Here is a 229928-nt window from a genome sequence, read left to right as displayed (position 1 = left end):
CGAAGGCGTCGGCGAAGGTGGTCTTCTCGTTGGCGACCCGGAACAGGTTCTGGTTCGGGATGATCAGCAGCGTGTCGACGACCTTGTGCAGCTCGGAGATGCCCGACTCCGCGGTGCGCATGCGGCGCGCGCCCTCGAAGTGGAACGGCTTGGTGACGACGCCCACGGTGAGAATGTTCATCTCGCGCGCGGTCTTGGCAATGACCGGAGCTGCACCGGTGCCCGTTCCGCCACCCATGCCGGCGGTCACGAACACCATGTTGGCGCCCGAGAGATGATCGCGGATCTCGTCGATCACCTCCTGCGCGGCGGCGGCGCCGACGTCCGGCTGCGAGCCGGCGCCGAGGCCTTGGGTCACCTGCGTGCCCATCTGGATGATGCGCTGAGCCTTGGACATGGTCAGCGCCTGCGCGTCGGTATTGGCGACCACGAAGTCCACCCCCTGCAGGCCGGCCGTGATCATGTTGTTGACGGCGTTGCCGCCCGCGCCACCGACACCGAACACGGTGATCCGGGGCTTCAGCTCGTGGATATCAGGAGGGGTAATAGTGAGTGCCATGATTGCCTCTCGATCACGCGCGGGTGGGTTCGCCCCGGCCGCCGGCCGCGGTTGGTGTTGTTGAAAATCGCATGGGGTGGAAACCGGTCATCAGAAGCCCTCGCGTAGCCATCGTCCGACCTTTCCGAAGTAGCCGTCGGTTCCTGTCCCGACCTGCCGCGTATGCCGCGGTTCGACGTGTTCCAGGTGCGCGTATTGCGGATAGACCAGAAGCCCGGTGGGCACCGCGAAGGCGGCGTTCTTGGCCTCGTTGGGGAGACGGCCGAAACCAAGCGGACGGCCGACGCGCACCGGGCGGTCGAGGATCCGGGTCGCAAGCTCGACCAGCCCCGTCAGCTGGGAGGCGCCTCCGCTAAGGACGACGCGCGCCTTGGGTTCTGCCGCAAAGGGCGAATCCTTCAGCCGGTCGCGGACCATTTCAAAAATCTCCTCTGCGCGGTGCCTGACGATGTTCGCGATGGTGGCGCGGGACACGATCTGCGGAACATCCCGCTCGTTGTCACCGGCCGTCGGAACAGACATCAACTCACGCGCGTCGGACCCGCCAGTCAGCACCGTGCCATATAACGTCTTGATTCGCTCGGCATCTGCAATGCACGCTGATAGTCCGCGCGCAAGATCCATGGTCACGTGATGCCCGCCGAGCGCAAAACCGGAGGCATGGACGAAGCGGCCGCCGGAATAGATCGCGATCGTCGTGGTGCCGGCCCCCATTTCGACCACCGCCGCGCCGAGATCGGCCTCGTCGTCGGTCAGCACCGACAACCCGGCAACATACGGGCTTGCCGCCATGGCCTCGACGTTGAGATGGCAACGCTCCACCACGAGCATCAGGTTCTTGGCCACGGTGGCGTCGGTCGTGACCACGTTCATGTCGACGCCGAACTGCCGCGCCAGCATGCCGCGGGGGTCGCGGATGCCCTTCACGCCATCGAGCGTGTAGCCGACGGGCAAGGCATGCAGCACCGCGCGCCCGTCGCCGGTGGCGTGGTGCATGCCGGTTGAGGTCACGCGGCTGACATCGGCCTGGGTCACGGCGCCGCCGCGAATGTCCGAGGTGGCCTCGATCAGATGGCCCATGACGCGGCCGCCGGCGACCGGCAGCAGCACGGACTCGACCCGCACCTTGGCCATGCGCTCGGCCAGCGCGACCGCCTGCCGCACGGCCTGCTCGCATTCGACGGGATCGACGACGGCGCCGGCCTTGACGCCGCGCGACTGGATCTGGCTGTAGCCGATCAGCTCGACCGTGTGGGTGCGGCCGCGCAGCGCGTCGCTGGGCGGCGCCGGCTTCAGCCGCGCGATCATGCAGGCGATCTTGCTGGTGCCGACATCGAGAGAGGCCACAAGCGCGGTGCGCTTCTGGCCCATCGGGCGCGTCTTCGGAGTCTGGCGATCGAAGCCGGTCATGCGTCACCGGCCTTCTTCTTGGACTTCTTGTCCTTGAACAGCTCGTCGTGCGCCTTCGCTGCGTCCTCGGACAGTTGCACCGTCAGCCGGTCCGACAGCCGCAAGTCGATGGCGACGATGTCGCGCGAGAACAGCTTGTCGTCCTGGTCGAGCTGGGTCAGGGTCGCGAGCGCATTACCGACATCGTGCTCGGGCAGGCGAATATCGAGGCCGTCCTTGGTCCGCAGGTTCCAGCGACGCTCGCCGACGAACACGGCGGCCTTGGTGACCGCGCGCACCTGCGGGTAGCGGGCGAGCAGCGCCAGGAAATCACGCGCCCGGCTTTCGGCTCCCTTGCCGACCACGAGCGGCAGGGTCAGGAAACGGCGCGAGACATATTGCTCGAGCACGGCGCCGTCATCGGCGATGACCGAGAGGCGGCCCTCCTGCTGCCAGAGCGCGAACGCCTTGCGCTCGACGACGTCGATCTGGAGCTGGTTCGGAAAGAACTTCTGCACCGTGGCGTCGGCGATCCAGGGGTTGGCCTTGAGCCTGTCGCGCACGGCGGCGGCATCGAGGAACAGCAACGAGGAGCGGCCGGTGACGCCGCCGACGGCGAGGATCTCGTCCTGGGTGAGCTGCTTGCGGCCATTGATCGCCACGGCCGTGATGCGGAAGCCGGCCGCATTGGCCAGGGCATTGCGGGTGTCGGACAGGGCCGCGCTGACGTCCTGGGCGTGGCCGCCCTTGACGATGCCGAGCCAGACGCTGCCGAACAAGAGCACCACGGTCGCCACGGTGCCGAGCCGGCGCGGCAAATAGCGCTCGACGAGCTCGACCACGCGCGGCGGCGCCTCGCGCTCGACCATCGGCGCGCGCGCGGCCTGCATCGACGCCAGATCTCTTCGGCTCGACCGCCTGCCTTGCTTCGTGCCGCCGTGCGCGAAGCGGATACGCGGAAGGCGGGCCGAGACATACTCGCGCAGCAGGATTGCCGCGCCAAGGGCAGCGGCTTTCAGGTTCGCTTGAGGCCTCTGCGATCGAGCGAGGCGTCCTGCACCATCCATTGCACGAGCTCATCAAACTGTTGCGCCCGCAGATACTCGCGGACCCACGCCTGCGCTCCCGGCCGGCCGGAGGCTGGTGACGTCGCGATGCGTGACGTCACGACCCGGCAGCCGAGCACCACTGAGGCGCCAGCGTTAACCTTCGGACGTCCTGGTAAACAAAAAGTAAAATCGGTCCGGAGAGACGAATTTTTTCTCCGATTTATGAGGACCTTGCCCGGAATTCTTAAGCATTTTACGGGTTACAGGAACCACCGGGAGACGCCGGGCCGGGTTCCTGCGGGGCGCCTACCGAACGCCGGATCGTCGGCTGCGCCCCTCCGCCAAGGCGATCTGCTGATTGAGGAAATCGACAAAAGCGATCCCCTGCGCCGCGAGCGCCTTGGGATACAGCGAGGCTGCGGTCAGCCCGGGCAGCGTATTGGTCTCGAGATAAACGGGACCATTGGCCGAGACGATGAAGTCGGTCCGCGAATAGCCGCCGCAGGACAGCGCGCGATGCGCCTTGATCGCCTCCGTCTGCAGCGCGGCCGTCACCTCCGGACTGAAGCGGCCGGGACAGATCTCCTTCGTCGCCGCGGCGAGGTACTTCGCGAAATAGTTGAAGGCGCCGTCGGCGGGGAGGATCTCGATCGGCGGCAGCGCGATCAGCGAGCCGTCTACCTGTTCGAGCACGCCGCAGGTCGCTTCCGTTCCGGTGACGAACGGCTCGATCAGATACTCCTCGGTCGCGGCCGCCGCTTTGACGGCAATGAGGTCCTGGCTGGCGTTGACGAAGATCAGGCCGAAGCTCGATCCGTCCTTCACCGGCTTGGCGATCAGCCGGCCGTAGCGCGCCAGCGCCGCTTCGGCGTCATCGAACGCGACACCCTCGGCCGCTGTGACCCCGCCGAGCACGGCGAAGCGCTTGGCGGCAACCTTGTCGAAGGCGAGGTGCGAGGCGGCCGAGCTCGAGCCGGTGAACGGCACGCCGCGAAGCTCGCACATCAGTTGAAGCTCGCCATTCTCCGCCCGGCCGCCGTGGAGACCGAGCACCAGAACCCGATCCTCGGCCCTGGCGCGATCGAGCGCCTCGGCGAGCGTCCCGATACTCTCACCATCGGCGGTGAACGGCTCCTCGAACGGCTTGGCATGAGCCATGAGCGCCGGGCCGCTCGCCTTATGCACCGTGTCGTCGGCCTCCCAGAACCAGAGGTCAGCCTCGGGCAGCGCGGCATGCAGCGCTTTGGCGCTGGCGACCGAGACGAGGCGCTCCTTGTTGGAGCCGCCGAACAAAATCGTGGTGCGCATCAATGTCTTCTCGGTTGATCTCACAACCGCAGTCGCGATTGCGCTGACGTCACTTGAGCAGGCGGGGCGATCAGCTCGCCTTGACTCCGATCCGCTTGATCTCCCACTGCAACTCGATGCCCGATTTCGCCTTGACCCGCTCGCGCACGGTCTCGCCGAGAGTCTCGATGTCGTCAGCGGTGGCGTTGCCGGTGTTGATCAGGAAGTTGCAGTGCATTTCTGAAACCTGGGCGCCGCCGACCTTGAGACCGCGGCAGCCTGCGGCATCGACCAGCTTCCAGGCGGAATGTCCCGGCGGATTCTTGAAGGTCGAGCCGCCGGTCTTCTCGCGGATCGGCTGCGCCGTCTCACGATGCGCCTGCACCTCGGCCATGCGCGCCCGGATCGCCTCCGGCGCCGACGGCGTGCCGCGGAAGCGCGCTGCCGTGAAGATCAGCGACGGATCGACGCCGCTCGCGCGATAGGTGAACTTCATCTCGGCATTGTCGAAGCGGTGCGTCTTGCCATGGCGGTCAATCGCGATCGCCTCGACCAGGATGTCCTTTGTCTCGCCGCCATTGGCGCCGGCATTCATCCGCAGCGCGCCGCCGATCGTGCCGGGAATACCGAACAGGAATTCCAGGCCCGCGAGATTGGCCGACGCCGCGATCTCGGCGACGCGCTTGTCGAGCGCGGCGGTGCCGGCGGTCACGATGTCGCCCTCCGCCTTGACCTCGCCGAACGCGCGCGGCGCCAGCCGGATCACGACGCCCGGCACGCCGCCGTCGCGCACGATCAGGTTGGAGCCGACGCCGATGACGTAGAGCGGCAGATCACTGGACAGGTTCTTGAGGAAGTAGGCGAGGTCGTCAGCATCCGCCGGCGTGAACAGCACCTGCGCCGGTCCGCCGACGCGAAACCAGGTGAGAGGCGCGAGACTCTCGTTGGCGAGGAGCCGCCCGCGCAGCTCCGGCATTGCGGCTTTGAGCTCGGGCGTAATGTCGGGGAAACTCACGCGGCTGCTCTCACATCGTGCGCCGACATCGTCAGGGTCGGCACGCACTCTCCGTTCCCTCCCCCCTTGTGGGGGAGGGTCAGGGAGGGGGGTGAGCCCCAGGCGCCGGCGCTCGTGGTCCCCCCCTCTCCACCTCTCCCCCACAAGGGGGGAGAGAGCAGAGTATGCCGCGTAGCTGCCAGCTCGCCCAACGACACAGCCCTCATCCCAGCGCCTTCAACTCACCGGGCAGCGCGTAGGCCCATTGCGTGATGTTGCCGGCACCGAGGCACACGACCAGGTCACCGGGCTTGGCGAGACCCTTGACGATGCCGGCGAGATCGGCGGCCTTCGGCAGCGGCACCACGTCGCGATGGCCGTGGGCGCGCAGGCCCAGAACGAAGTGATCGCGATCGATGCCCTCGATCGGCACCTCGCCGGCCGGATAGACGTCGGCAACGACGACCGCATCGGCGTCGTTGAAGCAGGTGCAGAACTCCTCGAACAGCGATTGCAGCCGGGTGTAGCGATGCGGCTGCACCACGGCGAAGACCTTGCCATTGGTGGATTCGCGCGCCGCCTTCAGTACCGCCGCGATCTCGACCGGATGGTGACCGTAGTCATCGATCACGGTGACGCCATTCCACTCGCCGGTGCGGGTGAAGCGGCGCTTGACGCCGCCGAAGCCGGCAATCGCCTTGCGGATGGCCTCGTCGGACAGGCCGAGCTCGCGCGCGACCGCGATCGCCGCCGTTGCGTTCGAGGCATTGTGCCGGCCTGGCATCGGCAGCGCGATGTCGGCAATCTCGTGCGTCTCACCGCTCTTGCGGTCGCGGAACACGACCTTGAACGACGAGCCGCCGCCCATCGGCGCGAGGTCGACAAGGCGGACATCGGCTTGCGGGTTGACACCGTAGGTGATGATGCGGCGGTCCTCGATCTTTCCGACCAGCGTTTGCACCACCGGATGATCGATGCACATCACGGCGAAGCCGTAGAACGGCACGTTCTCGACGAAGGCGCGGAAGGCGTCCTGCACGGCCTCGAAGGTCTTGAAGTGATCGAGATGCTCGGGATCGACATTGGTGACGATCGCGACATCCGCCGGCAGCTTCAGGAAGGTGCCGTCGCTCTCGTCGGCCTCGACCACCATCCATTCGCCGGCGCCAAGCCGCGCGTTGGTGCCATAGGCATTGATGATGCCGCCATTGATGACGGTCGGATCGAGACCGCCGGCATCGAGCAGCGCCGCGACCATCGAGGTGGTCGTGGTCTTGCCATGGGTGCCGGCGATGGCGACGCAGCTCTTCAGCCGCATCAGCTCGGCCAGCATCTCGGCACGCCGGACGACGGGAATGCGCTGGGCGCGCGCCGCCATCAGCTCGGGATTGTCGCGCTTGATGGCGGTCGAGACGACGACGACGTCGGCACCCGCGATGTTCTCGGCCTTGTGCCCGACGCTGACGGTGATGCCCTTCTCGCGCAGGCGTGCGACGTTCGCATTGTCCGAGGCGTCCGAGCCCTGCACGGTATAGCCGAGATTGCACAGCACCTCGGCGATACCGCTCATGCCGATGCCGCCGATCCCGACGAAGTGGATGGGTCCGATCTCGCGCGGCAGTCTCATGGGGGCATCTCGTCTCAAGGGTTCCGGGCGCCCGGCGGGAGGGAGCGGCCGCGAATCATCAGCCCTTCTTGCAAGACATGACCGACCTGGACAAGTCCGGCCAGGCCGTAAGAATTGCCAAATTCGCAGGCGTTCGCCCGATTTTGGCCGATTTTGGCAACCCAGCCGGCGCGATCGGCCAGGAGTTCCCGCTCGATCCCCACCTTCACAAATTGTTAAGCGCGATCACACGCTGCCCCCTCCCAACAGGATACCTGCAATTTTTGCGCGCTCACCGCGTCAGTTCGCGTGGCATGAGTAGCGGGCGGCCGGCGTGCCGGGCACGCATATTTCAATCTTTGATGGAGAACCCTCGCCGATGTGCTCGCTGTGTGAAACGCACCCTCCCGTATTGTCCCGGCGCCGGCTGCTTGGCGGCGGCGCAGTGCTGGCTGCCGCGGCGGTCGGCGCACTTCCGGCGTTTGCCAAGGAAGCCAAGCAGGCGAGCGACAGCGCGATGCCCCCCAACGCCATCTCTCCGGACGACGCGATGAAGCGCATCGTCGATGGCAACGCGCGCTACGTCGCCGGCAACCTCGACAACAAGGATTTCTCGGCCGGCCGGGCGGCGCGCACCGCGGCCCAATACCCGATCGCCGCGATCGTGAGCTGCGCCGATTCCCGGGTCGCCCCCGAGCTGGTGTTCGATCAAGCGCCCGGTGAGCTGTTCGTGGTCCGGGTCGCCGGCAATTTCGTCAACGACGACGGTCTCGCCAGCCTCGAATATGGCGTCAAGTTTCTCGGCACGCCTCTCGTCCTGGTGCTCGGTCACAGCGGCTGCGGGGCCATCGATGCGACGATCAAGGTACTCAAGGACGGCACCAAGCTGCCAGGCCACCTGCCCGCACTGATCAATGCGCTCAAACCCGGCGTCGAGGCTGCGATCGCGAAGAAGCCGCAGGATCTGCTGGCCGAAGCCACCGCGGAGAACGTGCGCAGCAACGTCCGGCGCCTGTCGACCGCCAAGCCGATTCTCGGCCGCATGGTCGCCGAGGGCAAGGTGAAGATCGTGGGCGGCATCTATGACATCGGCACCGGCCGGGTCACGATGATCTGACGCCTCAAGCTGGCCGCAGCACGCGATCCGCACGCGCGGCTGCGGCCGCGAGCCAACACACTTGGTGGCAGAACCAGGCCTCCACGGAGGCCACGAAACCCGGCGTCAGCATCAGATGCCGGCGCCCGTCGCCGAAGCGGAGCAGACCGCGCCCCTCCATGGTCGTCAGCAGATTGCGGATATGGGAGCGCGAGACGCCGAGCGAGGTCGCAAGCTCCGCCGTCGAAATCGCGACGGCCTCGCGCCCAACAGCGGACCGGGCGACGAGCGTCAGCGCCAGATGGATGCCGCTGTCGTGCTCGTCGGTCCAGGCGAGATCGGGAAATCCCGTCAGGGGCCGATTGTCGCGGCACAGCCAGCTCGCACATTGCCGGATCGTCTCCGCATAGAACACGGCGTCATCCTGCAGACGAAGGCTCAGTCCGCCAGCATGCGTCAATCGGGCGTGGCAATCCAGATGCATGGCAAGCCAGCCTCGCAGCCCCTCGAGGATGACGGGGCCGGGCACCAGGTAGCGGATACGAGCATCCTCGGGATCGCGCTCGACGGTCACCAGCGACAGACCGCGCAACACCGCGACGAACGCCGCCGTCTGCCGCGGACCCGGCAGCCGCCTCTGCAGGCGTGTCAGGGTTGGCCGCTCGACCGGCTTGCGCGCCGACATGTGCATCATCACGATGTGCGCGGCGATTTCCGTCGGAGCGCGCTGACCGAACAGCTTGATCATCAGGCGTTGACCGCGCAGCGGCGCAATCAGCTGGTCGCAAAATCCGACGAGCACAGGCACAAAGGACGGATGGCGCCGCAAGTGCATCGGATGATCGTCAAGCAGGACAGCGCCATCGTCGGAACTCCGGTTCATCATGGGATCACCGTGCGCTTGCGCGACTAGAGCGCCGCAGTCCTGATCACGAGATCGGCCAGCCGTTCCGCGGCATCGAGCCGCCCGGCTGTGCGCGCAGCCTGGGCCATCGCGGCGAGACGCGTCGGCTCGGCGGCGAGCGCCGAGATCTCGGAAGCCAGCCTGTCGGAGGTGAATTCGCTCTGCACGATCCGGATCGCGGCGCTCGCGTCCGACAGCACGCCGGCATTCGCGAACTGGTCCTGGTCGATGGCGCCCGGTAGCGGCACCAGGATCGAGGGCCGGCCGATCGCGGCGAGCTCGGCGACGGTGCCGGCGCCGGAACGCGAGATCACGAGGTGATTGGCGGCGAGCCGCGCCGGCAGGTCGGTGAAGAAGGGTTGCAGATCGGCATTGATCTTGAGCCGGTCATAGACCGCGCGCACCCGCGCCATGTCCTCCTGGCGCACCTGCTGGGTCAGCACCAGCCGGCTCCAGAGAGCCGGCTCCAGCCGCTCGATCGCGCCGGGCACGATGTCGCTCATGATGCGCGCGCCCTGGCTGCCGCCGACGACGAGCAACCGCAGCGGCCCGGCGGTCTCCGGCGGGACATAGGGCACGCCCGCGGCTTCGAGGATTGCAGGTCGCATCGGGGTGCCGACCGTGGTCGTCTTGCCGGCCAGCGCGGGATCGCGGTCGAGCACGCCCGGCAACGAGGTTGCAATCGCCTTCACATGCGCGGACAGGAAACGATTGGCGCGGCCGAGCACGGCATTGGCGTCGTGGATCAGGCTGGGCACGCCGGCGAGGCGCGCCGCCAGCAGCGGCGGCACGGTCGGATAGCCGCCGAAGCCGATCACGGCCGCGGGCTTGAGTCGCCGCATCAGGTTGAAGGCCGCGATGGTGCCGGTGCCGAGCAGCAGCGCGGTGCGCGCGAGCGCGACCGGCGAGCGGCTGCGCACCGTCTCGCTCGGCACCACGTCGATCATGTCCTTGGTGAACAGGCCGCTGTAGCGCAGCGCGCGCGCGTCGGTGACGAGACGGACGCGATAGCCGCGCCTGATCAGCTCGACGCCGAGCGCTTCAGCCGGAAACAGATGGCCGCCGGTGCCGCCGGCCGCGAGCAGAATGAGAGGCGCGGTTGAGGTCATGCGCGCTTGTTTACAGGCAATGTCTCGTCATTGCGAGCCAGCAGCCTAAGCGTAATTGCGCAGCGCGCCGGCTGCGTCGCCGGCCTCGAGCTCCATCCGCGGCCGCTGTCGGGTCAGCGCCAGCATCATGCCGACGCCATAGGCCAGCGACACGATCGAGGAGCCACCGTAGGAGATGAAGGGCAAGGTCATGCCCTTGGCCGGGATCAACTGCAGATTGACCGAGATGTTGATGGCCGCCTGGATACCGAACAGGATCGCGAGGCCCGAGGCCGCGAAGCGCGCAAAGCTATCCTCGGTCGCATAGGCGCGCGACAGCGTGCGGATCACGATGAACGCAAACAGCGCGACCAGCGCCAGGCACAGGATGATGCCGAACTCCTCGGCAGCGACCGCGAACACGAAATCGGTGTGGCTGTCCGGCAGGCTGCGCTTGGCGATGCCCTCGCCCGGCCCCAGCCCGAACCAGCCGCCGTTGGAGAACGCCTCCATCGCGGTGTCGACCTGGAAGGTGTCGCCGGAGGCCGGGTTCATGAAGCGCTTGATGCGGCCGGCGACGTGCGGGACCAAGAGATAGGCGCCGAACAGGCCGGTGGCGGCGGCGCCCGCGAGGCCCGCAACCCAGATCATGCGCATGCCGGCGATGAAGAACAGCGAGCCCCAGACCATCAGGATCAGCATGGTCTGGCCGAAATCCGGCTCCATCACCAGGAGCGACACCAGCACCAGCAGCAGCACCAACGCCATCGTGGTCGCCGGCATGTCGGGCCGCCGCGCGGATTCCGAGAACAGCCAGGCGGAAACGACGACGAAGGCCGGCTTCGCCGCCTCGGACGCCTGGATGTTGACGCCGATCAGCGTGATCCAGCGCCGCGAGCCCTTCACCTCCGGGCCGATCGCGAGCGTCAGCACGATCAGCACGATGGCGATCGTGAACACCACCAGCGCGCTGCGCCGGATCTGGCGCGGCGACAGGAAGGAAACGCCGATCAGCACGATGAACGACGGCAGCAGGAACAGGACGTGGCGGTTGAAGAAGTGGAACGGATCGAGCCCGATCCGAGTCGCCACCGGCGGGCTGGCCGCGAGCGACAGAATCACCCCGCACAGCATCAGCGCGAGGATGGAGCCGAGCAGCGGCTTGTCGACCGTCCACCACCAGTCGGACAGCGGATTGCGTTCTTCACGGGAGAGCATCGGGCGTCCACCTGAGCCGAGTGTCAGCCCATTGGCACCCAGGATGGTTATCGAAGGGTTAAGAAAATCGCTGGCAACGCTGCCTCAGGCCACCCGCTCCACGCCCGGCAGCGCCTGCACCAGGTCGCGGAAATGCGTGCCGCGGATTTCGAAGTTGCGGAACTGATCGAAGGAGGCGCAGGCCGGCGACAGCAGCACCACGACATCCTTCAATCCCGAGGCCTCCGCATCGGCGGCCGCCTGGGAGACCGCGACCTCCAGCGTGCCGGACATGTCGTGCGGCACCTTGTCGCCCAGCGTGCCAGCGAACTCCGCGGCCGCCTCGCCGATCAGATAGGCCTTGCGGATGCGCGGGAAGAAACCCGCGAGGCCGGTGATGCCGCCGGCCTTCGGTTTGCCGCCGGCGATCCAGAAGATGTCGGCGAAGGACGACAATGCGTGCGCGGTCGCGTCTGCGTTGGTGCCCTTGGAGTCGTTCACGAACAGCACGTTGCCGCGACGGCCGACCTGCTCCATGCGATGCGCCAGGCCCGGGAAGCTGCGCAGCCCTTGCTGCAACACGTCCTCCTTCACACCGATCGCGAGCGCCGCGGCGGCGGCGCAGGCCGCATTCTGAGCATTGTGCTGGCCGCGCAGCGAGCCGATGCCGCCAAGCCGGGCGACCTCGCTGCGGGCCCCGCCTGCACTGCACACAATCGTCTCGTGCTCGACATACAGCCCGTCCGCCAGCGGGTTCTTCACCGAGATGCGCACGACGCGCTTGCCGGCCCGGTCGAGCCGGTCGGCGATCGCGCGCGAAAAACCGTCGTCGACGCCGACGATCGCGGAGCCCTTGGACTGGACACTCGCCACCAAGCGCTCCTTTACGGCCGCGTAGTTCTCGATCGTGCCGTGCCGGTCGATGTGATCCTCGCTGACATTAAGCAGGATGCCGACGCTCGGATCGAGCGATGGTGTCAGGTCGATCTGGTAGGACGACATCTCGATGACGTGGACGCGGCCCATGCGCGGCGGCTCGAGGGACAGGATCGCGGTGCCGATATTGCCGCCCATCTGGGTGTCGTAGCCGGCGACGCGCATCAGATGCGCGATCAACGCCGTCGTGGTCGATTTGCCGTTGGTGCCGGTGATCGCGACGAACGGCGCATCCGGCGCGTGCCGCCTGCGCTCGCGGCAGAACAGCTCGATGTCGCCGATCACCTCGACCCCGGCCTCGCGCGCCTTCAATACGGTCCAATGCGGCACGGGATGGGTCAGCGGCACGCCCGGCGCCAGCACCAGCGCGGCGAAGTTCGCCCAGGAGACGGTGCGCAAATCGGCGGTGATGAAACCCGCCTTCGCCGCTTCCGTCATCCGATCGGCGCCGTCGTCGGCCGCGATCACTTCGGCGCCGCCGGCCCGCAGGGCATGACACGAGGCCAGCCCCGAGCCGCCGAGCCCGAACACGGCGACGGTCTTTCCAGCAAATGCGGTGACGGGGATCATGTCAGCGCAGCTTCAGCGTCGAGAGACCGACCAGCGCCAGCATCACCGAGATGATCCAGAACCGGATCACGATCTGCGGCTCGGTCCAGCCGAGCTGCTCGAAATGGTGGTGGATCGGCGCCATCTTGAATATGCGCTTGCCGGTCAGCTTGAACGAGGCGACCTGCACGATCACCGACACGGCCTCCAGCACGAACAGGCCGCCGATGACAGCCAGCACGATCTCGTGCTTCACCGCGACCGCGATCGATCCGAGCATGCCGCCGAGCGCCAGCGAGCCGGTGTCGCCCATGAAGATCGACGCCGGCGGGGCGTTGAACCAGAGAAAGCCAAGGCCCGCGCCGAGCACCGCGCCGCACAGCACGGCAAGCTCACCAGTGCCCGCGACATAGTGGATCTGCAGGTAGTCCGAGAACACCGCATTGCCGGCGAGATAGGCGATCAGGCCGAAGCTGGCGGAGGCGATCATCACCGGCACGATTGCCAGGCCGTCGAGCCCGTCGGTCAGGTTCACGGCATTGCCGGCGCCGACGATGACGAACGCTCCGAAGATGACATAGAGCCAGCCGAACTTGATCACCAGATCCTTGAAGAACGGAATGGCAAGCCCGGTCGAGGACGGATCGCGCCCGAGCCGCACCAGCGCGTAACAGGCGACCAGAGCGATCGCAGCCTCGATCAGCAGCCGCAGTCTGCCGGCAAAGCCGGAATGCGACTGCTTGGTCACCTTCAGATAATCGTCATAGAAGCCGACGAAGCCGAAGCCGAGCGTCACCGCGAGCACGATCCAAACATAGGGGTTGAGCGGATTGGCCCACAGCACGGTGGAGACGACGAGGCCCGACAAGATCATCAAGCCGCCCATCGTAGGCGTGCCCTTCTTGCTGATGATGTGCGATTGCGGGCCGTCGGTGCGGATCGGCTGGCCCTTGCCCTGGCGCAGGCGAAGATGATCGATGATCCAGGGCCCGAACAGGAACACGAACAGCGCCCCGGTGACGACGGCGCCGCCCGTACGGAACGTGATGTAGCGGAACACGTTCAGCAATCCGCGAAAGACGGACAGGCTCGGAAACGTATTCGTCAGCTCGATCAACCAGTAGAACATCCAACCCGCCTATGCCGCCTCACCGAGACCGCGAACACGAATTCGGTCGCGAATCCGGTCCAGCCTCTTTTAACCATGATCGGGGCCGGGTGCGAATCATAGCCCGGCGGAATGACCCATCCGGCATGACCGCTTCGACCACCAGTGGAAAATATCCTTCTGCCGCGCCGCGATATCGCCCGATTTTTCAAGTGGGCCGCTGCAGCGCCGCGGCGAGCTTCGACACGAACTTGTTGACCCAGAAGATCTTCTTGCTGCCCTTGATGACGACGACGTCGCCCGGCGCAAGCAGCGCCGCGACCCGACCGGGATCCAGAGTCACCGGATCCTCATGCCAGCCGAGCCGCTTCGCGTGAGGCAGGGCGTCGAACAGGTGACGCATCAGCGGACCGACGCAATAGACGCCGTCGACCCCCGCGAGATGAGCGACCATCCCCTGATGATAGGCCGGCGCCTCGTCGCCGAGCTCGAGCATGTCGCCGATGATGGCGATCCGCCGTCCCCGCACCGGTCGCGCCTGCAGACTGTCGAGCGCCGCCGCCATGCTGGCCGGGTTGCCATTGAAGCTGTCGTCGATCAGAACAATGTCGCCGACGGTCTGCTCGACGCCACGGCCGGTCATGATGCCGACATCGCCGAGCGTCGGCGCGAGCAGCGCTGGATTGAGCCCGGCCGCTGCGATGGAGGCGAGTGCCGCCAGCGCATTGTGCAGGCGATGCGGCGCACCCGGCGTCAGCGTGAAGGCGACGCGGCGACCGGCGATGTCGGCGCTCACATCCCAGGTCTCGCCGCGCGAGTCGTGCGAGAGCTCGCGCACGTCAGCGCCGCCACCGAAGCGGATCACCTTGCCGGTCCATTCCGGTGCTGCGAGATCGGCCGGCAACACGAGGACGCCGTCAGCCGGCAGCCCATGCGCGATCGAGACCTTCTCTTTCCTGATCGCTTCCAGGCTGCCGAGCTTCTCCAGATGCACCGGCTGCACATTCACGACCAGCGCCACCGTCGGCTGCGACAGCTCCGTCAGCCGCGCGATCTCGCCTTTTTGATTCATGCCCATCTCGACGACCCACACCGAAGCGGAAGGATCGGCGTTGCACAGCGTCAGCGGTACGCCCCAGAAATTGTTGAAGCTCGACGGACTCGCAGACGCACCGGGATAGGCGGCGATGAACTCCTTGGTCGAGGTCTTGCCGGCGCTGCCGGTCAACCCGATCACCGGGCCATGGAAGCGCGCCCGCGCGGCGCGCGCCAGCGCCCACAGCCCATCGATCAGCGTGTCCGGCACCACGAGCTGCGGCACCGTGATCCCATCGATCCTGTGGGGAACGATCATCGCCACCGCGCCGGCCGCTTCGGCATTCGCCGCGAACTCCCAGCCGTCGCGGCTGGAGGCGAAGCTCGATACGAAGCCGCCACTCGGTGTGCCACTCAGTGCCACGAACAGGCTGCCGGGCTTCACCGCGCGACTGTCCTGCGTGACGAAGTCGATCGGGGTCTCCGGGTAGTCGCCGGCGAGGCCGAGCGCGCGCGCCGCCTCTGCCACGGTCCACAGCGCCTTCGTCATGATGTCCTCGCTGCCAACGCGTCCGCGACCGCTTCATGATCGCTGAAATGCAGAATAGTGCTGCCGATGATCTGTCCGGTCTCATGGCCCTTGCCGGCGATCACGAGCGCATCGCCGGGCTGCAGCTCGCCGATCGCGACGCGGATTGCCTCCGTTCGGTCGCCGATCTCACGCGCACCGGGTACGGCGGCCAGGATTGCAGCGCGGATCGCAGCCGGATCCTCGCTGCGCGGATTGTCATCGGTGATGATGACACTGTCGGCCTCTTCGGCGGCGATCGCGCCCATCAAGGGGCGCTTGCCGGTGTCACGGTCGCCGCCGGCGCCGAACACGACGACGAGCTTTCGCGGAGCATAGGGCCGCAGCGCATGCAGCGCCTTGGCGAGCGCATCCGGCTTGTGCGCGTAGTCGATGAAAATGGGTGCGCCATTGTGCTCGCCGACCAGCTCGAGCCGGCCCTTGGCGCCCTCGAGCTGCTCGAGCGATTCGAACACCGCTTGCGGATCGCTGCCGGTGCCGATCGCGAGGCCCGCCGCGACCAGCGCGTTCTCGATCTGAAACGCGCCGACCAGCGGCAGGCGGACCGCATGCATGCGGCCGCAATGCTGGATCTGGAGCTGCTGCGCAAAGCCGTCGATTGCAACGGCCACGAGGCGAATGCCCTCGCCTGCACCGTCGCCATGCGTCCCCACCGTCATCAGGCGAAGACCGCGCGTCTGCGCCGCAGCGATGACTTCCGGCGAGCACTCATGATCGGCCGAGATCACCGCAGGGCCGCCCGGCGGCACGAGATCGCGGAACAGCCTCAGCTTGGCGTTGAGGTAGTGCGCGATGTCCGGATGATAGTCCATGTGGTCGCGCGACAGGTTCGTGAACCCGCCGGCCGAGACCCTGACACCGTCGAGCCTGAACTGATCGAGCCCGTGCGACGAAGCCTCGAACGCTAGATGGGTGACGCCATCCTGCGTGATCTCGTCGATCTGCCGATGCAGCGCGATCGGATCTGGCGTCGTCAGCGAGCCGTAGACGGTGCGCTTGTCCGACACCAGCCCGACGGTGCCGATGCTGGCCGAGCTGTGGCCGAGGCGCTGCCAGATCTGGCGCGTGAAGGCCGCGACCGACGTCTTGCCGCTGGTGCCGGTGACGGCGGCAATCGTCGCCGGCTGGCGCGGATAGAACCGGGACGAAGCGAGCGCGAGTGCCCGCCGCGGGTTCGGCAGCGCGATGAATGGAACGGCCAGCCCTGTTCCAGGGCCCGCCGCACCGGCCACGGCGACCGCACCGGCCGCGATTGCCGCCGCAATAAAGCGGGAGCCATCGGTCTTGGTGCCGGAGAGTGCAAAAAACAGGTCGCCGGGCCGCACGGCTCGGCTGTCGACGGCGAGGCCGGATATCTCGACTGCGGCGATGGGAGCGTCGAGCGTCGCCTGATCGCCCAGGAGGTCGTGAAGTTTCATCCTGGTTCCGTGCCAGTCCTGGCCCCGCCCGGGATGGCGGCAGCTCCAAAGCCTGCGATTCGACGACGGCTTACTGTGTCAGCCGCGATGCCGCAAGAATTTGGCGGTCGGACGGCGGGAGGTCGAAACGGGGCTCAATTCCCAGCAGCGGCCCGATCCGGGAGATCACGTTGCCAGCGGTCGGCACCGCGTTCCAGCCCGAGGTGATGAAGCCATAGGTTTCCTTCAGCGGCTGCGGCTCGTCCAGCATGATCAGGAGCTGGTATTTTGGCTTGTCCGCCGGGATCACGGCGGTGAAGAGGGTCAGCACCTTCTTCTTGGCGTAGCGGCCGTTGATCACCTTCTCGGCGGTGCCGGTCTTGCCGCCGATGTAGTAGCCCTTCACGTCGGCCTTGCGCGCGGTGCCGACCTCGGCGTTCAGACGCATCAGATACCGCATCTTCTCCGAGGTCTCCGGCTTGATCACGCGCTTGGCGACCTGCATCGCCTCTGCCTCGGTGCGCTTCATGAAAGTCGGCGGGATCAGATAGCCGCCATTGACTAGCGCACTGACGCCCATCACACCCTGCAGCGGCGCCACCGCCATGCCGTGACCGAACGCGATCGTGACCGTGTTCAATTCGCCCCAGCGCTTGGGCAGGATCGGCGAGGCGCTCTCAGGCAGCTCGGTGCGCAACCGGTCGAACTGGCCCATCTTGCGCAGGAACGCCTTGTGCGCTTCCACGCCCTGCGTCAACGCGATCCTGGCGGCGCCGACGTTGGACGAGAAGTAGAACACTTCCTTCATGTTGAGGAAGCGGCCCTTCGGCTCGTCGTCATGAATCGCGAACTTGCCGTAGTGCAGCGGCCCGCGTGCATCCCACAGCGAATTGAGATCATATTTGCCGGTGTCGAGCGCCATTGCCAGGGTGAACGCCTTGAAGGTCGAGCCCATCTCGTACACGCCCGTGGTCAGGCGGTTGATCCGGTCGGGATCGTGCGCTTCCTTCGGGTTGTTGGGATCAAAATCCGGCAGCGACACCATGGCGATGATCTCGCCTGTCCTGACATTGACGACGAGACCGGAAGCTGCCTTGGCCTTGAACTTGTCCTTGGCCTTGAGCAGTTCGTCGCGCAGCGCGTGCTCGACGCGCAGATCGACCGAGAGCTCGATTGGGCGCTGCAGGCGATCGGTGGCGAAGCCGGCGCGATGCAGGTCGGCAAGGCCCTGATTGTCGAGCCACTTCTCCATGCCGGCGATGCCCTGGTTGTCGATGTTCACCAGGCCGATCAGATGGGCCACCTCGTTGCCGGTCGGATAGACGCGCTTGTTCTCGCGCAGGAAGCCGATGCCCGGCAGGCCGAGGCGATGAATGTCCTGCTGCTGCTTCGGCGTCATCTCGCGCTTCAACCAGACGAAACCCTTGCGTGACAGCAGTCGGTCGCGGACCTCGCCCGTATCGAGATCCGGCAATGTCGCCGTCAGAAGCTCGATTGCCTCGTCCTTGTCGATGAGGCGACGCGGCTCGGCGAACAGGCTCGGCGTCTTCACGTCGGTGGCGAGAACGGCGCCGTTGCGGTCGACGATATCGGGGCGCGCGGTGGCGATGGCGTCCTGCTGCGCGGCGCGCCGCGCGCTCGGACCATCCGAGCCGATCGCGAACATCACGAGGCGGCCGCCGATGACCGCGTAGACGGCAGCAAAGGCAATGATCGCGAGGCCGACTCGCGCGCGCGCCTTGGCAGTCCGATCGACATCGCGCCCATACAGCAGCGTGCGCACCAGACGTTGCCGCCAGGGTTCCTGCGGCTTGACGTCGGGCCGAAGCTGATCGGTCATTGCTGATCCTCCGGGCGACGCACCGACCCGGTCACGGGGGGCTCTTCGTTGATCGCGTCGATCGCATCGATCATCGATCCGATCGGATCCGGATTGTCCGGTCGCGCAAATCGCGGCGGCCGCTCCGGCAGATTCTTCAGGCTGTCGTATTGTGTGGCGTTGAGCGGCTTCAGCGGCAGATGCCGCTCGACCAGCCCTTGCAGCCGCAGCGGCGCGTCGAGCTTGGCCCATTCCGCGCGCAACACTGCGATGGCCTCGCGCTGCTCGCGGATCTCGGCGCGCAATTGCAGCACGCGCTCGACCCGCGCCGTGGAGTCCATCTTGATGCGATAGACATAGGCCGCCGCGAAGATCAGCGAGCAGATCACGACGAGATGCAGGAGGCGCATCGGTCACCCTCCTCGCAGGACATCGGCCAGCCGCGGCCAGGGCGACGAGGATGCCGAAGCGTGCGCCGGCGCCGCCGTGCGCTCGGCACCGCGCAGCTTGGCGGACCGCGCCCGCGGATTGGCTTCGGTCTCAGCCTCCGCGGCCACGACCGGCTTGCGGTTGAGCAACTGGAAGCTCGGTGCCTCCTGCGCGATCTCGGGCAGATGGCGCGAGCCGCCGCCGGTCCTGCTGCGCTCGGCGAGGAACGTCTTGACGATGCGGTCCTCGAGCGAATGGAACGAGACGACCGCCAGCCGGCCGCCCGGCGCCAGCACGCGCTCCGCTGCCGACAGCGCCTGTTCGAGCTCGTCCAGCTCCTCATTGACGAGAATCCGCAGCGCCTGGAACGTGCGCGTCGCCGGATGGATGTCGCCAGGCTTGGATCTCACCACGCGCGCGACGATGTCGGCGAGTTGCCGCGTCGTCGTGATCGGCTGTTCCTTGCGCGCGGCGACGATGGCCCGCGCCACGGCGCGGGAGTGCCGCTCTTCGCCAAAGATGTAGATGACGTCGGCCAAAGCGCGCTCGGCAGCGTTGGCGACGACATCGGCGGCCGTCGGTCCCGTGCCGCCCATCCGCATGTCGAGCGGGCCGTCGAACCTGAACGAGAAGCCGCGCGCGGCGGAGTCGAGCTGCATCGAGGAAACGCCGACATCCATCACGATGCCATCGACATGCGCAAGGCCTCGCGATGCACAGATGTCGGCCAATGCCGAGAAACGGTTCTCGACCAGCGTCAGGCGACCGCCCGCCTCAGTGAGGAGACCTGCGCCGCCGGCGATTGCGGTGCTGTCGCGATCGATCCCGATGACGTGTGTTCCCGCCGTTGCCAGGATCAGGCGCGTATAGCCACCGGCGCCAAAGGTCGCATCGACGTAGGTTCCGCCGCCGCGTGGCGCCAGCATCTCGACCGCTTCGGGGCCGAGCACCGGGATGTGTCGCTGGTCAGCCGTGCTCACCCGGCCGCTCCGCACGCGCGCCGTTGCTTCAGACTGACTTTGGTTGGCAGCGAGCCCATCGCGCCCTCGATCCTCGCGCCCCGTCAATTCGCCAAGCCATCTCCCGGGACGCTCCGTCATCCGTCGCGCCGTCACGACATCAGCAGCACGATCCGGCCATGTCGAGATCCTCGATCCGACAGCGATCGCGCGGCGCCGGAGCGCCTCGGAACCGCTTTCGATCGTGATCTGCCGTGCAGGACCTTGCATCGTGGCGGCTTGCCGTCCCGAAAGCCGGCTTGGCTCTTCACCACTCAGTAACGGCGTTTAGCGTTAACAAACCGTTGATGGTCTGTGGCGGATGTTGGGCACTTGGACCGCGAGGCGGAGCTGCCCGGTAGACCTTTCGTCCTGCTCGCCGCCGTGCCGTTCGGCGGACCGGCGATCGCGATACAACGGTCCGCTCAATAGCGAGGGCTCGCATGCGATTTCGATTGCGGCTGGGTCATGTAAAAGAGTAGTGCCTGCCCATATCCGGTTTGAGCCACCGCCGCCGCCGTCCGCTTCGAGTCGTTCATGCCAAGTCCCTCCGACAAGCCGGAATCGAAGCGTCCTCGTGCGCTGCAGATCCCCAAAGGCGTTTCCAACCTGCCGGTCTTCACGCCGGACTCGTCGGTTGCCTCCGACGTGATCCCGTCGGCCAATTTCGGCGAGCGCAAGGGTGGGCGCCAGCCGGACATGATCATTCTTCATTACACCGGCATGCCGGATGTCGAAGGGGCGATCACCAAGCTGTGCACCGCCGGCAGCGAGGTCTCCGCGCATTACGTCGTGCTCGAGGACGGACGCATCGTCCAGTGCGTGCCGGAGGCCTTGCGCGCTTGGCACGCGGGTCTCTCGTCATGGGACGGCGAGGAGGACATCAATTCCTGCTCGATCGGCATAGAGATCGTCAATCGCGGCCACGATTGGGGCTATCCGGATTTCCCACCGCGGCAGATCGCGGCGGTCATCGCGCTGTGCCGGGGCATCATGCTCCGCCGCAATGTCCCGGCGCATCGCGTGCTCGGGCATTCCGACGTGGCACCCGCGCGCAAGAAGGATCCGGGTGAGAAATTCCCATGGCATTCGCTGGCGAATTCGGGGGTGGGCCACTGGGTGCAGCCGGCGGCGATCACCAAGGGCGAGACGCTGAAGCTCGGCAGCATCGGCGACGACGTCAAGGGCTTGCAGAAGGCGCTCGCCAAATACGGCTATGGCGTGCCGATCACGGGTAAATTCGACGGCATCACCATGGACGTCGTCACCGCGTTCCAGCGGCACTTCCGCCCCGAAAAGATCGACGGTATCGCCGACCGCTCGACCTTGTGGACGTTGCATGCGCTGCTGACGAGCCTGCCGGCCGAGGATCAGGCGCCGCGCGTCTGACACGTCAGGGCTCCACATCGAGCTCACCGAGCCGCCGTGCATAGAGACGCTTGAGCGGCGCGAGCTGCGTGGCTGCGCTCGCCTCGCGGTAGGCGGCGCGCGCCTCATCGCGCCGACCGAGCCGCCGCAGAAGGTCTGCCCGCACCGCCGGCAGCAGATCGTACTGCTTCAATCCGCCGCGCGCGGCCAGCGCATCGACCAGTGCCAGCGCCCGCGCCGGGCCGTCGACCATCGAGACAGCGGCCGCATGATTGAGCTCGATCACAGGCGATGGCGCGATCCGCAGCAGAACCTCGTAGAGCCCCACGATCTGCCGCCAATCCGTTTCAGCGTAGCTGGCGGCCTGAGCATGAAGCGCGGCAATCGCGGCCTGGACCGTATAGGGCTGCGGGAGCCCCTTCATGCCCAGGGCCTGTTCGACCAGCCCAAGCCCTTCGGCGATCTGCTCACGATTCCACAGCGAGCGGTCCTGCTCCTCCAGCAGGACGATGTCGCCCGCCGCATTGGTACGGCCGGCGCGCCGCGCATCGTGCAGCAGCATCAACGCGAGCAGGCCCTTGATGTCGCGCGCCTCCGGCATCAAGCCAAGCAGCAGGCGACCCAGCCGGATCGCCTCGCGCGCGAGATCCTCGCGAATCAGCTCGGTGCCTGAGGTCGCGAGATAGCCCTCGGTGAACACCAGATAGATCACGGTCAGGACGCCGCGCAGCCGCTCCTCGAGCGCATCGCGTCCCGGCACCTCGTAGGGAATGCCGGCGAGGCGGATCTTCTGCTTGGCGCGCACCAGGCGCTGCGCCATCGCCTCCTCGCCGGTGACAAGTGCGCGGGCGACCTCGGCGGTGGTGAGGCCGCAGACCGTGCGCAGCGTCAGCGCCACCTGGACCTCCGGCGCGAACGACGGATGGCAGCAGGTGAAGATCAGCCGCAGCATGTCGTCGTCGAGATCGGCCGGCGCGTCGGCGTCGTCGTTGGCGGCATCACGCTCGATGGCGTGAACGATCTCCGCCTCCTTGTCGCGAAAATTGCTCCGCCGCCGGATCCGGTCGATCGCCTTGTTGCGGGCGACATTGACCAGCCACGCCCGCGGGTTGGCGGGGGCGTCGGACCCCCGCCATTTGAGCAGCGCCGCAGCGAACGCATCCTGCAGCACGTCCTCGGCCAGATCGAAGTCACCGACGAGCCGGATCAAGGTCGCGAGTGCGCGGCCGGCCTCATCGCGGAACACCTTGTCGATCGCATCAGGCGTCATCGGTGACCCTTCTCGGCCGCGAGCCGCACCGGTCTCAATGATTATATTGCCAGACCGGCCGCACCTCGATCGAGCCAAAACGGGCGCCGGGAATCCGCGCGGCAATCCCGATCGCCTCGTCGAGATTCTTGGCCTCGATCATGTAGTAGCCGCCGAGCTGCTCGCGGGTCTCGGCGAACGGACCGTCGGTAGTGAGGATCTTGCCGTCGCGCACCCGCACGGTCGTCGACGTCGTCGTCGGCTGCAGCCGGTCGCCGCCCTTGTAATTGCCGCTCGAGATGATCGACTGGGTGAAGGTCTGGTACTCCGCCAGCATCTTGCCCTCGGCCTCCTTCTCCATCTTCGCGTAGTCGACTTCGTTCTGGTAGATCATCAACAGATATTGCATCGAACTTGCTCCCTTGTTTCGGCCGGATCGCCGACATCCAGTCGAATGGCGCGCTCACGTAACGACACGCCCAGGATAATATTTTTGCAGGCGCAGCGATGGCTTGACCTGATGGCCGGGAAGCCCCATTCAAGCTGCGTCAGTCGGCCGGACGGCCGCTCCGGCAGGCGCCGAAAGGCCGCCGGGGAGGAAAGTCCGGGCTCCATCGACATGCGGTGCCGGATAACGTCCGGCGGGGGCGACCCCAGGGATAGTGCCACAGAGAACGAACCGCTTCCTCCCGCGAGGGAGGCGAGTAAGGGTGAAAAGGTGCGGTAAGAGCGCACCGCGGGGCCGGCAACGGAACCGGCATGGTAAACCCCACCGGGAGCAAAACCGAATAGGGACGGCCACGCGGAGACAATCGCCAAGGCAGATGATGCCAAGGCGATGACGTCCGCGGGAGCGATGTCAGGCTCGCCGTCCGGGTAGGTTGCCCGAGGTCGCGCGCAAGCGCGATCCCAGAGGAATGGCCGTCACGTATCGTCATGCGCAAGCATCACGGTGCCCTACAGAACCCGGCTTACAGGCCGGCTGATATGTTCATGAGGGGCTCGGCGCAGCAGCGCCGGGCCCCTCACCATTTTTGTCAACCGGCGGCCGAGAGCTGGCCGAACTCGGTGGCCTGGCGCTCGAACAGGCTGCGATAGAGTCCGCCGGGTCTGCCAACCAGCGTGGCGTGGCTGCCCTGCTCGACGATACGGCCGCGGTCGAACACCAGGATGCGATCGAGGCTGCGGACGGTCGCCAGCCGATGCGCGATCACGATCGCCGTCCTGCCCTTCATCAGCCGCTCCATCGCCTCCTGGATCAGCGCCTCGGATTCCGAATCGAGGCTCGAGGTCGCCTCGTCCAGGATCAGCACCCGCGCGTCCGCCAGGAACGCCCGCGCCAGCGCGACCCGCTGCCGCTCGCCGCCCGACAGCTTGACGCCGCGCTCGCCGACCAGCGTGCCGTAGCCCTTGGGCAGGCGCGTGATGAACTCATGCGCGTTGGCGAGCCGCGCCGCCTGCTCGATCTCGGCCTGGCTGGCGCCAGGACGGCCATAGGCGATGTTCTCGGCCAGCGAGCGGTGGAACAGGATCGGCTCCTGCTGCACGATCGCGATCTGGCTGCGCAGCGAGTCCTGCGTGGCATGCGCGATGTCCTGCCCGTCGATGAGGATGCGGCCGCCGCCAACGTCGTAGAGCCGCTGCACCAGCTTGACGAAGGTCGTCTTGCCGGAGCCGGAGCGCCCGACGAGGCCGATCCGCTCGCCCGGCCGGATGTCCACCGAGAGCCGGTCATACAGCGGGGTGCGATGGCCGCCATAATGAAACGTCACCGCATCGAACACGATGTGCCCACCGGTCACCGCGATCGGCCTGGCGTCCTTGGCATCGATGATGCCGATCGGCTCGCTGTGGATCGCCACCAGCTCGTCCATGTCGTTGACCGCGCGCTGCAGGTTGTTGATGTGCATGCCGACGTCACGCAGATACGCATGGATGACGTAGTAGCTCGTCAGCACATAGGTGACGTCGCCTGGCGAGGCCTTGCCCGCCATCCACAGCAGCACGGCGCCGCCGATCACCGAGGACCGCAGGCACAGCAGCACGCCGAGCTGCACGGCCGCCGTCGTGTTGTAGCGCAGCCAGGTTCGGTTGACGCGACGGCTCCAACGGCTGACGACGCGCATCAGCCGGCCGTCCTCGCGGGCTTCCGCCCCGAACGACTTGACCACCGCATTGCAGCTCAGCGCGTCCGCCAGCGTGCCGCCGACCTTGGTATCCCAGGCGTTGGAGATCCGTGCGGCCGGGGCGATGTAGCGGGTCGAGAACACGACCGTCATCGCGACATAGAGCGCCGCCCCGACGGCGATCACGCCGCCCAGCGCGCCCCAGTGCAGGCCGAGCAGCACCATCGAGCCCAGCAACACCGAGAGCGACGGCAGCAGCGCCAGCAGGATGGTGTCGTTGTAGAGGTCGAGCGCCCACATGCCCCGGGTGATCTTGCGCACCGTGGAGCCGGCGAAGCTGTTGGCGTGCCAGTCGGTCGAGAAGCGCTGCACGCGTACGAATGCGTCGCGCGCCACGTCGGACATGATACGCAGGGTGAACGGCACGATCAGTTGCAGGCCCGACAATCGCAGCACGATCGAGGCGAAGCCAAGGGCTACGATGGCGGCGAACGCCACCAGCGCGCTGTGCCGTGCATCGGCATTGCCTGGGCCCAGGGTGAGCGCATCGACCAGCCGGCCGGAGAACAGCGGCATGAACAGATCGGCAGCGGTGGCGCCCAGCAGCGCGCACGCAATGCCGAGCGTCATGCGTGGCTGCTTCAGCCAATGGCGGGTCACGAACGGGATCACGACGCGGATCGCGGCGGGACGCTTGTCGGCCTTCAGGCCGGAGACGTCGACGGTCATGGCATCATCCGGCCGCGCTCGCAGCGCCAGCCGGCTCCAAATAGTGCAGACGCGACGCGGCGCGCGGTCTGCGGATGAGTAACTCAGGCGTTGGGAAGTTAAGCGATGGTGCTCAAAGCGAGCGGCCGAACACCAGAACAGGCATCGAGCGGGTGCATGCGATCTGCAGATGCGATGTGGTCATGCAAATCTCCCCGGTTCGAGCAACAATTCTTGTTCCATACCATCGACGGTATGATTTGGCAACCCGCGGCACGCGCAGGAGCCGCTCACGTCAATGTGCGTCGCCGCCGCCCGCCATCGGCGAGCTCGGCTTGTTGAGCAGCATCACCATGAAACTGAGCGCGATGTAGAAGCAGGTCAGCATGAAGAACGCATCGCCATAGCCCATCACGACGGCCTGGCGATGCACGATCTGCGACAGCTGCTTCATCGCCATCAGGGCCGAATCGCCCATGCCCTGCAGCTTCTGCTGCAGCATGTTGAGGGTCTCGACCGCGGTGGCATTGCCCCAGTTGACGCGCTCGTGGAGGCGGGAAATGTGCAGGTCGGTGCGATCGTTCAGCACCTGGTTGATCACGGCAAGGCCGACGGCGCCGCCGAGATTGCGCATCAGGTTGAACAGGCCGGATGCATTCTTGACCCGATCCGGCGCCAGGGTGCCGAGCGCGATGTTGTTGGTCGGCACCATCGCGAACATCATGCCGACGCCGCGCAGCACCTGCGGCAGGAAAAGCTCCCAGAAGTCGTAGTCGCGGGTGATGCCGGTCATCTGGTAGGAGCCGATCGCGAAGATCACGAGGCCGAACGCGATCATCAGGCGCATGTCGATCTTCAGCATCAAGCGGCCGACCACCGGCGCCATCAGGAACATGGTGACGCCCGAGACGAACATCGTCTCGCCGATCATCAGGGCGCTGTAGCCGCGGACTTCGGCGAGATAGCGCGGATAGATGTAGGTCAGGCCGTAGAGGCCGATGCCGATGCAGAACTGCAACAAGCATCCGACCGCGAAGTTGCGGTTGCCGAAAGCGAAGAGGTCGACGATCGGCTCGTCGGCCGTCAGCACCCGCCAGAAGAAGCACACCGCCGAGACGGCGCAGACCGCGGCGAAGATCGCGACCGAGGTGTCCTGCAGCCATTCATATTGCGGCCCCTCCTCCAGCACGTATTCGAGCGAGCCGAGGAAGCCGGCCATGAACAGCAAGCCCCACCAGTCGAAGCGGTCGAGCAGCTCGAAATGCGGCTCGTCGAAATCCACCAGCGCCAGCACGCCTGTCGTGATGATGATGCCCGGCACGATGTTGACGAAGAACAGCCAGTGCCACGACATCGCGTCGGTGATGTAGCCGCCGACCGTGGGACCCACCGTCGGCGCCAGCGTCGCGACCAGGCCGATGATCGGACCGACGATGTGGAATTTGGTGCGCGGGAACACCGTGTAGGCCGAGGCGAACACGGTCGGGATCATGCCGGCGCCGAGGAAGCCCTGCAGCGCGCGCCACACGATCATCTGCTCGATCGACGAGGCGAAGCCGCACAGGAAGCTCGAAATGGTGAAGCCGGCCGCCGAAATCGCGAACAACAGCCGCGTGCCGAGCGCGCGCGACAGGAAGCCGGACAAGGGAATCGCGATCACCTCGGCGATCAGATAGGCCGTCTGCACCCACGACACTTCGCTGGAGCTCGCCGACAGTCCGGCCTGGATCTCGCTCAGCGACGCCGAGACGATCTGGATGTCCAGGATCGCCATGAACATGCCGAACACCATGATCAGGAACGCGATCAGCCGCCGCGGCGCGATGCGGTCCGACGGCGCGGCCGGTGCGCTCATAGTGGGGTCGGCTGTCGTTGCGGTGGCCATGTTCTAATGAGTCCGCTGGAGTCGATGACCGCGCCGCGTCACAGGTGCGCTCCCCTCCCCCCGCGCGAAGCGGAGCTTCGCTAGGCGGGGAGGGGTCGGGGGTGGAGGTCCCCAACGGCGGTCTCGCCCGGAGACCCCCCACCCCAACCCTCCCCCGCAAGGGGGGAGGGAGCTGACTTCCGATGACGCAACAGCGAATGCAATCGCGTCAGTTAGATCACCTCGCTACTTCCTCTGCACCGTCGCCGGCGCGTCGAGATCTCCGTCGCTGTCGGCATCCTTGGCGCCGTCGGTGGTGTCGACGGTGACGTAGACCGACATGCCGGCGCGCAGCAGGTTCTGCCGCGCAACCTCCTTCGGCACGCGGATGCGCACGGGCAGGCGCTGCACGATCTTGGTGAAGTTGCCGGTGGCGTTGTCCGGCGGCAGCAGGGTGAACACCGAGCCCGAGGCCGGCGAGATGCTGTCGACCACGCCCTTGAAGCCGCGCGCGCCATAGGCGTCGACCTTGATCGTGACCGGCTGGCCCGGACGGATGCGCCTGAGCTGGGTTTCCTTGAAGTTCGCGTCGATGAAGACGTCGTCGAGCGGCACGACGTTGCCGAGCCGCTGGCCGACCGCGACGAAGTCGCCGGTGTTGACGAGACGGTTGGAGAAGGTGCCGTCGACCGGCGCGCGCACGGTGGCGAATTCGAGATCGCGCTCGGCCTTGGCAAGCGATGTCTTCAGCTCGGCGAGCTGCGCCTGGGCCTCGACCTGCTGCGCCTTCGTCACCTCGACATTGTCGCGCGCGGCGTCGTACGCGGCACGGGCGGCGCGGACCGCCGCCATGCCCTGGTCGCGCGCGGCTTCCGACTGCTCGAAGGTCGCATGCGAGGCAAAACCCTTGCTGCTCAGCGCCTGCTGGCGCTCATAGTCGAGCCCGGCGCGCTTCATCGCGGCTTCGGATGAGGTGAGATTGGCCTGCGCCTGCTCGGCGGCACTCTGCTGTGCGGCGACCTGGCGACCGATGCGCGCGATCGTCGCCTCCTGCGTGGCGATCTTGGTGCGGGCGGCGTCGACCGCGATCTTGTAGTCGCCGTCGTCGATGCGGAAGATCACGTCGCCCTTGCGAACCACCGAATTGTCCCGCGGCACGATCTCCTGGATGTGCCCGGAGACGCGCGCGCCCAGCATGGTGTTGTTGGCGCGGACGTAGGAATCGTCGGTCGAGACCATGAAGCGGCCGACCAGATAATAGTGCGTGGCATAGCCGGCGGCGGCTAGCGCGAGCAGTACGCCGATGCCCGCCAGCACGCGCTTGCGTTTGCCGGATTTCGGAGCGGCGGCGGGCGCGGCTTGCGGCTTCGCGCCCGTGGGAGCGCCGGCCGGCGCCGGCCGTTCAAGCGGCGCCTCGGTGCTGACGTCGGCCTTCGGGTCAGCCGGCTTGGCATCAACCGGCTTGCGCTGTGCCGCGTCGCTGGCCTGCGGCCGGACCGGCTCAGACCTCGTCTGTTCCAGCGTTTCCTCAGCGTCCGGACGGCGCGCCCGCACAGCCTGATCTCTCGCAGCGGCCATCAGAGACTCCCACCCATGACAGCGGGGCCGCTCAGGCCCCGAAAATCGAAATCCCGACCGAACCGTTCGGTCAATCCACATCTACCATTGACCGAACCGTTCGGTCAATCTATATCTTCGCTACCGCAACATATCCGCGCAGATGCTTTTGTGACGTTGGCACCGGCCAAATCTTCGGGAACAGCCTAAACCAATGATTGAGCCGTACCACAACACCACCCAGGCGACGACGGACGACGATTCCTCGAAGCGTCGGCAAATCCTCGAGGGCGCCCGCAAGGTGTTCATGGACATGGGCTTCGACGGCGCCAGCATGGGCGAGATCGCGCGCGTCGCCGGCGTCTCCAAGGGCACGCTGTACGTCTACTTCGCCGACAAATTCCGCCTGTTCGAGGCAATCGTCGAAGAGGAGAGCGTGCATCGGGGCGCCTCGAATTTCAGCTTCGACCCGGATCGCGATGCCGCGACCGTGCTCAGCGAGTTCGGCAAGGCCTGGATCGCGGTGGTCTGCCGGCCGGGCGGCGGATCGGCGATCCGTACCGTAATGGCGATCGCCGAGCGGATGCCGGACGTCGGCCGCCGCTACTACGAGTGCGTGCTCAACGGCACGATCAGCCGGCTGGCGGCCTATCTGCAGGCCCGTGTCGACGCCGGCGAGCTCGCCATCGACGACTGCCATCTGGCGGCCTCGCAATTCCAGCAGATGTGCCAGGCCACGCTGTTCCTGCCCTTCATCTTCCAGGCCGAGCCGGCCCCCTCTCCCGACCGCGTTCACAAGGTCATCGCCAGCGCCGTAGGCATGTTCCTCGCCCACTATGGCGTCAAGAACTGAGGACGGGCCGCGGATGGCGGCATCTGCGGCTCTGTTCTCACCAGCATCGGGCATGCGCTTTCCTTCTCGCGACGGATGACGTCCGAGCTTGGCGTCCGGATCACCCTCGAATCGATCGGAGGGTGCAGGGAAGGCCGGGCGCTGGCCGCGCCCGTGGCCCGCCTGCTCAAAAAAATGCAGGCGGCAGGTACCACAGGTTCAGCCGAGATCACCCGGCCCTCCCCGCGCGATGGGCTTACGACTTATACGTAGTCTCCCCGGTGTCCGGGCTTGTAGCCACCGTCATCAGCGCGATGCGCTGGGCATCGTCGCCAACTTGGCGCCAGCATCGGGGCGCCAGGACCATACGACTTCATCGTCCTGCCGGTCGCGTTCGTCCGCTCGCGATTTCAGCGCGCTGCGCGCCGACAGGCCACCGCTCCCCGCCTCCAACGCTCGTGACGACCGCGAAACGTCCCTCTTCGATCGAGGCAGGATGGCGGTAGACAACCATGAAATTCGGAAAAATGGAAGATGAAAATTTTTGCGCGAGGGACTGGACAGGGCAAATCAGTTTGATCGGGCAAACGAAATCGGATTCTGCGCGCAGCCGGTTTTAACCGCGCGCGACCGCAGCAGCAGCGGGCGACGATACCACGGCGCCGTATCCGCGGAAGGAGCCTAGCGTCCGAGAAGGGTCGCGAGCCGACCTTGCAAGCGGTTGCGGATTGGGGCAATCGAAGCTCGGCAGCCGCGCATCCTGGGCCTACCATGTCAAAGTTCTTCGCTATGGAATCCGTCAGATCTCCCTGGGGTGACTACGGCGATATTCTTTTGAACGGCCTCGTTGAAGCGACCGAGTGCGTCGGACCGCCGATCATCCGCATCTTGCGCACTGGCCCATATGTGCCGCCGATGACCCAGCCATTCGGCTTCATCATCGTCACCGACGAATTTCGACGCGACCTTGAACGCAGCCAGTTGACTGGCTTTGACTTCGAGCAGACTCAGTATGGGAAGGTCGTCCGCCTCGATTGGCAGACTTGGAGCACGGACACCAATGAGCCGATGTCGTATCCCGAGACAGGCGAACCAGAGGACTACATTTTGGGATGCCCCCACGACCCCACTCTTCTGGCGCAGATGCCTCGGTTGTGGGCTCTCGCCGTCCGGCCTACGCCCGAATTGCAGGTCCAGGGCACACATTCCTTCCGCGCAGATCGACATCCGGGCACGGACATCGCTCGTGAGCATACGCTCCATTGGGTAAGCGAGCGTATGAAGGTTTGGCTCGAAAGATCGTCGGCGGCGAGATGGATTGCGTTTCGCTCGATAAGGCCGCGATGAACAATGTCCGCTTCGGGACGATTCCGTTGAAAAAGTCGGCAGTAGTTTCGTCGTGAACGCCATCTGTTTCGAGGACGAATTGGCGCGTTGTGGTTCACGCGGGCGTCAGCGCGGGCATCGGGATCAGCTTGGCCATCTTACGAAGGTTCTGAGCGGCTGCAGCGAGGGTGAACTCGTCGCGTGCGCCGTTCGGCCCTCTTAGTCGCAGCCGATCTAGCTTGAGGATGCGCTTGAGATGCGCGAACAGCATCTCAATCTTCTTGCGGAGCCGGCGTGAAGTGCGGCCTTCCCATGAGCTTGCGATCTCGCGTGCCATGTCGCGAGCGCCCTCGTAGATCGAGCGCGGCACTTTTCGAGCCGGGGTGTTGGGGCAACACCTGCTTCTTAGAGAGCATGCTTGACAATCGCGCTTGCTCGCACGGTAGAGGACCGTCGTGTCGTTGTTCACCAGCGTCCCTGTAGTGGTGAGGGGGTTGCCAGCGGGGCAGCGATAGACGTCCCTGGTATGGTCGTAGGTCGGTGCGGGCCGACTTGTCGAAGACGGTCACGTGCGGCTCGATCCCGTGCTCGTAGACCAGCCACCCGAGCATCTCAGCGGAGCCATAGGCGCTGTCGCCGAGAAGCCGGCTTGGATAAAGATCGAACCTTTCGATTGAACGCTCAATCATGCGCTTGGCGGCCAATACTTCTGCCTGGCGGATCGCCGTGGTCGCTTCGACATCGACGATGATCGCATTCTCGACGTCGACCAGATAGTTCGTCGAGTAGGCGAAGAAGGCTTGGCCGCCGTGCGCTCCCGTCCAGCGCGCCGCCGGGTCGGAGGGCGATACAAACTTGGGCGTGACCTCCGTCGCGGCACCGAACGCGGCATCATCAAGAACGGCAAGATACTCGTCGATCGCTCGACCCGCAGCCTCCGGCGGAAGCCTCTTATCGCCTTCGATTCCCTTCTGCCGATTGGCATCCGCCTTGATCAGGCTCGCGTCGACTGCGAACCCTTCGCCGCCGATCAGGCGCTCCCGGATGCAGCGGCGCAAGACGGTCTCGAACACGCGACGGAAGAGATCGCTCTCACGGAAGCGGCCGTGCCTGTTCTTCGAGAACGTCGAGTGATCGGGGACGCCTCCATCTAGACCCAGCCGGCAAAACCAGCGGTATGCCAGATTGAGATGGACTTCATCGCAGAGGCGCCGTTCCGATCGGATGCCGAAGCAATAGCCGATCAAGAGCATCCTGATCATCAGCTCCGGATCGATCGAGGGCCGCCCGATGTTGCTGTAGAACGGCGCCAGCTCCCGCCGTAAGTCCTCAAGGTCGACGAACCTATCGATCGACCGCACGAGGTGGTCGGCTGGGATGTGCCTTTCCAGCGAGAACTCATAGAACAACGCAGCCTGTTCGACTTGCCGATGCCCCATCATGACCTTCAGTCCTGCCCACTAGACAGACTGAATCACCGATATCTCTGCGTCGCAACTGCTGACTTTTTCAACGAAATCGGACAAAATGGGATTCTGGGCGCAACAGCGGCGGAACATCTGCTGTCGTGAATGCACCAGTTGACGCGTTTCAGGATTAGACCTTCCCCGCCGCTGCCAAAGTACCTGCGGCACCTCGTACCATTGTCATCACCGGCACGAGCGACGGCATTCTACGGCGCGCGACCGCAGTAGCACGTCGTCATCGCGAGCGAAGCGACGCGATCCAGGGGCCGCGCCGAGACTCTCGATTGCCTCCGCCCGATCGGCTGGGGCGGACACGTCGGCGCAAGGACGCCTTGCTCCGCCGCAGCCGCGGGTGATGATGCAACGGCGCCGTATCTGCGGCCGGAGCCTCGAGCCCGAGATAGGCCAAAGGCGGAAGACAAGCCGTGCAACAATCAGCCGACGTGTCATATCATGCGGTGACGATTGACTTGGGTGAGAGTTTGCAGGAGCTACCGGAACATGCGACGCGACGGGACTCTGTTGAAGCGATATCGGGCGGGTGAGTTCGATCAGGTTTGGCGAGAAATTCGCACCTACCCAAGTATTGAAGGTGAGTTCCGCGAGGAAGTGATGGAGATCGCCGATGCGACCATGCAACGGGTCGTCCAAAACGCCGACCTCGTCGCCTCGCGATTGCAGGCCATTGGCTGGCAGGTCCTATCATCTCAAGATCAGGGTCTTCGGACACCACCGAAATCGAGCGACGAGGCGGTTTTCTCTCGCATTGTCGAGATGTCCGGAGCACCGATTCCACCAACCCTTCTGGCATTCTGGCGTGTCGTTGGTGGAATCAACTGGGTGTGGGACTACAGATCCGAGGATCGTCCGCCGGATCTTGGGTTTGATTTGCCGTCTGAGGAACACGACGCCCTATGCATAGATGCGCCCTCCATCGTTACGGATCTGTTCGATGAATGGATTTATCAGAAGGCAGACACGGAACGAGATCACGAGCATCAGCTGAGTATCGTCTTGGCACCGGACTATCTGCACAAGGCAAACATCAGCGGAGGCAGTCCATATTGCGTCCTGGTGCCATTTCTCGGTGCCGACCCGTTGTTCTCTGACGAGCGACATGGATTGCCGTTCCTCGACTATTTGCGCCTTGCATTCCGTTGGGCAGGCTTTCCCGGTCTCGATCGGCATTCAGCTCGCAGCGATGTGCGGGATTTCATAGCCAGATTCGGAAAAGATCTGCTTCCCTTCTGAGGCTCGACCGGGTCAACCGACGACCCAACGGGCGCGGGCGCGAATGCAGGAGTTGTAGGGCAGGCAAAGCAGCCGCCTGCAGGACGGTCGCGTGCCCGCCATCGCTCCGCGCAGGAGATTGCGGAATGGTGGGCACGGCGCGCGGCGCATCGCGTCTGATCATTGACATCGCGGGCGCGCCTTTGCCCACCCTACCCTGTCGTCATTGCGAGCGTCAGCGAAGCGACACAGGGACGGCACGAAAGGTCTGGATTGCTTCGTCGCTGCGCTCCTCGCAATGACGATCGGAGCAGCTATCGCGCCACACACTGGCTGTCATCGCCCGGCCTCGACCGGGCGATCCAGTACGCCGAGACGGCTGTGATCGCATCGAGAGGCCGCCGCGTGCTAGTTACCCCGTCTTCGCCGGGTATGACAACGGAGTGCGGAGGCGCACCCGGCACCCTCGACCCTGCCACACCTGCCGTCATCGCGAGCGACAGCGAAGCGATCCAGGGGCGGCACGAAAGGTCTGGATTGTTTCGTCGCTTCGCTCCTCGCGATGACGATCGGAGCAGGCGCCGCCGCCTTTTGCTTCGCTGTCGTCGCCCGGCTTGACCGGGCGATCCGATACTCCGAGGCGGCGGTGATGACATCGATGGGCCGCTGCGTACTGGATGCCCGCCTGCGCGGGCATGACGGCGGAGTGCGTGGCAGCCAGGCGGGTTCTACTTCTTGCCGCTCTTCGTCGTGTGGGAATGCGAATGGCTGTGACTTTGGGAATGGCTATGCGCGTGCCCATGGCCTTGCGCCGGATCGACCGGCATCAGCGCGACGTGGCCGTGGCGGACGCCGCGCTCGGCGATGACGTGGTCGGCGAAGGCCTTGACCTCGCGGCGCTCGCCCTTGAGCACGGTGACCTCGAGGCAGCTCTCCTGGTCGATGTGGACGTGCAGGGTCGCCTGGGCGAGGCCGGAATGGTCGTGCGCCTCCTGCGTCAGGCGCTTCGGCAGTTCGCGCGCGGCATGGTCGTAGACGTAGCTGAGCGTCGCGATGCAGTGGCGGCTGTCGCCGGCCGCCCCGTCAGCCGTCTCCAAGCCGCTGCGCAGCAGATCGCGAAACGCCTCCGAGCGGTTGTCGTAGCCGCGCCGGGCCATGAAGGCGTCGACCTCGGCCAGCAGATCGTCGTCGATCGTGATCGTCAGGCGCTGCATGTCCCGTCTCCCTGAGCTGCGCGGCAAGCGCCTATCCACCGCATGAGTATGATGTATTCACGTTGACATCATACCGGTGTCACCTTAGCGTTCTTTAACATTCGACAGTAGGGCGATCCAAGCGAGCATGACGCGGGCCAACGAAGGCGCGCGGCAGTTGACGATGCATGCCCTGTGGCGAGCTCTAGGGGCGTGACGATGCGGTGGCGTGGGGCGAGTGTTTGCGTGCTGATGGCGGCATTGGCGCAGCAGGCAAACGCCCATCCGGAACGGGCCCCCGCCGAGTTGCCGACGGTCGACGTGGATGCCCCCCGACGCACGGCCAAGCCGAAGCCGCAGGTCCGGCGGTCGGCGCAGCGGCCGAAGCCGAGCACGGCCGCTGCGACTGCGCATGTGATGCCGGCCGCCACAGCGGCGGCTGCACCGTCCGGCGCGCCCAATGTCGGCTCCGGCCCGGCGCGGCCGCAAGGCATGGCGAGCGAGGTCGTGATATCCGGCGAGGAGATCAACGCCCGCCCGGCGACGCGCCCCGGCGAGGTGCTGGAAGCGGTGCCCGGCCTGATCGTCACGCAGCACTCCGGTGAAGGCAAAGCCAACCAGTATTTTCTGCGGGGCTATAATCTCGACCACGGCACCGACCTCGCGCTCCATGTCGACGACGTGCCGGTCAACATGCGCACCCATGCGCACGGCCAGGGCTATGCCGATCTCAACTGGCTGATGCCGGAGACGATCGGCCGTGTCGACGTCCGCAAGGGGCCCTACTTCGCCGACGAAGGCGACTTCGCCTCGGTCGGCAGCGTCCATATCGGCCTGGTCGACAGCGTGCCGAAGGCGATCGCGCAGATGACGGCGGGCAGCTTCGGCTATCGCCGCTTCTTCGGCATGGACTCGGTGCATGTCGGCGACGGCCATCTGCTGATCGCCGGCGAGGCCGGCCGCTATGACGGTCCCTGGACCACGCCCGACGATGCCAAGAAGCTCAACGGCCTGATGCGCTACTCACAGGGCACCGCGACCGACGGCTTCACCATCACCGGCATGGCCTATGCGAACCGCTGGACCTCGACCGACCAGGTGCCGGAGCGTGCCATCACCTCGGGCGATCTCGGCCGCTACGACGCGGTCGATCCGACGGACGGCGGCAAGACCAACCGCTTCGCGCTGTCGGGCCGCATCGCCGGCACCGACGAGGCCGGCTCGTGGAAGGCCAACGCCTATTTGGTGAAAAGCCAGCTCGATCTCTACAACAATTTCACCTACGCGCTGAACAACCCGACCTATGGCGACCAGTTTCACCAGCACGACGACCGGCTGATGCTCGGGGCCAATGCGTCGCGCACCTTGAACGGCAGCTTTGCCGGCCGACCGATGGAGACGACGTTCGGCGTCCAGACGCGCTACGACGACATCGCGCTGGCGTTGACCAACACCCGTCAGCGGGTGCTGCTCTCCGACATCGATCCATTGAGCACCGGCGTCGTTCGCGCCGACAAGGTCGGCGAAGGCAGCGTCGGGCTCTATGTCGAGAACACGGTGCGCTGGACCGACTGGCTGCGCACCACCGTCGGCTATCGCCGCGACTATTATCAGACCCACGTGTATTCGCTGACGAATGGCAACAACACCGGCGATGCCGCAGCCAGCCTCGGCAGTCCGAAATTCAGGATGGTGATCGGGCCGTTCGACAAGACCGAGTTCTTCGTCGGCGCCGGCTACGGCATGCACAGCAATGATGCCCGCGGCGCGACCACTACGGACGATCCGGCTGCGCCGGGCACCAGGATCGACTCCTCGCCCCTTCTGGTGCGCACCAAGGGCGCCGAGGTCGGCGTGCGCACGCGCATCGTCCCCGGACTCGACTCGTCGCTGAGCGTGTTCATGCTCAACCAGGATTCCGAGATCCTGTTCTCCGGCGATGCCGGCAACACCGAGGCCAGCCGGCCGAGCCGGCGCTACGGCTTCGAGCTGACCAACCACTATCGCCCGGCGTCGTGGATCGACATCGATGCCGATCTGGCGATGACGCATGCGCGCTTCGTCGGCGACAACACCGACCAAGCGGCGGTCTACGCCTCGCTCGCAGGCTACCCCCAGGCCCAGCTCGGCAATGCGCCCGGCAACTACATCCCCAACGCGCCGGCGATGATCGCGTCGGCCGGCATCACGCTCGGCGAGAAGACCGGCTGGTTCGGCGGTCTGCGCTGGCGCTATCTCGGCTCCACGCCGCTGACCGAGGACAACTACTTCCGCTCCACCCCGACCAGCGTGTTCAACGGCCGCATCGGCTTCCGCGACGCCAATGGCTGGCGCATCCAGCTCGACGTGCTGAACCTGCTCAACACCAAGGCCAGCCAGATCTCCTACGGCTACGGCTCGCTGCTGCCGACTGACCAGCTCTACCAGGCGTGCTACGGCTCATCGACCTCCCCGTTGCCGCCCCCGCCGGTGCCGCCGGCCCAGGTCTGCCAGACCGGCGTGATGGACCGCGTGCTGCACCCGATCGAGCCGCTGACGTTTCGGGTGACGGTGGCAGGGACGTTTTGATGCGGAGCTTGCTAGGTCTCACGCCCTCTCCTCGCGGACGGTGAACTCCCCTCCCCCTTGCGGGGAGGGGTTGGGGGTGGGGGACCACGAGTCCCGCTGTTCGTGATGGAGAGTCGATCTATCAAGAACACTGGAGAATCATCGCGCGCGTCGAACGACCGCAGTCGAACGCGTGAAATCGTTCACGCGTGAAGTGTGCCCCATGGAACGTTCAGCGCGTGGGGACCCCCACCCCCGACCCCTCCCCGCAAGGGGGAGGGGACTCACCGCCGGCTGGGCAAGAGTTCGAGCCGTCGCGTGCTATAATGTGTGCCTCTTCTCGGGACCGAAACCATGTCCGACCGCACCACCCATTGGCAGAACGTCTACACCACCAAGGCCGAGACCGAGGTGAGCTGGTACCAGGACGACCCGGCGACGTCGCTGCGGATGATCCGCGAGGCCGGTGCGACACCGACATCGCGGATCATCGACATCGGTGGCGGCGCCTCGCGGCTGGTCGATGCGCTGCTCGCGGCCGGCTACGGCGCGCTCGCCGTGCTCGACATCTCCGACGCGGCACTGGCGACGGCGCGCCGCAGGCTTGGCGCGGCGGCGGCCGGGGTGACGTGGATCGCCTCCGACGTCACCACCTGGACGCCGGACGCGCGCTACGATGTCTGGCACGACCGGGCCGCCTTCCATTTCCTCACCGCGCCTGAGGACCGCGCCGCCTACGTCGACCGCCTGCGCGCGGCCGTGGTGCCCGGCGGGGCCGTCATCATCGGCACGTTCGCGTCCGATGGTCCGGAGAAGTGCAGCGGACTGCCGGTCGTCCGCTACGACGCCCACGGACTGGCCGCTGCGCTGGGTCCTGCTTTCACGCTGGAGGACAGTTGCACCGAGGTGCATCGCACGCCATGGGACTCGACGCAGCAGTTCCAGTTCTGCCGCTTCCGCGCCGGTTAGAGCATGATCCGGAAAAGTGGAAACCGGTTTTCCGAAAAGATCATGCTCAAACAAGGAGATGAGATCATGATGCGATTCCGTGGAATCGCATCATGATCTAGTCAGCAGCACAGAGGCGGGCCATCCGACACGACGAGAACCTCGGTGTCGGCATCCTCGCTGCGCGCGGCATCCTCCGCTCCACCAGCCGACGTCTCGCTCTCCGGCGGCGTGCGCCAGGGAATCGGCTTCGGCGGCATCCGCTCCAGACGCTGTGCATCGGCGACGGCGCGGCGTGCCGTCTTCAGCGAGCGGCAGACCAGCACGGCCTGCTCGGCGGTGCCGACCTCGAAGCCCGCCCCAATCGCCTTGATGCGATACGATGCCATCTCCGCCTCTCCCAATCCGGCAGCAACCAGAACCCCGCGCGCCTTGTTCCTGGCGACTGTGGCAGGTCTAGTGTCGGCCAAAGACGGACGGCAAAACTGGTCAACGGACTCCTAATCCGCAGCGCGTGACGTCGGGGTTTCCGTTTCGGGGCGGGACAGAGCGCGGTCAGGCGCGGCTGACGGCGAAAGAAATCCACAGCCGCGCACAGGAATGGCGAATGGCGAGCAGATGATCGTCCCGATCCCGATTCGCTACTCGCTGTTCCCTATTCGCCCTCTCAATAGTCCCGGAATTCGTCTTCCTCGTTGATCAGCTGGCCGATGCTGCGCGGCTGCTTGCGCGACGGGATCGAGCTGGTCACGTCGGGCTCGCGCTGGCCGTAGCCATAGCGCCGCTGCTGCGCACGTGCCGCCACCGCCTCGCCGGATTGCGCGGCTGGCTGGCAGATCATGCGGCGGCTGGCGCGGCGCATCAGGTCCACATGGATGTGGTCGTAGTGATAGACGTTGGAGCCGGGCGCCAGCACGGTGGTGAACTGCTGGCACGCCCCGCCCTGGATGTCGCGCAGAAAGCCCTGCTCCTCCGGCAGGCCGATCCAGCCGTCCTTGACGCTGATGCGGCGGCCGTCGGCGAGCGTGAAGGCGGCGATGTCGAGCGCGTTGCCGAAGGCATGCTCGGAAATGTGCGCGCTCGGATTGCCGTTCATGCCGCGGCAGGAATAGGCCGAGATCTGCTTGATCTCGACGACCTTGGTGCCGAACCAGCGCTGGGCTGCCGGCTGCACCGACTCCGCGATCCAGCGGTCGAGTGCCGAGACGATCGGACAGGCGAGCGTCGCGGTCGGCTTCACCGCGACCGGGCCGACGGTGCCGACCGGATCGCGCGACGGTCCGAGCCGCGGCGGCGGTTCCTGCTGCGGATAGGCGGTGCGAGCGGCCGGCTGACCGCCAGAGGGCGAATAGGCCGCGTCGGCCGGCTGATTGACGTCGTCCTCGCCGACCGGCGGCTCGAGCTGCAGTGGCGCGCCGGGAGGGGCGCCATAGGACGGCGATGCCGAATTCGGATAGGCCGCACCCGACGCGGGATAGGCCGGCTGCGGCGCCGCCTGCGGCTGATAGGTCGCGGGCGGGGCGTAGCGTTGCGGCGGCTGGTTGATCGGCCAGCGCGGCTGGCCACCGATCGCGGCCGGTGGACGCAGGCTTTCATCGGCGAAGCCATAGCTCGTGGTCGCTTCGCCGAGCGCTGCCACCTTCAGCGGATAGTCGGCGCCGCACATGCCGGGGCCGGAGATCGGATTGATGCGGACGATATCCGCGCTCTCCTTGACCGCGCCCGATTTCAGGCAGGCGATCTCGGCCTCGGCCCGCCACAGCTCGCGCTCCTGGAAGAATCCACGGCCGCAACCCGCAAGCGAGACAAGGACGATGGAGCCGACGAGATACAAACGAACTCCGCGCGTCATATGCAGAGGTTTGCGGCAATTTGCTTAAGGACCTGTCAATGCCGTCCATTTACGGCGCGCAAACCATCGTGACGTGAAAGGCAGTTAATTTACGGGGAAGCGACAACCGCGCTGTCTTTTTTGCCGATGCCGATCGGATAAGTGTGGCGCGCGCTTTGCGGAGCAGGCGTCAAGTGCGAGCGCACGCCAGGTGCGCGAGATGCGAAACGGGAGCGGTCCCATGAGCCTTGCCGATCGGCTGAGCATGGTGGTCACGTATGTCGTGTTTGCATTCGTCGGCGCGATCATCGTCGGGATGATCTGATCGCTGCGATCCGACCTCGATCGATGGACGGGCTGCGGTGGGCCGCGTGCGGCCCCAGCCGCATTGGCTTTTCGGCTGTGACCCTTGTCACAGATCGCGCCGTCGCCCGCGTCTAAGAGTTCCCCCCAGGTTCACGACGCCGTCCGAGGGAGCTCATTCATGAAGACCGTGTATCTGGCCGCAGCAGCCGTTCTGATCGCGAGCAGCGCCGCGCAGGCCGGCAGCTCGATCGCGTTCAATTTCGACGGACACAAGATCCGCGTCACCGTGCCGCGCAACTGCCAGTCGCTGTCCTGCCTGCAGGTGTCCGGCATCGACCTCAACGGGCTGAAATCATCCAAGCTCGACGATGACGATGCGCCGGCGAGCAGCGCGCCTGCGGCCGGCGCTCCGGCACCCGCTGTCGCGGCGCCCGTGGCGGCTCCGCCGGTCGTCAACGCGCCGGCGCCCGCCGCCACCGCGCCAGCCGCTGCCGCGCCAGCCCCTGCATCGCCCACTGCCGCTGCGCCATCCACGACCGTGCAGATGCCGGTGCCGCCGGCGCCGGTCGCGGCAACCGCGCCTGCTCCACAGCCAGCTCCGGCACCCGCGCCGGTCGCGGTTGCCGCGGCGCCTGCCGCAGTTCAGCCGGCGCCGACAGCCGATCCGAACTCGCCGCTCGGGCTGTGGGCCACCGAGGGCGGCAAGGGCAATGTCGTGATCGAGCCGTGCGGCGCCAACATCTGCGGCTTTGCCGAGAAGACGCGGGAGAAGATCCTGATCAACATGAAGCCGAAGGACAGCAAATGGGTCGGCCGCATCCACGATCCGGACGGCGGCGGCAACTACGACTCCACCGTGGTGCTCAAGAATCCGAACACGCTGCGGGTCCAGGGCTGCGCCTTCGGCGGCCTGTTCTGCGGCGGACAGACCTGGAAGCGCGTGAGCTGATCGCCGTCCCTCGACATCGGCGAACGCAAAGGCCCCGCCGGGCTCGGCACCGGCGGGGTTTCCTCCTCGTGGCGTCTGCTACGCCACCTTGGCGGGGATCGCCGCGGGCATCGCGAGGCGCAGCGGCAGCGACAGCCGTACCCGCAGGCCGCGCGGGGCGTTGGGCATCAGCGCGATGCCGCCGTCATGCTTCTTCATGATCTCCTGCGCGATCGACAGCCCGAGGCCGAAGCCGCCGGCCGAGCGCGCCTGGTCGAGCTTGACGAACGGCTCCAGCGCGCGCGCCTGCAGCGCCTGCGGAATGCCCGGACCGTCATCGGCGACCTCGATCGCGATCATGCCGTCGGCCAGGGTCGACAGGCTGACCACGACCTCGCTGCCGTGCTTGACCGCGTTCTCGACCACGTTGGTGACGGCGCGCGACAGCGCCCGCGCCCGGCCCTCGCAGACCAGCCGCGACGGTCCATCGAAGCTGACGGCGTGGCCGACATCGGCGAAGTCGCAGCAGATCGTCTCGAGCAGGCTCGCCAGCTCGATCCGCGCCGGCTGCTCCGCCTTGGTGTCGTCGCGCAGGTAATCGAGCGTCTCGTCGAGCATGCGGCTGACCTGGTCGATGTCGCGCAGCATCGCGCTGCGCATCTCGCCCTGAGCGATGCGCTCCGAGCGCAGCCGGAGCCGCGTCAGCGGCGTGCGCAGATCGTGGCTGATCGCGGCCAGCATGCGCGTGCGGTCGTCGAGCAGCGCGCGGATGCGCGCCTGCATCTCGTTCAGCGCCTCGGCGACCTGGGCGATCTCCCTGGGCCCGCGCCGGCTCAGCGGCTCCTGCGCGCCCGGCGAGCGGCCGAATGCGGCCGCCGCGCGCGCCATCTCCGACAGCGGCCGGATGATCGCCCGCGCCGCGTAGATCGACAGCAGCACGCCCAGGATCAGGATGAGAAACAGGAACACCGCCGTCGGCTTCAGCACCATCGACCAGAATTCGAGGCGCGGCACGTCGTCGAACACCAGCGCACGCTCGCCGTCGACCTGGACGATGATCTGGGTCGGCGGCGCCGCACCATAGCCGACGCCGTGGAGCAAGGTGACGTCACGCAGCACGCTGAGCTGACGGCGGGCCAGCCGCGAGGTCCATGGCACGTCCCTGACCGGCTTGGCGAGCAGCGTCAGCGAGGTCAGCGGCACCAGCTCGACCTGGATGCCGGAGCTGCGCAGGCTCGACAGGCTGCTCTCGACGGCCACGGGGTCGTTCGCGGCGCGGACGAAGTGCACCGCCTCGGCGACGCGCGCGATGCCGTAGGCCGGCGATTCCTGCTCGTCGGGCGGATCGAGAAACAGCAGCGCGGCCGCGATCATCAGCACCATGCCGAACAGCACCGACAGCGACGCCAAGGTCACGATCTGCGTGGTGAGGCCGAGGCGCGGGCACGGCTTGCTATCTGGCGTCATCGATGGTCTCGACTCTTGGCGTGAACACGTAGCCGCCGAGGCGCACGGTCTTGATCAGGGACCAACTGCGCGCGCCCGGCTCGATCTTCTGCCGGATACGGCTGATATGGACGTCGATGCTGCGCTCGACCGGCCCGGCCTGCCCGCCGTGCGCAAGCTCGATCAGTTGCTCGCGCGACAGCACGCGGCCGGCATTGCGGCAGAACGCCAGCAGGATGTCGAACTCGGCGCTGGTCAGCGTGATCTTGACGCGGTCGGGATCGAACAGCGTACGCGTCGCCGGCTCGATGCGCCAGCCGTCGAACGTCATCGGCGCCTGCCGCGCCGCGATCACGGCGGGATGCAATTGCGATCGGCGCAGCAGCGCTCGGATACGCGCCACCAGCTCGCGCGGATTGAACGGCTTGACGACATAGTCGTCGGCGCCGAGCTCGAGGCCGAGGATGCGGTCGATGTCCTCGCCTTTTGCGGTCACCATGATGATCGGCACGGTCGAGATCTGGCGCAGGCGGCGGCAGATGCTCATGCCGTCGTCGTCCGGCAGCATCACGTCGAGCATGATGAGGTCGACCTGCTCGCGCTGCAAGAGGTCGTTCATCGCGGCCGCGGAGGACACGAAGCGCGGCGCGAAGCCGTGCTCCTGCAACAGCTCGGTGAGCAGCGCCGCAATCTCCCGGTCATCTTCGACGCAGAGAATGCGCGCGGCTGCCGGTATGTTCGCGTCTGCGGACACGGCGGTATCGTGTGACGACATCATGCGCGGAACATGGTCGATTTGAGTCCAAAAGAACAGCCCGAAGCGAGGTCCGATCGTGGCGAAAGTAAGCTGTATTGTTAAGGCGGAAACATTTCTTCACGCGACTTAATCCTGCGCAATCGTTAACCTGCCTAGGCTCCGCGCATCAAACAAACACGGGGAAGTCCTGCGGCGTGGCCGACCAGCCGGCGCGGCCTCCTTTCGAACCGCGATAGTATCAGCCGCCGTGAAGCCCGTCCTGCTCGCACTCTGCCTCGCCACGCCGCTGCTCGCCGGCTGCGCCGTCGGCCCCGATTACGTGACGCCTGAGTTCGGCGTGCCGAAGCGCTGGAGCAGCGACCGCAATCGGCCGGCGCAGACGCTGAAGCTCGCGCATTGGTGGCGCAACCTCAATGATGACCTGCTCGATCAACTGATCAGCGAGGCGGTTGCCGGCAATCTCGACGTCGCCGCCGCCAAGGCGCGCATCCGCGAGGCGCGGGCGACGCAGCGCCAGGCCATCGGCGCGCTGTTTCCCACAGTGAGCGGCACCGGCACGGCAACGGAGACCCGCAGCGCCGGCAGCTCGACGAGCGGCATCGCGATCGCTCCGACCACCTACAGCCAGTACCAGGCCGGCTTCGATTCGAGCTGGGAGCTGGATCTGTTCGGCGCCAACCGCCGTGCGGTCGAGGCGGCGACCTACGGCGTCGATGCCGCCGAGGACGATCTGCGCGCGACCTTGCTGACGCTGCTCGGCGACGTCGCCTCCAACTACATCGATGCCCGCGCCTACCAGGCGCGAGCGGCGCTGGCGCGGCGCACTGCCGCCTCGCAGCGCGAGACCGCGGCGCTGACCGAGCGCAAGCAGAATGCCGGCTCTGCCTCGGCCGTCGACACCGCCAAGGCGAGCGCGCTGGCCGCCAGCACCGAAGCAACCATCCCGACCTATGAGAGCAGCTATCAGCAGGCCGTGCATCGGCTCGGCGTCCTGCTCGGCCGCGACCCGACGGCCCTGAATCTCCGCCTGTCGCGTGCGACGCCGATCCCATCGCCGCGCCTGCCGCTGCCGAAGGGCATCCCGGCCGACGTGCTGGTCATGCGGCCCGACGTGCGCAAGGCCGAACGGCAGCTCGCGCAGTTCACCGCGAAGATCGGCCAAGCCACCGCCGCGCTGTACCCGGATGTCAGCCTGACCGGCACGGTCTCGACCACGGCGCTGAAGCTCGGCGATCTCGGCAAGAGCTCGACGATCGGCTGGTCGATCGGCCCGAGCGTCTCGGTGCCGATCTTCAACGGCGGCAAGCTGCAGGCCGCCGTCGAGGTCGCGGAAGCGCAGCGCGACGAATACCACGTCGCCTGGCGCAGCGCGGTGCTGAGCGCGCTCGAAGACGTCGAGAACGCCATCGTGAGCCTCGGCCAGGAGCGCATTCGCATCCGCAGCCTGAGCGAGTCGGCGCAGCGCTACGGCGAGGCCGCGCGGCTGTCGCGCTCGCTCTACCAGACCGGCTCCAGCACGTTCCTCGACGTGCTCGATGCCGAGCGCTCGCAATTCACCGCCGAGGACAGCCTGCTCGCGAGCCGCGCTACGCTCGCGAAGAACTACGTGGCGCTGGCCAAGGCGCTGGGCGGCGGTTGGACCGCAGCGATCGACAGCTCGCTGCCCGAGGTCGTCGACAGCGGCACCGGCCCGCATCTCGCACAGGCCGTCGCGCCCAAATAATCTACGATCTGAACTTCAAAAAGTGCCTCCGAAGTGATCCGATGAACGCACCCTTATCCCACATGCCCCGACCGGTCGCGGTCGATGGCGGCCTCGCGCCGGCGCCGAAGCCGAAGCGGCCACGCCGCTGGCCGCTGCTGATCGCCGGAGCGCTCGTCGTTCTGGCCGCCGCGATCGTGCTGGTCATGAGGCTGACCAGCAATCCCAACGCCAATCTCGTCACCGCACCCGTCACGACCGGCGACATCGAGCAGACCGTGCTCGCCACCGGCACGCTGAAGCCGGTCAAGCTGGTGGCGGTCGGCGCCCAGGCGTCGGGACGGCTGGTCGCGCTCAACGTCAAGCTGGGACAGAAGGTCAGGGCCGGCGATCTGATCGCCGAGATCGACTCGCTGACGCAGCAGAACACGCTGCGTACCAACGAGGCGAGCCTGCGGAGCGTGCGGGCGCAGCGTGACGAGAAGGTCGCCACCCTGGCGCTGGCCGAGGCGAACCTGGCGCGGCAGCAGGTCACGCTGGCGCAGAAGGCCTCGTCGCGCGCCGACTACGACAGTGCCGAGGCGACCGCGAAGCAGACCCAGGCCCAGATCGCGCAACTCGACGCGCAAATCGTCGAGGCCGAGGTCGCGATCGAGACCGCGCGCGTCAACCTCGGCTACACCAAGATCACGGCCCCGATCGACGGCACCGTGCTGTCGATCGTCACCCAGCAGGGCCAGACCGTGAATGCGGTGCAGTCGGCGCCGACCATCGTCGTGCTCGGCCAGGTCGAGACGATGACCGTGCGGGTGGAGATTTCCGAGGCCGATGTCGTCAAGGTCAGGCCCGGACAGAACGTCTACTTCACCGTGCTGGGCGAGCCCGATCATCGCTATGAAGGCACGCTCGGGTCGATCGAGCCGGCGCCCGAATCGATCAAGAGCGATTCGAGCTTCTCGTCGAGCACGACGACCACGTCGAGCAGCAGCTCCTCCTCGTCCACCACGTCCTCCGCGATCTACTACAATGGCGTGTTCGATATCGCCAATCCGGACGGGCGGCTGATGACCTACATGACGGCCGAGGTTCACATCCTGCTCGGCGAGGCCCGCAAGGTCCCGACCATTCCGTCGTCCGCGCTTGGCAACGCCAATCCCGATGGCAGCTACACGGTGCGCGTGCTGACCGGCGCAGGAACGCTGGAGAAGCGCACCATTCGCGTCGGCCTCAACAACAAGATCCGGGCCGAGGTGCAGTCCGGCCTGCGCGAGGGCGAGCGGGTCGTGATCTCGGCGCCCGAGGAGGGCACGAAGCGAACCGTGATGCCCCCGCCCGGAGGCGCGTGATGACGGAGGTCCTGATCGACCTGCAGAATGTCGGGAGGCGCTACGCGTCCGGCGAAGGCACGGTCCATGCTTTGCGTGGCGTCGACCTCCAGATCGCGCGCGGGGAGATGGTGGCGATCATCGGCCAGTCGGGCTCCGGCAAGTCGACGCTGATGAACATTCTGGGCTGCCTCGACCGCCCGACATCCGGCAGCTACCGGATCGCCGGCCGCGAGATGGGCTCGCTCGATCCGGACGAACTGGCGGCGTTGCGGCGCGAGCATTTCGGCTTCATCTTCCAGCGCTACCATCTGCTGGGCGAACTCAGCGCCGCCGACAATGCCGAGGTGCCTGCGGTCTATGCCGGGCTCGGCCCGGCGGCACGCCACCGCAAGGCCGAGGCGCTGCTGCAGCGGCTCGGCATGGGCAGCCGTACCGACCACAAGCCGGGTCAGCTCTCGGGCGGCCAGCAGCAGCGGGTCTCGATCGCCCGCGCGCTGGTCAACGATCCCGACGTGATCCTGGCCGACGAGCCGACCGGCGCGCTCGACCGCGCCAGCGGCGAGGAGGTGCTGCGCATCCTCGACGAGATCAGCGCCTCCGGGCGCACCGTCATCATCGTCACGCACGATCCGAGCGTCGCGCAGCGCGCCCGGCGCATCATCGAGATCGAGGACGGCCGCGTCATTTCCGACCGGCTCAATCCGCGGACTTCGGAACCCGCGCCAGCCGCAGCGACCGAAGACCACGCAGCGCAGGCGGCGTCGTGGTGGCGCAGCCAGCTCGACCGTTTCCGCGAGGCCGCGCGGATGGCACTGCTCGCCATGAATGCGCACCGGATGCGCGCGTTCCTCACCATGCTCGGCATCATCATCGGCGTCGCCTCGGTCGTGCTGGTGCTGGCGCTCGGCAAGGGCTCGCAGGCCAAGGTGCTGAAGGACATCAACCGGCTCGGCACCAACACGCTGGAATTCTTTCCCGGCAAGGATTTCGGCGATACGCGCTCCAGCAAGATCAGGACGCTTGTGCTCGCCGATGCCAAGGTCATGGCGCAGCAGCCTTATGTCGATGCGATCTCGCCGACGGTCTCGACCACCAGCACGCTTCGGTTCGGCGCTATCGAGGTCAGCGCCCAGATCTCCGGCGTCGGCGAGCAGTATTTCCGGGTCAAGAACACCGAGCTTGCCGAAGGCAGCTATCTCGATGCCGATACCGTGCGCTCCTACGCCCAGGACGCCGTGATCGACGACAATGCGCGCAAGGCGCTGTTTCCCGATCCCGACGTCAGTCCGCTCGGCAGCGTGGTCCTGATCGGCAAGGTGCCCTGCCGCGTCGTCGGCATCACCAAGCAGCAGCAGGCCGGCTTCGGCTCCAGCTCCACGCCGATCGTGTACCTGCCCTACACGACCGTGCAGGCTCGCTTCCTCGGCAACCAGGTGCTGCGCAGCATCAGCGTCCGCGTCGACGAGGCGACGCCGATGGCGGCGGCCGAGCGCGCCGCGACGGCGCTGCTGACGGCGCGGCACAACGCCAAGGACTTCTTCGTGCTCAATACCGACGACATCCGCAAGACCGTCGAGAGCACGACGCAGGTGCTGACCCTGCTGGTGGCGGCCATCGCCGTGATCTCGCTCTTGGTCGGCGGCATCGGCGTCATGAACATCATGCTGGTGTCGGTGTCCGAGCGCGTCGGCGAGATCGGGGTGCGCATGGCGGTCGGCGCCCGCCGCAGCGACATCCTGATGCAGTTCCTGATCGAGGCGGTGCTGGTCTGCCTGCTGGGCGGTGCGCTGGGCCTTGCGCTCGCGGTCGGCTTCGGCACGGTCTTCAACGCGCTCGACGTCGGCTTCCAGCTGATCTATTCGCCGCTCGCCATGGTCGGCGCCGCCGTCACGTCGATGGCGATCGGCATCGGCTTCGGCTACATGCCCGCCCGCAGCGCCTCGCGGCTCGATCCGGCAACGGCTCTGGCAAGGGAGTAGGTCGGAAAGAATGAGCTCCACTCCTCCGGACAACAACCGGATCGATCTACTTCACCGGGCGCTTCTCCAGCTTGCGCGCGAGCGTCCGGCGATGCATGCCGAGCCTCCTCGCAGCTTCGGAGATGTTGAAGTCGGTCTCGATCAGGGTCTGGTGGATGCGCTCCCATTCCAGGGTCTTGATCGAGGTGGAGCGCTCGGCCAGCGCCACTTGCGCATTGCCCTGCGCCTTGCGGAACGCCTCCTCGATGTCGTCGGTGTTCGACGGCTTGGCCAGATAGTGGCAGGCGCCGAGCTTGATCGCCTCGACAGCAGTGGCGATGCTGGCAAAGCCGGTCAGCACCACGATCAGCATCTCCGGATCGTGCGCATGCAGCTTCTCGACGCAGACGAGGCCGGAAGCGCCGCCGAGCTTGAGATCGACGACGGCATAGCCGAACGTCTTCTTCTTGAGGATCTCGTCGACGTCCTCGAGCGAGCCGGCGACGACGGCCTCGTAGCCGCGCCGTTCGAACGAGCGCTTCAGGGTACGTGCAAAACCGTCATCGTCCTCGACGATCAGGAGGGACAGGTCATTCGCCATCGCGCTCTCCAATGACAAGCGTCGACAACGGCAGTGACAGCCGTACGGTCGCTCCACGTCCCCGGTGGTTCCAGGCGGAAACGCTGCCGCCCAGCTTGCGGATCACGTTGACCACCAGGAAAAGGCCCAGGCCGCGGCCCGGGCGGCCCTTGCTCGACTGATAGGGACGTCCGAGTTGCCCCAGCATCGCCGGATCAAAACCCGGCCCGCGATCGCTGACGCTGAGCAGCAGCTGATCACCATCTCGTTCGACCACGAACTCCACCCACTCGCGTGAGACTTCGAACGCGTTGTCGAGCACGTTGACGATCGCCTGCTTCAGGGCGACGTCGGAGACGATCGCCGGATCCGAGCCGAACTCGTTGCGGAACATCAGATTGCGCGCCGAGCGCGCCGCGCTCCATTCGGCGACCAGCGTCGTCAGGAACGCCTTCAACGTCGTCGGCGCCGAGCCTTCGCCGCGCGCCTGACCGGCCGAGACCAGGATGTCAGTCACGATCGACTTGCAGCGCTGCACCGCCGCTTCCATTTCGGTGAAATCCTCCGCGAGCGTCGGATCGGCAGAGATCACGGTCATGCGGCGCCAATCGTTCAGGATGACCGAGATCGACGCCAGCGGCGTGCCAAGCTCATGCGCGGCGCCTGAGGCGAGCAGGCCCATGCGGATGATGTGATCCTGCTCGACGGCGTGCTGGCGCAGATCGGCGAGTTTGGCGTCGCGCTCGCGCAGGTTCCGGTTGATGCGGGTGACGAAGACGACGAGCAGCACGGCGTCGAGCATGAAGCCGACGAACATGCCGGTGATGTGCAGGGTGAAGGCATCGCTGACATGATGCTGCGGCAGTTGCAGCGGGCGGTACTCGATGGTGAGCCAGATGAAGCTGAGCACCGTCAGCGCGACCAGCGACCAGGACGAGCGCGCGTCGAGCAGCACGGCCCCCAGCGTCACCTGCAGCAGATAGAGGCACGTGAACGGGTTCGACGCGCCGCCGGTGAGATAGAGCTCCGATGTCAACGCCACCACGTCGAGCATCAGCGCGATCAGCAAATGGCGATTGCCGACGTCGTCGCGCCTGCGCAGCCAGATATGGCTGGCGATGTTGAGCGCCACCAGCGCGCAGATGATCGCCGCCATCGGCAGCACCGGCAGCGCAATGCCGAACCAGGTGGTCACGAAGCCGATGGTGACGATCTGGCCGACCACGGCGATCCAGCGCAGCTGGATCAGCAGCACCATGTTCTTGCGGTTGGTCGCGTCCTTGGTCGGCAGCGGCGCGTTGATCTCGGGTGTGGCGATCGCGGCCACGACTCCGAACGGCAAATTGGGGGCCTCGCTGCTCATGAGGGCCCGTCCGATCTCCGCCGGCAGAACGGCAAGCGTCGATCGCTCAAGACGCCGTCCCGCATCCACCCATGTCCTGCCGCTGCTGATCCCATTCCACATCCTGCGCTGCCGGCGCGCCGGGCTCACGCTGCGCGCGGAGGAGCCGCTGCAGCCCGGCGCCGGCCAGCATGAGGGCCAATGTAAACCAGGTCAGCGCGTAAACCAGATGGTTGTTCGGAAACGAGATCACGGTGAGTCCGCCGATTGGAAGTCCGCCAGGATTCGGGGTCGCATCGGCATCGACGAAGAATGGTGCGACGTCGGACAGACCGCGCGCCGCCGCGATCGCCGCGACGTCACGTGAATACCAGCGATTCCCCGCGGGATCGTTGTGGCGGAGGAAGCCGCCGCCAGGCTCGGAGATCCGCAGCAATCCGGTCACGTTGACTGCGCCATCCCGGTTCCCCGCGCTGCGGCTTGCGGGGTCGCGGCGATCCGCGGGCACGAAGCCACGATTGACGAGCACGGCGCCGCCGGCGGTCTGCAGCGGCGTCACCACCCAATAGCCGGAGCCCTCGACCGTCAGCGCCTGGACCAGCGTCTCGCGGTCGTTGAGGAAGCGGCCGCTCAACGTTATCAGCTTGTACTCGTCGCTGCTGCGATCGATGGCCGGCCAATCCGCCGGGCTCGGCGCCGGCACGGGCGCGGCATGAACGCGGCGCTCGACGCGATCAATCAGGTCGAGCTTCCAGGCCCGCCGCTCGATCTGCCAGACGCCCAGCGCCAGCAGCATCGCGACGCAGGCAACCCACGCCGCACCGATCGCGAGCCGCAGCGCGCCGGATCGCCCGCGGCTGGCCTCGTCGCGTTCCCCTGCCCCGTCGGCAGGAGCTGACATCACGGCGTCTGGCCCATCTCGTGCACCGGCATCATGTTGGTGGTCAGGTGATGCATGACCCAGAGCGAGCCGCTGAGCGCGATCACCACCATGATGATGGTGAAGATCAGCGCCATCATGGTCCAGCCGCCCTCGGCCTTGGTGTTCATGTGCAGGAAGAAGATCATGTGGACGACGACCTGCACGGCCGCGAATGCCATGATGATCAGCGCCGTGGCCTGCTTGTCGAGCGAGCCGTTCATGACCAGCAGAAACGGAATCGCCGTCAGGACGACGGAGGCGCCGAAGCCGATCAATTGGCCCGAGCGCGTGCCGGCATGGTCGTCCGCCGAACCGTGCGCATGTGCATCAGAGCTCATCGAAGCATCCCCATCAGATAGACGAAGGTGAAGACACCAATCCAGATCACGTCGAGGAAGTGCCAGAACATGCTGAGGCAGACCAGCCGGCGGCGGTTAGCCTCGATCAGGCCGTGGGTCCCGACCTGCACCATCAGGGTGACCAGCCAGACCAGACCGAACGTCACATGCAGGCCGTGGGTTCCAACCAGCGTGAAGAACGACGATAGGAAGGCGCTGCGCTGCGGCGTCGCGCCCTCATGGATCATGTGCGCGAACTCGGTCAGCTCGATGCCGAGGAAGGAGAGGCCGAACAGCCCGGTCACCACGAGCCAGGCCTGCATCGCGCCAATGCGGTTCCGCTGCATCGACAGCATCGCGAAGCCATAGGTGAGCGACGACAGCAGCAGGAACGAGGTGTTGACCGCGACCAGCGACAGGTCGAACAGATCCTTCGGCGCCGGCCCGGCGGCGTACCTGGCGCCGAGCACGCCATAGACGGCAAACAGGATCGCAAAGATGAGACAGTCGCTCATCAGATAGATCCAGAAGCCGAGCATCGTGCTGCTGCCTTCGGGATGCTCGTGCTCGTCGACGACATAGAAGACCGGCTCCCCGGCCTTCATCGTGCCCATCGCAACGGTCATGACTTGGCTCCTGCCACGAGCAGCTTGGTGCGCGCGCGCTCGACGCTTATGACCTCATCGGCCGGGATGTGGAAGCTGCGGTGATAGTTGAAGGTGTGGCCAATCGCGACCGCGAGCAGCGCGACGAAGCTGCCTGCCGCCATCCACCACATGTACCAGATCAGTCCGAATGCCATGGTGGTGCTGAGGCCCGCCAGAATCACGCCGGTACCGGTGTTGCTCGGCATGTGGATCGCCTTGAAGCCGGCGAGCGGACGCGCGTAACCGCGGCGCTTCATGTCCCACCAGGCGTCGTTGTCGTGGACGACGGGCGTGAAGGCGAAGTTGTAGGCCGGCGGCGGCGACGACGTCGCCCATTCCAGGGTGCGCGCATTCCAGGGATCGCCGGAGACGTCGGCGAGCTGCTCGCGGCGGAGGATGCTGACCGCGATCTGGATCAGGAAGCTCGCGATGCCCAGCAGGATCAGGAACGCGCCGATGCCGGCGATGATGAACCATATCTGCAGGCTCGGATCGTCGAAGGTGCGCAGCCGACGGGTCACGCCCATCAGGCCGAGCACGTAGAGCGGCATGAAGGCGAAGTAGAAGCCCACCGTCCAGAACCAGAACGACATCTTGCCCCAGAACGGATCGAGCCTGAAGCCGAACGCCTTGGGGAACCAGTAGGCGATGCCGGCGAACAGGCCGAACAGCACGCCGCCGATGATCACGTTGTGGAAATGCGCGACCAGGAACAGGCTGTTGTGCAAGACGAAGTCGGCCGGCGGCACTGCAAGCAGCACGCCGGTCATGCCGCCGATCACAAAGGTCAGCATGAAGGCGACCGTCCACATCATCGGCAGCTCGAAGCGGATGCGGCCGCGATACATCGTGAACAGCCAGTTGAACATCTTCGCGCCGGTCGGGATCGAGATGATCATCGTGGTGATGCCAAAGAACGAGTTCACGCTGGCGCCGGAGCCCATCGTGAAGAAGTGGTGCAGCCAGACCAGGTAGGACAGGATGGTGATGACGACGGTGGCGTAGACCATCGAGGTGTAGCCGAACAGCCGCTTGCCCGAGAAGGTCGAGGTCACCTCGGAGAAGATGCCGAAGGCCGGCAGGATGAGGATGTAGACCTCCGGATGGCCCCAGATCCAGATGAGGTTGACATACATCATCGGATCGCCGCCGAAATCATTGGTGAAGAAGTTGGTTCCGACGTAGCGATCGAGCGACAGCAGCGCCAGCACCGCCGTCAGCACCGGGAAGGAGGCGACGATCAGCACGTTGGTGCACAGCGAGGTCCAGGTGAAGACTGGCATCTTCATCATGGTCATGCCGGGCGCACGCATTTTCACGATCGTGCAGATCAGGTTGACGCCGGACAACAGCGTGCCAACGCCGGCGACCTGCAGCGCCCAGATGTAATAGTCGACGCCGACATCCGGACTGTAGGAGAGATTCGACAGCGGCGGATAGGCCAGCCAGCCGGTGCGCGCGAACTCGCCGACGAACAGCGAGCACATCACCAGAACGGCGCCCGACGTGGTCATCCAGAAGCTGAAATTGTTGAGGAACGGGAACGACACGTCGCGGGCGCCGATCTGCAGCGGCACAACGTAGTTCATCAGGCCGGTGACCAAAGGCATCGCCACGAAGAAGATCATGATCACGCCGTGCGCCGTGAACACCTGATCATAGTGGTGCGAGTTGAGATAACCTTCGGAGCCGTTGAACGCGATCGCCTGCTGAAGGCGCATCATCAGCGCATCGGCGAAGCCGCGCAGCAGCATGACGATGCCGAGCACCATGTACATGATTCCGATGCGCTTGTGGTCGACGGTCGTGAACCACTCCTTCCAGAGATAGCCCCACAGCCGGAAATAGGTGATGGCGCCGAACAGCGTGAGGCCGCCGAGCGCGACCATCGCGAAGGTGCCGACGATGATCGGCTCGTGCAACGGCAGCGACTCCAGCGTCAGCCGGCCGAAGATGAACCTGGTGAGATTGGCAGTGTCGAACATGATGTGACCCTCACGAATCCGACGTCACGAATCCGATTTGGAGGTTGTCCCCGTGATGAAGGTGGCCTTGGACGGCCGCAGCAGGCCGGGCCGCTCCAATCCACGGCCCTGCAGCGGCGTCCAGTCGAGCGGCGCCAGGACCGTCGGCGAGGAATCGTCGGCCATCCGCGTGACCTGATCGCCCGGCAGGCAGACGCCGCCGGCAACGAAGCTCGGCTCGGCGCCGAACACGGCGCCGCGGCCGGCGAACTTGTCGTAGGCGAGCGGCAGCGTGTTGCGGACGCCGGCCATGCCCATGCCGCCTCTCGCGTCGATCGCCATCATCTCGCTCATGCACATCTTGCCGGGCTCGACGCACATGTTGAGGATGGCGCGAAACAGGTCGCTATCCACCGATGCGTAGTAGCGGACTGGCTCGTTCGCGCTGGGACGCTCCAGCTTGAGATAGTCCGGCTTGCCAAGCCCGGCACCGCTGGCCTTGGCCTTCTCGATCCAACCGGCGAATTCGACATCAGACAGGCCATGAAAGGCAAAGCGCATGCCGGAGAAGCCGGCGCCGCTGTAGTTCGCCGAGAAGCCGCGATAGACGCCGGGCTTGTTGATGACGGCGTGCAGCCGGCTCTGCATGCCCGGCATCGCATAGATCTGGCCGGCGAGCGCGGGGATGTAGAACGAGTTCATCACCGACGACGAGGTGATCCTGAAATCGAGCGGCCGGTTCACCGGCGCCGCAAGCTCGTTGAGGCTGGCGATGCCATATTCGGGATAGATGAACAGCCACTTCCAATCGAGCGCGACGACGTCGACCTCGAGCGGCTTGTCCTGCGGCGTCACCGCGCGCTCGGCGGAGATGCGTCCGAGCGTGCGATAGGGATCGAGCAGATGCGTGCCCATCCACGTCACCGCGCCCAGGCAGATGATGATCAGCAACGGCGCCGCCCAGATCAGAAGCTCGAGCTGGGTGGAGTGATCCCAATCCGGCGTGTAGGCCGCCGCCTGGTTCGACTGGCGGTAGCGCCAGGCCACGAGGGCGGTTGCCGCCATCACCGGCACCACGATCAGCAGCATCAGCACGGTTGCGATGATCACGAGATCGCGCTGCTGGGCGGCCACGTCACCGGAGGGCGAGAGCACGACCAGATTGCAGCCTCCGAGCGCGAGCCCCAGCGGCAGCAGTGCCAAGAATTTCCAGTAACGCACGCTCAACCTCGTCGCACGGCGGATCTCTGAACGAGGCCTCACGTAGCGACCGGACGACACGGCCGACATTGGACAATTTGTCCAATACCGGAGCGGCGCCGAGGACGACAATTACGGGGCAACAATAGAGTATGAGAGGACTGCAGGCAGCGCGATGACACAGGCAGCGGCGACCGCCGACGGCGAAACCCATCTCTCCCGCACGCATGAGGCGCATCCGGGCGAGATCGCGATCGGCGTGATCATCGGGCGCACGTCGGAATTCTTCGACTTCTTCGTCTATGCCATCGCCTCGGTGATCGTGTTTCCGCGCCTCGTGTTTCCGTTCGCCGACGAGCTGACGCAGACCCTGTATTCGTTCGCGCTGTTCGCGCTCGCCTTCATCGCACGCCCGTTCGGCAGCGTGATCTTCATGGCGATCGACCGCCGCTACGGCAAGAGCGCCAAGCTGATCACCGCATTGTTCCTGCTCGGCACCTCGACCGTCGCGATCGCGTTCCTGCCGAGCTACCACACCGTCGGCGCCGCGGCGATCTGGCTGCTGGCGCTGGCGCGAATCGGCCAGGGCCTCGCCTGGGGCGGCGCCTGGGACGGCCTCGCCTCGCTGCTCGCCATGAATGCGCCGGAGCACCAGCGCGGCTGGTATGCGATGATCCCGCAGCTCGGCGCGCCGCTCGGGCTGATCGTCGCCAGCGTCCTGTTCGCGTTCTTCGTCGGTTATCTCTCCGCGGCCGACTTCTTCGACTGGGGCTGGCGCTACCCGTTTTTCGTGGCGTTTGCCATCAACGTCGTGGCGCTGTTCGCGCGGCTGCGCATGGTCGTGACGCCGGAATATGACGAGCTGTTCCAGTCGCGTGAATTGCAGCCGGCACGCGTCGCCACCACGATTCGGCACGAGGGTCGCAACATCGTGATCGGCGCCTTCGCGCCGCTCGCGAGCTTTGCGCTGTTCCACATGGTGACGGTGTTTCCGCTGTCCTGGGTGTTCCTCTTCACCAAGGAGACCCCGGCGCGCTTCCTGCTTATCGAGGCCGGCGGCGCCGTGTTCGGCGTCGTCGCGATCGTGGTGTCCGGCATGCTGGCCGACCGCATCGGGCGCAAGTCGCTCCTGATCAGCTCGGCGATCGCGATCGCGGTGTTCTCCGGCTTCGCTCCGCAACTTCTCGACGCCGGCCCGGTCGGCGAGACCATCTACATGGTGCTCGGCTTCATCCTGCTCGGCCTGTCGTTCGGCCAGTCCTCGGGCGCGATCGCCGCCAACTTCGCGCGCACCTATCGCTACACGGCCTCGGCGCTCACCGCCGACCTCGCCTGGCTGTTCGGCGCCGGCTTCGCGCCGCTGGCGGCATTGGTGCTGGCGGCCAATCTCGGCCTGCTGTCGGCCGGCGGCTATCTCTTGTCCGGCGCCGTCTGCACCCTGCTCGCGCTGTGGCTCAGCGCGCCGCGCCAACTGCAGCAGGTGTGAGGCCTCACGAGCCGCGCCACTTCCGTTCCGCCTCGTCCCACGCAGCAAGCGGCTGCAGGTCCGGCACCCAGGCGAGGCCCGTCTTGGCATCCGACGACACCGCTTCCGGCGTGACGACCATGTCGAGCAGCGCCGGGCGGTTGGCCAGCGCGCGCTGGATCGCGGGGCCGAGCTGCTCCGCGGTCTCGACGCGCTCGGCATGCATGCCGAAGGCGCGCGCCATCGCCGCGTGATCGGCAAATTGTAGCCTGGTGCCGACCACCTTGCCATGGGTGACGGTCTGGTCGTGGACCTCGATCTGCCAGGCGCCGTTGTTGGCGACGACGATCAGCACCGGCGCCTTGTGGCGCACCGCGGTGTCGACCTCGATCGCGTTGAAGCCGAACGCGCCGTCGCCGGTCGCGACCACCACCGGCTTGTCTGGATAGGCCAGGCTCGCGGCAATGCCATAGGGCACGCCGATGCCGATACAGCCGAACGGGCCGGGATCGAGCATCAGGGGCGCGCTCAGGCCGACGCGGGCGAAGGACAGGAAATCACCGCCGTCGGTGATGACCACGGCGTCATTGCCGATCGCGTCCTGAATGGCCGAGAGCACGCGATTCGGATGCAACCGGCCGTCGGAGCCGGCCGGCGCCATCGCCATGCTCTGCTTCAGCTTGGCCGCGCGCTCCTGATGCGCGGCCCGCAGTCTTGCAGCCCATTGGCGATCGACGGCCGACTCGCGGTTGCCCGCCAGCCCCACCATCGCGCGCAAGGTCTCCGCTGGTGTCGCCAGGATCTCGGCCGCACCGCGGCGGTTGTCGCGCAGCTCGCTGGCGATGTCGCTGATGCGGACGAATTTGGCGTCCTTGAACACAGCCGGGGAGCCGTAGGCGAGCTGGAAGTCGAGCCGGCGGCCGACCGTCAGCACCACATCGGCATCGCCCATCACGGCGCCGCGCATCGCGCCGACAACAGACGGATGATCATCAGGTACCAGCCCCCTGCTCTCACCGGTGTCGAGATAGACGGCGCCGAGCCGGTCGAGCAGCGCGATCAGCTCAGGGCCGGCACCGCGCGCGCCGCGGCCGGAGATGACGAGCACGCGGCGCGCCGACCACAACAGCTCGACCGCCTTCTCGACCTCGGCCGGATCAGGCCGCGCTGCCGCACGCGGCTTCGGCGCGAGATGCTCCTCCAGTTGCAGCGCCTTGGGCACGATGCCGCGCAAGGTATCCACCGGGAAATCGATGAAAACGGGCCCGGGCTCGCCGCCGTCGCCGAAGGCGCGGGAGATCGCCTCGTCGAGCTCCTGCAGCACCAGCGACGGCTCGCGCACGGTGCGCGCATAGCGCGTGATCGAGCGCACCAGCTGAGTGTGGTCCATGTCCTGCAGGCCGCCGCGGTTCTCCTGCGGCCGCGGATTGCCGCCCGAGATCACCAGCACCGGCGCGCGCGAGACATGGGCATTGGCGATGCCGGTGATCGCGTTGGTCATGCCCGGCCCGGCGGTGACCAGCGCGACGCCGAGCTCGCCGGTGAGCTCCGCATGCGCCTGCGCCATGTGCACGGCGGCGCGCTCGTCGCGCACGTCGATGATGCCGATGCCTTCCGCGTCCAGCCGCATCCAGATCGGCATGATGTGGCCGCCGCACAGCGCGAACACGCGGCTGACGCCGCGGCGCTTGAGCAGGCGGGCGATCAGATCGGCGGCACTGTCGGGAGAGATCTTCATCTGACGACTCCTGCGGATGGTGACGTGATCAGCCCGGCGCGAGCCAGGCCACGAGCAGCGAGACAGTGAGGACGGCGAAGATGTGTGAAACGAGAATCGAGCCGGAGGTGACGCCGGCCTCCAGGCCGTAGAGCTTGGCGATCGTGAATGGTCCCGAGCCGATCGGCAGCGCGCTCAGGATCACGGCCGAATGCGACCACAGCGGCGGCATCGAGAACACGTGAAAGGCGAGCAGCGCGGTCACCGCCGGCTGCATCACGAGCTTCAGCGAGACGAGGATGACGATCGAGGTCGCATCGCGCGTCGCGACGCGCTCCTGTGCCAGGAACAGCCCGATGCAGACCAGCGCGGCCGGCGAGGCTGCGCCGCCGAGCAAGGTCGTGAAGCTGAGGAATGGCGCCGGCAGTGAGAATCCGCTGAGGCCGACCGCGAGTCCGGCGACGGGCGCGATGAACAGCGGGCTGGTCAGCAGCGAACGCGCCACCTTGGCGACCGTCGCCCCGAGCGTGGCGCCCTTCTGCAGATCCATCTCGACGACCACGATCGCGAACAGGAACAGCACGCAGGCCGTGAACAGGGTGGCGATGATCGAGGCCGGCGCGCTGTCCGGACCGAACACCAGGAGGCACATCGGAATGCCCATGAAGCCGACATTGCTGTAGCCGGCGTCCAGCCCCTCGATGCTGGCGTTCGCAACGCGCCGGCCGCGCAGACGGCTGATCACGAAGCCCGTCGCGAACGTCGCGGCGATGCCGCCGCAGAACGCGCCGATGAAGCCGAACTGGCTGACCTGCTCGACGCCGATCTTGGACATCGCGGTGAAGATCAGCGCCGGCAGCGCCAGATAGACGGCAAAACGGTTGAGATTGTCGGTCGCGGTGCGATCGAACAAGCCGAACCAGCCACACAGGAATCCGGTCAGGATCAGCGCGAAGATCGGAAGGGCGGAATTGAGGACGGCCTGCATCGCAACTACATATCAGACCGTAAGCCATTGCAGCGACTCACTGCGAGAATCTCTTCTTCAGCTCGCGATGCAGGATCTTGCCCGTCGCGTTGCGCGGCATCTCGGCGTCGGTGATGAAGGCGTAGGAGCGCGGCCGCTTGAAGCCGGCGAGCCGTTCTTTCGCCCATTCGGCCAGATCGCCCTCCTTCACCGCCATGCCATCGCGCGGCACGATCACGGCATGAACGCGCTCGCCCCATTTGTCGTCGGGCAGGCCGATCACGGCGATGTCCTTGACACCAGGATGCGCGCCGACCTGCGCTTCGACCTCGGAGGGATAGATGTTCTCGCCGCCCGAGATGATCATGTTGCTCTTGCGGTCGGCGAGATGGATGTAGCCGTCGGCATCGCGGCGCGCCATGTCGCCGACCGAGCAGTAGTCACCGCGGAACGCCTCCGCGGTCTTCTCCGGCAGGCGCCAATAGCAGTCGAAGGTGTGCGCGTTCGACGAATAGAGCTCGCCCGCCTCGCCGTCCGGCACCTCGTGGCCGGCCTCGTCGAGGATGCGGATCGGTGCGGCGCCGACACACTCGCGCCCGACCGAGCCGGGCTTGGTAAACTGCTCATGCGGATGCAGCATGGTGACCCAGCCAGTCTCGGTCGCGCCATAGAGCTCATAGAGCCCGGACTTCGGAAACATCTCCATCACCTCGCGCTTGGTCTCCGGGCGCGCCGGCGCCGAGGAGATCATCAGCTTGGTGACGGCGCTGAAATCATGCTGCGCGCGCACCGCGCGCGGCAGATCCAGCATCATGATGTAGTGAGTCGGCACCAGCGACGTGAACGTGGAGCCGCCATCGGCAAGCGTCGTCACGGCGTGCTCGGGATCGAAACTCTTGCGCGAATAGATCGAGTTGACGCCGCCGATATAGCCGAACGCGCCGAAGAAGTTCAGCGAATTGGCATGGCACATCGGCATCACCAGCAGCGCGCCGTCGTTGCGGCTCAGCTTCAGTTCGATCTCGGTGACCATCGACAAGAGGACGGCGCTGCGATGGCTGCGCAGCACGCCCTTGGGCTTGCCGGTGGTGCCCGAGGTGTACATCAACGTCCAGGGATCGGACAGCGCGACCTGCTGGTCCGGCTCGCGGTCCGCAGCCGCGGCGATGACGTCCTCGTAGCCGCGATAGCCTGCCGGACGCGGCCTGGTGCCAAAGTGGATGAAGCGGTCGTCGGCGATGCCGAGATCCTTGCGCGTCGCCTCGACCAGGCCCACGAGTTCGTCCTGCACGATGACAGCGGCCGCTTCGGCATTCTGCACGATGAACTGCATCTCGGGCGCGGTGAGGCGGAAATTGATCGGCAGCGCCACCAGGCCGGCTTTGGCCGTGGCTGCATAGATCTCGCACCATTCGACACAATTGTAGGCAAGGATCGCAACCCGATCGCCCTTGGCAAGGCCGAGCCCGAGCAGCGCGTTTGCGAGCCGGCACGCGCGCTCGTTCCACAGCGCAAAGCTCATCGCACGTTCGAGATCTCGGGCACCGGTGCGCTCCGGCGACATGCGCGCATGGGCCGACAGCATCTGCCCGAAATTCAAGAGATCCCTCATCGTCGTTTCCTCCCGGCAACCGGGTTCACGACGCCGACTGGCGCGCGCCTCCAGCGGAGCGCGATGAAGGTCGGCGGCGGATTAGTTGATATCCTTGGTGATCCGCACCAGCGTCTGATCGACGAAGCTCTTGGCGTCCTGATCCGGCTTGCGGAACAGCTCGCGCTCGACCGTCAGGGTCCGGCCGGGCACCGTCTTCTTGCAGACCTCGCGCAGGAACACGCCCCCGACGGGCTGCTCGCCCGCGGTCGGCTGCTGCTCCTTGCACTCCCAGCCCTCGGCGCCATAGCGCGACTTCACCTGGTTGCCGAGCAGGAACGCCTTCTTGCGAATATAGAGCCGCGCCTTCGGATCGGTCTCGATCGTCAGGCCGGTGACGGTGCCCTTGTCGTCGACCAGGACCGTCAGCAGCACGGGATGACCGGCCACCTTTGTGCCGTCCTGGCTGGTCTCCGGATCGAAATCGAAGCGCACCGCGTACCGCGCCTGCTCGTCCGCGGGACAGTCGCGCCATGCCGACCACGCATTGAGCTTGCGATTCGGATCCTTGGCGCAAGTCAGATTGACATAGCCCTGATCGGGCAGGTCGCCGACCGGCATGCCGACGGTGATGTCACGCAGATCGTAGTTCGGCACCGCCTGCGCGGAGGCCGCGTGCATCACGAACGACAGCACGAACGTGGCGAAGATCGCAGCGCAGGTCGACCGCTTCATTTCGATGGCTCGCTTGCAGGCTTGGTGGCATTCGCCTTGTAGATATCGCAGACCCGCGACGTGTTGCCGAAGAAGGCGGTGCACTCGTCGTAGGTCGGCTCGCCGCGCCCCTTGATGTGCGCGAGCACGTAGTCTGCGACCGCCTCGATGTCGTTCGGCCGCAGGAACACGCCGCCTTCCGGCGGCATGCGCTCGCCGACATCCTGGCGGCTCATGCCGTAGCACTTCGCCGTGTCATAGGAGCCGCGCGCGAAGTACGGCATGCCCGTCCCGGGCCGGCCGCAGGTCACGGTCTCGATGATCTGGTCACGAGTGAGCTGCGTCCTGCGCAGCGACAGCGCGTCGCCGCCATAGCCACCACCGCCATTGCCGTGCCATTTGTGGCAGCCGACGCAGTTCGCGCGCTTGAACACGGCCTTGCCGGCCTCGGTCGGATCCGCCGGCGCCGCGGACTGCGCCAACGCGAGCGAAGCGGAGCCGAGGACGAGAGCCGACGTCACGGCGAACGTGATCGCACTGAGTTTCATCTGATCTTCTTGTCGAACAGGGGATAGGAGGCGGAGCGGAGGCCATGCCTCCGCTCCGCAGCCGACTTCACAGCGAGAAGACGTAGAGCATCGAGCCGGGCTGGATCTTCTTCAGCTCGGGCGTGGATTCGATGAACCACTTGTCCCAGGCGCCGCCGAGACCGACCAGGATCGCGACATACTGCTTGCCGTCGACCGAGAACGTCACGGGAGGCGCATTGACGCCGCCACCGGTGTTGAACTCCCACAGCTTCTGCAGGGTCTTGGCATCGAGCGCCATCACCTCGCCCGAGGGCTGACCGGTGAAGACGAGGTCAGGCGTCGACAGCATGCCGCCGAGATTCGGGAACGGCGTCTCCATCTTGCCGGCGATCTTGCCGGTGGTGACGTCGATCGCGGTCACGCTGCCCGTGATCTTGAACGGCTGGCTCGGTCCGCCGCCGGTCCAGAACTCGCGCGGCTTCAGCTTGTCCTTGGTCGCTTCTTCCACGGTGATCCGGTTGCAGCTCTCGATCACCGGGATGTACCAGAGCTTCAGGTCCGGATTGTACGAAGTCGGCGGCCAGTTCTTGCCGCCCATGTTGCCCGGGCAGATGTCCGCGACCTTGTTCTCACGATGCGGCGACACCGACGCATTGTAGCGCTGCACCGGGTTCTTCGGATCATACTCGATCGGCTTGCCGGTCTCGGCATCGAGCCCCTTGGTCCAAGTCACCTTCTTGACGAAGGGCAGGCCCCAGATGAACTTGCCGCTGGTGCGGTCGATCGCATAGGCAAAGCCGTTGCGGTCGGCCTCGAGCGCGAGCTTCAGGGTGGAGCCGTTCGGCGCGGGCACATCGACCAGGACATTCTCGGCGACGCTGTCATAGTCGAAGGGATCGTTCGGCGTGTGCTGATAGTGCCACTTGATCTTGCCGGTGTTGGCATCGAGCGCCAGCGAACTGTCGGTGTAGAGGTTGTCGCCCGGACGATAGGCGTTGTCCCAGTCCGGACCGGGATTGCCGACGCCCCAGATGATGGTGTCGGTCGCCGGGTCGTAGGTCCCGGTCACCCAGGTCGAGCCGCCGCCGGCCGCGGCCGCGTCGTTGCTGTCCTTCCAGGTCTCGCTGCCCGGCTCGCCCTTCCCCGGAATGGTGTGGGTGCGCCAGACCTCCTTCTGCGTGCCGAGATCGGTCGCCGCGATCCACCCGCGGATGCCGTATTCGGCGCCGGCCACGCCCGAGATCGCCATGTTCTTCACGATCAGCGGCGCACCGGTGATCACCTCGCCCTTGTCGGGATCGGCGACCTGGCGCTGCCAGGCGACCTGTCCGGTCTCCTTGTTGGTCGCGATCAGGCGGCCGTCGAGCGTGTGCGAAATGACGAGATTGCCCCACAGCGCGACGCCGCGATTGTCGACGCCGCAGCAGGCGATCGCACCGGCCCAGTCGTGATCCGTCTTCGGATCCATCTTCCAGACCAGTTGGCCTTTGCCACCGCGCGCGTCGATCTTGTAGACCGAGCCCCAGCCGTCGGTGACGTAGATCATGCCGTTCTCGACGATCGGCGTGCCTTCGAGACCGCCGTGGCTCCAGATGCCGCCGCCCTCGACGCCGCCGAGATGCATCGTCCAGGCGACCTTCAGGTTCTTGACGTTATCCTTGTTGATCTCCTTCAGCGCCGAGAACCGTGTGCCCGAGTAGTTCTTATGATGGTGCAGCCAGTTGCCGGCTTCGTTGTCGGCGTTGAGAAGCCGTTCGGGGGTCATCTCGTCGGCGGCCTGCGCCGGCGATGCAAGCTGGAAACAGGCGAAGGCTGCGCTGGCCAGCAGCACCGCCCGCAGGGTCGACCTGACGTTAGTCCTCATCGTTTCCTTCTCCCATTATATTGATTATGAGTTGGAGCGAATACCGCTCCGCCAAGCGCGACGGCGGAGGGCAGCAGGCGACAAACACGCTTCAAGGGGACTTGCGAACCTCGACCTCCGTTTCGATGGATCCTGCTTTCTGGAACACGATCGTGCAGGTGAAGCGCTGGCCTGGCTCGAGCGGCTCCCGCGTCTGCAGCAGCATCACGTGATAGGCGGTCGGCAGCAGCACCAGCGTGCTGCCCGCGGCAATTGGAATGTTGGGAATGGAGCGCATCGCCGGCGCGCCTTCGCCGCGGTCGACGGTGTGCCGCTCCGAAAAATTGGCGATCGGACAACGCACGCGCATCAACGCTTCCGGCGCGCTCGTGTCATTCTTGATCGTGATCAGCAACGGGATGTCGCGTCCCACCTCGGGCGCCGCCGGCACCCACGCATCCGACAGGGTCAGGCCTTCTCCGGCCACCCCGAGCGCAGGCGCCATCGCTGCAACCGACGCCACAGAGGCCGCCAGCAATGCGCGCGAGACCGCCGGCATCACGCCGGCGCGCACGCTGCCCTCCGAGCGCGCGGACCAAACCTGATCGCGCTCCAGACTGGTCGGATCTTCCGACAACGGAGTCCCTCCCCTATATGGCCGCCTCTTTAACTTGCCCTAGGGCGGCGCCCTTTTTTGAATTCGTACTCTGAATTCGAATACGTCGCAAATGGATTTTCTGTCTTGACATGCTAATGTCCGGCAAAATGTGATGACCCATGCGAATCGTGCCCGCCGCTCCCTCTCTGGTCGACCAGGTCGTCGAAGCCATCACTGACGAGATCGTCAGCGGCGTTCTCGCGCCGGGCTCGCGGCTGATCCAGGACGATCTGGCCCAGGCTTACGGAGTGTCGCGCCAGCCGGTTCAGCAGGCGCTGATCCTGCTGCGCGGCTGCGGGCTGGTGCAGAGCGCGCCGGGCCGCGGGTTGATCGTGGCGCCGCTCGACCCCGGCTTCGTCCGGGACCTCTATGAGATGCGGGCAGTGCTCGAAGGCCTCGCGGCGCGACTGGCCGCCGAGCGGGCGAGCGATCGCGCTGCGCGCGAAGGTCCGGCCTACATCGCGGCCGGCTACGAGGCGGTGAAGAGCGAGCTCGTCAACCGCAAGATCGAGACCGACATCGCCTTCCATCGCTTCCTCGGCGACCTCTCCGGCAACGCGCTGATCGGCGAGACGATGGCACCGCATTGGCCGTGCCTGAAGCGGGTGATGTCCGACGTGCTGCAGAAGGAGCAGAGCATGTCACGGATGGTCTGGGACGAGCATGAGGACATTCTTGCAGCCGTCATCGAGGGCCGCAGCGCCGAGGCCGAACGGCTGAGCCGGGAGCACATTTCGCGCGCGGCCAGCGTGTTCATCCATCACCTCGAAATCCAGCAGGACAGCAAGTCCAAGCAGCGGCGGACGCTCACTGCGCGGAAATTCCCGCTATGACTCCGTTCAAACCGACAGCGGCCGCAATGCGAGCGCTGGGCTCCGGCACGGCAGCCTCGCATTCGCGACCGGACATCACACCTGATCCCGTGGAGGCCGTGTGCCGCCGCTGAAGACCCAGCCGAGCCTGACCGAACGCGTCTACGAGCGCATTCTCTCCGACATCGTCGGCGGGGAGTTGCCGGAATCTGCCCGCCTCATCCAGGACGATCTGGCCCGCGACCTCGGCGTCTCGCGCCAGCCGGTGCAGCAGGCCCTGCTGCTGCTGCGCAATCAGGGCTTTGTGCGCGAGGCGCCGGGCCGCGGCCTGGAAGTCGCGCCGATCGACACCGACTTCATCCGCAACCTCTATGAAATACGCGCGGTCGCCGAGGGCCTCGCCTGCCGGCTCGCGGCGACCCGCGGCGCCAAGCGAGCGGCCGAGGAAGGCCCGAATTTGATCGAGCAGGGCCGGCGCGCCGAGCGCGAGCATTCGGTCGAGAAGCTGATCGAGGCCGACGTCAGGTTTCATGAATTCCTCTACGAGATCTCCGGCAACTCCGTCATCCAGGACACCACCCTGCCGCATTGGCTGCATCTGCGCCGGCTGATGGGCGAGGTGCTGATGCGCGACGAGACGCCGCGGCGGATCTGGGATCAGCATGAGGACATCCTGCGGGCGGTGATCGCGGGCGATGCGCAGACAGCCGAGGATCTTGCCAGGCAGCACATCACGCGAACCGCAACCGTGCTGCTGGCGCGGTTGACCAATCAGCGCGAGCGCGTGCCGGTCGCAACGGCGTCCTGATCACCTCGGGCTTGGCTTCTGCCCGCAACATCCGACGGCACCGCCGTCAGGAACCCCAGCATCGTTTCGAAGGGATACCCAGCATCCCACTTCAGCGTCGGCAGCAGCGCCGCCGCTATGGTCAAGCCGCCGGCAAGCTGAAAGAGAACGTGGCGCCGCCCTGCGGCTCGTTGCTGGCCAACAGCTCGCCGCCGTGCTCGCGGACGATGCCGTAGCTGATCCACAGCCCGAGCCCCGTCCCCTCCCCGACGCGCTTGGTCGTGAAGAACGGCTCGAAGATGTGGGTCAGATGATCCTTGTCGATGCCCGGGCCGTTATCGGTGATGCGAAAGGCGATCTCGCTGCCCTGGCGCGCCACCGCGACCAGAAGGCGCGGCAGGTCGGTCGATCGCATCGCGTCGATCGCGTTCTCCACGAGGTTGACGATCACCTGATGCAGCTGGCCTTCGTTGCCCAAGATCCACAGATCCGGCTCGACCTCGATCTGGATGTCGACACGATGCTGCTTGGTGCGCCCTGCCCACAGCACGGCGGTATTGATCAGTCGCTCGATGTTGACGCGCTCGACCTCGCCGAGCTTCGAGAACGACAGGCGGCGCAGGTTCTTGACGATCTCGCTGATGCGCACCGCGCCTTCCAGCGTGCCGTCGATCAGCGGCCCGAAATCCTCGAGGATGGCGTCGATCCTCAGATCCGAGCGAAGCGCGGCGATGTCCTCGCTGACCGGCTGCTCATGGATGGCATCGAGATAGCCGACCAGCGAGGTGCGGTAGCGCATCAGGGTGTGGATGTTGCCATAGACGAAGCTGATCGGATTGTTCAGCTCGTGGGCCACGCCGGCGACGAGCCGGCCGAGGCTCGCCATCTTCTCCTGCTCGACCAATTGCCGCTGCGCCCGCTGCAACTCCTGATGCGCCTTGTGCAGGGCCTCATAGGCGCGGCGCAGCTCGCCGATCGGACGGCCCGTCAGCACGACGCCGATGAAGCGGCCGCGATGGTCATGCCGCGGCGAGCTGTTGATCGCGAACAGATCGGAGCTGACGCCGGCTGCCGCGGCAAAGCGCAATTCACCGTCGACCACATCGGCGCTGCTGCGCGGCTTCAGCAGCGAGGCGAGCTTGGGCCGATGATCGGGATCGATCATCTCGGCGATATCGCGACCGGCGATGTCGGCCAAGGCCCGTCCCGATGTCTGCAGGAATGCGGAGTTGGCCTGCTGTACCGTGCCCCTGGCGTCGCAGACGACCAGGATGTCGGAGACGGACTCGATGACGTTGGTGACGAAGGCCTGGGCTTCCTCGAGCTCGGCGTTCTTGTGCTCGAGATCGACCTCGTAGCGCAGCAGGTCGGAATAGACCTCGTCCATCTTGCGGATCACTTCGATCCACACGCCTTCGCGCTCGCTGTCGAGTTCGAGCGTGCTGCTGCTCGCGATAAGCTTGAGCAGCGTGTCAGCCCCGGACTCAGGAGAGTGAGTGGCCTTTGCCATGTTTCTTCAGATCATATCTCGACAATTTGTTCCGGAGCCCCACCCTTGACAGGCCGAGCTCGCTGGCGACGCGACTGATGTTACCATCATATTTCTCCAGACAGTGAACGATGATGGTCTTTTCAAGATCCTCGACCCTGTCCTTCAGGCTCCCGGAACCGTTGAGCTTGCCATTGGCGATCGCGGGCGCGGCGCGGCGGCCGTTGCGCCGGCCGGCGAACGGCGGACAGCGCAGTTCGTCGGCATCGGCCAGCACGGCCATGCGCTGGATCTCGTTCTGCAACTCGCGAACATTGCCGGGCCAGTGATAGCGGGAGAATTCCTCCAGCGCCGCCGGTGCGAACCGCAGATGCGGCCGGTTGAACGATGTCTTCACCGCCGACAGCACGCCCTCGGCGATCAGCGGAATGTCCATCGGACGCTCGCGCAAGGACGGCATGTGCACCGGAAACGCGGCGAGCCGGTAGTACAGATCGCGGCGGAAGCGGCCGGCTTCGACTTCGGCCTCGAGATCCCGGTTGGTGGCAGCGACCACGCGCACGTCGACCTGGCGCACGCGCTGCGCGCCGAGCGGCCGGATCTCGCTCTCCTGCAGCACACGCAGCAACTTGACCTGAAAGGCGGGGGATGTCTCGCCGATCTCGTCGAGAAAGATGGTGCCGCCGTCGGCGACCTCGAACAGGCCGATGCGGTCTTGATAGGCGCCGGTGAACGCGCCCTTCTTGCAGCCGAACAGCTCGCTCTCGAGCAGCTCATCGGGTAGCGCGCCGCAATTCTCGACCACGAAGGCCTTGGTGGCGCGCGCAGAGCCATAGTGAATCGCACGCGCCAGGAGCTCCTTGCCGGTGCCGGATTCGCCGGTGATCAAGACCGAGATGTCGTAGTCGGCGGCGCGCCGGCCGAGCTCGATCACGTTGCGCATCGGGCTCGCCGCCGAATGCACGATGCGGTCGAAATCATAGAGCTGCTTGGCGGCGCCGCGCTTGACCGACACCACCTTCTTGATGTGGGCCGGCGTGGCCTTCACGTCGACGCCGGCGGTCTCCGTCTCCTTCTGCAGCCGGTACAACTGCACGGCCTCGCGGACGATCTCGATCAGGCGATCCGGCTGCCAGGGCTTTGTGATGTACTGATAGATGCCGGCCTCGTTGAGGCCGGCGATGATGTCCTCGGAGTCCGAATAGCCGGAGATGATCATCCTGACAGGGTCGGGCCACATCTCGCGCACGCGCTTCAGGAAGCTGACGCCGGATTCCTGCGGCATGCGCTGGTCGCAGATCACGGCGTGCACGATCTCGCCTTCGAGCAGCTTCTCCGCGTCGTTCGTGTTGCCGGCACACAAGACCTCGAAGTCCTGGTTGAGGACGCGGCGCAGCGCCTCCTGCGACCGGACCTCGTCATCCACGACCAGTATCGTTCCCTGGATCCCCATCGCGCGTCTCAGCAGATCCGCGGCAACTGCTCGCCGGACAGCCAGTCGACGATACGGCCGCCGCCGAAGCTCGTCGCCATCTGGACGAAGCGGTGATCATCGGCCACCGCTTCGCCGACGTCAGCCGCATCGCGGCCGAGCGGATGCGCCCTCATGGCGGCGAGCACGGCGCCGGCCAGCTCCGGCGCGACGATCGCGACGAGCTTGCCCTCATTGGCGACGTGGAGCGGATCGAGCCCGAGCAGCTCGCAGGCGGCAGCGACCGCAGGCTTCACCGGAATCGCTTCCTCCTGCAGACGGAAGCCGAGATTGGACTGCTGCGCGATCTCGTTCATCGTGGCCGCAACCCCGCCGCGCGTGGGATCGCGCATCAGCCGGATGCCGGCGCCGCCGGCTGCAACCATGTCGGCGACGAGCCCGTGCAGCGAGGCCGAGTCGGAGATGATCTCGGTGTCGAAGGTGAGGTTCTGCCGCCGCGACATGATCGCCACGCCGTGATCACCGAGGCTGCCGGACAACAGCACGCGGTCGCCGGGCCTGGCCTTGTCGGCCGAGAGATCGAGGCCGTCCGGCAGCACGCCGACGCCGGCGGTGGAAATGAACACGCCATCCGCCTTGCCGCGCTCGACCACCTTGGTGTCGCCGGTGATGATCGCAATGCCCGCCTCGCGCGCCGCCTCGCCCATCGCATCGGCGATCCGTTTCAGGTCGGAAAACGCAAACCCCTCCTCGATGATGAAGCTCGCCGACAGATACAGCGGCCTGGCGCCGGCCATGGCGATGTCGTTGACCGTGCCGTGCACCGCCAGCGAGCCGATATTGCCGCCGGGGAAGAACAGCGGCGAGACCACATAGCCGTCGGTCGTCATCACCATGCGGCCGGCGGCGACGTCGAACGCCGACTGGTCGTTGCCGCGCGCCAGCCATTCGTTGCCGAACGCCTCGTGGAACAGGCCGGCAATCAGTTGCGCCATCGCGCGACCGCCGGCGCCATGCGAGAGATCGACGCAGCCGTTCTTCATGTCGAGCCGGCGCTGATGCATGCTCATGATGCAAGCCTCCGCTGATGGTCGCGGAAGCGGCCATAGGTCCAATGCGCCGCGCAGGCGCCTTCCGACGACACCATGCAGGAGCCGATCGGCGTCTCCGGCGTGCAGGCGGTGCCGAACAGCCGGCAGTCCACCGGCTTCTTCAGGCCGCGCAGAATGGCCGGACATTCGCAGGCCGGATTGTCGGCCACCACCAGCTCGGACATGGCAAAGCGCAGCTCGGCGTCGAGATGCGCGAAGGCGGGCCGCAGTTTCAATGCGCTCGCCGGAATGCTGCCGAGGCCGCGCCATTCGAACTGGTCGCGCAGTTCGAAGATCTCGGCGACCTCGCGGATGGCGCGCTGGTTGCCGCTGGCGGTGACGGCGCGACGGTACTGGTTCTCCACCTCGTGGCGGCCGTCATTGACCTGCTCGATCAGCATCAGGATCGCCTGCATCATGTCGAGCGGCTCGAAGCCTGCGATCACGACGGGCTTGCCGTCATCGCGCGCGAACGGCGCGTAGGGCTCGGTGCCGATCACGGTCGAGACATGCGCCGGCCCGACGAAGCCGTCGATCTCGACCGTGTCGTCGCTGTCGAGGATCGCGCGCATCGCCGGCGGTGTCAGCACGTGGTTGCAGAACACGGTGAAGTTCGACAGCTGCTTCTTCTCGGCGGCCCGGATCATCACGGCGGTCGGGGGCGTCGTGGTCTCGAAGCCGATGGCGAAGAACACCACCTCGCGACCAGGATTCTGCTCGGCCAGCGCGATCGCATCCAGCGTCGAATACACCATGCGGATGTCGGCGCCGCGCGCTTTCGCCTTGAGCAGCGAGGACCCGCGCGAGCCCGGCACGCGCATCAGGTCGCCATAAACGCAGAGGATGACCTCGGGCCGTTCGGCCAGCGCGATCGCCATATCAATGCGCCCGGCCGGCAGCACGCAGACCGGACAGCCGGGGCCATGGATCATGCGCACATTGTCGGGCAGCATGTCCTCGAGGCCATAGCGCGCGATCGCATGGGTATGGCCGCCGCAGAATTCCATGAAGCGATAGGCGCGCGCCGGATCCGCCTTGGCGCGGATGGCGCGCGCAAGACCCGTCGCCAGCTCCTTGTCGCGAAACTCGTCGGCATATTTCATGGTCTGACCTCCGCCACAGCCTCACCCATCTGCCGGAGCAGGTCGAGCGTCTCGCGCGCCTCCTCCGGATCGATCTTGGCCAGCGCGTGGCCGACATGAAGGATGACGTAGTCGCCGACGGCGATCTCCTCGATCAGCGCGACCGAGACCTCCTTGCTGACGCCGTCGATCGAGACGATCGCCATGTCGTCAGGTAGAAGCTTGATCACCTCGGCGGGAATGGCCAGGCACATCAGACGGTCCCTCCAGACATCATGTTGTTTGTGAGATGCAGACCGGCCACCCAGGCCTGTCCGAGGCTGAGGCCGCCGTCATTGGGCGGCAGCCGGCGCGGCAGCAGCGGATCGAGGCCCGCGGAATGGCAGCCGCGCACGATCTGTTCGGCCAGATGCGCATTGAGAAAACAGCCGCCGCTCAGCGCGATCGTACCGATGCCGGTCGCGCGCGAAGCTCTCACGATCCAGTCGACGCAGGCCGCGGCCAACGTGCCGTGAAACAGCCCCGCCGCTTCGACGGCGTCGAGATCACGCGCGATCAGATGCGCGAGCAGCGGCCGCAGCGACAGCACGCCATCGGCAATGGTCCAGCCGCGCTCCAGCGCCGCGGGTTCGCGCACCAGCGCTTCCAGCTTCATGGCCGCCTCGCCTTCGTAGCTCTGCACCGCGCTGACACCGAGCAGTCCGGCCACGGCATCGAACAGCCGGCCGGCGCTGGTGGTGACTGGAGCATCGGCACGATCCAGCAGCATGGAGATGTTGCGCGACTGTGGCTGGGCCGAGAAACGATGCCCGATCTCGTCACCGCGACCGATGTCGTGCAGCACGGAAGCCGCCATCCGCCACGGCTCCCGTGCGGCCCGGTCCCCGCCCGGCATCTTCAACGGAGCGAGATGGCCGAGGCGCCGGAAGCCCGCGCCGTCGCACGACAGCAACTCACCGCCCCAGGCTCCGCCGTCGCTGCCATAGCCGTAGCCATCCAGCACCAGCGCGAGAGCGGGACTGGTCACGCCATGCTCGGCCATGACGGAGGCCGCATGCGCCTGGTGATGCTGCACCGGCAGCGTCGGCAGACCTCGTGCCTGCGCGAACCGCGTCGACGCCATGTCCGGATGCAGGTCATGCGCGATCGCGACCGGCTGGACATCGAGGATGGCGGTGAGATGCGCAATCGTCTCCTCGAAGAAGCGGATCGCGGCCACCGTGTCGAGATCACCGAGATGCTGCGACACGAACGCCTCGTTGCCGCGCGTCACCGTGACCGTCGCCTTCAGGTGAGTGCCGACCGCGAGCACCGGCGGCATGGTGCGCGCGAGCCGGATCGGCTCCGGAACATAGCCGCGCGCACGCCTGACGAAGCGGGGAACGCCGGCCACGACGGCAAGCACGGAATCGTCGGCGCGGATGACGATGTCCCGGTCGTGGGTGACGATCAGGTCCGCAATGCCGGCAAGATCCGCGAGCGCCTCGGCATTGCCGGTCAGCAGCGGCTCCCCGCTCGGATTGGCGCTGGTGCAGACCAGCGCCCATAGTCTGTCGGCAGCCGCGCGGCGGCCCGCCTCCAGCACATGGAAGATCAGATGATGCAGCGGAGCAACCGGCAGCATCACCCCGATCTTTGCGAGGCCTGGTGCGACCGAGGACGCAACACGCTGGCGTGAGCGCAACAGCACGATCGGCCGCGCCACCCGCTCCAGCAGCGCGCGCTCAGGCGCATCGATCTCGGCAATCTCAGTTGCGGCGTCGGCCGTGGCCAACATCACGGCAAACGGCTTGCCGTCGCGCTGCTTACGCGCGCGCAGCCGCCGGACCGCCTGCTCATCCTGTGCGTCACAGAGCAGCTGATAGCCGCCGAGACCCTTGACGGCGACGATCCTGCCACTCGCGAGCGCGGCTGCGATATCATCGATGCCATGGCTGAGCCGCGGACCGCAGCGCGGACACGAGATCGCCTCGGCATGAAAGCGGCGCCCTGCAGGATCTTCGTAGTCGGACCGGCACGCCTCACACATCGGAAAGTGCTTCATCGCCGTGGACACGCGATCGTAAGGCAGGCGCTCGGCGATGGTGAAACGGGGGCCGCAATGGGTGCAGTTGACAAAAGGATAGAGATGGAAGCGGCTGCCGGGATCGAACAGCTCGGCCAGGCATGCGGCACAGGTGGCGGCGTCCGGCACGATCCGCGTCGTGACGCGCCCGCCCACGCTCCCGGCGATCCGGAAGCCCGTGCCGATACCGGCCGCGATCGGCTCGACGGCGATGTCGTCGATGCGCGCCAGCGGCGGTGTCTGCCGCGGCAGAGCCTCGACGAATTCGGCGACCTCGTCGCCCTCGACCTCGATCAGCACGCCATCAGCATCGTTGGCGACGAAGCCGCCGAGCCGATGGCGGGTTGCCAGACCATGGACATAGGGACGAAAGCCGACGCCCTGCACGGCCCCGCGGACGCGGAGCCGGAGGCACGTATGGTTCGCCGCCGATGTCCGGCCGGGCGTGCTCATCCCCGCACCGCGTTCGCTGCGCCGGCCCGCATCCGCTCAGACTGCTTCCTGATCCAGGCGTAGAACGCCGAAAGGCCCTCGCCTGTCTTCGCGGAGATCGTCAGTACCTCGATCTTCGGATTGACTCGGCGGGCATATTCGATCGTCTGCGCAAGATCGAAATCGAGCACCGGTGCCAGATCGATCTTGTTGATGAGCATCAGCGATGACGCTGCAAACATGTCGGGATATTTGAGCGGTTTGTCCTCGCCCTCGGTGGTCGAGAACACGACGATCTTGCAGGCCTCGCCGAGATCGAAGGCGGCCGGACATACGAGGTTGCCGACATTCTCGATGAACAGCAGCCCGCCGCGCAGTGACGGCAGCCGGCCAAAGGCTTCGCCGACCATGGCCGCGTCGAGATGACAGCCCTTGCCGGTGTTGATCTGGATCGCCGGCACGCCGGTGGCGCGGATGCGCTCGGCATCGTTGGAGGTCTGCTGGTCGCCCTCGATCACCGCGACGGGCCGACTCTGCTTGAGATCGGAGACGGCGCGGACCAGCAGCGAGGTCTTGCCGGCGCCCGGGCTGGAAACGAAGTTGAATGCCAGCACGTCATGCGCGGCGAAGCGCGCGCGGTTTTCTGCCGCGAGCCGGTTGTTCTTGCCGAGAATGTCGCGTTCGATCTGGATGATGCGCCCGCTGGAGAGGCCGGCAACCTCCTGCCCGGCCGGATTGACCGAACAGTCGACGTGGTCGGCAGCATGATCATGTTGATGATCGTGCGCGCGACCGTGATCATGCGGGTCATCATCGTGATGGTGACCATGCTCGTGCTCGTGATCATGATAATGGCCGTGATGGTGATGATGTCCGGACTGATCATGGCTGTGATCGTGTCCATGAGCCTGATGATGCTTACCGTGATCGTGATGATGATCACCGGATTCGACAGAGGGCTTGCCGTCGCTGCAGCCACACACCGTGCACATTACTCGACCTCCAGCTCCTTGACCCGCATGTCCTCACCGCCCGTGACCTGCAGCTGATGACTGCCGCAGGCCGGACAAGACTGATAGCGTTGACTGATCTCGACGCCGCGCGAGCAGCCCAGGCACCATGCCGTGCCCGGCTGTTCGATGATCTCGAGCGCTGCCCCCTGCAACAGGGTCTTCGCTGTCACCGCCTCGAAACAGAATCGCAGCGCCTCCGGCGCGACATGGCTGAGCGCACCGATCTCCAACCACACGGTCTTCACCGTGGAGAAGGCGCCCTTACGTGCCTCCTGCTCGACGATCTCGACGATGCCTTCGCACAACGCCATCTCATGCATCGGCCATCCCCCGGAACGCCAGGTGATAGCCGACGCAGGGATCGAACGATCCGACCATCGTATGGATGGCCTGGCGATCGACGGTGCCGCGCAGCGCAACCCCCGTGAGGCTCCTCACGACAGGACCGCGCGGGTGAAAATTCCATTCCGTCGGCGCCAGATACTCGAAACGCGAGACCGCGCCGTGCGCATCCAGCTCGATCGCGTGATGCAGCCGGCCGCGCGCGCATTCGACTGCGGCGGCGCCGCGCCGCGACCCGAGCGCGTAGCTTGCGACGGCATGCGGGTCGGCCGCCTGGTCCTCCGCCTCGCCGGTCTCGATCCAGCGGAACAGCTCAGCAATCTCAGCGATCTTGGCTGAGAGGCGTTCGACGGGACCAGCCGATGCCAATTGATGGCGCTCCGCATAGCGGGCCCAGACTCCGGTCTCCGGAACGCGGCCGTCGAGCTCGGGAGCCTCAGCAAAGGCAGATCCCACGTCGATCAATTGCGTGACGATGGCGCCATCATCGGCGGCCGACAGGATGTCGTGCTCGGCCGGCATGTGCCTCCATCCTCCATCATCGGCGGCCTTCCGGGCCGCGTCCATCATCGATGCAAGCGGAGTTCCCGGCAGAACCGGTTCCCCTGGCAAGCCTATGCCCAGAGCCACCATGCCCGTCTTGATCTGAGACAAGGTTGCAGCGCGAGATTGCTGCGAGACGCCGGAATGCGTCTGTAGCGCCGCGATCGCCTGCAAGAGCCGTTGAACCGGCTGCGCAGCACTACGATTGTCCGCCATTGAAGCGATCAGCAGACCGCGCATGAGTTCGGCGAAGCGTTCCGTCAGCACGGCCTCGATCCGACGATGACGCGTCGACGGCTTCGCCTGCTCGCCGCGCGCCGCTTCCAGCGCCGAGAGCAGCGCGACCTGATGCGCACCGGCGCACAGCGAGAACAGCCGCGGCAGGGCCGCAAGCAGCATTTCGGCCGGCTTGCCGGCGAACAGCCGTCCCAGCGGCGGTCGCGTGCGCGGCTGAATGTCGACGCCTGTGATCCGCCGATCGGTGACCGACAGCGTCACGTCGATGCGGTTGCGAAAGCCGAGGGTCATGCGCGGCCCTCGGAGAGCGTGCCGCGCAGGAACGCGCGGCGATCGATCGTGCTCGACGCCTTCGCGGCGCGCTCGGACAACGCCTCGTCCTCAGGTGCCGCCGTCAGCGCGGCGAGCGCGGCCTCCGCCGCCGCACGCGCCGCGGCCATGTCCGCGAACTCGAACATCGGCGAGAACAGCGAGCAGCTCGCGATCCGCCCGATCCCGGCGATATCGCCGATCGTGAACTCGAACGAGCCGGCCGGAAGCACGATCTTGACGACGGATCCCGCGGAGTCCTGGGCGGCCGGAGTGACCACGTTCATGAACCAGGGCGTGACGACGATGCCGAGGATGCGGCCCTCAACCACCGAAAATCCGATCGCCTCGACGTCGAGCGCGTCGTGATAGATCGGCAGCTCGCGCATCGCACGCGCGCCGATCCCACGATAGACGCCGGCGAGACGCTCGCCCCACGCGACCGGCGTGACGTCAGACGTGCCCTGCGCGTCCGCGCTCATTGCTCGACCACCATGAACTTGGTCTTCGGCGCGTCGCAGTTCGGGCAATGCCAGTCGTCCGGCAGCGCCGCGAACGGCGTGCCCGGCGGAATCTGCGCGACGCCGTCACCTTCGGCCGGGTCGTAGCGCGTCCAGCAGATGCCGCACTCCAACAGCGCGTCATCAGCGAGATCGCTGCGGACACCGTAATTCTCGAAGCCACCGCTCATGTGAAATAGGCCTCGATGATTTGGGTCAGGCGCTCGGCCGAATCCTCGAAATCCTCGGCTGCAGCGAGCGCGACCACCGGCACGCCGCCGACTTCGAGGGTGTCGAGAATGATCGTATCCATGGCGTTGAAGAACTGCACCGACCAGACATGGCGGATGCCGGTCGCGAGCACGCGGCAGGTGCCGTAGCCGCGCGACATCAACTGGATCGGGCCGTTGCCGAGCGTCTGCTGCAGGAAGCTCATGTCGGCCGGGCTCATCGGCAGCAGCGTGAAGTTGATGGTCTGCGAACGCTGGCCCGGTCGCCAGGACAACGCGCGCTCGCGGATCTCGGCGAGCACCGGCAGCGCGTTCATCGTGCCCTCGGGCACCGGTCCGATCGCGATGTCATTTGCGGTCAGGTCGGCGGCCGCGCGCGACACGATCTCCGGCACGGCGCCGACCTCGATGTAGTCGTGGCGCTCGTCCGCTTCCAGCCGCACCCGCCAGATGCCGGCGAGCACCGATTCCTGGATCTGGGCCAGCGTCCCGTCGGGAAGAGCCACGACGCCCGCGACCTCGCCTTCGCCCAGCACGTCGTCGATCAGCCGCCGCTCGAGATCGTTGAGGCCTTCGAGACGGAATAATTGCGTCTGTGCGCCGGCCGTCTGCGCCGCGATGGCGGATGCAATCGTCGACAGCAATTCGACCGCGCGCGGACAGCTGCGCGCCAGCGCCTCCGAGTCGAGCGAGGCCAGCTTGGCCAGCGCTCCGGAAGCGGTCAGCCCCTTGTGGGAGGTATCGAGCGCCTCTTCGCCGATCGGAAAGATGTTGACCGGCTCCTCGGCTCCTTCAGGCGCGATCCAGAATCCCGGCTTCATCGCTCGACTCCCGCAGGCTGATGGACGGGGACGATGCTGGCGACGACCGCCGCCGTCGCGCCCCGCGGCCGGTCGATCAGCCGCGAGATGCGATCGACATAAACAGACCAGTCCTGGATCTTGGCGATCAGGCCGAGCGTCTCCGCCCCGCGGCACAGGATCAGGCTCGGCTGCACACGCACGCCGAATCGCGCCCCGAGTTCGGCCTCGGCGTCGCGCGCGATGATCGCGCCGCGCAACCGGCCCTGAAACGCCGTGATCAGTTCCGGCAGCACGATGGCCACGTCCAGTGCCTCTGGAAACCGCGCGGGATCCCCGGCCGACAGCAGCACGGCGACGAGCCCGGCGCAATCAGCCTCGGAGAGAAAGGCATCGACGGTGCCCGTATCGACCTCCGGCAACCCGCCGCGCGCGCGCGCGCGGTCACGCTGCTGCATTTCCATCGGTGTTTCTCCCTGACCAGTTATCGTTGCCATATTCCCCATGATCAGCAATCGACGTGCCAGACACCCACGCGGAGCCGGGAATGCTCAAGGCATTGAAACATATTCAATTTTTATCGCAACCAAGGGATGCGCAAGAAATCGGAAAGGTGCTTTCCAGGGAAAGCCTGCAAACTTACTTCATCTATGGAAATCTTGTTATCAGCAATCTGGCGCCGCCCGACGGCATGACGCCGCTACCGCAAATGCTCCGGAAGCTCCGGCTCGCGCCCGATCAGATCGGCGAAGAAGTCGTCGCAATTCTCGCCGTTCACGGCCGCCTGCAGACCGCGCAGCGCCTCGCCGATCAGCCGCGCCTCTTCGTCATCGAGCAGGCGAACGGCGTTGTCGATATAGACGAGCACCTTGGCTCCGACCGGCGGGTTCGACAGCAACAGCACCGAGACGCGGCGCTCCTCGCCGTCGAAGCTGCACAGCGCCGAGACGCCATCGGTCTCGAGGATTGTCATCGGCAGGCCAAGACACATGTCGGATTCCCTCGCGGCGCGGTTACTCGGCCGTGCGCGCCCGCAGCTCGTAGCTGTGATGGTCGATGTCGTTCGCGAGCAGGCGTTCGTCGCCGGCGAGCGGTTCACGCCGCGACACGGCGGGCGCGCCCCATTCGGCCAGGAGGGCGCAGGCCAGCTCGATCGCCGGCGCGATCTGCGCACGAACCGGCGCAGTCAGCGGACCGCCCCAATCCTCGAGGTCGAGCGGCTGGCAGCCGATCAGCGCAAGCCGCTGCGGATAGCGGCCGAGCAGGTCGGCCGCGCTCAGTACTTCCTGGAAGCCCGTCTGGTGCAGGCTCATCTTCTTGGCGCCGGTGAAGCGCGGCACCTCGTCATCGCGGACGAGCTTGAGCTCGCCTGGCACAAGGCCATAGTCGATGGCGTCGAACACGATCAGGCCGTCGGCTTCCTCGACATAGTTGACGAGGTAAAGTCCCTGCGTGCCGCCATCCAGGATCGTGACGTTGTCGGGCACGGTGAAGCGGCGGTGGAATTCCTCCACTACCCGCACGCCGAAGCCTTCGTCAGCCCAGAGAATGTTGCCGATCCCGAGCACCAGAATGCGATCGCGCCCGCGCTCATCGACCATGCCGGCCCCCTGCTAGTCGCGGAACTGCCGTTCGCCTGAGATCATCGAGGAGATGATGCTCTGGCGTGACATGATGTCTTCGCGAATGGCGGCATAGACATGCACCATCACGAACGTGACCAGCGCCCACATCCCGAGGTGATGCCAGGTATGCACATCCTGGCTGTTCGGCCAGATCGCAAACACCCAGCCAAACAATTTGTGCTGCCAGCTGTCGATCCCGGTGCCTTCTGAATAGAGCGCAAAGCCGGTGACGATCATGAAGGTCACGAACAGCGTGAAGCCGATGAACATCGCCGTCTGCGCCAGAGGATTATGGCCGACATACATCTTCGGCTCACGTTCCAGGAAGGCGTACCAGCGGATCTCGTGCAGCACCTCTTTCCAGAACTGCTTGCGATGCACCGGAATGTAGAAGATCTGCCGGGAGTGATGGTTGCCGACGAAGGCCCAGAAGATGCGGGCGAGGAAGAACACCGCCAGCACCTGTCCGGCAGCGAAATGGGCAAAGCGGATATAGCCCATCACGAAGTTCGCCGACGCCTCTCCCGACACCGTCGGGAGCGGTGATCCGATGAGATAACCGGTGATCATCAGAACGATGATCGCGAACGCGTTGACCCAGTGGCAGATGCGCACCGGCGCTTCGTAGACATAGACCGTGGGCCGGCCGACCGCATGCTCGCCGGCGGCGTCGGCTACGATCGCGGCGATGTCCGTCCCCGACTCGGGCGGGCGTGCAACTGCATCCATCATGACCCTGCTCCCGTGCTACCTGACCTTGACCTTGGCCAGTTCCTGGCCATCCGGACTCATGACGTGCGTCGAGCAGGCCAGGCACGGATCGAAGGAATGGATCGTGCGCAGGATCTCCAGCGGCTGCTCGGGATTGGCCATCGGGGTGTTCATCAGCGACGCCTCGAATGCGCCGATGTTGCCCTTGGGATCGCGGGGCGAGCCGTTCCAGGTCGTCGGCACGACGCACTGATAGTTGTCGATCTTGGTGTCCTTGATCTTGATCCAATGCGCGAGCGCGCCGCGCGGCGCCTCGGTGAAGCCGACGCCCTTGGCCTCCTTCGGCCAGCTCTCGGGCTTCCATTTGTCGACATTCGCCGTCGAGCTGTCGCCCGCCTTGATGTTGGCGATCAGCTTGTCCTGGAAGTAGCGCATCTGCCGTCCGGCCCAGACCGATTCCAGCGCGCGCGCCGCGGTGCGGCCGAGCGTGGAGAACAGCGCCGTCAGAGGCAGGTCGAGATCTTTCAGGAACTTGTCGACGGGATCCTTGAACTCCGCCTTGTTCTGCGCATAGCCGACGACCCAGCGTGCGAGCGGTCCGACCTCCATCGCATGTCCGCGCCAACGCGGCGCCTTGATCCAGGAATATTTGCCGCCCTCGTCGAGCTCCTTGATGTCCGTCTTGGTCCCCTTCGCGTTGGGGCCGAGCACGTAGTTCGGCTCGGTGATGCCATCCCAGGGATGCAGTCCCTTGGTCTCGTCGGGGTATTTGTACCAGGAGTGAACCACGAACTCCTGGATCTCGTCCGGATTGGCGTGATCGACCGGAAACACCTCGGACAGGTTGCCGTTGATGATCGCGCCACGCGGCAGCTTCAAGCTCTTGGCGGAGTAGTCATTGGCATGCTCGGGCACGTCGCCATAGGCGAGCACGCTCTTGCCGGACAGGCCGCCGCCATAGAGCCAGTCCTTGTAGAAGGAGCCGATCGCGGCGACGTCGGGCAGATAGACCATCTCATTGAACTCGATCAGGCGATCGATGATCGAGGAGACGAGATTCAGCCGCTCGATGTTGATGGCGCCGACGGCACCGGTGCCGTCGATGTTGATCGGACACGGTACGCCGCCCACGAGCCAGTTCGGATGCGGGTTCTTGCCGCCGAAGATGGTGTGGATCTTGACGATCTCCTTCTGGAAATCGAGCGCCTCCAGATAGTGCGCCACCGCCATCAGGTTGGCTTCGGGCGGCAGCTTGTAGGCCTTGCTGCCCCAATATCCATTCTTGAACGGGCCGAGCTGCCCCGACTCGACGAACTTCTTGAGGCGGGTCTGGAGGTCCCTGAAATAGCCGGGCGACGACAGCGGCCAGCTCGAGATCGACTGCGCCAGCGTCGACGTCGCCTTCGGATCGGCCGAGAGCGCCGAGACCACGTCGACCCAGTCCAGCGCGTGCAGATGATAGAAGTGCACGACGTGGTCGTGCACTTGCAGCGCAAGCTGCATGAGGTTGCGGATGGAGTTGGCATTCTCCGGAATGGTGATGCCGAGCGCGTTCTCGACCGCGCGCACCGATGTGAGCGCATGCGTTCCGGTGCAGACGCCGCAGATCCGCTCGGTGAAGGCCCAGGCGTCGCGCGGATCGCGATTCCTGAGGATCACCTCGATGCCGCGCCACATCGTGCCGGTGGAAACCGCGTTGCGGATGACATTGTCGGAGTCGACGTTGACCTCGACCCGCATGTGTCCCTCGATGCGGGTGACCGGATCGACGACAATGCGCTTGCCGGAATTGTCGAGATTGAAGCCATTGGGGGTCTGGATGCCCATCGTTGCCTGCCCTGAATGCGATCAATGATCTTGTTTGGCGTCGTCGCGCTTGGTGGCGAGCCGTTTCACGGCCGTCACCGCCGCATGCGCCGCGACCGCTGCACCCACCGTGCCCGCGGCCACCATGCCGACCTGGTCGGCGTTGTGTTCGATGCCGAACTGCTTGATGTTGGTGAGACGGTCGTAGAACGAGCCCTTGTCCCAGAAGCCGTCCTCGGAGCAGCCGATGCAGCCGTGACCGGACTGGATCGGGAACGACACGCCGCCGTTCCAGCGCACGGTCGAGCAGGCGTTGTAGGTGGTCGGACCCTTGCAGCCCATCTTGTACAGGCAGTAGCCCTTGCGCGCCGCCTCGTCGTCCCACTCCTCGACGAACTGGCCGGCGTCGAAATGCGGCCGGCGATAGCACTTGTCGTGGATACGCTGTGAGTAGAACATCTTCGGCCGGCCCTGGCGGTCGAGCTCGGGCAGCTTGCCGAACGTGGTGATGAAGGTGACGACGCCGGTCATGACCTCGGCGATCGGCGGGCAGCCCGGCACCTTGATGATCGGCTTGTTGGTGATGACCTTGTCGATCGGCGTCGCCTGCGTCGGATTCGGCTTCGCCGCCTGCACGCAGCCCCAGGACGCGCAGGCGCCCCAGGCGATGATCGCCATGGCGTCCTCGGCCATCATCTTGAGCTTCTCGACGAACGGCTTGCCGCCGTCGATGCAGAACATGCCGCCCTCGTTCAGCGGCGGATTGCCCTCGACTGCAAGAATGTACTGTCCCTTGTACTTCGCACGCGTCTCTTCGAGGATGGCCTCCGCCTGGTGGCCGGCCGCCGCCATGATGGTGTCGTCATAGTCGAGCGAGATCATCGACAGCACGGCATCCTTCACCAGCGGATGCGCCGAGCGGATGAAGCTCTCCGAGCAGCACGTGCATTCGAGCCCGTGCATCCAGATGACGGGCGTGCGCGGCTTGGTTTCGAGCGCGTTGGCGATGCGGCTAGCCGCGAGCGGCCCAAGGCCGAGGCTCGTTGCGGTGAGGCTGCAGAACTTGTGAAAGCTGCGCCGCGTGATGCCCTGACGCCTGATGACGCTGTAAAAAGTTTCCGTTGCCGCGCCCATGAGTCCTCCCCTGACATCGCGTTGGCGATCATCTGATCGCGTTCTGGCGAGAAGGACAGCAAGATGCGGGCCAGCATCATTGCTGGATTTGAATCATAATGATTCCAGATGCTTGCAGCAGCGAGGCCGCGATCGTGGATCCTTGGAAGGCGGATCGCGCGCGATAATCGGAAATCACGCGCTTTGCACCGACAAGCTTGTTTCCGCTTGCTGCCTGCCTGTGTGCAGCGCGCTCAATGGGCCGTGCAGACCATGCAGGGATCGAACGACCGCACGACGTGCTGAATGCCGACCGCACGCGCGCCGGCAGTGCCGACCTCGGTGCCGACCAGCGCCTGTTCGAGCGGGCCCGCGACCCCATCCGCGTCGCGCGGAGAGAAATTCCAGCTCGTCGGCGCGATGATCTGATAACGCTCGATCCGGCCGGAGCGCACCGCGAGCCAGTGGCCGAGGCTGCCGCGCGCAGCTTCCACGAGCCCGACGAAATTGCCGTCGGCCGCGCCGGCGCTGTTGTCGCAGAACGGCTCGTTGAGACGCAGCCCCTTGATCCAGTGCTCGATCGACAGCGCGAGCCGCGCAGTTTCGATCAGCCGGGCGATGACACGATTGCGGACATTGCTGCGACCGCTCGCGAGCAGCGCGGTGATCAACGGCTGACCGTCGATGGCCTGCCTTGCGAGAGCGCCGACCTCGACCGGTTCTCCCGCAAGACGCGGCGCCTTGCACCAGCTATAGGCGTCGGCTTTGTCGGCATCGGGCACGGTGCGGCTCTCGGCCGGATCGAGCGACGTATCGTGCATCCAGGCGTGCGAGACGTCCTCGGTGATGCCGTCCGACGGCAAAGCGTGGACCTCGCCGCTGTTCGTGCGGACACCAGCGCGAAAACGAGCCCCATTGAAATCGTGATACGCGCCGAAGCTCATCAAGAGACCGGGTCCGCTGCCGAGGTCGGCCAGCGCGAGCGCATCGGCCAGCCGCAGGAAATGCGCGAAGTCGCCGGCGCGGCCCTCCCGCCAACGGTCGAGCTCGTCCGATGTCGACAAGGCGAGCACGTTCTCCAGCTTGTCGGCAAACACGACGCGTTCAAGGAAACCGCGAAACGACGCCGCGATCGCGTTGAGCCGCACGCGCTCGCCGAGCTCGATCGCGCGCGTCGTCCCGCCTGGCTGGAAGGCGAGACTGTGCGGCCATTTGCCGGCGATCAGGCCCATGATCTCGAGCAGTCGCGCGCGGGCAGGCAACGCATCGCGGGCCGCGCTGCCCTTCGTCGCCGCGAAGCGCTCGGCCGTAGCCGAATGCCAGGCATGCGAGGCGTAGGCGTCGCGGGCGAAGTCCGGCATGAAGAAGATGTAGAAATGCGTCAGATGGTCCGCTGCGTTCTCGGCCGCGTGCGCGATGTTGGCCGCGAGGACGCCGTTTGGCGCTGCCGCAATACCCATGGCCTGGCGCAACGCCGCGGCGGCGGCGATCGATTGCGACACCGAGCAGATGCCGCAGATTCGCGGTGCGATCACCAGGGCGTCCAGCGGCGGCCGCCCCTCCAGGATCTGCTCGAAGCCGCGATAGAGCGGCGCCGTCACCTCCGCCCTGGTGACGCGGCCGCTCTCGATATCGAGCCTGACCTCGAGATCGCCTTCGACACGATTGAACGGTCCGACCGTGATCCGCGTCATGGACGGCGCTTGTCGCCGGCACGGCCCGGCGGCACCACGACGTGATCCGCCGTCGCATTAACTCGGACGCGACGCGGCGTGGCCGATTTCGACAGCGCTGCGAGCGCGACGAACCAGGCCTTGGGCATGTCGGTCGGAAGCCCCACGGGAATGCCGGCGAGCTTGGCCGTCTGCAGATAGTTCTGCGCGCTCTCGAAGCCCGGCGAGGTGCAGGCGATGCAGGCGTAGCCGCCCTTGGTGCAGGAGCCGCCGCCGTTCCACGAGCGCTGATTGCAATCGCCGACCGCTTGCGTTGCGCGGCAGCCGAGATGCTCCATCAGGCAGCCGCGCTCCGACATCGTCTCCGCGCTCGCCTTGAACTCGTAAAACTCGTTGCGCGAGCAGCCGTGATGAGCCAGGTGATTGGCGATGAAGGTCGGACGGCCGACCGCGTCGAGGCCGTCTGCCGTCAGATCGCCCGAGGTGAGCGCCAGCAGGCTTTCCATCATCCAACCCGGATGCGGCGCACAGCCTGCGACGTTGATCACCGGCAGCCCGCGTTTCGAGCGAAAGCCCGCGCCGAGCGCGCCGCCGACGTCGCTGCCCTCGAACTGCAATCCGACCGCATCGGTCGGGTTGATGCCGGCAGCAGGAATGCCGCCATAAGCGGCGCAACTGCCGACGGCAACGACGTAGTCGGCCAGCGGCGCCAGATCGAGCAGCCAGTGATAGATCGAGCGGTTGGTGCCGGCGAGCATGTTGAAGCGGCCGGTCAGACCAGGTCCGCGCGCCACCGAGCCTTCGAGCACCAGCAGATCGAGCCGCTCGCGGCCGTCGCGGATCGCCTCCAACAGCTCCACGACCTCGTCCCCTGTCTGCTCGCTGACGGAGGGATGCCATACCAGATCGATGCCGGATTGGCGCAGCTCGTCGAACCAGCCGGACGCGCCGCTTTCCAGGATCGACATCGTGCAGCCGCCGCAGCTCGCACCCTGCAGCCATAGCATCCTGATCGTTCCCTCAGAGCCGACCATCATAAGGCCCCGCTCCTAGCCCGTCTTAAGCGTTCCGCTTCGTATCACCGGCGGGTTTAGCGCCCCCGCATGAACACTGGCAAGCGCTTCCCCGGGGATAGCCTCGGAACCGCGCTGGCTGCGACCGAGCAGCATGGCGACCGCCCAGATCAGTCCGAACAGGCCAATCACGACGATCCCGAGATTGGCGACATCGTCGCCCAGCGCGGTGGCGACCCCCGTCCATCCCCCGGTCAGGCCAAGCCGCGGCGCCAACAGCGTGATCGCCTCGAAGCCGCCGATCACCAGCGCGATGGCAACGGATGCGCCGGTGATCACGAGGTTATAGCGCAGCTTGCGTGCGGGATCGGTCAGCGCCCAGCGATAGGCGCCCGCCATCAGCATGCTGTCGGCGGTGTCGACGGTGGCCATCGCAGCCGCGAACAGCGCCGGAAACACCAAGACATGGGCGAGGCTCGCGCCGCGCGCGGCCTCGGTTGCCGACAGGCTGAGAAGCCCGATCTCGCTCGCAGTGTCGAAGCCGAGACCGAACAGGAAACCGAGCGGATACATGTGCCAGGCGCGTCCCACCAGGCGGAGCACCGGGCGCAGCAGGCGGATGAGGATGCCCCGTCCGGAGCTTCCGGCGGTTTCCATCTCGGACTGCGGCTGTGCGGCGCGGCGCCAGAGGTTCACGAACAGAATGAGGTTCGCCAACGCGATCAGCAGCAGGAAGCCGGCCGAGACCGACGTGCCGATGACGCCGCCGATCGCCCTGATCGCGCTCTCTTCATCCAGGAGGTCGGCGCCGGCGATGAGGCTCACGACGATGGTGGCGATGACGACGACGCTGGAATGGCCGAGCGCAAAATAGAGGCCGGCGGCGCGCGGGGCGCTACCGTCCTGCACCAGCTTCCGCACGACGTTGTCGATCGCCGCGATGTGATCCGCATCGACCGCATGGCGCAGTCCGAGCAGCCAGGCCAGCATCGCGGTGCCGACGATGGCGGGCCGGTCGGCGTAGAGCGCGAACGCCCAGGCCCAGGCGAGCGCGTTGGCGGCGACCAGCCCGCCGACGAGCGCAACGTTGCGGCCGGGCTGCGATCGCCACCACAGCAGCCGAGGGGCACGAGGATGATCAATTTGAACAATCGTCATACTCGGACTATAGCAAGAGCCAGGCCAGTTCGGTAAAGCCCCCCGCTGCAGGCAAAAGCTGCAGGAAAACGTGGGCGGCCCTTCCCGGATTGCCCTCTCGCTTGGCAACCCGCTATCCAGTCACGCACAGTTCATGACCAGCGGCGGGACATCTTCTTCTCTCGCCCCTCCTTCGCTCACCGCATCGAGGCACTCTGTGCCGTGATCTCGCGCCGCACGACCGCCTCGAACTGGCTCGCGGGGGCTGCGAACATCAGCCGGGTCTCCTCGTGGAACGCCGAGAAGATGCCGACCACGGCCGGCTGTCCGCCGACTTCGGCCATGATGGGGGAGCCCGAATAGCCGAAATTGGCGAGGCAATGCACCGTCAGCAGCATCCCGTCCTTGGTCATGCCGGCGCTGCAATTGCGCTGGCCGGTCGGCGAATAGCGCCGCTCCTGGCCGTAGCCGATCTCGGAGATGGTTCCGGCCGAGGTCGCAGCCTGCAATTCCTCGCGCGTCAGCGCCTTGACCGCGACCGGCTTCGACGGCAGCGCGTCCTTCAGCACGATCAATGCCCAATCGGCGGGCGAGCGGTCGAGCGACCACCTGTCGTGCCGGGTCGGGACGAAATCGGGCGCCACGATCAGCTTGTCGGCGACCGACGATGCCGCCGGCGTGCCCCTGTTCATGCCGGCCAGGAAGCGGACGTTGCCGGGGCTGACCTGCGCCACGCCGTTGAACACGCAATGCGCCGCGGTGAGCACGACGCGCGGCGCGACCAGCGTGCCGGTGCACCAGCCGCCGGTCGAGTATTGCGCGACGGTGACGACGCCGATCGACGACGCCGGCCACGAGGTGGGATCGACGACCTCGCCGATGTGACGGTCGAGCCCGAGCAGTTGCTCCGGACGCGGAGCGGCGATGCCGGCCTCCGCCGATTCCGGCTTCGGCCGCCAGGCCGCAATGGCAGTCTGAGCCTGGACGCGCTGCGGCTCGGTCAACTTGACCCGCTGCACGTCGCGGCCGGCCGATCGCACGCCGCTACGGCCCGCCATCACCAGCCAGGCATAGCCCTGCACGACGTCCTGTTTCACACCGCGGCCGTCGAGCAGCATCAGGCCGAGCATGTATTGCGACTGGGCGAAGCCCTGCGCCGCGGCGCGGCTGAACCAGCGGCCGGCTTCGCCGTAATTGCTCGCAACACCTTCGCCGTTGACGTAGGCGATGCCGAGATAGTGTTGCGCGACGGCGAGCCCCTGATCGGCGGCCTTGCGGTACCACGCCAGCGCCTCGGCGGGGTTGCGCGGTTGGCCCCAGCCGAAGGCGTGCATGAAGCCGACGTCGAACTGCGCCCGCGCATCGCCCTTGGCGGCCAGCGGCAGCAGCCGTCGCATCGCCGCCGCATGCTGCCCGTTGCCTGCCGCCGCGACCGCGTCTTCGAGCTCGGCGGCCGTGGCGCCCGCCGCGCCGCCGAGCAGCACGGCAAGAGATATGATGATGGTCTTGATCAAGGGCGTCCGCTGGGACCGAAACATCGTGACGGGCCACGAAGCAGACACGATCAAGACGGCGGCGGCGTGGCGGAAAGCGGACCGCGATCTCCTCAATCGGGCCGCCTCGCGCCTCACACCTGCTGCGTCCTCACGCCGGATCGCCCCTTACACCTGCTCGCTCTTGGCGAAGCGATCATCGAGCGCATAACCGGCGCCGCGAACGGTGCGGATCGGGTCCTGCTCGCGGCCGGGATTGAGCAGCTTGCGCAGGCGGCCGATATGGACGTCGACGGTGCGCTCGTCGATGTAGATGTCGCGGCCCCAGACACTGTCGAGCAGCTGCTCGCGGCTGAACACGCGGCCGGGATGCTCCAGGAAGAACTCGAGCAGGCGGTATTCGGTCGGGCCGAGATCGATCGGCCGCCCAGAGCGCGCCACGCGGCGCTTCTCGCGGTCGAGCTCGATGTCGCCATAGGACAGCACGGTCGCCAGCCGCTCCGGACTCGCCCGCCGCAACAGGCCTTTCACCCGCGCCAGAAGCTCCGGCACCGAGAACGGCTTGACGATGTAGTCGTCGGCGCCGGTCGCGAGGCCGCGCACGCGCTCGCTCTCCTCGCCGCGTGCGGTGAGCATGATGATCGGCAACTGCCGGGTCTCGGTCCGCGCCCGCAGGCGGCGGCACAGCTCGATGCCGGACAGGCCCGGCAGCATCCAGTCGAGCACGACGAGATCGGGAACACGCTCCTTCAGGCGCGTGTCGGCTTCGTCGCCGCGCGCCACGGTCTCGACCTCGTAGCCTTCGGCCTCGAGGTTGTAGCGCAGCAGCGTCGTCAGCGCCTCCTCGTCCTCCACCACCAGAATTCGGGCGCCCATGTCTGAACCGTCTCTCTCAGTTGCCGGGGATCGTCGATGCGAAGCTCGTCATGTCGCCCTTCGGGCGCTTGTCCATGATCTGCTGGCCTTCGATCATATAGAACACCGTCTCGGCGATGTTGGTCGCGTGATCGCCGATGCGCTCGATGTTCTTGGCGCAGAACATCAGGTGGATGCAGAACGAGATGTTGCGCGGATCCTCCATCATGTAGGTCAGGAGCTCGCGGAACAGCGAGGTGCAGATGGCATCGACTTCCTCATCGCCCTTCCACACCGTCATCGCGGCCGGCAAATCGTGCGCGGCATAGGCGTCCAGCACCGTCTTGACCTGCGACTGCACGAGATCGGTCATGTGCTCGAGCCCGCGGATCAGCTTCAGCGGATGGAAGTCGCTCTCCAGCGCCGCGACGCGCTTGCCGATGTTCTTGGCGAGATCACCGATACGCTCCAGATCGGTCGCCACGCGCATCGCGCCGACGATCTCACGCAGGTCGACCGCCATCGGCTGTCGCCGGGCGATGGTAAGAACGGCGCGCTCCTCGATGATGCGTTGCAGCTTGTCGACCTCGGCGTCGGTGGCGACCACCTTCTGGCCGAGCGCGATGTCGCGCCGCACCAGCGCATCGACGGAATCGACGATCAGCCGCTCCGCGAGGCCGCCCATCTCCGATACCAGACGGGTGAGGTCCTGCAGATCGCTGTCGAACGCCTTGGCGGTATGTTCACTGGCCATGATGATCTCCTGAAGACAATGTCGTCGGCGTCAGCCGAACCGGCCGGTGATATAATCCTGGGTCCGCCGATCGCTCGGCGAGGTGAAGATCTTGCTGGTGTCGTCGAACTCGATCAGCTCCCCGAGATACATGAAGGCGGTCTTGTCGGAGACGCGCGCCGCCTGCTGCATGTTATGCGTCACGATGGCGATCGTATAGTTTTCGGCGAGTTCCTGGATCAGCTCCTCGACCTTGGCGGTCGAGATCGGATCGAGCGCCGAGCACGGCTCGTCGAACAGGATCACCTCCGGCCGGACCGCCACGGTACGCGCGATGCACAGCCGCTGCTGCTGGCCGCCGGACAGCGACAGGCCCGAGGCGTTGAGCTTGTCCTTGACCTCGTTCCACAGCGCGCCGCCGCGCAGCGCCTTCTCGACCCGGTCGTCCATCTCCGACTTGGAGATCTTCTCATAGAGGCGGATGCCGAAGGCGATGTTCTCGTAGATCGTCATCGGGAACGGCGTCGGCTTCTGGAATACCATGCCGACCCGGGCACGCAGCAGGTTCAGATCGAGCTTGGGATCGAGGATGTTGGTGTTGTCGAGCATCAGCTGCCCGGTCGCCCGCTGCCCCGGATAGAGATCGTACATCCGGTTGAAGATGCGCAGCAGCGTGGACTTGCCGCAGCCGGACGGGCCGATGAACGCGGTGACGCGGTTGGTGCCCAGCGACAGGTTGATGTTCTTCAGCGCGTGATGGTCGCCGTAGTAGAAGTTGAGGTTGCGCGCGGTCACCTTGGCCGGCGCATCCGGAAGCTCCTTGCCGTGAAGAGCGTGATTGGGCTGACTGACGGAGACGGACAGTTCGGTCATTTGGTGTTCCTCTCGGCGCCGAGAATGCGTGCACCGATGTTCAGGGCGAGCACGGCCAGAGTGATGAGAAGGGCTCCGCTCCAGGCCAGTTGTTTCCAGTAGGCATAAGGGCTCTGGACGAAATTGTTGATGGTGACGGGCAGGTTCGCCATCGTCTTGGAAAGGTTGAGGCTCCAGAACTGGTTCGACAGCGCGGTGAACAGCAGAGGCGCGGTCTCGCCGGCGACGCGGGCGGTCGCCAGCAGCACGCCGGTGATGAGGCCCGAGCGCGCCGCCCGATAGGCGATGCGGCGGATCACCAGCGAGCGCGGCAGGCCGAGCGCAGACGCCGCCTCGCGCAGCGGGTTGGGCACGAGCAGCAGCATGTCCTCGGTGGTGCGCAGCACCACCGGGATCACGATGACCGCCAATGCAAGGGAACCCGCGAGTGCCGAGAAGCCGCCCATCGGCACCACGACCGCACCATAGATGAACAGGCCGATGATGATCGAGGGCGCCGACAGCAGGATGTCGTTGATGAAGCGGATCACCGAGGTCAGGCGGTCGTTGCGACCGTATTCGGCGAGATAGGTGCCGGCAAACAGGCCGAGCGGCGCGCCGATGCCGACGCCGATGATCGTCATGATCAAGGAGCCGACGATGGCGTTGCGCAGGCCGCCTTCGCTGGAGCCGGGCGGTGGCGTGTCGGCGGCAAAAACCTGCAGGCTGAGGCCGGCGAGTCCGTTATAGAACAGCGTGAACAGGATCAGCGCCAGCCAGGTGACGCCGAACATCGCGGCGGCAACGCAGAGGCCGCGGATCACGATGTCTCTGCGGCGCCGGCGCGCATAGATCGGATTGACCGGCGCATCGAGTGTAAGCGTGTCAGCGCTGGACATGGCTTATTTTCCCGCCTTGGCTTCGAGCCGCATGAGCATCAGCCGCGCGCTCGCCAGCACGAAGAAGGTGAGCACGAACAGCAGCAGGCCGAGCAGGATCAGGCTCGACTGGTGCAGCCCGTCGCTCTCCTGGAATTCGGAGGCGATGGCGGCCGAGATCGTGGTGCCCGGTGCGAAGATCGAGGATGAGATCCGGAACGAGTTGCCGATGATGAAGGTCACCGCCATCGTTTCGCCGAGCGCACGTCCCAGCGCCAGCATGACGCCGCCGATCACGCCGACACGGGTGTAGGGAATGACGACGCTGCGCACGACCTCCCAGGTGGTGCAGCCGACCCCGTAGGCGGCTTCCTTCAGCACCGGCGGGACCGTCTTGAACACGTCGACCGAGATCGAGGTGATGAACGGCAGCACCATGATCGCCAGGATCAGCGAGGCGTTGAACAGGCTGAGATAGGACGGCGGACCGGCGAAGATGTCCTGCAGCACGGGGATGCCGGCGCAGAGATTGATCATGAACGGCTGGAACGTATAGGCCAGGAACGGCCCCAGCACGAAGAAGCCCCACATGCCGTAGATGATCGAAGGAATGCCGGCGAGCAGCTCGATGGCAAGTCCGATCGGACGGCGCAGCCATTGCGGGCACAGCTCGGTGAGGAAGATCGCAATGCCCAGACCGACCGGAATGGCGATCAGCATCGCGATGAAGGACGTGACCAAGGTGCCGTAGATCGGGCCGAGCGCCCCGAGCACCGGCGGATCGGCCGACGGCGCCCAGCGCCGCGTCCACAGGAATTCGAAGCCATATTCTCTCATGGCCGGCCATGCGCCGACGATGAGCGACAGGATGATGCCGCCCAGGATCAACAGGACGGAGATCGCGGACAGCCGCGTGATCCAATAGAAGGTCACGTCGCCGAGCTTGAAGGCGCTGAGCGCGCGTGCCCGGTCATAGGGGCCGGCAGCAGCCGCGATATCGCTGACTTCGGTCTGAACCGCCATCTCTGCCAATTCTGCCCCCTGTTCCTTGGACACGCCTCAACCCCGGTAGCGCCCCTCCCCCGGAGGCCGGGAGAGGGGGATTTTCGATTCGTCCAGCTCAGCTCTTGATGTCGGCCGACCAGGTCTTCTCGATCAGCTTCACGACGCTGTCGGGCATCGGGATGTAGTCGAGCTCCTCAGCCATCTTGGCGCCCTTCTCGAACGACCACTTGAAGAACTTGATGGCTTCGCCGGACGCCGCCTTGTCGGCCGGCTCCTTGTGCATCAGGATGAAGGTCGCCGCCGTCATCGGCCAGGACTTGTCGCCGGGCTGGTTGGCGAGGATCACGTAGTAGCCCGGGGCCTTGGCCCAGTCGGCATTCGCGGCCGCGGCCTGGAAGGCCTCGACGGTCGGCTGCACGGTCTTGCCGGCCTTGTTGATCATGCCGGTGTAGGTGAGCTTGTTCTGCTTGGCATAGGCGTACTCGACATAGCCGATCGAGTTCTTGGTCTGGCCGATGTTGCCGGACACACCCTCGTTGCCCTTGGCGCCGACACCGACCGGCCACTCGACGGCGGTGTTGAAGCCGATCTTGCTCTTCCAGTCGGCGCTCACCTCGGAGAGGTAGTAGGTGAAGTTGAAGGTCGTGCCCGAACCGTCGGAGCGGCGCACCACGGCAATCGCGTCGGACGGCAGCTTGACGTTGGGGTTCAGCTTCTTGATCGCGGCGTCATCCCACTTGGTGATCTTGCCAAGATAGATGTTGGCGAGCGTCTCGCCGTCCAGCACCATCTCGCCCGGCTTCACGCCCTCGAGGTTGACGACCGGCACGATGCCGCCCATCACCATCGGCCACTGCACCAGGCCGTCCTTCTCGAGCTGCTCGGCCTTGAGCGGCGCATCGGTGGCGCCGAAGGTGACGGTCTTGGCCTGGATCTGCTTGATGCCGCCGCCGGAGCCGATCGACTGATAGTTCAGACCGTTGCCGGTCTCCTTCTTGTAGGCGTCGGCCCACTTGGAATAGATCGGGAACGGGAACGTCGCGCCCGCACCGGTGATGTCGGCAGCGAACGCCGACGTCGATGCGGCGACCAAGCCGGCAGCGACGATAGCTTTGATGAAATTCATAGCTGGTCTCCATGCTTGGGAAGCGAAGCGCCATCTGCGCCCGATTGCGCTTCCCCGGCCGCTTTACGGGGCCTCAGTGTGGCTTTTATAAAGGTTCGATGACAGTCGGATGACAGTCACAAGCCGTTGATAATTCTAGGTATTTAGATTTTTATCCGAGTTTTTACGGATCGAGGGCGGTCGTTCGGGGAGGCATCGCCCCTGGCCTTTCGCAAGCATCGCTCAATCAAGATGGGCCTCCTTTGCCCGTGTCGCCCGCCGCACCTTTCGGTGTCGTCCCGGCCTTGCGCAGGGACCCATAGCCACCGGCGGATGTGGCCGGGCGGGATCGGTCGACCATCGTGCCTCGCACGCCTCCCTGGAGTTTTCGGTCCCGGATCGGCGCACGCGGTGCGCGCTTGTCCGGGACGACGCCATGAGGATTGGGTTGGCGCCGTTGGCCAACGAGACACGATCTCGCCGTCTCGCGGCTGGTGAGACCCGAGTGATGCATTCGTCGTGTCCCTCTGAACAACGAGAGGGCGCGAGGAAGGCCGGACCTCGGCTGAGGCCCGTGGCCCGCCTGCTCAAAAGAATGCAGGCGGCAGGTACCACAGGTACAGCCGGACAGACCCGGCCTTCCCCGCGCGACGGTGTTAACGGTGTCCTTCGTGCTCTCCCTGGGGATCGGCTTTCTTGCCCCCATCGCCCGCGCGTGCCGTCAAGCAACGACCACGGACTTGACCTCAGCATCGAGAGGCCAGGACCACACGACTTCGCCGTCCGTGCCGCCTGCGCTCGTCTGGCACAGCCGTCACGTCCATCGCAGCCCGCCTCCACGTTCGTGACGACGCGTACGTCCCTCTGCTCGAGGCGGGTTGCACGCAAGAGACCACGATTTCCGAAAAATAGCAAGATAATTATTTTTCTCAGAACATGATCCGCCCTCCCCCGCACGCGGGCATCGGCTCAATCCGGCTTGGGCGGCTCGATCCAGATCCCCGGGTCGGAATGGGCGCGGATGTGGTCGACGAGGAAATCGGCGAACACCCTGATCTTGGCCGGAAGCCTGACGCGGTTCTGGTAGGCGATGTTCATCGTCAAGAGCGGCAGCTCCCAGTCGAGCAGGACCGGCACCAGCCTGCCGGCCAGAATGTCGCTCTGCACGATGTAGAGCGGCTGGATCAGGATGCCGAGCCCGGCAAGCGCCGCCCCCTTGATCACCTGGCCGTCATTGCTGTCGAGCGTCGGCGCGATCCGAATGCTCTGGGCTGTCGCGCCGTTGCGCAGGGACAGGGAATACGGATCATTGGCAAGATTGTAGATCAGCATGTCGTGGCGCACGAGATCACCGGGAACGACGGGACAGCCACGGCTCGCGAGATAGGACGGCGCCGCCGCCAGCACGCGCCGCATCTGCCCGATGCGACGGACGACGATGCCCGAGTCCGGCTCATGCTCGCGGGTGCGGATCGCCACGTCGATGCCCGCCTCAATGAAATCCGGATAGCGGTTGGCGGCGATGATCTGCAGGTTCAGCTTCGGATACATCGCGCGGAACGCCGGCAGCATCGGCGCAAGATAGATCGTCGCGAACGACAGCGAGCTGGTGACGCGCAGCATGCCCTGCGGCGACAGCGCGCGATCGCTGACGGCATCCTCGGCCTCGGCCAGCTCGTTGAGCAGCGGGCCGCAGCGCTGCAGCAGCTCCTGCCCGGCTTCGGTCAGCCAGAGACGGCGCGTGTTGCGCTCGATCAGGCGCACCGCGAGCCGTTCCTCCAGCGCGCTGAGATGCCGGCTCGCCGCGGCGTTGGACATCCGTAAGGACTCGGCGGCCTTGGACAGGCTGCCCAGCTCGGCCGTCCGGGAAAACACCTCGAGCTGGAGCAGACGGTCCATTGTTACGCTGAGCGGAAAACAGAGTTACAATTTTTGGCCTTTATTTCCATTTCCTGCAAGGCAAAATCGTCCGACAAGAACAAAGCCCAAGAACAAAGCTCAGGTGAGGACGCTGGAATGACGGGGCCGATCAGGCACATCGTGATGTGGCGGCTGCGCGCCGAGACGGCCGCCGAGCGCGCGGCGGCCCGGCTCAAGGTCAAAACCCTGTTCGAGGGCCTCAAGGGCCGCATCGACGGCCTGACCCACATCGAGGTCGGTCTCGATGTCAGCGACGTCGACTATGCCTGCGACGTCGTCCTGTTCTCCGAATTTGCCAGCAGCGCCGCGCTGCGGGCCTATGCCTCGCATCCCGAGCACCTGCGCGTGCGCGAGGAGCTCGGCGACCTCAGGATCGGCCGCTTCCAGGTCGATTATCCCATCGCTGCAGCGCCCCGCGCGTGACGGAGGCGTTCACCTTCGACGGCCTGCCCGGCCGCGGGCCCGGCACGTGAAGCAAGCAACGGACGGCATCGATGTCATTTCCTGATAAGCGCCTCGCCTTCATCGGCATCGGCAAGATCGGCCTGCCGATCGCGGCGCGGCTTGCCAAGGCCGGCTATGACGTCACCGCGTTCGATCCCAACGCCGCCCGGCTCGATGAGGCACGTGCGCTCGGCATGGCCGCCGCGTCGTCCGCGACGGAGGCGGTGCGCGACCATGCCGTGGTCATCTCGTCGCTGCCCGACGACGCCGCACTGCGCGCGGCGATGCTCGGCAGCAACGGACTGATCGCGGTCATGGCGCCGGGCGCGATCCTGATCGAGACCAGCACCGTCGGCGTCGACGCGTCGAGCGCAGTCGCTGTCGCCGCCAACGCCCGCGACGTCGCCTATCTGCGCACGCCGATCTCAGGCAATGCCAGCATCGCCCACACCGGCGAGCTGACGTGCTTCGTGTCCGGTCCAAGAGAGGCGTTCACCCTGATCACGCCGGTGCTGGCCGGCTTCACGCGCGCGCAGACCTATCTGGGCGCGGCGGAAGAGGCGCGCTACGCCAAGCTCGCCGTCAACCTGATGATCGCGACGACGGCGGCGATGATGGCCGAAAGCCTCGCCCTCGCACGCAAGGGCGGCATCGCCTGGCCCGACATTCTGCAGGTGCTGCATGACAGCGCAGTCGCCTCGCCGATGGTGAAGTACAAGACCGCGCCGCTGCTGGCGCGCGACTTTGCCGCGACGTTCTCCTGCGCGCAGATGGCCAAGGATCTCGATCTGATTCTCGGCGCCGGCCATGCCGTCGGCGTGCCGCTGCAGCTCGCGGCGCAGGTCCGTGAGACCTATGGCGCGCTGATCGCGTCAGGCGATGCCGACACCGACTTCCTCGCCACCGTCCGGCATGTCGAGCGGCTGTCCGGGCTCGGCGAGCCTCTCTGAAAGGAGCCGCCTCTTGCGCAACTTCAACGAGACCACGATCACAGATGCCGTGCTCGAACGCCTGGCGGGCGCGCGTGATGCGCGGATCAAACAGGTCAGCGAGGCGCTGGTGCGGCATCTCCATGCCTTCGTGCGCGAGGTCCGTCCGACCCAGCAGGAATGGGAATACGGCATCGACTTCCTGACCCGCACCGGCCAGATGTGCGACGACAAGCGCCAGGAGTTCATCCTGCTGTCGGATACGCTCGGCGTTTCGATGCTGGTCGACGCCATCAATCATCCGGTGCCGGAAGGCGCCACCGAGACCACGGTGCTCGGCCCCTTCTTCGTCCAGGCGGCGCCAGAACGCGCCAACGGCGACGATATCGCGGGCCCGATGAAAGGCGATCCGCTGCTGGTGACCGGCTCGGTGTCGAGCGCGGACGGCGCGCCGCTGGCAGGCGCCGTGGTCGACGTCTGGCACTCCGACGACGACGGCTATTACGACGTGCAGCGGCTCGAGCAGATCGGCGATCTCGCCATGCGCGCGCGCTTCCACACCGACGCCGACGGCCGCTTCCATTTCTGGTCGATCAAGCCCGCCGCCTATCCGATCCCCAACGACGGGCCGGTCGGCGACATGCTCACGGCGCAGGGCCGGCATCCGTGGCGGCCGGCGCATGTGCATTTCATGATCTCGGCGCCCGGCTTCGAGCGGCTGGTGACGCATGTGTTCGTGGCCGGCGACCAGTATCTCGATTCCGACGTCGTGTTCGGCGTCAAGGACAGCCTGATCCGCGACTTCACGCGCTGCCCGCCGGGCCGTGCGCCAGATGGCCGCATGGTGGCGCAGGGATATTTCCATCTCAACTATGATTTCGGCCTGAAACGGCTTGCGGAGCGCGCCAATCAGGTTTGAGCTGAGCGGACGACAAGGACCGTCAAGAGTCCTGTCATCGTCGAGGAAGCGGACGGGAGGAATGATGGAGTTGCGGGTCGGCACCGGCGCATTGGCCGAGCGGCTTTCGAACCTGATCGGGCCACGCGCGAGTCTCGCGCGGGGCGTGCTGGATCAGCACGGCCGGAGCGAGTCGTACTATCCGGCGATGCCGCCCGACATCGTCGTGTTTCCCGAGACGACGCAGGAGGTCGCCGACATCGTCAGGCTGTGCGCCGAGGCTGCCACGCCGATCGTGCCGTTCGGCGCCGGCACGTCGCTCGAAGGCAACGCTGCGGCTGTCGCGGGCGGGGTCTGTTTCGACTTCGCCCGCATGAACAAGGTGCTGGCCGTGCATGACGCCGACATGGACGTCGTGGTGCAGCCCGGCATCACCCGCAAGCAGCTCAATGCGGCGCTGCGCACGACCGGCCTGTTCTTTCCGATCGATCCCGGCGCCGACGCCTCGATCGGCGGCATGAGTTCGACCCGTGCCTCCGGGACCATGGCGGTGCGCTACGGCACCATGAAGGACAACGTCCTCGCATTGGAGGTGGTTCTGGCCGACGGCCGGGTGATCCACACCGCGAAGCGTGCGCGCAAATCCGCCGCCGGCTACGACCTGACACGGCTGTTCGTCGGATCGGAGGGGACACTCGGCGTGATCACCGAGATCACGCTGAAGCTGCATCCCCTGCCCCAGGCGATCTCGGCCGCAACCTGCAGCTTCCCGACTTTGCACGACGCGGTCGACACAGCGATCGCGCTGATCCAGTCGGCCGTCCCCGCCGCCCGCATCGAGCTCGTCGATGACGTCATGATGCGCGGCATCAATGCCTATTCGAAGCTCGGCTATCAGGAGACGCCGACCCTGTTCCTGGAATTCCACGGCTCCGAGGCCGCCGTCGCCGAGCAGGCGCAGACGGCGGAGGCGATCGCGATCGAGCATGGCGGCCGCGGCTTCGCCTGGGCCAAGGCGGCCGAGGACCGCAGCCGGCTCTGGCACGCCCGCGACAATACGCTGTACGCCGGCCTCGGCCTGCGGCCGGGCGCCCGCGCCGTCATCACCGATGTCTGCGTGCCGATCTCCCGGCTGGCCGAATGCCTTACCGAAACGCGCCGGGACGCCGACGCCAACGGCTTCCTCGCACCGATCGTCGGCCATGTCGGCGACGGCAATTTCCACATGCTGATCCTGATCGATCCAAGCGATGAAAGCGAGCTCGCCGGCGCCAAGGCGCTGCAGGCCCGTATGGTGGCGCGCGCGATCGCGATGGACGGCACCTGCACCGGCGAGCACGGCATTGGCCTCGGAAAGGTCGACTATCTCGAGGACGAGCTCGGCGAAGCCGTCGCGGTGATGCGCGCCATCAAGGCCGCGCTCGATCCGGATGGCCTGATGAATCCGGGCAAGATCTTCGCCGGCGGAGCGCAGGCATGAGCGCCGCAGCCGCCATCGCATCCCCATCGCCTGCGCCGCTGCTGGAGCTGCGCGGGATCAGCAAGACGTTTCCCGGCGTCAAGGCGCTGGACGACGTCTCGTTTGCGATCTACCCGGGCGAAGTCCACATGCTGCTCGGCGAGAACGGCGCCGGCAAATCCAGCCTGATGAAGATCCTGTGCGGCGCCTATAGCGCCGATGCGGGTGAGGTCTATTACAAGGGTAAGAAGGTTGCGATCGCCTCGACGGCCGATGCGCAAGACCTCGGCATCGCCGTGATCTTCCAGGAATTCTCGCTGGTGCCATTCCTCGACATCGCGCAGAACATCTATCTCGGCCGCGAGCCGAAGGGCCGCCTGCCCGGCACCATCGACCGCCGCAAGATCCTGGCCGACGCCAAGCGCGTGCTCGACAGCATCGGCTTCGACATCGATCCTTCTGTCATCGTCGACACGCTCGGCGTCGCGCAGCAGCAGATGGTCGAGATTGCGAAAGCGATCAGCCAGAATGCGCGGATCCTGGTGATGGACGAGCCGACGGCGGCGTTGTCCGACCGCGAGGCGGAGCTATTGTTCGCGCTGATCCGACGGCTCAAGGCGGACGGCGTGGCGATCGTCTACATCTCGCACCGCATGGCCGAGGTGTTCGCGCTTGGTGACCGCATCACCGTGCTGCGCGACGGCCGCCGCATCGGCGATGTCAGCCCCGCCGACGTCACGCCCGACCAGCTCGTGCGCATGATGGTCGGCCGCAATGTCGACATGACCTATCCGCGCCAGTTCGCGGAAGCACCCGGCGAGCTGCTGCTCGAGGTCAAGGGACTGAGCGCCACAACCGGGATCGCCGACATCAACATCGAGGTGCGGCGGGGCGAGATCGTCGGCCTGTGCGGCCTCGTCGGCTCCGGCCGCACCGAGGTGGCGCGCGCGATCTTCGGCGCCGATCCCGTCAGCGAAGGCGAGATCATCTTCGACGGCAGGCCGATCGCGGGCGAGCCCGACATCGCGGCCCGCCGCGGCATCGCGCTGATCCCCGAGAGCCGCAAGAGCGAGGGCCTGGCGCTGCTGCGCTCGGTCGGCGACAACCTCGTGGTCTCGGCGCTGAAGAAGCTGTTTCCCAGCGGGCTCTACGATCCCCGCGGCGCACAGCGCACGGCGGACGGGCTGATCCGGCAATTGCGCATCGCAACACCGAATGCGCGGCAGACGGTCGGCCTGCTCTCGGGCGGCAACCAGCAGAAGGTCGTGATCGGCAAGTGGCTGGCGGCAGGCGCCAGGCTGTTCATCTTCGACGAGCCGACGCGCGGCATCGACGTCGGCGCCAAGTCCGAGATCTTCGCGCTGATCGACCGGCTGGTCGCCGATGGCGCGGCCGCGCTGATGATCTCGTCCGAGCAGATCGAGATCTGCCACGTCTGCGACCGCGCCTATGTCATGCGCGAAGGCCGCATCGCCGGGCACCTGGCGCGCAGCGAGCTGACCGAGGAGAATATCGTGCGACTGGGGATGCATGATGAGTGACGCCACCATCGTCGCGCCGCTCCGAACGCTGCAGCGCATCCCGGGCGTGGCGATCGTGCTGGTGCTGTTGATCGCGCTGTTCGGCGCGATCGCGCCGGGCTTCCTGTCGGCCGCGAACCTGTCCAACGTGCTGGTGCAGTCGACGATCCTGACCATGCTCGCGCTGCCGATGACCCTGATCATCATGACCGAAGGGCTCGACCTCTCGATGGGCGCGGTGCTGACGCTGACATCGCTCTGCGTCGCCATCGTCTCGCTCGCGACCAAGTCCGTGCTGCTGGGCCTCGGCGCCGCGGTGCTGGTCGGCGCGGCGTTCGGCACCGTCAATGGCTGGCTGGTCGCGATCGTCGGGATTCCGCCGTTCGTGGCGACGCTCGCCACGCTCGGCATGGCGCAGGGCCTGTCGCTGATCGTGAGCGACGGCCAGAGCGTGGTCGGCATTCCCCACGGCGTGCGCGACATCTATTCGGCGACGCTGCTCGGCATCCCCGTGCCGATCGTGATGGGGCTTTTGACCTACGCTGCGTTTCACGGCCTGCTCTATCACACCAGGTTCGGCACCTACATCTTCGCGCTCGGCGGCAATCGCGAGGCGCTGCGCTATGCCGGCCTGTCGCCGACACGACTCCTGATCGCGGTCTACGCGATCGGCGGCACGATGGCGGGCATCGCCGGTCTGCTGATGACCGCGCGGATGAATTCGGGACATCCGACCGCAGGGCTCGGGATGGAGTTCGACGCCATCGCGGCGGTCGCGGTCGGCGGCACCTCGTTCGAGCGCGGCAATGGCTGGCTGCTCGGCACCGTGCTCGGCGTCGTCGCCGTCGGCGTGCTGCGCAACGGCCTCAATTTGGTGTCGCTGCCGTCCTCGGTGCAGGTCGCGAGCGTCGGCGCGCTGGTCATCATCGCGATGTTCCTCGACGGCCTGCGGAGCCGGTCATGACCGACATCGCCAAGGACACGCTGCCGCCGCCGCGCTCGCTCCTGTCGCAGAACGCCGCGCAGGTGTTCTATCGGATGCTCGCCGCGCTGCTGATCTGCGCGGCGCTGACCGTGCTGAGCGACTCCTTCCTCAGCCTCGGCAACATCCTCAACGTGCTCAGGCAGGCGAGCCTGACCTTCTTCATCGCCTCCGGCCTCACCCTGGTGGTGCTGACCGCCGGCCTCGATCTGTCGGTCGGCGCCAACGTTGCCTTGTCGGCGTGTCTCGCCGGCACCGTGATCCATCAGACCGGCTCGCCCGCACTCGGGATCCTGACCGGGCTGCTCGCCGGCGGCAGCGTCGGCTTCCTCAATGGCTTCATGGTCACGGCGCTGCGCATCCCCTCCTTCATCGCCACCTACGGCATGCTCTGGGTGCTGAACGGCGTCACCTACTGGTACATGGCGGGCGAGACGATCCACGGCTTTCCCGCGGGCTTCCGCCAGATCGGCAGCGGCTATCTGCTCGGGCTGCCGATCCCGGTCTATCTGCTGCTGGTGTTCCTCGCGATCGGAACGTTCTTCGCGCAACGCACGATCTGGGGCCAGGAGATCTACGCCATCGGCGCCAATCCGGTCGCGGCCCGGTTGTCCGGCATTCCGGTCGCGCGCCGGCTGCTGCTCGTCTACACCGTCTCCGGCACCATGGCCGGGCTCGCCTCCATCATCTTCCTGTCGCGGCTCAACTCCGCGGAAGCCGACATCGGCGAAAGCCTGACCTTGCCGGCCATTGCCGCGGTGCTGATCGGCGGCACCTCGCTGTTCGGCGGCGTCGGCACGGTGTTCGGCACCTTCATCGGCGCCCTGATCCTGACGCTGGTGCTGAACGGCATGAACCTGCTCGCGATCAGCGCCAACTGGCAGCCGCTCGTCACCGGAATCATCGTGATCGTCGCCGTCTGGCTCGACATGAAGACCCGGCGCCCGGCGCAATGAACCTGTCATACAACCAAGAAAACGAGGGAAGGAAACGACATGCAACAACGGATCACGCGCTGTCTCGCTCTGTTACTTCTGATCGCCGCAGGCGCGACGCAGGCCCGGGCCGACGGCGAGACCATCGCCGTCTTCACCAAGAACCAGACCAATCCGTTCTTCCAGACGGTGCGCGTCGGCGCCGACAACATGGCGAAGGTCCTCAACGCCAAGATCCTGCACTACATCCCGACCAAGCCGGACTCGATCCCCGAGCAGCTCAGCCAGATCGAGGACGTCGTGGTGAAGAAGCCGAGCGCGATCGTGTTCACGCCGGTCGACTACAAGGCGATGGTGCCCGGGGTCGAGAAGATCAACGACGCCAAGATCCCCGTCGTCAACATCACCGACCGCTCCGCCGGCGGCAAGTTCGTCGCCTTCGTCGGCGCCGACGACTACAGCCTGGGCCTTGAGACCGGACGTTTCCTGCTCAAGACGCTCGGCGGCAAGGGCAACATCGTCATCATCGAAGGCGTCAAGGGCTCGCTGACCAATGTCGACCGCGTCCGCGGCTTCAACGACGCGCTCAAGGAGAACCCCGGCGCCAAGCTGCTGGCGTCGCAGCCCGGCAACTATCAGCGCCTGCAGGCCCTGCAGGTGATGGAGAACCTGATGCAGTCCAATGCGCAGATCGACGGCGTGCTCGCCGCCAACGACGCCATGGCGGTCGGCGCGATCGAGGCGCTGGACGGCGCCGGCCGCAAGGCGCAGGTGATCGGCATCAACGGCACCAAGGAGGCGATCGACGCCATCAAGTCCGGCAAGCTGCTCGCCAGCGGCGACTACAACGGCTTCGCCCAAGGCTGCCTCGGCACCATGATGGCCGTCCGCGCATTGCGCGGCCAGCCCGTCATCAACGAGATCGTGCTGAAGCCGACCGTCATCACCAAGGACAATTATCAGCCGTTCGACGTGTCGCTGGAGCAGCGCACCTGCCCGAGCTTCGAGGATGCAGGCAAGCTCAGCGCGAAATAGGATCAGCCATCAGTCCGGAAGCAGGACGGCACGCAGCCGTCCTGCTTCAACTTGCGGAGAGAATTCATGCTGTTTGCGATTCACGCGCTCGACAAGCGGGACGCGCTGCCGGTCCGGCTTGCCAACTACGACGCGCACAAGGCCTATCTCGGCGACAGCGCGCGCCTTCCCGTCACCATCGTGATGTCCGGCCCGCTCGTCTCCGACGATGGTTCGACGATGATCGGAAGCCTGTTCCTGGTCGAGGCTCCCGGCCGCGCCGAGGTCGAAGCGTTCAACCGCGCCGACCCGTTTGCCGCGGCCGGGATTTGGGAGAAGGTGACGATCACGGGATTTCTGCGGCGGCAGGGCTAGCCCGGACGGCCAACCCACTCTCTCTGTCATCCCGGACAAGCGCGCGGCACGCGCTCGCAGATCCGAGATCCATAACCACAGGGCGGAGTTCGAGGCACGATGGCCGCTCCAGCTCACCCGGCCACCCCCTCACGGCGTATGGATCCCGGGTCGGCGGCCACCAACGCTATGGCGTTGGCGGCCTTGCCCGGGATGACACGGTTGGTGTGGTCGGCGGCGCGGGCAATGTGACCGCGAGTTCGCAAACGCTCGGCTGGTCACGCGGTCGGCTACTCACCGCCCAGTTCGACGCCGGCCAGCGCCTCGCTCAGCTTCGCCAGCGCCGTGTGATCCTGCCCGGGTCCGAGCATCCCCTGCGCGCTGGCGCTGAGCTCGCGGCAGAGGTTGGAGAACGGCGCGGCGACGCCGGCGGCACGCGCGACCTCGAGCGCGATCGACAGGTCCTTCACCATCAGGTCGAGCCCGAAGCCGCTGTTGAATTGGCGCGACAGCACGAACTGCTTGAACTTCTTCTGCGTCGAGTTGTTCATGCCGGTCGAGGCGTTGAGCACGTCGGTCATCAGGCCGGGGTCGATGCCGAACTGCTGGCCGATCAGCAGCGCCTCGACGCCGATCAGGAAGCCACCGGCCGAGACGAGGTTGTTGAGCGCCTTCATCGCCTGGCCCGAGCCGAGGCCGCCGATGCGGTGGATCGTCGTGCCCATGGCGCGCAACAGCGGCTCGACGCGATCGAGCGCGCCCGGCTCGCCGCCGGTCATGATCGCGAGCTCGCCGGTCACGGCGCGCGGCACGCCGCCACTGACCGGCGCATCGAGCATGGTGACGCCGAGCGGGGCGAGATCGGCGGCGATCGCCTGCGTCGCCGCCGGCGCGCCGGAGCTCATGTCGATGACGATGTGATCGCGCGTCAGGCCGGCGCGCAGCGCGCCGACGGCGTCCGCGACATGTTTGCTGGTCGGCAGCATCGTGATGATGACATCCGCCTGCCCCGCCGCGGCCGCGAGGTCGCCGGCCTCGACACCGCCAACCTTGGCGACAAATTCAGCAGCCCGCCCGGGCACGGCGTCATTGACGGCGACCGCAAAGCCGGCGCCGAGCAGGCGCGCGGCCATCGGCCAGCCCATGTTGCCGATGCCGACGAACAGGACCTTTTGCGGCGCGCTCATGCGCCGTCCTTCTTGGCGATGGCACCTTCCGCGACCAGCACCTCATGCGCGGCCTTGAACGCCTCGAGGCCCGCGGGGATGCCGCAATAGACGGTCGCGTGCAGCAGGATCTCCTTGATCTCGTCGACGGTGACGCCGTTGGTGAGCGCGCCCTTGACGTGCAGCTTCAGCTCGCTCGGCTTGCTGAGCGCGGTCAGCATCGCGAGATTGATGATGCTGCGGGTGCGGCGATCCAGTCCTGGCCGGGTCCAGGCATAGCCCCAGCACATTTCGGTGGTGATGTGCTGGAAGGCCATCATGAAGTCGTCGGCCTTGGCGAGGCTGCCATCGACATAGGCCGCGCCGAGCACCTCGCGGCGCACCTTCAGGCCCTTCTCGAACAGTTCTTTTTCGTCGCTCATCCACTCGTCTCCTTCTGCAAACCCTGATGTCATCTCGTTGTTTGAGCATGATCTCCGCGCAAACGCCTTCGGCGTTTGTCGCGAGGGAAAACCGGCTTCCACTTTTCCGGATCATGCTCTGGCGCCTCGCCGCGCGGACTGACAACGACAACGCCGGGCGGCATTGTCAGTGACGTCCGCACGGCGGAATTGATCGGAGATGCGAATCCGCTAGCCGTGCTTGACGATCAGGGTCTTCATCGCGGCAAGCTCGTACAGCGCCTCGAAACCCTTCTCGCGGCCGTGTCCCGATTTCTTCATGCCGCCGAACGGCAGCTCGATGCCGCCGCCGGCGCCGTAGCCATTGACGAACATCTGGCCGACTTTGACCTTGCGCGCGACGCGCATCGCGCGCGAGCCGTCGCCCGACCAGACGCCGGCGACCAGGCCGAAATCGGTGGCGTTGGCGAGCCTGACGGCGTCGGCCTCGTCGTCGAACGGCATCGCCGCCAGCACCGGACCGAACACCTCCTCGCGCGCCAGCTCGGAGTCGCGCGCGACGTGCTGATACAGCGCCGGCGCCACATAGAAGCCCTCGCTCGGCACGCCCTCGGCGATTCTGCCGGTCGCCACGCGCCTGGCGCCGCCGCTTTCGGCGCGCGCCAGCATGTTTTCGATCCGCGTCTTCTGGACCGCGCTGATGACCGGACCAAGATCGAGATCCATCTCCGGCGTGCCGGCCGTGATCTTCTCGAAGCGGAGCGTGAGGTCGGCCAGGAAGCGGTCCCAGATCGAGCGCTCCACCAGCACGCGCGAGCCGGCCGAGCAGGTCTGGCCGGCGTTCTGCACGATCGCCGCGGCCACCGAGGTCAGCGCGGCATCAAGATCGGCGTCGGCGAATACGATCTGCGGCGACTTGCCGCCGAGTTCGAGCGTGCAACCGATGTGGTTCCTCGCGGCCGCCGTCTGCACGAGCGTGCCGACCTCCGGGCTGCCGGTGAAGGAGATGAAATCGATGCCGTCATGCGCCGACAGCGCCGCACCCGCCTCCTCGCCAAGACCCGGCACGACATTGATCGCACCGGCCGGGAAGCCGGCTTCCGCCGCGAGCTCGGCAAGACGCAGCGGCACCAGGCAGGCCTCCTCGGCCGGCTTGATCACGGTCGCGTTGCCCATCGCCAGCGCCGGCGCGACGGTGCGGCCGAACATCTGCCCCGGATAGTTCCACGGAATGATGTGGCCGGTGACGCCGAGCGGCTCGTACACCGTGGTGACGAAGAAGCCGTCGAGGAACGGGATGGTGTCGCCATGCACCTTGTCCGCGGCGCCGCCGTAATATTCGAAATAGCGCGCGACCGCGACGACGTCCGCCTTGGCCTGCTTCATCGGCTTGCCGGTATCGGCCGCTTCGAGCTTCGCAAGCTCCTCGGCATTGTCCTCGACGAGGCGGCCGAGCTTCGACAGCAGGCGCCCGCGGTCCACCGCGGCGAGCCGGCCCCACGGGCCTTCCAGCGCGCGGCGCGCCGCCGCCACGGCAAGATCGATGTCGGCCGCGTCACCGGCGGCAATCGAGGCGATCACCTGTCCGGTCGCCGGCGCCAGCATCGCAATGGTGCGGCCCGACTGCGCGGGCTGCCACTTGTTCTCGATGAAGACGCCCTTGGCGGCAGGCAGTTTGACATTGGCGTTCATGGCAGCTCTCCGACTTCCTTTGCAGCTCGTCCGCGGGTCATATCAGACCTCGGCACGGCGCATCCCCTCGCGGCCGCGCGACAGCCGGTCGGCAATGGAGGCGTGTCACCAGGGCCGGACTGACCGGCCCCTCTCTCCGTTTGCGCTGCAGCGGTCATGATGCCCGATGGATGCGTCCGACGTTTCTGTCAGACAATCCGGGAGCCGTCCAGAACGGGACGTGGGGCGCACGAGAACGTGCGGCGCGCGGCCCTGCGGGGCTCGCGCGCGATCGGCCGCGACATGATCGTCGCAAGGCTCGTCATCTGGCTGACCGCCCGGTCCGCCATGCGGTCGGGAACGCTCGTGGCCGGCGCGCGATTACGCGCCGGTTCTCGCCTTGCTCGCCGCGATCTGGTGCAGCGCCCATCTCGCATTCTTGCGCACGTCGGGATCGAGATCGTCGGCGACCAGCGCGAGGTACGGCTCGCCGTCGGGCGCAGCGATCTCGCCGAGCGCAGCCGCCGCCTCCTTGCGCAGATTGGCCTGCTCGTGGGTGATGCATTGGCCGATCGGCCGCACCGCATGCGGCACCTTCATGCGTCCGAGGCTGCGGATCGCCTTCAGGCGCACCTGCCAGAACTCATCCGCCAGGCAGGCGATCAACGGATCGGCGGCGACTGCACCATTGACGTTGAGCCCGAGCGTCTCGGCCGCCATCTCCCGCACCATCCAGTCGGAATCCTTGAGCGCGCGTGTGATGGTCTCCGCGGCGATCTTCATGTGCGAGAAGGCGAGCGCGCTGACCGCCGCGCGCCGGACATGCGCATCGGGATCACTGATCAGCGCCGTCAGCGCCGGAATCGACTCCTCGAGCTTGAGGAAGCCGATGACGCCGATCGCCTGCACACGGACCGCGGCATCCGGATCCTGCAGCGCCTCCAGCGCCGGCTTGAGCGTGTCCTTGCGCCGCAGCTCCTTCAGCGCGCGCAACGCGCCCATCCGGACGAAGGCGTGGGCATGCTTCACCAGCGGCAGGATGGCGTCGGCCGAAGCGGGATCCTTGAACTCGGCGAGACTGTCGGCGGCTGCCGATGCAACGATCCGCTCGGGATCAACGAGCAATTGGACCAGCGCCTCCGCCGCCTCCGGCCCGTCGAACTCGCCGAGCGCCATGGCGACCTGCTGGCGCACGCCGGCGTCGGGATCGGCGACCATCTTCGCCAGATGCGCGACCGCGGCGGGATCGCCGGAATGTCCCAACGCGATGATCGCGACCCGCCGCTCCGCCGGATCGGCGGCGCCGAGCCGCTCGTCGGCGTCGTCGAGATCGTCGTAGGATTCGAACGGGCTCGACATGATCACCTCAACAGATAGGGAATGTTGACGGTGACGGCACCGGTCGGGCAATCCGCCTCGCAGGGCATGCAGTACCAGCATTCATCATAGGCCATGAAGGCCTTGCCGGTCATGTCGCTGATCCGGAGCACATCGAGCGGGCAGACGTCGACGCAGACCGTGCAGCCCTTGTCGGCGATGCATTTGGCGTCGTCAACGACGACCGGGACCGACGTCTGATAGGTCGCAAGAGGCATGTCTCGTTCTCCTTCTGATCGTCAGGCGCTGGCGCGGATGCGCTGCTTGTCGTAGAGGTCCTTCTCATCGTCCGCGATCGGCACGACATAGGGCTGCACCGCCCGCTTCTCGCTGGTCATGCGGCCGTCCAGCTTGCTCAGCAGCGTGTGACAGAACCAGTTCTCGTTGTCCTTCTCCGGAAAATCGGTGCGCCAGTGATAGAGCCCCCAACGGCTCTCCTCGCGGAACAGCGAGGCATGGGCGGCCATGTCCGCGCAATCCATGATCGACTGTACCTCCAGTGCGCGCAGCAGTTCATGCGCGTTGCGTGCGATCATGCGCTCCTGCATGTCCTCGCGGACCTCGGCGAGCCGGCGCATCCCGAGCTCGTACTTCCGCGTCACCTTCGGCGGCTGCAGATAGTCGTTGACCAGGCGCCGCGTCTTGTACTCGATCTGGTTCGGCGGAATGCCATCCTCGCGCTTGGTCGGCGCAAGCACGCGCTCGCGCTCCAGCGCGATCTCGGCGGCATCGATGTCGCCGAAATCATGATTGTCGGCGAACTCCATCGCGTCGAGCCCGGCGAACGAACCGTTGGTGAATGCGCCCAACATATAGTTGTGCGGAACGCTGGCCATGTCGCCGGCCGCATAGAGCCCGGGGACGGTCGTGCGGGCATTGTCGTCGACGAACACGCCCGACGCGCTGTGGCCGGAGCAGAAGCCGATCTCCGAGATGTGCATCTCGATCGATTCCTTGCGGTAGTCGACGCCGCGGCCCTCCTGAAACAGCCCCCGCGTGGGCCGCTCGACCTTGTGCAGGGTGTGCTCGATCTCCTCGATGGTCTTGTCGTGCAGGTGCTTGAGCTGCAGGAACACCGGCCCCTTGCCGGACAGCAGCTCGTTGTAGAATTCCAGCATCATCTGGCCCGACCAATAGTCGCATTCGATGAAGCGGCGATCCTCGTTGTTGGCGGTATAGGCGCCGAAGGGACCGGCGACATAGGCGCAGGCCGGACCGTTGTAGTCCTTGATCAGCGGATTGATCTGGAAGCATTCGAGATTGGCGAGCGCCGCGCCCGCGTGATAGGCCATCGCATAGCCATCGCCGGAATTGGCCGCATTCTCATAGGTGCCGAACATGTAGCCCGAGGTCGGCAGGCCGAGCCGTCCCGCCGCGCCCATGCACAGGATGACGGCCTTGGCCTTGATCACCAGCATTTCGGCGGTGCGGGTGTTGACGCTGACGGCGCCGGCGATGCGGCCATCGCTCGACTTCAAGAGCCGCGTCGCCATGTAGCGGTTGGAGATCAGGATGCGTGCGCGGCGCAGTTGCCGGTACAGCGCCTTCTTGACGGTCTCGCCGTTCGGCATCGGCAGCACGTAGGTGCCGATGTGGTGCACCTTCTTGACGGCATAGTCGCCGTTCTCGTTCTTGAGGAAGCGGATGCCGAAGCTGTCGAGCTCCTCGATGATCCCGTAGCAGCTCTGGGCGTATTTGTAGACCGCCTTCTGATCGACGATGCCGTCATTGGCGATCGTGATCTCCTTGGTGTATTGCTCCGGCGTTGCATAGCCGGGGATGACGGCGTTGTTCAGGCCGTCCATGCCCATCGAGATCGCGCCGGAGCGCTTGACGTTCGCCTTCTCCAGCAGAACGACGTTCGCCTTGGGATTCTTCAACTTGGCCTTCAGGGCAGCCATCGGACCGGCGGTGCCGCCGCCGATCACCAGCACGTCGCAGGACACCTCCGAGAGGCCGTCGACGATCTCATCCATTGCCATTCTAAGCTCCTGCTTGGCCGGGGTCACACCGGTCCGGATCAGACTTGTTCAGCGGGGCACCCGGCGATAGCAATTAGTTGTCGCCTGAGCGCATTTCTTCGCGCCGGCCAGTCAGCGCTCGACGAACGCCTTCTCGACCACGAAATGGCCGGGCGTGCTGTGGTTGCCTTCGACGAAGCCGCGGCCCTCCAGCATGGCCTGGAGCTCGGCCAACATCGCCGGGCTGCCGCAGAGCATGACGCGGTCGGTCTCGACATCGAGGTCGGGCTCGCCGATGTCGGCGAACATCTGCCCCGATGCGATCAGGTCGGTGATGCGGCCGCGGTTGCGGAACGGCTCGCGGGTCACTGTGGGGTAATGAAGCAGCCGGTTCCGGACCAGCGGTCCAAAGAATTCGTGGCCGCGCAGGCCATCGACGAGCTGCTCGCCATAGGCGAGCTCCGAGACCTGGCGGCAGCCATGGGCCAGCACGATGGTCTCGTAGGTCTCGTAGATGTCGGGATCCTTGACCAGGCTGGCGAACGGCGCCAGCCCGGTGCCGGTCGACAGCAGCAGCAGACGCCTGCCCTGAATCAGGTTGCCCGCGATCAGCGTTCCCGTCGCCTTGCGCCCCACCAGGATGCGATCGCCCTCTTTGATCTTCTGCAGCCGGGAGGTCAGCGGCCCGTCCGCCACCTTGATGCTGAAGAATTCCAGCTCCTCCTCGTGATTGGCGCTCGCCATGCTGTAGGCGCGCATCAGCGGCCGGCCGTCGACCTCGAGCCCGATCATCGCGAACTGCCCGTTCTGGAAGCGGAAGCCGGGATCCCGCGTGGCGGTGAAGCTGAACAGCGAATCGGTCCAGTGCCGGACCGACAACACCGTCTCGGTCTGAAAAGCGCTCATCGTCGTCTCCTGAGGCGCGGGGCGCGCCGTGTGGCGGTTGCTGACGACGATGTCGCGGAAACGGCGCGGTTCGGCAATTTCGAACGCGCCGCGGCGGTGGATTAGTTGCAAAGATTGTTCCGCGGGAAGGCGAGCGCGCGGCAACGAAGCACCTCGCGCTCCACATTCCGTCGAACGAGGCAATTAGTTGCTGGGGGCCCCGGTCCGTCTCCCCTAGCGTGACGACGCCGGCTTCGGCACAACCAGGAGGCGCCATGATTCCAGCCGATACCCTCAACAGCGAAGTCAGTCCCGACCTGGCGTCGTTACGGCTGCGGAATGCCGGCGGCGCTCCCGCGGAGCTGTCCGCCGAACGGCTGCGGCTGTCCTGCATGTGCGCGCATTGCAGGCGGGCCCGCCTCGACGGCCGCTTCCCGGCGCAGTTTCCCGGGATCGGCATCGTCGGGGTCGGAGATCTCGGTTACGGCTTGAACATCGCGTTTTCCGACGGCCACAATCGCGGCATCTATCCGAAATCATACCTTTGGGAACTCGTTGCCGCCTGAGGTGCGTCGCGCGGTGACGGATGGCACGAACATTGCTCCGCTTCTGATCAGTATGATCAATGCGGAGGCAAGACATGTTGCTGCAGGCAGCCAAATCAGCTGCGGACGCCGTGCCCTCTCCCATGACGTCAGCGCGCGCGGTGACCAGTTCGTCGCTCCTGCTCACCGAAAGCCAGCAATCCATCGGCGGCCCGCCGTCGCTGATCGAAAGGCTCAGCCTGCGCGAGCGTGAGCAGGTGCTCAAGCAGGGCCGCCGCAAGGTGCTGAACCGCGGCCAGACGCTGTTCAGCCAGGGCGCCAGGCACGACGGCATCTTCCTGGTCGAGAGCGGCCGCATCCGCGTGTTCTATACGTCGCCGCAGGGGCGCGAGATCACGCTGGCCTATTGGCATGTCGGCAATTTCGTCGGCGGTCCCGAGGTGTTCGACACCGGCGTGCATCAATGGTCCGGCATCGCCGCCAGCAATGCCAGCGTGATCCAGCTTCCCGGCAAGGAGCTGCGAACGCTGGTGGCGGAGATCCCCAATCTCGCGATCGGACTGATCGAAGGGTTGAGCTTCAAGGGAAAATGCTACTCCGCCCTGGCCCAAATGCTGGGGACGCGTTCGATCACCGAGCGGCTCGCTCATCTGCTGCTGCATCTCGTCGACCTCTATGGCGTGGATGATCCCGACGGCAAGGTCATTGCCGCGGCCTTCACCCATGCCGACATCGCCCACATGGTCGGGGCGACGCGGCAGTGGGTGACGATCAGCCTCAAGCGGATGCAGGAAAAGAATATCGTCCGCACCAGGCGTTCGCAGATCGTGGTCTGCCGGCCCGACGTCCTGGACGAGATGCGCGGCCAGGCCGCGGATTAGCCGGCCTGCTCATGCAAGCGGCTGTCATGAGCGAAATTGCCCAAGGAGTACGCAACCGGATTTTGACGGCAACTAATCCACCCGCTGCCGAACTCCGGATTTGCGCTCGTGGACGCGGCCTTCATCATGGCGCCATCAGCCATCCAACCGAACGGGGATGAGAATGGTCCGCTGCCGTCACGCGCTCTTGCTATCCGTCACCTGTCTGTCCCTGATCGCGGCGCAGCCCGTCGCAGCAGAGACAGTCACGATCGGCATAGGCACCCAGGACACCACGACCAACACGGTGACGGCCGGCACCATCGTGCGGCAGCTTCACCTGCTGGAGAAGTATCTGCCCAAGGACGGCAAATACGCCAACATCAAGTTCGAGATCGAGTGGCAGAACTTCACCTCCGGTCCGCCCGTCACCAACGGGATGATGGCGAACAAGCTGCAGTTCGGCATGATGGGCGACTACCCGCTGATCGTGAACGGCTTCACCTTCGAGAACAATCCCGAGAGCAAGAGCCGGCTGATCGCCGTCGCCGCCTACAGCCTCGCCGGCTCCGGCAACGGCATCGTCGTTCACAAGGACTCGCCCTACTACGAACTCTCCGACCTCAAGGGCAAGCTGGTCAGCGTGCCGTTCGGCTCGGCCGCACACGGCATGGTGCTGAAGGCGCTTCAGGACGGCGGCTATCCGGCGGATTTCTTCCAGCTGGTGAGCCAGACGCCGGAGGTCGGCTCGACCAACCTGCAGGAAAAGAAGATCGACGCGCACGCCGATTTCGTGCCGTTCGCGGAACTGCTGCCGTTCCGCGGCTTTGCGCGCAAGATCTTCGACGGCGTCCAGACCAACCTGCCGACATTCCATGGCGTCGTCGTCCGCACCGACTTCGCGGAAAAATATCCCGAGGTCGTCATCGCCTATGTCAAGGCGGTGATCGCCGCCAACCAGTGGCTGCGCCAGGATCCGAAGGCGGCGGCCGAAAAGATCCAGGAATGGACCGGGATCAACAAGGAGGTCGTCTACATCTTCCTCGGCCCCGGCGGCAACATGACCACGGATCCGACGATCAAGCCGGCGCTGGTGGATGCCGCCGCAACCGACGTCAAGGTGTTGCAGAGCCTCGGCCGCATGAAAGAGTTCGATCCGAAGACATGGGTCGACGACAGCTACATCCGCAAGGCCTATGCCGAGCTGAAGCTGGACTACGACAAGGATCTCGCAAGCACCGCGAACTACGAAATCTCCGGCGAGGACAAGTTCTGCAACAGGCCGATCACCGAGCCGCGCAAGGCCGGCGAGGTCTGGGTCGACGGCGAGGGCATCATAGCCTTCAGCAGCGCGACCTGCACGCTCGGCGCCTATGCCGACTACAAGGCCAAGGGCAAGAAGATCAACGTCGCCTACGTCTTCGACACCGCGCGCGGCATCAAGCTGTTCGCCGACCAGGCGTTCTTCGCCGCGGCCAATGGCGAGATCGCGCCGTTCCTGCTGAAGAAGGATGCCGAGGCCTATGCCGCCAAGATCGGCGGCAAGGTGATGGGACTTGATGACGCCGTGAAGCTGGCGGTCGCGGGAGGCAAGACTTGAGCAGCCCCGCTTTGATGACATCCCCCGACCAGGCCGCGGCGACCGCCGCGCCTGGCACCGCGATCCCGCCGAGCCGTCCGGACGTCTCCGCCCGCGCGGCACGCTGGTTCCGGCTGAACCAGGACAGGCTGCAGTCGGTGCTGATCGGCACCGCGTCGCTGATCCTGTTCCTGATCGGCTGGCACCTGCTGACGACCTACCGCGTCGTCTTCTTCGTGAAGTTCACCAACGTGCCGGCGCCGCTGGCCGTCTATGCGAGCTTCACCAAGGCGATCCACGATCCGAAATTCCTGATGCACATCCTGCTCAGTTGCCGCCGGATCTTCATCGGGTTCTCGCTGGCCGCACTGGTCGGCGTGCCGCTCGGCCTGATCATGGGCCGCTTCAGGCTGGTGCACGAGATCGTGTTTCCGGTCGCCGAGGTGCTGCGTCCGATCCCGGCGATCGCCTGGGTCCCGATGGCGATCATGCTGTGGCCGACCAACGAGCAGAGCATCGTCTTCATCACCTTTCTCGGCTCGTTCTTTCCGATCCTGGTCAACACGCTGCACGGCATGACGCTGGTCGACCCCGTGCTGGTGCGGGCCGCCAAGTGCCTCGGCGCGCGGGAGACCGCGATCTTCCGCGAGGTCTATTTCCCGGCGTCGCTGCCGCACATCTTTACCGGCCTCACCGTCGGCATGGGCGTCGCATGGGTGTCGCTGATCGCGGCCGAGATGATCTCGGGGCAGTTCGGCATCGGCTACTTCACCTGGGAAGCCTATTCGCTGGTCCAGTATGCCGACATCGCGCTCGGGATGATCGCGATCGGCGTGCTCGGGCTCGGCTCGAGCCTCGTGATCCGCGCAGCCGGACAGTTGGTGATGCCCTGGAGGTCGCGATGAGCCAAGCCGCAGCGGATACGAGACAGGGCCATATCGAGGTCTGCAACTTCGCCCTGAGCTACGAGACCATCGACGGCGCCGTCGAGGCCGTCACCGACACGCAGATCCACGTCGAGCCTGGTGAGTTCGTCTCGATCGTCGGACCGTCGGGTTGCGGCAAGTCGACACTGCTCAACGCCGTCGCGGGTTTCCTCAAACCCACCAGCGGCGTCGTCACGGTCGACGGCCATGCCGTGACGGGTCCGAGCGCCGAGCGCGGCATGGTGTTCCAGCAATATTCGCTGTTTCCCTGGAAGACGGTGCGCGAGAACGTCGAGTTCGGGCTGAAGATGCGCGGCATGCCGAAGTTCGAGCGCGCACGCGCGGCGCGCACTCTGCTCGGGCTCGCCGGCCTCGAGGCGTTCGAGAACCATTATCCCGAGCGCCTCTCCGGCGGCATGAAGCAGCGCGTCGGCATCGTGCGCGCGCTCGCCACCGGTCCCAAGGTGCTGCTGCTCGACGAGCCGTTCGGCGCGCTCGACGCGCAGACCCGCATCATCATGCAGCAGATCCTCACCAACATGTGGCAGCGGCTGAAGATCTCGGTGCTGTTCGTCACCCACGACATCGACGAGGCGATCTTCCTGTCCGACCGCGTCTACTGCATGACCGCGCGCCCGGGCTCGATCAAGGCCGAAATCCAGATCCCGCTCGAGCGCCCGCGCCAGCAAGCGATGATGATGTCGTCGGAATTCCTGGCGCTGCGGCGCGGGCTGATGTCGCTGATCCGCGAGGAAAGCCTGAAGGCGATGGGCGGCGAGATCACCGATCTCGGCATGCAGGGACTCAGCATCGAGCTGCAGGGCCAGTCGATCGCCGAAATCCTCTGAGGCGCTCGACCCGCGACGTCCGCTCCAGCTACGCCCGAAAGCGCCCGATGGTCGCACCCGGGCGGCGCATCAGTGCTGGCGTCCCTGCCGGTCCTGACGCAGAATGCCGGAAAGCCAAACAAGGACATCGCAGGGGGAGTGCCCGGATCCGTCAGCATCGACATCGGGCGCGAGTTGCTCGCAGGCGCACACGAAGGGGTCCAGGCGAACGCGCACCGGCTGTGCATCGCACGGCACGGACGACGTTCGATATCCTGCCAGTGTCGCCGTCGGGCGCGGCTGCTCTCCAGGCGCAACTGAGAGGAAGCCAATGCAGGGCACCATCTTTCCAAGCCTCAAGGATCGGGCCGTCCTCGTGACCGGCGGCGGCTCCGGCATCGGGGAAGCGATCGTGCGCAATTTCCTCGGCCAAGGCGCGCGTGTCGGATTCATCGACATCGATCTGGAGGCGTCGCAGCAGCTGCTGGCGAGCCTGCCTGCGGAGGCCAAGGTGCACTTCGAGCATGCCGACCTTCGCGACATCGGTGCGCTGAGGGCCGCGGTCGACGGCGCCCGTGCGGCGCTGGGGCCGATCACCATTCTGGTGAACAACGCCGCGCGTGATGACCGCCACGCGATCGAGGACGTCACGCCGGACTATTGGGACGAGCGCATCGCCGTGAACCTCAAACATCAGTTCTTCGCGGCCCAAGCGGTCGCGCCGGACATGATCCAGGCCGGAGGCGGCGCGATCGTCAATCTCGGCTCGGTGAGCTGGGTGCTCGGCCAGGGCAACATGCCCTGCTACACCACGGCGAAGTCGGCGATCCAGGGACTGACCCGCGCCCTCGCCCGCGATCTCGGACCCAATAACGTGCGGGTCAATTCCATTCTTCCGGGCTGGATCATGACCGAGCGGCAGCAGAGACTCTGGCTGACGCCCGAGGGCGAGGCCGAGCTCATGCGCCGCCAATGCCTCAAGCGCAAGCTCGTGCCGGACGACATCGCCCGCGTGGTGCTGTTCTTCGCCGCCGACGACAGCGGCGCCTGCACCAACCAGAACTACATCGTCGACGGCGGCTGGGCCTGAGGCTCGACCATCATCACGAAGCCACGAGGTGCGGTCCGGTGCTGCCGCGTGCGACGATCTCGAAGCCGAGGTCGATCCGCCGCGTTCTCGGCCGCTTGCCGGTGGCGATCACCTGAAGCACCAGTTCGGACGCCACGCGCCCCATGTCGGCGCGCGGCGTCAGCACGGTCGACAGCGGCGGATTGGAGGCCGCCGCGAATTCCAGGTCGTTGAAGCCGATCAGCGAGATCCGGCGCGGGACCTCCAGCCCCGCCTGCTGGCAGGCGAATAGCGCACCAAGCGCGATGTTGTCATCGCAGCAGAAGATCGCATCGGGAACTTCGCTCGCGAGCATCTCCTCGGTCAGCTTCCGCCCCAGCGAGATCGTCGCCTGCGCCGGCAGCCAGGCCACCAGCGACGTGCCGTCCAGCCCCGCTTCGGCCAGCGCCGCACGATACCCCTCGAGCCGGGCGCGGGCCCGGTCGTCGCGCTGTCCCGAGAGATAGGCGATCCGCCGATGTCCCAGCTCGATCAGGAAGCGGGTCGCGGCGTAGCCGCCCTGGCGCTGCGAAAGTCCGACATTCAGATCGATCGGATCGTCGGTCAGCTCGAATGTCTGCACCACCGGAATCCGCGAACGTTCGAGAACGCGCCGCGCGGCCCGCGTCTGGTTCACTCCGACCAGGATCAGCGCCTCGATGTTCTGGCCCAGCAAGGTCCTGATCGCGCCCTCTTCCTCCTCCGCCGAGTAGCGGCTGCTGACGACGACGGGGCGAAAGCCGAGCGGCAGCAGGGTGTCGTAGATCGCCTGCAGGTAGTCCGCGAAGATGCCGTTGGAGAGCGACGACACGACGATGCCGATCGAATGCGTGCGGGTCGAGGCGAGCCGGCTCGCCGCGAAGTTCGGCACATAGGCCAGCCTGTCGACCGCGGCATCGATCCGCTTGCGCAACTCCGGCGACACCATATCGGGCCGCCGCAGCGCCCGCGACACAGTGACAGCGCTGACATGGGCGATGCGCGCGACGTCCTCCAGCGTGGTGCGACGCTTCTGAGACATGATCCTTGCAACATTGATTCACGCGGATTTGTCCGAACCATATTCATGACATGCGGCCGGCCGCTTGGCAAAAGCCGCGCGACGGTAATTGACAGCGCTGTCATTGATCAGTAACGCTTGGCGGGTCGAGACGACGAGCAATGCTCGCACAACCTCCGGAAACAAAGAGGCGTCTCGCACATGCGTCATTGATTTGGCGCCACAACAACAGGGGAGGTCACGAATGTCGTCCAAGTCGATGAGGGCGCGATGCCTTGCCACTTGTGCATCGCTGGTGTTGGTCACGGCGTTTGCCGGCAAGGCGCTGGCGGAGCCGGAGATGGTCAAGGGACCGGCGACCGAGCCTGAATGCATGGTGCCGTGGACCACGGACACCAAGTTCTTCAAGTTTCCGGCCAAGAAGGGCCCGTACCGCATCGCACTGGCGAACGGCTACATCGCCAATACCTGGCGCATCCAGATGATCCAGACCGCGAAGGCCTATGCGGCGCAGCCGGAGATCAAGGCCAAGCTGAAGGAATTCAAAGTCGTCTCGACCGGCGAGGACGTGCCGGCCCAGATATCGGCAATCAACAACTTCATCGATTCCGGCTATGACGCCATCGTCGTCAACGCGCAGAACCCGACCGCGTTCGGGCCGGTGATCAAGCGCGCCAAGCAGGCCGGCGTGATCCTCGTCGCCTTCGACAACATCCTCGCGACGGAAGATGCGATCAACGTCAATGTCGACCAGAAGGGTCTCGGCGAACTCTGGGCGAAGTGGCTGGTCAAGAACGTGCCGGGCGGCGGCAAGGTGCTCGAGGTGCGCGGCGTCGCCGGCACCTCGGTCGACACCGATCGGCACAACGGCTTCCACTCCGTTCTCGATGCCTCCGGCAAGAAGTGGCAGGTCACCGAGGTCGTCGGCAAATGGGACGACGGCGTCGCCCAGAAGGCCACGGCGGATGCGATCGCGACCAATGGCCCGTTCGATGCGATTTCCGGCCAGGGCGGCGACACCGGCATCGTGCAGGCCATGCTCGACGCCAAGCACAAGATGGTGCCGTTCGGCGGCGAGACCGAAAACGGCTTCCGCAAGTTCTGCGCCGCCAAGGCGTCCGAAGGCCTGAAATGCTCTTCCGCCGGTACCGGACCTGCGCAGGTCGCGGTCGCGATCAAGGTCGCGCTCGCCGCGTTGGAAGGCAAGGTGGTGCCGCAATCGGTCAAGCTGCCGCTCGCCGTCGTCGAAGATCCGAACTTCAAGAAGGATCAGGACTACTTCCCGGCCCAGTCCGACAACTTCTTCGTCGGCAACTCCTTCCCGACCTGCGGCATCAACTTCACGGCGCAGGAGATCATGGGTCAGTCGAAGGAAAATCAATAGGCCGGTGTGATCGCTGGTCCGCGAGTTCTCTCGCGGCCAGCCCGTCCCTATTGACCAAACGACTGAGGGAGCAAGCATGATCGCGGCCGAGCCGCTGTTTCGCGCCGAAGGACTGTCCAAGCGCTACGGCGGCGTGATCGCTCTCGACGGTGCGGACCTGGAGGTCCATCCCGGCCGCATCCACGCCATTCTCGGCGAGAACGGCGCCGGCAAGTCGACGCTGATCAAGCTGATGGTCGGCGTGGTCGCGCCGGACGAAGGCCGGATGACGCTTGAAGGACGCGCGGTCGCCTTCAGCGGTCCCTCCGCCGCGAACGATGCCGGCGTCGTCTGCATCTTCCAGGAGCTGTCGCTGATCCCCGACCTGTCGGTCGCCGACAACATCATGATCTCGCATCCGCCGACGCGGTTCGGCATGATCGACCGGCGCGCCCAGCGCCGACTTGCCGAGGAGGCGCTGCACCGCGCCGGCGCCAGCGACATTCATCCGCGCGCGCTGGTGAAGGACCTGCCGCTGTCGCGCCGCCAGATGGTCGAGATCGCGAAAGCGCTGTCGCGGCAGCCGAAGATCCTGATCCTCGACGAGGCAACCTCGGCGCTGACCGCATCCGACGTGACCAAGGTGTTCAAGGTGCTGAAGCGCCTGCGCAGCGAGGGGCTGGCGCTGCTCTACATCTCCCATCGCATGCACGAGATCGCGGAGCTCGCCGACGATTGCAGCGTGTTCCGCAACGGCCGCCGCATCTCGACCTTCCCGGCCGGCACCAAGACGGATGCCGAAGTGATCGAGCTGATGATCGGCCGCGAGTACAAGCATGCCTTCCCGGAAAAGCCGCCGCGCAAGACCGATGGGCGGCCGCCCGCGCTGCAATGCAGGAGCATCAGTTGGGGCGACCGGCTGAAGGACATCTCGTTCTCGCTGCAGGCCGGCGAGATCATCGGTCTCGGCGGGCTCGACGGCCAGGGCCAGCGCGAGCTGCTGCTGGCGCTGTTCGGCGTGCTGCGCGACTGTCGCGGCGACATTCTGATCGACGGCAACAAGGTGACGATCGACAGCCCCGTCACCGCCAAGTCGGAGCGCATCGGCCTCGCGCTCATTCCGGAGGACCGCAAGACCGAAGGACTGATGCTGCCGATGTCGGTGCGCGACAATCTCTCGGCCGCCGCCTTCGACCGGTTCGCGACATTCGGCATCATCGACCGGCAGCGGCAATCGATGCTGATCGAGGAGATGATCCGCCTGATCGAGATCAAGACCGCCTCCCCCGACCTCGCCGTCAGCGCGCTCTCCGGCGGCAACCAGCAGAAGGTCGTGATCGCGAAATGGCTGATGAACAAGCCGCGCATCATCCTGCTCAATGATCCGACGCGCGGCATCGATGTCGGCACCAAGCAGGAGATCTACCGGCTGCTGCGCCGGCTTGCCGACGAGGGCGCCGCGATCCTGCTCTATTCGACCGACTATGACGAGCTGATCGGCTGCTGCGACCGCGTGCTGGTGATGTACGATGGCGCGATCAGGCGCGAGCTCGCGGGCGCCGAGATCACCGAGCGCGCGCTGGTCAGCAGTGCGCTCAATGTCGACGAAGGCGAGCGAGCGGAAGCGAGTCTGGCATGACCGAGTGGCGGTACTGGCTCTCCGAACAGCGCGGCACCCTGCTCGCGATCGGGATCTTCGTCGCGATGTTCCTGCTCTATGCGACCAATCATCCGGCCGGCTTCAGCGCCAACATGGTGCAGACCGCGGCCAACAAGGCGACGCTGCTGGCCTTTGTCGCGATGGCGCAGGCGATCGTGGTGATCACCGCCGGCATCGATCTGTCCGTCGGCATGATCCTGACCCTGACCAACTGCCTCGCATCCTGGATCGTGGTCGGAACCGCCACCGAGACCGCGCTCGGCGTGGCCGGCGTGCTCGGCACCGGCATCGTCTGCGGCATGATCAACGGCGCGATCGTGATCTTCGGGCGCCTGCAGCCGATCGTGACGACGATCGCCACCGGGGCGATGTACTACGGCATCGCGCTGTTCCTGCGGCCCAATCCCGGCGGATCCGTCAACGAGACGCTGGCGGATGCCTTGACGGGAAGATTGTTCGGCGTGCTGCCCACGAGCCTCGTGGCACTGGCTGCGGCGGCGCTGCTGATCTGGGTTCCCTATAGCCGCTCGGTCGTCGGCCGCGCCGCGTTCGCGACCGGCTCCTCCGAGGTCGCAGCCTACATGTCCGGCGCGCCGATCCGCGCGGCCAAGTTTGTCGCCTACACCTTGGCTGGCCTATTGTCGGCGATCGGCGGCCTGTTCCTGACGTTCTTCTCCTACACGGGCGAAGCCGCCTATGCGAGTGGCAATGCCTACACGCTGTTCTCGATCGCGGCCGTGGTGCTCGGCGGCGTATCGCTGATGGGCGGACGCGGCAGCGCGATCGGGGCGATCTTCGGCGCGCTCGCCTTCCGCACCATCGGCGATCTGCTGTTCGTGTTCGATTTCGATCCGCTGTGGCAGCCGCTGTTCCAGGGTCTCGTGCTGATGCTCGCGGTCTCGATCGGCGCGTTCGGTCTGGTGCGGGTGCGCAATCGGCTGGAGTGGTTCGGATGAGCGACGCAACGGCACCACGACCGACCCATCGCGGGATCGCCATGCTGCGTCGGATCGATCCGGCGGTGGCGGCCTCGTTCGGCTGCATCCTGCTGCTGCTGCTGGTGGGCAGCCTCTATTCGCGCAGCTTCCTGTCGCCGGATTATCTGCTGCAGCAGTTGAAGGTCGCGAGCTTCCTGGGCGTGATCGCCACCGGCATGATGCTGGTGATCCTGCTCGGCCAGATCGATCTCTCGGTGCCCTGGGTTGTCACGACGGGCGCGATGATGGCCTGCGCGGCGGCCGCCCATGGCACGACCGGCGCCATTATCGCGATTCCCTGCGGCATTCTCTGCGGAGCCGCCATCGGTCTCCTGAACGGCATCGGCGTCGCCTATCTGCGCATTCCCTCGATGATCATCACCCTGGCGACCAACGCGGTCGCGCAAGGGCTGATGGTCGCCTACACCGGAGGCTTCGCGCCGCAGGATTCCGCCTCCAAGGCGATGCGCTATCTCGCCACCGGCAATATCGTGCCCGGCCTTCCCAACGCGGTGCTGGTGTGGGCGATCATCGGCGGCGCCGCGATCTGGCTGCTGTCGCGGACCACGTTTGGCCGCGCCATCTATGCCATCGGCAATCGCGAGCGCGCGGCCTATCTCTCAGGGATCGATACACGCCGCATCACCATGCTGGCGTTCGCGCTGTCCGGCGCCCTCTCCGCCTGCGGCGGCGTTCTGCTCGCGGGCTACGCCTCGAAGGCGGCGCAGTCGATGGGCGACGCTTATCTGCTGCCCTCGATCGCGGCCGTCGTGCTCGGCGGCACGCACATCCTCGGCGGCCGCGGCAGCTATCTCGGCACCGTCGCCGGCGTCGTGCTGATCACCCTGCTGCAATCCATTCTGTCGGTGATGCAGATCAGCGAGGCCGGTCGCCAACTGATCTACGGCGCGGTGATCATCCTGATGCTCCTGATCTACGGCCGCCAGAAGCTGTGATGCATGCGACGTCGCGACGGACTTTGCTGACGGCGACCACCTCTCGCGCAAGCCCGCGAGCGATCGGCCGCTGACCCCACAGCACCACCACAAGTAGCTCGCCCGCAACGACTGGCGAAGCCCTTCAAACCAAAGCTGCCTCGGATTCGCTCTCGGTCTCTTCTCACCGATTCACCCGCTTTCTATGGGCGCGAAGGCGGCCTCATCGCCGAATGTGCTTTCCTGTCCGGCACAACCGAAACAGGGTTCCAGGCTACGCTTGATTAAGCATCGTTGCACGGTATCTGCGTATTTTACCCGCCGAGGTTGATTTATTGGCCCGACCGGCCGTAACAAGACACCGACGGGAAACAAATCGAAATCCATTTGAAATGTGAGAGCGGACGACAATGTCGGACACCGCAGCCGGTGGTCTATTGCCTGATCTCAGCCGCCGCTGGCTCCCCTGGACAAAGAGCGTCTTGCAACGGGCGCATGACAGCGAGGATGCCGCGACGGCCTGGGCCGTGTTCCGGTTCAACTGGGCTGTCATGACAGCTCTTTGGGTGCTGTTCGGACTGTGCCTGATCTTCACGGATTTTCGCATCGAACCCGTCGGCTACATCATCGTGCTATCGACATCGGCCATCTATGGTGTCATCGGCTACGCCAACGCACGGTCGGCGCGGCGTGCCAAACCCTGGATGTTCTCATTCCTGACGGGAATGGCCCAGACCACACTGGCATCCACCGTGCTGGCATCACTGTCCTACATTGCGACGGCCGCCAACCTGCCGCTTCAGGACGCCAACCTGCTCGCCCTCGATCGCGCCCTTGGCTTCGACTTTCGCGACTACTTGTCGTTCGTCAATGACCGCCCCTGGGCCGTCCTGAGCCTCGCGTTCGGCTATCGATCCATTTCCTGGACGATCTGCATCATCGTCGTGGCCCTTCCCTTGCTGGGCCACTATCGCCGGTTCGCGGAGTTCAACCTCGCGATCAGCCTGACGCTGGCGCTGACCTGCATCATCACCTTGTTTGTCCCTGCACTCGGCGTGTATCACGCGTTGGAGCTGCCGCCGTCCGCCTACGCAAACCTCATCCCGCAGGCCTATTTCGACACGGCGCGCGAGGTGCCCCTGGTTCGCGATGGGACGCTGCGCCTGTTGGATACCAGCCATCTCGCGGGGATCGTGACCTTTCCGAGCTTTCACGCGGCAGCCGCGGTCCTCGACGGCTGGGCATTGTGGTCATTGCGCTGGTTGCGACCGTTCAATGTCCTGATCCACGGCGCGATGCTGCTCTCGACCCCAATCGGCGGCGGACATTTCCTCGTCGACATGATCGCCGGCATCGCGATCGCGACGACGTCGATCTGCATCGCGCGCCTCGTTGCCCTGAGGCTACGCGAACGCCACGCCGCGTTTCCGCGCCGCATGCTGCGACATCCATTGCCTCAGACCTGAAGGATTCGGACAAGGCGGGTGTCTGTGGCACATCCGCCGGAGCTGCATCGGCGAAAACGTGCCGACGGCTCCTGCGTCCTCATACTTCGAGCCACTCCTGCCGGACCGCGGTGTTGGCCTTGAGCTGATCCGGTGTCCCTTCGAATACGACGCGGCCGTGGCCCATCACATAGACGCGTTTCGAAATGCGCATCGCGATCGAGAGCTTCTGCTCGACGAGCAGGATCGCGACGCCCGCCGCTGCGATCCGGGCAATCAGATCGCCGACCTGCTGCACGATCAGCGGCGCCAGACCTTCGGTGGGCTCGTCGATCATGATCAGGTCGGGGTCGCCCATCAGCGTGCGGCAGGTGGTCAGCATCTGCTTCTCGCCGCCCGACAGCACACCCGCAGGCGTATCGGCGCGCGCGGCGAGATTGGGAAACATGTCGAGCATGTCCTGAAGGCGCCACTTCCCCGGCCGCCGCGTGTCCTTGATGCCGAGCACGAGGTTTTGCCGAACGGTGAGGCTCGGGAAGATGTCACGGTGTTCGGGCACATAGCCGAGCCCAAGGCGCGCGATCTTGTAGCTCGGCAAGCCGGCAATGTCCCGGCCCTTGAAGCGGATCGTCCCCTGCGGACTGACCTCGCCCATGATCGCCTTCACGGTGGTCGAGCGGCCGACACCGTTGCGGCCGAGCAGGCTGACGACTTCGCCGGCAGCGACGTCGAGGTCGACGCCCTGCAGAATATGGCTCTTGCCGTAGTAGGCGTGGAGGTTCCTGACCTCGAGCATCAGTGGGCCTCCTCGCCGAGATAGGCTTCCTTCACCTTCGGGTCGCGACGGATTTCCTCTGGCGTGCCCGACGCGATGATGTGGCCATAGACCAGCACCGAGATGCGATCGGCGAGACCGAATACCACGCTCATGTCGTGCTCGACGATCACCAGCGTCCGCCCCTCGGTGAGCCGCCGGATCAACGAGACCGCGCGCTCGGTCTCCGCGTGGCTCATCCCGGCGGTCGGCTCGTCGAGCATGACGACCGTCGCGCCGCTCGCGATGGTGACGCCGATCTCCAGCTCGCGCTGCTCGGCATAGGTCAACAACCCCGCGGGAATGTCACGCCGATGCGTGAGATGGATGTCATCGAGGATCTGGGCGGTTCGCTCGCGCACCTCCGGCAGGCTGTCGACGTTCTTCCAGAACGCGTAGCGATGTCCGGTCGCCCACAGCACGGCGCATCGGACGTTCTCCCACACGGTCATGCGAGCGAACACGTTGGTGACCTGGAACGAGCGCGACAGGCCGCGCCGATTGATCTCGAACGGCCGCAGGCCGGAGATGAGCGTGCCGTTCAGCCTCACCTCGCCGGAGGTCGGCCTGATGTGTCCGCTGATCAGGTTGAACGTCGTGGACTTGCCGGCGCCGTTCGGGCCGATGATGGCGTGGCGCTCGCCCTTGGTGACGCTGAGATTGAGGTCGCGGATGACGCCGACATTGCCGAAGCGCTTTTCGACGGCGCGAACTTCGATCGCTGCGGTCATGCCAGATACCCCCGATCACGCGCCACGGTGGCGGCCCTGTCCCAGGCTCCGGCGATCCGCTGCCACGTCGACCGCGCGACAAAGAAGCCGGCGACCACCAGAATCGCGGCGACGCCCCATGTCGCCGGCGATTGCGGATTGAAGGCCACGCCGAACAGGTTGATGGCGTCACCACCCGAATAGCGCGCGACCGTCTCGATGGTCAGGATGACGCCGTAGGCGAGCGCCGCGGTCGGCACGACCGCAACGAGATAGGACGGGATCACCATTCCGAGCGTTCCGGCACGGACCAGCGGCCGGTGCATCATCAGCAGACCGGCAATGCCACCGGGTGAGAACATGACGATGCCGATGAAGATGATGCCAAAGTAGAGCTGCCATACGCTGGTGAGGCTCGTCAGCCCGAGCTGGAGATAGGTCACCAGGATCGCGCCGAGGATCGGACCGAAGAAGTAGGCCGTCCCGCCGATGAAGGTCGCGAACAGCACCAGGCCCGACTGGATTGCACCGAGATAGGCGGAATTCGCGATCTCGAAGCTGATCGCCGCGAGGCCGCCCGCGACGCCGGCGAAGAATCCGGCAAAACAATAGGCGAGATAGCGGACGACGTGCGGGTCGTAGCCGATGAACTGGACCCGTTCGGGATTGTCGCGCACCGCATTGCTGATCCGCCCCAGGGGCGTCCGGGTCAGCGCATACATCGCGATTGCCGACAGCACCAGCCAGAACGCGATCAGGTAATAGACCTGCAGCTGCGGCCCGAAGGTCCAGCCAAACATGCGCGGCAGAGCGGTGCGGTCCGTGGTGATGCCGGCTTCGCCGCCAAACACCGAGCGCAGGATCAGCGACGACGACGCCACGAGCTCGCCGATGCCGAGCGAGATCATCGCAAACACCGTGCCGGCGCGCTTGGTCATGACCCAGCCGAGGATGATCGCGAAGGCGAGGCCGCCCAGCCCGCCGAACAGCGGAATGAAGGGCAGCGGAATCGGCCAGCCATGCGCCACCACCGCATTCATCATGTGACAGGCCGCGAAGCCGCCCAGGCCGTAGTGAACCGCGTGGCCGAACGACAGCAATCCGGTCTGACCGAGGAGGATGTTGTAGGAGAGCGCGAAGACGATCGCGATCCCGATGAGGCTGAACGAGGTCAGCGATCCGCCCGAATTGAAGAGCAGCGGCAGCACGATCAGCGCCACCACGCCGATCACCCAGACGGCATAGAAGCGGAGACGGGATCCGGCGGGCTTTGCCGCGAGATGAGACGCGGAGGTCACTGCTGCGGTCATGATTCGCGAGTCCCCATCAGGCCCACGGGGCGCACGATCAGGACGAGCACCAGCAGCAGGTAGGGAACGATCGGTGCGACCTGCGCGATCGTCACGTTCCAGATGTCGGTGAGCACCGATGGCCCGGCGGATGGATCGAGCGGGCCGAAGGCGCTTGCCAGCGAGCCGTTCAGCGCGACGGCGAAGGTCTGCACCAGGCCGATCACCAGCGAAGCGATGAAGGCGCCCGGCAGCGAGCCCAGGCCGCCGAACACGATCACCACGAACAGGATCGGCCCGAGCGCCGCGGCCATGTCGGATTGCGTCACCAGAGCGGGACCGGCGATGACGCCGGCGAGACCGGCCAGCGCGCTGCCGACCCCGAACACCACCATGAACACGCGTCCGACATTGTGGCCGAGATGGCCCACCATGTGGGGATGGGTCAGCGCCGCTTGAACGATCAGGCCGACCCTGGTGCGCTTGAGCACGATCAGCAGCGCCACGAAGATCGTCACCGACACCGCCAGCATGAACAGCTTGTAGGCCGGATAGTTGGTCGAGAAGATCGTGAACGCGGGAAAGTCCAGCAGCGTCGGGACGCGATAGTCGAGCGGCGTCTTGCCCCAGATCATCGAGACGACTTCCTCGATCGCGAATGCAAGGCCGAAGGTCAGCAGCAGCTCGGCGACGTGGCCATGCTTGTGCGTGTTGCGGAGCCCGTAGCGCTCGACGGCCATGCCGATGGCCCCGACGAGGAGCGGCGCCAGCAGCAGGGCCGGCCAGAAGCCGACCCATTTCGTGAGCTGGAAGCCGAAGAAGGCGCCGAGCATGTAGAAGCTGGCGTGAGCAAAATTGAGCACCCCCATCATGCTGAAGATGACGGTCAGCCCGCTCGACAGCAGGAACAGCAGCATGCCGAACAGCACGCCGTTGAGGGTCGAAATGACGATGAGTTCAAGCACGGCGCACTCGCGAATGTCCCGGGCTTCAATGCCCTGCCGCTCATTCTCTGACGGACCGACGCACGGCCGGCGCCACCTCCCGCACGCTGACCTCGTGCGGGAAGCCGGCGCGGATCGTTACGGCCGCGCCATCTTGCACGTCGTCGACACCATGGCCTGGGGCGTATCGACCCTGGAGACCAGGTGCCATCCCCAGCCGGTGTTCTCCTCGTCGAACGTCTCGTTCGCCGCGAGCTTGCCGAAGGACGAGACGTAGATCGGCTGCAAGAACTGGTGATCATCCTTGCGCATGAAGCCGGTGCCGCCATCCAGCACCTCGAGCTTGAGGTCCTCGAGCGCGGCCGCGACCTTCACCGGATCGATGGAGTTGGCCTTCTCGGCCGCCGCCTTGAACATGCGCATCTCGTTGACCGCCCGCGGATACCACAGCGACATGTTGACCTTGGCGCGGAACGCCTTCTCGTAGTCCATCGCAGCCTGATGGCCCGAATTGGCGAAGCCTTCGGTCAGCTGGAAGACCTGATGATCCAGGCCGGTCTGCTTGATGGCGGTCGGGCCGCCGGCGCCGCCCGCATAATAGGTGTACCAGTTGACCTTCAGGCCGGCATCCGCGGCGGCCTTGAGCAGCAGCGCGATGTCCTGGCCCCAATTGCCGGTGATGACGCTGTCGGCGCCGGACGCCTTGATCTTGGCAATGTAGGGCGAGAAGTCCGTGATCTTCAGCAGCGGATGCAGCTCGTCGCCGACGATCTGGACATCGGGCCGCTTCGCCGCCAGCATCTTGCGCGCGTCGCTGCGGACCGACTGGCCGAACGAATAGTCCTGATTGATCAGATACACCTTCTTGATGGAAGGGATGTCCTTCATGTAGTTGGTGAGCGCCTCCATCTTGATGTCCGAGCTGGCGTCCCAGCGGAAATGCCAGTAGCTGCATTTCTCGTTGGTCATGCTCGGATCGACGGCGGCATAGTTGAAGTACAGCACTTCCTTGCCGGGGTTGCGCGTGTTGTGCTTGTTGACGAAATCCTCCAGCGCGAGCCCGACGGATGATCCGTTGCCTTGCGTGATGTAGCGGACGCCGGCGTCGATCGCCTTCTGGGCCTGGATCAGGCTCTCTTGCGGATTGGTCTTATTGTCGAACGGCACGATCTCGACCTTGTGGCCGAGAATGCCGCCCTTGGCGTTGAGCTCGTCGGCCAGGTACTGGAACGTCTTCAGGCCACCCTCGCCGATGCTGGCGCCGCCGCCGGACAGCGGATCGATATAGCCGATCTTGACGGTGTCTTCGGCCTGCGCGGCATGACCGAGCATCGGGACGATCAGGGCAATGGCTAAAGTTAACTTGCGCATAGTCTTGTTTCCTCGCTGGCTGTCGACTTCAGTCGATCGATACGCATGATCGCGCGATTTGAAGAAGCACTGAGCAGAATAACGGCCGGATGACAAGCTCGGCATGACGTGAACGCCAGTTGCAGCTCCGGCAATGTGGAGGACAGGCCGCCCGCCGCCGATCGGACGTTTCATTCGGCGGAATGTTGGCGTCCACATCTTGGACGACCCCGCCGGGCACCCGGGGGGTGACAAGCGCTGCCCCGGTCATGTCGCTTGTTCCGCAAGCTGGGACAGCGCGGCGTAGGTTCCACGCTGAAAGACAGGAAGAGCACGGCGGCCGGCAGCACCGCGCCCAGTGGCAATCGTGGCCCCTGTTCCCGCCGAGACCGGCACGTGATGCTGAATCAGATAGATCATGATCAGGTCATTGACGGGATCGGCCTGCCACCAGGTGCCGAAGATGCCCGGCCAGGTGATCGTGCCCGGTGCGCCACAGGCATAGGGATTGCCGGCGGCATCCTCGACGATCGCAAGCCCGAGCCCAAATCCGCAGGTCTGCCACAGCGGCATGCCGGCGAAGGGAATCTGGCGCTGCGCGTCGATCAGCCGGTTGGTGCGCATCAGGTTGACGGTTTCGGGCTGCAACAGCCTGACGCCGTCCAGCTCGCCGCCTCCGAGCAGCATGCGCGCGAACCGATGATAGTCGGGCGCGGACGAAATCAGCCCGCCGCCGCCCGGCGTATAGGCCGGCGGCTCGTCATACATGACCGGCTCGACCTTCGCGAGCCGCCCCGCCGTCTCGTCATATCCGTACAGGCTCGCCAGACGATCTCGCTTGGCGTGCGGCAACCAGAAATCGCTGTCGACCATGCCGAGCGGCGCGAAGATGCGCTCCTGTAGCACCTGCCGAAGCGGCCTGCCTGCGACCCGGCCGATCAGGAAGCCGAGCACGTCGGTCGAATGACCGTAGTGGAAGCAGTCGCCGGGCTGATACGCCAGCGGCAGCGTGCCGAGCGCCGCGAGCCATTCGTCGGGCGTCGACCGGTTCATCGCGGGATCACCGAGCGTGCGCTCATAGGCGACCTTCAACGGGCCTTCCGAGAAGAACGCGTAGGCGATGCCCGAGCGGTGCGTGAGCAGATCCTCGATGGTGATCGCGCGCCGGGCGGGCACGGTCTCGTCGAGCGGACCGGCGGCGTCGCGCACGACCCGCAGATCGGCGAGCTCCGGAATCCAGCGGGAGATCGGGTCGGCCAAGGCGATCCTGCCTTCCTCGACCAACATCATCGCCGCCACCGAGGTGATCGGCTTGGTCATCGACGCGATCCGGAACAACGTATCCGGGCGCATCGGGCTCCTGGTTTCGACATCGCGCCAGCCGATCGTCTCGGCGTGAACGACCTCGCCGCCGCGCGAGGTGAGAGACACGATGCCTGCGAGCTCGCCGCGATCGACGAATTCGGCGAGTGCCGGGCCGATCGCCGCAAGCGCCGCAGGATCGAAGCCCCGACGGCGGCGGACGGCTTCACTGGTCATGAGCGGCGCTCCGACGGACAGAGTTCAGTTTTCGGCGCCGGCCGGCGCGGGTGACGGAGAGACAGCGGGGTATCCTGGCGCGCAAGCGGCGCTCGGTCAGGCCATGGCCGATGAGAGGATTAGTCCGCCTTGACGTCGTCGGTCAGAATCGGACCCGATATGATCCAGCGCTGACCGTCGAATTTCATCATCTGGAATTGCTTGCTGATACGGTAGTCATCGGGAGTTGTCGTCACCGACATCCCCGGCAGCCCGAGATCGGGAACGAAGCCCTTGATGCTGGTCGCCTGCTTCATGATGTTGGCGCGCGTCAGCTCGTCGCCGCATTGCCTGAGAATGTGGACGAGCAGGGCCGCCGTCGAGTAGCCATAGGTCGCAAAGCCGCTGTTGGCGTCCTCGCGGGGCGCGTATTTCGCCATGAACGCCTTGTAGCGCTTCATGCCCTCGTCATCGGCCCATTGCGGATCGAGCGGATCCTTGCCGTAGGCGACCGAGATGATGTCCTTGGCATTCTCGAGCCCCGCGGGCACGAGCACCTGACCCACCGCCGTCGCGTTGACCTCCAGGATGTGGACGGGCTTCCAGCCAAGCTCGGCGGCCTTCCTGATCGATTGCGCCGCGAATTTCGGCGTCGACATGTTGTAGAACAGATCGGCACCTGAGGCCTTGAGCGTCACCAGCTGGGAATCGATCGTCGGGTCGGACAGCTCGTAGGACAGCTCCTTCACGATCATGCCGGCCTTGGCGCCGAGCCCGTCCTTCAGCCCCTTGACGTAGTCTTTGCCGAGGTCGTCGTTCTGATACAGGATGCCGATCTTCGCGTTCGGATGGTTCTCCAGAATGTATCTGGCGTAGATGTGCGCTTCCGACTGGTAGTTCGGGTTGGCGGAGATCGTCCACGGAAAGTTCTTGGGATCGGTGAAGCGGGACGCTCCGCTTCCCGCCAGAAGCTGCGGAACGCCCTTGCCGTTCAGATATTTCTGGACCGCAGCGTTCGGCGGCGTGCCGATGATCTGGAACGTGGTCAGCACCTCGTCGCTTTCGACCAGCTTGCGCACCTGCTCGACGGTCTTCGGCGGGCTGTAGGCGTCGTCATACTGGATGAGGTTGATCTTGCGCCCGTTGACGCCGCCCTGCTCGTTGATCATGCGGATATAGGCCGCTTCCGCCTTGCCGATGGCTCCGAAAGCGGAAGCCGGCCCGCTGAGCGGGTTCGTCTGGCCGATCTTGATCTCGGTGTCGGTGGCGCCGACGTCGTATTTCTTCTGCGCGAACGCCGGGGCTGAAAGCGCCACGCCGAGCATCAGCACGGCAGCCGCCGTCGACTCGATCCGTGTCATGTGTCCTCCCGTGAGCGGCTGATCCATGGCCAGCCGATTGTCTTTGATGATGTCCGCGCACGACGAGACCGGCAGCGCGTTGCCCGCCGCCCGATCGTCGACCGCTTTTCATCAGGTCTCCGAGACCTACCGTCCGGCCGGCCGACGGTCAAGTTCATTCATTTAGCGCTAAATGAAAATGTTGGAAGCCCGAAGTCCTGCTTGACCGGGCGCGCCCACCCCCTCATCGTCAAACACCAACGGCGCCGTTCCTGTCTGCGCCGATCAGGGACCACGGAGAGCATGCCAGCACAGCCGAAATCCGAGGGACGCCGCACGCGCGCGGAACAGCGCGCGACGACGGTGAAGCTGATCCTCGACACCAGCGAGGAGCTGTTCGCGCAGCTCGGCTATTTCGGCGTGACGATCAAGGATGTGGCCGACAGGATGGGCATCCATCCCGCGCTGATCCATTACTACTTCGAGGGCAAGAGGGCGTTGTTCGATGCCGTGTTCGAACGCCGCATGGAATACGCTGTCACGGTGCGCACGGCCGGGCTGGATGCCTACGAGGCCAAGGTCGGAGATCGTCCGACCGTTGAAGGCGCGCTGCGTGCCTATTATGACGGCGCGTTCGACGTCTACGTCAACGAAGAGGACAACTGGCGACACTTCGGCCGCATCTTCGCGCAGGTCGCCAACGCGCCGGGCTATGGCGTGGAGATGATGGACACCTATCTCGATCCCATGGTGCTGCGTCTCATCGGGCTGCTGCAGAAGGCGTTGCCCGACGCCACGCCTGAGGACCTGTTCTGGAGCTTCCAGTTCACCTCCGGCGCCTACTCGCTGATCCTGTCACGGACCGGCCGGATCGACCGCCTGTCCGGCGGCCTGTGCAAGTCCGACGATTTCGCCGCGGTCCGCGAGCGGTTCGTGACCTTCATGGCCGGGGGCTTCAACGCGCTCTACAAGCGGCGGAAGCAGAAGTCGAAATGAGCGCCTCTTGGCGTCTCCCTGGCCGTACCATGCAAACAAGCCGGAACGAATGATGATAGCTCCCTACGTCCCGCAAATGGCTCTCTATCGGCAATGGCTGAGGGACAATCGCGGCCTCCACTTCGAGAACTTCGAGCAGATGCGGCAATGGTCCATCCGCGACCTCGACGGATTCTGGCGCAGCATCTGGGACTACTATGAACTGCAGTCGCCGACCGCGTTTTCGACCGTCCTGGGCAAGCGCACGATGCCGGGAGCGGTCTGGTTTCCGGGCGCTTCGGTCAACTACGCCCAGCAAGTCTTTCGTCACGTCGGAGCCGCCGATGCGGCGGGCCTGCCTGCGATCATCAGCAGTCACGAGGACAGCAGGCTCACGGAGACGACCTGGCCCGAGCTCCGGCGAAAGGCAGCCGCCCTGGCGCTGCATCTGCGCGAGCAAGGCATAGCGCCCGGCGACCGGGTCGCCGCCTATCTGCCCAATATACCCGAAGCCATCATCGCGTTTCTCGCTTCGGCGAGCATTGGCGCGATCTGGAGCGTTTGCGCCCCCGACATGGCCGCGCCCGCCGTGATCGACCGGTTCAAGCAGATCGAACCCAAGGTGCTGATCGCCTGCGATGCGGTCACCTATGCCGGCCGCCGGCACGATCGCCGCGGTGTCATCGAGGAGCTGCTCCGGTCGTTGCCGACACTCGGCCACGTCATCCTGCACAGTGACGATGCCGGCGCGCCGGTGAGCGGCGGGGTTCGTCTCTCGGACGTTCTGGCAAGAACGAGCCCTGGCGTCGATGCCTTCGAACCGGAGTGGCTTCCGTTCGATCATCCGCTCTGGATCGTCTACTCGAGCGGCACCACCGGGCTGCCGAAGCCGATCGTGCATGGTCACGGCGGCATCATCATCGTCACGCTGGCCCTGCTCGGGCTGCACAACGACATCGGCTGCTCCTATCAGCCCAATTCGTTCGGCGAGCGCTATCACTGGTACAGCTCGACCGGCTGGATCATGTGGAACAACCAGGTCGGCGCGCTCCTGAACGGGACCACGTGCTGCGTCTTCGACGGCAGCCCCGCCGGGCCGAAGGATCGTCCGGACTGGACCACGCTGTGGCGATTCGTGGCGAATTCGAAATCCACCTTCTTCGGTGCGGGCGCGGCGTTCTTCGCGAACTGCGTCAAGGCGGAGATCAACCTGACCGACGCGGGCGATCTATCCCGTCTGCGTTGCCTCGGGTCCACCGGCTCGCCGCTCAGCGCCGACACGCAGGCCTGGTTCGATCAGCGGTTCGCGGCGCTGTCGCAGGTCAATGGCAGCCGGGCGCAGGCGCAAATGTGGTGGGCCAACATCTCGGGCGGCACCGATTTCGCCGGCGCCTTCATCGGCGGCAACCGCGAATTGCCGCAGGTGCCCGGAACGATGCAGTGCCGCGTGCTCGGAGCAGCGGTCGAGGCCTTCAACGACCAGGGCAAGCCTGTCATCGGCGAGGTCGGAGAGCTCGTCTGCACCGCGCCGATGCCGTCGATGCCGCTGCGGTTCTGGAACGACGCGGGGAATGTGCGCTATCTCGCGAGCTATTTCGACGCCTTCGAGACGCGCGAGGGCGGGCCGGTCTGGCGGCACGGCGACTGGCTGAAGGTCGATCCGGACGGCTCCTGCGTGATCTATGGCCGCAGCGACGCGACCATCAATCGCCACGGGCTGCGCATGGGGACGAGTGAATTGTACTCGGCCATCGAAGCGCTGCCGGAGATCCTGGATTCGCTGGTCGTCGATCTCGAATATCTCGGCCGAGACAGCTACATGCCGCTGTTCGTGGTGCTGCGCGACGGCGTCGCGCTCGATGCGGCGATGAAGCGGAAGATCAACATGGCGGTGGAAGCCAGCCTGTCGCGACGCTTCGTGCCTGACGACATCTTCGCAGTTGCCGAGATCCCGCGCACGCTGTCCGGCAAGAAGCAGGAGCTCCCGATCAAGAAGCTCCTGCTCGGGCAGCCGCTCGACAAGGTCATCAACCGCGATGCGATGGCCAATCCTGGCTGCCTCGACTGGTACATCACGTTCGCCCAGAGTCGTTTGCAGAGCGGCTCAGGCGCGACGTAGCAGACGTGCCCGAGCGAGCCGCTAGACCACCAGCCGGTCGAAATCGATCGCGACACGGCTTTCAGGAAAGATCTCCCGCGCCTCGGCGAGGATCTCCTCGTCGGGATAGCGGCCGGAAATGTGGTTCAGGACGAGCTGCCTGACGTTGCTGGACGCCGCCAGCCCGGCGGCCTCCGCGGCCGTCAGGTGGCCGTAGTCGCGAGCCATGGCCGAATCGCGCCGGAGGAAGGTCGCCTCGATCACGAGCATGTCCGCGTCGCGGACGTGCTCGTGCAGACCCTCGGTCGTTTCCGCATCGCCGGCGATGACGAGCTTCTTCGCCCCCTGCGGAGGCCCCAGAACATCCTCGGGATCGATGGTTCGGCCGTCCTCCAGCGTGACCGGCCGGCCCTCCGCCAATGCCTTCCGCACGGGCCCATCAGGCACCGCGAGCGCTGCCAGACGATCTGGCTTCAGATGGCGGCGCGCTCGACTCACAAATGCGAAGCCGAAGCTGTCGGTGTCGCGGTGCCGGACGGGAAAGCAGTTGATCATAAACTCGCCGGCGTCGAGAACCTCCCCGCGCCTGAGCGGAACGAGCTCAAGCGAGATCGGCGCGCGGCCCTCGCCCCACAGCCCCGCGAGCATTCGGACCACCACATCGAGCGTCTCGGGGCCGCCGTGGACGCGCATGATGTCAGCGCTCCTGCGCAGCCGCAGGGTGGAAAACAGCCCGGGAATGCCGAGGACATGGTCGAAATGGCCGTGGGTGAGCAGGATCCGATCGAGCCGGCGAAAGCCTGCCCCACTGCGGAGCAGCTGACGCTGGGTCCCCTCGCCGCAATCGACGAGAATGCGATGCCGGCCTGCTCGAACGAGAAGGCCGGGATGATTGCGGTCCGCCGACGGAACGCTCGCCGAGGTCCCCAGGAAAGTGAGCTCGAACATCACAGCTGCTTCAGGCCCATGGTCGCAACGTCGTGAGCGGCTTTGACGACAGGTCCCCACTGCGCAGCTTCGTCTCGATCACGGTCGGCGATCCCTTTTCTCATGAGCGTGCTTCCGTCGTCGCCGATTGAAGGCTGAGGGAGAGACAGACGTCGCAACGTGATTGTAAGGGACGTTGTTGGCAGCCAGCACTTGGCTGTACAGACTTCATCGCCGCGCTCTGATAGAGCTTGGCCATGCCAAGCTCCGGCCCGGAACAGGATGGCGCCCCGACGGCCATTCGCAAGATCATCCACATCGACATGGATGCATTCTACGCGTCGGTCGAGCAGCGGGACAATCCCGAGCTGCGCGGCAAGCCCGTGGCCGTCGGGGGATCGCGCGAGCGCGGCGTGGTGGCAGCCGCAAGCTACGAGGCTCGGGCGTTCGGCGTGCGCTCGGCCATGCCGTCGGTGATGGCAAAGCGCCAGTGCCCGCACCTGATCTTCGTCAAGCCGCGCTTCGAGGTCTACAAGGCCATCAGCCAGCAGATCCGCGCCATCTTCGCCGAGCACACGCCGATCATCGAACCTCTGTCGCTGGACGAGGCCTATCTGGACGTCACCGAAAATCTGCAAGGCATCCCGCTGGCACGCGACATCGCCTTGCAGATCCGGGCCAAGATCAAGGCCGAGACCGGGCTCAATGCCTCCGCGGGAGTCTCCTACAACAAGTTCCTCGCCAAGCTGGCCTCGGACCATCGCAAGCCCAATGGGCAATACGTCATTTCGCCGGAGATGGGTCCGGCCTTTGTGGAGGGGCTGCCGGTCGGCAGGTTTCACGGCATCGGCCCGGCGACCGCAGCGAAATTCAACGCGCTCGGAATTCTTACCGGGCTCGACATCCGCAACCAGACCCTGCCCTTCCTCCAGCAGCACTTCGGCAAGGCCGGCCACCACTACTATTGGATCTCGCGCGGCATCGACAATCGCCCGGTCCGAGCCAATCGCATCCGCAAATCAGTCGGCGCCGAAAACACCTTCTCGACCGACCTGACCGACTTCGAGCCGATGCTGGCGGAGCTGCAGCCGCTGATCGACAAGGTCTGGCAGCATTGCGAAACCAGCGGCAACAGGGGCCGCACGGTCACGCTGAAAGTCAAGTTCGCGGACTTCGAAATCATCACACGCAGCAGGTCCGTCGCCAACCTGGTCGCGAGCCGGGAGGATCTGGCACGCTTGTCCGTCGCGCTCCTTCAGAGCGAGATGCCCCTAGCCAAGCCGGTGCGGCTCCTCGGCGTCTCGCTGTCATCCTTGCAGCAGCAAGACATCGCAGTGGAAGCCCAGCTGCCCCTGCTGATCTGAGGCGGGTCGACCCCAATGGCGACCGCGGCGGTCCCCCGATCGTTCCAGCACAGGGATGGGTTGACAGCCGAACAATCGAGCGCTTTATTCTGCCGCACGGGGATGTGCGATCTCCCCGCGAGGCGACATGCCCAAGAATCGCGTCCTGGTCACCAAGGGCGCAGCATGTCATCATCATACACCTCGATCTCACCCGAAAAATTGTCTCGACTGATCGGCACGGCGACCTCGCCACGGCTCGTCGACGTGCGTGTCGACGAGGATTTCGCCGCCGACCCACGCCTCATCCCCGGCGCCGTCAGGCGCTCCCATCTCGACGTCCAGCAATGGGCACCGAGCTTCACCGGCCAATCGGTTGTCGTGATCTGCCAGAAAGGCAAGAAGCTGAGCGAAGGTACCGCGGCCTGGCTCCGGTGCAGCAACGTCGCAGCCGAGGTCCTCGAGGGCGGCCAGGTCGGCTGGACGGAGTCCCAACTCCCGACCGTGCCCGCAGACAGGATTCCCGCGAGGGACGACCGCGGCCGCACCGTCTGGGTCACGCGATCACGTCCCAAGATCGACCGCATCGCCTGTCCATGGCTGATCCGTCGCTTCGTCGACCCTGCAGCGGTCTTCCTGTTCGTGACGCCGGCCGAAGTCGAAGCCGTCGCCGAGCGTTTCCAAGCCACTCCCTTCGACATCGAGAATGTCTTCTGGAGCCACCGCGGCGAGCTTTGCACCTTCGACGTCATGGTCGAGGAGCTCGGTCTGCGGACACCACCCTTGGAACGACTCGCCACGCTGGTGCGGGCCGCGGATACGGCGCGACTTGATCTCTCGCCCGAGGCTCCCGGCCTCCTTGCCGCTTCACTCGGGCTGTCGCGAATGTACGACGACGATCTGGAGCAGTTGAGCGCGGGGCTGCTGCTCTATGATGCCTTCTACCGCTGGTGCCGCGACGCCACGAAGGAGGCGCACAACTGGCCGTCCAGCAAGGTGAAGTCATGACGGACCTCGTAGCATCGCGGAAGCCGGTTGCGGCCGAGCACGCCCATGGCATCTCCTTCAACGACGCGCTTCTCGTGTGGATCCGGGTGGCCTGTCTGAGTTTCGGCGGCCCCGCCGGCCAGATCGCGGTCATGCATCGCATCCTCGTCGAGGAGAAGAACTGGATCTCGGAGAGCCGCTTCCTGCACGCCCTGAACTACTGCATGCTGCTGCCGGGACCCGAGGCGCAGCAGCTTGCGACCTATATCGGCTGGCTGCTGCACCGGACCACCGGCGGCATCGTTGCGGGCACACTTTTCATTCTGCCCGGCATTTTCGCCATCATGGGCCTCAGCTACATCTATGCGGCCTATGGCAATGTCGGCGTCGTCGAAGCCTTGTTCTTCGGCCTCAAGGCGGCCGTGCTGGCGATCGTGATCCAGGCCGTCGTCCGCGTCGGCAAGCGCGCGCTACGCAATCGGATCATGATCGGACTGGCGGCCGCAGCCTTCGTCGCGATCTTCTTCTTCCGCGCGCCGTTTCCGATCATCATCATTGCTGCCGGAGTCATCGGCTTCGTCGCTGCCCGCCTCGGCCGGCCGGAATTCGCAGCCCTCGAACACGGCGGCAAGAACGCCGGTGCGATCGACAGCATGCTCGGCGAAGCCGTGCCGGATCACGTCCGTCCGAACGCTTCGCGCGCGCTGCGCGTGGCGGCCGTCTGGCTCGCGATCTGGCTCGCCCCCGTCTTCGCACTGCTGATCCTGCTCGGGCCGAACGACGTCTTCGGTCAGATCGCTATCTTCTTCAGCAAGATGGCGATGGTGACGTTCGGCGGCGCCTACGCCGTGCTCGCCTACGTCGCGCAACAGGCCGCGGAGTACTATCACTGGGTTGCTCCGCGCGAGATGCTCGACGGCCTCGGCATGGCGGAGACGACTCCCGGTCCCCTGATCATGGTCGTCCAGTTCGTGGGCTTCATGGCCGCGTTCCGCGGGGCGAGCGGGCTGTCTCCCATGCTCGCAGGCACGCTGGGCGGACTGCTGGCGACGTGGGTGACGTTCGCGCCCTGCTTTCTCTGGATCTTCGTCGGCGCGCCCTACATCGAGGCGTTACGGGGAAACAAGGCGCTCGGCGGCGCGCTCTCGGCGATCACCGCCGCCGTCGTCGGCGTGATTCTCAATCTCTCGATCTGGTTCGCACTGCACACCCTCTTCCGCCAGACCTTTCCGGTCCAGGGTTTCGGACTGTCATTCGACGCGCCCCGGCCGATGAGCATCGACCTGCCGGCCGTTGTCCTGTCGGTTGCGGCCGCCACGGCCATTTTCCGCTTCAACGTGGGAATGCTCGTCGTGCTCGCCGCCTCGTGCATCGCGGGCATCCTGATGCGCTTTGCGGGCGTCATCTGAGAGCACGCTGCGACGGAACACGGGGCAGTGCCAGACCAAAAGGAGCGAACGATGAGAAGCACGATCTGGAGTCTGTTGGGCCTCGGCGCCTGCCTCCTCGCACACGGCGCCGGACCGATTGTCTCGACGGCGCGCGCACAGGACATCGATTGGCAGAAGGTCGACGAGACATTGGGCCGGAAGCCGTCCGTGGCGGGAGACGTCCGCCGGTACGGCTTCCCGCGCACCGATCTCTCGGTGACCCTGGACGGCGTAACCATCAGGCCGGCGCTCGCGCTCGGCGGCTGGGTCGCGTTCAAGCCGGCGCATGGCGCCACCATGATCATGGGCGATCTCGTCCTGCTAGAATCAGAGATCAACCCGGTGATGGCGAAGATGATCGCCGGCGGGCTCGAAATCAGCGCCGTGCACAACCATCTGCTCCGCGCGAGCCCAGCAACGTCCTACATGCATGTCGTCGGTCACGGAGATCCGGTCAAACTCGCGTCCGCCATCCGCGACGCCCTCGCCGACAGCAAGACACCGTTGACGGTTGCGGCGTCGCCGACCACGCCGCCGCCGGCCATCGATCTCGACACGGCACAGCTCGATCAGATCCTGGCGGTCAAAGGACAGGCCAATGGCGGAGTCTATCAGTTCAGCGTGCCGCGACGCGATCCCATCGTCGAGGGCGGACTATCCTTGTCTCCCGTCGCGGCGATGGGCGTCGCGACGGGCATCAACTTCCAGCCTACCGGCGCAGGCAAGGCCGCCGTCACCGGTGACTTCGTGCTGAGCGGGGAGGAGGTGAACCCCGTGATCCGGACGCTCCGTGCCCACGGCATCGAGGTCACGGCGCTGCATAGTCACATGCTGGACGAACACCCCCGCCTCTTCTTCATGCACTTCTGGGCGAACGATGATGCGATCAAGCTCGCCAAGGGTTTGCGGGCGGCGCTCGACAAAACGGCAAGCACCAAGAGCTAAGAGCAAAGAGCCAGGAAAGGCGCGGTCCGAGAGTGTGCGGGCCTTGCTCTGTTGGCAGGTGCGACAACCTTTTGGTCTGGCCCACCTGCAACTTCGCATGCGTGAGACGCCGATCGGTTGCAAGGCAACGCGCTGCCGGAGTCCATGCGAGCTCTCTCGTGGTGCCGAAGATTGGGGACGGGGGGCAGATCCCGTCCCTCGACCCACGCGCGATCCTATGGCAAGTCTGGACGACGCCGATGTGGCGCAGCCGGATGTCGTGATGTCGTCGAAGCAGGACTGGACGCTCGCTTTCCCGCCGTTGCGGCAATTGCCGGAGGAGATCTTCGCGCAGTTGCGCGAGGCCAGCCTCATTGTCGAGCTTCCGGAAGGCAGCCGGATCTTCGGCCCCGGCCAGGCGCCGGACTCCTTCCTGCTGCTGCTGGACGGGACCATCCGCGTGCAGCAGACGTCCGAGTCCGGCCGCGAGATCGTGCTCTACCGCGTCCAGGCAGGCGAGAGCTGCGCGCTGACCACGGCCTGCCTGATGGGTTACGAGGAATACCAGGCCGAGGGCATCGCGGAAACCCGGATCCGTGCAGTGGCGATCCCGCGCGCGCTATTCGACCGGCTGATCGCCAGCTCGCGCGAATTCCGCCAGTTCGTCTTCACCGCATTCAGCCGCCGTGTCACCAATCTCTTCCGCATCATCGAGGAAGTCGCGTTCGAGCGGATCGATGTGCGGCTCGCGCAGAAGCTTCTGGATCTCGCCGGGGCGAAGCAGCAGATCGCTGCGACGCATCAGGAGCTCGCCAACGAGCTCGGCAGCGCGCGCGAGGTCATCAGCCGGCAGCTCAATGAATTCGCGCGGCGCGGCTGGTTGCGAATGGCTCGCGGAATCGTCGAGATCACCGACAGACCGGCGCTCGTCCAGCTGGCCCAGCATGGCTAGGAACCGGCGTCTCTTGGTGACTTAGTTACATACCCGCGCAATGTCCCGCTCTATCGTCTGCATCATCGCAAGCCAAAGGGAGCGCGACATGACACAGAACATTGGCAAGATCGACCGGCTGCTCAGGATCATCGTCGGACTCGCCATCCTCAGTCTCACGGTCGTAGGGCCGCACACCTTGTGGGGCCTTCTGGGCCTGATCCCGCTCGGCACCGCACTGATCGGCTGGTGCCCGCCCTACGCGATGCTCGGCATCAATACCTGCGGAACGAAGTCCAATCCGACGTCTTAGACCGTTCTGGACGACAAAACGGGGCGTGGGCGGCGATGCCGCCCCGGAGCCAAATCGTGGAGCAGCAGCCATGTCCTATCCAATCGATCTCGGCGTGCAGCCGAAGGTGGCCGGATTCTTCGATCCTGACACCAGCACGATCAGCTACGTGGTGAAGGACCCGTCATCGCCGTCCTGCGCGATCGTCGATCCCGTCCTCGACATCGACTACGCGGCCGGCCGCATCAGCACCCGTTCCGCCGACATGCTGATCGACTACGTGAAGATCAACGGCCTCAGGCCGGAGTGGCTGATCGAAACGCATGCGCATGCCGACCATCTCTCCGCTGCGCCCTACATCCAGGACAAGCTCGGCGGCAAGATCGGCATCGGCGAACATATCCTGACCGTGCAGGAGACCTTCGGCAAGGTCTTCAACGAGGGCACGGAATTTCGCCGCGACGGCAGCCAGTTCGACCGGCTGTTCAAGGATGGCGACACCTATCAGGTGGGACAGATGACGGCCTTCGTGATGCACACGCCCGGCCATACGCCGGCCTGTGCCACACATGTGATGGGCGATGCCGCTTTCGTCGGCGACACCCTGTTCATGCCGGACGGGGGAACGGCGCGGGCCGATTTTCCAGGCGGCAATGCGCGCACGCTGTACCGCTCGATCCGGAAGATCCTTGAGACGCTGCGGCGCGAGACCCGACTGTTCATGTGTCATGACTATGCCCCAAACGACCGCGCGGTGCGCTGGGAAACGACCGTCGGCGAGGAGCGACTCCACAACATCCACGCGCGAGACGGGATGACCGAGAACGAGTTCGTCGCGCTCCGCGAGGCCCGCGACAAGACGCTCGGCATGCCGCGCCTGATCATTCCATCACTTCAGGTCAACATCCGCGCCGGACATCTGCCTCCCGCGGACGCGACGGGAAAGACATTCCTGAAGGTACCGATCAACGTACTTTGAGAACCACTCGCTTTGCTCACGCGATGCCGGCTTGGCCGCGAGCTCGCGGTGTCACGAAGATGTCAGTTGCCAAGAGCGGCCGGTCTGCGCGACCAGTCCAAACTGGAGAAATTGATCCAAGATGAGGCGTGCTGATTTCGAGATGCCAGCGATGACACGCCGCCTGATAGCGGCGCTGATCGCGCTCGTCTTGAGTCTGGCGCCTCTGCTCGGAACGTTCGAGGTTGCAACGGCAGACGCCGGTGCCGGTGCGCACCAATGGTCCCGAACGACCACGAGCGCGCCCAAGCCCTGCAGGAAGGCCGTCATCCCGGGCATGATCAACACGTGTCCGTTTGCCGCGGCTGGTCTGACCGCCGTCCCGGCGAGCGACAGTGCGGCGGCGCAGCCGGTTGCCGCCTCCCGGACGCTGTCCTGGCGCCCCTATGACGAGGCGCTGACAACGCAATGCGACGCGTCCTCGCCCTACCGTCCCCCCTGTCGCCACGCCTGATCCTTCCGTCGTCATCGGCTTACGGGCCGCGTAACGTCGTGACTTGAGCGGACGAATATCCACCATCGATCGTGCGTCGTGCAGGTCGGCTTAAGGTGCCCATTGCCAGGCGCGCCTTGCGCCGGGTCGCGCAGCGCAACTGCCACGCAATGCACGATCAGCGCGCGGGAGATCATCATGTCCATCCGTCATCTTGGCCGGCTCGCATGGCTGCTCGGCCTGCTCCATCTTGCGGCGACGACCGCTGTCGCGGGCGAGCTGCGCCCGCAGGCGAACGTCGACACGCGCCTGCTGGTCGGCGACGTCACGCGAGCAGACGGCGGCCCGGCCGCGGCATGGGCCGGACTGGATGTCAGGCTGGATGCAGGCTGGCACACCTATTGGCGCTCACCCGGCGATGCCGGCGCGCCACCCGAATTCGACTGGAGCGGCTCACGCAACGTCGCCGATGTCACCGTCGAATGGCCGGCGCCGAGCCGCTTCAGCGAGCAGGATATCGACACGTTCGGCTACGCTGAGCACGTGCTGTTTCCGTTGCGCGTGCGGCTCGAGGATGGAGCGGCGCCCGCACATCTCACACTGAAAATGGTGCTGTTCGTCTGCTCGGTCATCTGCACCCAGCAGGAGGCCCATCTCGAGGCCGACATCCCCGCCGTCTCGCACCTGCCGAACGATCAGGCGCTGATCGACGAATGGCGGCAGAGCGTCCCCCGCGCGAGCTCGCCGGGGCTCTCCATCACGGCGTTGCGCATCGATCGGCAACCAAAGCCGCATCTGCAGCTCGAGGCGCATGCGACGCCGCCGCTGCACGCGCCCGACGTCTTCCTTGATGGGAACGATGCCGTGTCCGGCGGCCGTCCCCGGGTGAGCCCGATGTCGGACGGCGGCGTACGGATCACCGTGCCGGTGCAAGGCCTCGATCAGGCCAGTCCGGGACAACGCCTGCGGGTCACCCTGGTCGATGGCGACCGATCGATCGAGGCCATGCTTCCGGTGGATGCCGATCAAGCTGCTCGCGCTTCTGCGGCCAAAGCAGCCACACCGGCACCGCGTCCTTCGGCGGCATCGATCTGGACCATGCTCGGCGTGGCCCTGCTCGGCGGCTTCATCCTCAACTTCATGCCCTGCGTGTTTCCGGTGTTGTCGCTGAAGCTCGTGTCGCTGGTCGATCACGATCCCGCACACGCGCCCTCGCCGCGCCGGGCATTCCTGGCGACGGCGGCCGGCATCGTCGCCTCGTTCGTGACACTTGCCACCGTCCTCTCCGCACTCAAGGCCGCGGGCGCCGAGGTCGGCTGGGGCTTGCAGTTTCAGCAGCCCGCTTTCCTCATCGCGATGATCATCGTGCTCGCGGCATTCGGTGCCAACCTGCTCGGCCTGTTCGAGATCAGCCTGCCGTGGTGGATCGCCGGCCGCCTTGGCAACGCCGCGAGCCACAGGACGATGGCAGGTCATGCCATCAACGGCTTCGTCATGACGCTGCTGGCCACGCCGTGCTCCGCGCCGTTCGTCGGGACCGCCGTCGCTTTTGCGCTGTCGCAGGCCGCACCGCAAATCCTGCTGGTGTTCACCACGCTCGGGCTCGGCATGGCTGCGCCATATCTGTCTCTGGCCGCGGCGCCAGGCCTTGCCGCACTCTTCCCGCGGCCCGGCCGCTGGATGCTGAAGCTGCGCGTGCTTGCAGCGCTCGCGATGGCGGCGACCGCGCTATGGCTGCTGATCGTGCTCGCCGACATCAGTGGACCCTCGACTGCGGCCGTCCTTGCCGCTGCGCTGCTTGTCCCCGCTCTGATCATGGCGTCGCTCCGCTTCCCGTTGCGGCGAACGATCGCCGGAGCCGGCCTCGCCGGCACGATCGGACTGGTGCTGATCGCCGCCACCTCCGTCAAGCAGCCGGACGGCGCAAGCCGGCCGGCCGGAATCGCCTGGCAACCGCTGGTGCCCGCCGAGATCACGGCGCAGGTGCGGGCCGGTCACACGGTCTTCGTCGACATCGGCGCCAGCTGGTGCGTCACCTGCAAGGTCAACGAGAAGCTCGTGCTCGACAGCACGGCCGTGCGCAGCCGACTGGCGTCGGGCGTCGTTGCCGTCAAGGCGGACTGGACCTCACCCAGCGACGCGATCGCGACCTATCTCCGATCCTTTGGCCGCTACGGCCTGCCGTTCAACGTCGTGTTCGGCCCCGGAGCTCCTAACGGCATCCTGCTCCCCGAACTGCTGACGCCGCAGACCGTGCTGGACGCCATCGACACCGCCTCGACCATCCCTCATCAGGAGAACGACAAGTCATGACCACGAAGACCTTTGCCGCATCGATCGCCATGCTGCTGCTGTTGACTGCGGCCATCCTGCCGATCCAGTCTCGCGCCGAGGACGACGACACCGACATTCTGAGCGAAGCGCGCATCCTGCACGATCCCGCCATCCCTGCTGTCGGAAACGCCGAGGGCGACATCACGATCGTCGAGTATTTCGACTATCAGTGTCCGTATTGCCGCAAGATCAGCCCGGAGCTCGCCAAGGTGGTTCGCGACGACGGTCACGTCCGTCTCGTCTTCAAGGATTGGCCGATCTTCGGCGGCGCCTCGATCTACGCGGCACGCCTCACCCTGGCGGCGAGATATCAGGACAAGTTCGCCGAGGCCCATGAGGCGCTGATCTCGCTCAATGAGAAGCTGTCCGAGGCCAAGGTCGATGCGGCGCTCAGCGGTGCCGGAATCGACCTCGCCCGCGCCAAGGCCGACCTCGCGGCCAAGCACGCCGACATCGACGCCGTGCTCGCGCGCAATCACGAGCAGGCCACGGGCCTCGGCTTCCGCGGCACGCCGGCCTTCATCATCGGCCATTTCCGCATCCCCGGCGTCCCCAATGCACAGGCTTTCAAGCAGGCCATTGCGGATGCCCGCGCTGCTGCATCCGCCAAGTGAGCAGGCACCTGACGCTCGCCATGGACAGCCGCAGCGCCGCGCCCGCAACGTGCGGCTCAGTAGCTGGCCACAACGGAGAAGGAGATCTCGTTCCGGACGTTTGGGACAGCGGAGCTTCCTGATTCACTTCCGCGATAGGATAGAGTGAGGTCGTGATGCGGTTGGCCGGCACGGTCAGGCCGATCTCGGCATTGGCGAGGTGGCAGCCGGGGTCGTCGGCCGCGGCATGGCCGGCGATGCGCGGCGCACGCCGCGGGCGTATTGCATTGCAGATGTCAACATGTGCGCGGGCACCACGGCGGCCGGCGACTCGGGATTGCATCATCGCTTCGCTCCGCGCATGACGGCCGCGGCAGGCAGTGGCCCCGCCTGATGCGAACCGCCGAGCTGGGCGCGTCTGCCAAGCCGCGGCCGATGATCCCGCCAACATTCCCACGGCACCCAATCGATGCTACCAAGCCCGCACAATCCGCCGTATCCATGCCGAGGACGCATCGATGTTCGACCTCAACCAGCTGCGCTGCTTCGTCACCGTGGCCGAGGAGCTGCATTTCGGCCGCGCCGCGATCCGGCTCAACATGACGCAGCCGCCGCTGTCGCGGCAGATCCAGGTGCTGGAGCACATCATCGATGCGGTGCTGCTGGAGCGCACCAGCCGCTCGGTCAAGCTGACGCCGGCCGGGCGCAGCTTTTTGCCCGAGGCACGGCGCATCCTGAAAATGGCCGAGAGCGCCGCCCAGGTGGCGCAGCGCATTGCCAGCGGCAAGAGCGGCTCGCTCAAGATCGGCTTCACCGCGGCCGCGGCTTACAGCTTCCTGCCCGATCTGGTCGCCGCCTGCCGCAGCGAGCTTCCAGAAGCCGATCTGTCGCTGAAGGAAATGGTCTCCGGCGACCAGATCGAGGCGCTGGCCTCCGGCCAGATCGACGCCGGCCTGCTGCGGCCGCCGATCGCGCGCCCCGAATTCGCCACCCGCCGCGTCGTCGCCGAGCCGCTCTGCGCCGCGCTGCCGCGCCGCCATCGTCTCGCCTCCGCCGAGGCCGTGTCGATCCGTGATTTCGACGGCCAGAACTTCATCATGTATTCGCAGACCGAGGCGCGCTATTTCCACGATCTCCTGGTGTCGCAGTTCATGCGTGCAGAGGTGTTGCCCCGCTACGTGCAGCACCTGAGCCAGATCCACTCGATCCTGGCGATGGTGCGCGCCGGCCTCGGGCTTGCGATCGTGCCCGAAGCTGCCTCCAGCCTGAAGATCGCCGATGTCCGGCTGCGGCCGCTGAAGCTGCGCAACCCGACGCCGGCCGAGCTGTTCCTGGTCTGGCGGCGCGATCACGACAATCCGCTGCTGCCGGCACTGGTCGAGCTGGCCGGCAATCTCGCCGTGCAGCACGCGGAAGATTGATATCTGATCTGCATCAATCGATACCATCATTGGCTTGGACCGGCATCGAACTTGGTCCTACGACATCGCCCGGGGGAATGCGCGCCGGCGCCGGCCGCGCCCGTTCCCAAGGACATTCGTGAAGGACCCGCGCGATGAGCAAGATGACCCCGACGGAAATGGCTGCGAAGATCGGCAGCGGCCTGCTCTCCTTCCCCGTGACGCCGTTCAAGGCCGACTATTCGTTCGACGAGGCCACCTATCGCGCCAACATGGACTGGCTGTGCGGCTATGACGTCGCGGGCCTGTTCGCTGCCGGCGGCACCGGCGAGTTCTTCTCGCTGACCGCCGCCGAGGTGCCGGAGGTGGTCAAGGTCGCGGTCGACGAGACCAAGGGCCGCGTGCCCGTGCTCGCTGGCACCGGCTACGGCACCGCGATCGCGCGCGAGATCGCGATTGGCGCCGAGAAGGCCGGCGCCGACGGCCTCCTGCTGCTGCCGCCCTATCTGATGCATGCCGAGCAGGACGGCCTCGCCGCCCATGTCGAGGCGGTCTGCAAATCGGTCAAGATCGGCGTCATCGTCTACAACCGCGACAACGCCATCCTGCAGCCGGACACCCTGGCACGGCTGTGCGAGCGCTGCCCGAACCTGGTCGGCTACAAGGACGGCATCGGCGACATCGAGCTGATGACCCGTGTCTACACCAGGATGGGCGACCGCCTGACCTATATCGGCGGCCTGCCGACCGCCGAGACCTTCGCCCTGCCCTATCTCGACATGGGCGTGACGACCTACTCCTCGGCCGTGTTCAACTTCGTGCCGGAGTTCGCGACGAACTTCTATGCCGCAGTGCGCAAGCGCGACCACGCCACCATCCAGGCCGGATTGAAGGATTTCATTTTGCCGCTGATCGCGATACGCAACCGCAAGAAGGGCTACGCGGTCTCGATCATCAAGGCCGGCATGAAGGTGATCGGCCGCGATTCCGGCCCTGTCCGCCTGCCGCTGACCGATCTGACCGCGGAGGAGATGGCGGAGCTGACGGCGCTGGTGAAGGCGCCGCCGGGCGCCGTCTCGGCACAGCAGGCGGCGGAGTGATCTTGCTGTCATTCCGGGGCAAGGCCGCAAGGCCTTGAACCCGGAATCTCCGAGTTGATGGATAAGAAGAGACGCAAGCCAATCTCTGGATTCCGGGTTCAGCCCTGACGGGCTGCCCCGGAATGACGGAGATAGGAAGAAGACCGGGAGGAGCACATGAGTCACGCAGCCACCAGCACCGGAATCTCCGGCGCGCCGGTCGTCACCGGCATGGAGGTCATTCCGGTGGCCGGCCGTGACAGCATGCTGCTCAATCTCAGCGGCGCGCATGGGCCGTTCTTCACCCGCAACCTCGTCATCCTCACAGACAATGCCGGCCACACTGGCGTCGGCGAGGTGCCCGGCGGAGAGAAGATCCGGCAGACGCTGGAGGATGCGAAGAGCCTGATCGTGGGCAGGAGCATCGGCGCCTGTAACACCATCCTCGCCACGATGCGTACCGCCTTCGCCGATCGTGACGCCGGCGGCCGCGGCAAGCAGACCTTCGATCTGCGCGTCATGATCCATGCGGTGACCGCAGTCGAATCCGCGCTGCTCGACCTGCTCGGCCAGCATCTCGGCCTGCCGGTGGCGGCCCTGCTCGGCGAAGGCCAGCAGCGCGCCTCCGTCGAGGCGCTCGGCTATCTGTTCTTCATCGGCGACCGCAAGAAGACCGACCTGCCCTACGCCACCGGCGAGCGCGAGAAGGACGGCTGGTATACGCTGCGACATCAGGAGGCGATGACGCCCGAAGCTGTGGTGCGGCTCGCCGAGGCGACGCACGACGCCTATGGCTTCGCCGACTTCAAGCTGAAGGGCGGCGTGCTCAAGGGCGAAGCCGAGATCGAGGCGGTGACCGCCATCGCAAAACGCTTCCCGCAGGCGCGCGTTACGCTCGACCCCAACGGCGCCTGGTCGCTCGATGAAGCGATCCGGCTGTGCAAGGACATGCACGGCATCCTGGCCTATGCCGAGGACCCCTGCGGCGCCGAGGCCGGCTTCTCCGGCCGCGAGATCATGGCCGAGTTCCGCCGCGCCACGGGCCTGCCGACCGCGACCAACATGATCGCCACCGACTGGCGGCAGCTCAGCCATGCGCTGCGGCTCGGGGCGGTCGACATTCCCTTGGCCGACCCCCATTTCTGGACCATGCAGGGCTCGGTGCGCGTCGCCCAGACCTGCCGCGACAATGGTCTGACCTGGGGTTCGCACTCCAACAACCATTTCGACATTTCGCTGGCGATGTTCACCCACGTGGCCGCCGCTGCGCCGGGCAAGGTCACCGCCATCGACACCCACTGGATCTGGCAGGACGGCCAGGCGCTGACCAAGGCGCCGCTGCAGATCAAGGGCGGCAGGATCGCCGTGCCCGAGCAACCTGGGCTCGGTGTCGAGGTTGACCGCGGCGCCATCGAAAAGGCCCATGCGCTGTACAAGAGCCACGGGCTCGGTGCACGCGACGACGCCGTCGCAATGCAGTATCTGATCCCCGGCTGGACCTTCGACGACAAGCGCCCCTGTCTCGTGCGATGACGGGGGCGATCGGTTAGATTGTCCGAGCAATCGCGCAAAGTCTGGAGAACAACATGAACGCGATCCTCAAGAATTTCATCGCCGGCGAGTGGGTCGACGGCAGCGGGGTGACCCGCAACATCAACCCGTCCAACACCAACGACGTCGTCGGCGAATACGCCAAGGCCGACAAGGCGCAGACCGAGAAGGCGATCGCCGCCGCCAAGGCCGCCTTCCCGGCCTGGTCGCGCTCGACGCCGCAGGAGCGCTATGACGCGCTCAACAAGATCTCGGCGGAGATCCTGTCGCGCAAGGAAGAGCTCGGCCGCCTGCTGGCGCGCGAGGAGGGCAAGACGCTGCCGGAGGGCATCGGCGAGGTCGCCCGTGCCGGCCAGATCTTTGCGTTCTTTGCCGGCGAGGCGCTGCGCCTCACCGGCGAGAAGGGCGCCTCGGTCCGTCCGGGCCTCGACGTCGAGATCACCCGCGAGGCCGTCGGCGTCGTCGGCATGATCACGCCCTGGAATTTCCCGATCGCGATCCCCGCCTGGAAGATCGCGCCCGCGCTCTGCTACGGCAACACGGTCGTGTTCAAGCCGGCGGAGCTGGTGCCCGGCTCGGCGCATGCGCTGTCCGAGATCATCGCGCGCTCCGGCCTTCCCGCCGGCGTCTTCAACCTCGTCGTCGGCTCCGGCTCGGTGGTCGGCCAGACCCTGCTCGAGCATCCGGACGTTCACGCGATCTCCTTCACCGGCTCGGTCGGCACGGGGCGCAAGATCGCGCAGGCCTGCGTGCTGTCGAACCCGATGAAGAAGTTCCAGCTGGAGATGGGCGGCAAGAATCCGATGGTCGTGCTCGACGATGCCGACGTCAAGGTCGCGGTCGAAGCCTGTGTCAACGGCTCCTATTTCTCGACCGGCCAACGCTGCACGGCGTCCTCGCGCCTGATCGTCACCGAGGGCATCCACGACAAGTTCGTCGCGGCGATGACCGAGCGGCTCAAGGGCCTCGTGGTCGATGACGCCGTCAAGCAGGGCACCCATATCGGCCCGGTGGTCGACGCCAACCAGCTCGAGCAGGATCAGCGCTATCTCAAGATCGGCCAGGACGAAGGAGCCAAGCTCACCTGGGGCGGCGAGCTGCTCAACCGCGAGACGCCCGGCTTCTACATGCAGCCAGCGCTGTTCACCGAGGCCACCAACGCGATGCGCATTGCCCGCGAGGAGATCTTCGGACCGGTCGCCTGCGTCATCCGCGCCGAGAACTACGACGAGGCGCTGGCGATCGCCAACGACACCGAGTTCGGCCTCGCGGCCGGCGTCTGCACCACCAGCCTGAAATACGCCTCGCACTTCAAGCGCAACAGCGAGGCCGGCATGGTGATGGTCAATTTGCCGACCGCCGGCGTCGACTATCACGTCCCGTTCGGCGGCCGCAAAGGCTCGAGCTACGGCGCCCGCGAGCAGGGCTCCTACGCGCGGGAATTCTACACGACGGTGAAGACGGCCTACACCTTCCCGGTGTGAGCCTCGTCCGCCGTGAGCTACCAGACGGGCCGCATCGACGGTCCACTCCCTCTCCCCGTTCTTACGGGGAGAGGGGATGAAAGAAGGAAGTAGGCGGGCACGGCGCTCCGCGCCTTTGCCCACCCACCGGAGCGGAACGGAGCCAGCATGAACCAGCAGGTCGTCGCCAACCAGGAGCCCCGCATCATCAAGCTCAACGCGCGCGACAACGTCGCGATCGTGGTGAACGATTTCGGCCTGCCTGCCGGCACCAAATTTCCCGATGGCCTGACGCTGAGGAGCTTCGTCCCGCAGGGCCACAAGACCGCACTGGTCGACATCGCCGAGGGCGCGCCGATCGTCCGCTACGGCGAGATCATCGGCTATGCGAAGTCGCCGATCGCATCCGGCGAATGGGTGGACGAGGCTCGCATCGACATGCCTGAGGCCCCTGCCCTCGATCAGCTCGAAATCTCCACCGCGGTGCCGGCGCCGCTGCCGCCGCTCGAAGGCTACACCTTCGAAGGCTATCGCAATCGCGACGGCTCGGTCGGCACCCGCAACGTGCTCGGCATCTCGACCTCGGTCCAGTGCGTCAAGGGCACGCTCGAATTCGCGATCAAGCGCATCAAGAGCGAGCTGCTGCCGAAGTACCCGAACGTCGATGACGTCGTCGCGCTCACCCACGCCTATGGCTGCGGCGTCGCGATCACGGCGCCAGATGCCGTGGTGCCGATCCGAACCCTGCAGAACCTCGCACTGAACCCGAATTTCGGCGGCGAGATCCTGGTCGTCGGCCTCGGCTGCGAGAAGCTCGCGCCGGAGCGGCTGCTGCCGGAGGGCACTGAAGACTCGATCGTCCGCATGCAGGACGAAGCGTTCGACGGCTTCGGCGCCATCGTCGACGCCATCATGACCCAGGCCGACCGTCGCCTCGCCGACCTCAACAAGCGCAAGCGCGAGACCTGCCCGGCGTCCGATCTCGTCATCGGCCTGCAATGCGGCGGCAGCGATGCGTTCTCTGGCGTCACCGCCAACCCTGCAGTGGGCTTCGCCGCCGACCTGCTGGTCCGTGCCGGCGCCACCGTGATGTTCTCGGAGGTGACCGAGGTTCGCGACGCGATCCAATTGCTGACCCGGCGCGCCATCAACGAGGACGTCGGCCGCGCGCTGATCCGTGAGATGGACTGGTACGATTCCTATCTCGCGCGCGGCGGCGCCGATCGCAGCGCCAACACGACGCCCGGCAACAAGAAGGGCGGCCTCGCCAACATCGTCGAGAAGTCGCTGGGCTCGATCGTGAAGTCGGGCTCCGGTCCGATCCACGGCGTGCTGGCGCCGGGCGAGAAGGCCAGGCAAAAGGGCATGCTGTTCGCGGCAACGCCGGCCTCCGACTTCATCTGTGGCACCTTGCAGCTCGCATCCGGCATGACCTTGCAGGTGTTCACCACGGGCCGCGGTACGCCCTACGGCCTTGCGGCGGCGCCCGTCATCAAGGTCGCGACCCGCAGCGAGTTGGCGCGGCGCTGGAAGGATCTGATCGACTTCGACGCTGGCCGCATCGCCACCGGCGAGATGACGATCGAGGAAACCGGCTGGGAGTTGTTCAAGCTGATCCTCGAGGTCGCGAGCGGCCGCATCAAGCCGTGGTCGGATCGCTGGGGCATCCACAACGATCTGACCTTGTTCAATCCGGCTCCGGTGACCTGAGGGAGCGCTCACCCTGCCATGCCAATTGCCTCGCTCAAACCTCTCCCCGTCATTGCGAGCGAAGCGAAGCAATCCAGGGTCCCGCCCACCATCCTGGATTGCTTCGCTTCGCTCGCAACGACGCGTATGTTGAAGCAACGAGCCTAGACAACGAAGGCCGGGAGGAAGAGCCAGATGTCCAGCTTCAGCCGCTTCGCCGCGATTGCCGTAGCAGCCTTCCTCCTCTCCGCCGGCCCTTCCCGCGCCCAAGACGCCATCCCTGGTGTCCCCCGCGAGCTGCTCGAGGACATCGCGACCGGCAGCCGCATCCTCGCCGATCTCGGCGTCGTCGACGCCTTCGGCCATGTCAGCGCGCGGCATCCCACCAATCCGCACCACTTCCTGATGGCACGCTCGATCGCGCCGGCGCAGGTCACAGCCAATGACATCATGGAGTTCGACGAGAACGGCGAACCGGTCGATGCGAAGAACCGCGCCGTATTCCTCGAGCGCTTCATCCATGCCGAGATCTACAAGGCGCGTCCGGACGTCAGCGCCGTGGTGCATACGCATTCGCCGGGCGTCGTGCCGTTCAGCGTCAGCCGCACGGCCTTGAAGCCGCTGTATCACAATGCGGCCTTTCTCGGCGACGGCGCGCCGGTGTGGGACATTGGCAAGGAGTTCGGCGCCACCAACATGCTGGTCAGCAACAATGTGATCGGCAAATCGCTGGCGGCCACGCTTGGCGACAAATCGGTGGTGCTGATGCGCGGCCACGGCGACGTTGCGGTTGGACCGTCGGTCAAGGCCGCCGTGTTCCGTGCCTATTACACCGACGTCAATGCGAAGCTGCAGGCGCAGGCGATCGGGCTCGGCAGCGACGTCACCTATCTCAGTGCCGAGGAGGCCGCCAAGGCCGACGCAGTCAACATGGTGATCATGGATCGCGCCTGGTCGCTGTGGAAGCACAAGGCGCAGTCGGCGAAGTAGTCCCGGAGATTGAAGATCATTCCGGGGTAGCGCCGCCCCGGAATCCTGTGACGCGCCGAGCCCGCTGCACCGCGCCTTCCGTCTCGACATGGAGCGCGAGCGAGCGCGCGGCGTGCGCACGGAACTTTCCATTCCTTTTACGGTATCGGCCGACCGCCCGTGCCGTACAGCGCCGGGCTTGCGCTGGCGCGATGTGCACTGCCGCACCGGTGTCCGACCTCTTTTTGCCGCAAAGCTGACACATCGCTTAACCTCTCGCGCTGTCATGATTCCTCCAGGCTCACCCCGCGGATGCCCCTGCATTTTCTTCGTCTTGCTGCCGTTGCGCTCGGTCTCTTCCTGGGTACGCCCTGCCTGGCTCAGCAGCCGATGCCGGTGACGAGCTCGCCGGAGGAGCGGCCCGACATCGATCTCTACGCGCTGATGTCCGGCACCTGCCGGACCGCGAAGGTCGACGGCCGCGAATTTTCCTGCAAGACGGTGGCGTTCTTTCACAGCGAGAAGGGGCGCGCCCATTTCACCGTCGCGCTCGACGATCCCGCTGACGAGAGCCACATCATCGCGTTCTCCGGCATCAATGGCCGCAGGTCGATCCAGAACGTCTACGAACTGCCGATCGACAGGATGCTGCTGAATTCCAAGCATCGCCCGAAGGTCGATGGCATTCCGGTGCCGGTGACGAAGAGCTCGGCCGGCATGTGCCGTCAGGTCGGCAACTTCGCGATGCTCAAGGTCACGAGCGTGACCTGCTCCGCCAAGGACGACAGCGGCCGCGCCTATGAGCTGCAGTTCGTCTCCGACGGCACGCCCATCACCTTGCGCCGGGTGCGCCAGACGATGACGAACGCCGAGCACAATCCCTATGAATGAGCGCGTCGCGATTGCGGCGACCGCGCGCATCCGCGTCGCCTGACGCATCTGCTCCAATCCGCATCTCGAACAGCCATGAACATGAGGGCGCGTTCTCGCGGCAGATGATGCCCGAGGCTTACGATCCGTCTCGCCCTTTCGAAGTGCAAAGGGCGCAGGGAATGCCGGGTGAAGGCCTCACCCATGGCCCGCCTGCGGAAAGAAATGCAGGCGGCAGGTACCACAGGCAAAGCCGGTTCAACCCGGCATTCCCTGCGCGATGGTCTCCACGCTTATACGCAGTCTCCCTGGTGCGCCGGGCTTGTTGGCCACCATTGCGACAATGCACTCGCGCGCATTGCGCGTGATACCAGCATCGGGGTATCAGGACGCTGCGACTTCACGTCCGCGCATCGCCGTTCGTCCGCACGCCTGACAGCATGCTGCGGCAACAGCGCGGCCATCGCATCCCCACCTCGCGTGTCGTGACGATCGCGCGCTACGCCCCTCTGCGGTGAGGCGGGATGCGCTACCAAAGCACGATTTTCGAAAAAACGAAAGAAGAAAATGCAGGCGCCCGATCGGTCGTCAAAAGCGCGTTGAACGAATTGAACAAAATCCAGACCGGCGTGTTGCGCGCGACACGCAAGCGGAGCCTCTGTGCAGATTCGCAGGAGCTCATGGCCCTGTTGATTTGCCCGACGTGCCGGCTCGGCCACACTCGTGGCATCGATGATGCTCAGCGCGGGCGCGCCGCCCCGCCCAAGATGTCCTGGGTGGCGCGTCCGAGCCGCCTGGCGGCATCGGCGAGATCCTTCGCTGCAAATCCCGAATAGCCCAGGATGAAACCGTCGGGCCCGCGCTGCACGATCCGCGCATCCGACAACAGCCGGCATTCGATGCCGGCCCGGTCGCGGATCAGTTTCGCCGCGCCCTTCGGGGCTGCGGGCGGCAAGGTCGCCAGCAGATGCAACCCTTGCGACGGCGCGGCCAGTTGCAGGCTGCCTTTGCCGTGCTTGGCGAGCGCGTCGGCGACGACATCGCGCGCCTGGCGATAGCGCGGGCGCAGCCGCCGCATGTGCGCCGCGAGCACGCCGTCGGCCATCAGGTCGGCCAGAGCGTCCTGCATGAAGGCCGGCGGAAACCGGTCCTGCGCCGCGCGCGCCGCGACGACCCGCGCGACCAGCGCCGGCGGCACCACGAGGTAGCCGAGCCGCAGTCCCGCGAACAGCGTCTTGCCGAAGGTGCCGAGATAGATGACGCGCTCGCCGCCGATGCCGGCCAGCGCGGTCAGCGGCGGGCCGGCAAAGCGGTACTCGCTGTCGTAGTCGTCCTCGAAGATGTAGGCGTCCGCCCTGCGCGCCCAGTCGAGCAGCGCGATGCGCCGCGCCATGCTCATCGCAACGCCGGTCGGAAACTGATGCGATGGCGTCACGTAGGCGGCCTTGGCCGCCATGTGCGCCGTCTCGCCCGAGCTCACCACGATGCCTTCGTCATCGACGGGCACCGGGACCAGCTTCGCGCCGGTCGTGCTCAACGTGTGGCGCGAGGCGACATAGCCGGGATCCTCGAACCAGACGGGATCGCCCGGCGCAAGCAACGCGTCGATGCATAGCCGCAGGCCATGCTGGGTGCCGCTCACGATGAGAATGCAGCTTGGGTCGCAGCGTACGCCGCGATTGGCGGCAAGGTAGTGCGCGACCTGGGTGCGCAGATGCAGGCTGCCGCGCGGATCGCCATAGCCGAGCTCATCCGGCGCGGCGTGGGCGATGCGGCGCCGGCTGGCCGCGGCGAGTCGCCGCAAGAGCACGGGATCGACCAGCGTGCAGCCGAGCGCGAACGGCCGGCGCGGCGGAATGCGAACATCCAGCTCAGCGACCGGCGCGGCGACCTGCGGTGCGGGCAGCCGTGCCGCGACATAGGTGCCGGCGCCGTGGCGCGCCTCGACCAGGCCGTCCGACAGCAGCGCTTCATAGGCTGCGACGATCGCGTTGCGGCGAACACCGAGCTGCTCGGCGAGCCCGCGCGTCGAAGGCAGACGAAGGCCGGGCACGAGCAGGCCGTCGACGATGCCGGTCCGCAGCGCGCCGTGCACCTGCTGCGACTGGCTGCGGATGGTGCGGTCGAGGTGGATCGGCAGCGCCAGCACGTCGTCGCGGCGCCGCGAAGTGGTTGCCTGCTTTCGCATCGAAGTGGAACTCCCGGCAACCACTTTGCCATGGCATGACGTCGACGGAAACAGGAGACTGACGATGTCCGAGCAACAGATGCCGAGCTATCCCGTCGACGACACCAACCGGGTCAAGCGGCGGCATCAGCGCGCCCATTACGATCATGCGACCGTCCATGCGCTGCTCGACTCCGCAACGCTGTGCCACGTCTCCTATGTCATCGACGGCCAGCCCTATTGCACGCCGACGCTGTATTGGCGCGAGGGAACGACGCTGTATTGGCATGGCTCGAGCGCCAGCCGCATGTTGCGCAACCTGTCCGAGGGACAGCCGGCCTGTCTCACCGTCACCCATCTCGACGGCCTGGTGCTGGCGCGCAGCGCCTTCCATCACTCGGCCGACTATCGCTCGGTGATGGCGTTCGGCCATGCCCGGCTGATCGAGGATCAGGCGGAGAAGGAGCGCGCGCTGGTGATGATGGTCGATCGGCTGTTTCCCGGCCGCACGGCGAGCCTGCGCCCGACCACGGAGCAGGAGCTCAAGGCCACGTCGGTCGTGACCATGGAGATCGAAAAGGCATCGGCGAAGATCCGCGCCGCGGGCGTCATCGACGATGAGGAGGACTACGCGCTGCCGATCTATGCCGAGCGCATTCCGGTGCACACCCTGATCGGGCCGCCGGAGCCCGATGGCCGATTGCTGCCGGGCGTCACCCGTCCCGCGACGCTGTCAGGTTTCAGCGCCGGACGGCGGCTCGATGAGGCGCTGACGGAGGCGTATGCGACGAACTATCCGGCGGGGTAATGCGCGTAGCTACCAAGCGATCCAGAGTGCCTTGCGCAGCCCTGGATCGCCTCGTCGCTACACTCCTCGCAATGACAATCAGAGCAGGCGTAGCGCCACACACTCTCCGTCATCGCCCGGCTCGACCGGGCGATCCCGTACGCCGAGACGGCTGTGATGGCATCGAAGGCAGCGGCGGACTGGATACCCCGCTTTGGCGGGGTATGACGATGGAAGCGCAAACGCGCTGGCTCCCCGGCCGTCATCGCGAGCGCCAGCGAAGCGATCCGGGGCCGCATGAAAGGTCTGAATCGCCTCGCGCGCAATGACGAGGGAACGAAGCCGGCCTACCGCTCGATCATCCTGTTCCAGCGCGTATTCCATTCCGGGCGCCTGGCGTTGATGACGTCCCAGTCGAGCGTGATCGCGCTCTTCATGTAGCCGTGGAAGGTCTCGAGCTTCTGCTCGGCCGCCGGCGTCGTGGCTTTCGCGGTGGTGTTGGACGGCACGATGTTGCCGGCGGCCAGCGCCTTGGCCTGCGCTTCTGGCGACAGCAGATAGGCGGCGAGCTTCTGCGCCAGCTCGGATTCGGAGTTGTTGGCGATGACGCATTCGGCGACCATCAGCACGACCGAGCCTTCCTTCGGCTGCGCATACTCGACCGGGATGCCCTTCTCCTTCAAGGTCGACACCGCGGTCGGCGTCAGCGGGAAGATCGCGGCCTCGCCGGTCTGCACCATCTCGGAGATCTTGGCCGAGTTCGGAATGTATTCGAGCACGTTCTTGCCGATCGTGTCGGGAAACGCCTTGAAGCCCGGCTCGACATTGGCCTCGCTGCCGCCGTTGATACGGTTGATCATCAGGAAGGCGTGCAGGCCGAAGGTCGAGACCGAGGCCGACTGGAACACGACCTTGTCCTTGAACTTGGGATCGGCGAGATCGAGCCAGGAGGTCGGCGCCGCCCAGCCTTTCTCGTCGAACAGCTTTTTGTTGTAGGCAAGGCCGGTCATGCCGATGTCGATGCCGGCGGCGATGTCGTCCTTGAGTCGCGCGAACGGCTCGAGCTGGCCGAGCGCCTCGCTCGGCTTCAGCTTCTCGCACAGACCAAGGCCGGCGGCGCGGATCATCACGCCGTCGTCGAGAAACATCACGTGCATCTGCGGCTTGTCTTTGGCCGCGATCGCCTTGGCGAGGATCTCCGACGAGGTGCCGGGCACGACGACGATCTTGACGTCGTTGGCCTTCTCGAAGTCCGGAAACACCGCCTGCGTATAGGTGCGCTCGAAATTGCCGCCGTTCATGCCGACATAGAGCGTCTTGGTTTCCGCATGCGCGGCCGATGCAGCGAGCATGAGTGCAAAGGCTGGGCCGAGCGTGGCGCGAGCATCGATCATGGCGAGGTCTCCTTCGATCCTGTCGTCATTGCTGCTTGAGAGGCATCGCCCGGCTGCGATGCGGGTGAGAAACGGGTAATGGCGAAGGCCGCGATCGGCGTCGAGGTCTCGCCGTCGCGCACCAGCTCGGCCAGCACCTCGCCGACACCCGGCGCGATCTGGAAGCCGGCGCCGGAGAAGCCGAAGGCGTGGACGAGTCCCGGCGTCGTCGCGCTCGGCCCGATCACCGGGTTGCGGTCGGGCATCGTCGCCTCGGTGCCGCTCCAGAACCGAATCGCCTGGGCATGGCGCAGCGGGCCGAACAGCTCGCTGGCGCGCTGCATGATGGCAAGCACGCCGTCGCTGCGGGGGCGCGAATAGTCGGGATCGGCGAGCGGCGCGGCGCGCTCGCCGCCGACCACGACGTTGCCGCGCGTAACCTGCCGCGCATAGATGCCGCCGCCCTCGATGCCGATGTTGACGGTCAGGAACGGATCGAGCGGCTCGGTCACGATCATCGACGGATAGGTGCGCTCCAGCGGCACGGGCTCGTCGAACGCGCGCGCCAAGCCGTCGGCCCAGGCGCCGGCGCTGTTGATCACGGTACGCGTCCTGATGGCGACGTCACCGGCTTCCAGCGCAAAACCCTCGAACGTCCTGGTGGCGCCCGTAACCTCCGTGTTCTCCAGCACCTCGGCGCCGGCGCGACGCGCCGCTGCGGCGAAGGCGGTGGCGACCAGCCGTGGATTGGCGTGGCCGTCGCCAGGACAGAATGAGCCGCCCACGACGCCGCCCGCGATGCCGAAGCGCTCGTGCAGTTGATTGTGGCCGATCAGCTCGAGAGCGAGCCCGAACGGCGCGACCTCGGCGGCGTAGCGCTCCAGGCTCGCCAGGTCCTCGGCGTTGCGCGCGAGCTTGAGATGGCCGGAGCGCAGGAACTCGCCGTCGATGCCGATGAGCTGCGCGAGCCGCGGCCAGATCGCATGCGCCCGCTGCGACAGCGGCAGTTGCTCGGGCGGACGGCCCTGGCGGCGCACGCCGCCATAGTTCACGCCGCTCGCCTGAGCGCCGCAGAAGCCCTTGTCGAGCAGCGTGACGGAGAAGCCCATGCCGCGCAGCGCCAGCGCGGCGGAGCTGCCGACCAGCCCGCCGCCGACGATCGCGACATCGCAGTCAATGCGCCGGGTCATGCCGCCTCTCGTCGAGCGACAGGCTGGCAGCCAGCGGGATCGGCTTGATCGGCGCCTGCGCGCGCAGCCGGCCGACAGCGCCGATGTCGCGGCGCGTCTGCGCAGCCAAGAGCTCCGCGGCGACCGCGCCGCACATGCGGCCCTGGCAGCGGCCCATGCCGATGCGCGTCACCGCCTTCAGGCGATTGATCTCGGTGAGCGAGAAATCGCTGATCGCGCGCCGCGCCTCGCCGGCATCGATCTCCTCGCAGCGGCACAGCAGCGTGTCATCGGCGATGTCGCCCGCCCAATGCGATGGATAGGGAAAGGCGGCTTCGAGCCCATCGCGCAGGCGATCGATCCGCGCCAGCGCATGTTCGAGGGTGGCGGCGCGCACCGAATCATGCGGCAGGCCGCGATCCTCCAACAATGCCAGCGCGGCCCGCTCGCCGGCGGCTTCCGCGGCATCGGCGCCGGCGATGCGGGCGCCGTCGCCGGCGAGGTACACGCCCGCGATGCTGCTGCGGCCACTGGCGTCGCGAACCGGACGATGCGCGCGGTCGCGCGCATCGAAGCCAAGGGCGCAGCCGGCGAGATCAGCAGCCTGAGTCTCCGAGCGCAGACCGAGGCCGTAGCCGACGCCGTCGCAGGCGATCGCGTGTTCGCGCCCGCCAGCCCGATAGACGATGCGCGCCACCCTGCCCTTGCCCTCGATCCGGAGCCGGGAGACGCCGAACCGCACGCGCGTGCCGCGCAGCGTCAACTCCACCGCCATGCGCAACCCACGCAGCACGATGCCCGGCGCGAGCGGCAACGCGCGCAGCAGATTGAGCTTCGCAGACAAGGGCGCCGCGTCGAGCACGGCGGCAACGTCGACGCCGGCCTTCATGTATTGCCAGGCGACCAGATAGAGCAGCGGGCCGGAGCCAGCGAACACCACGCGCCGGCCGATCGCACAGCCCTGCGCCTTCAGCGCGATCTGCGCGCCGCCGAGCGTGAACACGCCCGGCAGGGTCCAGCCGGGGATCGGCAGCACGCGATCGGTCGCCCCGGTCGCGAGGATCAGCCCGTCATAGCTGACCCGCCGGCTGATACCCCCACGCAAGATGTCGGCCGCGCCGTCGCGCAGATTCCACAGCAGCGTGTTTGACTGATAGTCGATTGCGGAGCCGAGCGCCGCAAAGTCGTGATGCAGCCGCGTGGCCTTCGAAGCCTCCGAGCCGTAGCGCGCCGTGGCATCGCGGCCGTCGGGACTCAGCGGCTGGCGATAGATCTGGCCGCCGCAGGCGTGGCCTTCATCGACCACGATCGGCCGCAGGCCGGCCGCGACCAATGTCATCGCGGCGCGGATGCCGGCCGGGCCGGCGCCGACGATCAGGGGCGATGCGCGCTCAGCCATGGCCGCGCCCTCGTCGTGTGATGATGTCCATGCCTTCGGTAAGCGGCGTCGTGCAGGCGCGCAGCCGCTCACCGCTCGCGAGCTGCACCCAGCAGTCCTGGCACGCGCCCATCTGGCAGAAGCCGGCCCGTGGCGCGGCGGAAAACTCGCTGTAGCGAAGCCGGTCGACCTGGCAGAGCATGGCCGTCAGCACGGTGTCGCCGGCGCGGCCGACGCAGGGCACGCCATCGATCGCGAAGGAGATGACGGCGCTGTCGTTGCGGACGAGACGATGCAACAGCGGCATGGTGTCAGCCCTGCCCCACGAGGATCTTGTCGAGGCCGAAGATGCGGTCGAGCAGCAGCATCGCCGCCGCCGTCACCGCGATCATCAGCGCCGATACGGCGGCCATCATCGGATCAATCGATTCGGTCGCGTACATGTACATGCGCACCGGCAGGGTGATCGTGGCGGGCGAGGTGATGAAGATCGACATCGTGAGTTCGTCGAAGGAGTTGATGAAGGCAAGCAGCCAGCCGCCGGTGATGCCGGGCAAAATCATCGGCACGGTGATGCGGCGGAACACGATCCAGCCGGAAGCGCCCAGGGTCACCGCCGCCTGCTCGGCGCTGCGGTCGAGGCCGGACAGGGCGGCCAGAACCAAGCGGAGCACATAAGGCGTGACGACGACAATGTGACCTGCGGTCAGCCACAGCAGGCTGCCGGTGGCGCCGAGCAGCGCGAACAGCCGCAGCAGCGCAACGCCGAGCACGAGATGCGGGATCATCAGGGGCGACAGGAACAGCGCGTTCAGCGCCGCGCGGCCGCGGAAGTCGTAGCGGTCGAGCGCGAGGCCGGCGGCGACCGCGAGCACGACCGCAATCGTCGCGGCTGTTGCGGCAACCCACAGGCTGTTGAGGAAGGAGGCGACGAAATCCGGATGCGCGAACACGGCCGTGAACCAGCGCAGCGAGACCTGCGTGGTCGGCAATGTCAACGTGTTGGCCGGCGTGAACGCGACGAGGCAGATCACGATGAGCGGCGCCAGCACGAAGCCAGTGACGAGCGCATGAAAGACCAGGGCGATCGGACCGTTGTGGCGCATGCCGCTCACCCCAACATCCGCCTGGCGCGCGCCTCGACGACGCGCTGATAGGCCAGCATGATGACGAGATTGATCACCAGCACGAGAATCGCGATGGCGGCCCCCAGCGGCCAGTTCAGCTCGTGCATGTATTCGTCATAGACCAGCGTCGCCGCCATCTTCAGCCGCCGGCCGCCGAGCAGCGCGGGGATCGCGAAGGCCGAGGCCGAAAGTCCGAACACCACCAGGCTGCCCGACAGCAGCCCCATCGTCACCTGCGGCAGCACCACGCGGCGCAGCGCCGTGAAGCGCGAGGCGCCGAGCGTCCAGGCGGCGGCCTCGACCATCGGATCGAGCTTCTGCAGCGAGGTCCAGACCGGGATGACCATGAACGGCAGCATCACATGGACGAGCGCGATGACGATGGCCGTCTCGGTGTAGAGGATCCTGACCGTGCCGAGCCCGAGCGCACGGAAGGCCTCGTTGACGAGGCCCGTGGGGCCGAGCAGCATGCTCCAGCCAAAGGCGCGCACCACGACCGAAACCAGCAGCGGGCCGATGATCGCGAGCAGGAACGCCGAGCGCCAGGGCTCGCGCATGCGCGCCAGGATGTAGGCCTCGGGCGCGCCGATCACGGCGCAGATCAGCGTGGTCAGCGCGGCGAGCCGCAGCGTGCGCCAGAAGATATTGAGAAAGTAGCTGTCGGAGAGGATGCCGATGTAGTGCGCCAGCGTGGTCTCGTCCTTGACGCCGGTCGCGGCGTCATAGACGTGGAACGACAGCGCCAGGGTGAGCCCGAGCGGCACGACCACCAATGCGGTGAACAGCAGCGCGCCCGGCGCCGCCAGCAGCCATGGTGTCGTCGCGCGCGTGCCGCTCATGCCGACTGCGCTCCGTCGGGCTTCGACGCGCGTGCGCTGGCGCTGCTCCAGGCGAGACCGACCTGATCGCCCTCGCACGCCGGCTCCTCGCCCGCATTGGGCAGGGCGACGCCGATCAATCCGGCGGGCGTCTCCACGGTGAAGAACCAGGTGCTGCCGAGGAAGAAGCGCGCTCTGATGCGGCCATCGAGCACGCCGGCGCCGGGAGTTGTCAGGCCGATCTTCTCCGGCCGGATCGCGAGCACGGCGGCCGTACCGTCGGTGAGGTCAGCCCCCTCGCACGGCAGCAAGCGCCCGCCGATCTCGACGCCGCCGTTGCGCCGCACGCCGGACAGCCGGTTCATCTTGCCGACGAAGGAGGAGATGAACGGCGTCGCCGGATTTTCGTAGAGCCGATAGGGCGCGTCGATCTGCATGATGCGGCCCTGCTCCATCACCACCACGCGATCGCTCATCGACAGCGCCTCGCTCTGGTCGTGCGTCACCATGATCGTGGTGGTGCCGACGCGCTGCTGGATGCCGCGCAGCTCGAACTGCATCTCCTCGCGCAGCTTGGCGTCGAGATTGGACAAGGGCTCGTCGAGCAGCAGCACCGGCGGATCGATGACGAGCGCGCGCGCCACCGCGACGCGCTGACGCTGCCCGCCGGAGAGCTGGCGTGGATAGCGGTCGGCGAGCGCGGCGAGTTGCACCAGCGCCAGCGCCTGTTTGACGCGCGCCTCGCGCTCGGCCCTGATCACCTTGCGCATTTCGAGTCCGAAGGCGACGTTCTGCGCCACCGTCATGTGCGGAAACAGCGCGTAGCTCTGGAACACGATGCCGAGGCCGCGGCGATCGGGCTTCTCGTGGGTGATGTCGCGACCTTCGAGCGTGATGCGCCCCGACGTCGGCTCGACCAGGCCGGCGATCATCTGCAGCGTCGTGGTCTTGCCGCAGCCGGAGGGGCCGAGCAGCGAGATGAACTCGCCCTTGGCGACGCTGAGATTGACGTCGCTGACCGCAGCGACATCGCCGTAGAGCTTCGTCAAACCGTCCAGCGTCAGGAAACCCATGCGTCCTCGCGCGGGAGGCTTCCTGTCATCGCCAGGGATTGCCGCCCTGAGGCTCTTTCATGCCGGCGGGCCACGCAGATGGTCAATCATGCATTCCGATATCCTGAATTTATCTGTCTGGAATTCTGATATATGAAATCTATGCGACGAATTTGACTCCAACATTCACCAGATCAGATGATGACAGCCGACACCGATTCGTCCTCCAGCCTTCGCCGGGCCCTGAAGCTGCTGCGCATCCTCGCCGAGGGCGACCCCGACGGGCTGCGGCTGAAGGACATCGCGGAGACCGCGGGCTGCAGCCAGCCGACCGCGCATCGCATGCTGCAGGACCTCGCCGCCGAGGGTTTCGCCGAACAGGCCGCCGGCAAGCGCTATCGCCTGGCGCTCGACTTCTACGTGCTCGCCGCACGCGCGGGCCAAGCCAGCGGCCTGCGCGAGGCGGCGCGGCCGGCGCTGCTGCGGCTGTCGGCGACCTTGAGCGACACGATCTTCCTTTTGGTGCGCAACGGCTTCGATGCGGTCTGTCTCGACCGCGTCGAAGGACCGTTTCCGATCCGCTCCTTCACCGGCGACATCGGCGGCAAGGTGCCGCTCGGGCTTGGCCAGGGCAGCCTCACGATTCTCGCCAACCTGCCCGAGGACGAGCAGGAGGCCGTGATCCGCTTCAACATCCCGCGCCTGCTCGATCGCGGCTTCCTCGACGAGGCCTCGCTGCGCAGTGCGCTGGCGCAGGCGCGCGCGCAAGGCTGGGTCAATACCAGCACCGGCCTCATTCCCGGCATGGCCGGCGTCGGCGTGCCCGTGCTCGACGCGCGGGGCAACGCGGTGGCTGCGCTCAGCGTGGGCACGCTGGCGGAGCGGCTGAACGCGGACCGGCTGCCGCATGTGGTCAAGATCCTGCAGGGCGAGGCGCAGGTGCTGGCCGGCAAGCTCAACCCGTTCGACGTGGCTTTGCGCTATCCATCACGGAGCTTGAGCACGATCGGGGGGAATTAGTCCTTCTCCATCACGACCACCGTCATTCCGGGGCAAGGCCGCAGGCCTTGAACCCGGAATCCCGACGTTGCCTTGCGTTCGTTTCCAACAATCTCGAGATTCCGGGTTCAATCGCGCACACGCCGTCGCGTGTGCACGATTGCCCCGGAATGACGGTGAGTTGCTCGGCGCCGTGCAACTTACGTTAGGCGCTCAGGTCACCCACTCCGCGCGGATGCCGCCCTTCCCAACTTCGCGCTCGGGCTCGCGCCAGGCAAAGGTGAACAACCCCATCGGCTCGACCTGTTCGAGCTCATCGCGGGCAATGTCGCGCGCGATCACGACGATGAAGGGCGCCGGCGGTTTCTCGACCTTCAATTGCCGCGGCGGCGAGAACACCGTGCCGACGCTTTCGACCAGCAGCGGCCGCGGCGCCTCGTGGATCTTCACCAGCCCCTTGATCCGCAGCAGGCGCTCGCCGAGCCGGCCCGCGACATTGTCGAGCCAGCCGGCGAGATCGGCATAGGCGATCTCCGCCCGCGGGCGGACGAGGCAGAGCGCGAGGCGCGGATGCGCGGCGGTCAGATCAGGCGCGACCTCGCGCAGCGGCAGCGAAGCCGTGAGTGGCGCGAACGCAGCCGCTACGATCACGGCGCGATCGGCGTTGGCGATGGGCTCCGCGACAGGATTGAGCTGCGCAATCGAGACCGGCGATCCAGCCAAGGCGGCCGGCGCGAGGTCGGCCTTGGTCCCAACGATGCGGTGCGCTGCGGCCCATTGCGCCGCAGCCTCCTCGAATGCGGCGACGGCCAGCCCGCGCGTGAGGTCATAGGTTGCGATGACCGCAACGCGCATGCGATGCTCGGCGAGCGTTGCAAGCTGGCGCAGCACGGGGCCGGGCATCGACAGGCCCGAGGTCTCCAGGATGATCCGGCGCAACGTCGGCAGCCCATCCGGCCGCGGCGCCATGATCAGGCGGTCGATGGTGAAGGCGAGATCGCTGCCGACCTGGCAGCACACGCAGCCGTTCGACAGCATCGCCATCGGCACGTCGTCGCCGCTCTCGCGCAACAGGACGCCGTCCAGCCCGACCTCGCCGGCCTCGTTGACGATGACAGCGGTGTCCGACGCCGTTTCCGCGGTCAGTACATCGCGCAGCAGCGACGTCTTGCCCGAGCCGAGAAAGCCGGTGAGGACGAAGAAGTCGATGCTGCCGACGCTCATGGCGCCGCGGCGTCCTTGTCTTTATCCTTGGCGGCGTATTTCTCCGGCACGTCACTTTCCCAGCTCGCCTTGACGAGCTCGCGCACGTCGGCCAGCAGCTCCTCCGTGTCGTAGATGATGCCGTCCTTGATCGTGTATTTGAGGCCGCGGTGCCACTCGACCGCGTTGGTCGTGTCGTTGAAGCGCATCGCGCCGGTGCCGTAGAGCAGCTTGAAGTCGGTCAGCGGATTGTGGTCGTGCACCAGCATGTCGGCGCGCATGCCGATGTCGATGGTGCCGATCTCGTCCTGCAGGCCGCAGAGTGCTGCGCCCTGCGATGTCGCCGAGCGGATCACCTCCAGCGGATGGAAGCCCGCCTCCTGCAGCAGCTCCAGCTCACGGACATAGCCGAAGCCGAAGATCTGGTAGATGAAGCCGGAATCCGAGCCGGTGCAGACCCGGCCGCCGCGGTTCTTGTACTCGTTGACGAACGCCATCCAGAGCCGGTAGTTCTCCTTCCACTCGATCTCGTTCTGGGTCGACCAGCGATACCAGTACGAGCCGTGGCCGCCGCGCTGCGGCGTGAAGTAGTCCCACATCGACTTCCAAGTGTACTCCTTGTGCCAATAGGCCTGGCGCGCCCGCATCAGGTCGCGGTTGGCGTCGTAGATCGTGAAGGTCGGCACGAAGGTGAAACCGATCTCCAGGAACTGCTCCAGCACCTCGTTCCACTTGGCCGAGCCGGGCTCGGCGCCCTGCTTGAACATCTGCCCCGAGACCGAGAAGCGGAAATATTCATCGGTGTAGTTGTAGTCGAGCGGGAAGTTCTGGATCACGCGGTCTTCGAACAGCGCCTCCGGCAGGCCGTAATAATGCTCCGCGCTCGTCAGGCCCCACTTCGCCGTGGTCAGCGCATTCATGCGCGACACCGCCATCTGGGCGTGATGGCAGCCGGTGCGCAGGCCGATCTGTTTGCACTCGTCGAGCGCGGCTTCCATGATCGCGGGCGGCGCGCCGAAGAACTTGATGCCGTCGGCGCCGCGCTCCTTGACCTGACGCAGCCAGGTGCGCCCCTGCTCCGGCGTGTAGATCGTCTTGACCATGTCGTTGACGGCCGGGAAATAGGCATAGGCGAGCAGCCGCGGCGCGGCGATCGTGTTGTTCTCGGCGCGCTCTTTCTGGTCGAGCATCCAGGACAGCCCGTTCATCGAGCCCATCTCGCGCACCGTGGTGACGCCATGCGCCAGCCAGAGCTTGTAGACGTAGTCGACCGGCGGCACCCAGCCATTGGCGGAGTGATAGGCAACGCCGGCATGGGCGTGGCAGTCGACGAAGCCCGGCGTCACCCATTTTCCGCGACAGTCGATCTCGTGATCGGCCGGTTCGCCAGCGTTGCCGGCATAGCCATAGCCGACGATCTTCTTGATGCTGACGATGCGGCCGTTCTCGACGATGATGTCGACCGGCCCGATCGGCGGCGCCCCGGTGCCGTCGATGACAGTGGCGCTGCGCAGCGCCAGCCGCTTGAACGGCCCGATCCCGCGATCCCGCGTCGTCGCCTTCGGCACGATCGGCGCCGCGCCCTTGTTCCGGATGAAGGCGAGCTCATCGCCAGGGAGCATCTGTTCCGTCACGACGGCGTGTCCTCCATTTGAGACCGTAGGGTGGGCAAAGCGCAGCGTGCCCACCATGCGTCTGCTTTCTTCCAAGATGGTGGGCACAGCGCTGCGCGCCTTTGCCCACCCTACGCATCGTCTTCCCGTCATTGCGAGCGGAGCGAAGCAATCCAGGGCCAGGAAGCAAGTCTGGATTGCTTCGTCGCTGCGCTTCTCGCAATGACGGCGTCTACCGTCACCCCGCCCTGTACTTCCGCGCGAACGCGACGCTGCCGAACACCGTGAACGCCATGGTCACCGCGAGCAGCATGAAGGCGAGGGCGGCACCCATCGGCCAGTTGTTGCCGCGCACGAACTGGTCGTACACGGCAGGCGCCATCATCTTGAATCGCGGGCCGCCGAGAAGCACCGCCGTTGCATAGGTGTTCATGCACAAAACGAACACCAGGATCGAGCCGGCGGCGACGCCGGGACCCGACAGCGGCAGGATCACCCGCCAGAACACGCGCGCGCCTGAGGCGCCGAGATTGGCGGCGGCATATTCCAGGTCGCGGGGGATGCTCTCGATGACCGCGGACAGCGTCAGGATCATGTAGGGCAGCACGACGGCGATGATGCCGATGATGACCGCCTTGGTCGTGTACATGATCTCCAGCGGCGCGGCGATCAGGCCGAGCTTCATCAGAACCGTGTTGACGAGCCCGTCGCGCGCGAACAGCGCCATCCAGCCGGCCGAGCGCACGACATTGCCGACCAGCAGCGGAAACAGGGTCGCGATGACGACCAGGCTCTTCCAGCGGCTCTCCATGCGGCCGAGCCAATAGGCCGCCGGAAAGGCGAGAATCAGCGTGAGCAAGGTACACAGCAGCGCGATGCCCAGCGTGGCCAGGATGATCTGCTGGTAGTACGGATCGGTCGCGGCCTTGACGTAGTTGTCCGGCGACAGCGCCTGCATCATCAACTGGGTCGGGCTGAACTGGTTGAGCGAGATCCGGAACATCAGGATCATCGGCCCGACCAGCAGCGCCAGGACCAGCAGACAGGCAGGAACGACCAGCAGCGCCATCGCGCGAGCTCCGATTGCGAAAGTGTCGGCTGTTCAGCCACGGCCCCTGCGGCCTCGCCGCAGGAGCGCATCATTCAAGACTTACGCCTTGAACTCCTTGTTCCAGAAGTCGAGCGTACGCTGCGAGCGCCCGGCGGCATAGGCATAGTCCGGCTTCAGCAGCCGCGCGCGCTCGGCCTCGGTCAGGCTGACCTGCTTGGCGAGATCCTCCGGCAGCGGCGCATCGGTGACCGTCGGGACATAGCCCATCTTGTCGGCGAAGCCGCCTTGCGCCTTGGCGTCCAGCATCGCGTCGAGATAGGCGAAACCGCCGGCCTTGTTCTTGGCGTTCTTCGGCACCGCGGCCTGGAACACGATCGCCGGCGTGCCTTCCTTCGGCACGACATGGGCGAGCGGAATGCCGGACTTCTTCCACATGAAGCCGCGGGCAAGCCACATCGTGGTGATCCAGACCTCCTCCGACTTCAGCGCCGCCGCCAGCGCCTCGTTCGAAGGATAGATCTTCACGTCGAGCGAGCGCCATTCCATCAGCTTCTTCTCGGCCGGATCGAGATTGCTGACGCCGCCGCCGCCGGCGAGCGCCGCGGCCAGCGTGTTGTTGGGATAGAGGATGTCGGCGAGACCGATGCGGCCGCGCCATTTCGGATCCCACAGATCGGCGAAGGATTGCGGCGGCGTCTTCACCTGGTTGGTATTGTAGAGGATCACCTGCGCCGAATAGATGTGCGGGATCGCGATGTCGCTCTTGAGCTCCGGGAATACCTTGTCGAGCCGCTTCACCTGGGCTGCATCGACCTTTTCGAACACGTCCGACTGCGACACGATGTAGGTATCGTTGTCGGACAGGCACGACACGTCCATCGAGCCGCGGCGACTCTGCCGCTCGGCCAGCAGCTTGGTCTTGCGCGGATCGGCGTTGGCGACGTCCTGCACGATCTCGAACCCCTTCGGCGTCATGATCGGCTTATCGATGATGTCGGAGAGCAACTGGCCGTAGTCGCCGCCCCAGGTGCCGACCACGACCTGTCCGCCTTCGGCGCGGGCAGTGGGCATGCCGGAGGCCAGCGCGGCGACGCCGGCGCTGGCGGAGAGAAAATGTCGTCGCGAAATCATGGGAGAACCTCTCGCTGTGGATGGTGCGTTACGAAGATGTCTGCGGCACGAGACGCGGGACCTTGCGGTCCCACTGCAGGGACACGGGATCGTCGACCTTCAGGGCGGCGAGCGACTCGCCGGGATCGGGCGTCGGCCTGACGGCAACCAACGTCTCATCGCCAATTGCGATCACATATTCGCTCTGCGCGCCCATATAGGTGATCGCCAGCACGCGGCCGCGCACCTCGCCGGACTCACCGGCCACCACTGCAATGCGTTCAGGCCGCAGCGCGAAGGCATCGGCATCACCGCGCTCGCCGCTGGCGACATCGACCGGCAGCAGCAGGCCGGCGCTGGTACGGAAGTTATTGGCGTCCGCACGCCGGCCGGCCAGGATGTTGCAACGGCCGACGAAGTCGGCGACGAAGGCATCCCTGGGCGAATCATACAGCTCCTGCGGTGTGCCGATCTGGCGGACGCGGCCGCCCTCCATGACCACGAGGCGGTCGGCCATCGTCAGCGCCTCCTCGCGGTCATGCGTCACCATCAAGGTGGTCAGGCCGAGCCGCTGCTGCAGCGCGCGGATCTCGAGCCGCACCTCGGCGCGCAGCTTGGCATCGAGGTTGGACAGGGGCTCGTCGAGCAGGAAGATGCGCGGATTGATCACCAGCGCCCGCGCCAGCGCGACGCGCTGCTGCTGCCCGCCCGACAATTGCCGCGGCAGCCGGTCGGCGAGATGCGACAGCCGCACCAGCCTGAGCGCCTCCTCGATCTTCGTCTTGCGCTCGGCCGCACTGATGCCGCGCATCTCCAGGCCAAAGCCGACATTGTCGGCCGCGCTCATGTGCGGAAACAGCGCGTAGGACTGGAACACCATGCCGGTCGCACGCTTGTAGGCCGGCAGATGCGTCACGTCCTCGCGGTCGAACAGCACGCGGCCGCTCGTGGGCGGCAGGAAGCCCGCGACCATGCGCAAGGTGGTCGTCTTGCCGCAGCCGGAGGGTCCGAGCAGCGCGACCAGCTCGCCCTCGCCGACGGCGAGATCGAGCCCCTCCACGCCGATCGACGTGCCGAAGCGCTTGGTCAGCTTCTCCAGAGTGAGCTGCGCCATCACACCACCCGCGACAGCTCGACGAAGCGGTCGGTCGCCACCATCAGAATGCCAACCAGCGCGATCTGCACAGTGGCGACCGCGGCGAGCGTCGGATCGATGCGGAATTCGAGGTAGTTCAGCATCGCAACCGGCAAGGTGATCCGGCCGGGACCGACCAGCAGCATCGACAGATCGAGATTCTCGAAGCTCTGGATGAAGGAGAACATCGCCGCGGCGACGATGCCGGAGCGCATCATCGGCAGGGTGATACGGCGGAACACCGTGAACGGGCTGGCGCCGAGATTGGCGGCGGCCTCCTCGGCGGCACGGTCGAGCCCCTGCAGGCTGGCGACCACGAGCCGCACCGTCCACGGAATCGCCAGCAGCGTATGCGCCGCGACGAGCCCTTCCGTCGTTGCCTTGATGTCGCGGTCGAGCAGATCCTCGGCGAGCACGTAGAACATGTAGAGACCGGAGCCGGCGACCACGCCGGGCACGGCGAGCGGGGCCAGCAGAAACGACGATAGCGCCTGACGGCCGCGGAACTCGCCGCGCACGATGGCAAGCGCCGCCGCAGTGCCGAGCGGCACGCCGATTACGGTCGCGAGCAGCGCGACCTGGAAGCTGGTCACGAGGCCACGCAGAAATTCCGGCTTGCTCAGCGCGTTCGCGTACCATTTCAGCGACAGGCCCGGCGGCGGAAAGCTCACGATCTCCTGCGCGAAGAAGCTGGTCACGACGATCATGACGACGGGCGCAAAGATGACGGCATAGGCTGTGACGATCAGCGTCCGCACTGCGAAATGGCCGAGTGACATTTGTCCCGTAAAACGGAACGGCATTGCAGACACCTCAACAAACAGATCAGCAACTTGTGCGCCGGCATCGTAGTCGGGAGCTCTGCTGCCGCCAAGCCTGTGCCACGAGTTATCGCAATGCACATTCGCATGGGCGCAGCGACGCGGCGATCCTGACGCGTGATGCGGCGGCAGCGCCATCTTGGCGCTAGCCCCGTGCGCACGTGAAACCGTCGCCGGCGCGCTCGATTTCCGACTTTCGGAATCTTCGAGGACCGAGCAGGCGGACTTGACGCCTGCGCGACGGTCCGTCGCAACGGCGCGGATTTGAGCAATGCGTGCTCAATTCTTGCACCGGCACGATCCAATATTTTGTGCGCCCACGGACAAGCCATCCGCGCAGGCCCGCACCTAAGCTTGCCTTCGAGCTTGGACCGGGGCGACGGCACCAATGCACCGCCGGAACAGCGCGACATCATCGTTCGAAGGAGCTGGCAACATGCAGACGAGGCTATTCACTGGAGCGCGGCGGGCGTGGCTTGCCGCGCTCGGCGCCATCATCGCGGCGGGACTTCTCGCCCCCATCGACGCGCAGGCGGCGACGCCCGCGGGCTGCGCGGCGCTGAAGGAGAAATATCCGGACTGGAAGGGCAAGACGCTGGTCAACGCGATCAATCCGCACACGCCGGGCTATGAGTCGATCGACCCGAAAGACCCGAGCAAATATGTCGGCTTCGACATCGATCTCGGCGAGGCCATCGGCGACTGTCTCGGCTTCAAGCTGACCTACAAGCCGGTGACCTTCGCCGCGCTGCTGACGACCTTGGCGAGCGGCCAGGCCGACATCGTCATCTCCGACATCTACGCCACCAAGGAGCGCGCCAAGGCCGCCGACTTCATCACCTACTCCAAGGTGTTCGACGGCGTGCTGGTCGCCAAGGGCAACCCGAAGGGCATCAACGGCATCAACCTGTCGATGTGCGGCGCGGCCGCGGCCGAGAACACCGGCTACGTCGAGGTGCCGCTGATCCAGGATCTCGCGCCGAAATGCAAGGAAGCCGGAAAGCCTGAGCCGACGATCCAGCTCTACGACAACAACGCCAACTGTATCCAAGCCATCCTGGCCGGGCGCGCCGACACCTATGTCAACGACGTCAACACGGTCGACCAGGCGGTGAAGGCCTATCCGGACAAGCTCGAAAAGGCGATCGCGGTCACCATCCCCTATTCGGTCGGCATCGCCGTTCCCAAGGACAAGCCGAAGTTCCGCGACGCCGTCATGGCCGCGCTGATCGAGGTGCAGAAGGAAGGCATCCATCAGGAGCTGCTGAAGAAGTGGCAGCTCGATCCGGCGAACTTCAAGGAGCCGGATATTCTCACGGCGGACTAACAGGCGCTCCGTTTGAAGGCGGATCTGTCGCCGCAGAGACAGTGCGCTCCCCTCCCCCTTGCGGGGAGGGGTCGGGGGTGGGGGTCCACACGAAGACTCTTTGCTGGGTACCCCCCCCTCCCCAGCCCTCCCCCACAAGGGGGGGAGGGAGCGCACCAATTCCTCGGCGAAACGTGCGCGACCCATCTACCCGACCAAACTCGTAGGGTGGGCAAAGCGCAGCGTGCCCACCAACGCTGTTCCGAAGCACCGCGGTGGGCACGGCGCTTCGCGCCTTTGCCACCCTACGTAGCCAGCAGGCCTGCCAACCGATGTCCCTCTTCCTGCATTATCTCAGCATGCCGTATCTGCTGCAGGGCATCGAGCTGACCCTTCAGGTCACCGCGCTCGGCCTCGTCGGAGGACTGTTCCTCGGCCTCATCCTCGCTTGGATGCAGCTCAGCCGGTTCTGGCTGCTGGCGGCGATTGCACGCGGCTACACCGTGATCTTCCGCGGCACACCCCTGATCCTGCAGATGGTGTTCGCCTACGACGCGCTGCCGCATATCGGCATCAAGCTGCCGGCGGTGCTGGCGGCGGGCCTCGCACTCGCCTGCAACGAGGCGCCGTTCATCGCCGAGATGCTGCGCTCCGGCGTGCTCGGCGTCGATCGCGGCCAGCTCCTGGCCGGCCAGGCGCTCGGCATGACGCCATCAGTGCTGATGCGCCGCATCATCGCGCCGCAGGCGATCCGCACCATGATCCCCGCCTTCGGCAACGAGGCGGTGAGCGCGCTGAAGAACTCTTCGCTCGCCTCCGTCATCGCGGTGCAGGAATTGACCTTGCGTTCGACGCAGCTCGCGTCGTCCACCTTCGACTTCTTCTCGATCTTCTTCGCCTCGGGTCTCATCTATCTCGTGCTGACCGGCGCGATCAGCGTCATCCAGCTCGCGCTGGAATGGCTGCTCGATCTCGACCGCACGGCGAAGCAGCGCAAGCTGGCGGACTACCTTGCGCTATTGCTACCTTGGCGCCGCATCGGCCACGCGACGAAGCTGGAACTCGCCGAGAAAACAGCCCCTGCCATCGAGGCCGCGCCGCCGGAGCCCGCCGAACTGAAAGAAACGCCGCCGCTAGCGCTGTCGATCGAGGATCGCGCCAGGCGCGCGGCGACGGTCGCCCGCAACAATGTCGCCGTCGAGGTCACCGGGCTGCGCAAGGCCTATGACGGCCACACCGTGCTCGACGGGCTCGATCTCACCGTGCGCATCGGCGAGGTGATCGCGCTGCTCGGCCCCTCAGGCTCCGGCAAGAGCACGCTGCTCCGCTGCATCAATCACCTGGAGAACTGGGATTCCGGTAAGATCCGCGTCGGCGGCCGCAAGCTCGGCTTTGACGAGGCCGGCCGCAAGCTGTCGCCGCGCGAGATCGCCAATGAGCGCGCCAACGTCGGCGTCGGCATGGTGTTCCAGCAGTTCAACCTGTTCGGCCATCTCACCGCGAAGGAGAATGTCGCAGGTCCCTTGCGCTGGGTGCACGGCCTGGGCCGCTTCGAGGCCGAGCGCCGCGCGGCGGAGCTGCTCGACCGCGTCGGCCTGTCGCATCGCGCCGATGCGCTGCCGCGCCATCTGTCCGGAGGCCAGCAGCAGCGCGTGGCGATTGCCCGCGCGCTGGCGCCGAACCCGAGCGTGCTGCTGCTGGACGAGCCGACCTCAGCGCTCGATCCCGAGCTCGTGGGCGAGGTGTTGGAGGTGATCCGCCGGCTCGCCATCGACGATGGGCTCACCATGATCATTTCCACGCATCAGATCCGCTTCGCCGACGAGGTCGCCGACCGCGTCGCCTTCCTCAACGGCGGCGTCATTCTCGAGCAGGGTCCGGCGCACGAGGTGCTCTCCAATCCGCGTCACCCGCTGACTGCGCGCTTCCTCTCGGTGATGGACGCCGAGCGGCCGAAGGATGCGGTCGCATGAGTTCATCCTTCACGTCAACATCAACAATCTCGCGTCCGATCTTTCATGAGGCCCTTGTATGAAGCACCATCTGCTGCCGGTGTCCCCGAAGACCATCCATTGGGGATATTTTTCCAAGGTGGTGACACCGGCTCTCACCTTGCGCTCCGGCGACCGCGCCACGATCGAGACGCTGACGCATCACGCCAACGATGACTACGAGCGCATGATCAAGGACGATCCCGGCGCCGAGAGCGTGTTCGAGTGGACGAAGGAGCACAAGGCCGTGGCGCGGCGCGGCTCCGGTCCGACCGAGGGCCCGTTCATCCGCGGCTCCGGCGAAGGCATCGGCGTGCATCTGCTGACCGGACCGGTCGCGATCGAAGGCGCCGAGCCCGGCGACGTGCTGGAGGTGCGGATCCTCGACATCAGGCCGCGGCCGAGCCAATGCGGCTGCCATGCCGGCAGATGCTTCGGCTCCAACGCCGCCGCCAATTGGGGCTTTCACTATCACGACCTGATCGAGGAGCCGAAGCCGCGCGAGGTCGTCACCATCTTCGAGCTGGACACCGCGGGGGAGCCGTTCGCCAGGGCGGTCTACAACTACGTCTGGACGCCGCAGACCGACCCCGACGGCATCGTGCATCCGACCATCGACTATCCCGGCGTGCCGGTCGACCACGCGACGATCAGCAAGCGCGAGAACATCATGCCGGGCATCAAGGTGCCGGCGCGGCTGCATTTTGGCACGATGGGGCTCGCGCCATCGGAAGCCGACTACGTGTCCTCGATCCCGCCGAGCTACACCGGCGGCAACATCGACGACTGGCGCATCGGCAAGGGCGCGCGGATGTACTATCCGGTCGCCGTGCCCGGCGCCTATTTCTCGGTCGGCGATCCTCATGCCGCGCAAGGTGACAGCGAGCTCGGCGGCACCGCGATCGAGACCTCGCTCACCGGCGACTTCGAGTTCATCCTGCACAAGAAGAACGATCTCGGCGGCACCCAGCTCGAAGGCCTCACACATCCGCTGCTCGAGACCAACGACGCCTGGTCGGTCTACGGCTTCACCTATCCGAACTATCTCGCCGAACTCGGCGCCAATGCGCAGACCGAGATCGCCAACCATTCCAGCCTCGACCGCGCCATGCGCGACGCCTTCCGCAAGCTGCGCCGCTTCCTGATGACGGTGCATCATCTCAGCGAGGACGAGGCGATCTCGCTGTTGTCGGTCGGCGCCGATTTCGGCGTCACCCAGGTGGTGGACGCCAATTGGGGCGTGCATGGCACGATCCGCAAGAACGTGTTCCGGTGTGAGTGAGGTCGACGTCGGGCACCCTCTCGCCCAGCGCAAGGTGCGCTCCCTCCCCCGCTTGCGGGGGAGGGTCGGGGTGGGGGCGCCCCAAGCGACACCGCCGCTGTGGACCCCCACCCCCTCCCCGCAAGGGGGAGGGGAACAGACCGCGCGCGCGGCGACAGCCCCAGCGACAACGACACCAGGAGCCGACGACTGACGCGCACCGAAACGCCGATGCCAAAACGACAAACGGTCAAGCTCATCTGGCACGGGGGTTGCTTCGCGTTCCCGGACCCGGGGCGTGCCATGAGTTTTCGTCCGTTCACCAGCGAATCCTATTCCGAGGGCGAGCGTCCGGAGGCGTGGCGCGACGTGCTGAATGCGGTCGGGCTGCAGCCCGCGGCGAAGACGCCATTCTATGATGGCCATGCCACCGCCTCGCATCGCCATGCGCCGGGCATCGCGCTCTCGCGGCTGTCGGCCGGCGCGCAGGTGGTCACTGCGGTTCCGCAGCCCCACGAAGACCTGCCGATCGTGCTGCTGGCGATCGAGGACGGCGCCGTGCTCCGGAGCGGCGACAGTCACCGCATCGTGCCCGCGGGGCATCTGATGCTGCTGCCGCGCACGGGAGACTGGGGGATCGCCTTCCAGCGCGACCTGCGCGCGATCGTGCTGTCGGTGACGGCGGACGCCCTGCATGGCCGCATCAGCGGCAAGCTGAAATTGGCCAGGCCCCAGGTGATCGCGCCGAGCGGTCTTGCCGACGTGGTCTGCCGCACCATCGAGGCCACCGCGCGGGCGCTCGAAACCCTCAGCGATGCCGAATGGAGCACGGTCGCACAGAGCCTGGTCGATCTGCTGCTGACGCTCGCCCATCAACAAGCGGTGCCGGCAACGGAGGCCGGCAGCAGCGCGACGCAGGCCGCGATCCTTCACCGGATCTGCCAGACCATCGAGCGGCGGCTCGACGATGCCGAGCTGACGCCGGCGCGGGTGGCCCAGGCCGAAGGCATCTCAGAGCGCTATCTGCAGAAATTGTTCGAAGGCGCTGGTGATAATTTCAGTCACTACGTGAGGGAACGGCGGCTGCAGCGGGCCTGGACCGACCTGTCCAATCCGGCCGAAGCCAACCATTCGATCTCGGAGATCGCCTATCGCTACGGCTTCGCCGATTCGGCACATTTCAGCCGCAGCTTCCGCGCCCGCTTCGGCCTGTCGCCGCGCGAGTTCCGGCAGCAGAAGGCCGAGCAGGCGATCACGTCGGCGACTCCGCGCGGCCAGCGCGGCTGGCCGCAGGACGCGCTGGCGCAGCAGCGCGTCTGCGAGAGGCCGGCGTCAACCAGGAGCGACATCGCCCTACCCGCGCCGGCCAACGACCAGGATGCGCGGCGGCATCACCATCATCTCGCGGTGTCGGCCGAACGGGTGCATTGGGGCTATTTCAGCCGCTCGCTGCCGCCGCAGATCGAAATCGCATCCGGCGACACGATCACGGTGGAGACGCTGACCCAGCATGCCTCCGATGATCCCGAGCTGATGATCGCAGGCGATGCCGCTGCGCTCAGCGTGTTCGGCTGGACCAAGGCCAAGAAGAACGTCGACCGCCGCGGCGCCGGTCCGATGGACGCCAGCGTGTTCGGCCGCGGCGCCGGCGAAGGCTTTGGCGTCCACATCTGCACCGGCCCGGTCGCGATCAAGGACGCGCAGCCCGGCGACGTGCTCGAAGTTCGCATCCTCGACATCGTGCCGCGGCCAAGCAAGAGCAGGACGCATGAAGGCCGTGTGATCGGCTCCAGCGTCGCGGCGTGGTGGGGCTATCACTACAACGAACTGATTGCAGCACCGGCGCCGCGCGAGGCGGTGACGATCTACGAGATCTTTGCCGGCGATCCCGAGCCGCATGCGCGCGCGCTCTATTCCTACCGCTGGGAGCCGCAGACCGATCCGGCCGGAGTCGTCCACGCGACCTACGACTATCCCGGTGTGCCGGTGGCGCCCGGCAGCATCAAGCGCCGCCACGGCGTGCTCGACAACATCCGCATTCCGCTGCGGCCGCATTTCGGCGTGATCGCGGTGGCGCCGCGCGAGGTCGACTTCGTCGATTCGATTCCGCCGTCCTATTTCGGCGGCAATCTTGACAATTGGCGGCTGGGCAAGGGCGCGACCGTGTATCTCCCCGTCGCGGTTCCCGGCGCGCTGCTGTCGGTCGGCGACCCCCACGCCACGCAAGGCGACGGCGAGCTCGGCGGCACGGCGATTGAATGCTCGATGACTGGCACGTTTCAGGTCATCCTGCACAAGAAGGCGCAGCTCGCGGGGCAGCCGTTCGCCGATCTCTCTTACCCGCTGATCGAGACCGCGACCGACTGGGTGCTGACCGGCTTCAGCCACCCGAACTATCTCGCCGAGTTCGGCGCGCAAGGCCAAAGCGAGGTCTACGCGACCTCCTCGCTCGACCTCGCGATGAAGGATGCCTTCCGCAAGATGCGCCGCTTCCTGATGCACATCAAAGGCCTCAGCGAGGACGAGGCGGTCGCGCTGATGTCGGCGGCGGTGGACTTCGGCGTCACGCAGGTCGTCGACGGCAATTGGGGCGTGCACGCGATCCTGAGCAAGCGGCTGTTCGAGGATGCGGGCTGACTCTCGATCCAATCGCTGCGTCCCGGAATTCCGTCATTGCGAGCGAAGCGACTTGTCCGCCGAAGCTCGAAGAGCGAAGGCGGAAGCAATCCAGGGCGTCACGCTCGGCCCTGGATTGCTTCGTCGCTTCGCTCCTCGCAATGACGACGGTTGTTGTGTTTCGAGCGAGCCCCGAACAAAGGACCATCCCTATGCAGTTCCACATGATCTCCGGTGCGACCAGGCCGGTGGCGCCGTTCAGCCACGCGGTCGAAACCGACGGCTTCGTGTTCGTCACCGGCCAGATGCCGGACTCGCCGGAGGCGCCGGGCGTGCTGCCGGAGGGGATCGTGAATCAGACGAAGGCGGTGATGCAGAACTTGAAGTACATCCTCCAAGGTCTCAACCTTGGCCTCGAACATATTGTGATGTCTCGGATTTACCTGACCGAGTTCAAGCGGGATTACGCGGCGATGAATGAAACCTATCGTTCATTCTTCCCGCCGGACCGGCTGCCGGCCCGCACCTGCGTCGGCGTCACCGGCTTGGCCTATGACGCGCTGATCGAGATCGATCTGGTCTGCCGAAGACCATAGTACCCATTGGTAAACATCTCCTCAACGCGAGGCCCCGTCATTCGATCCGGGCTGGGGAGCGTCCCGCTGTTGCCGATTGTGTGCCGAGGCCCGGCGGTGTCAATTCGCCGGACCATCAGGCGGGATCGGGGAGTGCCATGCCGTACCAGTTTTCCAATCGTCAGCAGATCCGCAAGCCGGCGGTGACCAGCAAGGGCGGCATTGTCGCGGCGCAGTCACGGCGCGCCGCCGAGGTCGGGGCCGAGGTGCTGGCCGCAGGCGGCGACTGCGTCGATGCCGTGGTGGCGACCGGCTTTGCGCTCGGCGTGCTCGAGCCGTGGATGAGCGGCCTCGGCGGCGGCGGCGCCATGCTGCTGTACCGCGCCAGGGACAACCACGTCGAGGTGATCGACTACGGCATGCGCGCGCCCGACAGCCTTGATGCCGCGGACTATCCGCTGGCCAATGACGGCAGCGTCGCGGCAGACATCTTTCCCTGGCCCCGCGTCAAGGACGACCGCAATCTGCACGGCCCCGGCGCGATCGCAGTGCCCGGCGTCGTCGCGGGCATGGAGGCGGCGCATCGCCGCTACGCGCGGCTGCCGTGGCAGGATCTCGTCACGCCGAGCGTGAAGCTCGCCGCCGAGGGCTTGCTGGTGGACTGGTGGACCACCGTGATGATCTCGAGCTGCGCCGCCGACCTGCGCCGCTATCCCGGCAGCGCCGCGGCCTATCTGAAGGATGGCTTGCCGCCGAATCCGCAATGGGGCGCCAAGGCGGTGACGCGGCTGCCGCAGGAGCAGCTGAAGGCGACGCTGGCACATCTTGCCAGCGCCGGCGCGCGCGACTTCTACCGCGGCGACATCGCCCGCTCGCTGACCCGCGACATCCAGGCCGCCGGCGGCGCGCTCTCGGTGGATGACCTCGCCGCGTTCGAGGCGCATGTCCGCGATCCCCTGCGCATCCCCTATCGCGGCGGCACGGTGTTCGCGACGCCGGAGCTGACGGCCGGCCCGACGCTGGCTCACGCGCTGCGGCTGATGCAGGCGCGCGTGACGGCATCGGGCAAGGCTCCGGATGCAAGCACGTTCATCGCCTATGCCGAGGCGGTGCAGTCGGCGTACCGCGAACGGCTGAACGACATGGGCGATGCGCCTGGCAAGCGCGCGCTTGGCGCCGAATATCTCGCGCCGGCCTGCACCACGCACTATTCGGTGGTGGACCGCGACGGCAACATGGCGGCGGTGACGCAGACGCTGCTGTCGGGCTTCGGCTCGAAATTCCAGGCGCCGCAGAGCGGCATCATGATGAACAACGGCATCATGTGGTTCGACCCGACGCCCGGCACCACGAACTCGCTGGCTCCGGGCAAGCGCTGCCTCACCAACTACACGCCGGTGGTGGCGCAGGCCGCCGATGGCCGTCGCCTCGCCCTCGGCGCCTCCGGCGGCCGCCGCATCCTGCCCGCCGTGGCACAGATGCTGTCCTTCGTGATGGACTTTGGCATGGATCTCGATACGGCGATCCACCAGCCGCGCATCGACGCCAGCGAAGGTGACGTGGTCGGCGCCGACACCCGGCTGCCGGCGGAGGTGATGGACGTGCTGACAGCGAAGTTCGAGACCGTGCCGGCGCCGGTGCAAACCATGCCGATGAAGTTCGCCTGCCCCAGCATCGTGCTGCGCCAGGGCGACGTGAACAGCGGCGCGACGGAAATCTTCCACGCCTGGAGCGATGCGGTGGCGGAGCGATGAGGAGGTCCGGGGGCCCGACGCGTCGCGCGCTCCTACCACGGCAAGTTCGTCGACCCTTTCCTCAATTCTCGAAATTCACGGCGGTGGTGTTCGCGCCGCAGATCAAGATCGCGACGCGTTCGGCCGGTGCAGGACGATAAACGCCGGACAGCAACGCGGCAAAGGCCGCGGCTCCGCCGGGCTCGGTGACGATGCGCAACGCCGTCCAGAGCGCTTGCTGCGCGGCGCGGATGGCGTCGTCGCTGACGACCGCGACATCCGGCGCGGCAAAGCGTTGGACGATGGGAAACACCCGCGCGCCGATCCGGCGCGGTGCGAGGCTGTCAGCGGCGATGCCACCGGCCGGCGCATCGACCGGATGCCCTGCCGCCAGCGCGTCGCGCAACGTCGGCGCGCCCTCGGGTTCCACCGCCACAACCTTGACGCGCCCCTCATACCAAGCGGCGATGCCGGCAATCAGTCCGCCGCCGCCGACAGCAACCAGCAGCGTGTCGATCTCGGGCGCGTCGCGCTCGATCTCCAAGCCGACCGTCCCCTGCCCCAGCATGGTCTCGGGCTGGTCGAAGGCGTGGATCGGCATCGCACCCGTGGCCGCAACATTCCGTTCGCTCGAAGCAAGCGCATCGGCGTAGCGATCGCCGCCGACATGAATATCCGCGCCGCAACGCCGGATGAGATCGATCTTCGACGGCGAGGCGATGCTCGGCACGAAGATCGCCGCCTTGCGGCCGAGACGCTGGGCTGCCAGCGCCACCGCGACGCCGTGATTGCCGCCCGACGCCGCGGCCACGCCCGCTTCGGGCACCTCGCGCATCAGGAGATTGGCGAATGCGCCGCGCGCCTTGAACGAGCCGCCATGCTGCATGAATTCGAGCTTGAGCCGCAACGGGCGAGCCGAGAGACCGACGTCGCCGCCCGCGATCGTGATCAGCGGTGTGTGCCGGACATGGGGCCTGATGAGTTCGTGGGTCGTGGCGATCCGCTCCCGCGTAAACGCCGTGGACGTTTCCGACATGCCGCACCTCTCCTGCGCATCTTGACATAGCTTAGCTAATTGGCAAAGTTACAAAATGGCTCCCGACCTCGTGTTTCGCGCCCTGGCCAACGACAAGCGGCTGCAGATCCTGGAATGGCTGCGTGATCCCGCGCGGCATTTCCCGCCGCAGCGCGACGGTGACTTGGTCAAGGATGGCGTCTGCGGGCTCTTCATCGCCGACAAGCTCAGCGTGTCGGCACCGACGCTTAGCGAGCACATGCGCGTGCTGACGGCCGCAGGGCTCGTGAAGGCCAAGCGCGCCAAGGGCTGGACCTTCTACAAGCGCGACGAACAAGGCCTCAAGACAGCGCGACGGCTGCTCACCGCCGCACTCTAGACCTGGCGAGAGGCGTGACAAACGCTCTCATTGGGCGGACGCTCGGCAGCCGCGCTAGCACTGTCATACGGTCGGCGGTGACGGCACGGCGATTTGCGGAAAGCTTGCCCGCAAGAAGGCCCGCATACGGGAGCGGAACGCGGCCACGTTCAAGCCAACGAGCGCAAGCCCGATCAAGCCGCCGACGAGCAACGTCGGCAAGGACCAGGTCTGGCCCCCCACTGCGGCGAGCGCCGGACCGAACAAGCCGGCTGCGACCACCACGACAGCAATGCAGCTCGCCGGCGCCAGACAGATGTCCCACCCGATGACGGAACGCTCGGTTGCGTCGACATGCAGCCTGCCGACGACGAGGGGAATCTGAATCAGAATCAATCCGCGCGGCCGCAGCCAGATCACACTATGCCTCTCGTCCCAGTAGACGGTGCAGGTGCTGAGCTTGACTCTCCTGCCCGCCGCCAGTTCGGATTGAAGAACAAATCGATCCCGCTCCCGCCCGATCCGCAGGAAGGCTCCGAGATAGGGCCGGTAGAGGGCCATGATTGCGATCAGGTCGAAAATCACAGTGCCAAACAGCAAAGGCGCCAGCCAGGACGGCAGATCGACCGGGGTGGGAGCCGCAGACGGAGGATCGTGAGGCTGAAGAGATGGACGTCCGACCTGGTTCGGCACGGGTCCGGCAAAGCCGCGGATCTCCAGGCGCAGGATCACGCTGTCAGACGGGTCGTAGCAAATCCGGACGTAAGCACCGGGCGTGAGCGGGCCGCCGCGGGCCGCCGTCGCGTGGAAGCCCTCAATGAGATCCATGTCCGAATATTGGAACGGCACGCCCGACACCGTGAACGACTCGCTCGAACGCCGCGCGAGCGGCCCCGGCGTGAACTGCTCGACGGGCCCCTCGACCATCCGGCATTCGCCGCTCGCGGCCAGCCTGTGATGACGGTGATAGGGGACGAAGGTCAACGCAAAGGCCCCAACGGTCCAAATCGTCGCGAACACGACCGGGCCATAGCGCACGACATTCGACTTCGGGAGATACGGAATTCCTAGAGCTTGCAGCCCGCGGGGAAGCGCCGCGAGAAGTCCGGTCAGAACGATGAAGAGCAGGCCGGTCGCGGGAATCCACGAGGCCATGAAACCCGCGTCGAGGACATCGAAGACCTTGACGAACTGATCAGGCGTCATCGCTTCAGGCTCACTCTCGACCAGCAGTCTCTGCAATTGCGAACGGCGGCACCGACATCCTATCCGACCAGTGCCGTCATCAACGCGCTGTCCGCATCCGCCAGATCGTCGATCACGTCGAAATGGTGCCGGTCCGGCGCCTCGACATAAGCCGTGGATGCGCCAAGCCCCGTCCAGATATTGGCGAGCAGCTGAGCCTGGCGGCGGAATTCGTTGCGCTCGGCGCCGCCGACCCAGGCAGTGACCTTGACGTGATCGATCGGCACCAGCAGCGCGGGGCTCTCCTTCGCAGCCGTGGCGTCGTCGATGTGCAGCGTCTCGTTCATCGCGGTCCGCTGCAGCGGGCGCAGATCGTGCAGGCCGGAGATCGAGACCACGCTGGTGATGCGCCCCTGTCGCTCGGGCGGCAGTGGCGCGCCGCGGCAGATCATGCGGCTGACGAGATGGCCGCCGGCGGAGTGGCCAGTCAAAGCCACGGGACCTGCGACCTCGTCCATCGCGCGCGCGATGGCCTGCGCCACATCCGTCGAAATATCGGCGATGCCGACCTCGGGACACAGCCGGTACGACGGCATCGCCACGGCATGGCCGCGCGCGATAGGCCCCCGCGCAAGATGCGACCAGAAGCTCTTGTCCAGCCGCATCCAATAGCCGCCATGCACGAACACGACGAGCCCCTTCGGCGCGCCCTCCGGCAGGAACAGATCGAGGCGCTGCCGGTCATGCGCGCCATAGGCGATGTCGAGCTTGGCACGGCCCTGCCCCACCATGTCGGCGCGATAGCTCTCCGCCGGCGCCACCCACAGCCCGGGCCAGCGCTCGCCGCCGGCGATGTTCGGGCCGTTGGCGTAAGCGTTGTCCCAGTCCTTGACGGCATAGAGCATGAGGATCTCCTGATCGATTGATGTGCGCGCGGGCTCACAGCCCGGTGCGCAGCTTCCAGAGTTCGGGGAACAAAACGATCTCCAGCATCTTGCGCAGATAGTTGACGCCGCTGGTGCCCCCGGTGCCGGTCTTGAAGCCGATGATGCGCTCCACCGTGGTGACGTGGTTGAAGCGCCAGCGGCGGAAATAATCCTCGAAATCGACCAGCTTCTCGGCGAGCTCATACAGCTCCCAATGCCGCTGCGGATCGCGGTAGACGCTGGTCCAGGCCGCCGCGACCTCCGCGCTCTCAGCGCGCGTGCCGCGCCAGTCGGTGCGCTGGCCGTCGGCGCCGGTGAAGAAGCCGCGCCGCGCCAACAGCCGCAGCGCTTCGTCGTACAGACTGGGCTTCGCCAGGATCGCTTCCAGCTCGGCGGTCAGCTCCGGATGATGGGCATGCGGGCGCAGCATCGCGAGATTGCGGTTGCCGAGCAGGAATTCGATCGAACGATACTGGAACGATTGGAAGCCGGAGGACTCGCCGAGCTTGTCGCGGAACAACGTGTACTCGCTCGGCGTCATCGTGCGCAGCACGTCCCAGGCGCCGTTGAGCTGCTCGAAGATGCGTGACACCCGCGTCAGCATCTTGAACGCCGGCTGCACGTCGTCTTTGGCGATCGCGGCCATCGCCGCCTTGATCTCGTGGATCGCGAGCTTCATCCACAATTCGGAGGTCTGGTGCTGGATGATGAACAGCAGCTCGTCATGCGCGGTCGAGAGCGGCGCCTGCGCATCGAGCAGGCGATCCAGCATCAGATAGTCGCCATAGGACATCCGACCCTTGAAGTTCATCCGCGCACCCTCGGTGGCGGGATCGTAGGGCGCGCTGCTCACGTCACGAGCTCCTTCTGGCGATAGTCGGGCCTGTCCCACAGACTGTTGTCGAGGACCTCCGCGAGGATGCCCACGGCGCCGCGCACCTCGGCCTCGCCGATATAGAGCGGCGTGAAGCCGAAGCGCAGCGCGTCCGGCGCGCGGAAGTCGCCGATCACGCCGCGCGCGATCAGCGCGCGCATGATCGCATAGCCGTCCGGGTGGCGGAACGACACCTGGCTACCGCGCTGCGTCGCATCACGCGGTGACGCCAAGGTCAGCGACGGACAGCGCTTCTCGACCTCGGCGATGAACAATTCCGACAGCGCGATCGAAGCCGCGCGCACGTCCGGCATCGACACGCCGTCCCAGGCGTCGAGCGCGGCATCGAGCGCGGCGAGCGCAATGATCGGCGGCGTTCCGATGCGCATGCGCTCGATGCCGCCGCCGGGGCGGTAGTCGAGATCGAAGGCGAACGGCGCCTCGTGCCCCATCCAGCCGGACAACGCCGGCGGCGCGATGTCTGCGTAACGCGGCGCGACATAGATGAAGGCCGGCGCGCCGGGCCCGCCATTGAGATATTTGTAGGTGCAGCCGACCGCGAAGTCGGCCTCGGCGCCGGCGAGGTCGACCGGCACGGCGCCGGCGGAATGCGCGAGGTCCCACACCGTGAGCGCGCCGGCCGCGTGCGCCTTCTTCGTCAGCGCGGCCATGTCGTGCATGCGGCCGGTGCGGTAATCCACCTCGGTCAGCATCAGCACGGCGACGCTGTCGTCGATCGCCGCCTCCACCTGCTCGGGCTCGACCACCTTCAAGGTGGCGCGGTCGCCGAGCATGCGAACCAGGCCCTGCGCCATATAGAGATCGGACGGGAAGTTGCCGCTGTCGGACAGGATCACGCGGCGGCCCGGATTGAGCGACAGCGCGGCGGCGAGCGCCTGATAAACCTTGATCGAGAGCGTATCGCCCATCACGACCGTGCCGGGCGCGGCCCCGATCAGCCGGGCGATGCGATCGCCGACCCGGCGCGGCTGCACCATCCATCCGGCGGTGTTCCAGCCGCGGATCAGCTCCTGTCCCCACTCCGCTTCGATCATGCGGCCAACGCGGGCGGGCACGGCCGACGGCAGCGCGCCGAGCGAATTGCCATCGAGATAGATGACCCCTTCAGGTATCGTGAAGAGCGATCGGGTCCTGGAAAAATCGGTCATGCGGCTCCTGCTTCGTTCACGGCCTGAATGCATGATTCGCGCCGGGTCGGGCCAGATCAAGCCGGTCCCATCGCCACCGGCACCGCGCGGGCCGCATGGCTCGCGAAGACGTGACGATGGCGACACAATCCAGCCGGTCGATCGCCGCCGGCCGGTGACATTGACGCGCCACGGCAGGCTTGTCACGGGCGGCGCGTGGCGCATGATAGATCGATCTGAACTGCCGATGGAGCACAACATGCGCATTCTGGTGCCGCTCGTCCTGCTGATGGCGCTGCTGATGCACCCTGCCGAGGCTGCCGACGCCAGCGCGGCGCAGAGCGTCATTCGCGCCCAGGAACAGGCTTTGGCGCGCGACGACGGAGCGACCGCCTATGCCCAAGCCGCGCCGGAGATCCAGGCGCTGTTTCCGAGCGTCGAGATCTTCATGAGCATGGTCAAAAGCGGCTATCCGCCGGTCTATCGCCATCGCAGCTTCGAATTCGGCGCCGCGCAGGTCGAGGACGGCAGCATCGCGCAGCGCGTGCACATCGTCGATGCCGAAGGCGAGGCGTGGGAGGCTCTGTACACGTTGCGGACCCAGCCCGACGGCAGCCTCAGGATCACCGGCTGTTCGCTGTTGAAGACGGGCCAGTCGGTCTAGCGCTGAGCGGCTACGTCACGCCGAAGCGCTTCTTGAACTGCTCGACATTGATGAGGCCGCGGCCGTGGCGGCCGTCGCCGATCTTCACGTCGCCATGATAGGCCTCGACCGAGAAGCGGATGACGCGGCGCTCGACCTCGATCACCTCGGCGACCGTGCGGATGGTCGCGCCGACCGGCGAGGCCGCGAGATGGCGGACGTTGACCTCGGTGCCGACCGTAACCCAGCCCGGCGGCAGCGCCGGGTTGATGGCGTCGCCCGACGTCATCTCCATCTCCAGGATCATCATCGGCGTCGCATAGACCATCGGCATGTGCGGCACGAAATGCCCGACGGTGCGCTCCGGCGGCACCACCAGCAGGCGCTCGGCGCGCATGCCCGGCTTGATGATCTCACGTGCGTCCATGACTGCTCCGAACTGTGCTGTCGTCCCGGACAAGCGCGCGGCACGCGCGCGCCGATCCGGGATCCATACGCCGTGGCGGTCGTGATGGGCGAAGGGCCAATGACCAGCGTGCCTCGAGCCGCTCCCTTGGGGGTATGGGTCCCGGCGTTCGCCGGGACGACCGCGGTGATCGTCGAGACAGATGTCATAGCCTCGCTTTCGCCAGGACGACGGCCAACTACTTCTTCTGCTCGGCCAGGCGCTCGACGAAGGTCTTGCCGCCCTTCATCTTGTGCGTCAGCGGCGCCTCGTTGATCTGGATCACCACCGCTTCCGGATCGACGCCGAGATGCGTCACCAGCGCCTTGGTGATGTCGCGCATCATGTTGGCCTTCTGCTCGTCGGTGCGGCCGGCGGCCATGCTCACGGTGATCTCGGGCATTCGTTGCTCCCTGTTGTTGTCTCTGCTGCGTCATCGCCGGGCTTGCCCCGGCGATCCATCTTCTGAAATCGATGGCGTCGTTTGAAGAGATGGATACGCGGGTCTAGCCCGCGTATGACGAGTCTTGTTATCCCCAGCTCACGTCGTGGCGCGCGAGCACCTCGCGGACGCCGGCGACCAGTTCGTCCTCCTTGGCTGAGAATTGCGCCGGGCGGCTCTCGCGCCATTCCTGGTTGGAGGCGATCGCGGCGGCCGCCTTGGCGCCCTCGATCAGGTCCTTGATCTGCACCTCGCCACGCGCCTTCTCGTCCGAGCCCTGGATGATGACGCAGGGCGCGTTGCGGCGGTCGGCATATTTGAGCTGGTTGCCCATGTTCTTCGGATTGCCGAGATAGAGCTCGGCGCGGATGCCGTGATTGCGCAGGGTCGACACCATCTTCTGATAGTCGGCGACGCGGTCGCGGTCGAACACGGTGACGACCACGGGCCCGAAGGCGGGGCGCGTGTCGAGCTTGCCGAGCAAGGTCAGCGCCGCCTGCAGGCGCGACACGCCGATGGAGAATCCGGTCGCCGGCACCGGCTCGCCGCGGAAGCGCGAGACGAGACCATCATAGCGCCCGCCGCCGCCGACCGAGCCGAAGCGCACCGGACGGCCCTTCTCGTCCTTGGTCTCGAGCAGGAGTTCGACTTCGTAGACAGGGCCGGTGTAGTATTCGAGACCACGGACGACGGAGGGTTCGACGCGGACGCGGCTGTAACCGTAACCGGCCGCGCTGCACAGCCTGGCGATCTCGGTCAGCTCGTTGACGCCTTCCACATAGGCCGGCGAGGACATGAACAATTTCTGCTGAGCAACGCTCGCCAAGACCTGGGCGTTGAACTGCAGATCCTGCTCCTCACCTTGGATTTGCGGCTCCGCGACCTTCATCTCGAAGAAGGCCAACAGGGCGTCGATCTGACTTTCAGTCAGGCCCGCGCCCTTGGTGAAATCACCCTTGCCGACCTCGCCGCCGTCCCAGCGGCCCTCGCCGAGCAGCTTCTTGATCTCTGAAATCGGAAACTTGTCGGCCTTGTCGATTGCCCTGAGCACCGTCAGCCGACGGCCCACGTGCTCATCACCGCCGATGCCGATCGCATCCATCACGCCATCGAGCACCTTGCGGTTGTTCACCTTCACGACATACGAGCCGCGCGGAATCCCCAGCGCCTCCATCGCATCCGCCGCCATCATGCACATCTCGGCGTCCGCCGCCGGCGAGCCGGAGCCGACCGTGTCGGCGTCGAACTGCATGAACTGGCGGAAGCGGCCAGGGCCGGGCTTCTCGTTGCGGAAAACGTAGCCGGCGCGATAGCTGCGATACGGCTTTGGCAGCGCGTCGAAATTCTCGGCCACGTAGCGCGCGAGCGGCGCGGTCAGGTCGTAGCGCAGCGAGATCCACTGCTCGTCATCGTCCTGGAACGAGAACACGCCCTCGTTCGGACGATCCTGGTCGGGCAGGAACTTGCCGAGCGCGTCGGTGTATTCGAACGCCGGCGTCTCCACCGGCTCGAAGCCGTAGCGCTCGTAGACGGCGCGGATCTTCTCGACCATCTCGCGCGTGGCGGCGATCGCCGCGGGGCCGCGATCCTCCAGCCCGCGCGGCAGCCGCGCCTTCAGCTTCTGGGGTTTCTTGGGTTTGTCGGACATCTGGGACCGGAACGTAGGGCGGGCAAAGCGCAGCGTGCCCACGGCTGACAAAGACCGGAACGGTGGGCACGGCCCGCTGTCGCGGTCCTTTGCCCACCCTACGGGATGGAATGCGTTGGCTCGGTTGGTAGCAGTCAGGGCGGGGTGCGGCAACCCGAAGCAGGGTTGGGCCCGGGGCGCGCTGGCTCGGCTGCGGCCTGTGAATTTGAGCCGAGCATTCGCTCCGATTGCGGTGCGCCCCCTCCCCCTTGCGGGGAGGGGTTGGGGGTGGGGGTCCACACGGGCAGTCTTTGCTGGGACCCCCACCCCCGACCCCTCCCCGCAAGGGGGAGGGGAGTCGACCGTCCGTGGGGCGCCCAGCCCCTACTTCACATCCCGGATCCAATGATGCGGATCGGGGCTGCGGCCGTACTGGATGTCGACGAGCTGCTTGCGCAGGCCCATGGCGACCGGGCCGGCCTCGCCGCCGTTGATCAGGACCTCGCCGCTCGCCGAGCACACCTTGCCGATCGGCGAGATCACCGCGGCGGTGCCGCAGGCGAACGCCTCCTTCAGCTTGCCGCTCTTGGCGTCCGCCCGCCACTGGTCGATCGAGTACGCCTCCTCGCGCACCTCGCGGCCGGCGTCGCGCGCCAGCTTGATGATGGAATCGCGGGTGATGCCGGGCAGGATGGTGCCGAGCGGCGGCGTCGACAGCGAGCCGTCGTCGAACACGAAGAACACGTTCATGCCGCCAAGCTCCTCGACATAGCGGCGCTCGATCGCGTCCAGGAACACGACCTGGTCGCAGCCATGCGCGATCGCCTCGGCCTGCGCCTTGAGGCTCGCGGCATAATTGCCGCCGCATTTGACGCCGCCCGTGCCGCCGACCGCGGCGCGGGTGTAGTTCTCCGAGACCCAGATCGAGACCGGCGCCGGGCCGCCCTTGAAATAGGAGCCGACCGGCGAGGCGATCACCGCGAAGATGTATTCCGCCGACGGCTTCACGCCGAGGAACACCTCGTTGGCGATCATGAACGGGCGCAGATACAGGCTGCCCTCGCCGCCCGGGATCCAGGCGCGGTCGATGCGGACGAGTTGCTCCACCGCCTCGATGAAGACCGCCTGGGGCAGTTGCGCCATCGCCATGCGCTCGGCCGAATTCCAGAACCGCTTGGCATTGGCATCGGGGCGGAACAGGTTCACGCCGCCATCGTCGCGCTTATAGGCCTTCAGGCCCTCGAAGATCTCCTGCGCATAATGCAGGACGGCTGCGGCCGGATCGAGCGGGAAGTTGGCGCGGGATTCGACCCGCGCGCTGTGCCAGCCCTTGTCCTGGCTGTACTGGACCACGGCCATGTGATCGGTGAACACCCGGCCGAAGCCCGGGTTGGCGAGCTTGGCCGCGCGCTCCTGGTCGGAGGTCGGGTTCGTCGTCGGCTTGATGTCGAATGTCAAAGTCATGTCCTTGCTTCCCCCGCTCTGATCGCCATTCGCGAGTTCTGGCGCCGCCCCGTCCGATCGGGCCAGTCGGCTTTCTGAATTTCGGACCTGCCGCGACCGGCTTTGAGCCGGTCACCGGGCAAGCATGCCACCACAGGACATGCTTTTGCGCCCGGCGGAAGTCCAGTATGGTTTGCCGAAATGCCGCTCGACATCACACGGTTGTTCGATACGTCGCCCAAGGATGCCCGTCGGGGTTGCCTACGGCCCGTTGAGACACGCCTGGAGACCATTGCCCGCCGATGAAACGATCTAAAATTTCGCAGCGGGCGATTGTTTTGTAACATTGAACCGCAGAAACGTCAATATGGCTGACATAAATTTCTCGTCTCCGACGTTGAGCCCCGAGCTGCGCGCGGCTGAGCCCTCCGCGACGGCCGGCGAGCCGCTGCGCTGGGACATCATCGAGCTCTTGTTCTTCGCCTATCGCGACTTCGTGGGCGATGCCGACCACGAGCTGGAGGCGTTCGGATTCGGCCGCGCGCATCACCGCGTGATGCATTTCGTCACACGCTATCCCGGCCTGAAGGTCGCCGATCTGCTCGACGTTCTGCGCATCACCAAGCAGTCGCTCGGCCGCGTGCTCAAGCAGCTGCTGGACGAGGGCTACATCGTGCAGAAGACGGGCAACAACGACCGCCGCCAGCGCCTTCTTTTCGCCACGCCGAAGGGCGAGGCGCTGGTCGCCAAGCTGGCTGGGCTGCAGACGCGGCGCATCGATCATGCGCTGGAGCAGATCGGGCCGGCCGGCGCCGAAAAGGTCCGGCAGTTCCTGCGCGCGATGATCGATCGCGACGATCCGGACAAGGTGCTGGAAGCCATCTTCAAGACGCCTGTCGCCGCCGCCAAGGAGTGACCGTGACGATCGCCGCCATCGCACCGCATCCGCCGCAGACGCCGGCCGACGATGCACCGCATCTCCTGCTCGTCGACGACGACCGCCGTATCCGCGATCTGTTGTCGCGCTTCCTGCGCGGCGAAGGCTATCGCGTCACCACGGCGGCGAGCGCAAGCGATGCTCGCGCCAAGCTCACCGGGCTGCATTTCGATCTCCTGATCCTCGACGTGATGATGCCCGGCGAAAGCGGCTTCGACCTCGCCCGCTTCATCCGCACGCAATCGTCGGTGCCGATCGTGATGCTGACCGCGCGCGCTGAGCCCGACAGCCGCATCGAGGGCCTGCAGCTCGGCGCCGACGACTACGTGGCAAAGCCTTTCGAACCGAGAGAGCTCGCGCTGCGCATCGGCAACATCCTCAAGCGCGCCGCGCCGCCGCCGGCGGAGGAAGTCGTCGAGCAGATCGCGTTCGGCCCGTTCGTCTATCATCTGGCGCGCGGCGAGCTGAAGCAGGGCGAGGAGATCGTCCACCTCACCGACCGCGAGCGCGAGATGCTGCGCATCCTCGCCAATGCCCGCGGCGAGACCGTGCCGCGCGGCGCGCTGACCGGCAACGGCACCGTCAACGAGCGCGCCGTCGACGTCCAGATCAACCGCCTGCGCCGCAAGCTGGAGAGCGATCCGGCCAACCCGCTGTTCCTGCAAGCCGTGCGCGGCATCGGCTATCGGCTGATGGTGACGGGCTGAGGCGGTGCAGGTGAAGGTCTCGACGTCATTGCGAGCGCGACGAAGCAATCCAGAGGCCCGCGATGACTCTGGATTGCTTCGTCGCTTCGCTCCTCGCAATGACGGAAGCAGCGAGGGCGTCCCAGCATGAGCACGCTCGACACCGGCCTCACCCTCATCCGCACCGCATCCCGCCGCGTCTCGCGCGCCAACAGCATCGTCGGCAACGCGTTCAAGGGCTGGATGCCGACCGGCCTCTATGCGCGCGCGCTGCTGATCATGATCGTGCCGATGGTGATCCTGCAGACGGTGGTCGCGGGCGTGTTCATGGAGCGGCACTGGAACACGGTGACACGACGCCTCTCCGCCGCAGTGGTGCAGGACGTCGCCGCGCTGATCGACATCTACAAGGGCTATCCGCAGGACAAGGACCGCACCATGCTGCGCCGGATCGCGCAGCAGCGGCTCAACCTTGTGGTCGACTTCCTGCCGGCCGGCGACATGCCGCCGCCGGGGCCAAAACCGTTCTTCAACCTGCTCGATCAGTCGCTGTCGAGCCAGATCGGCCGCCAGATCAGCCGTCCGTTCTGGATCGACACCGTCGGCCGCTCCAACCTGGTCGAGATCCGCATCGCGCTCGATGATGCCGTGATGCGCGTGTTCGCGCAGCGCGGCGCGGCCTATGCGTCGAACACCGACATCTTCCTGTTCTGGATGGTCGGGACGTCGTCGATCCTGCTGATCGTCTCGGTGCTGTTCCTGCGCAACCAGATCAAGCCGATCCTGCGGCTCGCCGACGCCGCCGAGAGCTTCGGCAAAGGCCGCGAGGTGCCGAACTTCCGGCCGCGCGGCGCGCGCGAGGTGCGGCGTGCGGCGCACGCCTTCCTGGAGATGAAGGCGCGCATCGAGCGCACCCTGGAGCAGCGCACGGCGATGCTGGCCGGCGTCAGCCACGATCTGCGCACCATCCTGACGCGCTTCAAGCTGGAGCTGGCGCTGCTCGGCGACAGTCCCGAGATCGACGCCATGCGCAAGGACGTCGACGAGATGTCGCACATGCTGGAGGATTATCTTGCCTTCGCACGCGGCGACAATGGCGAGATCGCGCAGCCGACCGACATCTCCAACGCGCTCGAGGAGCTGCGCAGCGACGCCGAGCGCAACGGCCATTCCGCCACGGTGTCGTTCCACGGCCTGCCGGTGGTGACCGTGAAGCCGCAGGCGCTGAAGCGCTGCCTCGGCAACCTCGTCTCGAATGCCGCCCGCCATGCCGACGCGATCGCCATCACCGGCCATCGCGACCACCGCTACCTCACCATCACCGTCGACGATGACGGCCCGGGCATCCCGGCCGACATGCGCGAGGAGGTGTTCAAGCCATTCCTGCGCCTCGACGACGCGCGCAACCAGGACGAGGGCGGCACCGGCCTCGGCCTCGCCATCGCCCGCGACATCGCCCGCTCCCATGGCGGCGACATCACCCTCGGCGACAGCCCGATGGGCGGGTTGCGGGCGAGCGTGCGCATTCCGGTGTAGCGCGCCGCACAGCTCATTCCTGCGCGATCACCGCGTCGAGCCAGGCGCAGTTCAGCGGCGGAACGCGTGGGTCCGGCACACGGACACCGCGTGCGGCGGCGGACAGCCGCATGTCACGCATGCGCTTGCGCTGCTCGTCCGGCAGGTACAATCGCTCGTGCCCCCACAGCGACGGGCCGTCGAAGGTCTCATGCGGCTGCCACGTCGCGGGATCGATCACCCGGCCGCCCCAGCCATATTCGATGAAGAAGCCGGAGGGCGTGTTGACGTAGAACGAGGTCATGTGGTCGTTGGTGTGACGGCCCAGCGTGTAGGCCACGCGCCCGTCGTCGAGCTGTGCCAGGTCGTAGCCCTGGCCGACGTCGTCGAGACTACCTAGTTCCACCATGAAGTGATGCAGTGTGCGGCGACCGGAGCCGACCATCGCGAAGCTGTGGTGACGGCCGTTGACGTGGAAGAAATAGAGCTTGTACGGCGTCAGGCCGAAGTCGGACACCTTGAAGCCGAGCAGGTCGCGATAGAACCGCAGCAGCGGCTCGACGTTCTCGACGTTGAGCACGACGTGCCCCATGCCGAGCGGCCCGGTGCGAAAGCCGGAGATCGGACGTCCCGGCCTGAAGGGATCCGAGGCGACGGCTGCCCCCCAGAACACCTCGATCGTGTTGCCAGCGGGATCCTGAAAGCAGATCAGCTCGCTGACATGACGCTCGTCGGCCAGTGCCTGCGAACCGCGGGCCACCTTCACGCCGTTGTCGTCGAGACGGCTCGCGAGCCGCGCGAGCGCGGCAGCGTCGCCGACCTCCCAGCCCATGACGGCGAGCCCGCCATCGCCGCTGCCATCGACGATCAGCCGCTGCTTGCGATCATCCATCCGATAGGCCTGCACGCTGGCCGCGCGATCCACGCGCTGCATCCCGAGGAGCTTGGTCGCCATGCGTCCCCACTGCTCCGCTTGGGACGACTTGATGCCGATGTAACCGAGCGCCGTTATTTCCATCTTGTTTTCTCCCGAAAGGCGCGGGCGGAATTTCGTATCAGCTCCGCGCGGTCCTGCAGTAGACTGCCGCCCCTGCATCCGGCTCGCGTTCTCAAGACGGTATCGGCGGACGGAAACGAAGAACAGGGAGGATTTTCCAAGTGTCCAAGCAACGGACGCGATCTCCGCAGGCCCGTCCTGCGGAGGGTGTCCGCGCCTTCAAGCGGGGGCTCGACGTGCTGCGCGCGGTCAATCGGTCCGGGGGCATTCGCGCCGGCGACGTGGCGCGCCAGCTCGATCTGCCGCGGCCCACGGTCTATCGGTTGCTCGAAACACTCGAGGAACTCGGCTATGTCGCGCGCAGCGCCAGCGACGACCGCTTCCGGGTCACGCGCCACGCGTTGAGCCTCGGCGACGGCTATGATCCCGGCATCTTCATCTGCCAGGTCGCCGCGCCCTATCTCGCTGAGCTCAGCCGCAGCCTGATCTGGCCGGTCGATCTGTCGACTTATGAGAACGGCGCGATGGTCATCCAGGAGACCACGCATGCGCGCAGCCCGCTCTCGATCGACCGCAGCATGATCGGCAAGCGGCTGCCGATGCTGCACACCTCGGCCGGCCGGGCCTATCTGGCCGCCTGCCCGCCCGCAGAGCGGGACCTCATCATCAACCATCTGCGACGCATCGAGGATGCCGAGGACCTCTTCTTCCTGGCGCCCGAGCGGCTGCAGCGCATGATGACGGAAACGTCTCAGCGCGGCTATGCGATCCGCAACGAGGGCGAATTCAATCCGAAGACGTCGTCGATCGCGGTGCCGATCGTGCGGGGCGACGTCGTGTTCGGCTGCATTTCGATCATCTGGATCCGCTCCGCCATGACCCTCGAGGAGGCTGTCGCTCAGTACGCGGCCCCATTGCGCGACGCCGCGGCCGCGATCCCCGTCCAGGCCTGAGCGTCCGCTGCGCGGACAGTTCGTGACCGCGCCTTGAAGGTGCGAGGCGGTTGCGGAACAGATGCGGCCATGAGCAACATGGCCGCACATTCCGGAAGCTTCGACGTCGTCATCGTCGGTCGCGGGCCCGTGGGCTCGACGCTCGCCAACCTGCTCGGCCTGTGCGGCATCCGCACCCTGATCCTGGAGCGCGAAGCCAAGGCCTATCATTTGCCGCGCGCGGTGCATTTCGACGACGAATGCATGCGCGTGTTCCAGACCATCGGCCTTGCCGACGCCATCCTGCCCCACCTTACATTGAGTCCCGGCATGCGCTTCGTCGATGCGGGGGGACGATTGCTGCTCGACTGGCCGCGCCCCAGCGAGCCGACCGCGATGGGCTGGAATCTGAGCTACCGCTTTCACCAGCCCGATCTCGAAAGCGTGCTCAACAAGGGACTCGAGCGCTGGCCTCATGTCGAGCTGCGCACGCGCTGTGATGTCTTCGCGCTCGAGCAGGACCGCGAGGGGGCGCGCGTTCGCTATGAGGACCTCGACACCGGCCGGCTCGTCGACATCTCCTGCGCCTATGTCATCGGCTGCGACGGTGCACGTTCGCTGGTGCGCCGCTTCATCGGCGCGGCGCTGGACGATCTCGGCTTTCACGAGCGCTGGCTCGTCTGCGACGTGCTGCTGAGGGAGGAGCGGCCCGATCTCGGCGATTTCAGCGTCCAGCACTGCAACCCGCAGCGTCCCGCAACCTATATTCGCGGCACCGGCAACCGGCGCCGGTGGGAGATCGCGGTTCATCCCGACGAGGACGCGGTCGAGATCACCCAACCGGCGCGCGTGTGGGAGCTGCTCTCGCCCTGGCTCCGGCCCGCAGAGGCCGAGATCGAACGCGCCGCCGTCTACACATTCCACTCCGCGGTCGCCCAGCAATGGCGTGCCGGACGGTTCCTGCTCGCAGGCGATTCCGCGCATCAGACCCCGCCTTTCCTCGGTCAGGGCATGTGTGCCGGCATTCGCGACGCAGCCAACCTCGCATGGAAGCTGGCGCTTGTGATTGCCGGGAAGGCGACGCCTGATCTTCTCGACACCTATCAGAGCGAGCGCGCGCCGCATGTGCGCGAATTCATCGAGCTCGCGATCCGGCTGGGTGGGCTGATCAACACCAAGGCGGTCGAGGCGGCGCTTGCGACCGGCACGGCACAGGGCGACGGCCAGCTCAAGCTCGACGTGCAGAAGCCAGTGCTCGGCCCGGGCCTTGCCTGCGGCGAACGCAGCATGACGGGAAAGCTGGCGCCGCAATTCCGCAGCCGTGATCACGGCCGCAGCGACGACCGCGTCGGCTATCGCTTCGCGCTGCTATGCCGGTCCGGTCTCGGGACCGCAATGATCGAGCAGCATCATGCCCACCTGACGGCCGCCGACGTCGCCGTCATTTGCGGCGAGGAAGCTGGCGGCCTCGACGGCTGGCTCGATCAGCACGGCTTCGACGCCGTGCTGATGCGCCCCGACCGCTACATCCTGGGTGCTGTCCGCACGGGCGAAGATCCCGCGGCGCTGTTGTCAGGCCTCGCCTTCCTCGCACCGCCGCCGAGCGCGGCCTGAGCGTTTCCGTTCTTTTTGAGAGGGTTCACGTATGAAGCTGGTTTCCTTTGTCATTGACGGGCGTCCCGGATACGGCGCGGTGAAGGGAGACGGTGTGGTCGACCTCGGCCGGCGCCTGCCGTCGAAGAGCCTGCGCGCGCTGATCGAGGCGGATGCGCTTCGCGACGCCGCCGCGCTGCTCACCTCCGAACAGCCCGACTATCCGCTCGATGCGATCACCTTCGCGCCCGTCATCCCCGATCCCGGCAAGATCATCTGCGTCGGCCTGAACTATCGCGACCACGTCGCCGAGACCGGACGAACGGTCACCGAGAAGCCCGCGCTGTTCGCGCGCTTTCCGACCAGCCAGGTCGGACATCTGCAACCGGTCATTCGCCCTGGTGTCTCCGATCATTTCGACTATGAGGGCGAACTCGCGCTCGTGATCGGGAAAGCCGGCCGGCATGTCCGGCGCGAGGACGCGCTCACGCACATCGCCGGCTATTCCTGCTACAATGAAGGCAGCATCCGCGACTGGCAACGCCACACGTCGCAATTCCTGTCGGGCAAGAGCTTCGACCGGTCCGGCGCATTCGGCCCCTGGCTGGTCACCGCCGACGAAATTCCCGACCCGTCCAAGCTGACGCTGCAGACCCGCCTCAATGGCGAGACCGTGCAGCGGACCACCACGGATCTCCTCATCACCGACGTGCCCGATCTGATCGTCTATTGCTCGACGATCATGACCTTGCTGCCCGGGGACGTGATCGTCACCGGCACGCCGGGAGGCGTCGGCTTCAAGCGCACCCCGCCTCTGTTCATGAAGCCCGGCGATACGGTCGAGGTCGATATCTCGGGCATCGGCGTGCTGCGCAATCCCGTGATTGCCGAACTGGAAGCCTGACGTTTCCGCCTCGCGGAGAACCGCGAGGCGCACCAATCAAACACGACAAAAAGCAAAATCTTCAAATCCGGGGAGGATCATCATGTCGCGCTGTCTCAGATCCAGCATCGCTGGCCTGCTGCTGCTTGCAGGCTCATCCGCGCAGGCCGAAATCAAGGGAGGTGCCATTCGTATCGGTGTGCTCACCGACATGACCGGCATCTTCGCGACCGCGATGGGGCCCGGCTCCGTGGAAGCGGCTCGGATGGCCGCTGAGGAGTTCGGTGGCAAGATCAACGGCAGGCCGATCGAAATCCTTCAGGCCGATCATCAGAACAAGCCGGATATCGCGGTCGCGATCGCCCGGCGCTGGTTCGAGCAGGACGGTGTGCAGGCGATCGCCGACGGCGGCAGCTCCGGCGCGGCCCTTGGCGTCCAGGAGCTGGTGCGCAGCAACGGCAAGATCTTTCTCATCTCCGGGGCCGGCGCCAATCAGCTCACCGACGAGGCCTGCGCCCCGACCTCGGTGCAATGGACGCACGACGCCTATTCGACCGCGACAGCCGTCGTCTCGGGCATCATGCAGACCAGCAAGGAGCCGTGGTTCTTTATCACCGGCGACTACGCGTTCGGCCATTCGGTCGAGGCGACCGCGCGCGCCCGCATCGCCGAGCTCGGCGGCACGGTCGCCGGCAGCGTCAAGGCGCAGCTCGGCACGCCGGATTACGGCTCGTTCCTGCTGCAGGCCCAGGCCTCCGGCGCCAAGATCCTGGCGCTCAACGTCGCCGGCGACAATGCCACGGCCATCAAGCAGGCCGAGGAATTCGGGCTTGCGGCCCAGGGCATGAAGATCGTGCCGATGTCGTTCCAGAACGTCGACATCGAAGCCATCGGCCTCAAGGCGACGCAGGGCGATCTCATCGTCACCAGCTTCTTCGAGGATGCCTCCCCCGCCGCGCGCCGCTTCTCCGACGCGTTCTACGCGCGCCGGAAGGCGATGCCGTCACAGATCCAGGCCGGGGTCTATTCGGCCGTGCGGCACTATCTGCAGGCGGTGAAGGATGCCGACAGCGACGACGGCGCAACGGTGATGGTCCGGATGAAGGCCACGCCGGTCTCGGATGCCTATGCGGACCACGGCCAGATCCGCGACGACCAGCGCATGGTGCACGACCTGTATCTGGTCCAGGTCAAGACCCCCGCCGAATCGAAGCGCCCCTGGGACTTCGTCAAGCTGGTGACGAAGATCGCCCCCGATCAGGCGTTTCGCCCGCTCGACCGCAGCAAGTGCAGCCTGGTCGGCAAGTGAGCACATGAGCGACCAAGCATGATTCCGGACGATCAGCGCGCCGTCATCATCACCGCCGCGGGCGGCCCGGAGGTCCTGTCGGAGCGACAGGACTGGCCGGTCCCGCGCCTCGGACCAGACGATGTGCTGATCGAGGTCGCAGCCGCCGGCATCAACCGTCATGACTGCAACCAGCGCGCTGCCGGGCCGTCGCGGGAGCCCAATCCCATACCGGGATTGGAAGCCTCGGGGCGCATCGTGGCCTGCGGCGCCAACGTTTCCCCGGAACGGCTGGGTAGAGCGGTGATCGCACTGACCGACGGCGGTTCATACGCGCAATACGTCGCCACCGATCAGCATCTTGCACTGGACTTGCCGAGCGGCCTCGACTTGATCCAAGGCGCCGGCCTACCCGAAGCGCTGTTCACGACCTGGTTCAATTTCTTCGAGCTGATGCGCATGATGCCCGGCGAGACCGCCCTGATTCATGGCGGAAGCAGCGGCGTCGGCACGATCGCGATCCAGCTCCTGCGCGCGCTGGGTCATCCCGTCATGGCCACCGCCGGCACCGCAGAGAAGCGCTCCCTGGCACTCGGGCTCGGCTGCAGCGCCGTGTTCGACTATGCCGATCCCGATCTCGCCGAGCAGATCCGCGCGGCGACGGGGAAGCGCGGGGTCGACTGCATCCTCGACACCTCCGCCGGCGCTCACATTGCGCAGGACCTTGCGGCGCTCGCGATGGGCGGACGGATCGCCCTGCTCTCGGCCGGACATGGCAAGGAGCTGGCGGTGCCGCTGCGCAGCCTGATGGCGCGCCGGGCCAGCATCACCGGCGCATTCCTGCGGTCGACGTCACTCGATATCAAACGCCGCCTCGCAAGCGAGCTGCGGCAGCGCATCTCGTCCCTGCTCGGAACGGCCATTCGGCCGCACATCGACAGCACCTATCGCCTGTCCGAGGCAGCCGATGCGCACGAACGCATGGAGACGGGCCGGCACATCGGGAAGATCATGCTCAACGTCCGCGAATGAGCGACGATCCACGTCGCTGCGCCCGCCACGCGCAACGAGCGCCCGCCTACTGCTTCACGCCCGGGATCAGGGCCTTCAGCTTGGCCATGTCCTTGACGTTCATCTTCATGCCGCCGGGCATCACGATGTCCCCGGGCTTCTGGTCGGGCTTGCAGGCGCCGAGCCATCTGGCCTCGATCGTCATCGCGGTGTCCTTCACCCCGGTGCCGGCGGCGCCGCCCGTGACGCGCGACATCGTCTTCACCGTATAGGCCGAGTTGAAGTCGCCGGTGATGTCGGCATGCGACGTCGTATTGATGCCGCCGAAATTGCAGACCGAATCGGAGACGTAGCCGGTCGCGGTCTTCTGGATGTCCTGCTTGGAGCAGACCTGCTGCGCCATCGGCGAGGCGAAGTTGTTCATCTCCTTGTCGGTGGCCGCGTCGGTGCAGTGCTGCATCGTCGCCTCCGGCAGCTGACCGCCGGATCTGATCATCTTCAGCTCCCACAGGCCGGCCTTGCGCACCGGTAGGTCGACGGCCCGTGCCTCATGGCTCGCGGTCACGCCCAGGAGGCAGCAGGCCAACAGCCCAATTGCGATGCGTGTGCAGGTCATATGCCCCGTTCCGGCTCGTTGATCGATGCCGGAGCGAATGCCGCAGAAAAATGGCAATTGGGAGAACGGCAGTTGATGGAAGGTCAGTACAGCGTCCGCAGCGGCCGCTGCGCCGAGCCATAGGGCACCCAGCGGCAGGCGAACGAAACGTAGCCACCGTAGCGCGCATCGACGGCGCGGAACTTCGCGACCTTGCCGTAGGAGGCGCAATGATCGACCGCGAGCTGGCGCGCATCCGTGGTCTGGGCCAGCTGGAAGGCGATGATGCCGCCGGTGTCGTTGCCCTTGAAGGGCGGCACCACGTCGGCCTGGGCGGATGCCGCAACCAGCACCATCCCAGTGGCCACGAGGCCTGCAGTCTTCACGAATCCGGCCATCAGCGTCCGCATTGCATTCTCCTCGATCTGGCCCGCCATTCTAAAGGTCCTGTCCGGTCAAGAAAAGAACACCGGCCTCGCGTTAACAGGACTAATCGTGGAGTGTTGCCGCGTTGCACTTGACCTCCTGTGGCCGCCGCGGCACGGTCCACGCTCCCGGATCAGCCTTGCGGACGGCCCATGCGCGACTTCAGCTCACCTTTCAAGATGTTCGGCGCCGCCTGTGGCGCGCTGCTTGCCGCCATCGTCGCCACCGCCCCGGCTCAGGCCGCCAACCCGCTCGAGATGAACTTCTGGTTGTCCGGTCCGAAATATGAAGGCCGGGTCGCGCCTTGCGAGGCGGCCATTCCGACCATCGTCTCGCGATTCCAGGACAAGGAGAGCACCTTCTGGAATTCCTCGCTGACGATCACCGGCGTCGCCAATGTCCATGAGATCGCCTTCCGGCCCTGGCAGTCCGACAACATTCCGCGTCGCTTCTGCACCGGCAGCGTGATGATCAGCGACGGCAAGGCGCGCACCGTCAACTTCTCGATCATCGAGGATGGCGGCTTCGCCGGCTATGACCAGGGCGTCGAGTTCTGCGTCGTCGGCCTCGATCGCAACTGGGCCTTCAATCCGGCCTGCCGCGCCGCCAAGCCCTGATTCGCCTTTCCCGGCGTATCGGCCGCTCGCGCGGGCGGCCGGCTGACGAATGGCTGCCTCGGGGCAGCCATTTTTGTTCTTGAAATGTTCCAGCGCACTGGTAGGCTCCTGGCATTGTCCGGGGAGTACGCCATGTTCGATTGCCTGTGCCGACCTGCCGTCCTGTTGTCCAGAACGATCGCCTGCTTTGCCCTCTTGCTCGGCGTGCTCACGGCTGGCGCCGCCGAGGCGCAGGACCGCCGCCAGAATGCGCCGGGCGCGTTCGACTTCTACGTTCTCTCGTTGTCGTGGTCGCCCTCGTACTGCGCCGAAGCCGAGGAGCGCGGCGGTCGCGGCAGCCGGTCCCAGCAATGCAGCGGCCGACCGTACTCGTTCGTCGTGCACGGGCTGTGGCCGCAATACGAGAACGGCTACCCCGAATATTGCGAGCAGCCGGCGCCGCGCCTGCCGCGCAACATCATGACCTCGATGCTCGACCTGATGCCGGCGCCGGGCCTGATCTACAACGAGTGGGACAAGCACGGCACCTGCGCCGGCGTGTCGGCGAAGGCCTATTTCGAAGCCATCCGCAAGGCCCGCGCCGCCATCAAGATCCCCCCGGAATTCCTCGATCTCGCGGAGGCCAAGACGGTGGCGCCAGCGGCGATCGAGGAGGCCTTCATCAAGGCCAACCCCAAGCTCACGACATCGGGCATTGCCGTCACCTGCAATCGCACCAGGCTGAGCGAGGTCCGGATCTGTCTGTCGAAGGATCTGGAGTTTCGCAACTGCGACGAGATCGACCGGCAGGCCTGCCGGCGCGACGAGGTCAACATGCCGCCGGTCCGCGGCGGCTAGCGGCTGCGAATCGGGGCGACGCAGCGCGTCGGCCTGCGGCGCCTCCTGCGGCGGCGCTCATCCGCGGCTCTCCGGAGGGCATCCGGCGCATCGACGGGGTACCCTTTTGACGCGGAACGGCGTAACCGGATGGCATGAACTACCGACATGCCTTCCACGCCGGCGGCTTCGCCGACGTCATCAAGCACATCGTGCTGACGCGCATCCTGGTCTACCTCCAGGAGAAGCCCGCCGCGTTCCGGGTGATCGACACCCATGCCGGCGCCGGCCTGTATGACCTCACCGGCGACGAGGCGACGCGCAGCGGCGAGTACCTCACCGGCATCGCCCGCGTGCTGCAGGCGCGGCTGTCCGATCAGGCCTATGCGCTGGTCCAGCCCTATCTGGATATCGTCCGATCGTTCAATCCCAAGGCCGAGCTGGTCGCCTATCCCGGCTCGCCGCTGATCGCGCGCGCGCTGCTGCGGCCGCAGGACCGCATGACCCTGTGCGAGCTCGCGCCGATCCCCCGCAAGCAGTTGATCGATCAGTTGCGCCGCGACACCCAGGCCCGTGTCGTCGATCTCGACGGCTGGGTCGCCCTGCCCGCCTTCGTGCCGCCGAACGAGCGCCGGGGCGTGGTGCTGATCGATCCGGCGTTCGAGGCGAAGGATGAGTTCGAGCGGCTCGCCGATCGCTTCGCCGAGGCCTTCGCGAAGTGGACCACCGGTATCTACGTGCTGTGGTATCCCGCCAAGAGCCGGCGTGCGACGGAAGAGCTGAGCGATCGTGTCGCGGCGCTCGCAGCCGCGGCCAAGCCGCCGGGCAAGGTGCTGCGGATCGAGTTCAGTGTTGCGCCGCAGATCGAAGGCGAGGCGCTCACCTCGACCGGGCTGCTGATCGTCAACCCGCCCTGGACATTGCATGACGAGCTGAAGCTCATCCTGCAGGAACTGCAGAAGCCCCTCGGCCAGGGCGGCGCGGCGCGCTTCCGACTCGAATTCCCCAAAGCTTGAAACGGCGACTGGTCGAAAAGCCGTAGTCAATCGGCGCGGAACCGTATTATTGTGTCCGATTGTAAGACTGGCTTTACGTTCCGCTTCCGCGAATGGTTGCGGCGGGGTGATCAAGGCCTAACAAGATCCGGCGATCCGGCGCGGCGAGCGCTGGGCGTTAAGGTGGCCAACGCTTTCCGATCAAAGTGATGTCCGGTCGGACGCTGCGCAGGGCGCGCAGTGGAGGAAGCATTGCGGGGGAGGAGTTTCCCGATGGCCATGACTGGGACGGTCAAGTTCTTCAACGGCGAACGCGGCTACGGCTTCATCAAGCCGGACGACGGTGGACGCGACGTGTTCGTGCACATCACGGCGGTGGAGCGCGCGGGCCTGAAGGACCTGACCGAAGGACAGCGGATCAGCTTCGAGGTCGAGCCGGACAAGAAGGGCAAGGGCCCGAAAGCGGTGAACCTGGTGCTGTCGTCTTAGGGCGAGCCCGCCTGGCGGTGGTTCACGCGCCGGCATGATTGCAGCCGGGCGCGCCTCGACGCCACCTCTTCGCTGGTTTGGAAGCTGTCGGCAGCGCCTGCTCGCGTGCACAGCATTGCCGGCTCGTACGTGCAGGCCGCGCGCAATGATGCACGTCTCCAGATTGCACAGAGCGCTCCGACAAAAAAATCCCGGCCACGCGAGCGGCCGGGAGGTTGTCGTTGGACGTTTCTTCTTCCTATTCCCTCGTTGCCATCAGAAGTGGAAGTTGATGCCTGCGCGCACAATTCCAAACCGATAGTCGTTCTTCGCCCCCGTGATCACGAAATTGCTGCTGTCGAGATCGACGTAGAGATACTCGATCTTGGCGGTCCAGTTCTGTGCCAGACCGAACTCGGTGCCGGCACCGAGCGTCCAGCCCACCGTGGTGTGCGATTCCGAAAGACCGAAGGTCTCGGCGCGCAGGCCGCCAAAGGCGAGGCCGCCGGTGCCGTAGAACAGGATGTTGTTGAAGGCGTAGCCGGCGCGGCCGCGCAATGTGCCGAACCACGGGTTCGAGAACTTCCACGGCGCGAAGGTGTCGTTGGCGCCGGTCAGGTTGATGTCGCCCTCGGCGCCGAACACCCACGGGCCGTTCTGCCAATTGTAACCCGCGGTCAGGCCGCCGGTGAGACCGGACGGCTTGGTCGGGTTGTTGCCGACGGTGCCCCATTCATAGCCCAGCGTGCCGCCGAGATAGGGCCCGGCCCAGCTGTAGGCGTTGAGGGGCTGGTTCACGGTATAGGGCGCGCCGCGCCCGTAGCCGAGATCCGCCGCCTGCGCCGAGACCGATCCGAGAGCCGCCGCGCCCAAGCCCGCCGCGGCGGCAGCACCGACCAAGAACCTGTTCATCGCTCACTCCACGCCACTCGCCGTCACCCCGCCGGAGCCTGCGCCGCTCGACTGTGGTGCGCGGGCCGGCGTGGTTACGGAACTCTCGCTTCTTTCGTGAGCATTTATCGAGAGTTTTAGGTTAAGCCGTTGTTAAGCCGGGTTACCCGGCCATTAACGTGCTTAACGAAGCGTTACCGCCCTGCCCTGTGCATGGCGCCATCGCAAGCTGGCGAGACGGCGCGGCAGCGCTTAGTTTGCGGACATGACCACCCACAGCTCCGATCCACCCAAGGCGCCGACGCCCCCGAGCCGGCGTGGCGCGACGGCCGACCTGCCACCCGAGGCCATCGATACGCCCGATCTCGATCTCGCGGCTGCGGACGAGGACGATGACGGCCGGCTGCCGGAGCTGGCCGAGGAGAGCCTGGAGGCGGTCGGCGAAGGTCCGCTTGCGATCGGCCACGCGGCGATCGAGAACGCGGTGCGGCTGGCGCCGACCTCGCCGGGCGTCTACCGCATGCTCAACGCGGCGCACGACGTGCTCTATGTCGGCAAGGCCAAGAACGTCAAAAAGCGCTTGTCGTCCTATGCGCGTGCCAACGCGCCGCTGCCGGCGCGCATCCTGCGCATGATCGCAGCCACCGTGACGGTCGAGATCGTCTCCACCACCACGGAGACCGAGGCGCTGCTGCTGGAGGCGAACCTCATCAAGCAGCTCAAGCCGCGCTTCAACGTGCAGCTGCGCGACGACAAGTCGTTTCCCTATATTCTCATCACCGGCGACCATTGGGCGCCGCAGATCCTCAAGCACCGCGGCGCGCAGTCCAGGCCGGGGCGCTATTTCGGTCCGTTCGCCTCGGCCGGTGCCGTCAACCGCACCATCACGGCGCTGCAGCGCGCCTTCCTGATCCGCTCCTGCACCGACTCGTTCTTCGAGAGCCGCACCCGCCCCTGCCTGCTGCACCAGATCCGCCGCTGCGCCGGGCCCTGCACCCAGGAGATCGACTTCCCCGGCTACACCGAGCTGGTGCGCGAGGCGACCGATTTCCTGTCCGGACGCAGCCAGGCGGTGAAGGCGCTGCTGGCGGCCGAAATGGAGAAGGCGTCGGGCGAGCTCGAATTCGAGACTGCCGCCGTCTATCGCGACCGCCTCGCGGCGCTGTCGGCGATCTCCTCGCAGCAGGGCATCAATCCGCGCACGGTCGAGGAAGCCGACGTGTTCGCCATCCACCAGGAGGGCGGCTATTCCTGCGTCGAGGTGTTCTTCTTCCGCACCGGGCAGAACTGGGGCAACCGCGCCTACTTCCCGCGCGCGGAGAAGAGCTATCTGCCGGAGGAGGTGCTGTCGGCGTTCATCACGCAGTTCTACGACGACAAGCCGCCGCCGAAGCTGATCCTGCTGTCGCACGAGATCGAGGAAGCCGAGTTGCTCGCCGAGGCGCTGTGCGTCAAGGCCGGCCACAAGGTCGAGGTGTCCTGCCCGAAGCGCGGCGAGAAGAAGGACCTCGTCATCCATGCGCTGACCAATGCGCGCGAGGCGCTGGGCCGCAAGCTCGCGGACACCGCAACGCAGAGCCGCCTCTTGGAGGCGATGACGACGACGCTCGGTCTGCCGCAGGTCCCGAAGCGCATCGAGGTCTACGACAACAGCCACATCCAGGGCACCAACGCGGTCGGCGCGATGATCGTCGCCGGCCCCGACGGCTTCATGAAGAACCAGTACCGCAAGTTCAACATCAAGTCGGAAGGGCTGACGCCCGGCGACGACTACGCGATGATGAAGGAGGTGCTGCAGCGCCGCTTCAAGCGGCTGGTGTCACCGTCGGAGAAGGATGTCGCCCGCGCGGCCAAGGAGGACGACGTGCCGCAATGGCCGGACCTCGTCATCATCGACGGCGGCCGCGGCCAGCTCAATGCCGTCCGCGAGATCTTCACCGAGCTCGGCGTCACCAATGTCGCGCTGATGTCGGTCGCCAAGGGCCCCGATCGCGACGCCGGCCGCGAGACGCTGTTCATCCCGGAGCGGGAGGCGATCAAGCTCGAGCCGCGCGACCCCGTGCTGTATTTCATCCAGCGGCTGCGCGACGAGGCACATCGCTTCGTCATCGGCTCGCACCGCAAGCTGCGCAAGAAGGACATCCGCGAGGCCGGCCTGCAGGAGATCCCCGGCATCGGCCCGTCGCGCAAGCGCGCGCTGCTGCACCATTTCGGCACCCTGAAGGAGATCGAACGCGCCTCGATCGCCGATCTCGGCAAGGTGCCGGGCGTGAGCGCGGAGAGCGCGCGCAAGATTTTTGAATACTTCCACAGCAACGCGACCTGAGCCCAGCTCGCCGATCCGGCGAAAGTCCGCGCTGCGATCCAACTTGAGCCCGGCTCCCTCCACGTCATTCCGGGGCGCGCATAGCGCGCCCCGGAATGACGTGGAGGGGCTGCGGGCTTGGCCATCCTCAGGTGCGGGTGAAGAAATTATTTTACCCGGGCGTAATTATCAGATATACACCCGGATGAAAATCCGGAACCCCATCATGACCCCCGATCAACGCAAGGCGGCTGTGGCCGCCTACAAGGAACGCAAGACCCCCGCCGGCATCTTCGCCGTGACCTGCGCCGCCACCGGCGAGCGCTGGATCGGCTGCGCGCCGGACCTCGACAAGATCCAGAACCGCCTCTGGTTCACCCTGCGCCAGGGCGGCCATCGCCGCGGCGGCCTGCAGGCGGCCTGGACCGCCCACGGCGCGGAGGCGTTCAGCCTGGACGTCATCGAGACCCTGGACGAGGAGACGCTGGGCTATGTCCGCGACCGCGTGTTCGCGGAACGCCAGGCGCATTGGTGCGCGGTGCATGGCGCGGAGGCGATCTGAGGCTTTCGCTCAAGCCTTCGCGCAGCCGTCACTGCACCGCAACAAGGTCCCAGCCGTGCGTCGCGCCCGCCGATCTGCGCACTGGCGCGACCGCGTCCGGTTGCTTAATGAAGCGTTGCGGGTCGCGTTGCCGCATGCGCAAGAGTTCCTATCTCCGCAAGACTTCGTTGCGATTCGCGTCATATCTGCGTCATCCTGCCGAAGCGGCTCGGCTCGGAGGTTGACGTCCGAACGGCGGCAGTATTGGTACACCGGATGAATATTGCGACCACACGCGTGCCCAGCAAGACGTCGACGTCCCTGCCGAACATCCTGACCTATACGCGCATCGCCGCGATACCGGTCGTGGTCGGCTGCATCTACGCGCAGTCGGTCTGGATGTATCCTTTGTGGCTCCGCTGGGTCGCCGTCGCAGTGTTCATTGCGGCTGGGATCACCGACTATCTCGACGGTCATTTCGCGCGGATCTGGAACCAGCAATCGGCATTCGGCCGTATGCTCGATCCGATCGCCGACAAGCTTCTGGTCGCCTCCTGCCTGCTGATGCTGGCCGCCGACAGCACCATCCAGAACTGGTCGCTGTGGGCGGCCATCGTGATCCTGTGCCGCGAAATCCTGGTGTCGGGCCTGCGCGAATATCTCGCCGCGCTGCGCGTCTCGGTGCCGGTGACCAAGGTCGCCAAATGGAAGACCACGATGCAACTGGTGGCAATCGGCTTCCTGCTCGCGGGCGAGGCCGGCGATGCGGCGGTCGCCCAGATCTCGACGGCCGTTGGCCCGATCGTGAGCGGGATCGGAATTTGGCTGCTCGGCTTGTCGGCGGTCTTCACCATCTACACCGGCTACGACTATTTCCGCGCCGGCATCCACCACCTCATCGAGGCGGACTCGCGATGAAGGTGAAGTATTTCGCCTGGGTGCGCGAGCGCGTCGGCAAGGCCGAGGAGACGATCGAGCCGCCGGCGGACGTGCGCACGGTCAGCGAGCTGATCGCCTGGCTCACCACGCGCGGCGAGGGCTACGCCTATGCGTTCGAGAGGCCGAAGGTGATCCGCACCGCGATCGACCAGACTCATGTGCAGCCGGATGCGGCCATCGCCGGCGCCCGCGAGATCGCGTTCTTCCCGCCGATGACCGGCGGCTGACGTAACGGAATATCTGTCCATGACCGCGATCGTCACCGTCCGCGTGCAGCAAGAGGATTTCGACACCGCGGCCGAGATCGCAGCCCTCAGCCATGGCCGCACCGACATCGGCGCCGTCGTCAGCTTCTCCGGCCTGTGCCGCGGCAACGACCATGACACGCCGATCAGCGCACTGACGCTCGAGCACTATCCAGGGATGGCGGAAGCCGAGATCATGCGCCATGCCGAGCAGGCGATGGCGCGCTGGCCGCTGCAGGGCATGACCGTGATTCACCGCTTCGGCCGGATACGGCCGGGCGAGAACATCGTGCTGGTGGTGACCGCATCCAGCCACCGTCAGGCGGCGTTCGAGGCGGCTGAGTTCCTGATGGATTATCTCAAGACCAACGCGCCGTTCTGGAAGCGCGAGGAAACCGAGAACGGCAGCAGCTGGGTCGAGGCCAAGAGCCACGACGATGCCGCCGCGGCGCGCTGGAAGTCGTGATGGCGAAGAAGGTCAAGACGGCAGCACCGCGCAAGGCGGCGGCGCCGAAGCTCCCGAAGGTCAATGCGGGCGAGCTGGCGAGCCTGCTCGACTACCTGCGCTACGCGGTGAGCTGCTTCCAGAACGCCGATCTGGTGTTTGCGCACGGCACCACCGATCCGGTGTCGGAGGCCGCCTTCCTGATCGGCGAGGCGCTGCATCTGCGCCCCGATCAGTTCGAGAGCTTCGTCACGGCCCGGGTCACCGCGGCCGAAGGCAAGACGATCCTCGACCTGATCACGGCGCGAATCACCACGAGGAAGCCGGCGGCCTATCTGGTCAACAAGGTCTATATGCGCGGCCTGCCGTTCTACGTCGACGAGCGCGTCATCGTGCCGCGCTCGTTCATCGGCGAGCTGCTGGAGACGCATTTCGGCGGCGCCGAAGCCGACGGCACCTCGCTGATCGACGATCCGCTGGCCGTGGACAGCGTGCTGGACCTCTGCACCGGCTCTGGGTGCCTGGCGATCCTGGCCAGCCGCCACTTCCCCAATGCGGTGATCGACGCCGTCGACATCTCCAAGGATGCGCTCGCCGTTGCGGCGAAGAACGTCGCCGACTACGACCTCGGCGAGCGCATCTCGCTGCACCGCGGTGACCTGTTCGCACCGCTCAGCCAGCGCCGTTACGATCTCATCATCACCAACCCGCCCTATGTCGACGCCGAGGGCATGGCCGGCCTGCCTCGGGAATGCCGCGCCGAGCCGACGCTGGCCTTCGACGGCGGCACCGACGGGCTCGACATCATCCATCGCATCCTCAGCCAGGCGCGCGACCACCTGACTGCGGAGGGAGGGTTGTTGTGCGAGGTCGGGCGCGACCGTCCGCAGATCGAGGCGGCCTATCCCGACCTGCCGCTGCTCTGGCTCGACACCGAGGACTCCGAGGGCGAGGTGTTCTGGATCACCGCGCGCGATCTCGTCTGAGACGCGGCTGCCCGAGGCACACCGGCGCGGTTGGCGCGAAATGACGCAGCGACTTCCAATATGCGGCACAATCTGCTGCTGCTGTGCAGAATCCGCTCACCAGGGCAGCGGGAACGCTGGACCTTTGACATTTCCGTCCGTCCGCGAAGCTGATAGCTTGGCGGCGGCCCGGATCAGCGGCTGACAACGTCGGCGCACGCATTCAGGCCCATCAAGCACGATCCGTTTCGGCAAGCTTTTCTGGCACCGGTTCGCCACCTTTCCGGATCATGCTGCCGCCGTCGCACAACCGTCCGAGAGGTCCCCATGCTGGACAAGAGCCCCCGCCCCGCCGTCACCGTTCCGAATGATCTTGCCGCGCATTGGATGCCGTTCACCGCGAACCGCGCCTTCAAGAAGAACCCGCGCCTGCTCGCCGGTGCCAAGGACATGCACTACATCACCGTCGATGGCCGCAAGATCATCGACGCCGCCGCCGGCATGTGGTGCTGCAACGCCGGTCACGGCCGCAGCCAGATCGCCGAGGCGATCGGCCAGCAGGCCGCGGCGCTCGACTACGCACCGCCGTTCCAGTTCGGCATTCCCCAGGCGTTCGAGCTGGCCAACCGCATCGCTGATCTCGCGCCCGCCGGCCTCGACCACGTGTTCTTCTGCAACTCCGGCTCGGAGGCAGCCGACACCGCGCTGAAGATGGCGCTCGCCTATCACCAGATCAACGGCCAGGGCAGCCGCACCCGCCTGATCGGCCGCGTCCGCGGCTATCACGGCGTCGGCTTCGGCGGTACCTCGGTCGGCGGCATCGTCAACAACCGCAAGCTGTTCGGCACCTTGCTGACCGGCGTCGACCACATCCCCGCGACCTATGACCGCGAGAAGCAGGCCTTCACCAAGGGCGAGCCGGAGTATGGCGCGCACTTCGCCGACGAGCTCGAGAACCTCGTCAACCTGCACGGCGCCAACACCATCGCCGCCGTGATCGTCGAGCCGATGGCCGGCTCGACCGGCGTGATCCCGGCGCCGAAGGGCTATCTCAAGCGGCTGCGCGAGATCACCCAGAAGCACGGCATCCTGCTGATCTTCGACGAGGTCATCACCGGCTTCGGCCGCCTCGGCTACGCCTTCGCCGCCGAGCGCTACGGCGTGACGCCTGACCTTCTCACCTTCGCCAAGGGCGTCACCAATGGCGCGGCACCGATGGGCGGCGTGCTGGTGCGCGACACCATCCACGACGCCTTCATGAGCGGCCCCGAGCACATGGTGGAGTTCACCCACGGCTACACCTACTCGGCGCATCCGATCGCCTGCGCGGCCGGCCTCGCCACGCTCGACATCTATCGCGACGACAAGCTGTTCGAGCACGCCCGCGCGATCGAGCCGAAATTCGCCGACGCCGTGATGTCGCTCAAGGGCCTGCCCAACGTGCTGGACATCCGCACGGTTGGTCTCACCGCCGGCATCGACCTCGCGCCGCTGCCCGACGCGGCTGGCAAGCGCGGCTACTCCGCGATGGAGACCGCCTTCCACAACAACGACCTGATGCTGCGCATCGCCGGTGACACGCTGGCGCTGACCCCGCCGCTGATCGTCAGCGAGGATCAGGTCGGCGAAATCATCGAGAAGGTCGGCAAGGTCATCAAGGCCGTGGCGTAAGCCGCGCGCGGACATCGTCAGCCAACAACAATGGCGGCCCCGGTGGCCGCCATTTCCTTATCTGGACTGCTTCCCAGCAGCGGTCATTCCGGGGCAATCGTCAACGCGGCCACGCGTTGGCGATTGAACCCGGAATCTCGTACTTGTTGGGAAGGGACGCGAGACAATATCGGGATTCCGGGTTCAAGGCCTGCGGCCTTGCCCCGGAATAACGTTGGTTGGCATAGCTATTCATACGGTCTCGCTCTGGCTCCGCATTGGTCATGCGCCGCCATCACCTTATGAAGTCCGCTCCTACCCGGCGTGTGGGAGAGCATCCCCGATCGCAAATAGCTTGCCCTGCAAGGATTGCCGCAGAACGGCACGCCTGATTGCCGGGAACCTTCGCAAATCCTCCACGTTCATGTCGCGAGCCGGCGGTTTGCGCGCGGCGAGCGGATTGTCGGAGGACGCGCATGCTTGCACCGCCAGGAGAGCTGCTGCGATTGGGGCTCGAACAGAGGCTCAACCGCGTCAAGCGCGCCACCCAATCCTACATTCGGGATCGCGCCCGGCAGGCCACCGGAACGGTGACGTCCTACGCCGTCGCCGCCGGGCTGTTCGCCACCGCGGGCATCTTCCTGATCGCCGCCTGCATCGTCGGATTGACCGCGCTGTTCCGCTGGGTGGAAATGACCTACGGCCTGTTCACCGCGTTCGCGGTTGTCGGCGGCATCCTGATCGCGCTGGCGGCGATCTGCGCGATCGTCGCGGCAGTGAAGCTCCGCAGCCCTTCGCCGCACTATCCGTCGCTCTCCAGCCGGCTGCGCGTGGCGATCGCAGCGCCCGTGGCCCGGGAACCCGACGCGGACGAGATCGATCCCGACACCATCCCCTTGGCACCGTCATCGACCTCCACGAATCACGCGAGCGGAGTTGCGGGCGCACTCGGACGGATCAACGTACCCGTCGGTGTCGCCGTTGCGGCACTGCTGCTCGGCGTGGCCGCCCTGCGCCGGCGTCACCGCAGCACGTGAGCCCGCCCGGACAGCGGCAGGCGCGGTTCGACGGACATCGAAGAATCACCGGCTCGATTGAGCTGCTAAGCAACACGCGTTGATCAGCTCATGGCACCGCGCGCATGTCTAAACATGTCTGGAATCCGCGAAGCGCTTCCTCCGGCGTTCTACGGACCCGCGACACTACGATGACACTCCGCTTTCCCACGTGAACTTGCGTAAATGACACGCAGACGAGAAATCATCGGCGTCTCCCGGTATTTGAATCCCGCCCACTATCCTCGCGAATCAACAGAAGTGCTAAGGTTGCGTTCGGTTGGGAGCGTCGCCAAGCATGATCCGTATCTCCACGATTTTCGTTGCCATTTGTATGGTTCTGGTCGCGGCCTCGCTCGGCCTGATCCTGTATTCGGTGGCCGGTATCAGTGGCTCGGAATCCGCGATCGTCGCGCTCGCCGCACTGACGTTCCTGATTCTCTACAATGCCGTGTCGATGCGACTGCGCGACCGCACCGACATCGGCAGCCAGATCGCCGATCTGTCGCGCGGCACCGCCGACCTCGCGCGTCAGGTCGCCGAGTTCGGCCGCCGCCTGTCGGCGGTAGAGGGACGCATCGTGTCGTCGAGCTCGGTCAGCGCCGATCGCCTGCAAGGGGTCATCGGCGAGATCAACGAGCTCGGCGGACTGATGAAGCAGCTCGCCGTCACCGTGGCCCAGCACGAGGACCTGATCGCGGCCATCCCGCCGGCAACACCGCCGGGAGCTGGGGCCGGCACGGTTCGCGACGCCGATCGCCCGCTCCCGGCGACCGCTTCCTCCAGCGGCGCGCTCGAGATGAACGCGCTGCCGTCGCGCGGCGTCGAGCAGAAGGTGGCCGAGACCTCCGGCACGTTCAGCGCGGCACCGGCTGCCGCCCCCCTGCCGCCCAAACCGCAGGCCCCGGCGGTCACGGCCGTGCCGCGCAGCCAGCCGCAGATCCTCGCCGCCGTCAAAGGCGCGATCGAGGACAACCGCCTCGACATCTATCTGCAGCCGCTGGTGACGCTGCCACAGCGCAAGGTGCGCTTCTACGAGGCGGTGACCAGGCTTCGCGACGAGCGCGACCAGGTGGTCGCGGCCGAGGACTTCATCGGCATCGCGGAAGCCGCCGGCCTGGTCGGGCGCATCGACCACATGGTTCTGCTTCGCTGCGTCCAGGTGCTGCGCCGCCTGATGGTTCGCAACAAGGACGTCGGCATCTTCTGCAACATCTCCTCGGCGACGCTCAGCAGCCCTGCAAACTTTTCGCAATGCCTCGATTTCCTCGAAGCGAATCGCGCCCTGGCGCCGTCCTTCGTGCTCGAATTCAAGCAGTCGACCCTTCGCAGCCTCGGTCCGACCGGGACCGAGCATCTCGCGGCCCTGGCACAGCGCGGCTACCGCTTCTCGATCGACCATGTCACCGACCTCCGGTTCGAGCCGCGCGAGCTCGCCGATCGCGGAGTCCGCTTCATCAAGGTCCCGGCCGCGCTGCTGCTCGACCCGAAGCAAAGCTCGGCCTCCGACATTCACCCGACCGATCTCTCCGATCTGCTGGGCCGCTTCGGCATCGACCTGATCGCCGAGCGGATCGAAGGTGAGAACAGCGTCGTCGACCTGCTCGACTACGACGTCCGCTTCGGCCAGGGCTTCCTGTTCGCGCCGCCCCGCCCATTGCGACCCGAGGGCGCATCTGCTACCGGCGAGGCCGCCGCCGGCCCATCGGGCGGGCAGGACATCAAGATTCAGGACCCCAATGCCGCCGGCACCACCTCTCTCGACGCGTCACACACCAATGCTCCGACGCGCAGCGGCAATGCCGCCCTCGCCCGCCGTGCCGCCGGGACCCTCTGAGATCAGCCGGCTGCCATGACCGTTCTCCGCTTCGAAGAGCGGCTGCGCGATCTGGTCGGCCGCAAGCAGGTGCTGCTGAGCGACATCTGGGGCGTGGTCCATAACGGGCTCGAGTCCTTCCCCGACGCCTGCGACGCGCTGCACCACTTTCGCCGCCAGGGCGGTACGGTGATCCTGATCACCAACGCACCCCGGCCGGCCGATTCGGTCCAGCGCCAGTTGCGCAAGCTCGGCGTCGCCGACGAGGTCTACAGCGCCATCGTCTCCTCCGGCGACCTGACCCGCCACTACGTGGCCGATCATCCCGGCGGCAAGGTGTTCTGGCTCGGCCCCGAGCGCGACAATTCCATTCATCGCGGTCTCGACCTGGCGCTGTCGCCGCTCGAAGAAGCGTCCTACATCATCTGCACCGGCCTCTACGACGACGAGACCGAGACCGCCGAGGACTACCGGCCGATGCTGCTGCGCGCCCGCGAGCGCAAGCTGCCGCTGATCTGCGCCAATCCGGACATCGTGGTCGAGCGCGGCGACCGGCTGATCTACTGCGCCGGCGCCATCGCCGAGCTCTATCGCGAGCTCGGCGGCGAGGTGATCTTCTACGGCAAGCCGCACCGGCCAATCTACGAGCGGGCCATGATGCTGGCCGAGCAGCACGCCGGCCGGCCGGTCGCGCGCGAGGAGGTGCTGGCGATCGGCGATTCCGTCCGAACCGATCTCGCCGGCGCGCACGGCTTCGGCATCGACTGCCTGTTCGTGACCCGCGGCATCCATTCCGAGGAGTTCGCCGGCGTCGAGCAGCTCGACCCGGCCTCTATCAAGGAGCTGTTCGGCCATCCGCCGCGCGCCCTGATGCGCGAATTGAAGTGGTGAACGGATCCTGAAACGCAAAACGCCCGGCCGAGTGCCGGGCGTCTTTCGTTGGAGTGGATCAGGCGGGCGTCAGGCCGTTGCCATGTCCGGGAACACCGCGTCGATCTTGGTCTTCAGGGTCGCGGCATTGAACGGCTTGACGATGTAGTTGTTCACGCCGGCCTTCTTGGCCGCGATCACGTTCTCGGTCTTGGATTCCGCCGTGATCATGATGAACGGCGTGGTCGCCAGGTTCGGATCGGCGCGGACCTCGCGGAGCAGGTCGTAGCCGGTCATCGGCTCCATGTTCCAGTCGGAGATCACGAGGCCGTATTTCTTGGCGCGCATCTTGTTGAGGGCCATCGAGCCGTCGCTGGCATCGTCGATGTCCTCGAAACCGATCTGCTTGAGAAGATTCCTGATGATACGGATCATGGTGCTGTAATCGTCGACGACGAGCACCGGCATCGTCAAATCAACCGCCATCTTGACTCCCCCAGACGCGAACACAACGCGCAGACTGTTACAAAAAAGCTCATGCGGCACGGGTCGTAACCGACCCCGCCATCCGCTTTCAGCAGTAGCATCAGCCGTTAAACAGCGCGTTAACTGCGCTGCGGCTGCATGTCGCTATTGCTGCGCTGCATGAGCGGAGGAACCCCTTCGGCTTGACTTCGCGGGGCCGGCCGCCCACCGTCACGGCAACCACCGTCCGCCGGTAGCCCACCGAAATCCGCGAGATATTTCCGTCACATGCCCGATTTCAAGATCATCCGCGATTCCACCCCGCCGTCGGACATCCTCAAGGGCGCGGTGGTGGCGATGGGCAATTTCGACGGCGTCCATCTCGGTCACCGGGCCGTGATCGAGGCGGCGATCGAGATGGGCAAGGCCAAGGGGCGCCCAGCGCTGGCGCTGACCTTCGAGCCGCATCCGCGGCGCTTCTTCAGCCCCAACACCCCGCAGTTCCGCCTGACCGACGAGACCGCCAAGCTGCGACTCCTGGCCGGAACCGGCCTTGCCGGCGCCGTGGTCATGGCCTTCGACAAGGCCCGCGCCCAGACCTCGGCGCAGGATTTCATTCACCATGACCTGATCGGGCGGCTCGGGATCGCCGGAATCGCGGTCGGCTACGACTTTCATTTCGGCAAGGGCCGCGTCGGCTCGCCCAGCCTGCTCGCCAACGAGGCCCCCAAGCTCGGCATCGAGGTCGACATCCAGGCCCATGTCGACATCGACGAGCGGCCGGTGTCCTCCACCGCGATCCGCGAAGCGCTGGCGGAGGGCCAGGTCAGCGAGGCGACCGCGATGCTCGGCGGCCCCTGGTTCGTGAGCTCCGAGGTCATCCACGGCGAGAAGCGCGGCCGCGATCTCGGCTACCCCACCGCCAACATGCGGCTCGATCGCGATTGCGGGCTGCGCCACGGCATCTATGCCGTCCGGGTCGGCCGCGGCCGCGGCGCTGAGCGGGTGCTGATCGACGGCGTCGCCAATTTCGGCCGCCGGCCGACCTTCGACAACGGCGCGCCGCTGCTCGAGACCTTCCTGTTCGACTTCAAGGACAGCCTCTATGGCGAGGTCCTGGACGTCGCCTTCATCGGCTTCATCCGCGAGGAGGCCAAATTCAGCTCGATCGAGGCCCTGATCCGGCAGATGGACGACGACAGCGCCAGGGCCCGCGCTTTGCTGGCTGCCCATCCCGGCCTTTTCCCCCGGCTCGGCGAGATCGGCTGATCCTCCTGCTCCATCGGTGACGTCATTCCGGGGCAGCCCGCCAGGGCCGAACCCGGAATCTCGAGATTCCGGGTTCGATGCTGGCGCATCGCCCCGGAATGACGCTGAACGACGATCCCGTAGCGCTGCTGCCGCAGGATCGCTTTGCGATTCCGCAGTCCGGCTGCTATGAGGAGGCCCCATGTTGATACGGCGCATCATCGGCATTAGCGGCCCGGCTTCCGCCTGAGCTTTGAGCTCGGCGCAAGACCGGGATGTCTCTGCTCGTTCCGCCGCCCGCGATGGAAATCGCGTCTCAGCGCCTCATCTCTCAGCCAGCCAGATCACGATGTCCGAAAAGCCGCAAAAGCCCGACGCCCAAAAATCCGACGCCAAGGACTATTCCAAGACCCTCTACCTGCCGCAGACGGAATTCCCGATGCGCGCCGGCCTGCCGCAGCGCGAGCCGGAGATCCTGAAATACTGGAGCGACATCGACCTCTACGGCAAGCTGCGCGACACCGCCAAGAACAGGCCGAAATTCGTCCTGCACGATGGCCCGCCCTATGCCAACGGCAACATCCACATCGGGCACGCGCTGAACAAGATCCTCAAGGACGTCGTGACCAAGAGCCAGCAGATGCTCGGCCACGATTCCAACTACGTGCCCGGCTGGGACTGCCACGGCCTGCCCATCGAGTGGAAGATCGAGGAGGAGAACTACCGCAAGAAGGGCAAGACCAAGCCCGACTTCCGCGACTCCGCCGCCATGGTCGCGTTCCGCAAGGAATGCCGCGCCTATGCCGACCACTGGCTCAACGTGCAGCGCGAGGAGTTCAAGCGGCTCGGCGTGATCGGCGACTGGGACCATCCCTACGCCACCATGACCTATCCGGCCGAGGCGCAGATCGCCCGCGAGCTGATGAAGTTCGCCGCCAACGGCACGCTGTATCGCGGTTCCAAGCCGGTGATGTGGAGCGTGGTCGAGAAGACCGCGCTCGCCGAGGCCGAGGTCGAGTACGAGGACTATCAGTCCGACACGGTGTGGGTGAAGTTTCCGGTGACGTCGCCGGCGCATGGCGCGCTCGCGGGCGCCTCGGTGGTGATCTGGACCACCACGCCCTGGACCCTGCCCGGCAACCGCGCCATCTCGTTCTCGCCGAAGATCGCCTACGGCCTCTATGAGGTCGCGGACGCGCCGGCAGACAATTGGGCCAAGGCCGGTGACAAGCTGATCATGGCCGACGCGCTGGCCGACAGCGTCTTCAAGCAGGCGCGCGTCACGAGCTACAACAAGCTGCGCGACATCCCCGGCGACACGCTCGACGCCGTCGAATGCGCGCACCCGTTGAAGGGCCTCGCCGACGGCTATAATTTCGTCGTCCCGCTGCTGCCCGGCGACCACGTCACCGACGACACCGGCACCGGCTTCGTGCACACCGCGCCCGGCCACGGCCGCGAGGACTTCGACGTCTGGATGGCGCATGCCCGCGAGCTCGACGGCCGGGGCATCGCAACCACCATCCCCTACACCGTCGACGAGAACGGCGCGCTGACCGACCACGCGCCGGGCTTCACGGGAAAACGCGTCATCAACGACAAGGGCGAGAAGGGCGACGCCAACGAGGCCGTCATCAAGGCGCTGACGGATGCCGGCATGCTGCTCGCGCGCGGCCGGCTCAAGCACCAGTACCCGCATTCCTGGCGCTCCAAGAAGCCGGTGATCTTTCGCAACACGCCGCAATGGTTCATCGCGATGGACAAGGACATCGCGGACCAAGGTCAGGCGAAGTCCGGGGATACGCTGCGTGCCCGCGCGCTGCGCGCGATCTCGGTCACGCAATGGGTGCCGGCCGCCGGCCAGAACCGCATCACCGGCATGATCGCCAACCGTCCGGATTGGGTGATCTCGCGCCAGCGCGCCTGGGGCGTGCCGATCGCCGTGTTCGTGCGCGAGACCGGCGACGGCTCCGCCGAGATCCTGCAGGACGAGACCGTCAACACCCGCATCACTGAGGCCTTCGCCAAGGAAGGCGCCGACGCCTGGTACGCCGACGGCGCACGCGAGCGCTTCCTCGGGTCCCGCGCCAACGAGGACTGGAACAAGGTCGACGACATCTGCGACGTCTGGTTCGATTCCGGCTCGACCCACGCCTTCGTGCTCGAAGACCCCGTGCACTTCCCCGGCCTCGCCGGCATCAGGCGCAAGGTCGACGGCGGCCGGGACACGGTGATGTATCTCGAAGGATCGGATCAGCACCGCGGCTGGTTCCACTCGTCGCTGCTGGAGAGCTGCGGCACCCGCGGCCGCGCGCCTTACGACGTGGTGCTGACGCACGGCTTCACGCTCGACGAGAACGGCCGCAAGATGTCGAAGTCGCTCGGCAACACCGTCGAGCCGCAGAAGGTGATCAAGGAGTCCGGCGCCGACATCCTGCGCCTCTGGGTCTGCGCCACCGACTATGCCGACGACCAGCGCATCGGCCCGGAGATCCTCAAGAACACCATCGAGACCTACCGCAAGCTGCGCAACAGCATCCGCTGGATGCTCGGCACCCTGCATCACTACAAGCGCAGCGACGCCGTGGCGTTTGCCGACATGCCGGAGCTGGAGCGCTTGATGCTGCATCAGCTCTCGCAGCAGGCCGAGGTCATCAGCCGCGCCTACGCCGCGTTCGACTACAAGACCGTGATCGCGAGCCTGGCTGCGTTCATGAACACGGAGCTGTCGGCGTTCTATTTCGACATCCGCAAGGACACGCTGTATTGCGACCCGCCGTCGTCGGTGGCGCGCAAGGCGGCGCTGACCGCGATCGACCTGATCTGCGATGCCGTCCTGAAATGGCTGGCGCCGGTGCTCTCCTTCACCACCGACGAGGCGTGGCGGATGTACAGGCCCGACGCAGAGCCGTCGGTGCATCTGACGCTGTTCCCGGAGGCGATGGACCAATACCGCGACGATGCGCTTGCCGCGAAGTGGGAGACGATCCGCAACGTCAGGCGCGTCGTCACCGGCGCGTTGGAGCTCGCCCGCGCCGCCAAGACCATCGGCTCCTCGCTCGAAGCCTCGCCGGTCATCTACGTCGCCGACCGCGCGCTGCTCGGCACCTTGTTCGACACCGATCTCGCCGAGGTCTGCATCACCTCGAACTACGAGGTCCGTGAGGGTGACGCCCCGGCCGATGCGTTCCGGCTCGATGCGGTGCCGGGCGTGGCGGTCGTCGTCGAGAAGGCCGTGGGCAAGAAGTGCGCCCGTTCCTGGAAGATCCTGGAGAGCGTCGGCGACGACCCTGAGTACCCGGACGTTTCCCCGCGCGACGCGCAAGCGCTGCGCGAGTGGAAGGCGCTCGGGGTCGGTATGTGACGCGTGATCGCGCGACACCCACAACTGTCGTCCCGGCGAACGCCGGGACCCATAACCACCGGCGTTCATGTTGACGAAGGACGATGACCCAGACTTTCTCCGCCAACACACATCACGCAGTATGGGTCCCGGCGTTCGCCGGGACGACAGCGGTATTTGCCGCGAGTTGCTTGGCATGATCGCGCTCACCCCATGACCCCCCGCCTCCGCCTCGGCCTCATCGCCGGCTTCGCCACCCTGGTCATCGACCAGGCCTCCAAGCTGTGGCTGCTGTACGTGTTCGACCTGCCCAACCGCGGCACCGTCAAGATCACCCCGTTCTTCGACCTCTACCTCGCCTGGAACATCGGCATCAGCTTCGGCTGGCTGCAGAGTGAGAGCACGCTGGCGCAATATGGACTGATGGCGGTGAAGGCCGTCGCGGTGATCGCCCTCGCCATCTGGATGGCGCGTGCGGAAAGCAAACTGGCGACGGCGTCGCTCGGCCTGATCATCGGCGGCGCCATCGGCAACGGCATCGACCGGCTGGCCTATGGCGCGGTGGTCGATTTCGCGTTGTTCCACATCCAGATCGGCGGCACGGTTTACAACTGGTACATCTTCAACATGGCCGACGTGGCGATCGTTGCCGGGGTGGCGGGCCTGCTATATGACTCCTTCTTCGGGGCCCCCGCCGCAAAAGCGCCCTGATCCGGGTCGATACCGGCCGGTGCCGATCCTGGGTCAAGAGCCTGATGATCTTCACGTTTTCGAGATCGGCGCGATGCCTGGACGGCCCCCCGTCGAATCGAGGATCGCAATCGGTGGGTCGCGGCCGGTTCGTCGGAGCACGAGCACTGGACAAGCGAGGACAGGGAAAGCCATGCGCAAGACCGAAGTCAGCGGCCGGATCATGACCCACGCGGCCATTCGCGTCCTGCGGCTGTCCGCCGTTGCGCTCGGCATTGGCCTCGTCATGGCCGCCGGCGCCGCCCGTGCCCAGGACGACGAGGAAGACGACAAGACCTTCGAAGAGAAGATCATCGACAATCTGATGCGCGGTCTCGGCGGCACCAACATGGAGACGCCCTCCATCGAATACCGCGAGCGGTCGCCCCTGGTGGTGCCGCCCAAGCTCGATCTGCCGCCGCCCGCCGCCGCGGCGCAGGCGACCGCGCCAAACTGGCCGAAGGACCCCGACGAGCAGCAACGCCGGGCCGCGGCCGCCGCGCGCAAGAAGGAAAACAGGGATCCGGTCAATGCGGCCCGTCCGCTGACCCCGGCCGAGATGAAGATGGGGCGGACGGCCGCCGCCAAGCCGACTGAGCCGATTCAGCCCGGCGTGGCCAACAACCCGATGATGAGCCCGTCGCAGCTCGGCTTCAAAGGCGGCCTGTTCGGCATGTTCAAGGGCAGCGACAGCGAAACCAAGCCGTTCACCAGCGAGCCGCAGCGCGAGAGCCTGACCCAGCCGCCGCCGGGCTATCAGACGCCGTCGCCGAGCTATGCCTATGGCACCGGCAAGCAGGAGCCGATCGGCGGCAAGCAGCTGGACATCATGACCGGCAAGGAACGGTGACGGCGGCAGCCGTTCGCCCGGAGATGCCGGCTTCGCTGGCGTTAGCGAAATTTAATGTCTCGCGGCGGCACGATGTCGCTGTTTTGTGACGTCGGGCGCCGTCCGGCGCGATGTAGCATGCTGCGCTCAAACCCGATCGCCCCTCCCCGCGGGCCTTCAGAAGGATCATGATGTCCTCGCACCGGTTCATTCCCGTCGCCGCCGCGCTCGTCTCCCTCATCGCGTTCACGGCGGGCGCTTCGGCGCAAACGACGTTCGCCTCCGAGCCCCCCGCCAGCTTCACCCTCCCCAACGGCCTGCAGGTCGTCGTGATCCAGGATCACCGCACGCCGGTGGTGACGCAGATGATCTGGTACAAGGTCGGCTCCGCCGACGAGACGCCCGGCAAGTCGGGCCTGGCGCACTTCCTCGAACATCTGATGTTCAAGGGCACCGAGAAGCATCCCGCCGGCGAGTTCTCCAAGACGGTGCTGAAGATCGGCGGCAATGAGAACGCCTTCACCTCGGTCGACTACACCGGCTATTTCCAGCGCGTGCCGCGCGATCAATTGCCGAAGATGATGGAGTTCGAGGCCGACCGCATGACCGGCCTCGTGCTGAAGGACGAGAACGTGCTGCCCGAGCGCGACGTGGTGCTCGAAGAGTACAACATGCGCGTCGCCAACTCGCCGGAAGCCCGTCTCAACGAGCAGATCATGGCGGCGCTGTACGTCAACCACCCCTATGGCCGCCCGGTGATCGGCTGGCGGCCGGAGATCGAGAAGCTCGGCCGTGAGGATGCGCTGGCGTTCTATCGCCGCTTCTACGCGCCCAACAATGCCATCCTGGTGATCGCCGGCGACACCGACGCCAAGGAAGTGCGCCCGCTCGTGGAGCAGACCTTCGCCAAGATTCCCGCGCAACCCGACATCCCCGCGCGCCGGTTGCGGCCGCAGGAGCCCGAGCCGGTGGCGCCGCGCACGGTCACGCTGGCCGACCCGCATGTCGAGCAGCCCTCGATGCGCCGCTTCTATCTGGTGCCCTCGGCCACCACCGCGGCCCCCGGGCAGTCGGCCGCGCTGGATGTGCTGGCGCAACTGATGGGTAGCGGCAGCAACTCCTATCTCTACCGTGCGCTGGTCGTCGACAAGCCGCTCGCGGTCAATGCCAGCGCGTCCTATCAGGGCACGTCGCTCGATCCGAGCCAGTTCTCGATCGCGGTCGCGCCGCGTCCGGGCGTCGATTTCGCCCAGGTCGAGGCTGTCGTCGACAGCGTCATCGCCGAGATCGCGCAGAACCCGGTGCGCGCGGAGGATCTCGAGCGCGTCAAGACGCAGCTCATCGCCGAGGCGATCTACGCCCAGGACAACCAGGCGACGATGGCACGCTGGTATGGCGGCGGCCTCACCACGGGTCTCAGCATCGAGGACATCCGGAGCTGGCCCGACCGCATCCGTGCCGTGACCGCCGAGCAGGTGCGCGCCGCCGCGCAGACCTGGCTGCAGAAGAAGCGCTCGGTCACCGGCTATCTGATCAAGGACAATGCGGCCAAGCGCGAGGAGAAGCGGTCGTGATGAACACAATGACCTTCGCCCGCCGCTTCGCCTGCGTTGTCGCCGTCGGCGCCGCCGCGCTCACGATCGTTCCCGCCGCCCACGCGGCGACCAAGATCCAGCGCCTGGTGTCGCCCGGCGGCATCGAAGCCTGGTTCGTGCAGGACGCCACCGTGCCGCTGATCGCGATGGAATATGCGTTCCAGGGCGGCGCCTCGCAGGACCCCGTCGGCAAGCCCGGCGTCGGCAATCTCGTGGCCGACCTGCTCGACGAAGGCTCCGGCGATCTCGACTCCAAGACCTTCCACGAGCGGCTCGACCGCCGCGCCATCGAGCTGAGCTTCCAGATCTCGCGCGATCAATTCCGCGGCTCGCTGCGCATGCTGCGCGACAACAAGGACGAGGCGTTCGAGCTGCTGCGCACCGCGCTGACCTCGCCGCATTTCGACAGCGCCGACGTCGAGCGCATCCGCTCGCAGGTGATCTCCGGCCTGCGCCGCGAGACCACCAATCCGAGCTCGCTGGCGGGCCGCAAGTTCCTCGAGCTTGCCTTCCCCAACCACCCCTACGGCCGTCCGGCCAACGGCACGCTGGACAGCGTGCCGACGATCACCGTCGACGATCTCAAGGCCTATGTCGGCCGCGTGCTCGCCAAGGACACGCTGAAGGTCGCGGTTGTCGGCGACGTCGACCCGGCCACGCTCGGCAAGCTCCTCGATCAGACCTTCGGCAGCCTGCCGGCCAAGGCCACCTTGACGCCGGTGCCCGACGTCGTCGCCACCATGCCGCCGCAGCGCGCGCTCGTGCCGCTCGACGTGCCGCAGACCGTGATCACCTTCGGCGGTCCCGGCATCCGCCGCCACGACCCGAACTTCATGGCGGCCTATGTGGTCAACCACATCCTCGGCGGCGGCGGCCTGTCGTCGCGGCTCTACAAGGAGGTGCGCGAGAAGCGCGGCCTCGCCTACTCCGTCTACGACGCGCTGCTGTGGATGGATCATTCGGCGCTGTTCATCGGCAACACCGCCACCCGCTTCGACCGCGCCGGCGAGACCATCGCGGCCGTCGAGCAGGAGATCCGCCGCATGGCCGAGGAAGGCCCGACCCAGCAGGAGCTCGACGAGGCCAAGTCCTACATCAACGGCTCGCAGATGCTGGCGCTCGACACCTCCTCCAAGCTGGCGCAGGCGATGCTGCAATATCAGCTCGACAAGATGCCGATCGACTACATCGAGAAGCGCAGCGAGATCGTCAACGCCGTCACCCTGGACGACGCGAAGAAGGCGGCGAAGCAGCTCTGGAGCCAGGGCCTGCTCACGGCCGTCGTCGGCCGCACCCCGCAGGCCGCCGCCGAACCGTCCCAGGCGCCGGCCACGGCCCCGGTGACCAAGACGAACTGAGCGGGGCGCGGAGCTTCTCTCCTACGAGCACGTTGTTAGTTGCTCGGCATGCCCGGGCTTGTCCCGGCCTTCGCTGCGCCCAAGCGGCTTCGGCCGCGCAGGCGGGACAAGCCCGGCCATGACGAACGATCGTGGCCAACCACCGCTGGCGCCACAAAAACAGTGTCGTCCCGGCCTTGAGCCGGGACCCATACCCCCAGGGCGATGTTTGAGGCAGCTTGGTCATTGGCATCTGCCGCCCCACCTCGGCTGCGGCGAATGGGTCCCGAGTCGGCGCCGTCAGCCAGGCTTCGCGTCGCTGACGGCTTGCCCGGGACGAGCGCGGGAGGACCGCGCGTTTATTTCCGATAAAAATAATACTCTTGCTATTTTTCGGAATTCATGATTTGATCCGCCCATCCCGCCTCACTGCGGAGGGGCGTTGCGCGCGATCGTCACGACACGCGAGGCGGGGAGCGGTGGCCGCGAGAGATCGCAGCGTCTTCTCACGAGGACGCGGACGAACGATGTCTTGCGGACGTGAAGTCGCAGCGTCCTGATACCCCGATGCTGGTATCACGCGCTGATGCGCAAGCATCATGCGCAATGGTGGCCAACACGCCTGGCGCACCAGGGAGACTGCGTATAAGCGTGAAGACCATCGCGCGGGGAATGCCGGGAGGCGGATTCAATTGGTCGTCGCAACACTCGATGAGGAGGTTGCGATGGGCATTCGAAAGAAACGGTCAACGCGGAGC

The 229928-nt window shown here is 66.2% G+C and carries 203 protein-coding genes, 1 other RNA gene and 3 pseudogenes (1 of these 207 running past the window's edge); 93 read left to right on the top strand and 114 right to left on the bottom strand.

What is annotated here, in order from left to right; genetic code table 11:
• From ftsZ to murC, 6 genes are all read right to left on the bottom strand, one after another.
• Window positions 1-559, bottom strand: partial view of a cell division protein FtsZ gene (gene ftsZ, locus QX041_RS16190; RefSeq protein WP_315713428.1) — the 5' portion only. 1280 nt of this gene lie to the left of the window's left edge; only the first 559 of its 1839 coding nucleotides appear in the window; it begins with the start codon at window positions 557-559; its stop codon lies beyond the left edge, outside the window.
• 90 nt (window positions 560-649) lie between these two features.
• The gene (gene ftsA / locus QX041_RS16185; RefSeq protein WP_315713429.1) at window positions 650-1969 is read right to left on the bottom strand and encodes a cell division protein FtsA; all 1320 of its coding nucleotides are present in this window, start codon (window positions 1967-1969) and stop codon (window positions 650-652) included.
• Window positions 1966-3015 (bottom strand): cell division protein FtsQ/DivIB, encoded by a 1050-nt coding sequence (locus tag QX041_RS16180; protein ID WP_315713430.1) that lies wholly within the window; start codon window positions 3013-3015, stop codon window positions 1966-1968. Before QX041_RS16180 ends, ftsA begins: the two co-directional genes overlap by 4 nt.
• Window positions 3016-3303: 288 nt before the next feature.
• Entirely contained in the window at window positions 3304-4305 is a 1002-nt protein-coding gene (locus QX041_RS16175; protein WP_316165951.1) for a D-alanine--D-alanine ligase, read from the bottom strand.
• Between the two features lie 70 nt (window positions 4306-4375).
• On the bottom strand, window positions 4376-5299 hold the full coding sequence (gene murB / locus QX041_RS16170) for a UDP-N-acetylmuramate dehydrogenase (protein ID WP_316165950.1): 924 nt from the start codon (window positions 5297-5299) through the stop codon (window positions 4376-4378).
• A 202-nt stretch (window positions 5300-5501) separates the two neighbouring features.
• Complete coding sequence (gene murC, locus QX041_RS16165; RefSeq protein WP_316165949.1) at window positions 5502-6905, bottom strand: UDP-N-acetylmuramate--L-alanine ligase; 1404 nt, start codon at window positions 6903-6905, stop codon at window positions 5502-5504.
• Between the two features lie 358 nt (window positions 6906-7263).
• Here murC and QX041_RS16160 point away from each other — a divergent pair, with 358 nt between their 5' ends.
• Window positions 7264-8001, top strand: coding sequence for a carbonic anhydrase (locus tag QX041_RS16160; protein WP_316165948.1), 738 nt, complete (start codon window positions 7264-7266; stop codon window positions 7999-8001).
• A 4-nt stretch (window positions 8002-8005) separates the two neighbouring features.
• On the opposite strand, the gene QX041_RS16155 is transcribed toward QX041_RS16160, so the two are convergent.
• Window positions 8006-8665: a hypothetical protein gene (locus tag QX041_RS16155; RefSeq protein WP_316165947.1), complete on the bottom strand. Its 660-nt coding sequence runs from the start codon at window positions 8663-8665 to the stop codon at window positions 8006-8008.
• Window positions 8666-8680: 15 nt separating this feature from the next.
• On the opposite strand from QX041_RS16155, the gene QX041_RS16150 reads away from it, so the two are divergent.
• A complete protein-coding gene (locus tag QX041_RS16150) occupies window positions 8681-8893 on the top strand; it encodes a hypothetical protein (RefSeq protein ID WP_316165946.1) in 213 nt (70 codons plus the stop codon).
• On the opposite strand, the gene murG is transcribed toward QX041_RS16150, so the two are convergent.
• The 9 genes from murG to rsmH form a co-directional block, all read right to left on the bottom strand.
• The gene (gene murG, locus QX041_RS16145; protein ID WP_316165945.1) at window positions 8890-9993 is read right to left on the bottom strand and encodes an undecaprenyldiphospho-muramoylpentapeptide beta-N-acetylglucosaminyltransferase; all 1104 of its coding nucleotides are present in this window, start codon (window positions 9991-9993) and stop codon (window positions 8890-8892) included. The genes QX041_RS16150 and murG overlap by 4 nt on opposite strands.
• A 45-nt stretch (window positions 9994-10038) precedes the next feature.
• A complete protein-coding gene (ftsW, locus tag QX041_RS16140) occupies window positions 10039-11190 on the bottom strand; it encodes a putative lipid II flippase FtsW (protein WP_316165944.1) in 1152 nt (383 codons plus the stop codon).
• An 84-nt stretch (window positions 11191-11274) separates the two neighbouring features.
• Complete coding sequence (murD, locus tag QX041_RS16135; protein WP_316165943.1) at window positions 11275-12675, bottom strand: UDP-N-acetylmuramoyl-L-alanine--D-glutamate ligase; 1401 nt, start codon at window positions 12673-12675, stop codon at window positions 11275-11277.
• 1 nt (window position 12676) lies between these two features.
• On the bottom strand, window positions 12677-13783 hold the full coding sequence (gene mraY / locus QX041_RS16130) for a phospho-N-acetylmuramoyl-pentapeptide-transferase (protein WP_315713440.1): 1107 nt from the start codon (window positions 13781-13783) through the stop codon (window positions 12677-12679).
• A gap of 187 nt (window positions 13784-13970) precedes the next feature.
• Complete coding sequence (gene murF, locus QX041_RS16125) at window positions 13971-15347, bottom strand: UDP-N-acetylmuramoyl-tripeptide--D-alanyl-D-alanine ligase (RefSeq protein WP_316165942.1); 1377 nt, start codon at window positions 15345-15347, stop codon at window positions 13971-13973.
• Complete coding sequence (locus QX041_RS16120; RefSeq protein ID WP_315769170.1) at window positions 15344-16804, bottom strand: UDP-N-acetylmuramoyl-L-alanyl-D-glutamate--2,6-diaminopimelate ligase; 1461 nt, start codon at window positions 16802-16804, stop codon at window positions 15344-15346. Before QX041_RS16120 ends, murF begins: the two co-directional genes overlap by 4 nt.
• Window positions 16805-16874: 70 nt before the next feature.
• A complete protein-coding gene (locus QX041_RS16115) occupies window positions 16875-18623 on the bottom strand; it encodes a penicillin-binding protein 2 (RefSeq protein WP_315752422.1) in 1749 nt (582 codons plus the stop codon).
• On the bottom strand, window positions 18620-19012 hold the full coding sequence (locus QX041_RS16110; protein ID WP_315713444.1) for a hypothetical protein: 393 nt from the start codon (window positions 19010-19012) through the stop codon (window positions 18620-18622). The genes QX041_RS16115 and QX041_RS16110 overlap by 4 nt, the downstream gene beginning before the upstream one ends.
• Window positions 19013-19015: 3 nt before the next feature.
• Window positions 19016-20011, bottom strand: coding sequence for a 16S rRNA (cytosine(1402)-N(4))-methyltransferase RsmH (gene rsmH, locus QX041_RS16105; RefSeq protein ID WP_316165941.1), 996 nt, complete (start codon window positions 20009-20011; stop codon window positions 19016-19018).
• 555 nt (window positions 20012-20566) lie between these two features.
• Between rsmH and QX041_RS16100 the strand changes: the two genes are divergently transcribed.
• Window positions 20567-21418 carry an N-acetylmuramoyl-L-alanine amidase gene (locus QX041_RS16100; protein WP_315713446.1) on the top strand — a complete coding sequence of 284 codons (852 nt, stop codon included), beginning with the start codon at window positions 20567-20569 and terminating at the stop codon, window positions 21416-21418.
• A 4-nt stretch (window positions 21419-21422) separates the two neighbouring features.
• Here the strand turns inward: QX041_RS16100 and QX041_RS16095 are convergent, their stop codons facing one another.
• Complete coding sequence (locus QX041_RS16095; RefSeq protein ID WP_315825280.1) at window positions 21423-22667, bottom strand: RNA polymerase sigma factor; 1245 nt, start codon at window positions 22665-22667, stop codon at window positions 21423-21425.
• A gap of 34 nt (window positions 22668-22701) precedes the next feature.
• The gene (locus QX041_RS16090) at window positions 22702-23055 is read right to left on the bottom strand and encodes a YciI family protein (RefSeq protein WP_315713448.1); all 354 of its coding nucleotides are present in this window, start codon (window positions 23053-23055) and stop codon (window positions 22702-22704) included.
• A gap of 139 nt (window positions 23056-23194) precedes the next feature.
• Here QX041_RS16090 and rnpB point away from each other — a divergent pair.
• An RNA gene (gene rnpB, locus QX041_RS16085) (RNase P RNA component class A) lies at window positions 23195-23636 on the top strand.
• A gap of 47 nt (window positions 23637-23683) precedes the next feature.
• On the opposite strand, the gene QX041_RS16080 is transcribed toward rnpB, so the two are convergent.
• The 3 genes from QX041_RS16080 to QX041_RS16070 form a co-directional block, all read right to left on the bottom strand.
• Window positions 23684-25501: an ABC transporter ATP-binding protein gene (locus tag QX041_RS16080; protein WP_315752418.1), complete on the bottom strand. Its 1818-nt coding sequence runs from the start codon at window positions 25499-25501 to the stop codon at window positions 23684-23686.
• Window positions 25502-25775: 274 nt separating this feature from the next.
• Window positions 25776-27365 carry a DHA2 family efflux MFS transporter permease subunit gene (locus QX041_RS16075; protein WP_315769180.1) on the bottom strand — a complete coding sequence of 530 codons (1590 nt, stop codon included), beginning with the start codon at window positions 27363-27365 and terminating at the stop codon, window positions 25776-25778.
• Window positions 27366-27590: 225 nt separating this feature from the next.
• Complete coding sequence (locus QX041_RS16070; protein WP_316165940.1) at window positions 27591-28922, bottom strand: HlyD family secretion protein; 1332 nt, start codon at window positions 28920-28922, stop codon at window positions 27591-27593.
• Window positions 28923-29115: 193 nt separating this feature from the next.
• Between QX041_RS16070 and QX041_RS16065 the strand changes: the two genes are divergently transcribed.
• The gene (locus QX041_RS16065) at window positions 29116-29754 is read left to right on the top strand and encodes a TetR/AcrR family transcriptional regulator (RefSeq protein ID WP_316165939.1); all 639 of its coding nucleotides are present in this window, start codon (window positions 29116-29118) and stop codon (window positions 29752-29754) included.
• A 750-nt stretch (window positions 29755-30504) separates the two neighbouring features.
• On the top strand, window positions 30505-31080 hold the full coding sequence (locus QX041_RS16060; RefSeq protein WP_316165938.1) for a hypothetical protein: 576 nt from the start codon (window positions 30505-30507) through the stop codon (window positions 31078-31080).
• A gap of 94 nt (window positions 31081-31174) precedes the next feature.
• Here the strand turns inward: QX041_RS16060 and QX041_RS16055 are convergent.
• A pseudogene (locus tag QX041_RS16055) lies at window positions 31175-32501 on the bottom strand (transposase).
• A gap of 525 nt (window positions 32502-33026) precedes the next feature.
• Here QX041_RS16055 and QX041_RS16050 point away from each other — a divergent pair.
• Window positions 33027-33776, top strand: coding sequence for a hypothetical protein (locus QX041_RS16050; protein WP_315825284.1), 750 nt, complete (start codon window positions 33027-33029; stop codon window positions 33774-33776).
• A gap of 707 nt (window positions 33777-34483) precedes the next feature.
• On the opposite strand, the gene nikR is transcribed toward QX041_RS16050, so the two are convergent.
• Complete coding sequence (gene nikR / locus QX041_RS16045; protein WP_316165937.1) at window positions 34484-34969, bottom strand: nickel-responsive transcriptional regulator NikR; 486 nt, start codon at window positions 34967-34969, stop codon at window positions 34484-34486.
• Between the two features lie 198 nt (window positions 34970-35167).
• On the opposite strand from nikR, the gene QX041_RS16040 reads away from it, so the two are divergent.
• Together QX041_RS16040 and QX041_RS16035 are read left to right on the top strand one after the other, a co-directional pair.
• Window positions 35168-37516: a TonB-dependent receptor gene (locus QX041_RS16040; RefSeq protein ID WP_410051872.1), complete on the top strand. Its 2349-nt coding sequence runs from the start codon at window positions 35168-35170 to the stop codon at window positions 37514-37516.
• Between the two features lie 333 nt (window positions 37517-37849).
• On the top strand, window positions 37850-38464 hold the full coding sequence (locus tag QX041_RS16035; protein WP_316165936.1) for a class I SAM-dependent methyltransferase: 615 nt from the start codon (window positions 37850-37852) through the stop codon (window positions 38462-38464).
• Window positions 38465-38565: 101 nt separating this feature from the next.
• Here QX041_RS16035 and QX041_RS16030 read toward each other — a convergent pair whose 3' ends face one another.
• Entirely contained in the window at window positions 38566-38832 is a 267-nt protein-coding gene (locus QX041_RS16030) for a hypothetical protein (RefSeq protein ID WP_315713457.1), read from the bottom strand.
• Between the two features lie 278 nt (window positions 38833-39110).
• Complete coding sequence (locus tag QX041_RS16025; protein ID WP_316165935.1) at window positions 39111-40295, bottom strand: extensin family protein; 1185 nt, start codon at window positions 40293-40295, stop codon at window positions 39111-39113.
• 463 nt (window positions 40296-40758) lie between these two features.
• Here QX041_RS16025 and QX041_RS16020 point away from each other — a divergent pair, with 463 nt between their 5' ends.
• Window positions 40759-41529, top strand: coding sequence for a DUF2147 domain-containing protein (locus QX041_RS16020; RefSeq protein ID WP_316165934.1), 771 nt, complete (start codon window positions 40759-40761; stop codon window positions 41527-41529).
• 78 nt (window positions 41530-41607) lie between these two features.
• Here the strand turns inward: QX041_RS16020 and QX041_RS16015 are convergent, their stop codons facing one another.
• Entirely contained in the window at window positions 41608-42975 is a 1368-nt protein-coding gene (locus QX041_RS16015; protein ID WP_315713461.1) for an ATP-binding protein, read from the bottom strand.
• Window positions 42962-43732, bottom strand: a complete 771-nt coding sequence (locus QX041_RS16010; RefSeq protein WP_315713462.1) for a response regulator — start codon at window positions 43730-43732, stop codon at window positions 42962-42964. Before QX041_RS16010 ends, QX041_RS16015 begins: the two co-directional genes overlap by 14 nt.
• A 226-nt stretch (window positions 43733-43958) precedes the next feature.
• On the opposite strand from QX041_RS16010, the gene QX041_RS16005 reads away from it, so the two are divergent.
• Genes QX041_RS16005 through QX041_RS15995 form a run of 3 tightly spaced genes read left to right on the top strand, consistent with a single transcriptional unit; the run spans window position 43959 to window position 48720 of the window.
• Window positions 43959-45434: an efflux transporter outer membrane subunit gene (locus QX041_RS16005; RefSeq protein WP_315713463.1), complete on the top strand. Its 1476-nt coding sequence runs from the start codon at window positions 43959-43961 to the stop codon at window positions 45432-45434.
• 41 nt (window positions 45435-45475) lie between these two features.
• Complete coding sequence (locus QX041_RS16000) at window positions 45476-46759, top strand: efflux RND transporter periplasmic adaptor subunit (protein WP_316165933.1); 1284 nt, start codon at window positions 45476-45478, stop codon at window positions 46757-46759.
• Window positions 46759-48720: a MacB family efflux pump subunit gene (locus QX041_RS15995; protein WP_315713465.1), complete on the top strand. Its 1962-nt coding sequence runs from the start codon at window positions 46759-46761 to the stop codon at window positions 48718-48720. The genes QX041_RS16000 and QX041_RS15995 overlap by 1 nt, the downstream gene beginning before the upstream one ends.
• A gap of 46 nt (window positions 48721-48766) precedes the next feature.
• Here the strand turns inward: QX041_RS15995 and QX041_RS15990 are convergent, their stop codons facing one another.
• The 7 genes from QX041_RS15990 to cyoA are packed head-to-tail and all read right to left on the bottom strand — an operon-like array spanning window position 48767 to window position 55713.
• Complete coding sequence (locus tag QX041_RS15990; RefSeq protein ID WP_315752400.1) at window positions 48767-49300, bottom strand: response regulator transcription factor; 534 nt, start codon at window positions 49298-49300, stop codon at window positions 48767-48769.
• Window positions 49290-50642 (bottom strand): ATP-binding protein, encoded by a 1353-nt coding sequence (locus tag QX041_RS15985; RefSeq protein WP_315752399.1) that lies wholly within the window; start codon window positions 50640-50642, stop codon window positions 49290-49292. The genes QX041_RS15990 and QX041_RS15985 overlap by 11 nt, the downstream gene beginning before the upstream one ends.
• A gap of 46 nt (window positions 50643-50688) precedes the next feature.
• Window positions 50689-51522 (bottom strand): SURF1 family protein, encoded by an 834-nt coding sequence (locus QX041_RS15980; RefSeq protein ID WP_316165932.1) that lies wholly within the window; start codon window positions 51520-51522, stop codon window positions 50689-50691.
• The gene (gene cyoD, locus QX041_RS15975) at window positions 51522-51881 is read right to left on the bottom strand and encodes a cytochrome o ubiquinol oxidase subunit IV (RefSeq protein WP_315752397.1); all 360 of its coding nucleotides are present in this window, start codon (window positions 51879-51881) and stop codon (window positions 51522-51524) included. Before cyoD ends, QX041_RS15980 begins: the two co-directional genes overlap by 1 nt.
• Complete coding sequence (cyoC, locus tag QX041_RS15970) at window positions 51878-52507, bottom strand: cytochrome o ubiquinol oxidase subunit III (protein WP_316165931.1); 630 nt, start codon at window positions 52505-52507, stop codon at window positions 51878-51880. The genes cyoD and cyoC overlap by 4 nt, the downstream gene beginning before the upstream one ends.
• Window positions 52504-54513, bottom strand: a complete 2010-nt coding sequence (cyoB, locus tag QX041_RS15965) for a cytochrome o ubiquinol oxidase subunit I (RefSeq protein ID WP_316165930.1) — start codon at window positions 54511-54513, stop codon at window positions 52504-52506. The genes cyoC and cyoB overlap by 4 nt, the downstream gene beginning before the upstream one ends.
• Before the next feature lie 24 nt (window positions 54514-54537).
• Entirely contained in the window at window positions 54538-55713 is a 1176-nt protein-coding gene (cyoA, locus tag QX041_RS15960) for a ubiquinol oxidase subunit II (protein WP_316165929.1), read from the bottom strand.
• 154 nt (window positions 55714-55867) lie between these two features.
• On the opposite strand from cyoA, the gene QX041_RS15955 reads away from it, so the two are divergent.
• A complete protein-coding gene (locus QX041_RS15955; RefSeq protein ID WP_316165928.1) occupies window positions 55868-57178 on the top strand; it encodes an MFS transporter in 1311 nt (436 codons plus the stop codon).
• A 4-nt stretch (window positions 57179-57182) separates the two neighbouring features.
• On the opposite strand, the gene QX041_RS15950 is transcribed toward QX041_RS15955, so the two are convergent.
• The 7 genes from QX041_RS15950 to QX041_RS15920 all read right to left on the bottom strand — a co-directional run bounded on the left by QX041_RS15950 (window position 57183) and on the right by QX041_RS15920 (window position 65156).
• The gene (locus QX041_RS15950) at window positions 57183-58895 is read right to left on the bottom strand and encodes a thiamine pyrophosphate-binding protein (protein WP_316165927.1); all 1713 of its coding nucleotides are present in this window, start codon (window positions 58893-58895) and stop codon (window positions 57183-57185) included.
• 28 nt (window positions 58896-58923) lie between these two features.
• The gene (locus QX041_RS15945) at window positions 58924-59862 is read right to left on the bottom strand and encodes an AEC family transporter (protein WP_316165926.1); all 939 of its coding nucleotides are present in this window, start codon (window positions 59860-59862) and stop codon (window positions 58924-58926) included.
• A gap of 37 nt (window positions 59863-59899) precedes the next feature.
• Window positions 59900-61453: an AMP-binding protein gene (locus QX041_RS15940; protein ID WP_316165925.1), complete on the bottom strand. Its 1554-nt coding sequence runs from the start codon at window positions 61451-61453 to the stop codon at window positions 59900-59902.
• A gap of 81 nt (window positions 61454-61534) precedes the next feature.
• Window positions 61535-62167, bottom strand: coding sequence for a hypothetical protein (locus QX041_RS15935; protein ID WP_316165924.1), 633 nt, complete (start codon window positions 62165-62167; stop codon window positions 61535-61537).
• Complete coding sequence (locus tag QX041_RS15930) at window positions 62164-62694, bottom strand: c-type cytochrome (protein WP_315713478.1); 531 nt, start codon at window positions 62692-62694, stop codon at window positions 62164-62166. The genes QX041_RS15935 and QX041_RS15930 overlap by 4 nt, the downstream gene beginning before the upstream one ends.
• Before the next feature lie 67 nt (window positions 62695-62761).
• Window positions 62762-64540 (bottom strand): PQQ-dependent dehydrogenase, methanol/ethanol family, encoded by a 1779-nt coding sequence (locus tag QX041_RS15925; RefSeq protein ID WP_315825300.1) that lies wholly within the window; start codon window positions 64538-64540, stop codon window positions 62762-62764.
• 91 nt (window positions 64541-64631) lie between these two features.
• On the bottom strand, window positions 64632-65156 hold the full coding sequence (locus QX041_RS15920) for a copper chaperone PCu(A)C (RefSeq protein ID WP_315825301.1): 525 nt from the start codon (window positions 65154-65156) through the stop codon (window positions 64632-64634).
• A gap of 140 nt (window positions 65157-65296) precedes the next feature.
• Here QX041_RS15920 and QX041_RS15915 point away from each other — a divergent pair, with 140 nt between their 5' ends.
• Window positions 65297-66010 carry a GntR family transcriptional regulator gene (locus QX041_RS15915; protein ID WP_315752384.1) on the top strand — a complete coding sequence of 238 codons (714 nt, stop codon included), beginning with the start codon at window positions 65297-65299 and terminating at the stop codon, window positions 66008-66010.
• 100 nt (window positions 66011-66110) lie between these two features.
• Window positions 66111-66797, top strand: a complete 687-nt coding sequence (locus QX041_RS15910) for a GntR family transcriptional regulator (protein ID WP_315825303.1) — start codon at window positions 66111-66113, stop codon at window positions 66795-66797.
• A 121-nt stretch (window positions 66798-66918) separates the two neighbouring features.
• Here the strand turns inward: QX041_RS15910 and QX041_RS15905 are convergent, their stop codons facing one another.
• The 29 genes from QX041_RS15905 to QX041_RS15765 all read right to left on the bottom strand — a co-directional run bounded on the left by QX041_RS15905 (window position 66919) and on the right by QX041_RS15765 (window position 96239).
• Complete coding sequence (locus tag QX041_RS15905; RefSeq protein ID WP_315752381.1) at window positions 66919-68286, bottom strand: sensor histidine kinase; 1368 nt, start codon at window positions 68284-68286, stop codon at window positions 66919-66921.
• Window positions 68261-69718 (bottom strand): sigma-54 dependent transcriptional regulator, encoded by a 1458-nt coding sequence (locus QX041_RS15900; RefSeq protein ID WP_315713484.1) that lies wholly within the window; start codon window positions 69716-69718, stop codon window positions 68261-68263. Before QX041_RS15900 ends, QX041_RS15905 begins: the two co-directional genes overlap by 26 nt.
• Before the next feature lie 8 nt (window positions 69719-69726).
• A complete protein-coding gene (gene hypE / locus QX041_RS15895) occupies window positions 69727-70767 on the bottom strand; it encodes a hydrogenase expression/formation protein HypE (RefSeq protein WP_315769224.1) in 1041 nt (346 codons plus the stop codon).
• Window positions 70764-71891 carry a hydrogenase formation protein HypD gene (hypD, locus tag QX041_RS15890; RefSeq protein ID WP_316165923.1) on the bottom strand — a complete coding sequence of 376 codons (1128 nt, stop codon included), beginning with the start codon at window positions 71889-71891 and terminating at the stop codon, window positions 70764-70766. The genes hypE and hypD overlap by 4 nt, the downstream gene beginning before the upstream one ends.
• Complete coding sequence (locus QX041_RS15885; protein WP_315713487.1) at window positions 71888-72124, bottom strand: HypC/HybG/HupF family hydrogenase formation chaperone; 237 nt, start codon at window positions 72122-72124, stop codon at window positions 71888-71890. Before QX041_RS15885 ends, hypD begins: the two co-directional genes overlap by 4 nt.
• Window positions 72124-74388: a carbamoyltransferase HypF gene (gene hypF, locus QX041_RS15880; RefSeq protein ID WP_316165921.1), complete on the bottom strand. Its 2265-nt coding sequence runs from the start codon at window positions 74386-74388 to the stop codon at window positions 72124-72126. Before hypF ends, QX041_RS15885 begins: the two co-directional genes overlap by 1 nt.
• On the bottom strand, window positions 74385-75359 hold the full coding sequence (hypB, locus tag QX041_RS15875; protein ID WP_316165920.1) for a hydrogenase nickel incorporation protein HypB: 975 nt from the start codon (window positions 75357-75359) through the stop codon (window positions 74385-74387). The genes hypF and hypB overlap by 4 nt, the downstream gene beginning before the upstream one ends.
• Entirely contained in the window at window positions 75359-75700 is a 342-nt protein-coding gene (gene hypA / locus QX041_RS15870) for a hydrogenase maturation nickel metallochaperone HypA (RefSeq protein WP_315713490.1), read from the bottom strand. Before hypA ends, hypB begins: the two co-directional genes overlap by 1 nt.
• The gene (locus tag QX041_RS15865) at window positions 75693-76793 is read right to left on the bottom strand and encodes a nickel-dependent hydrogenase large subunit (RefSeq protein WP_316165918.1); all 1101 of its coding nucleotides are present in this window, start codon (window positions 76791-76793) and stop codon (window positions 75693-75695) included. The genes hypA and QX041_RS15865 overlap by 8 nt, the downstream gene beginning before the upstream one ends.
• Window positions 76790-77293, bottom strand: a complete 504-nt coding sequence (gene hybE / locus QX041_RS15860) for a [NiFe]-hydrogenase assembly chaperone HybE (protein WP_316165917.1) — start codon at window positions 77291-77293, stop codon at window positions 76790-76792. The genes QX041_RS15865 and hybE overlap by 4 nt, the downstream gene beginning before the upstream one ends.
• Window positions 77290-77502: a rubredoxin gene (locus QX041_RS15855; RefSeq protein WP_315754982.1), complete on the bottom strand. Its 213-nt coding sequence runs from the start codon at window positions 77500-77502 to the stop codon at window positions 77290-77292. Before QX041_RS15855 ends, hybE begins: the two co-directional genes overlap by 4 nt.
• Entirely contained in the window at window positions 77499-78362 is an 864-nt protein-coding gene (locus QX041_RS15850; RefSeq protein WP_315754980.1) for a hydrogenase expression/formation protein, read from the bottom strand. Before QX041_RS15850 ends, QX041_RS15855 begins: the two co-directional genes overlap by 4 nt.
• Window positions 78359-78805 (bottom strand): hydrogenase accessory protein, encoded by a 447-nt coding sequence (locus QX041_RS15845; RefSeq protein ID WP_316166183.1) that lies wholly within the window; start codon window positions 78803-78805, stop codon window positions 78359-78361. The genes QX041_RS15850 and QX041_RS15845 overlap by 4 nt, the downstream gene beginning before the upstream one ends.
• 236 nt (window positions 78806-79041) lie before the next feature.
• On the bottom strand, window positions 79042-79332 hold the full coding sequence (locus QX041_RS15840; protein WP_315736711.1) for a HypC/HybG/HupF family hydrogenase formation chaperone: 291 nt from the start codon (window positions 79330-79332) through the stop codon (window positions 79042-79044).
• A gap of 22 nt (window positions 79333-79354) precedes the next feature.
• Window positions 79355-79942 carry a HyaD/HybD family hydrogenase maturation endopeptidase gene (locus QX041_RS15835; protein WP_316165915.1) on the bottom strand — a complete coding sequence of 196 codons (588 nt, stop codon included), beginning with the start codon at window positions 79940-79942 and terminating at the stop codon, window positions 79355-79357.
• A 12-nt stretch (window positions 79943-79954) separates the two neighbouring features.
• A complete protein-coding gene (cybH, locus tag QX041_RS15830; protein WP_315754974.1) occupies window positions 79955-80698 on the bottom strand; it encodes a Ni/Fe-hydrogenase, b-type cytochrome subunit in 744 nt (247 codons plus the stop codon).
• A gap of 15 nt (window positions 80699-80713) precedes the next feature.
• The gene (locus QX041_RS15825; protein ID WP_315736708.1) at window positions 80714-82504 is read right to left on the bottom strand and encodes a nickel-dependent hydrogenase large subunit; all 1791 of its coding nucleotides are present in this window, start codon (window positions 82502-82504) and stop codon (window positions 80714-80716) included.
• Between the two features lie 21 nt (window positions 82505-82525).
• Complete coding sequence (locus tag QX041_RS15820; RefSeq protein WP_316165913.1) at window positions 82526-83617, bottom strand: hydrogenase small subunit; 1092 nt, start codon at window positions 83615-83617, stop codon at window positions 82526-82528.
• Between the two features lie 233 nt (window positions 83618-83850).
• Window positions 83851-85290: a nickel-dependent hydrogenase large subunit gene (locus QX041_RS15815; protein ID WP_316165912.1), complete on the bottom strand. Its 1440-nt coding sequence runs from the start codon at window positions 85288-85290 to the stop codon at window positions 83851-83853.
• Window positions 85287-86303: a HupU protein gene (locus QX041_RS15810; protein WP_316166182.1), complete on the bottom strand. Its 1017-nt coding sequence runs from the start codon at window positions 86301-86303 to the stop codon at window positions 85287-85289. The genes QX041_RS15815 and QX041_RS15810 overlap by 4 nt, the downstream gene beginning before the upstream one ends.
• 15 nt (window positions 86304-86318) lie before the next feature.
• Window positions 86319-87440 carry a HoxN/HupN/NixA family nickel/cobalt transporter gene (locus QX041_RS15805; RefSeq protein ID WP_316165910.1) on the bottom strand — a complete coding sequence of 374 codons (1122 nt, stop codon included), beginning with the start codon at window positions 87438-87440 and terminating at the stop codon, window positions 86319-86321.
• 176 nt (window positions 87441-87616) lie between these two features.
• Window positions 87617-88933 carry a trypsin-like serine protease gene (locus QX041_RS15800; RefSeq protein WP_315713502.1) on the bottom strand — a complete coding sequence of 439 codons (1317 nt, stop codon included), beginning with the start codon at window positions 88931-88933 and terminating at the stop codon, window positions 87617-87619.
• 147 nt (window positions 88934-89080) lie between these two features.
• The gene (gene phoB, locus QX041_RS15795; RefSeq protein WP_315713503.1) at window positions 89081-89788 is read right to left on the bottom strand and encodes a phosphate regulon transcriptional regulator PhoB; all 708 of its coding nucleotides are present in this window, start codon (window positions 89786-89788) and stop codon (window positions 89081-89083) included.
• 16 nt (window positions 89789-89804) lie between these two features.
• Window positions 89805-90521, bottom strand: coding sequence for a phosphate signaling complex protein PhoU (phoU, locus tag QX041_RS15790; protein ID WP_315713504.1), 717 nt, complete (start codon window positions 90519-90521; stop codon window positions 89805-89807).
• 30 nt (window positions 90522-90551) lie between these two features.
• The gene (gene pstB, locus QX041_RS15785) at window positions 90552-91373 is read right to left on the bottom strand and encodes a phosphate ABC transporter ATP-binding protein PstB (protein WP_316165909.1); all 822 of its coding nucleotides are present in this window, start codon (window positions 91371-91373) and stop codon (window positions 90552-90554) included.
• Window positions 91370-92251: a phosphate ABC transporter permease PstA gene (pstA, locus tag QX041_RS15780; RefSeq protein WP_315713506.1), complete on the bottom strand. Its 882-nt coding sequence runs from the start codon at window positions 92249-92251 to the stop codon at window positions 91370-91372. The genes pstB and pstA overlap by 4 nt, the downstream gene beginning before the upstream one ends.
• Before the next feature lie 3 nt (window positions 92252-92254).
• Window positions 92255-93253, bottom strand: coding sequence for a phosphate ABC transporter permease subunit PstC (pstC, locus tag QX041_RS15775; RefSeq protein WP_315713507.1), 999 nt, complete (start codon window positions 93251-93253; stop codon window positions 92255-92257).
• A gap of 97 nt (window positions 93254-93350) precedes the next feature.
• On the bottom strand, window positions 93351-94361 hold the full coding sequence (pstS, locus tag QX041_RS15770; RefSeq protein WP_315713508.1) for a phosphate ABC transporter substrate-binding protein PstS: 1011 nt from the start codon (window positions 94359-94361) through the stop codon (window positions 93351-93353).
• A gap of 948 nt (window positions 94362-95309) precedes the next feature.
• A complete protein-coding gene (locus QX041_RS15765) occupies window positions 95310-96239 on the bottom strand; it encodes a LysR family transcriptional regulator (protein WP_315752365.1) in 930 nt (309 codons plus the stop codon).
• A 117-nt stretch (window positions 96240-96356) separates the two neighbouring features.
• On the opposite strand from QX041_RS15765, the gene QX041_RS15760 reads away from it, so the two are divergent.
• The 9 genes and pseudogenes from QX041_RS15760 (at window position 96357) to QX041_RS15720 (ending at window position 104816) form a co-directional block, all read left to right on the top strand.
• Entirely contained in the window at window positions 96357-96683 is a 327-nt protein-coding gene (locus QX041_RS15760; RefSeq protein WP_315713510.1) for a Dabb family protein, read from the top strand.
• Between the two features lie 68 nt (window positions 96684-96751).
• Window positions 96752-97654, top strand: a pseudogene (locus QX041_RS15755) (NAD(P)-dependent oxidoreductase); the annotation flags it as partial.
• Between the two features lie 13 nt (window positions 97655-97667).
• A complete protein-coding gene (locus QX041_RS15750; protein WP_315796201.1) occupies window positions 97668-98552 on the top strand; it encodes an intradiol ring-cleavage dioxygenase in 885 nt (294 codons plus the stop codon).
• A 64-nt stretch (window positions 98553-98616) separates the two neighbouring features.
• Window positions 98617-100011: an FAD-linked oxidase C-terminal domain-containing protein gene (locus tag QX041_RS15745; protein WP_316166180.1), complete on the top strand. Its 1395-nt coding sequence runs from the start codon at window positions 98617-98619 to the stop codon at window positions 100009-100011.
• Window positions 100008-101531, top strand: coding sequence for a sugar ABC transporter ATP-binding protein (locus QX041_RS15740; protein WP_316165907.1), 1524 nt, complete (start codon window positions 100008-100010; stop codon window positions 101529-101531). The genes QX041_RS15745 and QX041_RS15740 overlap by 4 nt, the downstream gene beginning before the upstream one ends.
• A complete protein-coding gene (locus QX041_RS15735; RefSeq protein ID WP_316165905.1) occupies window positions 101524-102474 on the top strand; it encodes an ABC transporter permease in 951 nt (316 codons plus the stop codon). The genes QX041_RS15740 and QX041_RS15735 overlap by 8 nt, the downstream gene beginning before the upstream one ends.
• Entirely contained in the window at window positions 102471-103448 is a 978-nt protein-coding gene (locus QX041_RS15730) for an ABC transporter permease (RefSeq protein ID WP_316165903.1), read from the top strand. Before QX041_RS15735 ends, QX041_RS15730 begins: the two co-directional genes overlap by 4 nt.
• A gap of 39 nt (window positions 103449-103487) precedes the next feature.
• Window positions 103488-104462, top strand: coding sequence for a sugar ABC transporter substrate-binding protein (locus QX041_RS15725; protein ID WP_316165902.1), 975 nt, complete (start codon window positions 103488-103490; stop codon window positions 104460-104462).
• Window positions 104463-104528: 66 nt separating this feature from the next.
• Window positions 104529-104816 carry a YciI family protein gene (locus QX041_RS15720; RefSeq protein ID WP_315752359.1) on the top strand — a complete coding sequence of 96 codons (288 nt, stop codon included), beginning with the start codon at window positions 104529-104531 and terminating at the stop codon, window positions 104814-104816.
• Between the two features lie 269 nt (window positions 104817-105085).
• Here QX041_RS15720 and QX041_RS15715 read toward each other — a convergent pair whose 3' ends face one another.
• From QX041_RS15715 to QX041_RS15685, 7 genes are all read right to left on the bottom strand, one after another.
• Entirely contained in the window at window positions 105086-105982 is an 897-nt protein-coding gene (locus QX041_RS15715) for an NAD(P)-dependent oxidoreductase (protein ID WP_316165901.1), read from the bottom strand.
• Complete coding sequence (locus QX041_RS15710) at window positions 105979-106383, bottom strand: carboxymuconolactone decarboxylase family protein (RefSeq protein WP_315713518.1); 405 nt, start codon at window positions 106381-106383, stop codon at window positions 105979-105981. Before QX041_RS15710 ends, QX041_RS15715 begins: the two co-directional genes overlap by 4 nt.
• Before the next feature lie 210 nt (window positions 106384-106593).
• Window positions 106594-108054: an aldehyde dehydrogenase family protein gene (locus QX041_RS15705; protein WP_315769591.1), complete on the bottom strand. Its 1461-nt coding sequence runs from the start codon at window positions 108052-108054 to the stop codon at window positions 106594-106596.
• 360 nt (window positions 108055-108414) lie between these two features.
• Window positions 108415-109392 carry a HEAT repeat domain-containing protein gene (locus QX041_RS15700; RefSeq protein WP_315825319.1) on the bottom strand — a complete coding sequence of 326 codons (978 nt, stop codon included), beginning with the start codon at window positions 109390-109392 and terminating at the stop codon, window positions 108415-108417.
• Between the two features lie 2 nt (window positions 109393-109394).
• Window positions 109395-109628, bottom strand: coding sequence for a ferredoxin family protein (locus tag QX041_RS15695; protein ID WP_006609939.1), 234 nt, complete (start codon window positions 109626-109628; stop codon window positions 109395-109397).
• 21 nt (window positions 109629-109649) lie between these two features.
• Window positions 109650-111392, bottom strand: coding sequence for a fumarate reductase/succinate dehydrogenase flavoprotein subunit (locus tag QX041_RS15690; protein ID WP_315713521.1), 1743 nt, complete (start codon window positions 111390-111392; stop codon window positions 109650-109652).
• A 111-nt stretch (window positions 111393-111503) separates the two neighbouring features.
• Window positions 111504-112277, bottom strand: a complete 774-nt coding sequence (locus tag QX041_RS15685; protein WP_316165899.1) for a ferredoxin--NADP reductase — start codon at window positions 112275-112277, stop codon at window positions 111504-111506.
• 254 nt (window positions 112278-112531) lie between these two features.
• Here QX041_RS15685 and QX041_RS15680 point away from each other — a divergent pair, with 254 nt between their 5' ends.
• The 6 genes from QX041_RS15680 to QX041_RS15655 all read left to right on the top strand — a co-directional run bounded on the left by QX041_RS15680 (window position 112532) and on the right by QX041_RS15655 (window position 118083).
• Entirely contained in the window at window positions 112532-112822 is a 291-nt protein-coding gene (locus QX041_RS15680) for a gamma-butyrobetaine hydroxylase-like domain-containing protein (RefSeq protein ID WP_315713523.1), read from the top strand.
• 74 nt (window positions 112823-112896) lie between these two features.
• Window positions 112897-113682, top strand: a complete 786-nt coding sequence (locus QX041_RS15675; RefSeq protein WP_315752353.1) for a Crp/Fnr family transcriptional regulator — start codon at window positions 112897-112899, stop codon at window positions 113680-113682.
• 163 nt (window positions 113683-113845) lie between these two features.
• Window positions 113846-115261 carry an ABC transporter substrate-binding protein gene (locus QX041_RS15670; protein WP_315825321.1) on the top strand — a complete coding sequence of 472 codons (1416 nt, stop codon included), beginning with the start codon at window positions 113846-113848 and terminating at the stop codon, window positions 115259-115261.
• Window positions 115258-116145: an ABC transporter permease gene (locus QX041_RS15665; protein ID WP_316165898.1), complete on the top strand. Its 888-nt coding sequence runs from the start codon at window positions 115258-115260 to the stop codon at window positions 116143-116145. The genes QX041_RS15670 and QX041_RS15665 overlap by 4 nt, the downstream gene beginning before the upstream one ends.
• Window positions 116142-117014 (top strand): ABC transporter ATP-binding protein, encoded by an 873-nt coding sequence (locus tag QX041_RS15660; protein ID WP_315769575.1) that lies wholly within the window; start codon window positions 116142-116144, stop codon window positions 117012-117014. The genes QX041_RS15665 and QX041_RS15660 overlap by 4 nt, the downstream gene beginning before the upstream one ends.
• A gap of 310 nt (window positions 117015-117324) precedes the next feature.
• The gene (locus QX041_RS15655; protein ID WP_315769572.1) at window positions 117325-118083 is read left to right on the top strand and encodes an SDR family oxidoreductase; all 759 of its coding nucleotides are present in this window, start codon (window positions 117325-117327) and stop codon (window positions 118081-118083) included.
• 13 nt (window positions 118084-118096) lie between these two features.
• Here the strand turns inward: QX041_RS15655 and QX041_RS15650 are convergent, their stop codons facing one another.
• Window positions 118097-119122 (bottom strand): LacI family DNA-binding transcriptional regulator, encoded by a 1026-nt coding sequence (locus QX041_RS15650; protein WP_316165896.1) that lies wholly within the window; start codon window positions 119120-119122, stop codon window positions 118097-118099.
• A 223-nt stretch (window positions 119123-119345) separates the two neighbouring features.
• Between QX041_RS15650 and QX041_RS15645 the strand changes: the two genes are divergently transcribed.
• The 5 genes from QX041_RS15645 (at window position 119346) to QX041_RS15625 (ending at window position 125502) form a co-directional block, all read left to right on the top strand.
• A complete protein-coding gene (locus QX041_RS15645; protein ID WP_315769566.1) occupies window positions 119346-120485 on the top strand; it encodes a sugar ABC transporter substrate-binding protein in 1140 nt (379 codons plus the stop codon).
• Window positions 120486-120561: 76 nt separating this feature from the next.
• A complete protein-coding gene (locus QX041_RS15640; RefSeq protein ID WP_315713530.1) occupies window positions 120562-122103 on the top strand; it encodes a sugar ABC transporter ATP-binding protein in 1542 nt (513 codons plus the stop codon).
• Complete coding sequence (locus tag QX041_RS15635) at window positions 122100-123080, top strand: ABC transporter permease (RefSeq protein ID WP_315752346.1); 981 nt, start codon at window positions 122100-122102, stop codon at window positions 123078-123080. The genes QX041_RS15640 and QX041_RS15635 overlap by 4 nt, the downstream gene beginning before the upstream one ends.
• A complete protein-coding gene (locus QX041_RS15630) occupies window positions 123077-124057 on the top strand; it encodes an ABC transporter permease (protein WP_315713532.1) in 981 nt (326 codons plus the stop codon). Before QX041_RS15635 ends, QX041_RS15630 begins: the two co-directional genes overlap by 4 nt.
• A 461-nt stretch (window positions 124058-124518) precedes the next feature.
• Complete coding sequence (locus QX041_RS15625) at window positions 124519-125502, top strand: phosphatase PAP2 family protein (RefSeq protein ID WP_316165895.1); 984 nt, start codon at window positions 124519-124521, stop codon at window positions 125500-125502.
• Window positions 125503-125581: 79 nt separating this feature from the next.
• On the opposite strand, the gene QX041_RS15620 is transcribed toward QX041_RS15625, so the two are convergent.
• From QX041_RS15620 to QX041_RS15590, 7 genes are all read right to left on the bottom strand, one after another.
• Window positions 125582-126277, bottom strand: coding sequence for an ABC transporter ATP-binding protein (locus QX041_RS15620; protein WP_315713534.1), 696 nt, complete (start codon window positions 126275-126277; stop codon window positions 125582-125584).
• Window positions 126277-127026 carry an ABC transporter ATP-binding protein gene (locus QX041_RS15615; protein ID WP_316165893.1) on the bottom strand — a complete coding sequence of 250 codons (750 nt, stop codon included), beginning with the start codon at window positions 127024-127026 and terminating at the stop codon, window positions 126277-126279. The genes QX041_RS15620 and QX041_RS15615 overlap by 1 nt, the downstream gene beginning before the upstream one ends.
• On the bottom strand, window positions 127023-128315 hold the full coding sequence (locus tag QX041_RS15610; protein ID WP_316165892.1) for a branched-chain amino acid ABC transporter permease: 1293 nt from the start codon (window positions 128313-128315) through the stop codon (window positions 127023-127025). The genes QX041_RS15615 and QX041_RS15610 overlap by 4 nt, the downstream gene beginning before the upstream one ends.
• Window positions 128312-129259, bottom strand: coding sequence for a branched-chain amino acid ABC transporter permease (locus QX041_RS15605; RefSeq protein WP_316165890.1), 948 nt, complete (start codon window positions 129257-129259; stop codon window positions 128312-128314). Before QX041_RS15605 ends, QX041_RS15610 begins: the two co-directional genes overlap by 4 nt.
• 117 nt (window positions 129260-129376) lie before the next feature.
• The gene (locus QX041_RS15600) at window positions 129377-130609 is read right to left on the bottom strand and encodes a branched-chain amino acid ABC transporter substrate-binding protein (RefSeq protein WP_316165889.1); all 1233 of its coding nucleotides are present in this window, start codon (window positions 130607-130609) and stop codon (window positions 129377-129379) included.
• 246 nt (window positions 130610-130855) lie between these two features.
• Window positions 130856-132127 carry a serine hydrolase domain-containing protein gene (locus tag QX041_RS15595; RefSeq protein WP_316165887.1) on the bottom strand — a complete coding sequence of 424 codons (1272 nt, stop codon included), beginning with the start codon at window positions 132125-132127 and terminating at the stop codon, window positions 130856-130858.
• Between the two features lie 119 nt (window positions 132128-132246).
• Complete coding sequence (locus QX041_RS15590) at window positions 132247-133467, bottom strand: ABC transporter substrate-binding protein (protein WP_316165886.1); 1221 nt, start codon at window positions 133465-133467, stop codon at window positions 132247-132249.
• A 282-nt stretch (window positions 133468-133749) separates the two neighbouring features.
• Here QX041_RS15590 and QX041_RS15585 point away from each other — a divergent pair, with 282 nt between their 5' ends.
• Window positions 133750-134442 (top strand): TetR/AcrR family transcriptional regulator, encoded by a 693-nt coding sequence (locus tag QX041_RS15585; RefSeq protein WP_315713541.1) that lies wholly within the window; start codon window positions 133750-133752, stop codon window positions 134440-134442.
• 52 nt (window positions 134443-134494) lie between these two features.
• Complete coding sequence (locus QX041_RS15580; protein WP_316165884.1) at window positions 134495-136540, top strand: acetoacetate--CoA ligase; 2046 nt, start codon at window positions 134495-134497, stop codon at window positions 136538-136540.
• Between the two features lie 21 nt (window positions 136541-136561).
• Here the strand turns inward: QX041_RS15580 and QX041_RS15575 are convergent, their stop codons facing one another.
• Window positions 136562-137467, bottom strand: a complete 906-nt coding sequence (locus QX041_RS15575) for a ribonuclease Z (RefSeq protein ID WP_316165883.1) — start codon at window positions 137465-137467, stop codon at window positions 136562-136564.
• Between the two features lie 236 nt (window positions 137468-137703).
• Here QX041_RS15575 and dinB point away from each other — a divergent pair, with 236 nt between their 5' ends.
• The 17 genes from dinB (at window position 137704) to QX041_RS15490 (ending at window position 156773) form a co-directional block, all read left to right on the top strand.
• Complete coding sequence (gene dinB, locus QX041_RS15570) at window positions 137704-138810, top strand: DNA polymerase IV (protein WP_316165881.1); 1107 nt, start codon at window positions 137704-137706, stop codon at window positions 138808-138810.
• A 165-nt stretch (window positions 138811-138975) separates the two neighbouring features.
• On the top strand, window positions 138976-139797 hold the full coding sequence (locus QX041_RS15565; RefSeq protein ID WP_316165879.1) for a sulfurtransferase/chromate resistance protein: 822 nt from the start codon (window positions 138976-138978) through the stop codon (window positions 139795-139797).
• The gene (chrA, locus tag QX041_RS15560) at window positions 139794-141185 is read left to right on the top strand and encodes a chromate efflux transporter (RefSeq protein WP_316165877.1); all 1392 of its coding nucleotides are present in this window, start codon (window positions 139794-139796) and stop codon (window positions 141183-141185) included. The genes QX041_RS15565 and chrA overlap by 4 nt, the downstream gene beginning before the upstream one ends.
• A 51-nt stretch (window positions 141186-141236) precedes the next feature.
• Window positions 141237-142151, top strand: coding sequence for a DUF1259 domain-containing protein (locus QX041_RS15555; protein ID WP_315752338.1), 915 nt, complete (start codon window positions 141237-141239; stop codon window positions 142149-142151).
• A 262-nt stretch (window positions 142152-142413) separates the two neighbouring features.
• A complete protein-coding gene (locus tag QX041_RS15550; RefSeq protein ID WP_315752481.1) occupies window positions 142414-143082 on the top strand; it encodes a Crp/Fnr family transcriptional regulator in 669 nt (222 codons plus the stop codon).
• A gap of 88 nt (window positions 143083-143170) precedes the next feature.
• Window positions 143171-143374 carry a DUF2892 domain-containing protein gene (locus QX041_RS15545; protein WP_315752337.1) on the top strand — a complete coding sequence of 68 codons (204 nt, stop codon included), beginning with the start codon at window positions 143171-143173 and terminating at the stop codon, window positions 143372-143374.
• Window positions 143375-143444: 70 nt separating this feature from the next.
• Window positions 143445-144332 (top strand): MBL fold metallo-hydrolase, encoded by an 888-nt coding sequence (locus QX041_RS15540; protein ID WP_315752336.1) that lies wholly within the window; start codon window positions 143445-143447, stop codon window positions 144330-144332.
• A gap of 151 nt (window positions 144333-144483) precedes the next feature.
• The gene (locus tag QX041_RS15535) at window positions 144484-144825 is read left to right on the top strand and encodes a hypothetical protein (RefSeq protein ID WP_316165875.1); all 342 of its coding nucleotides are present in this window, start codon (window positions 144484-144486) and stop codon (window positions 144823-144825) included.
• A 177-nt stretch (window positions 144826-145002) separates the two neighbouring features.
• Window positions 145003-147117 carry a protein-disulfide reductase DsbD family protein gene (locus tag QX041_RS15530; protein ID WP_316165874.1) on the top strand — a complete coding sequence of 705 codons (2115 nt, stop codon included), beginning with the start codon at window positions 145003-145005 and terminating at the stop codon, window positions 147115-147117.
• Window positions 147114-147752 carry a DsbA family protein gene (locus QX041_RS15525; RefSeq protein WP_315752333.1) on the top strand — a complete coding sequence of 213 codons (639 nt, stop codon included), beginning with the start codon at window positions 147114-147116 and terminating at the stop codon, window positions 147750-147752. The genes QX041_RS15530 and QX041_RS15525 overlap by 4 nt, the downstream gene beginning before the upstream one ends.
• Window positions 147753-148249: 497 nt before the next feature.
• A complete protein-coding gene (locus QX041_RS15520) occupies window positions 148250-149152 on the top strand; it encodes a LysR substrate-binding domain-containing protein (RefSeq protein ID WP_315713553.1) in 903 nt (300 codons plus the stop codon).
• A gap of 134 nt (window positions 149153-149286) precedes the next feature.
• Complete coding sequence (gene kdgD / locus QX041_RS15515; RefSeq protein WP_316165872.1) at window positions 149287-150231, top strand: 5-dehydro-4-deoxyglucarate dehydratase; 945 nt, start codon at window positions 149287-149289, stop codon at window positions 150229-150231.
• Between the two features lie 156 nt (window positions 150232-150387).
• Window positions 150388-151743, top strand: coding sequence for a glucarate dehydratase (gene gudD, locus QX041_RS15510; RefSeq protein WP_316165870.1), 1356 nt, complete (start codon window positions 150388-150390; stop codon window positions 151741-151743).
• Window positions 151744-151796: 53 nt separating this feature from the next.
• On the top strand, window positions 151797-153245 hold the full coding sequence (locus QX041_RS15505; RefSeq protein ID WP_316165869.1) for an aldehyde dehydrogenase family protein: 1449 nt from the start codon (window positions 151797-151799) through the stop codon (window positions 153243-153245).
• Window positions 153246-153392: 147 nt separating this feature from the next.
• Entirely contained in the window at window positions 153393-154934 is a 1542-nt protein-coding gene (gene garD, locus QX041_RS15500; protein WP_316165868.1) for a galactarate dehydratase, read from the top strand.
• Between the two features lie 174 nt (window positions 154935-155108).
• Window positions 155109-155903 (top strand): class II aldolase/adducin family protein, encoded by a 795-nt coding sequence (locus tag QX041_RS15495; RefSeq protein WP_316165866.1) that lies wholly within the window; start codon window positions 155109-155111, stop codon window positions 155901-155903.
• 291 nt (window positions 155904-156194) lie between these two features.
• Entirely contained in the window at window positions 156195-156773 is a 579-nt protein-coding gene (locus QX041_RS15490) for a hypothetical protein (RefSeq protein ID WP_315713559.1), read from the top strand.
• A gap of 718 nt (window positions 156774-157491) precedes the next feature.
• Here QX041_RS15490 and QX041_RS15485 read toward each other — a convergent pair.
• Window positions 157492-158940, bottom strand: coding sequence for a PLP-dependent aminotransferase family protein (locus QX041_RS15485; protein WP_315713560.1), 1449 nt, complete (start codon window positions 158938-158940; stop codon window positions 157492-157494).
• Between the two features lie 64 nt (window positions 158941-159004).
• Here QX041_RS15485 and QX041_RS15480 point away from each other — a divergent pair, with 64 nt between their 5' ends.
• Window positions 159005-159727, top strand: coding sequence for a pyridoxamine 5'-phosphate oxidase family protein (locus QX041_RS15480; RefSeq protein ID WP_315713561.1), 723 nt, complete (start codon window positions 159005-159007; stop codon window positions 159725-159727).
• Between the two features lie 326 nt (window positions 159728-160053).
• Here QX041_RS15480 and QX041_RS15475 read toward each other — a convergent pair whose 3' ends face one another.
• Genes QX041_RS15475 through QX041_RS15445 form a run of 7 tightly spaced genes read right to left on the bottom strand, consistent with a single transcriptional unit; the run spans window position 160054 to window position 166644 of the window.
• Window positions 160054-161100 carry an ABC transporter substrate-binding protein gene (locus tag QX041_RS15475; RefSeq protein WP_316165864.1) on the bottom strand — a complete coding sequence of 349 codons (1047 nt, stop codon included), beginning with the start codon at window positions 161098-161100 and terminating at the stop codon, window positions 160054-160056.
• Window positions 161097-162269, bottom strand: coding sequence for an FAD-dependent oxidoreductase (locus QX041_RS15470; RefSeq protein WP_316165862.1), 1173 nt, complete (start codon window positions 162267-162269; stop codon window positions 161097-161099). Before QX041_RS15470 ends, QX041_RS15475 begins: the two co-directional genes overlap by 4 nt.
• Window positions 162253-163647: an FAD/NAD(P)-binding oxidoreductase gene (locus QX041_RS15465; protein ID WP_316165861.1), complete on the bottom strand. Its 1395-nt coding sequence runs from the start codon at window positions 163645-163647 to the stop codon at window positions 162253-162255. Before QX041_RS15465 ends, QX041_RS15470 begins: the two co-directional genes overlap by 17 nt.
• Window positions 163640-163933, bottom strand: a complete 294-nt coding sequence (locus QX041_RS15460; protein WP_315754390.1) for a (2Fe-2S)-binding protein — start codon at window positions 163931-163933, stop codon at window positions 163640-163642. The genes QX041_RS15465 and QX041_RS15460 overlap by 8 nt, the downstream gene beginning before the upstream one ends.
• 4 nt (window positions 163934-163937) lie before the next feature.
• A complete protein-coding gene (locus tag QX041_RS15455) occupies window positions 163938-164732 on the bottom strand; it encodes an ABC transporter permease (RefSeq protein WP_315754392.1) in 795 nt (264 codons plus the stop codon).
• Between the two features lie 5 nt (window positions 164733-164737).
• Window positions 164738-165592 carry an ABC transporter permease gene (locus tag QX041_RS15450; protein ID WP_316165860.1) on the bottom strand — a complete coding sequence of 285 codons (855 nt, stop codon included), beginning with the start codon at window positions 165590-165592 and terminating at the stop codon, window positions 164738-164740.
• Complete coding sequence (locus QX041_RS15445) at window positions 165589-166644, bottom strand: ABC transporter ATP-binding protein (RefSeq protein WP_316165858.1); 1056 nt, start codon at window positions 166642-166644, stop codon at window positions 165589-165591. The genes QX041_RS15450 and QX041_RS15445 overlap by 4 nt, the downstream gene beginning before the upstream one ends.
• 177 nt (window positions 166645-166821) lie before the next feature.
• On the opposite strand from QX041_RS15445, the gene QX041_RS15440 reads away from it, so the two are divergent.
• Window positions 166822-167643 (top strand): IclR family transcriptional regulator, encoded by an 822-nt coding sequence (locus tag QX041_RS15440; protein WP_315825350.1) that lies wholly within the window; start codon window positions 166822-166824, stop codon window positions 167641-167643.
• A gap of 192 nt (window positions 167644-167835) precedes the next feature.
• Here the strand turns inward: QX041_RS15440 and QX041_RS15435 are convergent, their stop codons facing one another.
• The 6 genes from QX041_RS15435 to QX041_RS15410 form a co-directional block, all read right to left on the bottom strand.
• The gene (locus QX041_RS15435; protein ID WP_316165857.1) at window positions 167836-168846 is read right to left on the bottom strand and encodes a CobW family GTP-binding protein; all 1011 of its coding nucleotides are present in this window, start codon (window positions 168844-168846) and stop codon (window positions 167836-167838) included.
• Complete coding sequence (locus tag QX041_RS15430) at window positions 168843-170447, bottom strand: amidohydrolase family protein (protein WP_410051876.1); 1605 nt, start codon at window positions 170445-170447, stop codon at window positions 168843-168845. Before QX041_RS15430 ends, QX041_RS15435 begins: the two co-directional genes overlap by 4 nt.
• A 229-nt stretch (window positions 170448-170676) precedes the next feature.
• Window positions 170677-171507: an ABC transporter permease gene (locus tag QX041_RS15425; RefSeq protein ID WP_316165855.1), complete on the bottom strand. Its 831-nt coding sequence runs from the start codon at window positions 171505-171507 to the stop codon at window positions 170677-170679.
• Between the two features lie 81 nt (window positions 171508-171588).
• Complete coding sequence (locus QX041_RS15420) at window positions 171589-172620, bottom strand: PotD/PotF family extracellular solute-binding protein (protein WP_315825354.1); 1032 nt, start codon at window positions 172618-172620, stop codon at window positions 171589-171591.
• Window positions 172621-172648: 28 nt separating this feature from the next.
• A complete protein-coding gene (locus tag QX041_RS15415) occupies window positions 172649-173713 on the bottom strand; it encodes an ABC transporter ATP-binding protein (protein WP_316165854.1) in 1065 nt (354 codons plus the stop codon).
• Window positions 173713-174537: an ABC transporter permease gene (locus QX041_RS15410; RefSeq protein WP_316165853.1), complete on the bottom strand. Its 825-nt coding sequence runs from the start codon at window positions 174535-174537 to the stop codon at window positions 173713-173715. The genes QX041_RS15415 and QX041_RS15410 overlap by 1 nt, the downstream gene beginning before the upstream one ends.
• A gap of 454 nt (window positions 174538-174991) precedes the next feature.
• Between QX041_RS15410 and QX041_RS15405 the strand changes: the two genes are divergently transcribed.
• The 6 genes from QX041_RS15405 (at window position 174992) to QX041_RS15380 (ending at window position 184058) form a co-directional block, all read left to right on the top strand.
• A complete protein-coding gene (locus tag QX041_RS15405; RefSeq protein ID WP_315713575.1) occupies window positions 174992-175882 on the top strand; it encodes an ABC transporter substrate-binding protein in 891 nt (296 codons plus the stop codon).
• Between the two features lie 311 nt (window positions 175883-176193).
• Window positions 176194-177834 carry an amino acid ABC transporter permease/ATP-binding protein gene (locus QX041_RS15400; RefSeq protein WP_316165852.1) on the top strand — a complete coding sequence of 547 codons (1641 nt, stop codon included), beginning with the start codon at window positions 176194-176196 and terminating at the stop codon, window positions 177832-177834.
• A gap of 58 nt (window positions 177835-177892) precedes the next feature.
• A complete protein-coding gene (locus QX041_RS15395) occupies window positions 177893-179134 on the top strand; it encodes an acetamidase/formamidase family protein (protein ID WP_316165851.1) in 1242 nt (413 codons plus the stop codon).
• 282 nt (window positions 179135-179416) lie between these two features.
• Window positions 179417-181750, top strand: a complete 2334-nt coding sequence (locus QX041_RS15390; protein WP_316165850.1) for an acetamidase/formamidase family protein — start codon at window positions 179417-179419, stop codon at window positions 181748-181750.
• Window positions 181751-181941: 191 nt separating this feature from the next.
• A complete protein-coding gene (locus QX041_RS15385; protein ID WP_316165848.1) occupies window positions 181942-182325 on the top strand; it encodes a RidA family protein in 384 nt (127 codons plus the stop codon).
• A gap of 137 nt (window positions 182326-182462) precedes the next feature.
• Window positions 182463-184058 carry a gamma-glutamyltransferase gene (locus QX041_RS15380; protein ID WP_315754412.1) on the top strand — a complete coding sequence of 532 codons (1596 nt, stop codon included), beginning with the start codon at window positions 182463-182465 and terminating at the stop codon, window positions 184056-184058.
• 61 nt (window positions 184059-184119) lie between these two features.
• On the opposite strand, the gene QX041_RS15375 is transcribed toward QX041_RS15380, so the two are convergent.
• Window positions 184120-185073, bottom strand: coding sequence for a threonine/serine dehydratase (locus QX041_RS15375; RefSeq protein ID WP_316165847.1), 954 nt, complete (start codon window positions 185071-185073; stop codon window positions 184120-184122).
• A 55-nt stretch (window positions 185074-185128) separates the two neighbouring features.
• On the opposite strand from QX041_RS15375, the gene QX041_RS15370 reads away from it, so the two are divergent.
• Window positions 185129-185431 (top strand): helix-turn-helix transcriptional regulator, encoded by a 303-nt coding sequence (locus QX041_RS15370; protein WP_315754417.1) that lies wholly within the window; start codon window positions 185129-185131, stop codon window positions 185429-185431.
• A 63-nt stretch (window positions 185432-185494) separates the two neighbouring features.
• Here QX041_RS15370 and QX041_RS15365 read toward each other — a convergent pair whose 3' ends face one another.
• From QX041_RS15365 to kynU, 4 genes are read right to left on the bottom strand one after another with little or no spacing between them, the layout of a single operon-like run.
• Window positions 185495-186616: a hypothetical protein gene (locus tag QX041_RS15365; RefSeq protein ID WP_316165846.1), complete on the bottom strand. Its 1122-nt coding sequence runs from the start codon at window positions 186614-186616 to the stop codon at window positions 185495-185497.
• A gap of 59 nt (window positions 186617-186675) precedes the next feature.
• Window positions 186676-187500 carry an alpha/beta hydrolase gene (locus QX041_RS15360; RefSeq protein WP_315754421.1) on the bottom strand — a complete coding sequence of 275 codons (825 nt, stop codon included), beginning with the start codon at window positions 187498-187500 and terminating at the stop codon, window positions 186676-186678.
• Window positions 187501-187534: 34 nt separating this feature from the next.
• Window positions 187535-188374 (bottom strand): tryptophan 2,3-dioxygenase, encoded by an 840-nt coding sequence (gene kynA, locus QX041_RS15355; RefSeq protein ID WP_315754423.1) that lies wholly within the window; start codon window positions 188372-188374, stop codon window positions 187535-187537.
• Window positions 188371-189564: a kynureninase gene (gene kynU, locus QX041_RS15350; protein WP_315754425.1), complete on the bottom strand. Its 1194-nt coding sequence runs from the start codon at window positions 189562-189564 to the stop codon at window positions 188371-188373. Before kynU ends, kynA begins: the two co-directional genes overlap by 4 nt.
• A 238-nt stretch (window positions 189565-189802) precedes the next feature.
• Between kynU and QX041_RS15345 the strand changes: the two genes are divergently transcribed.
• The gene (locus QX041_RS15345; protein ID WP_315713584.1) at window positions 189803-190207 is read left to right on the top strand and encodes a DUF4864 domain-containing protein; all 405 of its coding nucleotides are present in this window, start codon (window positions 189803-189805) and stop codon (window positions 190205-190207) included.
• A gap of 10 nt (window positions 190208-190217) precedes the next feature.
• Here the strand turns inward: QX041_RS15345 and QX041_RS15340 are convergent, their stop codons facing one another.
• The 4 genes and pseudogenes from QX041_RS15340 to QX041_RS15325 all read right to left on the bottom strand — a co-directional run bounded on the left by QX041_RS15340 (window position 190218) and on the right by QX041_RS15325 (window position 194164).
• Entirely contained in the window at window positions 190218-190613 is a 396-nt protein-coding gene (locus QX041_RS15340; RefSeq protein ID WP_315713585.1) for a thioesterase family protein, read from the bottom strand.
• Between the two features lie 217 nt (window positions 190614-190830).
• Window positions 190831-191037: pseudogene (locus tag QX041_RS15335) on the bottom strand (tautomerase family protein); the annotation flags it as partial.
• Window positions 191038-191161: 124 nt separating this feature from the next.
• Window positions 191162-192625 carry a histidine--tRNA ligase gene (hisS, locus tag QX041_RS15330; RefSeq protein ID WP_410051206.1) on the bottom strand — a complete coding sequence of 488 codons (1464 nt, stop codon included), beginning with the start codon at window positions 192623-192625 and terminating at the stop codon, window positions 191162-191164.
• 459 nt (window positions 192626-193084) lie between these two features.
• Window positions 193085-194164 (bottom strand): branched-chain amino acid aminotransferase, encoded by a 1080-nt coding sequence (locus tag QX041_RS15325; RefSeq protein ID WP_316165845.1) that lies wholly within the window; start codon window positions 194162-194164, stop codon window positions 193085-193087.
• Between the two features lie 346 nt (window positions 194165-194510).
• Here QX041_RS15325 and QX041_RS15320 point away from each other — a divergent pair, with 346 nt between their 5' ends.
• The 3 genes from QX041_RS15320 (at window position 194511) to QX041_RS15310 (ending at window position 197302) form a co-directional block, all read left to right on the top strand.
• A complete protein-coding gene (locus tag QX041_RS15320; protein ID WP_315754431.1) occupies window positions 194511-195059 on the top strand; it encodes a MarR family winged helix-turn-helix transcriptional regulator in 549 nt (182 codons plus the stop codon).
• On the top strand, window positions 195056-195787 hold the full coding sequence (locus QX041_RS15315; protein ID WP_315825365.1) for a response regulator transcription factor: 732 nt from the start codon (window positions 195056-195058) through the stop codon (window positions 195785-195787). Before QX041_RS15320 ends, QX041_RS15315 begins: the two co-directional genes overlap by 4 nt.
• Window positions 195788-195913: 126 nt before the next feature.
• Window positions 195914-197302, top strand: coding sequence for an ATP-binding protein (locus tag QX041_RS15310; RefSeq protein ID WP_315713591.1), 1389 nt, complete (start codon window positions 195914-195916; stop codon window positions 197300-197302).
• A 13-nt stretch (window positions 197303-197315) separates the two neighbouring features.
• Here the strand turns inward: QX041_RS15310 and QX041_RS15305 are convergent, their stop codons facing one another.
• Window positions 197316-198299 (bottom strand): VOC family protein, encoded by a 984-nt coding sequence (locus QX041_RS15305; protein WP_316165843.1) that lies wholly within the window; start codon window positions 198297-198299, stop codon window positions 197316-197318.
• A 140-nt stretch (window positions 198300-198439) separates the two neighbouring features.
• Between QX041_RS15305 and QX041_RS15300 the strand changes: the two genes are divergently transcribed.
• The 5 genes from QX041_RS15300 to QX041_RS15280 all read left to right on the top strand — a co-directional run bounded on the left by QX041_RS15300 (window position 198440) and on the right by QX041_RS15280 (window position 204006).
• Entirely contained in the window at window positions 198440-199231 is a 792-nt protein-coding gene (locus QX041_RS15300) for a DNA-binding transcriptional regulator (RefSeq protein ID WP_316165841.1), read from the top strand.
• 69 nt (window positions 199232-199300) lie between these two features.
• Window positions 199301-200824 carry a bifunctional 3-(3-hydroxy-phenyl)propionate/3-hydroxycinnamic acid hydroxylase gene (locus tag QX041_RS15295; protein ID WP_316165839.1) on the top strand — a complete coding sequence of 508 codons (1524 nt, stop codon included), beginning with the start codon at window positions 199301-199303 and terminating at the stop codon, window positions 200822-200824.
• Window positions 200825-200855: 31 nt separating this feature from the next.
• Entirely contained in the window at window positions 200856-201707 is an 852-nt protein-coding gene (locus QX041_RS15290; protein ID WP_316165838.1) for a fumarylacetoacetate hydrolase family protein, read from the top strand.
• 82 nt (window positions 201708-201789) lie between these two features.
• Window positions 201790-202995, top strand: a complete 1206-nt coding sequence (locus tag QX041_RS15285; protein ID WP_316165837.1) for an ABC transporter substrate-binding protein — start codon at window positions 201790-201792, stop codon at window positions 202993-202995.
• Between the two features lie 18 nt (window positions 202996-203013).
• Window positions 203014-204006, top strand: a complete 993-nt coding sequence (locus tag QX041_RS15280; protein ID WP_316165836.1) for an NAD(P)H-quinone oxidoreductase — start codon at window positions 203014-203016, stop codon at window positions 204004-204006.
• Window positions 204007-204052: 46 nt separating this feature from the next.
• Here the strand turns inward: QX041_RS15280 and QX041_RS15275 are convergent, their stop codons facing one another.
• Window positions 204053-204601, bottom strand: a complete 549-nt coding sequence (locus QX041_RS15275) for a DUF3617 domain-containing protein (protein ID WP_315754445.1) — start codon at window positions 204599-204601, stop codon at window positions 204053-204055.
• Window positions 204602-204684: 83 nt separating this feature from the next.
• Window positions 204685-204990, bottom strand: coding sequence for a hypothetical protein (locus QX041_RS15270; RefSeq protein ID WP_316166178.1), 306 nt, complete (start codon window positions 204988-204990; stop codon window positions 204685-204687).
• Between the two features lie 168 nt (window positions 204991-205158).
• Here QX041_RS15270 and QX041_RS15265 point away from each other — a divergent pair, with 168 nt between their 5' ends.
• From QX041_RS15265 to QX041_RS15250, 4 genes are all read left to right on the top strand, one after another.
• A complete protein-coding gene (locus QX041_RS15265; protein WP_315713599.1) occupies window positions 205159-205623 on the top strand; it encodes a hypothetical protein in 465 nt (154 codons plus the stop codon).
• A 132-nt stretch (window positions 205624-205755) separates the two neighbouring features.
• Window positions 205756-206460 carry a ribonuclease T2 gene (locus QX041_RS15260; protein ID WP_315754447.1) on the top strand — a complete coding sequence of 235 codons (705 nt, stop codon included), beginning with the start codon at window positions 205756-205758 and terminating at the stop codon, window positions 206458-206460.
• 134 nt (window positions 206461-206594) lie between these two features.
• Window positions 206595-207455 (top strand): 23S rRNA (adenine(2030)-N(6))-methyltransferase RlmJ, encoded by an 861-nt coding sequence (locus QX041_RS15255; RefSeq protein ID WP_316165834.1) that lies wholly within the window; start codon window positions 206595-206597, stop codon window positions 207453-207455.
• A gap of 252 nt (window positions 207456-207707) precedes the next feature.
• Window positions 207708-207923 (top strand): cold-shock protein, encoded by a 216-nt coding sequence (locus QX041_RS15250; RefSeq protein WP_006612991.1) that lies wholly within the window; start codon window positions 207708-207710, stop codon window positions 207921-207923.
• Between the two features lie 255 nt (window positions 207924-208178).
• On the opposite strand, the gene QX041_RS15245 is transcribed toward QX041_RS15250, so the two are convergent.
• A complete protein-coding gene (locus QX041_RS15245) occupies window positions 208179-208814 on the bottom strand; it encodes a porin family protein (RefSeq protein ID WP_315713602.1) in 636 nt (211 codons plus the stop codon).
• A 244-nt stretch (window positions 208815-209058) separates the two neighbouring features.
• On the opposite strand from QX041_RS15245, the gene uvrC reads away from it, so the two are divergent.
• The 10 genes from uvrC to QX041_RS15195 all read left to right on the top strand — a co-directional run bounded on the left by uvrC (window position 209059) and on the right by QX041_RS15195 (window position 219645).
• Window positions 209059-211119 (top strand): excinuclease ABC subunit UvrC, encoded by a 2061-nt coding sequence (gene uvrC / locus QX041_RS15240; protein ID WP_316165833.1) that lies wholly within the window; start codon window positions 209059-209061, stop codon window positions 211117-211119.
• Between the two features lie 205 nt (window positions 211120-211324).
• Window positions 211325-211660, top strand: a complete 336-nt coding sequence (locus tag QX041_RS15235; protein ID WP_315713606.1) for a GIY-YIG nuclease family protein — start codon at window positions 211325-211327, stop codon at window positions 211658-211660.
• A gap of 255 nt (window positions 211661-211915) precedes the next feature.
• The gene (gene pgsA / locus QX041_RS15230) at window positions 211916-212557 is read left to right on the top strand and encodes a CDP-diacylglycerol--glycerol-3-phosphate 3-phosphatidyltransferase (protein ID WP_315754456.1); all 642 of its coding nucleotides are present in this window, start codon (window positions 211916-211918) and stop codon (window positions 212555-212557) included.
• Entirely contained in the window at window positions 212554-212805 is a 252-nt protein-coding gene (moaD, locus tag QX041_RS15225) for a molybdopterin converting factor subunit 1 (RefSeq protein ID WP_315754458.1), read from the top strand. The genes pgsA and moaD overlap by 4 nt, the downstream gene beginning before the upstream one ends.
• 19 nt (window positions 212806-212824) lie before the next feature.
• Window positions 212825-213289: a molybdenum cofactor biosynthesis protein MoaE gene (locus QX041_RS15220; RefSeq protein WP_316165831.1), complete on the top strand. Its 465-nt coding sequence runs from the start codon at window positions 212825-212827 to the stop codon at window positions 213287-213289.
• Window positions 213289-214254, top strand: a complete 966-nt coding sequence (gene prmB, locus QX041_RS15215; RefSeq protein ID WP_315825375.1) for a 50S ribosomal protein L3 N(5)-glutamine methyltransferase — start codon at window positions 213289-213291, stop codon at window positions 214252-214254. Before QX041_RS15220 ends, prmB begins: the two co-directional genes overlap by 1 nt.
• A gap of 306 nt (window positions 214255-214560) precedes the next feature.
• Entirely contained in the window at window positions 214561-215904 is a 1344-nt protein-coding gene (locus tag QX041_RS15210) for an aspartate aminotransferase family protein (protein ID WP_315754462.1), read from the top strand.
• A gap of 455 nt (window positions 215905-216359) precedes the next feature.
• Window positions 216360-216920 carry a phage holin family protein gene (locus QX041_RS15205; protein WP_315825376.1) on the top strand — a complete coding sequence of 187 codons (561 nt, stop codon included), beginning with the start codon at window positions 216360-216362 and terminating at the stop codon, window positions 216918-216920.
• A 316-nt stretch (window positions 216921-217236) separates the two neighbouring features.
• A complete protein-coding gene (locus QX041_RS15200; protein ID WP_315754467.1) occupies window positions 217237-218775 on the top strand; it encodes an EAL domain-containing protein in 1539 nt (512 codons plus the stop codon).
• Between the two features lie 15 nt (window positions 218776-218790).
• A complete protein-coding gene (locus QX041_RS15195; RefSeq protein WP_315713614.1) occupies window positions 218791-219645 on the top strand; it encodes a TIGR01459 family HAD-type hydrolase in 855 nt (284 codons plus the stop codon).
• Between the two features lie 69 nt (window positions 219646-219714).
• Here QX041_RS15195 and QX041_RS15190 read toward each other — a convergent pair whose 3' ends face one another.
• Window positions 219715-220110 (bottom strand): response regulator, encoded by a 396-nt coding sequence (locus QX041_RS15190; protein WP_006613531.1) that lies wholly within the window; start codon window positions 220108-220110, stop codon window positions 219715-219717.
• 267 nt (window positions 220111-220377) lie between these two features.
• Between QX041_RS15190 and QX041_RS15185 the strand changes: the two genes are divergently transcribed.
• From QX041_RS15185 to QX041_RS15160, 6 genes are all read left to right on the top strand, one after another.
• Window positions 220378-221358, top strand: coding sequence for a bifunctional riboflavin kinase/FAD synthetase (locus QX041_RS15185; protein ID WP_316165829.1), 981 nt, complete (start codon window positions 220378-220380; stop codon window positions 221356-221358).
• A gap of 328 nt (window positions 221359-221686) precedes the next feature.
• Window positions 221687-224701: an isoleucine--tRNA ligase gene (ileS, locus tag QX041_RS15180; RefSeq protein ID WP_316165828.1), complete on the top strand. Its 3015-nt coding sequence runs from the start codon at window positions 221687-221689 to the stop codon at window positions 224699-224701.
• A gap of 192 nt (window positions 224702-224893) precedes the next feature.
• Complete coding sequence (gene lspA / locus QX041_RS15175) at window positions 224894-225391, top strand: signal peptidase II (protein ID WP_315713617.1); 498 nt, start codon at window positions 224894-224896, stop codon at window positions 225389-225391.
• 202 nt (window positions 225392-225593) lie between these two features.
• Complete coding sequence (locus tag QX041_RS15170) at window positions 225594-226259, top strand: hypothetical protein (RefSeq protein ID WP_315713662.1); 666 nt, start codon at window positions 225594-225596, stop codon at window positions 226257-226259.
• A 167-nt stretch (window positions 226260-226426) separates the two neighbouring features.
• Complete coding sequence (locus QX041_RS15165; RefSeq protein ID WP_316165827.1) at window positions 226427-227812, top strand: pitrilysin family protein; 1386 nt, start codon at window positions 226427-226429, stop codon at window positions 227810-227812.
• Window positions 227812-229191 (top strand): pitrilysin family protein, encoded by a 1380-nt coding sequence (locus QX041_RS15160; protein WP_316165826.1) that lies wholly within the window; start codon window positions 227812-227814, stop codon window positions 229189-229191. The genes QX041_RS15165 and QX041_RS15160 overlap by 1 nt, the downstream gene beginning before the upstream one ends.
• Window positions 229192-229928 lie beyond the last annotated feature (737 nt).

This window comes from Bradyrhizobium sp. SZCCHNRI2009 (assembly GCF_032485115.1).
GTDB lineage: Bacteria > Pseudomonadota > Alphaproteobacteria > Rhizobiales > Xanthobacteraceae > Bradyrhizobium.
The sequence above is the reverse complement of the archived record's forward strand: the minus strand, read 5'-3'. Positions and strand labels throughout refer to the sequence as shown.

Excerpts from the sequence above, each read along its gene's own strand:
- QX041_RS15520 (WP_315713553.1), top strand. The coding sequence starts at position 148,250 with ATGTTCGACCTCAACCAGCTGCGCTGCTTCGTCACCGTGGCCGAGGAG.
- murF (WP_316165942.1), bottom strand. The coding sequence starts at position 15,347 with ATGACGAAGGCGCTGTGGACCGTGGCAGAGGCGGCGCGCGCGCTCGGC.
- mraY (WP_315713440.1), bottom strand. The coding sequence starts at position 13,783 with ATGTTCTACTGGTTGATCGAGCTGACGAATACGTTTCCGAGCCTGTCC.
- ftsA (WP_315713429.1), bottom strand. The coding sequence starts at position 1,969 with ATGACCGGCTTCGATCGCCAGACTCCGAAGACGCGCCCGATGGGCCAG.
- QX041_RS16175 (WP_316165951.1), bottom strand. The coding sequence starts at position 4,305 with ATGCGCACCACGATTTTGTTCGGCGGCTCCAACAAGGAGCGCCTCGTC.
- QX041_RS15630 (WP_315713532.1), top strand. The coding sequence starts at position 123,077 with ATGAGCGACGCAACGGCACCACGACCGACCCATCGCGGGATCGCCATG.
- QX041_RS15855 (WP_315754982.1), bottom strand. The coding sequence starts at position 77,502 with ATGAGCGGTGGCTTCGAGAATTACGGTGTCCGCAGCGATCTCGCTGAT.
- QX041_RS15415 (WP_316165854.1), bottom strand. The coding sequence starts at position 173,713 with ATGGCGCAGCTCACTCTGGAGAAGCTGACCAAGCGCTTCGGCACGTCG.
- QX041_RS15195 (WP_315713614.1), top strand. The coding sequence starts at position 218,791 with ATGACCGTTCTCCGCTTCGAAGAGCGGCTGCGCGATCTGGTCGGCCGC.
- QX041_RS15185 (WP_316165829.1), top strand. The coding sequence starts at position 220,378 with ATGCCCGATTTCAAGATCATCCGCGATTCCACCCCGCCGTCGGACATC.
- QX041_RS15325 (WP_316165845.1), bottom strand. The coding sequence starts at position 194,164 with ATGACTTTGACATTCGACATCAAGCCGACGACGAACCCGACCTCCGAC.
- QX041_RS15680 (WP_315713523.1), top strand. The coding sequence starts at position 112,532 with ATGATTCCAGCCGATACCCTCAACAGCGAAGTCAGTCCCGACCTGGCG.
- QX041_RS16095 (WP_315825280.1), bottom strand. The coding sequence starts at position 22,667 with ATGACGCCTGATGCGATCGACAAGGTGTTCCGCGATGAGGCCGGCCGC.
- pstB (WP_316165909.1), bottom strand. The coding sequence starts at position 91,373 with ATGACCGAACTGTCCGTCTCCGTCAGTCAGCCCAATCACGCTCTTCAC.
- pgsA (WP_315754456.1), top strand. The coding sequence starts at position 211,916 with ATGAATATTGCGACCACACGCGTGCCCAGCAAGACGTCGACGTCCCTG.
- QX041_RS15470 (WP_316165862.1), bottom strand. The coding sequence starts at position 162,269 with ATGACCCGGCGCATTGACTGCGATGTCGCGATCGTCGGCGGCGGGCTG.
- QX041_RS15950 (WP_316165927.1), bottom strand. The coding sequence starts at position 58,895 with ATGAAGATCTCTCCCGACAGTGCCGCCGATCTGATCGCCCGCCTGCTC.
- hypE (WP_315769224.1), bottom strand. The coding sequence starts at position 70,767 with ATGAGCATGCATCAGCGCCGGCTCGACATGAAGAACGGCTGCGTCGAT.
- QX041_RS15610 (WP_316165892.1), bottom strand. The coding sequence starts at position 128,315 with ATGACCGCAGCAGTGACCTCCGCGTCTCATCTCGCGGCAAAGCCCGCC.
- QX041_RS15615 (WP_316165893.1), bottom strand. The coding sequence starts at position 127,026 with ATGACCGCAGCGATCGAAGTTCGCGCCGTCGAAAAGCGCTTCGGCAAT.
- QX041_RS15765 (WP_315752365.1), bottom strand. The coding sequence starts at position 96,239 with ATGGACCGTCTGCTCCAGCTCGAGGTGTTTTCCCGGACGGCCGAGCTG.
- QX041_RS15255 (WP_316165834.1), top strand. The coding sequence starts at position 206,595 with ATGAACTACCGACATGCCTTCCACGCCGGCGGCTTCGCCGACGTCATC.
- QX041_RS15375 (WP_316165847.1), bottom strand. The coding sequence starts at position 185,073 with ATGTCGGAAACGTCCACGGCGTTTACGCGGGAGCGGATCGCCACGACC.
- gudD (WP_316165870.1), top strand. The coding sequence starts at position 150,388 with ATGAGTCACGCAGCCACCAGCACCGGAATCTCCGGCGCGCCGGTCGTC.
- QX041_RS15760 (WP_315713510.1), top strand. The coding sequence starts at position 96,357 with ATGACGGGGCCGATCAGGCACATCGTGATGTGGCGGCTGCGCGCCGAG.
- QX041_RS15985 (WP_315752399.1), bottom strand. The coding sequence starts at position 50,642 with ATGAGCAGCGAGGCCCCCAATTTGCCGTTCGGAGTCGTGGCCGCGATC.
- QX041_RS15635 (WP_315752346.1), top strand. The coding sequence starts at position 122,100 with ATGACCGAGTGGCGGTACTGGCTCTCCGAACAGCGCGGCACCCTGCTC.
- lspA (WP_315713617.1), top strand. The coding sequence starts at position 224,894 with ATGACCCCCCGCCTCCGCCTCGGCCTCATCGCCGGCTTCGCCACCCTG.
- QX041_RS15660 (WP_315769575.1), top strand. The coding sequence starts at position 116,142 with ATGAGCCAAGCCGCAGCGGATACGAGACAGGGCCATATCGAGGTCTGC.
- QX041_RS16060 (WP_316165938.1), top strand. The coding sequence starts at position 30,505 with ATGTCAAAGTTCTTCGCTATGGAATCCGTCAGATCTCCCTGGGGTGAC.
- QX041_RS15845 (WP_316166183.1), bottom strand. The coding sequence starts at position 78,805 with ATGGAAATGCAGCAGCGTGACCGCGCGCGCGCGCGCGGCGGGTTGCCG.
- QX041_RS15420 (WP_315825354.1), bottom strand. The coding sequence starts at position 172,620 with ATGATTTCGCGACGACATTTTCTCTCCGCCAGCGCCGGCGTCGCCGCG.
- QX041_RS15465 (WP_316165861.1), bottom strand. The coding sequence starts at position 163,647 with ATGGCTGAGCGCGCATCGCCCCTGATCGTCGGCGCCGGCCCGGCCGGC.
- QX041_RS15585 (WP_315713541.1), top strand. The coding sequence starts at position 133,750 with ATGCCAGCACAGCCGAAATCCGAGGGACGCCGCACGCGCGCGGAACAG.
- QX041_RS15430 (WP_410051876.1), bottom strand. The coding sequence starts at position 170,447 with ATGCTCCCTGGCGATGAGCTCGCCTTCATCCGGAACAAGGGCGCGGCG.
- QX041_RS15575 (WP_316165883.1), bottom strand. The coding sequence starts at position 137,467 with ATGTTCGAGCTCACTTTCCTGGGGACCTCGGCGAGCGTTCCGTCGGCG.
- hypA (WP_315713490.1), bottom strand. The coding sequence starts at position 75,700 with ATGCATGAGATGGCGTTGTGCGAAGGCATCGTCGAGATCGTCGAGCAG.
- QX041_RS15905 (WP_315752381.1), bottom strand. The coding sequence starts at position 68,286 with ATGGCAAAGGCCACTCACTCTCCTGAGTCCGGGGCTGACACGCTGCTC.
- QX041_RS16000 (WP_316165933.1), top strand. The coding sequence starts at position 45,476 with ATGAACGCACCCTTATCCCACATGCCCCGACCGGTCGCGGTCGATGGC.
- hypF (WP_316165921.1), bottom strand. The coding sequence starts at position 74,388 with ATGAGCACGCCCGGCCGGACATCGGCGGCGAACCATACGTGCCTCCGG.
- QX041_RS15600 (WP_316165889.1), bottom strand. The coding sequence starts at position 130,609 with ATGCGCAAGTTAACTTTAGCCATTGCCCTGATCGTCCCGATGCTCGGT.
- QX041_RS15825 (WP_315736708.1), bottom strand. The coding sequence starts at position 82,504 with ATGGGCATCCAGACCCCCAATGGCTTCAATCTCGACAATTCCGGCAAG.
- QX041_RS15210 (WP_315754462.1), top strand. The coding sequence starts at position 214,561 with ATGCTGGACAAGAGCCCCCGCCCCGCCGTCACCGTTCCGAATGATCTT.
- cybH (WP_315754974.1), bottom strand. The coding sequence starts at position 80,698 with ATGATGGATGCAGTTGCACGCCCGCCCGAGTCGGGGACGGACATCGCC.
- nikR (WP_316165937.1), bottom strand. The coding sequence starts at position 34,969 with ATGCAGCGCCTGACGATCACGATCGACGACGATCTGCTGGCCGAGGTC.
- kynU (WP_315754425.1), bottom strand. The coding sequence starts at position 189,564 with ATGACCGATTTTTCCAGGACCCGATCGCTCTTCACGATACCTGAAGGG.
- murG (WP_316165945.1), bottom strand. The coding sequence starts at position 9,993 with ATGACCTCAACCGCGCCTCTCATTCTGCTCGCGGCCGGCGGCACCGGC.
- QX041_RS16120 (WP_315769170.1), bottom strand. The coding sequence starts at position 16,804 with ATGAAACTTCACGACCTCCTGGGCGATCAGGCGACGCTCGACGCTCCC.
- QX041_RS15805 (WP_316165910.1), bottom strand. The coding sequence starts at position 87,440 with ATGACGATTGTTCAAATTGATCATCCTCGTGCCCCTCGGCTGCTGTGG.
- QX041_RS15595 (WP_316165887.1), bottom strand. The coding sequence starts at position 132,127 with ATGACCAGTGAAGCCGTCCGCCGCCGTCGGGGCTTCGATCCTGCGGCG.
- QX041_RS15685 (WP_316165899.1), bottom strand. The coding sequence starts at position 112,277 with ATGAGCGCTTTTCAGACCGAGACGGTGTTGTCGGTCCGGCACTGGACC.
- QX041_RS16030 (WP_315713457.1), bottom strand. The coding sequence starts at position 38,832 with ATGGCATCGTATCGCATCAAGGCGATTGGGGCGGGCTTCGAGGTCGGC.
- QX041_RS15170 (WP_315713662.1), top strand. The coding sequence starts at position 225,594 with ATGACCCACGCGGCCATTCGCGTCCTGCGGCTGTCCGCCGTTGCGCTC.
- QX041_RS16020 (WP_316165934.1), top strand. The coding sequence starts at position 40,759 with ATGAAGACCGTGTATCTGGCCGCAGCAGCCGTTCTGATCGCGAGCAGC.
- QX041_RS15200 (WP_315754467.1), top strand. The coding sequence starts at position 217,237 with ATGATCCGTATCTCCACGATTTTCGTTGCCATTTGTATGGTTCTGGTC.
- garD (WP_316165868.1), top strand. The coding sequence starts at position 153,393 with ATGAACCAGCAGGTCGTCGCCAACCAGGAGCCCCGCATCATCAAGCTC.
- QX041_RS15915 (WP_315752384.1), top strand. The coding sequence starts at position 65,297 with ATGCGAATCGTGCCCGCCGCTCCCTCTCTGGTCGACCAGGTCGTCGAA.
- QX041_RS15530 (WP_316165874.1), top strand. The coding sequence starts at position 145,003 with ATGTCCATCCGTCATCTTGGCCGGCTCGCATGGCTGCTCGGCCTGCTC.
- QX041_RS15705 (WP_315769591.1), bottom strand. The coding sequence starts at position 108,054 with ATGAACGCCAATGTCAAACTGCCTGCCGCCAAGGGCGTCTTCATCGAG.
- uvrC (WP_316165833.1), top strand. The coding sequence starts at position 209,059 with ATGACCACCCACAGCTCCGATCCACCCAAGGCGCCGACGCCCCCGAGC.
- QX041_RS15745 (WP_316166180.1), top strand. The coding sequence starts at position 98,617 with ATGGAGTTGCGGGTCGGCACCGGCGCATTGGCCGAGCGGCTTTCGAAC.
- pstC (WP_315713507.1), bottom strand. The coding sequence starts at position 93,253 with ATGGCGGTTCAGACCGAAGTCAGCGATATCGCGGCTGCTGCCGGCCCC.
- QX041_RS15435 (WP_316165857.1), bottom strand. The coding sequence starts at position 168,846 with ATGAGCGTCGGCAGCATCGACTTCTTCGTCCTCACCGGCTTTCTCGGC.
- QX041_RS15675 (WP_315752353.1), top strand. The coding sequence starts at position 112,897 with ATGTTGCTGCAGGCAGCCAAATCAGCTGCGGACGCCGTGCCCTCTCCC.
- QX041_RS15850 (WP_315754980.1), bottom strand. The coding sequence starts at position 78,362 with ATGAAGCCGGGATTCTGGATCGCGCCTGAAGGAGCCGAGGAGCCGGTC.
- QX041_RS15505 (WP_316165869.1), top strand. The coding sequence starts at position 151,797 with ATGAACGCGATCCTCAAGAATTTCATCGCCGGCGAGTGGGTCGACGGC.
- QX041_RS15245 (WP_315713602.1), bottom strand. The coding sequence starts at position 208,814 with ATGAACAGGTTCTTGGTCGGTGCTGCCGCCGCGGCGGGCTTGGGCGCG.
- QX041_RS15265 (WP_315713599.1), top strand. The coding sequence starts at position 205,159 with ATGCGCGACTTCAGCTCACCTTTCAAGATGTTCGGCGCCGCCTGTGGC.
- QX041_RS15620 (WP_315713534.1), bottom strand. The coding sequence starts at position 126,277 with ATGCTCGAGGTCAGGAACCTCCACGCCTACTACGGCAAGAGCCATATT.
- QX041_RS15480 (WP_315713561.1), top strand. The coding sequence starts at position 159,005 with ATGTCCGAGCAACAGATGCCGAGCTATCCCGTCGACGACACCAACCGG.
- QX041_RS15345 (WP_315713584.1), top strand. The coding sequence starts at position 189,803 with ATGCGCATTCTGGTGCCGCTCGTCCTGCTGATGGCGCTGCTGATGCAC.
- QX041_RS15205 (WP_315825376.1), top strand. The coding sequence starts at position 216,360 with ATGCTTGCACCGCCAGGAGAGCTGCTGCGATTGGGGCTCGAACAGAGG.
- ftsW (WP_316165944.1), bottom strand. The coding sequence starts at position 11,190 with ATGCTCTCCCGTGAAGAACGCAATCCGCTGTCCGACTGGTGGTGGACG.
- QX041_RS15280 (WP_316165836.1), top strand. The coding sequence starts at position 203,014 with ATGATTCCGGACGATCAGCGCGCCGTCATCATCACCGCCGCGGGCGGC.
- QX041_RS15995 (WP_315713465.1), top strand. The coding sequence starts at position 46,759 with ATGACGGAGGTCCTGATCGACCTGCAGAATGTCGGGAGGCGCTACGCG.
- QX041_RS15460 (WP_315754390.1), bottom strand. The coding sequence starts at position 163,933 with ATGCCGCTGTTGCATCGTCTCGTCCGCAACGACAGCGCCGTCATCTCC.
- QX041_RS15645 (WP_315769566.1), top strand. The coding sequence starts at position 119,346 with ATGTCGTCCAAGTCGATGAGGGCGCGATGCCTTGCCACTTGTGCATCG.
- QX041_RS15545 (WP_315752337.1), top strand. The coding sequence starts at position 143,171 with ATGACACAGAACATTGGCAAGATCGACCGGCTGCTCAGGATCATCGTC.
- QX041_RS16025 (WP_316165935.1), bottom strand. The coding sequence starts at position 40,295 with ATGACGCGCGGAGTTCGTTTGTATCTCGTCGGCTCCATCGTCCTTGTC.
- QX041_RS15535 (WP_316165875.1), top strand. The coding sequence starts at position 144,484 with ATGACACGCCGCCTGATAGCGGCGCTGATCGCGCTCGTCTTGAGTCTG.
- phoU (WP_315713504.1), bottom strand. The coding sequence starts at position 90,521 with ATGGCCAGTGAACATACCGCCAAGGCGTTCGACAGCGATCTGCAGGAC.
- QX041_RS15285 (WP_316165837.1), top strand. The coding sequence starts at position 201,790 with ATGTCGCGCTGTCTCAGATCCAGCATCGCTGGCCTGCTGCTGCTTGCA.
- QX041_RS15450 (WP_316165860.1), bottom strand. The coding sequence starts at position 165,592 with ATGAGCGGCACGCGCGCGACGACACCATGGCTGCTGGCGGCGCCGGGC.
- QX041_RS15590 (WP_316165886.1), bottom strand. The coding sequence starts at position 133,467 with ATGACACGGATCGAGTCGACGGCGGCTGCCGTGCTGATGCTCGGCGTG.
- kdgD (WP_316165872.1), top strand. The coding sequence starts at position 149,287 with ATGAGCAAGATGACCCCGACGGAAATGGCTGCGAAGATCGGCAGCGGC.
- QX041_RS15305 (WP_316165843.1), bottom strand. The coding sequence starts at position 198,299 with ATGGAAATAACGGCGCTCGGTTACATCGGCATCAAGTCGTCCCAAGCG.
- QX041_RS15900 (WP_315713484.1), bottom strand. The coding sequence starts at position 69,718 with ATGGGGATCCAGGGAACGATACTGGTCGTGGATGACGAGGTCCGGTCG.
- ileS (WP_316165828.1), top strand. The coding sequence starts at position 221,687 with ATGTCCGAAAAGCCGCAAAAGCCCGACGCCCAAAAATCCGACGCCAAG.
- QX041_RS15715 (WP_316165901.1), bottom strand. The coding sequence starts at position 105,982 with ATGAGCGCGCCGCAAAAGGTCCTGTTCGTCGGCATCGGCAACATGGGC.
- QX041_RS15640 (WP_315713530.1), top strand. The coding sequence starts at position 120,562 with ATGATCGCGGCCGAGCCGCTGTTTCGCGCCGAAGGACTGTCCAAGCGC.
- QX041_RS15735 (WP_316165905.1), top strand. The coding sequence starts at position 101,524 with ATGAGTGACGCCACCATCGTCGCGCCGCTCCGAACGCTGCAGCGCATC.
- QX041_RS16040 (WP_410051872.1), top strand. The coding sequence starts at position 35,168 with ATGCGGTGGCGTGGGGCGAGTGTTTGCGTGCTGATGGCGGCATTGGCG.
- QX041_RS15930 (WP_315713478.1), bottom strand. The coding sequence starts at position 62,694 with ATGAAACTCAGTGCGATCACGTTCGCCGTGACGTCGGCTCTCGTCCTC.
- QX041_RS16015 (WP_315713461.1), bottom strand. The coding sequence starts at position 42,975 with ATGACGCCAGATAGCAAGCCGTGCCCGCGCCTCGGCCTCACCACGCAG.
- QX041_RS15655 (WP_315769572.1), top strand. The coding sequence starts at position 117,325 with ATGCAGGGCACCATCTTTCCAAGCCTCAAGGATCGGGCCGTCCTCGTG.
- QX041_RS15365 (WP_316165846.1), bottom strand. The coding sequence starts at position 186,616 with ATGACGCCTGATCAGTTCGTCAAGGTCTTCGATGTCCTCGACGCGGGT.
- murC (WP_316165949.1), bottom strand. The coding sequence starts at position 6,905 with ATGAGACTGCCGCGCGAGATCGGACCCATCCACTTCGTCGGGATCGGC.
- QX041_RS15865 (WP_316165918.1), bottom strand. The coding sequence starts at position 76,793 with ATGACCCTCGGCTTTCGCAACCGCATCGACGTGACGCTGTCGGTCACC.
- chrA (WP_316165877.1), top strand. The coding sequence starts at position 139,794 with ATGACGGACCTCGTAGCATCGCGGAAGCCGGTTGCGGCCGAGCACGCC.
- prmB (WP_315825375.1), top strand. The coding sequence starts at position 213,289 with ATGGCGAAGAAGGTCAAGACGGCAGCACCGCGCAAGGCGGCGGCGCCG.
- QX041_RS15695 (WP_006609939.1), bottom strand. The coding sequence starts at position 109,628 with ATGCCTCTTGCGACCTATCAGACGTCGGTCCCGGTCGTCGTTGACGAC.
- QX041_RS16110 (WP_315713444.1), bottom strand. The coding sequence starts at position 19,012 with ATGCGCCTCCTGCATCTCGTCGTGATCTGCTCGCTGATCTTCGCGGCG.
- QX041_RS16180 (WP_315713430.1), bottom strand. The coding sequence starts at position 3,015 with ATGGATGGTGCAGGACGCCTCGCTCGATCGCAGAGGCCTCAAGCGAAC.
- hisS (WP_410051206.1), bottom strand. The coding sequence starts at position 192,625 with ATGGTCGAGAAGATCCGCGCCGTCTACGAGCGCTACGGCTTCGAGCCG.
- QX041_RS15700 (WP_315825319.1), bottom strand. The coding sequence starts at position 109,392 with ATGTCGAGCCCGTTCGAATCCTACGACGATCTCGACGACGCCGACGAG.
- QX041_RS15980 (WP_316165932.1), bottom strand. The coding sequence starts at position 51,522 with ATGTCAGCTCCTGCCGACGGGGCAGGGGAACGCGACGAGGCCAGCCGC.
- moaD (WP_315754458.1), top strand. The coding sequence starts at position 212,554 with ATGAAGGTGAAGTATTTCGCCTGGGTGCGCGAGCGCGTCGGCAAGGCC.
- murD (WP_316165943.1), bottom strand. The coding sequence starts at position 12,675 with ATGATCCCCGTCACCGCATTTGCTGGAAAGACCGTCGCCGTGTTCGGG.
- QX041_RS15405 (WP_315713575.1), top strand. The coding sequence starts at position 174,992 with ATGCAGACGAGGCTATTCACTGGAGCGCGGCGGGCGTGGCTTGCCGCG.
- QX041_RS15940 (WP_316165925.1), bottom strand. The coding sequence starts at position 61,453 with ATGAGGGATCTCTTGAATTTCGGGCAGATGCTGTCGGCCCATGCGCGC.
- QX041_RS15440 (WP_315825350.1), top strand. The coding sequence starts at position 166,822 with ATGATGACAGCCGACACCGATTCGTCCTCCAGCCTTCGCCGGGCCCTG.
- QX041_RS16155 (WP_316165947.1), bottom strand. The coding sequence starts at position 8,665 with ATGTCGGCGCGCAAGCCGGTCGAGCGGCCAACCCTGACACGCCTGCAG.
- QX041_RS15310 (WP_315713591.1), top strand. The coding sequence starts at position 195,914 with ATGAGCACGCTCGACACCGGCCTCACCCTCATCCGCACCGCATCCCGC.
- QX041_RS15925 (WP_315825300.1), bottom strand. The coding sequence starts at position 64,540 with ATGAGGACTAACGTCAGGTCGACCCTGCGGGCGGTGCTGCTGGCCAGC.
- QX041_RS15160 (WP_316165826.1), top strand. The coding sequence starts at position 227,812 with ATGAACACAATGACCTTCGCCCGCCGCTTCGCCTGCGTTGTCGCCGTC.
- QX041_RS15445 (WP_316165858.1), bottom strand. The coding sequence starts at position 166,644 with ATGGGTTTCCTGACGCTGGACGGTTTGACGAAGCTCTACGGCGATGTC.
- hypD (WP_316165923.1), bottom strand. The coding sequence starts at position 71,891 with ATGAAATATGCCGACGAGTTTCGCGACAAGGAGCTGGCGACGGGTCTT.
- QX041_RS15815 (WP_316165912.1), bottom strand. The coding sequence starts at position 85,290 with ATGACGCGGATCACGGTCGGACCGTTCAATCGTGTCGAAGGCGATCTC.
- QX041_RS15580 (WP_316165884.1), top strand. The coding sequence starts at position 134,495 with ATGATAGCTCCCTACGTCCCGCAAATGGCTCTCTATCGGCAATGGCTG.
- QX041_RS15710 (WP_315713518.1), bottom strand. The coding sequence starts at position 106,383 with ATGAGCGACGAAAAAGAACTGTTCGAGAAGGGCCTGAAGGTGCGCCGC.
- QX041_RS16050 (WP_315825284.1), top strand. The coding sequence starts at position 33,027 with ATGCGACGCGACGGGACTCTGTTGAAGCGATATCGGGCGGGTGAGTTC.
- cyoB (WP_316165930.1), bottom strand. The coding sequence starts at position 54,513 with ATGTTCGACACTGCCAATCTCACCAGGTTCATCTTCGGCCGGCTGACG.
- QX041_RS15550 (WP_315752481.1), top strand. The coding sequence starts at position 142,414 with ATGTCGTCGAAGCAGGACTGGACGCTCGCTTTCCCGCCGTTGCGGCAA.
- QX041_RS15475 (WP_316165864.1), bottom strand. The coding sequence starts at position 161,100 with ATGATCGATGCTCGCGCCACGCTCGGCCCAGCCTTTGCACTCATGCTC.
- pstS (WP_315713508.1), bottom strand. The coding sequence starts at position 94,361 with ATGAATTTCATCAAAGCTATCGTCGCTGCCGGCTTGGTCGCCGCATCG.
- QX041_RS15670 (WP_315825321.1), top strand. The coding sequence starts at position 113,846 with ATGGTCCGCTGCCGTCACGCGCTCTTGCTATCCGTCACCTGTCTGTCC.
- QX041_RS15235 (WP_315713606.1), top strand. The coding sequence starts at position 211,325 with ATGACCCCCGATCAACGCAAGGCGGCTGTGGCCGCCTACAAGGAACGC.
- cyoC (WP_316165931.1), bottom strand. The coding sequence starts at position 52,507 with ATGACCGTTGCGATGGGCACGATGAAGGCCGGGGAGCCGGTCTTCTAT.
- QX041_RS15720 (WP_315752359.1), top strand. The coding sequence starts at position 104,529 with ATGCTGTTTGCGATTCACGCGCTCGACAAGCGGGACGCGCTGCCGGTC.
- QX041_RS15725 (WP_316165902.1), top strand. The coding sequence starts at position 103,488 with ATGCAACAACGGATCACGCGCTGTCTCGCTCTGTTACTTCTGATCGCC.
- QX041_RS16070 (WP_316165940.1), bottom strand. The coding sequence starts at position 28,922 with ATGGCCGCTGCGAGAGATCAGGCTGTGCGGGCGCGCCGTCCGGACGCT.
- QX041_RS15740 (WP_316165907.1), top strand. The coding sequence starts at position 100,008 with ATGAGCGCCGCAGCCGCCATCGCATCCCCATCGCCTGCGCCGCTGCTG.
- QX041_RS15190 (WP_006613531.1), bottom strand. The coding sequence starts at position 220,110 with ATGGCGGTTGATTTGACGATGCCGGTGCTCGTCGTCGACGATTACAGC.
- QX041_RS16100 (WP_315713446.1), top strand. The coding sequence starts at position 20,567 with ATGCCAAGTCCCTCCGACAAGCCGGAATCGAAGCGTCCTCGTGCGCTG.
- QX041_RS16090 (WP_315713448.1), bottom strand. The coding sequence starts at position 23,055 with ATGCAATATCTGTTGATGATCTACCAGAACGAAGTCGACTACGCGAAG.
- QX041_RS15490 (WP_315713559.1), top strand. The coding sequence starts at position 156,195 with ATGCCCCTGCATTTTCTTCGTCTTGCTGCCGTTGCGCTCGGTCTCTTC.
- QX041_RS15165 (WP_316165827.1), top strand. The coding sequence starts at position 226,427 with ATGATGTCCTCGCACCGGTTCATTCCCGTCGCCGCCGCGCTCGTCTCC.
- QX041_RS15275 (WP_315754445.1), bottom strand. The coding sequence starts at position 204,601 with ATGACCTGCACACGCATCGCAATTGGGCTGTTGGCCTGCTGCCTCCTG.
- QX041_RS16115 (WP_315752422.1), bottom strand. The coding sequence starts at position 18,623 with ATGACCGATCAGCTTCGGCCCGACGTCAAGCCGCAGGAACCCTGGCGG.
- QX041_RS15820 (WP_316165913.1), bottom strand. The coding sequence starts at position 83,617 with ATGGGCGCGGCAACGGAAACTTTTTACAGCGTCATCAGGCGTCAGGGC.
- QX041_RS15370 (WP_315754417.1), top strand. The coding sequence starts at position 185,129 with ATGGCTCCCGACCTCGTGTTTCGCGCCCTGGCCAACGACAAGCGGCTG.
- QX041_RS15935 (WP_316165924.1), bottom strand. The coding sequence starts at position 62,167 with ATGAAGCGGTCGACCTGCGCTGCGATCTTCGCCACGTTCGTGCTGTCG.
- QX041_RS15295 (WP_316165839.1), top strand. The coding sequence starts at position 199,301 with ATGAGCAACATGGCCGCACATTCCGGAAGCTTCGACGTCGTCATCGTC.
- QX041_RS16080 (WP_315752418.1), bottom strand. The coding sequence starts at position 25,501 with ATGACCGTCGACGTCTCCGGCCTGAAGGCCGACAAGCGTCCCGCCGCG.
- QX041_RS15540 (WP_315752336.1), top strand. The coding sequence starts at position 143,445 with ATGTCCTATCCAATCGATCTCGGCGTGCAGCCGAAGGTGGCCGGATTC.
- QX041_RS15485 (WP_315713560.1), bottom strand. The coding sequence starts at position 158,940 with ATGCGAAAGCAGGCAACCACTTCGCGGCGCCGCGACGACGTGCTGGCG.
- QX041_RS15495 (WP_316165866.1), top strand. The coding sequence starts at position 155,109 with ATGTCCAGCTTCAGCCGCTTCGCCGCGATTGCCGTAGCAGCCTTCCTC.
- QX041_RS15400 (WP_316165852.1), top strand. The coding sequence starts at position 176,194 with ATGTCCCTCTTCCTGCATTATCTCAGCATGCCGTATCTGCTGCAGGGC.
- hybE (WP_316165917.1), bottom strand. The coding sequence starts at position 77,293 with ATGAGCGCGGACGCGCAGGGCACGTCTGACGTCACGCCGGTCGCGTGG.
- QX041_RS15380 (WP_315754412.1), top strand. The coding sequence starts at position 182,463 with ATGCCGTACCAGTTTTCCAATCGTCAGCAGATCCGCAAGCCGGCGGTG.
- QX041_RS15270 (WP_316166178.1), bottom strand. The coding sequence starts at position 204,990 with ATGCGGACGCTGATGGCCGGATTCGTGAAGACTGCAGGCCTCGTGGCC.
- QX041_RS16075 (WP_315769180.1), bottom strand. The coding sequence starts at position 27,365 with ATGGCCACCGCAACGACAGCCGACCCCACTATGAGCGCACCGGCCGCG.
- QX041_RS15955 (WP_316165928.1), top strand. The coding sequence starts at position 55,868 with ATGACACAGGCAGCGGCGACCGCCGACGGCGAAACCCATCTCTCCCGC.
- QX041_RS15690 (WP_315713521.1), bottom strand. The coding sequence starts at position 111,392 with ATGGCAATGGATGAGATCGTCGACGGCCTCTCGGAGGTGTCCTGCGAC.
- QX041_RS15395 (WP_316165851.1), top strand. The coding sequence starts at position 177,893 with ATGAAGCACCATCTGCTGCCGGTGTCCCCGAAGACCATCCATTGGGGA.
- QX041_RS15320 (WP_315754431.1), top strand. The coding sequence starts at position 194,511 with ATGGCTGACATAAATTTCTCGTCTCCGACGTTGAGCCCCGAGCTGCGC.
- QX041_RS15250 (WP_006612991.1), top strand. The coding sequence starts at position 207,708 with ATGGCCATGACTGGGACGGTCAAGTTCTTCAACGGCGAACGCGGCTAC.
- QX041_RS15565 (WP_316165879.1), top strand. The coding sequence starts at position 138,976 with ATGTCATCATCATACACCTCGATCTCACCCGAAAAATTGTCTCGACTG.
- QX041_RS15990 (WP_315752400.1), bottom strand. The coding sequence starts at position 49,300 with ATGGCGAATGACCTGTCCCTCCTGATCGTCGAGGACGATGACGGTTTT.
- QX041_RS15385 (WP_316165848.1), top strand. The coding sequence starts at position 181,942 with ATGCAGTTCCACATGATCTCCGGTGCGACCAGGCCGGTGGCGCCGTTC.
- QX041_RS15945 (WP_316165926.1), bottom strand. The coding sequence starts at position 59,862 with ATGCAGGCCGTCCTCAATTCCGCCCTTCCGATCTTCGCGCTGATCCTG.
- QX041_RS15340 (WP_315713585.1), bottom strand. The coding sequence starts at position 190,613 with ATGGACGCACGTGAGATCATCAAGCCGGGCATGCGCGCCGAGCGCCTG.
- dinB (WP_316165881.1), top strand. The coding sequence starts at position 137,704 with ATGCCAAGCTCCGGCCCGGAACAGGATGGCGCCCCGACGGCCATTCGC.
- QX041_RS16065 (WP_316165939.1), top strand. The coding sequence starts at position 29,116 with ATGATTGAGCCGTACCACAACACCACCCAGGCGACGACGGACGACGAT.
- QX041_RS15650 (WP_316165896.1), bottom strand. The coding sequence starts at position 119,122 with ATGTCTCAGAAGCGTCGCACCACGCTGGAGGACGTCGCGCGCATCGCC.
- QX041_RS15290 (WP_316165838.1), top strand. The coding sequence starts at position 200,856 with ATGAAGCTGGTTTCCTTTGTCATTGACGGGCGTCCCGGATACGGCGCG.
- hypB (WP_316165920.1), bottom strand. The coding sequence starts at position 75,359 with ATGTGCACGGTGTGTGGCTGCAGCGACGGCAAGCCCTCTGTCGAATCC.
- QX041_RS15410 (WP_316165853.1), bottom strand. The coding sequence starts at position 174,537 with ATGCCGTTCCGTTTTACGGGACAAATGTCACTCGGCCATTTCGCAGTG.
- QX041_RS15835 (WP_316165915.1), bottom strand. The coding sequence starts at position 79,942 with ATGGTCGATGAGCGCGGGCGCGATCGCATTCTGGTGCTCGGGATCGGC.
- QX041_RS15525 (WP_315752333.1), top strand. The coding sequence starts at position 147,114 with ATGACCACGAAGACCTTTGCCGCATCGATCGCCATGCTGCTGCTGTTG.
- QX041_RS16160 (WP_316165948.1), top strand. The coding sequence starts at position 7,264 with ATGTGCTCGCTGTGTGAAACGCACCCTCCCGTATTGTCCCGGCGCCGG.
- QX041_RS15810 (WP_316166182.1), bottom strand. The coding sequence starts at position 86,303 with ATGGTCGGCTCTGAGGGAACGATCAGGATGCTATGGCTGCAGGGTGCG.
- cyoD (WP_315752397.1), bottom strand. The coding sequence starts at position 51,881 with ATGAGCTCTGATGCACATGCGCACGGTTCGGCGGACGACCATGCCGGC.
- QX041_RS15840 (WP_315736711.1), bottom strand. The coding sequence starts at position 79,332 with ATGTGTCTTGGCCTGCCGATGACAATCCTCGAGACCGATGGCGTCTCG.
- QX041_RS15425 (WP_316165855.1), bottom strand. The coding sequence starts at position 171,507 with ATGGCGCTGCTGGTCGTTCCTGCCTGTCTGCTGGTCCTGGCGCTGCTG.
- pstA (WP_315713506.1), bottom strand. The coding sequence starts at position 92,251 with ATGTCCAGCGCTGACACGCTTACACTCGATGCGCCGGTCAATCCGATC.
- QX041_RS15730 (WP_316165903.1), top strand. The coding sequence starts at position 102,471 with ATGACCGACATCGCCAAGGACACGCTGCCGCCGCCGCGCTCGCTCCTG.
- QX041_RS16035 (WP_316165936.1), top strand. The coding sequence starts at position 37,850 with ATGTCCGACCGCACCACCCATTGGCAGAACGTCTACACCACCAAGGCC.
- QX041_RS15455 (WP_315754392.1), bottom strand. The coding sequence starts at position 164,732 with ATGCGCCACAACGGTCCGATCGCCCTGGTCTTTCATGCGCTCGTCACT.
- QX041_RS15555 (WP_315752338.1), top strand. The coding sequence starts at position 141,237 with ATGAGAAGCACGATCTGGAGTCTGTTGGGCCTCGGCGCCTGCCTCCTC.
- QX041_RS15220 (WP_316165831.1), top strand. The coding sequence starts at position 212,825 with ATGACCGCGATCGTCACCGTCCGCGTGCAGCAAGAGGATTTCGACACC.
- phoB (WP_315713503.1), bottom strand. The coding sequence starts at position 89,788 with ATGGGCGCCCGAATTCTGGTGGTGGAGGACGAGGAGGCGCTGACGACG.
- QX041_RS15885 (WP_315713487.1), bottom strand. The coding sequence starts at position 72,124 with ATGTGCCTGGCCATTCCCGCCGAGGTGATCAAGCTTCTACCTGACGAC.
- QX041_RS15390 (WP_316165850.1), top strand. The coding sequence starts at position 179,417 with ATGAGTTTTCGTCCGTTCACCAGCGAATCCTATTCCGAGGGCGAGCGT.
- QX041_RS15260 (WP_315754447.1), top strand. The coding sequence starts at position 205,756 with ATGTTCGATTGCCTGTGCCGACCTGCCGTCCTGTTGTCCAGAACGATC.
- QX041_RS15360 (WP_315754421.1), bottom strand. The coding sequence starts at position 187,500 with ATGCTCTATGCCGTCAAGGACTGGGACAACGCTTACGCCAACGGCCCG.
- QX041_RS16010 (WP_315713462.1), bottom strand. The coding sequence starts at position 43,732 with ATGATGTCGTCACACGATACCGCCGTGTCCGCAGACGCGAACATACCG.